The organism is Streptomyces sp. cmx-4-9 (genome assembly GCF_046548835.1).
Taxonomy (GTDB): domain Bacteria; phylum Actinomycetota; class Actinomycetes; order Streptomycetales; family Streptomycetaceae; genus Streptomyces.
In genome coordinates, this window is sequence record NZ_JAEBEE010000001.1 from 952,777 (window position 1) to 1,178,098 (window position 225,322).

Below are 225,322 nucleotides of genomic sequence, written 5' to 3' on the forward strand. Positions count from 1 at the left end.
CCGTCCACCGTGGCGGTGAAGGACAGCTTGTGGATGGACGGCGGGATGCGGTCCAGGGTCACCCGGAAGGACTCGGTGTCGCCGGCCTGCTGACCGAGCAGCTGGATGGACTCCTCGGGCGATTTCGGCTGGTTGAAGAAGACGAAGTAGCGGTCGTCGGAGAGCTGCTCGTTCGCGTCGAGGCCGAAGCAGCTGATGTCGAAGGCGAGTCCGGGCCCGGCGATCTGCACACCCACGTACAGATCGGTACCTGCCGTCAGATCACTGATCTTGGCCTTGTGGCCGCGTTGGAATTCCCTGGCCATACGTAACGACCGTCCCCCATCCCGACTGTGAATGCGTGCCGCTCAGGCTAACGGCATCTGCCGACATCCGGCCAAGTCGGTACCGACCCGGTACACAACGCGGCGCACCGCGCCCCGGCGCCCGGGGCCCGGCGCGGTCAGGCGTCCGGGGCGGTCAGGCGTCCGGGGAGGTCAGGCGTCCGGGGAGGCCGGCGCCGGGGGGAGCCGCTCGGCCGCGACCACTCCCTCCAGGTAGCCGCGGGCCCGCTCGGTCCGCGGATAGGACTCCAGCAGCTCCCAGAAGCGGGGGCCGTGGCCGGGCACGAGGAGGTGGGCGAGTTCGTGCAGGAGCACGTAGTCGACGACGTACTCGGGCATGCCCTGGAGGCGGTGCGAGAGCCGGATGCTGCCCTCGGCCGGGGTGCAGGAGCCCCAGCGGGTGTTCTGGTTGGTCACCCAGCGGACGGAGCGGGGGCGGGCCCGGCCGCCGAAGAACTGCTCGGACAGGCGCTCGGCGCGGGCGGTGAGCTCCGCGTCCCCGAGGGTGCGCCTGCTCTCCTGGGCGGCGAGCTTGTCCAGCATCACACCCACCCAGCGCTGCTCCTCCGCCTCGGACATCCGGGCAGGGATCAGGACGACCGTACGGTCACCCTCGCGGTAGGCGGATACGGTCCTGCGGCGGCGCGCGCTCCGGCGGACTTCGACGGCGCGCTGCTGGGGGTCGGCGGACACGCCACGACGGTACCCGCAAGGCACGGTCGAAGTCGCGCCCCTCCGTGGTGAGAACGTGATCGGTTCGCAGCCGGTACTGATCACCCTTCCCTTTTCATCCGATACGACAGATACCCCCCGCCTGTGGACAACCCGCCGCACCGGATTCGGCGGACGGGCAGGGTTGCCGCAGCAGGAAGAACCAAGACGGACCGGACGTGCCGCGGCACGGGAATCGGGGGGACGGCGATGCATCCGAAGGTGAAGGGGGCCCTGGCACGGGCCTGGCGCGACCGCGAGACGGTGCAGTTCGGGGTGACGCCCGCCCACGCGGTGGTGCTGGGCCCGGTGGACACGGCGACCGGCTCCTTCCTCGACCGGATCGACGGGACGCGGGGGATGGAGCTCCTCAGGGCCGAGGCCGTGGGGATGGGGCTGCCGGAGGGCCGGGCCGACGCGCTCGTCAGACGGCTGGCGCAGGCCGGCCTGATCGACGACGCCGGCGCCGGCGGGCCCCGGGCCCAGGCCCTGCGCAGCCGGCCGGAGGCCTTGGAGCGGCTGGGCCCGGATCTGGGCTCGCTCTCCCTGGTCAGACGGGAACCCGGCGGGGATCTGCGCGCCGTCGCCGCCCGGCGGGCGGCCCGGGTCCAGGTGCGGGGCTGCGGCCGGGTCGGCGCCGTGATCGCCGCGGTCCTGGCGGGAGCCGGGGTGGGCCGGGTCGAGGTGCTCGACGGCGGACGGGTGGAAGCGGCCGATGTGGCTCCGGGCGGGCTGGGGCCGGGCAGCGTGGGGCGGCTGCGGGCCGGGGCCGCCGAGCGGCTGGTGCGGGAGTGCGCCCCCGGCCGCGCTCCGCGGTCGGCGGAGCGGGAGGGCCCGGAGCCCGCGCTGGCCCTCGTGGTGGTCGCGCCGCGCGACGGGCTGCAGGCCTGGGCGCCCGATCCGGCCGCCGCGACCGACTGGATCGCCGCGGGCACCCCGCACCTGTACGCGGGGGTGCTTGAGGGGACCGGGCTGGTGGGGCCGCTGGTGCTGCCGGGCGCCACGGCCTGCGCGGGGTGCATGGAGCGGGACCGGGTGGAGCGGGACCCGGCCTGGCCGAGGATGCTGGTGCAGTGGCGCTCGGCGCACCGCCGCCGCGCCGCGGGCGCCTGCGACCTGGGGCTTTCCACCGCGGTGGCCGGGCTGGCCGCCGCCCACGCCTTGTCCTTCCTGGACGGGGAGCTGCCCGCCTCCACCGCGGCCCGCTGGGAGGCCGCCCTGCCGGGCCTGCACTGGGAGCGCAGCGCCGTCGCGCCCCGGCCCGAGTGCCCCTGCGGTGCGGCAGCCGGCGGCGGCGAACCGGGGAGCGACCCGGTGCAGGTTCGCGAGCGGGAGCCGATGCGGGTTCGCGAGCGGGAGCCGGTGCGGGTTCGCGAGCGGGAGCCGGTGCGGGTTCGGGAGCGGGCGCGGAGGCGGGAGCCGGCAGGGCGAGGCACGGGCGCGGGTGGCCGGGGAGGGCCATGACAGGATGCCTGTGTCCGAGGGGCCACCCGAGCCGCCGCTTGCGGCGCAGCTGTCTGGGAAACGGAGGGGCGAATGTCTGATCTTCCCCGGAAGGCGGTCACGCGTACCGTCAAGCTCGCCGCGCTGCCGCTCGGCATGGCGGGCCGGGCCACGTGGGGGCTCGGCAAGCGGCTCGGCGGCAAGTCCGCGGAGATCGTGGCGCGCGAGCTCCAGCAGCGCACGGCCGACCAGCTCTTCCGCACGCTGGGTGAGTTGAAGGGCGGGGCCATGAAGTTCGGCCAGGCCCTGTCGGTCTTCGAGTCCGCGCTGCCCGAGGAGATGGCCGGACCCTACCGGGCGGCGCTGACCAAACTGCAGGAGGCGGCCCCGCCGCTGCCCGCGGCGACGGTGCACAAGGTGCTGGCGGAGCGGCTGGGCGAGGACTGGCGCGACCTCTTCGAGGAGTTCGAGGACAAGCCCGCCGCGGCGGCCTCGATCGGGCAGGTGCACCGCGCGGTCTGGCACGACGGCCGGGAGGTCGCCGTCAAGGTCCAGTACCCGGGGGCGGGCGAGGCCCTGCTGTCGGACCTCAAGCAGCTCAGCAGGTTCGCGGGGCTGCTGGGCCCCCTGATGCCCGGCATGGAGATCAAGCCGGTGATCACAGAGCTGCGGGAGCGCGTCACCGAGGAACTGGACTACGAGCTGGAGGCCGAGGCCCAGCGGTCGCACGCGGACGCCTTCGACGGGGACAAGGACGTGGTCGTCCCGGACGTCGTGTACCAGGGGGACCAGGTGCTGGTCACGGAGTGGCTGGAGGGGACCCCGCTGTCGGAGGTGATAGCCGACGGCACCCAGGAGGAGCGCGACCGCGCCGGGCAGCTGCTGGCCCGGTTCCTCTTCTCCGGCCCGGCGCGCACCGGGCTGCTGCATGCAGATCCGCATCCCGGCAACTTCCGCCTGGTCAGCGGCGCGGACGGCCGGACCCGGCTGGGCGTGCTGGACTTCGGGACGGTCGACCGGCTGCCCGGCGGCTGGCCCAAGCCCATCGGCCGTTCGCTGCGGATGACGCTGGACGGTGACGCCGAGGGGGTCTACGGGCACCTGTGCGCCGAGGGCTTCGTGAAGAAGTCCATCGAGCTGGACCCGGATGCGGTCCTGGACTACCTCAAGCCGATCATCGAGCCGGCCGAGGCGGAGGAGTTCACCTTCACCCGGCCGTGGCTGCGCGGCCAGGCGGCGCGGATCGCCGACCCCCGCTCCCCCGCGCACCAGTTGGGCCGGCAGATCAACCTGCCGCCCTCGTACGTACTGATCCACCGGGTGACGCTGAGCACCATCGGGGTCCTGTGCCAGCTGGGCGCGACGGTGCGGCTGCGGCAGGAACTGGAGTCCTGGCTTCCGGGGTTCCTGCCCGACGAGTGACGGCCCGGTCAGGTCGGGGCCGGCCTCACCACCAGGAGGAGTCGAGACGGCTTTCGATCGCCCGGAGGTTTTCGCGCGCGCAGACGACGCAGAAGAACTGTCTGCTCCCGTTCTCCACCGAGCAGGTCCAGGTGGGCGGGGCGCCGTCGGGAGCTCTGGTTCCGCAGCGCGCGCAGACGGCGGGCTGGGCCTCGGTTCCCGGCTGAGCGGGGTGGGGAGTCGGCTGGTCCACCTCCAGACGATATCCCCGTCGGGGGTGGCAGCCGTCCGCAACGCACCGGGGGGACCGGTCCGTTCGGACCGGTCCCCCCGGTGAGCTGTTCTCGGCTGTCAGTGCATGACGGCCATGGCCAGCGCGCGCCGGGCGCGCAGCGAGACGCGCTCGGCACGCCGCTGCATGCGGCGCGCGGCGACCAGGCGCATGGCGTGACGCTCGGCGTCCACCTCGCGCATGCGGTCGTCCATATGGGCACGGGCCAGGGCTTCTGGGATGAGTTGCATTTCACGGGTCCTGTTCTGACGCGAGGTGTTCGCGCCGGCGGTGATGAAGTCTGCGTGGGCGGCGCCGTGCGGCTGCGCGCTCGTGGTGTCGGTGGTCATGAGGGCCTGCTTCAGGGGGTCGTGCGTCAGGGGGCGGTCGATGGTTCCCGCGGCGTTCATGCCGCGACCGGGTTCTTGCGCGGGCGGCCACGCGGGCGCTTGCGGGCCACGACCACGCCCTGGACGAAGAGCTCGCCACCCCAGACACCCCAGGGCTCGCGGCGCTCGATCGCCCCGGCGAGGCAGGCCTCGACCAGGGGGCAGGTACGGCAGAGCGACTTGGCGTACTCGACGTCCGCCGGGGACTCGGCGAAGAAGACCTCGGGGTCGAAGGTGCGGCAGGGGACGGGGACGCCCAGGTTCTCGATGGCGTCGTCGAGCGCGGTGAGCGCGGTGAGCGGGGTCAAGGCGTGGTCCTCCGGGACTGCGGGCGGGGAGATCGTACGGTTCTGCGGTACGGACGGGGCGTGCGCTTCGAGTTGCACGGTGGTTTCTTCCTCGTCTTGTTCGGCTAGTCGTTCCGGCCGGTCGGCCGGGTGCGGCTGGGCTGCAATCTCACCGACTGGCACTGCCAGTCCCGAGGCCCCTTCGCTCCGTCGCCCCCGGTCGGGGACAAACAGAAGGGCCGCGGATCCCGGGTGGGGTTCCGCGGCCCTGAAGGCGCCGGCCTGATCATGCGATCAGGCTGGATCACTCCAGGGTTCGAGCCCGCGGTAGGCCCACATCAGGTGGTGCTGCTGCTTGGTCTGCTTCGTGTCGGCTCCGGCACCGGCTGCGGCGGCGAAGACGTAGGCGCCATGCGCCTTCGCTTCTGCTGCCAGTACTGCCACCGGTGCCAGGGTCGGTCGCTCATTGCGCTCGCTGACCGGAAGGGTCGCCAGCAGGGCAGGGCGGCCGGCAGAAATCGCGGACGCACCGGTGCCCCGGAGGGAGACGGAACCGAGCAGGCAGGAAGCGGCGACCGAGCGATCGGTCGTTTTGGTGAAGGTGATGAAGCTGGCCACTGGTCTCGCCTCCTCTCGGCGTCTCGGGGACCCGGCCCGAGGGCCTGTCCCATGCGTATTCGGATAAGTACAGCACGGATCGGGGGCTTCGGAGAAGCCACCGTTTCCGTTGCTAAGAACCTATGGGGATTCGCCGGGCATGTGCAAACTATTTTTCCGACGAGTTTCTACGCGTCGTCGCCATCCCCGCCGTCGAGCTCCTGACCTGCGCAGATGGCCAGGACCTCGGCTCCGTACCGGTCCAGCTTCCGGCTGCCGACTCCAGAGATCATCGAGAGCTCCCCGGGCTCCGTCGGCGAGGCCTCCGCGATCGCCATGAGCGTCTTGTCCGTGAACACGCAGTACGCGGGCAGCCCCAGCTCCTTCGACTGGACCGCGCGCCAGTCCCGCAACCGCTCGTACAGGCCCTCGTCCATGTCGGACGGGCAGTCCTCGCAGCGCAGCAGCTTCATCTCGCCCGCCTCGGTCAGGGTCTTGCCGCAGACCCGGCACAGCGCCGGGCCGCGGCGGCCGCGCTTGCGGGGCCCGGGCGGGGCCGCCGGACCGCTGCCCGGGGCCGCGGAGCCCGGCCGCAGGCCGTTCAGGAAGCGGCTGGGGCGCCGGGAGGCCCGACCGCCGGGAGCGCGGGAGAGGGCCCAGGAGAGCGTCAGGTGCAGCCGCGCCCGGGTGACGCCGACATAGAGCAGCCGGCGCTCCTCCTCCACCTGCTCGTCGGTCTTGGCGTACGTGATCGGCAGCATGCCGTCGGTGAGTCCGGCGAGGAACACCGCGTCCCATTCCAGGCCCTTCGCCGCATGCAGCGAGGCCAGCGTGACGCCCTGGACCGTCGGGGCGTGCTGGGCGGCCTTGCGCTCCTCCAGCTCCACCGTCAGGTCGGCCAGGGTGGCGCCGGGCCGGGAGCGGGCGAAGTCCTCGGCGAGCCGGACCAACGCGGCCAGCGACTCCCATTGGTCGCGCACGGCTCCGGAGCCGGCGGGCGCTTCGCCCGGCCAGCCGGTGGAGCTGAGCACGGCCCGCACCTGGGAGCCCAGGTCGACGAGGTCCTCCAGCAGCGGGTCGTTCCCTCCGGAGCGGGCGGCCCCGCGCAGGGCGAGCAGCGCCTTCTGGACCTCGGGGCGCTCGAAGAACCGCTCGGCCCCGCGCAGCTGGTAGGGCACGCCGGCGTCGGCGAGGGCCTGTTCGTACACCTCGGACTGGGCGTTGATGCGGTAGAGGACGGCGATCTCGCCGGCCGGGACGCCGGCCGCGATCAGGTCGCGGATCCGGCCGGCGACGCCCTCGGCCTCGGCGGGCTCGTCGGGGTACTCGGCATAGACGGGGTCGGGGCCGGTCTCGCGCTGGGAGACCAGTTCCAGCCGGTGTTCCGCGGCCCGGCCCCGGGCCTGGTTCAGCAGCCCGTTGGCCAGGTGGACCACCTGCGGGGTGGACCGGTAGTCGCGGACCAGCTTGACCACGGTGGCCTGCGGGTGACGGTTGCGGAAGTTCAGCAGGTGGTCGGGGGTGGCGCCGGTGAAGGAGTAGATCGTCTGGCTGGCGTCGCCGACGACGCACAGGCTGTCGCGCTCGCCGAGCCACAGGTCCAGCAGCCGCTGCTGGAGCGGGCTGACGTCCTGGTACTCGTCGACCACGAAGTGCTGGTACTGGGTGCGGATCTGCTCCGCGATGTCGTGGCGGTCTTGCAGGATGCCGACGGTGAGGAGCAGCACGTCCTCGAAGTCGATCATGCCGCGGTCGCGCTTGAGTTGCTCGTACGTCCCGTAGATCTGGGCGATTTCGGCCATGTCCCGGGGGGCCTCGCGGCCCGCCTTCAGGGCGGCCGCCGGATAGTCGGCGGGCACGGTCTGGGTGACCTTGGCCCACTCGATCTCGCCGGTGACGTCGCGCAGCTCGCCCCGGTCGAGGCGGATGCGGCAGCGTGCGCCCGCCTCGGCGACGAACTGGATCTTGCGCTCCAGCAGCCGGGGCACCTCCCCGCCGACGGCTTTCGGCCAGAAGTACTGGAGCTGGCGCAGGGCGGCGGAGTGGAAGGTCCGGGCCTGGACGCCGCCCGCTCCGAGGGTGCGCAGGCGGCCGCGCATCTCCCCGGCGGCCCGGTTGGTGAAGGTGACGGCGAGCACGCTCGCGGGCATCAGCTGGCCGGACCGGACCCCGTAGGCGATGCGGTGGGTGATGGCGCGGGTCTTCCCCGTCCCGGCACCGGCCAGGACGCAGACCGGGCCGCGCAGGGTCGTCGCGACCTCGCGCTGCTCCGGGTCCAGGCCCAGGAGCACCGCGTCGGCCGAGTCGGCGAGGTCGGTGCCGGCCGGGAAGGATGGGGAGTGCGTTGCTGCTGTCACCCCGCCATGCTGCCAGGTCTCGAGTGCCGGGCGGGAAACTTGTCCACAGGCCGCCCTTGTCCGTCGTACTTGTCACACCGGGTGCGCAGGACGAGCCGTTGCCCCGCCCGGGGGAATGGCGGCGCGGTCCCGTACGTTCGACTACTCGGACCACCGAGACCCCACAGAGGAGCGCAGCATGCAGGACACGGGTTCCGTGACGATGTACAGCACGACCTGGTGCGGCTACTGCCGTCGGCTGAAGTCGCAGATGGACCGCGAGGGCATCGCCTACACGGAGATCAACATCGAGCTCGACCCGGAGTCCGCGGCGTTCGTCGAGAAGGCCAACGGCGGCAACCAGACCGTCCCGACCGTCCTCGTGGTCTCCCCCGCGGGCGGCGAGTCGGTCATGACGAACCCGAGCCTGGCCCAGGTCAAGCAGGCCCTCGCCGTCTGAGTCCGCCCGCGGGCCGCAGGCCCCACGTGCGTTGGAGAAGGCCCCCGCCGCGGCGGGGGCCTTCTCCGTGTGACGAGGACGACACCAGCGGCCGGGGGTGCGGGGCCGGGGGCTATGCCAGGGGCCGCGGCAGCGGCTTGCCGTACCAGAGCTCCACGAGGCGGGCCGCGATGGAGATGCCCGCGGGCGGCAGCACCTCGCCCGTCTCGATGGCCGTGCGCAGGTCATCGCGGGAGAACCAGCGCGCCTCCTGGATCTCCTCGCCGTCCACGGTGATCTCCGAGGTGGTGGCGCGGGCGGTGAAGCCCAGCATCAGGCTGTACGGGAACGGCCACGGCTGGCTGGCCACGTACGCGACCTCGCCGACCTTGACGCCCGCCTCCTCCCAGACCTCGCGGATGACGGACTGCTCGATCGACTCGCCCGGCTCCACGAAGCCGGCCAGCGTCGAGAAGCGGCCCTCCGGCCAGTGCACCTGGCGCCCCAGCAGCGCCCGGTCCTGCTCGTCCGTCACCAGCATGATCACGGCCGGGTCGGTGCGCGGGTAGTGCTCGGCGCCGCAGCCGGGGCAGCGGCGGATGTGCCCGGCGGCCGCGACCACCGTGCGCTCGCCGCAGCGGGAGCAGAAGCGGTGCATCCGCTGCCAGTTCTCCAGTGCCACGGCGTGCACCATCAGCCCGGCGTCGCGCGGGGACAGCAGCATCCCGGCCTCGCGCAGGCCGGCCGCGCGGGCCGACTGGTCCATGCGGCCCGGCAGCGAGTCCTTCTGGAGCGCGAAGTACCGCACGCCGTCCTCGTCGGTGCCGAGGAAGTAGCGGTGCGTCTCGGTGACCGGTGCCTCGAAGGCGGGGGTCATCACGATGGCGGTGCCCCCGTCGGGGGTGTCGTCGATCAGGACCTGGCCGCCGGAGACCACGAAGACCCGGGTCGTCGGGTGGCTCCAGGCCGCGGCGAGCCACGCCTCGTCAAGGCGGTGGTGTGCGGCGCGGTCGATGCCGCTGGGCGCGGCCAGCGAGAGCGGGCGCTCGGTTTCGGTGCTCACGGGTACTTCCAACTCCCCCGGTGGTGGGACGGGCAGGCAGGGCGGGTGCGGGTGCGGGTGGCGGCGCCGGCGGGTCAGCGGGGGGCGGCGGCCAGGTCTCCCCAGAGGTAGGCGGCCGTCTCGACGCCCTTGAGGAGGAGGTCCAGTTCGACCTTCTCGTTCGGCGCGTGCCAGCCGTCCGAGGGGACGGAGATGCCGAGGAAGAGGACGGGGGCGTCCAGGACGTCCTGGAGGTCCGCCGCCGGGCCGGAGCCGCCTTCCCGGGTGAACCGGACCTTCTCCCCGAAGGCGCGGCCCATGGCCCGGACGACGGACTGCAGCGCCGGGTGGTCCAGCGGGGTCAGGCAGGGGCGGGTGGGCGCGCCGAAGGTGATTGCGTGCCGGATGCCCGCGGGGACGCGGGCGGCGACCCAGTCCCTGACGACCGCCTCGACCTCGTACGGGTCCTGCCCGGACACCAGCCGGAAGGACAGCTTCAGGTGGGCGGAGGCGGGCACGATGGTCTTGCCGCCGGGGCCCTGGTAGCCGCCCCCGATGCCGTTGACCTCGGCCGTCGGGCGGGCCCAGACGCGCTCCAGGGTGGAGTAGCCGGCCTCGCCGGAGGCGGCGTGGGACTTGGCCGTGCGCAGCCACTCGGACTCGTCGAAGGGGAGTTCGGCGATCAGGGCCCGCTCCGCGTCGCTGAGTTCGGCGATGTTGTCGTAGAAGCCGGGGAGGGTGACCCGGCCGTCCTCGTCGTGCAGGGCGGCGACCAGGCGGGCGGCGACGGTGGCCGGATTGGGCACGGCCCCGCCGAAGGCGCCGGAGTGGATGTCCTGGTCCGGGCCGTGGAAGTCGATCTCGCAGTCGGCGACACCGCGCATGCCCGTGCAGACGGTCGGGGTGGTCTCGGACCACATGCCGGTGTCGGAGACGATCACGACGTCGGCGGCGAGTTCGCGGGCGCGGGCCTCGACGAGCGCGCGGAAGTGCGGCGACCCGGACTCCTCCTCGCCCTCGATGAGGAGCTTCAGGTGGACCGCCGGGGCCTGGGCGCCGGTCGCCGCGAGGTGGGCGCGCACGCCGAGGGTGTGGAAGAAGACCTGGCCCTTGTCGTCGGCGGCGCCCCGCGCGTACATCCGGCCGTCCTTGACGACCGGTTCGAACGGGTCGGTGTGCCAGCCGTCGGCGAGGGCGGCCGGCTGTACGTCGTGGTGCCCGTACACGAGGACGGTGGGGGCGTCCGGGTCCTCGCTCGGCCAGTGGGCGAAGACGGCCGGGGCGCCGGGGGTCTCCCAGACCTCGGCGACCGGGAAGCCGGTCTCCTTGAGCTTCGCGGCAAGCCATTCGGCGCTGCGGCGTACGTCGCCCGCGTGCTCGGGCTGGGCCGAGACGGAGGGGATGCGGAGCCACTCGGCGAGGTCCTCCAGGAAGGCCGCGCGGTGGGTGTCGATGTACGTGCGGACGGCGCTGTCCGGCGTGGTGTCGCTCATGGCCACGAGCCTAACCGTCCGTGCGGGGGGCATCGCCGGTGCCCGTTGCGCCTTGGAGGATCCGCTCAAGACGGGCCCGGTCGGGCAGGTCGCGGGGGCGGATGACGCGGCCGCTGCGGACGTGCAGGAAGGCGGCGGAGACCCGGTCCAGCGGGGTGCCGGTCGCCTCCGACCAGGCCAGCCGGTAGACGGCCAGCTGGAGGGGGTCGGCCTCGGTGCTGCGGCCGGTCTTCCAGTCGACGATCTCGTACGAGCCGTCCGGGTCGCGGTACACCGCGTCGATCCGGCCGCGCACGACGCGCCCCGCGAGGGTCAGCTGGACGGGGGCCTCCATGCGGTACGGGGTCCGCTCGGCGTACGGGCTGCGTTCGAAGGCGGCCTTGAGCGAGTCCAGGTCGGCCTCGTCGGCCACCTCCTGGTCGGAGCCGGGCAGCTCGGTGGCCGGGTCCAGCACGTCGAGCAGCGGCAGGGGCAGCTCTTCGAAGCGGGACTCGACCCAGGCGTGGAAGCGGGTGCCCTGGCGGGCCGCGGGCTGCGGCGGCCGGGGCAGCGGGCGGGCGAGGTCCCGGGCGAAGCCCTGCTCGTCGGCGGCGAGGCGGAGCAGCTGGCTGGCGGAGAGCGCGGCGGGCAGCTCGACGTCGCGCACGGCGGCCCGGGACCGGCGCAGCTCCCCTTCGAGGGCTTCCAGGTCCCGGTCCCAGGACGCGACCGCCCGGGCTTCCTCGGGGGTGAGCGGGCCGGGTCCGGCGGCGGCCGGAACGCCGTCCGCGGCAGGCCGGGCGGCCGGGGCCCGCGGCGCGGCCCGGTCCGAGCCCGCCCGGTCCTCGCCCGCCCGGTCCCCGCTCGCCCAGTCCTCGCCCGCCCAGGGGTCGCACGCCCAAGGGTCGTCGGCCGGGCCGTCCGCGGCGGGTGCCGGCAGGCCGGCGGGCCGCACCGGGGCCGGGTCGGGCTCGGGGCCGGGGTGGGGGCCGGGGTCGGGGCCGGGGTCGGGCTCCGGGTCGTCGTGCTCGTCCGGCCAGGGCTCGTCCCCGTGGGCGGGGTCCTCACAGTCCGGGGGCCACAGGTAGGCCTCCTCGTCAGGTTCCGCGGGCGCGGGCGGCGGCGGGTCCGCCAGGTACGCCTCGACCAGGGAGGCCGCGGCGCGGCGCAGGACCAGGGAGGCCGGGTCCAGGGGCAGTGGCCAGGAGTGGTCGGCGCGGCCCTCCTCGGACAGGGCCGGGTTCTCCGCGTCCGGCTCCGGCTCCCCGGCCCAGGCCTCGATCTCCCCGTACCCGGCCGCGCAGTGCTCGTACAGGGCGGTCAGGAAGGCGGACGGGCCGCGGCGCTTCTTCTGGGTCGGGCCCCACCAGTGGCCCGAGGCCAGCAGAAGGGACCGCGGCCGGGTGAAGGTCACGTAGCCCAGGCGGAGCTCCTCCGTCGCCTTGTGCTCCTTCAGGGCGGCCTTGAAGGACTTCAGCCCGGCCGAGGTCCAGTCCGGGTCGGCGGGCAGGGTCGGGGCGTCGCCGCGCAGCGCGTATGGGAGCACCTTGGCGTACGAGGTCCAGGCCTCCGGCGCCTTCTCCTTGGGGAAGGACCCCGCACACAGGTCGGGGACGACGACCACGTCCCATTCCAGGCCCTTGGACTTGTGGGCCGTCAGGACCTTGACCGTGTTCTCCCCGCCGGGCAGGGCGTGGTCCAGGCCCTTCTCGTACTGGGCGGCCGTGCGCAGGAAGGCCAGGAAGGCGGGCAGCGTGGCCTCGCCGTCCAGGGCGGCGAAGCCGGCCGCCACGTCCAGGAAGTTCGACAGGGTCTCGCGGCGGCGGGCGGCCAGCGCGTGCGGGGAGGCGGACAGTTCCACTTCCAGGCCGGTGGCGGCCAGCACCCGGTGCAGGACGTCCATCAGCGGGTCGGCGAGGGCACGGCGCAGGTCGCGCAGTTCCTGGGCGAGGTGGGCGAAGCGGACCCGGGCCTGCGCCGAGAACGGCAGGTCGTCCTGGGCCTGTCCGGCCCCGTCCAGGAAGGTCTCCAGGGCGTCGGCCAGCGAGACGACCTCCACCGGGTCCACGCCCTCGACGGCCGCCGCGAGCCGCTCGTCCGCGTCGGCCTCCGCCCCGGCCGGGGCCCGGCCGACGAGCAGCCGGGCACGGCGGCCGAGCAGCGCCAGGTCGCGGGCGCCGATCCGCCAGCGCGGGCCGACGAGGAGGCGGACGAGGGCGGCATTGGCACCCGGGTCCTGGAGGACCTCGCAGACGGCGACCAGGTCGGCGACCTCGGGCAGGTGCAGCAGCCCGGACAGGCCCACGACCTCCACCGGCACGTCCCGGTCCACCAGCACCGCCTGGATCCGCGCGAAGTCCCCGGCGGACCGGCACAGCACGGCGATCTCCCCCGGCTCCGTCCCGGTGCGGACCAGGTGGGCGACGGAGTCGGCGAGCCACTGCAGTTCCTCGGCGTGCGTCTCCAGCAGCGCGCAGCGGACCGAGCCGGCCCGTTCGGCGCCGGGGGCCGGGCGGAGGGCTTCGACTCCTTCGTGCAGGGCGCGCAGCGGGGCGGCGAGGCCGTTGGCGAGGTCGAGCAGGCGGCCGCCGCTGCGCCGGTTCTCGCTGAGGGACAGGCGGGCGGCCGGGGTGCCGTCGGCGTGCGGGAAGTGCTCGGGGAAGTCGTCGAGGTTGGCCACGGAGGCGCCGCGCCAGCCGTAGATGGCCTGGCAGGGGTCGCCGACGGCGGTGACGGGGTGCCCGCTGCCCGCGCCGAAGAGGCCGGACAGCAGCAGCCGCTGGGCGACGGAGGTGTCCTGGTACTCGTCGAGCAGGACCACCCGGAACTCCTCGCGCAGCAGTGCCCCCACCTCGGGCCGGGTGGTGGCGAGCTGCGCGGAGAGCGCTATCTGGTCGCTGAAGTCGAGGAGGTCGCGGGAGCGTTTGGCGGCGCGGTAGCGGCTGACGAGCTCCAGCAGCTCCAGGCGGCCGCGGACCGCTTCGGGGACCTTGCGCAGGTCCTCGTTGGTGAGGCGGGCGCCGGCGAGGGTGTCCAGCAGCGCGGTGTCGTAGGCGCGCAGCCGGGCGGGCTCGACGAGGTGCTCGGAGAGTTCCGCGTCGAGCGCCAGCAGGTCGCTGACCAGGTCGGGGACGGACTTGGTCAGCGAGGGGTAGGGGCCGGGGGCCTCGCGGAGCACCTTCGCGGCGAGCTGGAAGCGGGTGGCGTCGGCGAGCAGGCGGGCGCTGGGTTCCAGGCCGATGCGCAGGCCGTGGTCCTTCAGCAGCTGGCCGGCGAAGGCGTGGTAGGTGGAGATCCGCGGTTCGCCGCCGGCCTCCCCGGCCTCGGCCGGGGAGGGGTCGGGGTCGGTGATGCCGGCCCGGGCGAGGGCCTTGCGCACGCGCTCGGCGAGTTCCCCGGCGGCCTTGTTGGTGAAGGTCAGGCCGAGGACCTGTTCGGGGGCGACCACGCCGGTGCCCACCAGCCAGACCACGCGCGCCGCCATGACGGTGGTCTTGCCGGACCCGGCGCCGGCGACGACCACCTGGGGGGCGGGCGGGGCGGTGATGCAGGCCGTCTGCTCGGGTGTGAAGGGGATCCCGAGGAGCTCCTTGAGCTGCTCGGGATCGGTGAGGACGGGTGGGCGCGCGGACACGTCCACGAGGCTAGCCCCACCCGCCGACAGTCCGGGCCGGTGTCCCATCGCACTCATTCCACGGTCTGGCGGCCCTCGGGGCGGGCGCTGCACGAGCTGCGGAAGGAGCAGTGGTCGCAGTGCTTGCCCGTGGCGGGCGCGAAGCGCTCGTCGAGGACGCGGCCGGCGGCGGTGGCGAGCAGGTCGCCGACCCATGCGCCGTCGAGGGGCTGCTGGGCCTGGATCCTGGGGACGGCGTCGCCGCCGTCGCGGACCGCCGCGCCCTGGCGGAGCTGGACGAGTTCGGCGCCGCCGGGGGCCGGGCGCAGGCCGTCGAAGACCTCGTCGACGGCGCCTTCGCGGACGGCGAGCTGGTAGACGGCGAGCTGGGGGTGGCGGGCGACCTCGTCCTTGGTGGGGGCGCCCTTGCCGGTCTTGAAGTCGACGACGTACGCCCGTCCCTGCGGGTCCGCTTCGACCCGGTCCATGGAGCCCCGGATGCGCACCGCGACCTCGCCCGCCTCCAGGGTGACGTCGAACTCGTGCTCCGTGGCGACGGCGGCGCGGCCCCCGCGGTCGGTGGTGTGCCAGCGCAGGAAGCGCTCCAGGGCGGCCCGGGCGTTCTCCTTCTCCTGCGCGGACTTCCACGGCGCGTCGAAGGCGAGGGCGTCCCATACCGAGTCGAGGCGTTCCATGAGGACGGCCAGGTCGGCCGGGGTGCGGCCGGAGGCGACCTCGTCGGCGAGGACGTGGACGACGTTGCCGAAGCCCTGCGCGGCGGTGGCGGGGGCGTCGGCCTTCACCTCGCGGCCGAGGAACCACTGGAGGGAGCAGGTGTTGGCCAGCTGGTCCAGGGCGCTGCCGGAGAGGGCCACGGGCCGGTCCCGGTCGCGGAGCGGGACGGCGCTGCGGGTGGGCTCGTACAGGCCCCACCAGCGCTGCGGGTGCGCGGCGGGGACCATCGGCCGGTCCTCGTCGTCGGTGAGCGCGGCGAGGCGGGCGAGGCGCCGGGCGGCGGCGTCGCGCAGGGCGGGCGAGGCCCCCGGGTCGACGGTGGTGGCGCGCAGTTCCGCGACGAGGGCGGGGACGGCGAGGGGACGGCGGGGCCGGCCGGTGACGTCGCGGGGCGGCACGCCGAGTTCGGTGAGGAAGCGGGAGGGCTGGTCGCCGTCGTCGGCGGGGGCTTTGACGGCCGTGACGACGAGGCGGTCGCGGGCCCGGGTGGCGGCGACGTAGAACAGCCGGCGCTCCTCGGCGAGCAGCGCGCCGGGGGTGAGGGGTTCGGCGAGGCCGTCGCGGCCGATGCGGTCGGCCTCCAGGAGGGAGCCGCGGCGGCGCAGGTCGGGCCAGAGCCCTTCCTGGACCCCGGCGACGACCACGAGGGACCATTCCAGGCCCTTGGAGCGGTGGGCGGTCATGAGCCGGACGGCGTCGGAGCGCACGGCACGGGTGGTGAGGGTGTCGGCGGCGATGTCCTCGGCTTCGAGCTGTTCGAGGAAGTTGAGGGCGCCGCGGCCGCCGGTGCGGTCCTCGGCGCGGGCGGCGGTGTCGAAGAGGGCGCAGACGGCGTCGAGGTCGCGGTCGGCGTTGCGGCCGGCCGCTCCGCCGCGCCGGGCGCCCCGCTCCAACCGCTGCGGCCAGGGGGTGCCGTCCCACAGGGTCCACAGGGCTTCCTCGGCGGTGCCGCCGCCCTCCAGGAGTTCGCGGGCCTTGCGCAGCAGCAGGCCGAGGCGCTGGGCGCCGCGGGCGTGGGCGGGGTCGTGCGCGACGAGCCGTTCCGGTTCGGCGAGGGCCCGGGCGAGCAGGACGTCCGAGGGCGCGGGGATGGTGACGCCCGCGGCGCGCTCCTCGTCGCGCAGCGCCCGGCCGAGCCGGCGCAGGTCGGCGGCGTCCATCCCGCCGAGCGGCGAGGCGAGGAGCTCCAGCGCGGCCTCGACCCCGATCCACCCGGCGTCGGGCTCCGGCGCCCGGTCCGGGCCGGCCCCGGCGCCTTCCCCGTCGCCGGTCCCGTCGGGCTCTGCGGCACCGGCGGGCTCCGCGGTCTCGGGCGGGGCGGGGCGGGGGCCCGGGAGGAGGGGGAGGGCGGCGGCTGCCGCGGCGCGCAGGGCCGTCAGCAGGGGGGCCACGGCGGGCTCGTGGCGCAGCGGGGTGTCCGTGCCGTCGGTCTCGGCGGGGACGCCCGCCGCGATGAGGGCGCGGCGCATGGCCGGGATGGTGCGGCCGCCGGAGCGGACCAGGACGGCCATCTCCCGCCAGGGCACGCCGTCTTCCAGGTGCGCGCGCCGCAGCACGTCGGCGATGTTGTCGAGCTCGGCCCCGGCGGTGGGGTAGGTGTACACCTCGACCCGGCCGCCCTCCCGCACGGGCTGGAGCGCCCGGTGGGCCCGGACGGCCGCGGCGGGCAGCCGCGGGAGCGGCATCCGGGCCGTGAGCAGGCGGGTGGCGGCCAGCAGGGCGGCGCCGGAGCGCCGGCCCACGGTCAGCGCGCGGACCCGGGCCCCGGGGAAGGAGCCCTCGAAGTCCAGGACGTTGTTGATGTCGGCGCCGCGGAAGGCGTAGATCGACTGGTCGGGGTCGCCGAAGGCGACGAGGGTGCCGGCCGGGCCGGCCAGGGCGCGCAGCAGCCGCAGCTGGGCGGCGTCGGTGTCCTGGTACTCGTCCACGAAGACGGCGTCGTAGGCGGCGGACAGTCCGGGGGTGCGCTCCGCCAGCAGGACGGCGCGGTGGACCAGTTCGGCGTAGTCCAGGGTGCCCTGCAGGTCCAGGACGTCCAGGTACTCGGAGAGGAAGGCCGCCGCCGCCTTCCAGTCGGGCCGGCCGGTCCGGGTCGCGAAGGTGTCCAGCGCCGTCGGCCCCAGGCCCAGTTCTCGGGCGCGCGCGAGCACCGCCCTCACCTCGTCGGCGAAGCCGCGGGTGGTCAGGGCGGCCCGCAGGTCGTCCGGCCAGCGGATGGAGCGGAGCCGGCGCTGGCCCTCCAGCAGGGTGCGGACCATCACGTCCTGCTCGGGTCCGGACAGCAGCCGCAGCGGGTCCGCGAACAGGTCGGTGTCCTGGTGGGCGCGGACCAGGCCGTAGCAGAACGAGTGGAAGGTGGTGGCCTGCGGCGCCCGCGCGCCCCCGAGGCGCAGGGCGGCCCGGTCGCGCAGTTCCACCGCGGCCTTGCGGCTGAAGGTCAGGACGAGGATCCGGGCGGGGTCCGTGCCCGACTCCACCCGGGCGGCGACCGCTTCGACCAGCGTGGTGGTCTTCCCGGTGCCAGGTCCGGCCAGGACGAGCAGCGGTCCGGTGGTGTGATCAACCACCGCGCGCTGTGCTGCGTCCAGGACAGGGGGATCCACCCGTTCCGGCCCGGTGCGCACGAGGCGGTACGCGTCGGGGGTCCGCGTACGCCGCGCGGAGCGGTCGGAAGGAGAGGTGATCACGTGGGGTGCCGGTCCTGGTGGGTCTGCGGGTTCTGCGGGGTCTGCGGGTGTCCGTGCGGCGGCCGCGGCGCACGCCGCGGCCGGGGCCGAAGAGGCAACGCTACGGCACCCGGCCGGGCCCGCGCAGTCCTCCCGTGTCCCCCGTACGGTCCTTCGCACGAGCGCTCGACCGCCCGCCCGGGCGCCCCATGGCCGAAGCTGTCAGGTGTGAGCCTCGTCGCGCCCGTCCTCCGGTCCAGGCCCCTCCCAGCGCGCCCGGCGCATGTCCAGCCGCGGCCCGCCCGCGGCGGTCAGGCGCAGCGGGGTGGCCTCCGCCCGGTAGTGCCCGAGGGCCCGCCGCTCGGCGCCCGGCAGCGGGACGCCGTCCGCCCGCACCACGCGCCACCAGGGCACGGCCGCGCCGTACAGGGCCATCACGCGCCCGACTTGGCGCGGCCCGCCCTCGCCGAGCCACTCGGCCACGTCTCCGTACGTCATCACCCGGCCGGGCGGAATCCGCTCGGCCAGCTCCAGTACCTGTTCCGCGTACGCGGGCAGTTCCTCGCTCATTCGGCCCATGGTGCAGCACGTCGGCCCCGGTCCCTCGGAAGCTTCGGTTCCGTACCGGCTCGCACCCTGCTGCCCCGATGCCCCGCCCGTCCGTGCCACCATCTTCCGGGCGGTGACTGGTGATACGTGATCAAGAAGAGACGGAAGTGACGACGAAGGAGCAGGGTGTGAGCCCTCCGGACGGCGCAGCGCGGGACGACGGCGCGCGCCCTGACGACGGCCCCGGCCGGGACGTCCCCGAAGGCGCGCACCCTCCCGCGGACCCGGTCCAGGACCCGGACCCGGACCAGGGCCCTGGCCCGTCCGGCGACGGGCAGGGGGGCGGCCGGGGCTCCCGGGACCACGAGGTCCCGCACGGCCACGAGGGCCCGCACGGCCACGCGCCCACGGCCGCCGACCAGGTCGAGGTCGACGAGCCGCTGCTCGCCGCCCGCGTGCACCGCCCGTCCGACCTCGTACGCCTGCTCGTCGGCATCCTCGGCATCGCCGTCGTCCTCGCCATCGCCGCCTTCGCCCACGGCACCACCGTCGGCCTCGAAGAGGACATCAACAAGGGCACCGGTCAGGCCCCCGACCTGCTGATCAAGGTCGCCGCGCTGGTGTCGAGCATCGCGGTGCTGCTGCTGCCCGTCGCCTTCGCCATCGAGCGCCTGATCAAACGCGACGGCCTGCGCATCGCGGACGGCGTGCTCGCCGCCGTCCTCGCACACGGTGTCACCCTCGCCACCGACCTGTGGGTGTCCCAGGCCGCCTCCGCCACCATCCAGGACGCCCTCACCCGGCAGACCGGCTCCGGGGGGGCGCTCACCGATCCCGTGCACGGCTACCTCGCGCCCGTGATCGCGTACATGACCGCCGTCGGGATGACCCGCCGGCCGCGATGGCGGGTCGCCCTGTGGGTGGTGCTGCTGCTCGACGCGTTCACCATGCTGGTCAGCGGCTACACCACACCGTTCTCGATCATCCTGACGGTGCTGATCGGCTGGAGCGTCGCCTACGGCACCCTGTACGCGGTCGGCTCGCCCAATGTGCGCCCCACCGGGCACACCCTGCTGGCGGGGCTGCGCCGGGTCGGCTTCCGGCCCGTGAGCGCGATGCGGGCCGAGGCACCCGACGGGCCCGAGGCCGGCGAGGTCAGCGACCGGGGCCGGCGCTACCACGTCACCCTGGAGGACGGCCCGCCGCTCGACGTCACCGTCGTCGACCGCGAGCAGCAGGCCCAGGGCTTCTTCTACCGGGTCTGGCGCCGGCTCACCCTGCGCGGCATCACCACCCGGCGCAGCCTGCAGTCCCTGCGGCAGGCGCTGGAGCAGGAGGCGCTGCTGGCGTACGCGGCCATCGCCGCCGGCGCCAACGCCCCGAAGCTGATCGCGACCTCCGAGCTGGGTCCGGACGCCGTGATGCTCGTGTACGAGCACCTCGGCGGGCGGACCCTGGACTCCCTCGCCGACGAGGAGATCACCGACGAGCTGAGCCGCAACGCCTGGGAGCAGGTCCGGGCACTGCAGTCGCGGCGGATCGCGCACCGCCGGCTGACCGGGGACGCCCTGGTGGTGGATCGTTCCGGCAGCGTCACCCTCACCGACCTGCGGGGCGGTGAGATCGCCGCGGGCGACCTGGTGCTGCGGATGGACATCGCGCAGCTGCTGACCACCCTCGGGCTGCGGGTCGGCGCCGAGCGGTCGGTGGCCTCGGCGGTGTCGGTGCTCGGCCCGGACGCGGTGGCGGACTGCCTGCCGCTGCTCCAGCCGATCGCCCTGAGCCGCTCCACCCGGGCCACGCTGCGCCGGCTGGCGCGGGAGCGGGCGGACCGGCAGCGCGAGGCCGTGCTGGAGTCCTCGCGGACGGCGAAGGCCGCGCGGGAGGCGGACGCCTCGGCTGCGGCGACGAGCACCGCGGGTTCCGCCGCCGACCGCAAGGCGGAGAAGAAGGCGCTGGACGACGCGCTCGACGGGGCTCGCGAGGAGGACCTGCTGAGCCAGATCCGCCAGCAGGTGCTGCTGATCCGCCCGCAGGCGCCGGTGGAGCCGGCCCGGCTGGAGCGGATCCGGCCGCGCACGCTGGTCTCCTTCATCGCGGGTGCGTTCGGCGCGTACTTCCTCCTCACGCAGCTGGCGCACGTCCCCCTCGCGGAGACCGTCGGGGCAGCGCAGTGGGGCTGGGTGGGCGCGGCCCTCGCCTTCTCGGCGCTGAGTTACGTGGCGGCGGCCATGAGCCTTCTGGGGTTCGTGCCCGAGCGGGTGTCGTTCCTGCGGACCGTGGTCGCCCAGGTGGCCGGGTCCTTCGTGAAGCTGGTCGCGCCGGCCGCGGTCGGCGGGGTGGCGCTGAACACCCGTTTCCTGCAGCGGGCGGGGATCCGGCCGGGGCTCGCCGTGGCGAGCGTGGGCGCCTCCCAGCTCTTCGGGCTGGCCAGTCACATCCTGCTGCTGCTCGCCTTCGGCTATCTGACCGGGACCGAGAAGACCCCGGAGATGACCCCCTCCCGGACGGTCATCGCGGGTCTGCTGACGGTGGCGGTCCTGGTGCTGGTGGTGACGGCGGTGCCGTTCATGCGGAAGTTCGTGGTGACCCGGGTCCGGGCTCTGTTCGCCGGCGTGGTGCCGCGCATGCTGGACGTGCTGCAGCGGCCGCAGAAGCTGGTGACCGGCATCGGGGGGATGCTGCTGCTGACCGGCTGCTTCGTGATGTGCCTCGACGCGTCGATCCGGGCGTTCGGAGGCGGCGAGGCCATCAGCTACGCGAGCATCGCCGTGGTGTTCCTGGCGGGCAATGCGCTGGGTTCGGCCGCGCCGACGCCGGGCGGCATGGGTGCGGTGGAGGCCACGCTGACGCTGGGCCTGGTCGCGGCGGGGCTGGAGAAGGAGGTCGCCATCTCGGCGGTGCTCCTGTTCCGCCTGATGACGTTCTGGCTCCCGGTGCTGCCGGGCTGGATCTCGTTCAACTTCCTGACCCGCAAGGAAGCCATCTGACGCCGGCCGGGCCGCCGCCGCCCGAACTCAGGACACCAGGAGCAGGGTCACCAACAGGAGCAGGGAGGCGGCGAGTTCGGTGGCGCCGACCACCCCCACGCGCAGGCCGCGGCCCGGGAGGGCGGCCGCGCGGGCCAGGTAGGCGGTGAAGGGCAGCGCCAGCCAGGGCGAGAGGCAGGCGGCCACGGCCAGGGCCGCCGCGTGGAAGGACACCGAACCACGGTAGTGGGCACGCGAGTTCCGCTCCCGGATCATCGTCTTCACGTACGGAACCGTCCCCCCGAAGTAGAGCAGGCAGGCCAGCGCCGGGGCCCAGGCGTCGGCCGGGTCGCCGCCGCCCAGCCGCACCGCCACGAGCAGCATCCCGCAGGCCGGGACCACCGCCGCCAGCCCGTTGAGCAGGGCCCGTTCCCGGCCGCGCCAGGCGTACCAGGTGTTCACCAGGACGAACGGGGCCGCGGCCGCGCAGGCCGCCCACAGCCAGGGGTGCAGCACCGCAGGCACCGCCCCGGCCGCCGCGCAGGCGGCGGCGGCGACCAGCGCGGGCCGTCCGTGGCGCCGGGCGGAGCGCAGCCCGCGGGTGTGCAGCCGCAGCCACTGCTGGGCGTGGAAGGCGGCGGCGTACCCGAGGACCCAGGCGGCGAAGAGCAGGACGTGCGCCCAGCCGGGCCGGGGGGCGAGGAAGGTGCCGGCGAGGAAGGGCACCGCCAGCATCGCCCAGGCTCCGTGCTGGTCCGGGATCCAGACGTACGCCGGCTTGCTCCGCGTCCTCGCCACCGCCGCGCCGTCCCTTCCGCTGTCGGCCGTTCCCGTGCCCGATCTCCCCCCGCATGCGCAGGAGTCGGCGTCCGTCCAGCCTGACAGGCGCCGGGCCCGGAAAAGACCGGAAGGAGGTCACCGCCCCACGGGACCTTTGTCACCGGGTCGGCGCCTTCCTCGGGCGTAGCGTCGAAACGCACCATTGTTTCGGCCTGGAGGGTCGTTTTGCAGGAGCGTCAGGAGCGTCAGGGACGTCGAGGACAGCAGGGGCCGGCGGTGCCCGGGGGCCGGCGCGAGGCGATCGACGCGCTCGTCCGTGCAGGCGGCTTCTTCACCCGGGACGAGGTGTCGCAGGACCTGCGCACCGTCCACCGCACGGGCGGGCGGGCCGCCGAGGCCTTCTACCGGGACCGCTGGAGCCATGACAAGGTCGTGCACTCCACCCACGGCGTGAACTGCACCGGGTCGTGCCGCTGGAAGGTCTACGTCAAGGACGGGATCATCACCTGGGAGACCCAGGCCACCGACTACCCCTCGGTGGGCCCGGACCGGCCCGAGTACGAGCCCCGGGGCTGCCCGCGCGGCGCCTCCTTCTCCTGGTACTCCTACTCCCCCACCCGGGTCCGCTACCCGTACGTGCGCGGCGCCCTGCTGGAGATGTACCGCGAGGCCAAAAAGCGCCTGGGCGACCCGGTCGAGGCCTGGGCCGACATCCAGGCCGACCCGGTCCGCCGGCGTGCGTACCAGCAGGCCCGCGGCAAGGGCGGGCTGGTGCGGGCCTCGTGGGAGGAGGCGACGGAGATCGTCGCCGCCGCGCACGTGCACACCGTCAAGGAGCACGGGCCGGACCGGGTCGCCGGCTTCTCCCCGATCCCCGCGATGTCGATGGCCTCGCACGCCGCGGGCGCCCGCTTCCACTCCCTCATCGGTGCGCCGATGCTGTCCTTCTACGACTGGTACGCCGACCTCCCGGTGGCCTCCCCGCAGGTGTTCGGCGACCAGACCGACGTGCCCGAGTCGGGCGACTGGTGGGACGCCGCGTACCTGATGATGTGGGGCTCCAACGTGCCGGTCACCCGCACCCCGGACGCGCACTGGATGGCCGAGGCCCGCTACCGCGGGCAGAAGGTCGTCACCGTCTCCCCCGACTTCGCGGACAACACGAAGTTCGCCGACGAGTGGATGCACCCGCACCCCGGCACGGACGGTGCGCTGGCCCTGGCGATGGGCCACGTCATCCTGAAGGAGTTCTTCGTCGACCGGCAGACCCCCTTCTTCACGGACTACGTCCGCAGGTACACCGACCTGCCCTTCCTGGTCTCGCTGACGGAGACGGAACGGGGCCTGGTGCCGGGGAAGTTCGTGACGGCCGCCGATCTGGGCCAGGACACCGAGAACGCGCAGTGGAAGACCGTCCTCGTCGACGACGCCACGGGCGAGCCGGTCGTCCCGAACGGGAGCCTCGGGCACCGCTGGGGGACGAACGAGAAGCCCGAGTGGAACCTCGACCTGGGCACCACCGTCCCGCGGCTGACCCTGCACGGCACCGCCGACGCGAGCGTGGAGATCATCCTGCCCCGTTTCGAGGACGACGAGCGGGGCGTGGACCAGGACGGCAGGCCGCGCGGCACGATCCGCCGCGGCGTGCCCGTACGCCGCCTCGGCGGCCGGCTCGTGACGACCGTCTTCGACCTGATGCTGGCGCAGTACGGGGTGGCCCGCGACGGGCTGCCCGGCGAGTGGCCCACCGGCTACGAGGACGCGAGCGCCCCGGGCACGCCCGGCTGGCAGGAGTCCCTGACCTCGGTTCCGGCGGCCCAGGCGGCGCGCGTGGCCCGGGAGTTCGCGCAGACCGCCGAGCAGTCCGAGGGCCGCTGCATGATCCTGATGGGCGCGGGCACCAACCACTGGTTCCACTCGGAGACCATCTACCGCTCCTTCCTCGCACTGCTCACCCTCACCGGCTGCCAGGGCCGCAACGGCGGCGGCTGGGGACACTACGTGGGGCAGGAGAAGTGCCGGCCGGTCACCGGCTGGGCGACGCTGGCCGCGGCCTCCGACTGGTCGCGTCCGCCGCGCCAGATGATCGGCGCGGCCTGGTTCTACCTGCACACCGACCAGTGGCGCTACGACACCCTGCCCGCCGAGGCGCTCGCCTCCCCGCTCGGCAGCGGCGCCTTCACGGGGATGACGGGCGCGGACTGCCTGGCGGCGAGCACCCGGATGGGCTGGATGCCCTCCTACCCGACCTTCGACCGCAACCCGCTGGAGCTGGGCGAGGCCGCGGACCCGGTCGCAGAAACGATTCAGCAACTCCGGGACGGCACGCTCGGCTTCGCCGGCGAGGACCCGGACGCCCCGCAGAACTGGCCGCGCGTGCTCAACGTGTGGCGGGCCAACCTCCTCGGCTCCAGCTCCAAGGGGAACGAGTACTTCCTCAAGCACCTCCTGGGCACCCACTCCAACCTCCCCGACGACGGGCCGCGCTGCACGCCGAAGGACGTGGCGTACCGGGAGGAGGACGTGGAGGGCAAGCTCGACCTGCTCATGTCCATGGACTTCCGGATGACGTCCACCACGCTGCTGTCGGACGTCGTGCTCCCGGCCGCCACCTGGTACGAGAAGGACGACCTGTCCTCCACGGACATGCACCCCTTCCTGCACGCCTTCACCCCGGCCGTGGACCCGCCGTGGCAGGCCCGCTCGGACTACGACGCCTTCAAAGGCCTGGCCGAGCGCTTCGGCGAGCTCGCCGCGACCCACCTGGGCGTGCGCCGGGACCTGGTCGCCACCGCCCTGCAGCACGACACCCCGGGCGGCGAGATGGCCCAGCCCGGCGGGGTCGCGCTGGACTGGTCGAAGGGCGAGTGCGAGCCCGTACCCGGCCGGACGATGTACCACCTGACGGTCGTCGAACGCGACTACGGGGCGGTCGGCGAGAAGTTCGCCGCGCTCGGACCGCTCGTCGACGAGCTGGGCGTGACCACGAAGGCGATCACCTTCGACGTGGCCGAGGAGGTCGCCGGCCTCGGCGCGAGGAACGGCACGGTCCGCGGCGGAGTCGCCGACGGCCGCCCGCGTCTGGAGACCGCCCGGCAGGCCTGCGAGGCGATCCTCTCGCTGTCCGGGACCTCCAACGGCCGCCTGGCCACCCAGGGGTTCAAGACGCTGGAGAAGAAGGTCGGCACCCCGATGGCCCACCTGGCCGCCGAGGCCGAGGGCAAGCGGATCACCTTCGCCGACACCCAGGCCCGGCCGGTCCCGGTGATCACCTCGCCCGAGTGGTCGGGCTCCGAGTCCGGCGGGCGCCGGTACACGGCCTTCACGGTCAACACCGAGCACCTCAAGCCCTGGCACACCCTCACCGGGCGCCAGCACTTCTTCCTCGACCACGACTGGCTGCACGAGGTCGGCGAGTCCCTGCCCGTGTACAAGCCGCCGCTGAACATGCACACCCTGTACGGGGAGCCGGAGCTCGGCACCGTCGACGAGACGGCGAAATCGGTCGCCGTCCGGTACCTGACCCCGCACAACAAGTGGGCGATCCACAGCCAGTACCAGGACAACCTCCACATGATGACCCTGGGCCGCGGCGGTCAGACGGTGTGGATGTCCCCGCAGGACGCGGAGGCGATCGGGGTCGCGGACAACGACTGGATCGAGGCCGTCAACCGCAACGGCGTGATCACCGCCCGCGCGATCGTCTCCCACAAGATGCCGCCCGGCACGGTCTACATGAACCACGCGCAGGAGCGCACGGTCGGCGTCCCGAGGACGGAGAAGACCGGCCGCCGCGGCGGCATCCACAACTCGCTGACCCGGGTGATGCTCAAACCCACCCATCTCATCGGTGGTTACGCCCAGCTGACCTGGGCCTTCAACTACCTCGGCCCGACCGGCAACCAGCGCGACGAGGTGACGGTCATCCGCCGCCGCGACCAGAAGGTGGAGTTCTAGGACATGAAGGTCATGGCACAGGTCGCGATGGTCATGAACCTGGACAAGTGCATCGGCTGCCACACCTGCTCGGTCACCTGCAAGCAGGCGTGGACCAACCGGCAGGGCACCGAGTACGTCTGGTTCAACAACGTCGAGACCCTCCCCGGCCAGGGCTACCCGCGCCGCTGGGAGGACCAGGAGAAGTGGAAGGGCGGCTGGGAGCGCACCCGCTCCGGAAGGCTCCGCCTCAAGGCAGGCGGCCGGCTCGCCAAGCTGGGCAGGATCTTCGCGAACCCGGACCTCCCGCAGATCGACGACTACTACCAGCCCTGGACCTACGAGTACAAGAACCTCACCGAGGCCCCGGCGGGCGACGACCTGCCCACCGCCCGGCCCGTGTCCCAGGTCACCGGCGAGCCGATGGACACGATCGAGTGGGGCCCGAACTGGGACGACAACCTCGGCGGCGCCCCCGCGCACGCCCCGAGGGACCCGATCGTCGAGAAGCTCCGCGAGGAGGTCGGCGAGAAGATCCGCTTCGAGTTCGAGCAGAGCTTCATGTTCTACCTGCCGCGCGTCTGCGAGCACTGCCTCAACCCCGCGTGCGTCTCCTCCTGCCCTTCGGGCGCGATGTACAAGCGCGAGGAGGACGGCATCGTCCTGGTCGACCAGGACGGCTGCCGGGGCTGGCGGATGTGCGTGACCGGGTGCCCGTACAAGAAGGTGTACTTCAACCACCACACCGGCAAGGCCGAGAAGTGCACGTTCTGCTTCCCGCGCATCGAGGTGGGCATGCCGACGGTGTGCTCCGAGACGTGCGTGGGCCGGATGCGCTACCTCGGCGTGATGCTCTACGACGCCGACAAGGTCGCCGAGGCCGCCGCGGTCGAGGACGAGCACGACCTGTACCCCGCCCAGCTGGAGTGCTTCCTCGACCCCGCGGACCCGGCCGTGGTCACCGCGGCCCGCGCGGCCGGCATCACCGACGAGTGGCTCGACGCGGCCCGCAGGTCCCCGGTCTACGACCTGATCGCCACCTACCAGGTCGCCCTGCCGCTCCACCCGGAGTACCGGACGATGCCGATGGTCTGGTACGTCCCTCCGCTCTCCCCCGTCGTCGAGGCCGTCGCCGCCACCGGCAGCGACGGCGAGGACGCCGGGAACCTGTTCGGGGCCATCGACGCCCTGCGCATCCCCGTCGAGTACCTCGCCGCGGTCCTCACCGCCGGGGACACCGTGCCGGTGGAGGCGGTGCTGCACCGGATGGCCGCGATGCGCGCCTACATGCGCCGCGTCAACCTGGGCGAGGAGAAGGACGAGTCGCTCGCCCGGGCCGTCGGACTGACCGGCCGGGAGATGGAGGACATGTTCCGCCTCCTGGCCATCGCCAAGATCGAGGACCGCTTCGTGGTCCCCAGTGCCGCCCGGGCCGAGGCCGAAGCGCTCGCCGGCTCGCACCCGCTGGACTCCGCCGACCGGGGATGCCCGGTGGGGGCGCTGCCCGAGCCCCGGGTGATGCTCAACCTCGGCGCGACGAGGAGGAGCGCGTGAGCAGAGACGAGCTGAGCGGCGATGCCCTGGTGCGGCTGGTGGCGGGCTGTGTCCTGCAGTACCCCGGCGACCAATTCCACGACGAACTCCCGCGGCTCCGTGCGGCCCTCGCCGGGGCGCCCGCCGAACCGGCCGAACTGCTCGGCGCGTTCCTCGACGAGGCCGAACGGCAGAGTCCGATCGGGCTGTGCGGCCAGTACACCTCGACCTTCGACACCCGCAACCGGCGCTGCCTCCACCTCACCTGGTGGGTGGACGGCGACACCCGCCGGCGCGGGCTGTCCCTGGTCCGGCTGAAGCGGATCTACCGGGACTTCGGGCTGGAGTTCGCGGGCGAGGAGCTGCCGGACTTCCTGCCGGTGGCCCTGGAGTTCGCCGCCCGCCAAGAGGAGGCGGGCACCGAGCTGCTCCAGGAGCACCGGGCCGGGCTGGAGCTGCTGCGCCTGGCGCTCACCGAGTCCGGGTCCCCGTACGCCCGGGTCCTGCAGGCCGTCTGCGCGACGCTGCCCGGGCCCTCGCCCGAGACCAGGGCCGAGGCCAAGGCGCTGGCGAAGAACGGGCCGCCGCAGGAGCTGGTGGGTGCCGGTTCGGCGCTCGAACCCTTCGGGCCGGGCCTCGACCCGCCGGCCGACCTCCCCCGCGCGGCCCCGGCCGACCTGCCGTGGCCCACCACACCCGAAAGGATGCCCGCCTGATGGACCTCCTCCTGTGGGGCGTTCTCCCCTACGTCTCGATCACCCTGCTGATCGCGGGCACGCTCTGGCGGGGCCGGTTCGACAGGTTCGGCTGGACCACGCACTCCTCGCAGCTGCACGAGTCGCGGCTGCTGCGGATCGGCTCGCCGCTCTTCCACTTCGGCATGCTCTTCGTCATCCTGGGCCACGTCGTGGGCCTGCTCGTCCCGAAGAGCTGGACCGATGCGGTGGGCGTCAGCGACCACGCGTACCACCTGGTCGCGCTCGCCACCGGCACGGTCGCGGGGATCGCGGCGGCCGCCGGCATCGCCATCCTGGTCTACCGGCGCTTCACGGTGCCGGCCGTGAAACGGGCGACGCTGCGCAGCGACCACGTGATGTACGCGTGCCTGCTGGGGGCGATGCTGCTCGGTCTGACGGCCACGGTCCTCAACTCGGCCGGGATGACGGACGGCCACGACTACCGCGACGGCATCTCGCCGTGGTTCCGCAGCCTGTTCACCCTCACCCCGGACTACCACCTGATGGCGGGCGCCCCGCTCGCCTTCAAGCTCCACATCCTCTTCGGCTTCACCCTGTTCGCGCTGATCCCGTACTCACGCCTGGTGCACATGTTCTCGGTGCCGCTGACGTACCTGTTCCGGCCGTACGTGGTCTACCGGAGGCGCGATCCCGAACTGCTCGCCCACCGCAGGACCCGGCGCGGCTGGGAGCGCGTGTCGTGACCCGGCGCCCCGATTCCCACGCGCCCGGCCGCAGCGCCGTCGTCCGCAGGCCCCGGCACTCCGTCTCCGAGCGGCCCTTCCTGGTCATCTGGGAGGCGACCCGGGCCTGCCCGCTGGCCTGCCTGCACTGCCGGGCCGCAGCGCAGACCGCCCGCCACCCCGAGGAGCTCGACGGGGCGGACGCCCGGCGGGTGATGGACCAGGTCGCCGCCTTCGGGACGCCCGCCCCGCTGTTCGTCATCACCGGCGGGGACCCCTTCCAGCGCGCCGACCTCACCGACCTCGTCGCGTACGGGACCGGGCTCGGCCTGCGGGTCGCGGTGTCCCCGTCGGGCACGCCGACACTGACCCGGGAGAACCTCGCCGCGGTCCGCGAGGCGGGGGCCGTCGCGCTCTCGCTGTCCCTGGACGGTTCGACGGCCGAACGGCACGACGCCTTCCGCGGGGTGCCGGGCGTGTTCGACCGGACCCTGGACGGGTGGCGGGCAGCCCGCGAGCTGGGGCTGAAGGTGCAGGTCAACACCACCGTGACCCGGGACAGCCTGGAGGACCTGGCCGACATCGCGGAGCTCGTGCGGCGGGAGGGCGCCCTGCTGTGGTCGGGTTTCGTGCTGGTCCCGGTGGGCCGCGGCGAACAGCTGGCCAGCCTGACCGCCGCGGAGACCGAGGACGTCCTGCACTTCCTCCACGACTGCGGGACCGTGCTGGCCACCAAGACCACCGAGGGGCACCACTTCCGGCGGGTCGCCCTGCAGCGCCGGATCCTCGACGCGCACGCGGAGCAGCCCCGGCTGGGTCCGCTGTACACACGGCTGCACGAGCGGGCCGCCGCGCTGGGCTTCTTCGACGGGGAGCGGCGGACGGCCCGCCGGCCCCCGATGGACGTCTCCTCGGGACGCGGGTTCGTCTTCGTCTCGCACACCGGCGAGGTCCACCCCAGCGGCTTCCTGCCGGTGTCGGCGGGCAACGTGAAGAACCATCCGCTGTCCGACATCTACCGGGGCTCGGCGCTCTTCACGAAGCTGCGCGACCCCTCGCTGCTGCGCGGGAGGTGCGGGGCCTGCGAGTTCAAGGCGGTGTGCGGCGGCTCCCGGTCGCGGGCGTACGGGTTCACCGGGGACGTGCTGGAGGCGGACCCGTACTGCGCGTACGAGCCGGGCAGCTTCCCGTACCAGCAGGAGCTGAGGGCTCTGACCGAAAGCATGACGCGCTAGGACGCAGGACTCCCATATGTTGCATGTGGGAACATATCGGCCCCGGGAGAGACAATGCGTTCAGTGATCGTCATCGGTGGCGGCATCAGCGGACTGGCCGCTGCATGGCAGATGCGCGGCATGGCCGACGTCACCGTCCTGGAGAGCCACACCAGGGTCGGCGGCAAGCTCCGGACCGGCACCATCGCCGGGGTCACCGTGGACGAGGGGGCGGAGTCCCTGATGGCCCTGCGGCCGGAAGCGGTGGAACTGGCCACCGCGGTCGGCCTGGGCGAGGCCCTGTGCGACCCGGCGACGTCCCCGGTCACCGTCTGGACCCACGGCGCGCTGCGCGCCCTGCCGGCCGGGCACGTGATGGGCGTCCCCACCGACCCCTCCGCCCTGGCCGGCACGGGGCTGCTCTCCCCGGAGGGCGTGGCCCGGGCGGCCGCCGAGGAGACCCTGGCGGCCGCCCCGCTGACCGAGGACTGCCCGGTCGGCCGGTACCTCGCGGCCCGCTTCGGCCAGGAGACCGTCGACCGGCTCGTCGAACCGCTGCTCGGCGGGGTCTACGCCGGCCGCGCCGACCGGCTCTCGCTGCGGGCGGCCATGCCCCGCATCGCCGCCCTGGCCGAGCAGGGCGCCCCCCTGACGCCCGCGCTGCGCCGGCTGCGGGCGGCGGGCGCACCGCGCCCGGCGGCGGCCGTGCAGGGCGTCGCCGGCGGCACGGGACGCTTCCCGCAGGCGGTCGCCGAGGCCTGCGGGGCCCGCATCCTCACCGGCACCACCGCCCGCACCCTCAGCCGGATCCCCGGCGACCGGTGGCGGGTCCAGGCCATGACGGGCGACGGCGCCCTGACCATGGAGGCCGACGCGGTGGTCCTCGCCCTGCCGGCCTTCGCCGCGGCGGAACTGCTGCGCCCGCACTCCCCGCTCGCCGAGGCCGAACTGGCGGCGGTACCGCACGCCTCGACGGCCGTGATCACCATGGCCTTCTCCCGGACCCGGGCCCACTTCCTGCCCGAGGGCAACGGATTCCTGGTGCCGGCCGTGGACGGGCACACCCTGAAGGCCGCCTCCTTCCTGTCCAACAAGTGGCCGTGGCTGCAGGCCGCCGCCCCGGAGACCTTCGTACTGCGCGCCTCCGTCGGACGGATCGGCGAGGACGACCTCCTCGCCCGGCCCGACCGGCACCTGGTCCGCGCGGCCGTCTCCGAACTGCACCGCGCGGTGGGCCCGATGGGCGAGCCCCTCGCCGCCCGCGTCACCCGCTGGGACCGCGGCCTGCCCCAGTACGAGGTCGGCCACCGCGACCGCGTCGCCCGGATCCGCGAGGCCGCCGGGAAGCTCCCGGGCCTGGCCCTGTGCGGGGCGGCGTACGAGGGCGTGGGCGTCGCCGCGTGCGTGGCCACCGGCCGCGCCGCGGGCCGGCAGGTGCTGGCCGGCGCCTGAACGGCGGGTCCGGGCGCGCCCGCGCCCGGGGGACCCCCGGAGGGTGCCCGCACCGGTGCCCCGTTCGGGTCAGCGCGGAAGCGGCGCGGAGCGGCTGCCCACAGGATGGGGGCATGCCGACACACGCCCAGCGGGTCACCGTCGCCGCCGCCCTCGCCGCTGCGCTGCTCACCACCAGCGCCTGTTCGGACGGCGGCGGCGAGAAGAGAACCAGGACCGGCGGCACCGGCGGCAGCAAGCCCCTCGCCTGGGGCGAGTGTCCGGCTCCCAGCACCGCCGAGGGCGGCGGACCCGCCCCCGGCAAGGACTGGCAGTGCGCCACCCTGCAGGTCCCCCTCGACTACGCGAAGCCCGAAGGCGACACCGTCCCGATCGCCCTGATCCGCGCCAAGGCCCGCCACAAGGACCAGCGCCTGGGCTCCCTGCTCTTCAACTTCGGCGGGCCCGGCGGCTCCGGGATCACGACCCTGCCCGGCGCCGCCAAGGAGTACGAGGCCCTCCGGGCCCGGTACGACCTGGTGGGCTTCGACCCCCGCGGAGTGGGCCGCAGCGCGCCGGTCCGCTGCGAGGACGACCGGCAGCTGGACGCGTACTACGCGCAGGACTCCTCCCCGCAGACCCCGGAGGAGGAGAAGGCCTACCTCGACGCCATCCGCCGCTACCAGCAGGCGTGCGAGAAGAACTCCGCCCGGATCCTCCCGTACGTGGGCACCGAGAACGCAGCCCGCGACATGGACCGCATCCGCCAGGCCCTCGGGGACGACAAGCTCAACTACTTCGGGATCTCCTACGGCACCGAACTCGGCGGGGTCTACGCCCACCTCTTCCCGAAGAACGTCGGCCGCGCCGTCTTCGACGCCGTCGTGGACCCCACCGCCGACTCCGAACAGGGCGCCCTCGGCCAGGCGAAGGGCTTCCAGCTGGCGCTCGGCAACTTCGCGCAGGACTGCGTGGACCGCGGCGACGCCTGCCGGCTCCAGGGCGCCACCGCCAAGGAGATCGAGGCGAACGTCATCAAGCTCCAGAAGGCGCTCGCGGCACAGCCCATCCCCGGCATCGGGGACCGGCAGCTCACCGAGAGCGCCGCCACCAACGGCATCGCCCAGGCCCTGTACTCCAAGGAGCTGTGGCCGCTGCTGGAGCAGGGGCTGGACGAGGCGGAGGGCGGGCAGGGCCAGCTGCTGATGGCCCTCTCCGACGCCCTCAACGGCCGCGACCAGCAGGGCCACTACAGCAATATCGGCGCGGCCAACACGGCCGTGAACTGCGCCGACTCCAAGGAGCGCTACACCCTGGAGCAGACCAAGGCCAAACTGCCCGAGTTCCGTGCGGCCTCGCCCGTGTTCGGGGACTTCCTGGGCTGGGCGATGATGAGCTGCACCGGCTGGCCCGTGCCGGGCGCCTGGACCACGCCCGACGTGTCCGCCCCGGGCTCGGCCCCGATCCTGGTGATCGGCAACACCGGCGACCCGGCCACCCCGTACGAGGGCGCCCGCAAGATGGTGGAGCGGCTCGGCCCGGGCGTCGGCGTGGAGCTCACGTACAAGGGCGAGGGGCACGGGGCGTACAACAGCGGTGACCCGTGCGTGCAGAAGGCCGTGAACGGCTACCTGCTGGACGGGAAGGCGCCGGCCGCGAACTCCGTCTGCACCGCCGTCCCGGACCCCACCGGGACGCCCGTCGCGCCGCAGCCGCCGCAGACCACCTGAGCCCCGGTCCGCGGAACGACCGCAGGGGCCGTACCGCGCGTGCGGTACGGCCCCTGCGGGGCGTTCGGAGAGCGCCGGCTCTAGTACACCGGCTTGCCGGGCTCGATCTGGTGGACCCAGCCGATCACGCCGCCGCCGACGTGCACGGCGTCGGCGAAGCCCGCGTTCTTCAGGACCGCGAGGACTTCCGCACTGCGGACACCCGTCTTGCAGTGCAGGACGATCCGCTTGTCCTGGGGCAGGTCCTGGAGGGCGGCGCCCATCAGGAACTCGCCCTTGGGGATCAGCTTCGCGCCGGGGATCGAGACGATCTCGTACTCGTTGACCTCGCGGACGTCGATGATCTCGATGTTCTCGCCGTCGTCGATCCACTCCTTGAGCTGCTTGGGAGTGATCGTCGAACCGGCGGCCGCTTCCTGGGCCTCCTCCGACACGACGCCGCAGAAGGCCTCGTAGTCGATGAGCTCGGTGACGGTCGCATTCGGGCCGCAGACCGCGCAGTCGGGGTCCTTGCGGACCTTCACCTGGCGGTACTGCATCTCCAGGGCGTCGTAGATCATCAGGCGGCCGACCAGCGGCTCGCCGACGCCCGTGAGCACCTTGATGGCCTCGGTGACCTGGATGGACCCGATGGACGCGCAGAGCACGCCCAGTACGCCGCCCTCGGCGCAGCTCGGGACCATGCCCGGCGGCGGGGGCTCCGGGTACAGGCAGCGGTAGCACGGGCCGTGCTCGGACCAGAAGACCGAGGCCTGGCCGTCGAAGCGGTAGATGGAACCCCAGACGTACGGCTTGTTCAGCAGCACGCAGGCGTCGTTGACCAGGTAGCGCGTGGCGAAGTTGTCCGTGCCGTCGACGATGAGGTCGTACTGGCTGAAGATCTCCATCACGTTCTCGGCTTCGAGCCGCTCTTCGTGCAGGACCACGTTCACGTACGGGTTGATGCCCAGCACGCTGTCGCGGGCCGACGCGGCCTTGGAACGGCCGATGTCCGCCTGGCTGTGGATGATCTGGCGCTGCAGGTTCGACTCGTCGACCTCGTCGAACTCGACGATGCCCAGCGTGCCGACGCCCGCCGCGGCCAGGTACATGAGCGCGGGCGAGCCGAGGCCACCGGCACCGACGGCCAGCACCTTGGCGTTCTTCAGGCGCTTCTGTCCGTCCATCCCGACGTCCGGGATGATCAGGTGCCGCGAGTACCGGCGGACCTCGTCAACGGTGAGCTCTGCGGCTGGCTCAACCAAGGGTGGCAGCGACACGGGGACTCCAGCGGGTCATCCCCGCGGAAGCGGGGAGCATTCAAAGGGTTGTTCTGTCCCGTAACACTGCCACGGCCCACTTCATTCCAAGACACCCGTCCCGATCCGCGAGACGATTTCGTCCCAGTAGCCGGGCATCGAGGCCCACGGATCCCGGTCCCCCGCGCCCCGCCGGTCGGTGAACCAGAGGGTCCCCGCGCCCTGCCAGCGGGCGATCCGCACGGCCTCCTCCAGGTGGGTGCGCGGCACCCCGTGGACCAGGTGGCAGAAGAGCTCCGCGGGGTGGTCGGCCGTCCACTCCGCCACCTGGGACCAGCGGTAGTCGGCCCAGGCCCCGGAGAAGGTGACCAGTTGGTCGGCGGTCTCGGCGTAGCCCTCGTGGGGGTGGGTGCCGCAGCCGAGCACGATGCGCATCCCGTCGCCGAGGCTGCGCAGGGTCTCGGTGACCCGGCGCACCGCGTCGAGCTCCGCCTTCCCGGCCGGGGCGTCGGCCAGGTAGAAGCCGCCCACCCCGTACCAGTCGCGGAAGCGGTGCGCGTCGGAGACCAGCTCTCCGAAGGACCGCGTCCCGTCCCGCATGGCGAGATGGCCGAGCAGCCGGCTGTCCCCGCCGGCGGTGCGGAGCCGGGCCGCGGCCTGCGAGCAGTGCGGGTCGGGGCGCCCGCCCGGGCCCTGCGCAACGTTGAGCACGGCCCAGTGCAGCGGGGTGCCGGGGCGGGTCAGTTCGGCCCATTCGACGGGGGCCAGCAGGGGGTGCGCGTACCCGGGGACGCCCAGGCCCAGGCGGCCGGCGCCGGTGGACGCCGCCGCCGTGGCCCCCGGTGGCGTGGTCAGATGCGGCACGCCGCCTCCATCCAGATGTCCGCGAGGGATTCCTCCAGGCCGATCCGGGGCCGCCAGCCGAGCCGGTCCCGGGCGGTGCGGACGTCGGCCTGCTGCCAGGCCCCGCAGCCGTCGGGGTAGGGGTAGGGCTGCGGCGCCGCGGCGGCGAGCTGCTCGGACGTCGCCTCGGACCGGGGGGAGCCGATGGCGGCGAGTCCGGCCGGGCGGCCGGGGTGCGGCTGCGGGACGCCGCCGTGCGGCAGGTCCAGCTCGTGCAGCGCGCCCCCGTACCCGGCGACGCGGGCGAGGACAGCGGCGGCGTCGCGCAGCCGCACCGCCCGGCCGGTGCCGATGTTGACGACGCCCTGGGCCGCGGAGAGCGAGGCGGCGTGCACGGCGCGGGCCACGTCCCGTACGTCCACGAAGTCGCGCTGCACCCCCAGTCCGCTGAGCTTGAGCTCCCCGTCGCCGGACTGCATGGCGCGGCGCATCGCCTCGGCGAGGCGGCCGAGCGGGGATCCGGCGGGGGTGCCGGGGCCGACGGGTGAGAAGATCCGCAGCACCACGGCGTCGAGCCCGGAGCCCAGTACCAGCTCGGTGGCGGCGAGCTTGCTGACGCCGTACGGTCCGCCGGGTCTCGGCACGGCGTCCTCGGCCGTCGACGAGCCGGGCTGGCTGGGGCCGTACTCGGCGGCGCAGCCGAGCTGGACCAGGCGGGCCCCGCAGCCGCTGCGGCGCAGCGATTCGCAGATGGTGGCCACGGCGACGGTGTTGTGCCGGGTGAGTTCCCGGGCGCCGCCGCGGGTGGCCCCGGCGCAGTTGACGACGACGCCCGGGTGCACGGCGTCGAGGAACCGGGTGAGCGCGCCGGGGCTGCCGGTGGCGAGGTCGAAGCGGACGTCGGCGTCGTCGCCGCGGCCGAGCGCGGTGAGCTGGACGGCGGGGTCGGCGAGCAGCCGGTCCGCGACGTAGCGGCCGAGGTATCCGTTGGCTCCGATCAGCAGCACCCTCATCGCGTGACCCCTTGTTCGGTTGGCTGGCCGGTCATGTTCCTGGTTCTCCTTGCGGGTGGGTGGACGGTGCGGGGTGGCGGTACGGCGCTCCGGCGTCGGCTCCGAAGGCGTGCGGTGGTCGTGGGGGTGTGGGGGTCTCAGGGGCGGGCGTGCGCGGAGGCGCGGGACAGTGCGAGCACCGTCTGTACGAGCAGTCCCGCCGCGGCGGCGAGCGCCACGGCCGGGACCGGGACGAGGGCGGTCAGCAGGGCTGCGGCGACGGGCCCGCGGTGGGCGCCGTGCCGCAGCAGCAGCCGGGTGAGGAAGAGCAGCAGGGCGAGCGGCAGGGCCGCCCGCAGGGGGGCTCCGGCGAGGGCGGCCGCTCCCGCGGCGGCGGCGGTGAACACCAGGACGGCTGCGGCCAGCAGCGGCCGGGCCCCGTCCGCGAAGTCCTCCAGGGCCCGGCTCACGGCGAGCCGCCGGCGGGCCCGGGCGGCGAAGGCGGCGGCGACCAGGTGCCCGGGGGCGGCGGCCAGCGCGAGGGAGACGGCGAGGGCGGCGCCGTGGCGGTGTGCGGCCCCGCCGACGGCGGCTGCGGCGAGCAGGTGCACAAGCCAGGGGAACCGTCCCCCGGCGGCCCGCCCGGGCCACACCAGGGCGGCGACGGCGGCGAGCGCGGCGAGGACGCCCGCGGCCGGCGTCCCGGCGGCTGCCGCGCCCAGCGCGAGGGCGCCGGGCAGCAGCGCGTAGCCGAAGCCCCGCAGCGCGCCCGGTCCCCGGGACGGTGGGGGGAGCGGGCCCGCGGGGCCGGCCGGGGGCTCGGTGTGCGCGGTGCGGGCGTAGAGCTCTTCGGCAAGTGAGAAGACGTCGCGGTGGCGGAAGCGCGCGGCGGTGCGGTCGGTGATGCCGTGGGCCTCCAGTCCGGCGGCGATCTCCAGCGGGTCCACGGCCCGTTCGCACAGGTCGCGGTGGCGGTGGAGCAGGGCCTTGACCGGGTCCCCGGCGCTGCGCCGGCGGACGGGAGCGGCGGCCGGGGCGAGGGCGGCGGGGACGGCGGCGACGGCGCCGACGGTCGGGACGGCAGTGGCGCCGACGGTCGGGACGGCGGTGGGGACGGCTTCTTCGACGGTCATGCCGATGCCTCCGAGGTGGGGACCGGGGCCCAGGTGGGGGTGGTCCAGTGGCCCGGGACCCGGGCCTCGGGCGGCCGGGCGAAGGGGACCTCCCCGTCGGGCCGGGCGGATCCGGTGGCGAGCAGGCGCAGGTAGATGTCCTGGAAGGCGGCCACGTTCTGCTCGACGGTGAACAGTTCCAGGGCCCGCGCCCGGGCCGCCGCACCGAGCCGCCGGGCCCGCTGCGGGTCCTGTAGCAGCGAGAGGCAGGCCTCGGCGAGGGCCCGCGGATTGCGCGGGGGCACGACCAGGCCGGTGCCGCCGATGACCTCGCGTACGGCTCCGGCATCGGTGGAGGCGGTGGCGCGGCCGCAGAGCATGGCCTCGACCAGGCTGAGCGGGAAGCCCTCGATCACCGAGGACAGCACGACCACCCGTCCGGCCGCGTGGGCCTCGGCGGGGGTGGGGGCCTCGGGGCCGCCGATCCCCTCGAAGGTGACGGGGTTCTCCCCGGCGCTGACGGCGTCGGCGGCCTCGTCCGGGAAGAGCTGCGCGGCGAGCGACCGGCAGTCCGCGAGGTAGCCCGGCTCGGCGGACCGGGCGAAGATCCGCAGCCGGGTGGCCGGTGCGGCCCGGCGGACCTCGGCGAAGGCGTGCAGCAGGCCGATCAGGTCCTTGGCGGGCTCCACCCGGCCGACCCAGACGAGGGTGTCGGGGTCCCCGGCGTCCTCGGCCTCCCCGACGGCGGCGAACCGGTCCGCCTCGATGCCCGGGTGGACCGTCCGCACCCGCTCCCGCGGGGCCCCGCACCGCTCCTGCCAGCGCCGGGCGTGCGCGTTGCCGGGGGTCAGCAGGTCGGCCTGGGCGTAGATCTCCCCGGCGAGCCGGCCGTGGAAGGCGGCCAGCAGGGCCCGCAGTGCGGGGCGGGCGTCCGGTCCGTGCTCCTCGTCGGGCCGCCCGAGGTAGTGCGCCCGCAGCTGGACCCCGTACTCGGTGACCAGGAGGGGCACCCCGAAGAAGCGTTTGGCCAGCAGGCCGGGGAGCGCGGCCACCCCGCCGGCGGCCGCGTGGCAGATGTCGACCTCGCCGAGTTCCTCGTACCAGTCGAGGGACAGCGGCCGCAGCATGCGCTCCAGTTCGTCGACGAACTCCAGCAGGTCGGGCACCCGTACACCCTGCACGGTGCGGCTCGCACCCGGCGCCCGGCAGGCGGACTCCACCGCCCGCACCGCGGACTCGGAGCGCAGCGCCGCGTACAGCCCGCCCTGCTCCCAAGCGAGGGCGGCGAGGCCGTACAGGCCGGCGGCGAAGGGCTCGGCCTCGCCGGCGCAGACACCGCGGACCAGTTCCTTGAAGCAGCCGGCGAAGCGGCGCCGTTCGCGCCGGGAGTACGTGCGGCCGTCGTCGGCCGGCGCCCACAGGGGGGCCGTGCGGACCCGGGTGACGTGCTCGGGCAGCGGGACCCGGGTGCGTTCCTGCTCGGCGCTGCGGCTCAGCGCGTACAGCTCGAACTCGTGCTGCGGGAGCCCGCGCACGAGCCGGTCGCACCACAGCCTGGCCTCGCCCGAGGCATACGGATAACCACCTTCCGTGAGCAGTCCGATCCGCACGAGTGCACCCCCGATCTCCCGTCCAGGCGGCCTCCGTCGGTCCGGTGGCCCGCCGCGGAAGAACTCAAGCGGATGTGCCGGTGACGCGGCGGACGGTTGTCCGTCGCGCCACCGGAAGGGGTGAAGAGTCGTAACTTTCCCCTACGGTTCGCGTTCGAGCACGCTAGTAACGGGGAAAGGGGCGGCCGTCGCCGCCGGAGCCCCACGCGGCGCGGACTTCCCGCCCGGGCGCCGGACCGCCGGTCAACTGCCCGGGAAGACCCACGGGTTGGGCTTGCACGCGACGCCGTCGATGTTCAGGGACTTCGTCTGCTGCTGCATGATCGGCGCGAGCGCGCCCGGGGTGCGGCAGTTCACGTGCCCGTGCCCGAGCCGGTGCCCGGTCTCGTGGTTGATGAGCATCTGCCGGTAGGCGAACATCTGCTCCGGGCCGTACGTCGGCGAGCCCTGCCCCCAGCGGTAGGCGTTGATCATGACGCGGTCGGTGGAGGCGGAGTCGCAGGAGACGTTGTCCACGGTGGTGTCCAGACCGGACTTGGCGCACCACACGCCGGTGGTCCCGGGGCTGGCGAGGGTGATGACGAAGTCGGCCTCGCCGCCGGGCACCCGCTCGAAGGTCCGGGTGCCGCCGCGGCCCCAGCTGCGCGGGTCGTTGAGGGTGCGGTGGACGGCCTCGGCGAACAGCTGCGGGTCCAGCCCCAGGCCCTGCTCTACGTCGACCCGGTAGCGGACGACCTTGCCCTTGCCGGGCGCCTGGGCCACGCCGGGCACCGTGTCGAAGGTGCCGGGTCCGGTGAGCCGGGCGTCGACGGGCAGCAGCTGGGCCATCTTCTGCTCGTACGTCAGCTCCGGTGCGGGCGGGGCGGCGGAGGCCCCGGCGGGCGTGTGGGGGGTCGGGCGGCCGTCGGAGCGGGAGGCCGCGTCGGCGGCGGCGCGGCTCGGGCCGTCGTCGGGGGCGGCGACCGCGCCGGACCTGCCGACGTCGTTCTCGGCGGCGACCTGAACGGCCACGACCACCGCGAGCAGCGTGGCCACGGCCGCGGCCGCCACCCCGCCGTACGTGCGGACCCGGCTGCGGCCCGAGCCGGGGCGCTCCCGGCCGCAGGCGTCGGCCTCGCCGTCGGGCGCCTCGGGGGCGGGCGCGGCCGGCGCGGCGGGTCCGGGTCCGGGTCCGACGGGCCCCCGCGGTCCCGGGATCCGGCGGTGCGAGCCGGTGGAGGTGAGGGCGGAGGCCGCCGCGGCGGGGGCGGCCCGGACCGCGGGGGCCGGGGCCGTGGCGGCCGCGGTCCGCGGCGCGCCCTGCCGGTCGCCGTGGACCGTGTCGGGCCCCGCGCCCCAGGCGCCGCCGGGCTCCCGCTGCTCGGGGTGCCCGCCGGGCCGCTCCCCGGGCCACTCGGGCCAGGGGCCTCCCGTGGGCGCGTAGCCCCGGTGGCGCACGGTGGGTTCGGCGTACGGGCGTCCGTACGGGTCCCCGTGCGGGGCGGCCGGCTCGAACAGGCTGCGCGGCTCCCCGTACGGGTCGGGCGGCTCCCCGTACGGGTCGGGCAGGGCGGCGGGAGGCTCCGCGGGGGAAGCGGAGGGCGCCCTGCGGCTGTGTCGTCCCACGGTCCTCAGCCTCTGCCGTCTCGGGTGTCCCGCAGCAGGTCCCGGACGGCGGCCGCGACCACCTCGGGGTACTCCATCATCGCCACGTGCCCGGCCTCGGGCAGGCACAGCAGGCGCGAACCCCGGTAGGCCGCGGCGGCCTTGTGGGCCATGCGGTACGAGACCAGTTGGTCCCTCCCACCGTAGACCAGCAGGGCGGGTGCCAGGACCCGCTGGGCCTGGCGCCACAGTCCGTGCTGGCCGCCGAGGGTGTAGGCGTCGACGATGCCGCGGGAGGTGCGGGTCATCGCCTCCCAGAAGTACGGCAGGGCCATCCGCCGCTCCATCTCCTCCACGGCGTGCGCGAAGCCCTCCTGAGGCACCCGGGAGGGGTCGCCGTAGCAGAGCCCCATCACCCCGCGGGTGCGCTGCTCGGCCGTCAGGTCGCGGGTGAGGCGGCTGAAGAGCGCCGCCACGCCGGGCACGGCGAGCAGGGCGGTGGGCACGGCCGACCGCTGGACGCGCAGCTCGGGCAGGGCCGGGGAGACGAGGGTCAGGGTGCGCACCAGGTCGGGCCGGACGGCGGCGACCCGGGTGGAGACGGCGCCGCCGAGGGAGTTGCCGATCAGGTGGACCGGCCCGCGGCCGGCGGCGTCGAGGTGGCGGATGACCGCGCGGGCGAGCCCGGTGACGGAGTAGTCCCGGTCGGCGGGCGGCGGTGACCAGCCGAAGCCGGGCAGGTCGACCGCCTCGCCGTCGACGGTGTCCTCCAGTTCGGCCATGAGCGCCGACCAGTTCTGCGAGGATCCGCCCAGGCCGTGCACGAACAGGGCGGGCGGGAGACCGGCGCGCACCGGGGGCCGCTGCCGGACGGCCAGTTCCAGCCCGGGCAGTACGAGGGTGCGCAGCCGCTCCCCTTCGGCCACCCGGACGGCGCCCGCCGGGGGCGAGGGCTCGGCGGTGGACCGTACACCCGGCAGCTCGGTCGAAGACATGGGGGCAATGTTACGAGAGGATCACGCTCCACTTCCTGTGTTCGCGGTCACAGGCGCATGCCGATCCGCCTCGCGGGGTACAGGCGGGGCTCCTAGGCTCGTAGTGAGCGACCAGAGAAAGCGAGGGGATACGCCATGACAGTCGACCCTGCGGAGCCGGACACCTTCCGGGACGGACTCCCCGAGGCCCTCGACCCCGAGGCGCCCGAGGCCGACGTGGCGGAGCAGCTCATCGGACTGCAGCCGGACGAGGACGAGCCGGTCACCGGCCCCGACCGGGGCGAGGCCGCCGACGGGGACGCCGCCGAGCAGGCCCGGGTCGTCCCGCTGGACGAGGACGACTACCGCTGACCAGCGCCTGCGATGGTCCGTACCGCGAGAAAACTCGGCTTGAACCCACCAGATTCGGTTACCGAAAAGTACGATGGCGGCGCGGCGCAGAGCGCACTGCGTTCTAGGAGAAAGTGGGAGGCGGCGTGACAGCCATCGAGCAGACCGAAGCAGCGCGTCCGCGGGGCACGCGACTGCCGCGCCGAGCCCGACGGAACCAGCTGCTGGGCGCGGCCCAGGAGGTCTTTGTCGCGCAGGGCTACCACGCGGCCGCGATGGACGACATCGCCGAGCGGGCCGGGGTCAGCAAGCCGGTCCTCTACCAGCACTTCCCGGGGAAGCTCGACCTGTACCTGGCACTGCTGGACCAGCACTGCGAGGCGCTGCTGCTGGCCGTGCGTACCGCCCTGGCGTCGACGACCGACAACAAGCTGCGCGTGGCGGCCACCATGGACGCCTACTTCGCCTATGTGGAGGACGAGGGCGGCGCCTTCCGCCTGGTCTTCGAGTCGGACCTGACGAACGAGCCGGCGGTGCGCGAGCGCGTGGACCGGGTCTCGCTCCAGTGCGCCGAGGCCATCTCCGACGTCATCGCCGAGGACACCGGCCTGTCCAAGGACGAGTCGATGCTGCTGGCCGTGGGCCTGGGCGGGGTCTCGCAGGTCGTGGCCCGGTACTGGCTCTCCAGCGAGAGCCCGGTCGCCCGGGACACCGCCGTGGGCCTGCTGACCTCGCTCGCCTGGCGCGGCATCGCCGGGTTCCCCCTGCACGGCACCGAGGTCTGAGCGGCCGGTCCGGTCCGGGCCGGTGTTCGCTGCCAGCGTGTCCGCCGCGCGCGTTCCGCGTCCCCTCACCGGGCTAATGTGGTCCGGGTACGGCGCGACTGATCGCGCGAACCGGATCGTCGGAGGGACATAGCCGTGGAGGTCAAGATCGGCGTGCAGCACGCACCCCGGGAGATCGTGCTGGAGAGCGACCTGAGCGCCGAGGAGCTGGAGGGCATCGTCGCCGCCGCGCTGTCCGGCACGGCGCCGCTGCTCAGCCTCACCGACGTCAAGGGCCGCAAGGTCCTGGTGCCGTCCGACCGCCTGTCGTACGTCGACCTGGGCGAGCCGAGCGCGCGCAAGGTCGGGTTCGGCGCGCTCTGACGCAACGGCACCTGACGTGCCGAGAACTCTCCGAAACGGTCCGGCGGTTGATTCCGCCGGGCCGTTTCCCGTTCTTCCGCTTCGGGTAGTAGCGCAGTGACCTGATGTGACCGGACGTGTGGGAGGGACCTCATGCTCCTGTGGGAAGCGCTCGGCTCTGCTCTGCTGGGCCTCGCCCTGTCCGCGACGGCTGCGCGGGTGCTCGCGCGCCGGCTGCCCTCCGTGCGGGTGGTGCTGGTCAGCGGGGTGCTCGGGGCCATGTTCGGGGCGTATCTGACGCACTTCGCGCTGGGCCCCGGCCACAACACCCTGACGGCGACGTTCCTCGGCGGCCTGCTGGTGTCGGCCGTGGTGCTGTCGCTGCTGCTGCGCACCGGCAGCGGGCCCCGCCGGCCCTCGCGCAGGCCTCCGTTTTCGCTCCCGTCGCGGGGCTGACCCCTGACACAGGACGGCCCCGGAGCGCCTGGTGCGCTCCGGGGCCGCTGCGCGTCCGCCGGGTGGGCGGCGGCGGGTCAGGCCGCGAGGCCGAGGGCCGCCATCCGCCGGGTGTGCGCCTTGGTGATGCGGGTGAACATCTCGCCGACGGCTGCCAGGTCGAAGCCGGCCGCCATACCGTCGACTCCGCCGACCAGCATGGTGGAGAGCGCGTCGCGCTCGGCGACGACCCGCTGGGCCTGCGACAGTGCCTCGCCCATCAGGCGGCGGGCCCACAGCGCGAGCCGGCCGCCGCAGCGCGGGTCGGCCTCGATGGCGGCGCGCACCTTCTCGACGGCGAAGCCTCCGTGGCCGGTGTCGTCGAGTACGCCGACGACCAGGGCGCGGGTGTCGGTGTCCAGGTGGGTGGCGACCTCGCGGTAGAAGTCGCTGGCGATCGAATCGCCGACGTACGCCTTGACCAGGCCCTCCAGCCAGTCCGACGGTGCGGTCTGGCGGTGGAAGTCGTCGACGCCCTTGGCGAAGGGCTCCATGGCCGAGGTGGGCTCCACGTCGATGGCGGCGAGCCGGTTGCGCAGCCGCTCGAAGTGGTGGAACTCGGCCGACGCCATGGCGGCCAGTTCCGCCTTGTCGTCGAGGGTGGGCGCGAGCTTCGCGTCCTCGGCGAGGCGCTCGAAGGCCGCGAGTTCCCCGTAGGCGAGCGCGCCGAGCAGGTCCACGACGGCGGCCCGGTACTGGGGCGAGGCGGAGGCGGTCGCCCAGTCCTGGGCGGCGATGCCCGCGGATTCCCCGGAGGCGCTGTCGTCGGCGGGCGAGGCGTTTTCAACGGTCGACATGCTCCGCACAATAGCCCGCCGCATGAGGGGCCAAGGCATCACACCTGGACACCGTCAGCCAGCGTAAACACGCCTGCCCGGTGAATTCGCCCGACACGGCTGCGCGATTCCGGGGTACAGTGGTAATGCGCCTGCCGGAAACTCGGCGGGCCATCCGAATGAGGATGCCCGGTCGGTGGCCCGATCGGCTCCAACCGACCCGCCCTCGGCGTGGTGCGTGCGCTCGTGTGCACCGCCGCCCATGAGGGGCCCCCTCAGCGGCACAAGCGCTTGAGCGAAGGCTTAGTGGTCCCGCGCAGCTTCGTACGTACGTAGCAGTACTGCAAGCCCGGCACGGTACGACCCCCCTCGCCGCCTCGCGCCGCGTCTCACAGAAGAGGCAGCACCCTGACTACGTTCCGAGACCTCGGGATCCTCCCCGAGACCGCCGAAGCCCTTGAAGCCGTCGGCATCGTGTCCCCCTTCCCCATCCAGGAGATGACCCTCCCCGTCGCCCTCTCCGGCACGGACGTCATCGGCCAGGCCAAGACCGGCACCGGCAAGACGCTCGGTTTCGGCCTGCCCCTGCTGGAGCGGGTCACCGTCCCCGCCGACGTCGAGGCCGGCCGCGCCCGCCCCGACCAGCTCACCGACGCCCCGCAGGCGCTCGTCGTGGTCCCGACCCGCGAGCTGTGCACGCAGGTGACCAACGACCTGCTGACCGCGGGCAAGGTGCGCAACGTGCGCGTCCTCGCCATATACGGCGGCCGCGCGTACGAGCCCCAGGTCGAGGCGCTCAAGAAGGGCGTCGACATCATCGTCGGCACCCCGGGCCGCCTGCTCGACCTGGCCGGCCAGAAGAAGCTCGACCTCTCGCACATCCGGGCCCTGGTCCTGGACGAGGCCGACGAGATGCTCGACCTGGGCTTCCTGCCCGACGTCGAGAAGATCATCAACTACCTGCCGCCGAAGCGCCAGACCATGCTGTTCTCGGCGACCATGCCGGGCGCGGTCATCGGACTGGCCCGCCGGTACATGACGCAGCCGACGCACATCCGCGCCACGTCCCCCGAGGGCGAGGGCGTGACCGTCGCCAACATCAAGCAGCACGTCTTCCGCGCGCACAACATGGACAAGCCGGAGCTGGTCTCCCGCATCCTGCAGGCCGAGGGCCGCGGACTGGCCATGATCTTCTGCCGCACCAAGCGCACGGCTGCCGACATCGCCGAGCAGCTGGAGAAGCGCGGCTTCGCCTCCGGCGCCGTCCACGGCGACCTGGGGCAGGGCGCCCGCGAGCAGGCGCTGCGCGCGTTCCGCAACGGCAAGGTCGACGTGCTGGTGTGCACCGACGTCGCCGCGCGCGGTATCGACGTCGAGGGTGTGACCCACGTCATCAACTACCAGACGCCGGAAGACGAGAAGACCTTCCTGCACCGCGTGGGCCGGACCGGCCGTGCGGGCAACAAGGGCATCGCCGTCACCCTGGTGGACTGGGACGACATCCCGCGCTGGCAGCTGATCAACAAGGCGCTGGAGCTGGACTTCCACGACCCGGTCGAGACGTATTCCACGTCGGCGCACCTGTTCGAGGAGATGAACATCCCGGCGGGCACCAAGGGCGTCCTGCCGCGTGCCGAGCGCACCCGGGCCGGCCTGAAGGCCGAGGACCTCGAGGACCTGGGCGAGACCGGCGGCCGTGGTGGCCGCGGCGGGCGCGGTCCGGCCGCTGCCGCCGCCGTCGTGACGGAGGAGCGCCCCGCGCGCACCCGTACGCCGCGCCAGCGCCGCCGCACCCGCGGCGGTTCGGACCTGGGCGCCGAGACGGCCGAGGCCGTGGCGGCGCCGGAGGACCGGTCCCCGCAGGCTCCGGCAGCCGAGGAGTCGCGCAGGCCGCGCCGCCGCCGTACCCGTGTGGGCGCGGTTCCGGCGCAGTCCGCGGACGCCGCCCCCGTGGCGGAGGCCGCTCCGGTCGTGGCGGCCGAGCCGGCCGCGGTGGCCGAGGCACCCGCCCCGGTGACCCCGGTCGCCGAGGAGGCCCCGGCCAAGCCGAAGCGCACCCGGACCCGCAAGGCGGTCGCCGCGGTCGCCGAGTCCGCCGTGGTCGAGGCCCCCGCGGCCGAGGCCCCGGTCGCCGAGGAGGCTCCGGTCCAGCCGAAGCGGACGCGGACCCGCAAGGCCGTGCAGGCCGCCCCGGCCGTCGCCGAGGCGCCCGCCGAGGCCGCGGCCGAGGAGGCCCCGCCGGCCCCGCGCCGCACCCGGACCCGCAAGGTCGTCGGCGGCGTGGTCGAGGCCCCCGAGCCGGACTTCCAGATGGCCCCGCCGGTGGAGCCCGTCAAGGCCCGCCGCACCACCCGGCCCCGCAAGGCCGCGCCGGCCGCCGCCCCGGCCCCCGCGGCCGAGGAGGCCGCGCCGAAGCGCACCCGGACCCGCAAGAAGGCGGCGCCGGAAGCCTGAGCCCGACCCGACGGCCCGGCCCCCTCTCCGGAGGGGGCCGGGCCGTCGGCGTATCCCCGGCCCCCGCCCCGTACGGGCCGGTAACCTCGGGCCATGAGCAAGCCGACCTTCCTCACGCTGCCGCCCGCCGCCCGCGCTCACCGGCTCGTCACCGCGCGGGGCGTCTTCGCCGTGCACGAGGCGGGGACCCCGGAGCGCGGCACCGCCCTGCTGGTGCCCGGCTTCACCGGCAGCAAGGAGGACTTCATCGCCCTCCTGGAGCCGCTGGCCGCGGCGGGCTACCGGGTGGTCGCCGTCGACGGGCGCGGGCAGTACGAGAGCCCCGGCCCGCGCGAGGAGGCCGCGTACGCCCTGGAGGAGCTGGCCCGGGACCTGCTCGCGCAGGCCGCGGCGCTGGGCGGGGGCCCGGTCCACCTGGTCGGCCACTCGCTGGGCGGACTGGTCTCGCGCGCCGCGGTGCTGCGCGATCCCGCCCCCTTCGCCTCGCTGACCCTGCTGAGCAGCGGGCCCGCCGCGATCGAGGAGGCCCAGCAGGCCCGGACGAAACTGCTCGTCGCCGCGCTGGAGGCGCTGGGCGACGACATGCCGGCGCTGTGGGCGGCGATGCGCGCGCAGGACCCGCCGGAGGCGGCCGGCGACTCCCCGGAGCTGGCGCGGTTCCTGCGCGAGCGGTGGCTGGCGACCGTTCCCGAGCAGCTGATGGCCACCAGCCGGGCCCTGATCTCGGAGCCGGACCGGGTGGACGAGCTGGCGGCGGTGGAGCTGCCGAAGCTGGTGCTGTCCGGAACGGTGGACTATGCCTGGCCGGTCCCGCTGATGGACGACATGGCCCGCCGCCTCGGTGCGCAGCGGGTCGTGGTGCCGGACGCGGAGCACTCGCCCAACGCAGAGAACCCGCAGGTCACGGCCGGTGCACTCAGCGCGTTTTGGAACTCCCTCCCCGGGCAGTAGTTAGCCAGTGAAAAAATTTCCTTAGCGTAGGGAATGTTTGCCCCTTACGCTTCGTTAACCCTGTGCAAGGAGAAATACCGACGAAGGGAGAAGCCCCGTGCGCTTCGAGATTCTGCGCCTGGACGACGTCGACGGAACCGCCGTGGACAGCACCGTCGTGGACGCGGCCTCCGTCAACCGGATCGTGCAGCAGGCCGCGTACGTCGGCCAGCGCATTCTGATCCGACCGGCCGAGACGGCGTCCTGCTGACGCCCGAGAACACCCGCACAGACGTCTGCGCCCCCGTACCGAGATGCGTTCCGGTACGGGGGCGTTCGCGCGTGCAGAGCCGGCCGGGCAGGCCGTCGGGTGCGGTCAGGCGCCGCGGACGACCTGGAGCACGCCGTTGATGATCTGCTGGACGGCGATGGCCGAGAGCATCATGCCCGCGAGGCGCGTCACCAGCACCACGCCGCCGTCCTTGATGACGCGGATGATCACGAGCGAGTAGCGCATGGTGACCCACAGCACGACGTGCATGGCGATGATCGCGGACCAGACGGACAGCTGGCCGCTGACCCCGTCGGCCTTCTGCACGGCCAGGATGACGGAGACGATGGCGCCGGGACCGGCGAGCAGCGGCATGCCGAGCGGGACCAGGGCGACGTTGACGTCCTTGGTCTGCTTCGGCTCGTCGGTCTTGCCCGTGAGCAGGTCGAGGGCGATGAGCAGGAGCAGCAGCCCGCCGGCGATCATCAGCGCCGGGACGGAGACGTGCAGGTAGTCCAGGATCTGCTGGCCGCACAGGCCGAAGACGGCGATAACCCCGAAGGCGACGCAGACGGCCTGCCAGGCCATGCGGCGCTGCACCTTGGCGGGACGGCCCGAGGTGAGGGCGAGGAAGATCGGCGTGATCCCCGGGGGGTCCATAATCACAAAAAGCGTGAGAAAAAGGGATCCGAAGACGGCGAAGTCGAACACAGTGATGCCTTGCAGGAGAGAGGGGTGGAGCGAAGGGAAGCGGGGAGGGCGGAGCGGGCCCGGCCCGGGAAGGACCGGCCTAGCGCTCGCGTCCGCCGGCGCCGGGCACGGGGAAGGCGCCGGTCGCCCGGCGGGTGATCTCGCCGTAGATCTCGGGGTCGGTGGTGTACTCGCCGAGCCGGCAGGTCTTGCGGCTGCCGTGGTAGTCGCTGGACCCGGTGGTCAGCAGCCCCAGGTCGCCCGCCAGGGCGCGCAGCCGCGCGCGTGCGGCGTCGTCGTGGTCCATGTGGTCCACCTCGACGCCGTCCAGGCCCGCCGCCGCGAGCTCCGCGATGACCGACTCGGGAACGCACTGCCCGCGCTTGACGGCCGCGGGGTGGGCGAAGACGGTGACGCCTCCGGCCGCCTTCACCAGGCGGATGGCGTCGAAGGGGTCGAGCTCGTGCTTCTCGGCGTGGGCGCGGCCGCCGTCGGCGAGCCAGTCCGGGGTGAAGGCGTCGGAGACGGTGCGGACGACACCGAGGTCGACGAGGGCGGTCGCGAGGTGCGGCCGTCCCACGGAACCCTCGCCCGCGATCCGGGCCACCTGCTCCCAGGTGATGTCAACGCCGAGGCCCCGGAGCTTGCCGACCATGGCCTGGGCGCGGGGCGTGCGGTCGTCCCGGACGAGTTCGCGCTCCCGGGCGAGCTCGGGCTCCTCCGGGTCGAAGAGGTAGGCGAGCAGGTGCATCCCGACCCCGTCGAGCCGGCAGGACAGTTCGGCTCCGGTCACCAGCGTCAGTCCGGCCGGCAGGGCCGCGACGGCCTCGGCGTACCCGCCCACCGTGTCGTGGTCGGTCAGCGCCACCACGTCGAGCCCGGCAGCGGCGGCGCCCCGGACCAGCTCTGCGGGGGTGTCCGTACCGTCGGAGGCCGTGGAGTGGGCGTGCAGGTCGATGCGCACAGCCGGGCTCCAGGGTTCGCACGTACGGGGGACGCTCCAGGATAACCGGGGCGGAGGTCTGCCCTGGTCGGCGGCTCAGCCGGGGCCGAGGACGCGCGGGCTGAGGGCGCCGCAGGGCAGCAGTTCGACCTCGGCTCCCGCATCCCGCAGGTCGGTCAGGACCAGTTCGTCGTACATCAGCAGGCCGGACTGCTCGGGCCAGACCACCGCCCACAGCCACAGGCCGCGCGCCTCGCCGGCGAAGACGGCCCGGTCGGGCGGGGCGCCCTTGACGTGCCACAGCGGGGTGGGCCGCCCGGCGGCGACGACCTTGGCGTGGGGCGGCGCCGAGACGTCCAGGTACGGGCCGGGGTCGGGGCCGTCGATGCCCGCGTACCGCGAGCCGAGGCCGACCCCCAGTTCCTCCGCGACCAGCAGCAGCTCACCGATGCCGCCCAGCGGTCCGGGTCCCGAGCAGGCCACGGCGGTCGCCCGGCCCCCGCTGCGGTCGTCGCCGGCCGAGGCGACCCCGGTGAACAGCCATCCCACCGGCAGCGGCCACGGCATCCACACGGGGACCCGGGCCCGGTTCACCACCACGCTCAGGCCCTCGACGCTGGGCGGGATCACGGGCTGCAGGGGATGGACGGCGCCGTGCATGGTGCACTGCCAGGAGTCGGAGAAGAGTCCGGGCGCCCTGACCCGTCCACCGCACTTCGGGCAACTCGGTTCGCCCCTCATGGGAAGCCACGCTCCTCCCCGCGCGGCGCCCCGTCAAGACGCGATCACCCGTCCGGGGGCGGGTCGCCCGCTCTCAGTCCAGGGCGACCGCCGTCCGCAGGGGGTCCCGCAGGTCGGTTCCGCGCGCGAGCCAGCGTTCCTGGAGCGCGGCCGCGCCGTGCACCCGCTTCCAGGCGGCCTCGTTGGCCGTCATGGGCAGCAGCGGCAGGAAGTGCACCGGGTCCATGGGCGCGTCCAGTTCCAGGTCTTCCACGAGCCCGCCCGGCTCGGCCACCAGCACCGAGCTGAAGGGGGCCCCGTCCCACAGCGGTTCGCCGGTGTCCAGTGAGGCGCCGGGGGCCACGACCAGCCCCTCGACCTGGGGGGACGCGGCCAGCACCGCGAGCGGCCGGAGCAGCTTGTCGGTGGGGGCGAGCCCCGCCCGCACGGTCAGCACCAGTTCGGCGCGCGGCCCCCGCAGGGGGTCGGCGACGACGGCGGTCGGATCGGTCATCGGGTGCGCGGACATCCCGAGGGTCGCGTACCGCACGAGGTCGCCCTCGGCGAAGCGGAGTACCTCGATGCGGTCGGTGCCCAGGAAGGTGACGGCGGCGCGGGCGTCGGGTTCTCCGAACGCGGTGCGCAGCCGGGCCTCGACGAGAGCCAGAATTTCTGCCATGGAGCGAGCATAGAACTCGTATCAGGCGGGTAAAGGGCGGGTCTTGACCATCCGTCGGCTGTTAGTGTGGACAGCTGGTCGGGGTCGCACGCACGCAGCGGCGGTCCCGCGATGGGACGTCCCCCACGGGGGACCGGCCGGAGGAGGTGGGGCTGCGGTGGATCGAAGTCGATCGTGCAGTACCAATCGCTCTTCCGCTTCTGTGACGGGCGCTTCCCCCCGCCCCCTTTGATCTTCTGATCAGTAGAAGAGCGACGGCAGAACACGTGTCCTCCCGTCCCTTTCCCTCCCCTGCCCCGGCCTGCCCGCACGGCGGCCGCGCCACGGAGGGACCTCCCACCCGTACGGTCTGCAGCCGTGCGTGCGAAGGAGCCTGCCATGTCGATGCTGCCCTACCTGCGTGCGGCCGTCCGCCCGTCGCTGCGCAAGTCCACCCCGGCCCAGCCCGGCTACGACACCACCCGAGACCCCTCGGCGAGCAGCGCGGTGGTCGACTGCGCCGTGTACCGGGGCGGCCGGCGCGACGCCGGGGACCTGGACTCGGCCCGGCTGACGCCGCGTGAGGCGATCCGCCGGGTCCGCGAGGACGGCGGTTTCGCCTGGATCGGCCTGCACGAACCGACGGAGGCCGAGTTCGCGGGGATCGCGGCCGTCTTCGGCCTGCACCCGCTGGCCGTCGAGGACGCCGTGCACGCGCACCAGCGGCCGAAGCTGGAACGCTACGACGACACCCTGTTCACCGTCTTCAAGACCATCCACTACGTGGAGCACGCCGAACTGACCGCCACGAGCGAAGTGGTGGAGACCGGCGAGGTGATGTGCTTCACGGGCCTCGACTTCGTCATCACCGTCCGGCACGGCGGCCAGGGCTCCCTCAAGGGGCTGCGCCACCGGCTCCAGGGCGATCCCGAGCTGCTGGCCAAGGGGCCGTCCTCCGTCCTGCACTCCATCGCCGACCACGTGGTCGACGGGTACATCGCGGTGGCGGCGGCCGTGCAGGACGACATCGACGAGGTGGAGAGCCAGGTCTTCACCGCCCCCGCCAAGGGCAGCACCCGCGGCGGCGAGACGGGCCGCATCTACCAGCTCAAGCGGGAGGTGCTGGAGTTCAAGCGGGCGGTCTCCCCGCTGCTGCGGCCGATGGAGCTGCTGAGCGAGCGCCCGATGCGGCTGGTGGACCCGGACATCCAGAAGTACTTCCGCGACGTGGCCGACCACCTGGCGCGGGTGCACGAGCAGGTCGTCGGCTTCGACGAGCTGCTCAACTCGATCCTCCAGGCGAACCTCGCGCAGGCGACGGTCGCCCAGAACGAGGACATGCGCAAGATCACCTCGTGGGCGGCGATCATCGCGGTGCCCACGATGATCTGCGGGGTGTACGGGATGAACTTCGCGCACATGCCCGAGCTCCAGTGGGAGTACGGCTATCCGATGGTGATGGCCACGATCGTCGGCACCTGCTTCACCATCCACCGGGCGCTGCGCCGCCACGGCTGGCTCTGAGCCGTCCGGCGCGCGGCCGGACCGCGGGGCCGGACCCGCGGGGCCATGCCGCACCGGCCTGCTCGCCGCCGGGCCTGCGCGCCGCCGGGCCGTCCGGGGCACCCCCTACTCTGTCCGCATGACTCTCAGCACGCTCGACCTGGCCCTCGTCGAGGAGGCCACCAAGAAGTCCGGCCTGATCTGGGTCCGCGGCGACGGGGCGGACCGGGCCCTGTGGCACGCCTGGGTGGACGGAGCGGCGCACGTACTGGGCGACGGGCCCGGCGAGCAGCCGTTCCCGGGGCTGTCCGACGGCGCGGCCGCCGAGGTGACCGTGCGCAGCAAGGACAAGGGCGGCCGGCTGGTGGCCTGGACGGCGACGGTGCAGGAGCTCGCACCCGGCAGCGCACCGTGGGAGGCCGCGGTCGCCGAGCTGAAGGGCAAGCGGCTGAACGCGCCCGACTCGGAGCGGATGACCGAGCGGTGGGCGCGGGAGTGCCGGCTGCTGCGGCTGGAGCCGCAGGCGCTCCGCCCGGAACTGCCCGCCGGTTCGCTGGCCGCCGTACCCCTGCCGTCCCCGGCGACGACCCGCGAGCCCGTCCCGGCGGGGCTGCCGAAGCTGCTGCTGAAGCGGAAGGCCGCCGGCCGGCGGCCGCGGCCGTCCTGACCGGCGCGAGGGGTCAGGGGCTGGTGGGGTTCGAGCCCTGGCCCGAACCCTGGCCCGAGCCCTGGCCCGAGCCTTTGGACGGGGACGCGGACGCGGAGCCGCCGGTCCCCTGGTCCTTCTGGCCCTTGGTCGTCGGCAGCTGGGAGCCGTAGTCCACCGTCTGGTCCTGCGCGGGCGGCGCCAGCGGGAAGGCCTGTCCCCACTCCGCGAGCTCCACCCGCCCGGCGCCGCCGGCCCGCTCCATCAGCAGCGGGTACGGGGTCCCCTCCAGCGACACCGAGAGCTGGCCGCCCTTGCCCGCGTCCGCCGTGACCTGGACCGCGCGCGTGTGCCCGACCTGGGTGTAGGCGCCCTTGGCGAGCTTTCCGTCGAGGCCGAGCAGCCCGTCCAGCAGGACGTCCATGTCGGTGAAGCCGCGGAACTGCTTGTACGAGGGGTCGGCCTCGGGGACCTTGACGTACTTGTCGCCGAGCTTCCCGGCCGAGTCGGACTGCCCCCAGAAGGCGGCGCTCGCCTTCAGGTACAGCTGCTCCCCCACCCGCAGCAGCTGGAAGGTGTCGTCCTGGGACTTCACCTCGCCGGAGCCGCCGTCGGACTTCAGGCGCATGTCCAGGGTGAAGGTCTTGCCGCCGCTGACGAGCGTGCCGGAGAGGTGGACCGAGTCGGCTTCGGTGGCGGCCGTCCTCGCCTTCTCCTCGATCTTTTCGGCGGACAGCTTGCCGATCCCGTTCGTGCCCGCGTCGGGGTCCTTCCCGCCCCCGCAGGCGGTACCGGTGACGGCCAGGCCCGCGCACAACGCGCCGATGAAGGCGGCCCGGCGCATCCGCAGGGCGGGGAAGATGGCGGTCACGTGCGAGTGCCTCTCGTCGTCGGGCTGCGGCAGCAGGCAGCGTACCCGCCCGTAGCCCGCCGTCCGCGACCGCTCCCCGGCGGCCCCTCCTGCCCCGGGCGGACCGCCCCACCAGGACGCCTTCACGGGGCACGGGCTAGCCTGAGGGCTGGCAGGACTGTCGAATGACGCTCTAGGAGGCGCTCGGATGGCTGCAGGCGCCCCGCGGATCTTCGTCTCGCATCTGTCGGGTGTGCCCGTCTTCGATCCCAACGGCGACCAGGTCGGCCGGGTCCGCGACCTCGTGGCCATGCTGCGCGTGGGCGGGCGCCCGCCGCGGCTGCTGGGCCTGGTGGTCGAGGTGGTCAGCCGGCGACGGATCTTCCTGCCGATGACCCGGGTCACCGGTGTGGAGTCCGGGCAGGTGATCACGACCGGCGTCGTGAACATGCGCCGCTTCGAACAGCGCCCCACCGAACGGCTGGTCCTCGGCGAACTGCTGGACCGGCGGGTCAAGCTGGTGGCGGACGGCGAGGTCGTCACCGTCCTGGACGTCGCCATCCAGCAGCTCCCGGCCCGCCGGGACTGGGAGATCGACCGGATCTTCGTACGGAAGGGCAAGGCGGGCGCGCTGCGCCGGCGCGGCGAGACGCTGACCGTCGAGTGGTCGGCGGTGACCGGCTTCTCGCTGGAGGAGCACGGCCAGGGCGCCGAGAACCTGGTGGCCACCTTCGAGCAGATGCGCCCGGCCGACGTGGCGAACGTCCTGCACCACCTGACGCCCAAGCGGCGCGCCGAGGTGGCCAGCGCCCTCGACGACGACCGGCTCGCGGACGTCATGGAGGAGCTGCCGGAGGACGAGCAGGTGGAGATCCTCGGCAAGCTGAAGGAGGAACGCGCCGCCGACGTCCTGGAGGCGATGGACCCTGACGACGCGGCCGACCTGCTCTCGGAGCTGCCGGAGGACGACCAGGAGCGGCTGCTCACGCTGATGCAGCCGGACGACGCGGCCGACGTGCGGCGCCTGCTGTCGTACGAGGAGAACACCGCGGGCGGCCTGATGACCACCGAGCCGATCGTGCTGCGGCCCGACGCGACCGTCGCGGACGCGCTGGCGCGCGTACGGCAGGCGGACCTGTCGCCCGCACTGGCCGCGCAGGTGTACGTGTGCCGGCCGCCGGACGAGACGCCGACGGGCAAGTACCTGGGCACGGTGCACTTCCAGCGGCTGCTGCGGGACCCGCCGTTCACGCTGGTCAGCTCGATCGTGGACACCGACCTGCCGCCGCTGCGGCCGGACGCCTCGCTGCCCGCGGTGACCACGCACCTGGCCGCCTACAACATGGTTGCGGTGCCGGTGGTCGACGAGAGCGGCTCGCTGCTGGGGGCGGTCACGGTCGACGACGTGCTGGACCACCTGCTGCCGGACGACTGGCGGGAGACGGAATTCCATTCCGAGGAGGCCGTACGTGGGCACTGATCGAGGGCGCTTCGACCGGGGGCGCGGCGAGCAGGCACGCGAGCGGCGCCGGGAGCAGATCCGGGAGCGGCGCGAGCAGGCACGGCTCCAGGCGCGTGAGCAGGGGCTGGCGACCGATGCGGCGGACCGGGCCGGCGAGCGCTCCGGGAAGTCCGGGCAGGGCGCCGGGGCGAGTGCGCTGACGCGTTCGCGGGTCCGCCTGGACCTGCCGCGCGCGCCGCGCCGCTCACTGCTGCCGGAGTACGACCCGGAGGCCTTCGGGCGCCTCTCGGAGCGGGTGGCGCGGTTCCTCGGCACGGGCCGGTTCATCGTCTGGATGACCCTGGTCATCATCGTCTGGGTGCTGTGGAACATCTTCGCGCCGGACGATCTGCGGTTCGACCAGTACCCGTTCATCTTCCTGACGCTGATGCTGTCGCTGCAGGCCTCGTACGCCGCTCCGCTGATCCTGCTCGCGCAGAACCGGCAGGACGACCGGGACCGGGTCAACCTGGAGCAGGACCGCAAGCAGAACGAGCGGTCCATCGCGGACACCGAGTACCTGACGCGGGAGATCGCGGCGCTGCGGATGGGCCTGGGCGAGGTCGCCACCCGCGACTGGATCAGGTCCGAGTTCCAGGATCTGATCAAGGAGATGGACGAGCGTCGTCTATTCCCGCTCGAGAGTGACGAAGGCGACCGCTAGCGGGCTGTCCCGCGGCCTGCCACCGAGCCGTACCATCGGGTCATGGCTACCGACACATCCTCCGCCGACGCCGCCGTGCCCGAGCAGGACGCGATCCTCGACGCGCTGGCGACGGTGAACGACCCCGAGATCCACCGGCCCATCACCGAGCTCGGCATGGTCAAATCGGTGGAGATCGCCGACGGCGGCGCGGTCGCCGTCACGGTCTACCTCACCGTGTCGGGCTGTCCCATGCGCGAGACGATCACCAAGAACGTCACCGAGGCCGTGGAGCGGGTCCCGGGCGTCACCTCGGTCGCCGTCTCCCTGGACGTGATGAGCGACGAGCAGCGCAAGGACCTGGCTGCCACGCTGCGCGGCGGCACCGCCGAGCGCGAGGTCCCCTTCGCCCAGCCGGGCTCGCTGACCCGTGTGTACGCGGTGGCCTCCGGCAAGGGCGGCGTCGGCAAGTCCTCCGTCACGGTCAACCTGGCCGCGGCCATGGCGGCGGACGGTCTGAAGGTCGGTGTGGTCGACGCCGACATCTACGGGCACAGCGTGCCGCGCATGCTGGGCGTCGAGGGCCGCCCCACCCAGGTCGAGAACATGATCATGCCGCCGTCCTCGCACGGCGTGAAGGTCATCTCGATCGGCATGTTCACCCCGGGCAACGCGCCGGTGGTGTGGCGCGGCCCGATGCTGCACCGCGCGCTGCAGCAGTTCCTGGCCGACGTGTACTGGGGCGACCTGGACGTGCTGCTGCTGGACCTGCCGCCGGGCACCGGCGACATCGCGATCTCGGTGGCCCAGCTGGTGCCGAACGCGGAGATCCTGGTCGTGACCACTCCGCAGCAGGCCGCGGCCGAGGTCGCGGAGCGGGCCGGCTCGATCGCCGTGCAGACCCACCAGAAGATCGTCGGCGTCGTCGAGAACATGTCCGGGCTGCCGTGCCCGCACTGCGACGAGATGGTGGACGTCTTCGGCTCGGGCGGCGGCCAGAAGGTCGCCGACGGGCTGACCAAGACGGTCGGCGCGAGCGTGCCGGTCCTGGGTTCGATCCCGATCGACGTCCGGCTGCGCGAGGGCGGTGACGACGGCAAGCCCGTCGTCCTGTCCGACCCGGACTCCCCCGCGGGCGCGGCCCTGCGGGCCATCGCGGGCAAGCTGGGCGGCCGCGCGCGCGGCCTGTCGGGCATGTCCCTGGGCATCACCCCGCGCAACAAGTTCTGACCTGCTGGCCCCCCGGTGCGGTGGGGGCACGCGGAGGGCGCCGCTCGTGGAGCGGCGCCCTCCGCGTGTTCCGGCGGCCGCGGTGGCGGCCCTGCGCGGCCTACTCGTAGGCGGCCAGGTCCCCGATGACGGAGAAGCCGAGGCCGTAGGCGCTCATGCCGCGCCCGTACGCCCCCAGGTGGACCCCGGTACCGGTGGAGCCGGCGAGCACCCAGCCGAACTCCGACTCGCGGTAGTGGAAGGTCGTCGGCTCCCCGTCGACCGGCAGCGACAGCGTGGACCAGTCCTCGCCGTCGAGGTCGTCGGCGAGTTCCCAGGCGGCCTCGGTCTGCTGGTCCAGCCAGTCGCTGCGCAGGGAGTGGTCCATCTGGGCGGGCCAGCTGTAGGCCAGCAGCCCGGAGCCGGCCAGCCAGGCCGCCGAGGAGACCGAGGTGGCCTCCAGGACGCCGGTGCCGTCCCCGCTGCGCCGCAGCGCCTTGCTCGCCACCGTCACGACGACGGCGAAGCGCTCCTTCTCGCCGGTGGCGATCTCACCGCGGGCGGAGGGCTCGTCGCCGTGCCCGGTGGAGCCGTGCTCCACGGTGCCGTCGGCGGCGACGCCGACCTGCATGAGCCAGCGGGGGCCGGTGAAGGCGCCGTCCAGCCCGTACCAGGGGAAATCGGCCCTCAGGTACCCCTCGGCCGTCCGGCGGGCCGCCGGGACGGGGGCGGTGGCCTCCTGGGGTCGCGCGTCGCCCTGCGGGTCCTGTGCGGGGGCGGGTGCGGATGCTTCGGCGGGCTGCGTCGCCACGCGGCTGCTGCTCGTCGTCTCCATCTGGGCGGCCTCTCGTTCCGTGGGGTCCGAAGCGGCCTCCCCCGTACTGCGCCGGGGGGACCCACGTCCTCGGGCGTCCTGACATAAGGACTCATGGAGGATAGCCACCCCGTCCCGGATCGCCGGGCAGGCGGGGACGTGCCTCAGGTGGCGTCGGCGTCGAAGCGCGTGCGCCGGTCGGCGGCCGGGGCCGCGGGCTTCTTCACCAGATCCGGTCCGGCGCCGGGCGTGGCGGGGCCGGCCGCACCGGCGGCGGGGACCGCGGCGGAATCGCCCTCCCTGCTGTTCACGGCGTCGGTGACGTCGTGGAGCTCCTTGCGGAGGTCGAAGCTGGTGCGGATCTCCTTGAGGTCTTCGTTCTCGGTCAGCTGCTTGCGGATGAAGGTCTTCGGATTCAGGTCCTCGAACTCGAAGTCCTTGAATTCCGGGCCGAGTTCCGACCGGATGTCCTGCTTGGCGCTGTCCGAGAAGGCACGGATCTTCCGGATCACCCCGGTGACGTCCTGGATGACCTTGGGCAGCTTTTCCGGACCGAAGATGAGAATGGCGAGCACCACGATCGTGACCAGTTCGAGTGCGCCTATGTCGTTGAACACCTTGCCGCTCCTCGGCTCTCTCCACTTCGGCCCCGACACACGGTACCCGGCCCGGCCCGCGGGGCCCTACCTGCGTGCCGCCCCGGAATCGGTTTCACCCGCTCGTCATGCGGTGCTCATGAGCCGTTCGCCGATCCGAGGACCACTTCCAGGGTGCGCTCCCGTCCCTCGCGCAGGACGGCCAGGGTCAGCCGGTCGCCGGGCCGGTGGGCCCTGATCCTGATGATCAGCTCGTCCCCGCCGCGCACCCGCCGGCCGTCGACCTTGGTGATCACGTCGCCGGGTTTGATGCCCGCGCGGGCGCCGGGGCCGTCCGCGACCACGGAAGGCTTGCCGTCCTCGCCCTTCGCGTCGACGCGGGCTCCGTCGCCGGTGTACTCCATGTCCAGGGTCACACCGATGACGGGGTGGGTGGCCCGGCCGGTGCGGATGAGTTCCTCGGCTACGCGTTTGCCCTGGTTGACGGGGATGGCGAAGCCCAGCCCGATGCTGCCGCCCTGCCGGGTCGGGTCGTCCTTGTCGGCGCCGCGGATCGCACTGTTGATGCCGACCACGCGGGCGGCGGAGTCGAGCAGCGGGCCGCCGGAGTTGCCCGGGTTGATGGGGGCGTCGGTCTGCAGGGCGTCGACGTAGCTGATGTCGCTGCCGTCGCCCTTGTCGCCGCCGGCGGTGACGGGGCGGCCGGTGGCGCTGATGATGCCCGCGGTGACGGTGTTGGAGAGGTCGAAGGGCGCGCCGATGGCCACCACCGGGTCGCCGACCTTCACGTTCTCGGAGTTCCCCAGGTTCAGCGGCTGGAGTCCGCGCACTCCGCTGACCTTCACCACGGCCAGGTCGTAGCCGGAGTCCCGGCCGACCAGCTCGGCGGCGACGCTCTCGCCGGTGCTGAAGGTGACCGCCATCTCCCGGGCGTCGCCGACGACGTGGCTGTTGGTCAGGATGTGGCCCTGCCCGTCGAGCACGAACCCGGTGCCCGTGCCGCCGCCCGCGGCGGTCCGTACGTGCAGGGTCACCACCCCGGGCAGCGCGGCGGACGCGATCCCGGCGACGCTCTCGGGGGCCCGGCCGCGGTCGGCGGCGGCGCTCTGGGGCAGTTCCAGGCGGGTGCTGCTGCGCCGCTCTGCGAGGACTCCGACGTAGCCGCCGATGCCGCCGGCGAGCAGAGCCACCGCGAGGCCGGCGCACAGGAGCTGCCAGGCGCGGGCCCGGCGCGGCCTGCTGCCCCGGTCCACCGTGTGCAGCGGCTGCTCGGCCCAGGGGTCGTAGCGCGGCTCGCGGGGCGCCGGGACGGCCCCGTACGGGTCCTGGCGGGGGCCGGGGTCCGGTGCCGGGTCCGACGCGTCCAGGCCGGGGTCGCGGGCAGGGCCCCGGCCCGCCTCACGGCCCGCGTCCCTGCCCGCCTCCGCACCGTCCTCGGGGCGCAGGGCCGGGGCCCCGTCGGGGCGGGGCTCCGCCGGCTCCTTGGGCCGGCTCCACCAGGACGGTGCCGGATCGGTCTGCTGCCTGTCGGCCATGGGCGCTCCCCGCGTACTCATGCGCATCTGCCGCAGATTCAACCAGGTCCGGCAGCCGCGGGGGCCCGGGTCGGCCGGGCCGGACCGCCCGGGCGGACCGGGGCGCCCCGGGAGCCGGCACGATCCGGCGGGGGCGGCCTACCGCAGGAGCGAGACCTTGCGGGCCGAGGGCGGCGGGGAGGGGTGCAGCGGCGGCAGGGGCGCCGGGAGGAGCGTGGGGACGGCTCCGGGCGCGGGCAGCCGGTCCCGGACGGCGGCGTCGGCCACCGAAACGGCCGGGCCGGGCCGGGAGGCGGGCGCGGGGGCGTCGCCCCGCGCATTCGGATCGACACCCTCCAGCGGCAGCGAACCGCCGAGCGCGAGCGCGGCGAGCGAGACGGCCCCGGCCGCGACGAAGGCGAGGCGGCGCCGCGGTCGGCCCACCTCGTGGATGGGGAAGCCCTCCGGCCGCGGCCGGTCGGCGGCGGGCAGGGCGTACGCGAAGGAGGAGAGGGGGCCGCCGCCCGCGGCATCCGGCGCACCGGACCGTCCCGGCGGGCCGGACAGGCTGTCGGGACCGGCGGCGGGCAGCCCCTGGAGGCGCGCCAGCAGGCCGGCGGAGAGGGGTGGCGGGGCGCTCTCCACGAACATGGTCTTCAGACGGCGCTGCGCGTCGGCCTCCGCCTTGCACCGGGTACAGGTGGCCAGGTGGGCCAGGACCCGCTCGCGGGCGTCGTGCTTGAGTTCTCCGTCCACCAGGGCGGCCAGCCGGTCGCCCAGGTGCTGTTCGGCAGGGGAAGGATTGACTCCGCTCACTCGGCTCCGCCCTCTCCCCCGGCGCCCGGGACGCCCACGGCCGCTCCGGCCAGCGCGCGCTGCTCCGCGCGGGCGGCGGGCGAGCGGTGCTTGAGCGCCTTGCGCAGGTGCGAGCGCCCGCGGTGGATGCGGCTGCGCACGGTGCCGAGCTTCACGCCCAGCGTGGCCGCGATCTCCTCGTACGACAGGCCTTCGATGTCGCACAGCACCACGGCCGCGCGGAATTCGGGCGCGAGGGTGTCGAGCGCCTGCTGGACGTCCGCGTCGAAGTGGGTGTCGTGCAGGACCTGCTGCGGGGAGGGCTCCCGGCTCGGCAGCCGCTCGGCGGCGTCGTCGGCGAGTGCGTCGAAGCGGATGCGCTGCTTGCGGCGGACCATGTCCAGGAACAGGTTCGTGGTGATGCGGTGCAGCCAGCCCTCGAACGTGCCCGGCGTGTAGGTGGACAGCGAGCGGAAGACGCGGACGAAGACCTCCTGGGTGAGGTCCTCGGCGTCGTGCTGGTTGCCCGTCAGACGGTAGGCGAGGCGGTAGACCCGCGCACTGTGCGTGCTGACGATCTCCTCCCACGAGGGAGGGGTCCACGCCTGGGAGCCCGCATCGGCGGCGAAGGTCGCGGTGGTTGCGGTGTCTGCGGTGTGGAAGCGGTCAGCAATGTCGGTCACGGATTTCGGCTCACCCGCCGACCGGAGGAGGCGCCTCAGGACGCCCCCGCGATCCACAGGCGCAGCCGCACCTCCCCTGTCGGCTCTGGTGGTGTCCAGTGGAGCCCCTACCATAGCCACCCCCTCCGTCAGCTTGAGATAAGCGTTTTTGCTTTAACTTTGCCCGGGCGGCGGGCCCGGGAGCGCCCTTCTGCCCGGCAGCGTCCCTTCTTATCCCGCGTCCACCTTTCACAACGCCCGGTCCCATCTGCGGGTTCCCGACGTCAACGGATACAGTCACCGTTGCGCCAACTATGGGGACAGGAGAGGGTCATTACCGGCAACCGGCAGACGAGCTGGGCGTTCGCCGACGCGTTTGTCGCCGAGGACGACGCTCTGCGGTGGGCCCGCGACCGGTCCAGGGAAGCGGGCCTGCGCTCCGTCTCCCCCGGCACCGGGGCCGCGCTGCGCCTGCTCGCCGCCACCGCGGACGCCAAGGCGGTCGCGGAGATCGGCACCGGGACCGGGGTCTCCGGCATCCACCTGCTGCACGGGATGCGCCCTGACGGGGTCCTGACCACCGTGGATCCCGAGGGCGACCGGCAGGCCTTCGCCCGCCAGGCCTTCCGCGCCGCCGGCTTCGCCGGCAACCGCGCCCGCTTCATCCCGGGCCGCGCCCTGGACGTCCTGCCGCGGCTCGCCGACGGCGGGTACGACCTCGTCTTCTGCGACGGCGACCCGACCGAGTCCCTGGACTACCTCGCCGAAGCACTGCGGCTGCTGCGGCCCGGCGGACTGGTCTGCTTCGAGGGGGTCTTCTCCGACGGCCGTACGGTCGACTCCGCGGCCCAGGCCGTGGAGGTGCTGCGGGTCCGCGAACTGCTGCGCAGCGTCCGGGAGAGTCCGGCGCTGGAGGCCGCGCTGCTCCCGGTGGGCGACGGCCTGCTGTGCGCCGTGCGGCGCTGACGCCCGTACCGCGGGACGGCCGGGCCGGGGAGCCGGAGCCGGAGGCGGTCGGCAGGGGCCACCCGGACCGAGCGCTGCGGGACCGGACCGCCGGGCGGGACCGGGGCAGTCTGCGGACACAACGCTGCCCCGGCCGCACATCGCGGTCGGGGCAGCGCAGAAATCAGGTGAAGGTACGGTCAGCGGGTTAGCCGACGACCTTCTTCAGGGCGTCACCCAGGGCGTCCGCCTCGTCCGGGGTCAGCTCGACGACGAGCCGACCGCCGCCCTCGAGCGGTACGCGCATGACGATGCCCCGCCCCTCCTTGGTGACCTCGAGCGGGCCGTCGCCCGTCCGCGGCTTCATGGCCGCCATGCTCGTTCCCCTTCCTGAAACCAGCTCATCGTCAGCCGACGGCCCCATTCAGGCGCCTAATACCCGGCATCGAACACATTGCTTCCCAGCCATTATCCCGCATGTCAGGACCCGATGACCAACATCGCTCGGGAACGCTTGCGCAACGCGCTCGGCCAAAACCACTCATTTCGGGGACCCGCCTGCGATACTTCGCCGCTGCCCGCCCGGAAGTGCATCCGCTTTGTTTGACGCACATCACATGTGCCGCCCCCCTCCGGTCCGCCATGCTGGCCCTTGCACCGGCCAGTACCGGCCGGTAGCCAAGCCTGCGACGAAGGGGGACCCCCCGCCATGGCCGACAGCGTGCTCTACGAAGTGACCGACGGACTCGCGACCGTGACGATCAACCGTCCCGACGCGATGAACGCCATGAACACGGAGGCGAAGGTCGCACTGCGCGAGGCCGTCCGGGCGGCGGCGCAGGACACCGCGGTGCGGGCGGTGCTGCTGACCGCGGCGGGCAGCCGGGCGTTCTGCGTCGGCCAGGACCTCAAGGAGCACATCGGCAATCTGGCGGCGGACCGCGAGAGCGGCTCCACCCTGACGATGAGCACGGTGGCGGAGCACTACAACCCGATCGTGCGGGCGCTCACCGAGATGCCGAAGCCGGTGGTGGCGGCGGTCAACGGGGTCGCGGCGGGGGCGGGCTTCGGCTTCGCGCTGGCGGCGGACTTCCGCGTGGTCGCCGACACCGCGTCCTTCAACACCTCCTTCGCAGGGGTGGCGCTGACCGCCGACTCCGGGGTGTCCTGGACCCTGCCCCGCCTGATCGGCGCCTCCCGGGCGTCCGACCTGCTGCTCTTCCCCCGCTCGGTGAAGGCGCAGGAGGCGTGGGAGCTCGGCATCGCGAACCGCCTCGTGCCCGCGGACGAGCTGCGCGCGGAGGCCGAGAAGACGGCCCGCGCGCTGGCGTCGGGTCCGACGGTTGCCTACGCCGCGCTGAAGGAGTCCCTGGCGTACGGGGCCTCCCACTCCCTGTCCGAGGCGCTGGAGCGCGAGGACGTCCTCCAGACCCGCGCAGGGGCCTCCGAGGACCACTCCATCGCCGTCCAGGCCTTCCTTGCGAAGCAGCCCCCGCAGTACCTCGGCCGCTGACACCCGGGGCGGGGAGCGGGCCGGCGTGGTTCAGGCGGGCGCGCCGGCCTGCTCCTCCTCAAGCATCGAGCGGACCTGCTCGCGCAGTTCCGGACCGTCCTCGTGGCCGTGGACGGCGACCGCGTGCTGGGTGGCGGCCCGGACGACCTCGTTCTCCTCGCCCGAGATGGTGAGCGTGCAGTGCGTCTCGCTCGGGAACCTGCGGCAGTCGGCGACTTTCCTGGTCATGGCGGCCTCCTGGGGGTGAGTGGCGCCGTTCCTCCCAGCGTAGGCGCGGTTCAGGCGGGGCGCGGATCGCGGAAGGCGCAGTCGGCCAGGTGGTCGTTGACCAGACCGCAGGCCTGCATCAGGGCGTAGGCCGTGGTGGGCCCGACGAAGCGGATGCCGGCCTTCTTCAGGGCCTTGGAGAGCGCAGTGGACTCCGGGGTGGTCGCCGGGACCTGGGTCAGCGCCCGGGGCGCCGGGCCGGGCTTGTCGGGGGCGTACGACCAGACCAGCTCGTCCAGGGCGCCCGGCTCCCAGCCGGCCAGCACCTTCGCGTTGGCGAGGGTCGCCTCGATCTTGGCCCGGTTGCGGATGATCCCCTCGTCGGCCATGAGCCGCTCCGCGTCGGCCGGGCCGAAACCGGCGACCGCGGCGATCGCGAACTCGGCGAAGGCCTTACGGAACCCCTCGCGCCGCCGCAGGATGGTGATCCACGACAGCCCGGACTGGAAGGCCTCCAGGCACAGCCGCTCGTACAGGGCGTCGTCCCCGTGCACCGGGCGTCCCCACTCGGTGTCGTGGTAGGCGAGGTAGTCCTGCGTGGACAGGCCCCAAGGGCAGCGCAGCAGCCCGTCCGGGCCGGCCGCGGCGGCGGTCACCGCTCACCGGGCTTGGTCAGGTCCACCCGGTCCGCCTCCCCGTCCCGGGCGGCGGCCCGGTCCGCGGGGCCGGCCGCCCCGGCCGTCAGCTGCGCGATCCGCGCGTCGCGCTCGGCCAGCTCGGCCGCCAGCCGCTCCAGGACGTCGTCCACCTCGGCCATCCGGTAGCCGCGGGGGGCGACCGGCAGCCGCAGCGCGTCGATGTCGGCCCGGACGACGGGGCGGCTCTGCGGCAGCCCGTCGGCGACCCGGTCCGGTTCCGCTTCCGGCAGGACGGCCTGCGAGCCCCCTCCGATCACGGCCAGGGTGACCGCCGCCACGACCACGACCAGCGCGATCATCAAGAAGAAGAACACGATCAACTCCCCTGAGAGACTCCGGCCACCAGGTTAAGGTCGCAGACGAGGCGGGGAGGCCGCCGAAGGAGGAAAGAGCAGGATGCTGCGACTGGGCAGGCGCGAGTTCGACACCCACGAGCCGGTGATCATGGCCATCGTGAACCGGACTCCGGACTCCTTCTACGACCAGGGCGCGACGTTCCTCGACCAGCCGGCCCTGGACCGCGTCGGGCAGGCGGTCGCCGAGGGCGCCGCGATCATCGACATCGGCGGGGTCAAGGCGGGACCGGGCGCGCACGTGGACGCGGCCGAGGAGGCACGGCGCACGGTCGGCTTCGTCGCCGAGGTCCGGCGCCGCCACCCCGACGTGGTGATCAGTGTCGACACCTGGCGGCACGAGGTCGGCGAGGCCGTCTGCGAGGCGGGGGCCGATGTGCTGAACGACGCGTGGGGCGGGGTGGACCCGAAGCTGGCGGAGGTCGCCGCCCGTTACGGCGCCGGGCTGGTCTGCACCCATGCGGGCGGGGTGGAGCCGCGGACCCGGCCGCACCGGATCGCGTACGAGGACGTGATGGCGGACATCCTGCGGGTCACGGTCGGCCTGGCCGAGCGCGCCGCGGCCCTCGGCGTCCCCCGCGAGTCGATCATGATCGACCCCGGGCACGACTTCGGGAAGAACACCCGGCACTCCCTGGAGGCCACCCGCCGGCTGGCGGAGATGGCGGACACGGGCTGGCCGGTGCTGGTCTCCCTGTCCAACAAGGACTTCGTCGGCGAGTCCCTCGACAAGCCGGTCAAGGAGCGCCTGTTGGGGACCCTGGCCACCACGGCCGTCTCGGCCTGGCTGGGCGCGCAGGTCTACCGGGTCCACGAGGTCGCCGAGACCCGGCAGGTCCTGGAGATGGTGGCGGCGATCCAGGGCCACAGGCCCCCGGCGGTCGCCCGCCGCGGCCTGGCCTGAGCGCGGGCCGGCAGGCGGGCCGACGGGCAGAGCCCGGGCCCCGGGGCCCGGGCCGGGGGGCTACTTGCCGACTTCCTTCGTCACCAGCGCGATGGCCTCGTCCACGTCGTCGGTGACGTGGAACAGGTAGAGGTCCTTCTCCGAGGCCTTGCCCTGGGCGATCACCGTGTTGCGCAGCCAGTCGATCAGGCCGCCCCAGTACTCCGTGCCGAACAGCACGATCGGGAAGCGGGTGATCTTCTGGGTCTGGACGAGGGTCAGCGCCTCGAACATCTCGTCCAGCGTGCCGAGTCCGCCCGGCAGGACCACGAAGCCCTGGCTGTACTTCACGAACATCGTCTTGCGGACGAAGAAGTACCGGAAGTTCAGCCCGAGGTCGACGTGCTGGTTGAGCCCCTGCTCGAAGGGCAGTTCGATGCCCAGGCCCACCGAGATGCCGCCGGCCTCGCGCGCGCCCTTGTTCGCCGCCTCCATCGCGCCCGGTCCGCCGCCGGTGATCACCGCGAAGCCGGCGTCGACGAGTGCGCTGCCGATCCGTACGCCCGCCTCGTACTCCGGCGTGCCCGCGGGGGTGCGGGCCGAACCGAACACGCTGATCGCGGGCGGCAGCTCGGCGAGCGTGCCGAAGCCCTCGATGAACTCCGACTGGATGCGCAGGACCCGCCAGGGATCGGTGTGCACCCACTCGGAGGGGCCGTCCGAGTCCAGCAGCCGCTGGTCGGTCGTGCTGCCCGCCTGCACCTGGCTCCGCCTCCTCAGCACCGGTCCGAGCTGCTGCTCCTCGGGCCGACGGCGAGACGAACCTTCGGGGTTGCCCATGACGTGCTCCCTCCTGCTGATCGTTGGATCAGGGTAGGCGCACAAAGGTGACGAGCGGCGGAATTCAGGAGGTCAGCCAGGCGCGGAGTCGCTCCTCGCAGTGCAGGATCGCCTTCGTCCCGACGCGCTCGTCGACCTTGTGGGCCAGCAGGGCGTCGCCCGGGCCGTAGTTGACCGCCGGGACGCCCAGCGCGCTGAAGCGGGAGACGTCGGTCCAGCCGAACTTGGGCATGGCGCGCCCGCCGACCGCCTCCATGAAGGCCGCGGCCGCGGGGTGCGAGAGGCCGGGGAGGGCGCCGCCGGAGGAGTCGTCCACGACGAACTCGGCGATGTCGCAGTCCGCGAAGACCTCCCGTACGTGGGCCAGCGCCTCGGCCTCGCTGCGGTCCGGGGCATAGCGGAAGTTGACCGTGACCGTGCAGGCGTCCGGGATCACGTTGTTGGCGACGCCGCCCTCGATCCGCACGGCGTTGAGCCCCTCGTGGTACTCCAGGCCGTCGATGACCGGCTTGCGCGGCTCGTACGCCGCCAGCCTGGCCAGGATCGGTCCGGCCGTGTGGATGGCGTTGGAGCCCATCCAGCTGCGGGCCGAGTGCGCGCGTTCCCCGGCTGTGCGCAGCAGGACCCGCAGGGTGCCCTGGCAGCCGCCTTCGACCTCGGCGTTCGAGGGCTCCAGGAGCACCGCGAAGTCGCCGGTGAGCCAGTCGGGGCGGGCTTCGGCGATCTTGCCGAGGCCGTTGAGGTGTGCGGCGACCTCCTCCTGGTCGTAGAAGACGAAGGTGAGGTCGCGGTTGGGTTCGGGCACGGTCGCAGCGATGCGCAGCTGCACGGCGACGCCCGACTTCATGTCGGTGGTGCCGCAGCCCCACAGGACGCCGTTCTCGTCGAGGCGGGAGGGCACGTTGTCGGCGATCGGCACGGTGTCGAGGTGGCCGGCGAGCACGACGCGCTCCGCGCGGCCGAGCTGCGTACGGGCGACGACGTTGTTGCCGATGCGGTCCACGGTGAGGTGCGGCAGGGTGCGCAGCGCGTGTTCCACGAGGTCGGCGAGTACCTTCTCGTCGCCGCTCACGGAAGGAATGTCGACGAGCCGGGCGGTCAGCTCGGCGGCGTCCAGGGTGAGGTCCAGCTCGGATTCGGGCATGGCACCGACCCTAACCCCCCGGGGCCGAACGCACCCTCGTCGTCCGGCCGGCGGACCCGTCACCTGCCTCAAGTACGGTGGGCCGCGTGTCCGAGACCCCTCGCTCCCGCCCCCGCCGCCGCAGGCCGCTGCGTGCGGCCCTCGGTTTCCTCGTGCTGATCGCCGTGCTCGGCTACTTCGCCGTGCAACGGGACTCCAACGGCGGTGCGGGGGCCCCGTACTGCTCGGCGAGTGCGGCCGGCGAGGAGGGCCGGGAGTACGAGATGACGCCCGAGCAGGCGGGGAACGCGGCGACGATAGCCGCCGTCGGCATCTCCAAGGGGCTCCCGGACCGGGCGGTGACCATCGCGCTGGCCACGGCGATGCAGGAGTCGGCGCTGCGCAACCTCGACCACGGCGACCGGGATTCACTGGGCCTGTTCCAGCAGCGGCCCTCACAGGGCTGGGGCACCCCGGACCAGATCCAGGACCCGGTCTACTCGGCGGGGATCTTCTACGACCACCTCGTGGACGTGCCCGGGTACGCCGGGCTGCCGCTGACGGTGGCCGCACAGAAGGTGCAGCGCAGCGGCTTCCCGGAGGCGTACGCCAAGCACGAGCCGGACGCCGCGGCCCTGACGGCGGCCTTCGGGGCGGGCGGGGTGCTGTTCTGCTCGGGGCCCGCCCCGCTGCCCGGCGACCCGGAGAAGGTGAAGGCCGAGCTGGTCCGGGCCTTCGGCCCGCAGGCCCTCGGCGGCGCGTCCGGCGGGGCGGGCGCGTCCGGCGGGGCGGGCGGGCGGACGGACCCGGGCGGTGAGCCCGGGATCAGCCTGCGGCTCGCCCCGGACGGCGGCCCCGCGGAGGCCCGCCGCGGCCGCGCGATGGCGCACTGGGCGGTGGCCCGGTCGCACGAGCTGGGCATCGCCTCGGTGGCGTACGGGGACGGCGGCTGGACCGGCGGGAAGGGCCGTGGCCGGTGGCAGCGGACCGGTGGGGCCGCGGCCTCGGGCGGCGGGGACCCGCAGGCCGCATCCGCGGACGAGGTGCGGATCGTCGTCGCCCGCTGAGGCGGCGACACGCCGGGCGCACGGTGCCCGGCCGCGCGTGCGAGGGGTCACTCGTGCGGGGGTGACCGCATGGCCGGCGCGCGGGGGCCTGACGGGCAAGGAACCGCTGGTGGGCGCGGATCCGATGGGTTTGTCGCGGAAGCCGATTAAACGATGCGTTGCCGATCCTTTACCTGACGACTCCGCAACTCCACCCGCCCCGCGAGCGGTTGTACAGGGCGTACTCAGCCGCTACCGCTTAGGAGCATCATGTCCCTCCCCCTGACCTCTCGGATCGCCCGTGCCGCGCTGCTCCTCGCAGCCGGGGCAGCGCCCGTGGTCGGTGCGGCCGGCGCGGCCAGTGCCGCCGGCCTGGAGTCCGTGCCCCAGCTGGGCGCACTCACCGCCCCGGACGCCGCCGACGCCACGGCCGCGACCGGCGTGGCCACGGACGCCGCGGGCAGCGCCGCCCAGGCCGTTCCGGCCGTGGCCCCGGCCGCCGGGCTGGCGCAGAGCGCGGGCGGCCTGCTCGGCGGGCTGCCCGCCGCGCAGGAGCTCCCCGCCGCCACCCAGGGCCTGCCGACCGGTGCGCTGCCGCTGGCCGGTGGTCTGCCGGGCGGTCTGGCCGGCTGACGCCGGGGGTCATCCGAAGGGGCCGGGAGCACGAACTCCCGGCCCCTTCGGGCTGTCTGGGGCCGTACGCGGCGGCCCGGCGGGCCCCGTACGGTCAGCCGAGGCGCTTGACGGCCGCCTCGACCCGCTCGTCGGTGGCGGTGAAGGCGACGCGGACGAAGCGGGCGCCCGCCTCACCGTAGAAGTCGCCCGGCGCGACCAGGATGCCGAGCTCCGCCAGGTGGCCGACGGTGTCCCAGCAGGGCTCGTCCCGGGTCACCCACAGGTAGAGGCTGGCCTCGCTGTGCTCGACGCGGAAGCCGTGCGCCTCCAGGGCCGTGCGCAGCGCCGTGCGGCGGGCGGCGTAGCGGGCGCGCTGCTCCTCGACGTGCCGGTCGTCGCCGAGGGCGGCGACGGTGGCGGCCTGCACGGGGGCGGCGGTCATCATGCCGCCGTGCTTGCGGATCTGCAGCAGTTCGCCCAGGACCTCGGCGTCGCCCGCGATGAAGGCGGCCCGGTAGCCGGCCAGGTTGGACCGCTTGGAGAGGGAGTGGACGGCGACGATGCCCTCGTACGAGCCGCCGCACACCTCGTCGTGCAGCACCGAGACCGGCTCGGCCTCCCAGCCCAGCTCCAGGTAGCACTCGTCGCTGAAGAGCAGGATGCCGTGCTCACGCGCCCAGGCCACGGTCCGGGTCAGCTCCTCCCGGGAGAGGACCTGCCCGGTGGGGTTGGAGGGCGAGTTGAGCCACAGGAGCTTCACGCCGGCCGGGTCGAGCCGGGTCGGGTCGTCGTAGACCACCGGTTCGGCGCCGCACAGCCGCGCGCCGACCTCGTACGTCGGGTAGGCCAGCCGCGGGTAGGCCACCTTGTCGCCCGCGCCGAGGCCGAGCTGCGTCGGCAGCCAGGCCACCAGCTCCTTGGAGCCGACCACCGGCAGGACGTTGCGGTGTCCGGCCGCACTCGCGCCGAGGCGGCCGCGGACCCAGCCGGTGATCGCGTCACGCAGTGCGGGCGTGCCCCACACCGTCGGGTAGCCCGGGGAGTCCGCGGCGCCGATGAGGGCGCGCCGGATCAGCTCGGGGACCGGGTCGACGGGGGTGCCGACCGACAGGTCGACGATGCCGTCCGCGTGGGCCGCCGCCGTGGCCTTGTACGGCTCCAGCTTGTCCCAGGGGAAGGCGGGAAGACGGTCGGATACTGCGGCCACGGGGGTCTCTGCTCTCTCTGGGTGCCGGGTACGGGACGCCCGGGGCGGCCGGGAGGCGTCCCGGGCGGGAAACATCTCGGTCCCGTGCGGCGGGCAGGCCGGACGGGACCGAGGGGCGCTTCTGCCTGAAAGGTCAGTGCTCGCCGTTGATGCCGGCGGGGAGCGCCGCGACGAAGGGGTGGTCGCGCTCGATCAGGCCGAGCTTGGAGGCGCCACCGGGCGAACCGAGCTCGTCGAAGAACTCGACGTTCGCCTTGTAGTAGTCCTTCCACTCCTCCGGGGTGTCGTCCTCGTAGAAGATGGCCTCGACCGGGCAGACCGGCTCACACGCACCACAGTCGACGCATTCGTCCGGGTGGATGTACAAGGACCGCTGGCCCTCGTAGATGCAGTCGACGGGGCACTCTTCGATGCATGCCTTGTCCTTGACGTCGACACAAGGCTCCGCGATGACGTAGGTCACGCTCTCGTTCCTCCTCGGTAGGGCTTTCCATATCGCGCGGGAGCGCGGCGTCGTCGATGCCCGCACCTAGTATCTCCGTTCCCGGGCACGATCCGAACAGGAGGGGCGGACAGAGCTGTGGAAATCACTGCGGGTGGACTGCTGGAAGTCCGTATCACCCCGGCTGACGTGGGTAAACGAGTGTCTGTACGACGAGTGGAGACCGGGCTGAGCGGATCCCCCGAGTTCACGGACACGGTCGGGGTTCTCACATCCTGGACCCAGGGTGTGCTGCTGATCACACGCAAGGGCGGCGAGTCCGTCCGCATTGCGGAATCAGCGCTGGTCGCGGGCAAGGTCGTGCCTGCCGCGCCGGCCCGCCGGCGGGGCCCGGCGGCCTCCTTCGAGGAGCTGACCCGGGTCGCCGCGCGGTCCTGGCAGCCGCTGGAGAGCGAGCCGCTCGGCGAGTGGACGCTGCGGGCGGCCGCCGGATTCACCCGGCGCGCCAACTCCGTGCTGCCGCTCGGCGACCCGGGCGTGCCGCTCGACGATGCACTCGCGCGAGTGACCTCCTGGTATGCGCAGCGGGGCCTTCCGGCGTACGTGCAGGCCGCGACGGGAGCCGCCGGCACCCAGGAGCTGCTGTGCGCGGAGCTGGACCGGCGGGGCTGGACCCCGGAGGTGTCGGCCGAGGTGCGGATCGGGGCGCTGGCCCCGGTGGCCGACGTGGACGCGCCGGCGGCCGGGGCCGTGGCCCTGGCCCGCATCCCGGACGAGGAGTGGCTCGGTCGGTACGGGAAGGTCACCGATCCGGACCTGGCCCGGCGGATGCTGGTGGAGGGGCCGTCGGTGTGGTTCGCGGCGCTGCCCGGCGGCCGGGCCGTGGGGCGGTGCGTGGTGGACGGGCGCTGGGCCGGGTTCTCCGCGGTGACGGTCGACCCCGTGCACCGGCGGGAGGGGCTGGCGACGGCGGTGATGGCGGCGCTGGCCGGCAAGGCCCTGGAGGAGGGCGCCTCGGCGGCGTGGCTCCAGGTGGAGACGGACAACGCGGCGGCGCGGGCGCTCTACGACGGCCTGGGCTTCGCCACGCACCACACGTACCACCACTACCGGGCGGGGGCGTGAGCCGGGCGGAGCGCCGCGAGCAGTTCGCGGCCGAGGCCCGCTCGGAGCGGCCCGACCTGGCGGTGCTGTGCCTGCTGCTGGCCGCGGAGGCCGACCCGGAGCTGGACGAACGGGCCGCGGACTGGGCTCAGATCGAGCTGGACCGGCTGGCCGGGATGCTGCCGTACGGACTGCGGGACGGCCGCCAGTGGGCTTCCGCGGTCACCGCCCTGCTGGGCGGGCAGCTCGGTTTCCACGGCACTCCGGCGGACTACGACCGGCTGTCGTCCTCGCTGCTGCACGAGGTGCTGCGGCGCCGGCGCGGGCTGCCGATCCTGCTGTCCGTGGTCTGGCTGGAGGTCGCCCGGCGGGCGGGCGCCCCGGTGTACGGACTGGGCCTGCCGGGGCACTTCGCCGTCGGCTTCGGCGATCCGGCGGACGGCGTGGTGGTGGACCCCTTCGCGGGCGGCGCCTCGCTCGGCACCGGGCCGGCGGAGACGGCCTCGGGGCCGCGGACCCCTGCCCGGACGCTGGACATCGTGCTGCGCATCCTGAACAACATCCGCGCCTGGGCCTCCTCGCGCCCGGAGGAGTCGGCGGTGGCCCTGTGGGCCCTGGAGCTGTCGCTGCTGCTGCCCTCGCACCCCGCCTCCCTGCGGTACGAGCGGGCGCGGCTGCTGGTGGAGCGGGGGGCGTTCCGGGAGGGGGCGGCGGAGCTGGACGCGTACGCGGAGGTGGTCGCCGCGGTGGACACGGACGCCGCGGCCCGCATCCGCTCGGAGGCGGGCTCCGCCCGCGCCCTGCTGAACTGAGCCCGGCAGCACCGGGCCGGGCGGCGCCCCGGGGGGCCGGGGACCCGGGGACGGCGCGGCCCCCGGCCCGGGTTCCGGGACGGGGGCCGCGGGCCGGCGGCGGGGCCTATCCGGCGTTGGTGTCGATGACCGCGGTCCGCTCGGCCGTGGTCTTGCCGCGCAGGGCGGTGCCGAGGGCTCCGGCGACGTCCTGCGGGGTGACGGGCGTCTTGGCGCCGGTGCCCCGGGTGATCAGGACCCCGTCGAAGGTGTTCCCGTAGGTCGCCTTCAGGGCGTCGAGGTCGAACTTCTCGACGAGGTGCCCGTCCACGGCCTGCATGCTGAGGATGCGGGGCAGGGACTTGCTGCCGAAGGCGATCTTCTTGCCGCCCGCCGAGACCACGGCGTTGGCCGACATCGCCGGCTCGGCGAAGCTCTTCATCGCGCGGTCGAGTTCGGCCTGGTCGATGACCGGCGACTTGGTGGTGACGGGCAGTTCGACGGGGCCCGCCTTGCCGTCGGCCACCATGTCCCGGAAGGCCTGGGTGACCTGCTCCGCGGAGGCGTCCACGTCGAGGGTGGAGCCGGCCGTGCCGGGGACGGCGACGGGCTTGCCCGTGTCGAAGGTGATCGTGCCCTCGGTGGCGGTGCCCGCGGTGCTCGCCAGCTCCTGGAGCGCGACCTGGAGCTTCTCCTCGTCGACCGGCATCACGGCGGTGGCCGTGCGCTCCTGGCCGAGGAGCGAGCCGATCACGGTGACGGGGTTGTAGTCGCTGCCCGCCGCATTGCGGACGGTGGTCTGGCTGTCCAGGGTCAGGCCGGCCTTCTCCGGCTTGAGCTCGACGGCCTTGCCGCCGACGCTCAGCTGGAGCGGGGCGGCCGCCCGGGTGCCGAAGGCCTGCTGGAGCTTGGCCACGGCCTCGTCCCGGCTGCCGCTGATGTCGACGCCGAGGACGGTGGTGCCCTTGGGTACGTCGGAATGGTTCAGGAGCAGCCCGGCGCCGTAGGCGAGGCCGACGAGGGCCACCAGGCCGCCGCCGAGGAGGACCAGCTTGGAACGGCCCTTCCTGGCGGGCTTGGCGGAGCTGCTCGGCTTCGGGTCCGCCGGGCGGGCGGCCGCCGGTCCCGGGGCGGGCACGGGGGCCGGCGCCGGGGCCGGGGCCGGCAGCGGGCTCTGGCCCGGGGTGTCGAGCTCGGGCCCGGGCCAGCGGGGCGCCTCGCCGGGGCGCGGCCCGTCGACGGGGGCGCTGCCGTAGCCGGGTCCGCCGGTGGGGCCGGCCGGGACCCCGCCCTGGCTGTCGTAGACGGGGAAGGCCTCGGTGACGGGGCCGCTGTCGTCCTGGCCGCCGCCGTACGCCGGGAAGCCCTGGGTGGCGCCCGCGCCGGGGCCGCCGGGCTGCGGGCCCGCGCCGTAGCCGCCGCCCGTGCCGGGGACCGGCGGCGGCGCGGTGGTGCGCGGCGGGGCGTACCCGGCGCCGGGGACCGGCGGGGGCGCGGTGGTGCGGGGCGGGGCGTAGCCGGCGTGGGGCGCGGGCGGCTGCGGGGCCGCGGGGGCCGGGGCGGCGGACTGCAGGCCGGGCGCGGGCGGCTGCGCGGCCGCCGGCCGGCCCTGCGGACCGGGCCGGCCCTGCGGACCCGGCTGACCCTGCGGACCCGGCTGGCCGACCGGGGCGGTCTTGCGGGGGGCGAACCAGTTGCTGGGCGCCTCTCCCTCGCCCGCTCCGGGCCCCTGCGCGGGGGCGGGGGCGGAGCCCGGTACGCCGGGTCCCGGCTCCGGCGCGGCCTCGATCCGGGTCGGCCGGGGCTTGGGACGCACCTCCAGCCGGGGCTCGGCGGCCGGCTGCTCCTGCGGTGCGGCGGGCGCTCCGTCGACGGGGTTGGCCCCCATGGCCTTGCGGACGACCACGGGCGGGATCGGACGCGAACCGGGGATGTTGATCCGGATCCGCGTCGTCAGTGTGGTCTCGGTCTTGGGCCCGTCGGACTCGGGCGTGGACGGCTTCGACGTCACAGGGTTCTCCTCCGGGGCGGTCGCCGCAGCGTCCGTGGACGGATACTGGCCGGTTCCATACGGCGGCGTACCCGAGGGGTAAGCGGCTCCGCCGCGCCCCTGGGGCCCGGAGGACGAACTGTCAGTTTCACGACTCAAGGCAGGTTCTCCCGGTTGGCTCCGCCGCCCGTCATACCGTGCGCGGGCAGCTCGGCGGCCCGTCCACCATACTGGCCGCCGCCCGGGCGCAACTGACCACGGGGAATCCAAGGTTCCCCATGACCCCGGTCAAACCCCTCTCAAGCGGCCCCCGGACCGCCCCGGGCACCTCCCGCGGAGGGTCCGACACCACGTCACTTGGCAGGCGGGGCGGCCGGAATCGGACGATGCCGCGGATCGCGCATCGTGGCACACATCACAGCGAGCACCGTTCCACCCAAAAGATACGCGTACATACCGATACCGGACGAACCAAGCAGGAAGTCGCCCTCCGGCCGGGGGAGGCTGAGGACCACGTACGCGAGGAACCAGCCGGCGGCGGCCCCGCCGACGCCGAGCCCGGTCCCGAGGAGGATGCGGCCCCCGAGGAACAGCCCGAAGAGGGCGAGGAGTCCGAGCAGCAGGCCGGCGGGGAACCACAGGTCCACCACCAGCCAGCCGGCCGCTCCGGTCAGTGCGCCCGCGGCCAACAGGCCCAGGCAGGCGGCGATCCGTCCCGGCGTCAGCGTCCCGCTCACACCCCCACCCCCGCGAAGAGGTCGTGCTCGCGCCCGCCCGCCGGGGCGCCCGGGGGGCCCGCCACCCGTTCGTAGAACTCGCGGGTGAGCAGCGGCTGCGCCAGGTCGTTGGAGAGGGCGAAGACGCTCCCGGCCACGGCCACCTGGGTGGCGTGCGCCCGCATGGCGGCCGCCTTGGCTGCGGCATGGCGGTCCTCGCCGGCGATCTCGGTGGTGATCCGCCCGTCCTCGACGACCCCGGGCACGTCGGCGGGGGTGGCCAGAGCCGGGAAGGCCGCGGCGGCTCCGGGGGCCCGCAGTGCGGCGAACCCCTCCTCGACCACCGAGCGGGGCACCCGGTTCCAGTAGATCTTCTCGATGGTGTGCGGGTCCCCGAGGTCCCGCCGGTAGGCGCCCTCCGCGGCGAGTTCCGCGGCGCGCATGGCGACGCGGTGGGCCTGGATGTGGTCCGGGTGTCCGTACCCGCCGTCGGGGTCGTAGGTGACGAGCACCTGCGGGCGCACCTCGCGGACCACCTCGACCAGGTAGGCGGCCGCCTCGTCCACGTCGGCTGACCAGAAGGCCTCCGGGCGGTCGTTCTGCGGCGCGCCCATCATCCCGGAGTCCCGGAAGCGGCCGGGGCCGCCGAGGAACCGGTGGTCGGTGACGCCGAGTTCGGCCATGGCGTCGGCGAGCTCGGCGGTGCGGTGGGCCCCCAGGGTGTCGTCCCGGTCCGCCGCGAGGTGGGCGAGGGCGGGCGGGATGACCTCGCCTTCCTCGCCGAGGGTGCACGTCACCAGGGTGACGTGGACGCCCTCGGCGGCGTACTTGGCCATGGTGACGCCGTTGTTGATCGACTCGTCGTCCGGATGTGCGTGCACGAGCAGCAGACGACGGGCGGGAAGACCGTTCATGGCCCAAGCCTAGAGGGTGGCTCCCCTGGTGCTCTGACCGGAAAGGTTCACCGGGTCGCGGCGCCCGGCACGGCACCTCTCCGGCCACAGCACTAGAACTTGAGGCCGCTGATCATGCTGGCCACGTTGGACGTGAGCTGACTGAGGGTCGGGGCCACGGTGGAACTGGCCAGGTAGAAGCCGAGAAGTACGCAGACCACCGCGTGTCCTGCCTTCAGGCCCGATTTGCGGACCAGCAGGAAGACGATGATCGCCAGCAGCACCACGGCGGAGATCGAGAGTGCCACGGCGTTTCACCTCCACGTCGAGCGGACATCGGTGCGCATATTCGTGCTCGGCAGGATGCATACCCACCGCGTGCTACGGATCATAACTATCCGTGCCAGCGCATCGATCGAAATCCGGCAGCACGAGGGGCGCACGCCGCGCATGGCGAGGGGCACGGGGGTGGCCGGCCGGACAGGCCGAGCGCCGCTCCGACCGGCCGTCGGCACCCGCACGGCCGTACACCGTCCAGGCTGCACGGCCCTCATCTCGGGGCAGATGCGGGCAAGTTGCCCGGGCGTGGACGGCGTTGGGGCGGTGAGCCGGGTCACGGGACGACGTGTGCCCGGGTGGCGAGAAATGACCGGTCGGACGGATGGGACAGCTGAGGCACAACGGACGCGTGGGGCGCGGCCACCGCCCGGGGGCTACTCCGCCGACGGACCGGACCGACCCGGCGCGCCGGGCGCGCCGGGCACGCCCGGGGCAGCCAGGGGCGGGGCGGGCGGCGGAGCCGTATGCGGGACGACCTGCTTCTCCGCCGCGAAGTGACAGGCCGACGGATGCGCGGCCGGCCCCGCAGGGAAGGCGGCCGGGACCGCGAGCAGCGGAACCTCCTGCGCACAGCGCGCCTCGGCCTTCCAGCAGCGGGTGCGGAAGCGGCAGCCGGACGGCGGGTCGGCGGGCGAGGGCACGTCCCCGGAGAGGATGATCCGCTCGCGGTGCGCGCGGGCCAGCGGGTCGGGCACGGGCACGGCCGAGAGCAGGGCCTGGGTGTACGGGTGGGTGGGGTGGTCGTAGATCTGGGTGTCGGTGCCGATCTCCACGATCCGCCCCAGGTACATGACACCGACGCGGTCGGAGATGTGCCGCACGATCGACAGGTCGTGCGCGATGAACACGTAGGACAGGCCGAAGTCGTCCTGGAGGCGCTCCAGGAGGTTGATGACCTGGGCCTGGACGGAGACGTCCAATGCGGAGACCGGCTCGTCGGCGACGATGACCTCGGGGCGCAGGGCGAGGCCGCGGGCGATGCCGATGCGCTGGCGCTGGCCGCCGGAGAACTGGTGCGGGTAGCGGTTGATGTACTCCGGATTCAGGCCGACCACGTCCAGGAGCTCCTGGACCTTGCGCCTGCGGTCGCCCTTGGGGGCCGCCTCGGGGTGGATCTCGTACGGCTCGCCGATGATGTCGCCGACGGTCATCCGCGGGTTCAGCGAGGTGTACGGGTCCTGGAACACCATCTGGATGTTGCGGCGCACGGCCTTCAGCGCCCGGCCGGACAGCCGGGTGATGTCCTCGCCCTTGTACGAGATCGCGCCTGCGGTCGGCCGCTCCAGGTTGACCAGCATCTTGGCCACGGTGGACTTCCCGCAGCCGGACTCGCCGACGATGCCCAGGGTCTCGCCGGGGCGCAGGGCGAAGGAGACCCCGTCGACGGCCTTGACGGCGCCGACCTGTTTGCGGATGACGATGCCCCGGGTCAGCGGGTAGTGCTTGACGAGGTCCTTCACTTCCAGAAGGGGCTCAGGCATGGAGGCACTCCTTCCAGAAGTGGCAGGCGCTGCTGCGCGGCACGGGGGAGCCGGTGATCTCGTACAGCGGCGGGACGTCCGTGCGGCATACCGGCTGCGCCATCGGGCAGCGCGGGTTGAAGGCGCACCCCGGCGGGATGGCCAGCAGGTTGGGCGGCAGTCCCTTGATCGCGTAGAGCTCCTGGCCCTTCTGGTCCAGGCGGGGGATGGAGTCCAGCAGGCCGCGGGTGTACGGGTGGGCGGGCGCCCGGTAGATCTCGTGGACCGGGGCCGCCTCGACGATCCGGCCGGCGTACATGACCGCGATCTTGTCCGCGACGTCGGCGACGACGCCGAGGTCGTGGGTGATCAGGATCAGACCCATGTTCAGCTCGCGCTGGAGCTCGGCCAGCAGGTCCATGACCTGGGCCTGGACGGTCACGTCGAGAGCCGTGGTCGGCTCGTCGGCGATGATCAGCGAGGGTTCCAGGGCCAGCGCCATGGCGATCATGATGCGCTGGCGCATGCCGCCGGAGAACTGGTGCGGGTAGTCCCCCACCCGCTGCTTCGCGGCGGGGATCTTGACCCGGTCCATCAGGTCGACGGCCTTCGCCTTGGCGTCCCTGCGGGACATCCCGCGGTGCACCTCGTACATCTCGCCGAGCTGCGCGCCCACGCTCAGGACGGGATTCAGGGAGGACAGGGCGTCCTGGAAGATCATGGCCATCCTGGCGCCGCGGACCGTGCGCCGCTCCTCCTCCTTCATCCGCAGGAGGTCCTTGCCCTGGAAGAGGATCTCGCCGCCCGCGATCCGGCCCGGCGGCATGTCCAGGATGCCCATCACGGCCTGGGCGGTGACCGATTTGCCGGAGCCGGACTCGCCGAGCACGGCGAGGGTCTCGCCCTCGTCCACCGAGTAGTTGACGCCGTTGACCGCCTTGGCGACTCCGTCGCGCGTGGTGAACTCCACGTGCAGGTCCCGGACTTCGAGCAGCATGTACGGGCTCCTCAGCGCAGCTTGGGGTCGAGGGCGTCGCGCACCGCGTCGCCGAGCATGATGAAGGCGAGCACGGTCAGGCTGAGCGCGCCCGCGGGGTACAGCAGCATGTGCGGGGCGTTGCGGATCTGCGGGGCGGCGTTGGAGATGTCGATGCCCCAGGAGACGGTGGGCGGGCGCAGGCCGACTCCGAGGAAGGACAGGGTGGCCTCCAGGGCGATGTAGGTGCCCAGGGCGATGGTGGCGACGACGATGACGGGGGCGACGGCGTTGGGCGCGACGTGCCGCAGCAGCATCCGTGCGTTGCCCGCCCCGAGGGCCCGCGCCGCCTGGACGTAGTCGTTGTGCTTGGCGGTGATCACGGAGCCGCGGGCGATGCGGGCGATCTGCGGCCAGCCGAGCAGGATGATGAAGCCGACCACCGGCCAGACGGTGGTGCTGGTGACCACGGACAGGAAGACGAGGCCGCCGAGGATCACCGGGATGCCGAAGAAGATGTCGGCGACCCGGGAGAGCAGGGCGTCGCTCCAGCTGCCGAAGAACCCGGCGAGGCCGCCGAGGGCGGAGCCGAGCAGGGCCGCGCCGAGGGTGGCGCAGACGCCCACGGTGATGGAGGCGCGGGCCCCGTAGACGGTACGGGTGTACACGTCGCAGCCCTGGGTGTCGTAGCCGAAGGGGTGGCCGGGGGCGGCGCCCTGCTGCGATTGGGACAGGTCGCACCGGAGCGGGTCCCCACTGGCGATGAGCTGCGGCCAGAGGGAGATGACGACGAGGAAGAGGATCAGCAGGGAGCTGAGGACGAAGACGGGGTTGCGGCGCAGCTGGTGCCAGGCGTCGGACCACAGGGAGCGGGCCTTCTCGCGGGGGCCGCCGGGTACGGGGGCCTCCTCCAGGCTCTCGGCCTCCTCCAGGGCGAGATCCATGGCGCCGCCCTGTCCGGTGGGGGAGATGGCCTCGCGCGGGCGGGGGCCCACGGGGTCGTAGCCGCCGGCGCCCTGGGGGCTCTCGGGCTCAGGCATAACGGATCCTCGGGTCCAGGACCGCGTAGAGCAGGTCGACGAGCAGGTTCGCCAGGAGGAAGACGATGACGAGGATGGTCACGAACCCGACCACCGTGGGGGCGTTGTTGCGCAGGATGCCCTGGTAGAGCTGGTAGCCGACGCCGTGGATGTTGAAGATCCGCTCGGTGACGATGGCCCCGCCCATGAGGGCGCCGATGTCGGTGCCGATGAAGGTGACCACCGGGATCAGGGAGTTGCGCAGCAGGTGGCGGGTGATGACCCGGCGGCGCGGCAGCCCCTTGGCCACGGCGGTGCGCACGTAGTCGGCCTTGACGTTCTCGGCGATGGAGGTGCGCGAGAGGCGGGTGACGTACGCGAGGGAGACCAGGGCCAGGACGATGCCGGGCAGGATCAGCTCGCTGAAGGGCGCGTCCGGTGAGACGGTGGGCCGCACCCAGCCCCATTGGACGCCGAAGAGGTACTGGAGCAGGTAGCCGGTGACGAAGGTGGGCACCGAGATGACGACGAGGGTGGCCACGAGGACGCCGCTGTCCACGGCCTTGCCGCGGCGCAGCCCGCTGACCACCCCCAGGGTGATCCCCACGACGACCTCGATGACGATCGCGACGACGGTCAGGCGCAGGGTGACGGGGAAGGCCGCGGCCATCAGCGAGGTCACGCTCTGCCCGTTGAAGGCGGTGCCGAAGTCGCCCTGGAAGATCTGGCCCATGTAGTGCAGGTACTGCTTCCACAGCGGCTGGTCGAGATAGAGGTCCTTGCGGATGCGGGCGGCGGTGGCGGGGTCGGGGGCCTTGTCGCCGAACAGGGCCGCGACCGGGTCGCCGAGCGCGTACACCATGAAGAAGATCAGGAACGTGCTGCCGATGAACACCGGGATCATCTGGAGCAGCCGCCGGATCACATAACGTCCCATGGACTGCTCCAGGATCGATCCGTCGGGGGGTCAGCTGACCTTGATCTGGTCGTAGACCGGGACGCTGAACTGGTTGAGGGCCACGTCCGAGAGCCGCTCGGAGTAGCCGGCGCTGCCGTTCTGGTACCAGAGCGGGATGGAGGGCATCTGCTCGGCGAGGATCTTCTCGGCGTCCTGGAAGATCCCGGTCGCCTTGGCGGCGTCGCTCTCCTTGTTGGCGTCGTCGATGAGCTTGTCGAAGTCGGGGTTGCTGAACTTGCCGTAGTTGGAGGAGGCGCCCGTGTAGTAGAGCGGCTCCAGGAAGTTCTGGATCAGGGGGTAGTCGGCCTGCCAGCCGGACCGGAAGGGTCCGGTGAGCTTGTAGGAGCTCTGCTGGTTGCGGAAGTCCGCGAAGGTGCCGACGGGGTTGACCGTGCAGACCGGTCCCTCGCCCAGGGCGTTGTTGATGCTGTTGCAGACGGCGTCCATCCACTCGCGGTGCGAGCCGGTGTCCACGTTCGAGGTGAGGGTCATCTTCCCGCCCGGCAGCCCGCCGCCCTCCTGGATGAGCTGCTTGGCCGCGGCGGGGTCGAAGACGCAGGCCTCGCCGCAGGCGGTCGCGGAGAAGCCGCCCTTGTCGCCGAGGGCCGGCGAGGTCCAGTCCTTCGCGGGCGTGCGGGTCTCGTGGAAGATCTGCTTGGTGATCTCGTCGCGGTTGACGGCGCGGGAGATGCCCCGGCGGACCTTGTCCATGCCCTCCTTGCCCCACTGGGGGTCGTAGAGGGGGAAGGTGAGCGTCTGGATGATCAGGGCCGGCTGGTTGATGTACCGGTCGCCGAGGTCGTTCTTGACGTTCTTCAGCTGCTGCGCCGGGACGTCGTCGACGAGGTCGAGGTTGCCCGAGATCAGGTCGGTGTAGGCGGTGTTGTTGTCCGTGTAGACCTTGAGGTCCACGCCGCCGTTCTGCGCCTTGTCCGCGCCCGGGTACCCCTCCCAGGCGCGCAGCTTCATCCCGCTGCCCTTGGTGTAGGAGTCCACCGTGTACGGGCCGTTGCCGACGGGCTTGTCGAGCCAGCCGGAGTGGTCGGTGAAGAAGGCCTTGGGCAGCGGGGAGAAGGCCTGGTAGCCGAGGGTCTCGGGCCAGGTGGAGAACTTCTCCTTGAGGGCGACGGTGAAGGTCTTGGGGTCCTTGACGACCAGGCCGCTCATCGTCTTCGTCTTGGGTTCGCCGCTCTTCGGGTGCAGGTCGTCGTAGCCGACGATGTCCGAGAAGAACGGCGAGTTGTTCTGCTTGTTGCGGACGTCCGCCCCGTAGTTCCAGGCGTCCACGAAGGACTGGGCGGTGACGGGCTCGTCGTTGCTGAACTTCCAGCCGTCCTTCAGGGTGATCGTGAAGTTCTGGCTGTCCGTGGTCTCGATCTTCTCGGCCAGCATGTTGTTCGCCGCGCCGGTCTTGGGGTCGTAGCGCTTCAGGCCCCGGAAGAGCATGTCGAGGACCTTGCCGCCCTGCACCTCGTTGGTGTTGGCGGGCTCCAGCGGGTTCTGCGGGTCACCCCAGGAGGAGGAGACGATTCCCTCGCCGCCACCGCCTCCGCCGCTGTCGCTTCCGCCGCCGCAGGCCGTTGCCGCGAGGGCGACGGCCGCCGCGCATGCGGCCCACTTGAGGTGGGTTGCTCCGCGCATGGAGTGCCTCCTATGGATCCCAAGACTCACGTAGGGCCCTATGTCACCCCATGTACAGCCGCCCACACTCTCCGTTGGACCGATTGCACCCGTGCGTCCCGCGCCTGTCACCCCTGCGAGTGCAAAGGCAGCTCCCAGGTGTCCACGGCGTAGTGCAGACCCATGCCGTGCGCCTCGTAGAGCGCGAGGGCGCCGCTCTTGTTGTCGGTGTCCACGCCGAGGCCGACGGTGTCCCGGCCGCGGGCCGCGTAGACGGCGAAGCCGTGGCGCAGCAGGAAGCCGCCGATGCCGCGGCCGCGCAGGTCCTCCCGTACGCCGAGGTGGCTGAACCAGCCCATGCTCGTGCGGTCGTCCCGGGTGAGCAGGACGGCCGCGTCGCCCCGGCCCGGCAGGCTCGCGATCCACACCAGGGACCAGTCCAGGTTCCGGGCGTCCAGATGGTCCAGCCAGGCCCCGTACGGGCGCTCCACATGGCCGAAGTGGTCCACGAAGGCCCTCTCCACCAGGGCGTGGGCCCGGCGCCGGTCGGCTTCGTCACCGGCGCAGTGGCGCAGGTCCAGTCCGGCGGGCGGGGCGGGCGGCGGGTGGGCCGCAGCGGACAGGGCCCGGGTCATCACCTGGTGGCGGTGCACGGGCCGGTAGCCGCGGCCGCGCAGCAGGGCGAGGTCGAGGGTGGGCGCCGTGTTGAGCGGCAGCCGCAGTGTGGCCGGGCCGGGGCCGAGGGCGGCGGCCATCCGGCCGGCCCGTGCCTCCATGCGCGCCAGCAGCACGGCGGCGGCCCCGGGGTGGCCCGGCAGCACGTAGTGGTCGCCGTCGACGCGGCCGGGGCCGGAGTCGGCCCAGACCAGGGCGTAGGCGACGAGCCGTCCGCCGTGGAAGGCCAGCCAGGAGTCGGTGGCGAGGTCGACGTCCGGGTGGTTGAGGTCGGCCTCGACCGTGCCGAGGCCCGTCTCCGGGCGGCCGATCTCGATCCGGTCGACGGCATTGAGCAGGGCGCAGATGTCGGACGCGTCCCCGGGCCCGGCGGGCCGGACGGTCAGCATGGCGGTCATCGGCCCACTGTCGGGCCCGGCGGCTCGCCGGTGCAACCGGGCCCGGCCGTCGCCGGACGCACGGCAGGGCGCCCGGGACCGGACGGATCCGGTCCCGGGCGCCCTGGACGCCGTACGCGAAGGAGGTCAGACGGCCAGGACGGCCTTCTCCTCGGCGAAGTGGCACGCCGACTCGTGCGCGGCGAAGGTGTCCTGCCCCTTGAAGCGCTCCGGGATCGCCAGCAGCGGCTCCTCGACGGAGCACTTGTCCTGGACCTTCCAGCAGCGGGTGCGGAAGCGGCAGCCCGACGGCGGGTTGGCCGGGGAGGGGACGTCACCGGTGAGGATGATCCGCTCGCGGCCCTCGCGGGCCTCCGGGTCGGGGACCGGGACGGCCGACAGCAGCGCCTGCGTGTAGGGGTGCGTCGGGTGTTCGTAGATCTGCGCGTCGGTGCCAATCTCGGCCATCTTGCCGAGGTACATGACGCCCACGCGGTCCGAGATGTGCCGGACGATCGACAGGTCGTGCGCGATGAAGACGTAGGACAGGTCGAACTCGTCCTGGAGCTTCTCCATCAGGTTGATGACCTGCGCCTGCACCGACACGTCGAGCGCGGAGACCGGCTCGTCGCAGATGATGATCTCAGGGTTGAGCGCGAGGCCGCGGGCGATGCCGATGCGCTGGCGCTGGCCGCCGGAGAACTGGTGCGGGTACCGGTTGATGTACTCGGGGTTCAGGCCCACGACGTCCAGGAGGTCCTGGACCTTGCGGCGCCGGTCGCCCTTGGGGGCCACCTCGGGGTGGATGTCGTAGGGCTCCCCGATGATGTCGCCTACCGTCATGCGCGGGTTCAGCGAGGTGTAGGGGTCCTGGAACACCATCTGGATGTTGCGGCGGACGGCCTTGAGCGCCCTGCCGGACAGCTTGGTGATGTCCTGGCCCTTGTAGAAGACCTCGCCGGCCGTGGCGGTTTCCAGGCTCATCAGGAGCTTGGCGACGGTGGACTTGCCGCAGCCGGACTCGCCCACGATGCCGAGAGTCTCGCCCCGGTAGAGGTCGAAGGAGATTCCGTCGACCGCCTTGACCGCGCCGACCTGCCTCTTGAACAGGATGCCCTGGGTCAGCGGGAAGTGCTTGACCAGGTTGCGGACCTGGAGGATCGGCTCGCGCTCGGTGACGCTTTCGGTGAGCTCAGCCATGGATCTGCTCCTTCCAGAAGTGGCACGCGCTGGTGCGGCCGGACAGCTCGGTGCCGTCCTGCGCGGTCACCTGGTGCAGGACCGGCACGTCGGTGCGGCAGATGTCCCGCGCCTTGGGGCAGCGCGGGTTGAAGGCGCAGCCCGAGGGGATGTTGAGCAGGTTCGGCGGCAGGCCCTTGATCGCGTAGAGCTCCTGGCCCTTCTGGTCCAGGCGCGGGATCGAGTCCAGCAGGCCGCGCGTGTACGGGTGCGCCGGGTTCTTGTAGATCTCGTGGACCGGGGCGTTCTCGACGATCCGGCCGCCGTACATGACGGCGATCTTGTCCGCGACGTCGGCGACGACACCGAGGTCGTGGGTGATCAGGATGAGGCCCATGTTCATCTCGCGCTGGAGCTCCGCGAGCAGGTCCATCACCTGGGCCTGGACCGTCACGTCGAGAGCCGTGGTGGGCTCGTCGGCGATGATCAGGTCGGGCTCCAGGGCCATGGCCATGGCGATCATGATGCGCTGGCGCATACCGCCGGAGAACTGGTGCGGGTAGTCGCCCACGCGCGCCTTGGCGGCGGGGATCTTCACCCGGTCCATAAGCTCGACGGCCTTGGCCGTGGCGTCCTTCTTGGACATGCCGCGGTGGACGCGGAACATCTCACCGAGCTGGGCGCCGACGGTGTGCACCGGGTTCAGCGAGGACAGCGCGTCCTGGAAGATCATGGCGATCTTCGAACCGCGGACCTTGCGGTACTCCTCGGCCGGGAGCTTCAGCAGGTCGGTGCCCTGGAACAGGATCTCGCCGGACGGGATCTTGCCGGGGGGCATGTCGAGGATGCCCATGATGGCCTGCGCCGTCACGGACTTGCCGGAGCCGGACTCGCCGAGGACGGCGAGGGTCTCGCCGGCGTTCACGGAGTACGAGACGCCGTTGACGGCCTTGGCGACACCGTCGCGGGTGTGGAACTCCACGTGCAGGTCGCGCACGTCGAGCAGGGGGGTCCCCTCCGGCGCCGAACGGGGCGCGGGGACGTTCGAGGTCTTGTCGATGATGGTCAACGTACGCCCTTCCTCAGCGCAGCTTCGGGTCGAGGGCGTCGCGTACCGCGTCGCCGACCATGATGAACGCGAGCACGGTGATGCTCAGCGCGGCCGACGGGAACAGCAGTACGTGCGGGGCCTGGAGCCAGCGGACGGACGCGTCGCTGACCATGAGGCCCCAGGAGATCTCCGGGGGCTGGACGCCGATGCCCAGGTACGACAGGGCGGCCTCGGCGGAGATGTACACACCCAGGCTGATCGCGCCGACCACGATGACGGGGGCGACGGCGTTCGGGAGGATGTGCCGCATCGTGATGCGCAGGGTTCCGGCGCCGAGCGCTCGGGCCGCCATCACGTAGTCGTTGTTCTTGTTCTGCAGCACCGAGGACCGCATGATGCGGAAGATCTGCGGCCAGCCGAGGATGGCCAGCACCAGCGAGACCGTCCAGGCGTTGCCCGGCAGGGCGGACATGATCAGCATGCCGCCGAGCAGCAGCGGGATCGCGAAGAAGATCTCGGTGAAGCGGGACAGGATGCTGTCCGTGATGCCGCCGACCCAGCCGGCCAGCAGACCGAGGGAACCACCGACGACGATCACCAGCGCGGTGGTGACGATGCCGACGATCACGGAGTTGCGGGCGGCCCACACCGTACGGGTGTAGACGTCGCAGCCCTGGATGTCGAAGCCGAACCAGTGGTCGCCGCTCGGCGTCTTGAGCGAGTTCTCCAGCTTGCAGGCCGTGGCGTCGAAGGGGCTGCCGCTGGTGAACCACTGCGGGAACGCCGAGATGACGAGCATGCACAGGACGAGGAAGGCACCGATCAGGAAGACCGGGTTGCGCCGCAGATCGCTGAGGGCGTCGGACCAGAGGCTGGCCTCGCGGCTCTTCTTCTCCATGGGGTCCGGCCGGTCGACCGGGGCGCCGGCGGAGGGGGCTCCGGCTATCTGGGTGTCGGTCATCGAGTCCCCCACCGTAGTCGTGTCACGCATAGCGGATCCTCGGGTCGAGCACGGCGTAGAGCAGGTCCACAAGCAGGTTCGCGATGAGGTACACGAGGACCAGGATGGTCACACCGCCCACCACCACCGCGCCGTCCTTGAGGTACACGGACTTGGCGAGCAGGCCGCCGACGCCGTGGATGTTGAAGATCCGCTCGGTGATGACCGCACCGCCCATGAGCGCGCCGAGGTCGGCGCCCAGGAACGTGATGATCGGGATGAGTGCGTTGCGCAGGGCGTGGTTCACCACGACCTTGCGGCGCGGGAGACCCTTCGCGGTCGCCGTGCGCACGTAGTCCGCGCGCATCGTCTCCATCAGGCTGGTACGGGTCAGTCGGGCCACGTACGCCAGGGAGGTCGACGCGAGGACGAACGCCGGGAGGAGGTAGCCGACCATGCCGTCGTGCTCGTTGAACGAGGGCGTGAAGATCTCGATGCCCCACTCGTTCTTGAGGTGCACGCCCAGCGTCAGCTGCAGCACGAAGCCGGTGACGAAGACGGGGATCGAGATGACCATCAGCGTGGAGATCAGGACCAGCTGGTCGAGGAACTTGCCGCGGCGCAGGGCGGCCATGACGCCGGCGAGCACGCCGACGACGGCCTCGATGGCGAAAGCCATGAGGGCCAGGTTCACCGTGTAGGGGAAGGCCTCGGCGAACTGGTCGAGGACCTTGCGGCCGTTCAGGGACTCGCCGAGGTCGCCCTGGAACACACCGGTGATGTAGTTCCAGTACTGCAGCAGGAACGGGTCGTCGAGGTGGTACTTCTCGCGCAGCATCGCCGCGACGAGCGGGTCTGCCTTCTTCTCACCTGCCAGAAGCTGGATCGGGTCAGCACCCGGCATGGCGAAGGTCAGCAGGTAGATCAGGAACGTGGCACCGAGCAGAACAGGGATCGCCTGTATGAGTCGGCGGATGAGGTAGCGGCCCATCAGACCTCCAGCAGAGAGCAGGGGGAAGGGGCAGGCTGGCGGAAACCTGATTCCGCCTGCCCGCCCCCGGTGTCCCTTGGTGTGAAGAGGGGTGTTAGTTGAGCTCGACCTTGGCCAGGTCCATGCGGCCCTGGGCGTCGATCTCAACGTTCTTCACGGACTTGGAGTAGGCCGAGGAAGACATGTACGTGAAGACCGGGATGTACGGCAGGTCCTTGATGATCACGTCATCGGCCTGCTGGTACAGCTTGAGGGCCGCACCCTCGTCGGCGGTCTTGTCGGCCTGGTCCATCAGCGCCTCGAACTCGGCGTTCTCGTAGGCGCCGTAGTTGGAGCCGTGCTCGATCGCGATCTTGGAGAAGATCGGACGGAGGTAGTTCTCCGCCGCCGGGTAGTCCATGGACCACGCCATGCGGAAGGCGCCCTTGTACTTCTGGTCGCCCAGCTCGGTCAGCATGTCGCCGAACTTGGTGAACGGCTTGGCGGTGACCTCGATGCCGAGGTTCGCCTTCAGCTGGTTGGCGACGGCCTCGATCCACTCCTTGTGGCCGCCGTCGGCGTTGTAGCCGAGCTCCAGCTTGTTGCCGGGGAGGCCGCCGGCCTGCGTGTAGAGCTCCTTGGCCTTGGTCGGGTTGTACGTGCCGACCTCGCCCAGGGCGCCCTTGCGGTAACCCGGGACGATGGGGCTGATGAAGTCGTCCGCCGGCTTGCGGGTGCCGTTGAAGATGGTCTTCGTGATGGCGTCCCGGTCGATGGCCATCGAGATGGCCTTGCGGATCTCGACCTTGCCGAACGCCTCGGCGTTGGTCTTCAGCGGGAGGCCGATGTAGCCGACACCCGACTCCGGCTTGTAGAGGTAGCGGTCGCCGAACTCCTGGGAGACGGACGACATCGCCGAGATCGGGAGCTTGTCGACGATCTGGATGTTGTCGGCGCGCAGGTCGTTGTACGCCGTGTCCAGGTTGTCGTAGATCTTGAAGGTGACGCCCTCGAGCTTCGCCTTCTCGCCGGCGTACTTGTCGTAGCGCTTGATCTTGATCTGCTTGTTGTGCTCCCAGGCGCCGTCTATCTGGAAGGCACCGTTGCCGATCGGGGCCTCGCCGAACTTCTGCGGGTCGGCTTCGAAGGCCTTGGGCAGCGGGTAGAAGGCGTTGTAGCCCAGCATCGTCTTGAACTGGGAGAAGGGAGCCTTCAGCGTGACGGTGAAGGTCTTCTCGTCGACGACCTTGAGGCCCTTGAGCTCGGTGGCGGTGGGCTTCTTGTCCTTGCCCGGCGCCAGCTCCTCGGAGCCCTCGATCTTGTCGTAGAACGGCAGGCCCTCGGCCGCGTTGTCCTGGTTGGCACCCCAGTTCCACGCGCGGACGAACGACTGCGCGTCGACCTTCTCGCCGTTGTGGAAGGTGTGGCCGTCCTTCAGCTTGATCGTCCAGACCTTGGAGTCCGTGGTCTCGATGGACTCCGCGACCGCGAGCTTCGGCTCGTTGGTCTTGTTGTCGTACTCGACCAGGCCGCTGAAGAGCGCGTTGAGAACCTCGGCGCCTTCGGATTCAGCGGTGTTCTGGCCCACCAGACCGTGCTGCGGCTCGCCGAGGACCACGGTGATGTTGCCACCGGCCTTGCTGCCGGCGTCGTCCTTGCTGGTACCGCAAGCCGTGGCGGCCATCGCCACGATGACGGCACCCGCGACCCACTTGGCGCTCGTTGCTCCGCGCATGGGTAATTGCCTCCTCAGGAGTCACTGTCGATATGTGAAGGGCCCGGCGGCGCTGACACCCCTGACAGCGGAAACCGGCCCCATCGTGTGTGCTCGTGAGTCGGCGCTCCCCACAGCGCGTGACCCATTGACCCGAGCTCAATGGAGCCATCCTCGGGGACACCTAGGCCGTAAACCACACTTAAGTGGTCTCGTTTTCACAACATCACCCCATGCCCAAAACCCGAAATCCGGACAAACGGATAGGAGACAGACACGTGCGAAACGGACGGTTGGCTCACCTTCCGGAGTGTCACGGTCGGTATGCGGACACCTGAACGAGAAAATCCGCTTGACAAACGGGAACTGCACACGGTTCCGTCACCCACCACCGGCCGCCCGGCCGCGACGGGACCCGCGACCCACGCCCGGAAACCGAGCGGACACGCCAAAACCCCGGCCCCGCACGGGAGTTCCGTGCGGGGCCGGGTGGCGGGCCCGGGGCCTTACTTCGCGGACTTGGCGCGCGACGCGGTGCGCGAGCGCTCCTTCTGGTCCAGGACGACCTTGCGGATGCGGACGGCCTCCGGGGTCACCTCGACGCACTCGTCGTCGCGGCAGAACTCCAGGGACTGCTCCAGGGAGAGCTTGCGGGGCGGCACCACGTTCTCGGTGTTGTCCGCCGAAGCCGCACGCATGTTGGTGAGCTTCTTCTCCTTGGTGATGTTCACGTCCATGTCGTCGGAGCGCGAGTTCTCGCCGACGATCATGCCCTCGTACACCTCGGTACCGGGGTCGGTGAACAGGACGCCGCGCTCCTGCAGGTTGATCATCGCGAACGGCGTGACCGAACCCGCGCGGTCCGCGACCAGCGAACCGTTGTTGCGGGTCACCAGCGGGCCGAACCACGGCTCGTAGCCCTCGTGGATCGAGTGGGCGATACCGGTGCCGCGCGTACCGGTCAGGAACTCCGTACGGAAGCCGATCAGGCCGCGGGACGGGACGACGAACTCCATGCGGACCCAGCCGGAGCCGTGGTTCGACATGTTGTCCATGCGGCCCTTGCGGACGCCCATGAGCTGCGTGACCGCGCCCATGTGCTCCTCGGGGACGTCGATCGTCATGCGCTCGACCGGCTCGTGCACCTTGCCGTCGATCTCCTGCGTGACCACCTGCGGCTTGCCGATGGTCAGCTCGAAGCCCTCGCGGCGCATCTGCTCGACGAGGATGGCGAGCGCGAGCTCACCGCGGCCCTGGACCTCCCAGGCGTCCGGGCGCTCGGTGTCGAGCACGCGGAGGGAGACGTTGCCGATGAGCTCGCGGTCGAGACGGTCCTTGACCTGGCGGGCGGTGACCTTGCGGTCCTTGACCGCGGACTTGGCGTCCGCGCCCTTGCCCGTGCCACCGCGGCCGACCAGCGGCGAGGTGTTCGTACCGATGGTCATGGAGATCGCCGGCTCGTCCACCGAGATCAGCGGGAGCGCGATCGGGTTCTCCGGGTCGGCCAGGGTCTCGCCGATCATGATGTCGGGGAAACCGGCGACCGCGCAGATGTCACCCGGGCCCGCCACCTCGGCGGGCTTGCGGGTGAGCGCCTCGGTCATCATCAGCTCGGTGATGCGGACGTTCGAGATGGTGCCGTCGCGCTTGATCCACGCCACGGTCTGGCCCTTGCGGAGCTCGCCCTGCTCGACGCGGACGAGCGCGATGCGGCCGAGGAAGTTGTCGGCGTCCAGGTTGGTGACGTGGGCCTGGAGGGGCGCCTCGTCGTCGTACACCGGGGCGGGGACGTGCTCCAGGATGGTGGAGAAGAACGGCTCCAGGCTGTCGCTGTCCGCCGGGACGGTGCCGTCCTCCGGCTTGGTCAGCGAGGCCACGCCGTCACGGCCGCAGGCGTAGACGATCGGGAACTCGATCTGGTCCTCGTCCGCGTCCAGGTCCAGGAACAGGTCGTACGTCTCGTTGACGACCTCGTCGATCCGGGAGTCCGGGCGGTCGGTCTTGTTGATGCACAGGATGACCGGCATCTTCGCCTGCAGAGCCTTGCGCAGGACGAAGCGGGTCTGGGGCAGCGGGCCCTCGGAGGCGTCCACCAGCAGGACGACCGCGTCCACCATCGACAGACCGCGCTCGACCTCACCACCGAAGTCGGCGTGGCCGGGGGTGTCGATGATGTTGATCGTGATGGGCGCCCCGCCGTCCTTGGGGTGGTACTTCACCGCCGTGTTCTTGGCGAGGATCGTGATGCCCTTCTCACGCTCCAGGTCGTTCGAGTCCATCATGCGGTCGTCGAGGTGCTGGTGGGCGGCGAAGGCACCGGCCTGCTTGAGCATGGCATCGACGATGGTCGTCTTGCCATGGTCGACGTGGGCGACGATGGCGACGTTACGGATGTCGTGGCGCGTGGGCACTTCGGCGCTTCTCCCGGGATCGTGGATGGCGTCGCGTACGGCCTGGCACGCGCGCCTCGACCGGGCGAAAACCTGCCACGGCCTTACCCCATGGTACGTCGCGCAGCGGGAACCGCCTGCCGGGGGGGCTGTCAAGGGGCTGGTGGAATGACGGCGGCCGAGTGCGGGGTGGGGGGACTCGGGCGCCGGTCCGCCCAGTATTCATGCGGGTCAACGGGTATGCACGACCTTGCCCGCCGGACTTCCGGCGGGCAAGGGACTTGAGTCACATCTGAGCTTGGAACCCGCGGGTATACCTGCTCGGCACCCCTTTGTCACCACTTCTTCTCGGTCTCGGCGCCTCAGTTCTTCTTGTCCTTGGCGCCGGGCGCCTTCTTCCAGCCGATGTCCTGGAAGCGGGGGGCGCCGAGACCGAAGGCGCCCGCGTTGGCCAGTCCCGGCTTGACCGCGACCAGCTCGGGACGCTGGTAGAGCGGGATGGAGCCGGCGGCGGCCCAGATCCGGGCGTCGGCCTTGCGCATCAGCTCGCGGGACTCCTCTTCGTCCAGCTCGCCGACCGCCTGGTCGAACAGCTGGTCGATGTGGTCCGTGCCGACCCGGGTGTAGTTCTGTTCGACGAGCAGCGAGCCGTCGGCGGCCGGCTCCGGCTTGGCGAAGATGGGCCGCGCGTCGGTGGCCGGGTAGGCGGTCGCGGGCCAGGAGTACAGCGCCAGGTCGTACTGGCCGGAGGCGACGTGGTCCTTGAAGAAGCTCTCGTCGGCCACCTTGGTGATCTCGGTCTGCACACCGATCTTCTGGAGCATCTGGGCGATCCGCTCGCCCACCGCCCGCAGCCCCTCCGAGCCGGGGCCCGACGGGAGGACGAAGCGCAGCGCGAGCGCCTTGCCGTCCTTGGCGAGGATGTTCCCCGAGGTGCGGGCGGCCTGCTCGGCCGGGGGCGCCGAGGCCTTGCCGGGGTCGGCCGCCTCGCCCTCGCGGGCCGGGACGGCCTTGCCGTCGTCGGCCGGGTCGGCGGCGGCCGCGAGCGCGGCGGCCTGCGCGCGCAGCGCGATCTCCTGCTGCTCCGCGAAGGGGGCCGGGGCCAGGACCGGGGAGGCCGCGCCCTCGGTGAAGGCGTCGGCGTCCACGATCTCCCCGTCGGGGGCCTGGGCGCCGTCGTGGTCGGCGGGGTGCGCCAGGCCCGGGTCCGCGGCCGCCGGCCGCGGGCCGCCGTTGCGGCCGTCGTCCTGCCCGACGATGTAGAGCCCGTCGGTGCCGGTGCCGGGGCCCGCGGGGGTCTTCGAGTCGTCCTGCGGCGCGCTCTCCGGGCCGGCCTTGGCGCCCGCCGGCTGGGTGATCTTGCCGCCGCGGCGCCAGCCCGCGTCCGCGAGGAGGGCTTGGGCGGCCTGGGTGTCCTGGCCACCGAGGGCGTCGCTGTTGTCGGCGTACGTGCGCTGCCCGGCGAGCGCCAGGTGGCTGCCGACGGGCTTCGCGGGGAGGCCGAGGGGCTTGAGCACGATCTCGGCGAGGGCCTTGCGGTCCAAGGCGCGCGCCACCGCGCGCCGGACCCGCTCGTCCGCCAGCGGTCCGGAGGCGCCGTTCATCGCGAGCTGGGTGTAGGCGGGCTCCAGCGATTTGCGGACGGTGAAGGTGCGCAGGGCCTTCTGCTCGTCGGCGTACCGTTTCTGCGCATCGGCCTTCTTCTGCCGGCTCGCCTTCTCGGCCTCGGCCTTCTCCTCGTCCGCGCCGAAGGCCAGCGCCCAGCTCATCGTGGCCTGCGCCGCCGTCACCGAGGCGCCCGGGCCGTGCGCGGGGGCCCCGCCGGCGCCCGCGCCGCCCTGCCCGGCGGCCTCCCGGCGGGCCAGGGCGATGCGGTCGGCGGCCACCCGGTCGACCTCCGCCAGGTCCACCGTCCCGGCGGCCAGCGCGGCCGGGCGCTCGGCCCGCGGCACGGCCGTCAGGACCAGGGAGTCCAGCTTGGCGGGCTGCCCCCACCAGCGCGGGTTGCGGGTCAGCGCGGCGGTGCCCGTCTTCTTGTCGACGGAGCCCAGCCCGAAGGGGCCTGCGGTGACCTTCAGGGCGCCCCGGGCCCCCTCGTTGAAGGCATCCGGGGTGCCGGTGACCTGCTTGGGGTAGAGCGGGGTGAACAGCGAGCGCCAGTCCGCGTAGGGCTTGGCGAAGGTGACCCGGACCTCCAGGTCCGTCTTGCCGCGCTCGATCTTCTCGATCCGCTCGTAGCCGGCGTTGCGGGCCGTCCAGTACGCCGAGTCCTTGCCGTTCAGGGCGCGCCACTGCGCCACGAAGTCGGCGGCCCCGATCTCGCGGCCGTCGCTCCACACCGCCTGCTGGTTCAGCTTGTACAGGACGACCTGCTTGGGCTCCCGCTCGACGACCTCGGCCTTCTCCAGGTAGTCGGGGTTGGCCGCCGGCCGTCCCTTGGCGTCCAGGACGAACAGCTGCGGCAGCACGGCGGCGGCGACCCGGGCCGTGGTGGCGTCGGCGTCCGCCTGGAAGGCGTTCAACGTGTTCGGCAGGGACTCCACAGCCCAGCGCAGCACTCCCCCGTCGGCCACCTTGTCGCGGGTGGTCGCGGCGATGTCCGGACCCGCGGCGGCCGGACCGCCCTCGTCGTCGCCCGCGCCGCAGCCCGTGAGCAGCGGCAGTGCGAGGACTCCCGAGGTCAGGAGCGCCAAGGACCTGCGCCTTCTCTGGGACATGGGTGGTACCTCCGGGGCAGGGCGTGAGGGATGCTTGATCACGTTTGGCGGTATATGGAGCTGATCACATCGGTTGCCGGGACCCACTGAAGGCGACGGCCCGCCGGAGCCCCCGCAGCCGCCCGCCGCCACGCCGCGAAGCCCACCCGTGCGGACCAACGCGGCGGACCCGCGCGCGGACCCGGGCGGCGGACCGCGCGGCGGGGGCGGACCCGGGGCGGCGGGCGCGGACCCGGGGCGGCGGGCCGTTCGGCCGGCGCGGGCCGGAAAGGGGCGCACGGTTCACGCCCGCACGCCCGCAATCCCTGCACGTGCCTTCACACCGGGGACGGGAGGCGCGACACTCGCAGGCGCACATGAGCGTTGCCACCGCACCCGCGGAAGTGAGGCAGACCATGTCCCTGCAGGACGATCTCAGCGCTGTCCGTCGCCATCTGGACGAGCTGACGCGCAAGGTCGAGACGCTGGAGCGGCAGGCCGGACGGCAGCAGCCGGCCGGGGCCCGGCCGGCTGCGCCGCCGGACCCGTCCCGGATGGTCACCGTCCCGGACACCCCGTACGACAGCACGCTGTGGACCGACACCGACGACGAGGGCCTCGGCGCCCGCGACCGTCGCGCACCCTGACGGCGCGGCCCGGCTCCGCCCTCCCCCGTCCCGGCCCCGGTCCGCGGGTCCCGGACCTCCCGCACACCCACCGGGTCCGGCCGTCCGCGGCCGGGCCTCCTGGGCCGCCCCTCATCACTCCACCCGGAGTCCCCTTTGGCCACAGGCACTCAACCACCCCGGCAGCGGCCCGACGGCGTCCACGGCGCCTCCCGGGCCGCGATAGCCGCCCGGCACCTGCGGACCGACCGGTGGTGGCTCGCGCCCGCCGCCACCGCGGCCGGACTGCTCGCCTTCGTCGTCTACTCCACCTGGCGGGCCTTCGCGAACGCCGACTACTACGCGGCGCCCTACGTCTCACCGTTCTACTCGCCCTGCCTGGCGGAGAACTGCGTCCCCATGAAGGGCGGCCCCAACTGGGAGGTCCTCGGCGGCTGGTGGGGCCTCTCCCCCGCGCTGCTGGTCCTGATCTTCCCGCTCGGCTTCCGGCTGACCTGCTACTACTACCGCAAGGCCTATTACCGGGGCTTCTGGGCCTCGCCACCGGCCTGCGCGGTCGCCGAGCCGCACACCAGGTACACCGGGGAGACCAAATTCCCGCTGGTCCTCCAGAACATGCACCGGTACTTCTTCTACGCCGCCCTACCGGTCGCCGGCATCCTCACCTACGACACGGCGCTGACGTTCCGCAACTCACAGTACGAGTGGGGCCACATGGGCCTCGGCACCCTGATTTTCCTCGTCAACATCGGACTGATCTGGGCCTACACCCTGTCCTGCCACTCCTGCCGGCACATCATCGGCGGCCGGCTGCGGCACTTCTCCCGGCATCCGGTCCGCTACCGGCTGTGGGGCTGGGTGGGGAAGCTCAACTCCCGCCACATGCAGCTCGCCTGGGCCTCCCTGCTGTCCGTGGCGGCCTGCGACGTGTACGTGTACCTGCTGGCCAGCGGCGCCTTCACCGACCCGAGGATCTTCTGACATGGCTCAAGTCGACCGGCAGCAGTGGGACGTGGTCGTGGTCGGCGCGGGCGGCGCGGGCCTCCGGGCCGCGATCGAGGCCCGCGAGCGCGGCGCCCGCACCGCGGTGATCTGCAAATCGCTCTTCGGCAAGGCCCACACGGTGATGGCCGAGGGCGGCATCGCCGCATCCATGGGCAATGTCAACGAGGGCGACAACTGGCAGGTGCACTTCCGCGACACCATGCGCGGCGGGAAGTTCCTCAACCAGTGGCGGATGGCCGAGCTGCACGCCAAGGAGGCCCCCGACCGGGTCTGGGAGCTGGAGACCTGGGGCGCCCTCTTCGACCGCACCCCGGACGGCCGGATCTCCCAGCGCAACTTCGGCGGCCACGAGTACCCCCGGCTCGCCCACGTCGGCGACCGCACCGGCCTGGAGCTGATCCGCACCCTCCAGCAGAAGATCGTCCAGCTCCAGCAGCAGGACTTCAAGGAGACCGGTGACCACGAGTCGCACCTGAAGGTCTTCCAGGAGTGCACGGTCACCCGCGTCCTGAAGGACGGGGACCGGGTCTCCGGCACCTTCTGCTACGCGCGGGAGTCGGGCCGCTTCTTCGTGCTGGAGGCCCCCGCGGTCGTCCTCGCCACCGGAGGCATCGGCAAGTCCTTCAAGACCACCTCCAACTCCTGGGAGTACACGGGCGACGGCCACGCCCTGGCGCTGCTCGCCGGCGCCCCGCTGCTGAACATGGAGTTCGTGCAGTTCCATCCGACCGGCATGGTCTGGCCGCCCTCGGTGAAGGGGATCCTCGTCACCGAATCGGTCCGCGGCGACGGCGGGGTCCTGCGCAACAGCGAGGGCCGGCGGTTCATGTTCGACTACGTCCCGGACGTCTTCAAGGAGAAGTACGCGGAGTCGGAGGAGGAGGGCGACCGCTGGTATGAGGACCCGGACCACAACCGCCGGCCGCCCGAGCTGCTGCCCCGCGACGAGGTGGCCCGGGCCATCAACTCCGAGGTGAAGGCGGGCCGCGGCTCCCCGCACGGCGGGGTGTTCCTGGACGTGTCGACCCGGATGCCCGCGGAGCGGATCAGGCGTCGGCTCCCGTCGATGTACCACCAGTTCAAGGAACTGGCGGACGTGGACATCACCGCCGAGCCGATGGAGGTCGGCCCGACCTGCCACTACGTGATGGGCGGGATCGCGGTGGACTCCGAGACCGCGGCCACGGTCGGGGTGCCGGGCCTGTTCGCGGCGGGTGAGGTCGCCGGCGGCATGCACGGCTCGAACCGGCTCGGCGGCAACTCCCTGTCCGACCTCCTGGTCTTCGGCCGCCGGGCGGGCCTGTACGCGGCGGAGCACGCCGCCGCCGCCGGCTCCGCCACCGGGCGCCCCGCGGTGTCCCAGGAGCAGGTCGACGCGGCGGCCGAGGAGGCGCTGGCCCCGTTCCACGCCGCCGAGGGCGCGGAGAACCCGTACACGCTGCACCAGGAGCTCCAGACGACCATGAACGACCTGGTCGGGATCATCCGCCGCGAGGCGGAGATGGCCGAGGCCCTTGAGAGGCTGGCGGCGCTGCGGGTGCGGGCCGCCCGGGCCGGGGTCGAGGGCCACCGGCAGTTCAACCCGGGCTGGCACCTGGCGCTGGACCTGCGGAACATGCTGCTGGTCAGCGAGTGCGTGGCCCGGGCGGCGCTGGAGCGCACCGAGAGCCGGGGCGGGCACACCCGCGAGGACCGCCCGGCCATGGAGCGCGACTGGCGGCCGGTGAATCTGCTGTGCCGGCCGGTGGACCCCGCACCGGCGGACCCGGCGGCCGGCCGGATCGCCCTGGTCCGGACCCGTACCGACCCCATCCGACCCGACCTGCTCGCTCTGTTCGAGAAGGAAGAGCTGGTCAAGTACCTCGCCGAAGAGGAGCTCCATCAGTGACGACCTACGACGCACGCTTCCGGATCTGGCGGGGCGACGCGGACGGCGGGGAACTGCGGGACTTCACCGTCGAGGTGAACGACGGCGAGGTGGTCCTGGACATCGTGCACCGCCTCCAGGCGACCCAGGCCCCCGACCTCGCCGTGCGGTGGAACTGCAAGGCCGGCAAGTGCGGTTCGTGCAGTGCGGAGGTCAACGGGCGGCCCCGCCTGATGTGCATGACGCGGATGTCGACCTTCGAGCGGACCGAGACCCTCACCGTCACCCCGCTGCGCGCCTTCCCGGTCGTCCGCGACCTGGTCACGGACGTCTCCTTCAACTACGCCAAGGCGCGGGAGGTCCCGGCCTTCGTCCCGCCGCCGGGAGTGGCCCCGGGCGCGTACCGGATGCAGCAGATCGACGTGGAGCGCTCGCAGGAGTTCCGCAAGTGCATCGAGTGCTTCCTGTGCCAGGACACCTGCCACGTGGTGCGCGACCACGAGGAGAACAAGGAGGCCTTCGCCGGGCCCCGGTTCCTGATGCGCACGGCGGAGCTGGACATGCACCCGCTGGACGCGGCGGCGCAGTCGGGCCTGGACCGCAAGCGCGCCGCGCAGGAGGAGCACGGCCTGGGCTACTGCAACATCACCAAGTGCTGTACGGAGGTCTGCCCCGAGGGCATCAAGATCACCGACAACGCCCTGATCCCGCTGAAGGAGCGGGTGGTGGACCGTTCGTACGACCCCCTCGTGTGGCTGGGCAGCCGGATCCGGCGGCGCCCGCCCCCTAGTGCGGTGACGGGCGCCCCCGTGTGCGGTGGCCGCTCCGGGTGCGGGGGCCGTGGACCGCCCCTAATGTCCGACGTGTGATTGCGCCGAGCAGGACGAAGAGCCGCGCCACCGCCGCGATACCCGTACGGGCCGGGCTCGCCCTGGCCGCCGCGCTCCTCGCGCTCGGCGGCGCGGGCCTGGCCGGGGCGCCGCCCGCGCGGGCCGAGGACCCCGTCACCCTGTCGCGGCAGGGGCAGGTCACCGACCGCGTCGGGGCGCTGGGGGACCGGGCGCCCGCCGTCGCCGCCGCACTCGACGCGCTGTACGCCGAACGCCGGATCCAGCTGTTCGTGACGTACGTCCGCGACTTCTCCGGGCGGTCCGCGCAGAGCTGGGCCGACGCCACCGCGGAGAAGAACGGCCTCGGCCAGGACGACGTCCTGCTGGCCGTGGCGACCGGGGCGCGGCAGTACGCCTACTCAGCCGATGTCGACTCGGGTCTCACCGAGGAGCAGCTCGCCGCCGTCGCGCGGACCGCCATCGAGCCGGCCCTGAAGCAGAACGACTGGGCGGGTGCCGCGATCGGCGCGGCCGACGGGTACGCCGCCGTCCTCGGCGGGCTCCCCGTACCGGTGCCCGCCGTCACCCCGGGCCCGGCCGACCCGGGCGGGGCACCGGGCGGTGAGAGCGGGGCCGGGGACTTCGTCCTCCCGGTGGTCGCCCTCGGCGCGGCCGGTGCGCTCGGCGCGTACGCGTACACCCGCCGCCGGCGCCGGGCGGGCGGCGGCCCCGGACGCGGTACGGCGACCGGTCCGGGCCGGGGCCCGCAGGGGGCGGCCCGGCCGGAGCTGCCGGAGCTGGACGCCGCGGCCCGGGCGGCGCTGGTGGAGACCGACGACGCGGTGCGCACCAGCACCGAGGAGCTCGGCTTTGCAACGGCCCAGTTCGGCGAGGAGGCCGCCGGCCCGTTCACCCAGGCGGTGGAGTACGCCAAGGAGCAGCTGACGCACGCGTTCCGGCTGCGCCAGCAGCTGGACGACGCCTACCCCGAGGACGATGCCACCCGGCGCCGCATGCTGGACGAGATCGTCACCCGGTGTGCGGACGCGAACCGCCGGCTCGACGCCGAGACCGCGGACTTCGACCGGCTGCGGGACCTGGAGAGGAACGCCCCGCAGGCGCTGGCGGCGGTGGAGACGCACTTCCGGGCGCTGACCGGCCGCACGACGACGGCCGTCGCCACGCTGGCCGCACTGGCCGGGCGGTACGCGGCCTCCGCGGCCGCGCCGGTGGCCGCCAACCCCGAACAGGCGAAGGACCGGCTGCTGTTCGCCACGACCCACCTGGGCGAGGCCCGCGCCGCCCTCGACGCCGGGGACAACGGCCGGGCGGCGGTGCACGTGCGGGCCGCCGAGGGCGCGGTGGGGCAGGCCGCCACCCTGGTCGACGCGGTGGAGCGGCGGGCCGGCGAACTGGCCGAGGCCGCCGGGAGGCTGCCGGGCGCCCTGACCGAGACGGATACCGACCTCGCGGACGCCGAGGGCCTGCTGACCGGCACCGCGGCCGGCTCCTCCACGGCGGACCTGCGCGGCCGGATCAGCCGGGCGCGGGCCGTGGCGGCCGGCGTACGGCAGGAGCAGGCGGCCGGGTTGTACGACCCGATCGACGCCCTGCGCCGGATCGAGGAGGCCGATGCGGCCCTCGACGAGGCGCTGGCGGGGGCGCGCGAGCGGGAGTCGGGCCGGCAGCGGGCTGCCGCCCTGCTGGACCAGGCCCTGCTGTCGGCGCGCAGCGCGATCGGCGCGGCCACGGACTACGTCACCACCAGCCGGGGCGCGGTCGCCAGCCAGGCCCGCACCCGGCTGGCGGAGGCCGGCCGGCACCTGGAGCGGGCGGTGTCCCTGGCGGGCGCGGACCCGTCGGGCGCGCTGGCGGAGGCGCAGCAGGCGGACTCCCTCGCCCGGCAGGCGCAGCAGTTGGCGGAGCAGGACGTACGGGGCTACCAGGACCCGTACGGGGGCGCCCGCTCGGGCGGCGGCCGGGGCGGGGCGGTGCTGGGCGGGATCATCCTCGGCGAGATCCTGCGCGGCGGCGGAGGCTTCGGCGGAGGGGGGTTCGGCGGCCGCGGGGGAGGCGGCTTCGGGGGTGGTTTCGGCGGGGGCGGGGGCAGCGGTCCCGGCTCCTTCGGCGGCGGCGGTACCCGCGGCCGGATGGGCGGCGGCGGCCGCTTCTGAACTGCACGCACCAGCCCCGAGCAGGAGGAGACCCACCATGAGCAAGCAGACGATCCTCGGCCGCGTCACCCAGCTCGCCAAGGCGAACATCAATGCGCTGCTGGACCAGGCGGAGGACCCGCAGAAGATGCTGGACCAGCTGATTCGCGACTACACGAACAACATCTCCGAGGCGGAGCAGGCCGTCGCGACCACCATCGGCAACCTCAGGATGCTGGAGGCCGACCACGCGCAGGACGTGGCGGCGGCGTCCGAGTGGGGCGGCAAGGCCCTCGCCGCGAGCCGGAAGGCGGACGAGCTGCGGGCGGCGGGCTCGGTCCCGGACGCCGACAAGTTCGACAATCTGGCGAAGGTGGCGCTGGGCCGGCAGATGCAGTCGGAGAAGGAGGCGCGGACGGCGGAGCCGACGATCGCCGCCCAGACGGAGGTCGTGGACCGGCTCAAGTCGGGCCTGGACGCGATGCACGGCAAGCTGACGGAGCTCCAGGCGAAGCGCGACGAGCTCGTGGTCCGGGCCCGGACGGCGCAGGCGCAGAACACGATGATGGACGCGGTGAAGAGCATCGACGTCATGGATCCGACGAGCGACCTGAACCGCTTCGAGGAGAAGGTCCGGCGCGAGGAGGCCATGGCGCTGGGCAAGCAGGAGCTGGCCGCCTCCTCCCTGGACGCGCAGTTCGAGTCGCTGGAGGACCTGGGCAAGACCTCGGAGATCGAGGCCCGGCTGGCCGCGCTGAAGGCGGGGAAGGCGGGTCGGGCGGCCTGAGGCGCACCGCCGGGGCCGTCGCAACGGCGTCGGAGGCGGGGCGTCCGGCCGCGCCTGCCCCGGAGCCGGGCCGGGCGCCGGGCGCCCCGTCGCCTCGGCGGCTCAGCGCGGCGGCGGCCCGGCTTCGGCGGCTCAGCGCGGCGGCGGCGGCTCAGCCGTAAGTGCTCAGCCGTACATGCTCAGCAGCTGCTCCGCGGAGAGTTCCGCCACCGCCTCGGCGGCGCCCCCCGGCAGGGGAAGTTCGAACCAGACCGTCTTGCCGCGGTGCGTGCGCCGGGTGCCCCAGCCGGCCGAGAGCAGTCCCACCAGCTGCAGGCCCCGTCCGCCCTCGTCGGTGTCGCGGGCCCGGCGGCGCCGGGGCTGCGCCAGGTTGGCGTCCCAGACCTCGCACACCAGGGTGCGGTCCAGCAGCAGCCGCAGCCGGATCTCGCCCTCCCCGTACCGCAGGGCATTGGTGACCAGCTCGCTGACCAGCAGTTCGGTGGTGTCGAGCAGCCCTTCAAGGCCCCAGGCCGGGAGCTTCGCCCGGGCCAGTTCCCGGGCCCGGCCCACCGAACGGGCCTCGCGGGGCAGCTTCCAGTCCCCGACCGCGTCCACCGGCAGGCCCTGGACCCGGGCCATGAGCAGGGCGATGTCGTCCTCCCCGTGCCGGGTGTCCAGGGTGTTCAGCACGTGGTCGCAGACGTCCTCCAGCGGCCGGACCGGATCGGCCAGCGCCTCGCGCAGCCCGCGCAGCCCCTCCTCCAGCGGGTGGTCGCGGGACTCGACGAGCCCGTCCGTGTAGAGGGCGAGCAGCGCCCCCTCCGGGAGTTCCACCTCGACCTCCTCGAAGGGCTCGCCGCCCACTCCGAGGGGCATCCCGGGCGGTACTTCGAGCAGCAGGGCGGGCCTCGGCGCACCGCCCTCCTCGGGAGGTTCGACCAGCACGGGCGGCATGTGGCCGGCGTTGGCGATGGTGCAGCGCCGGGTCACCGGGTCGTACACGGCGTAGACGCAGGTGGCCAGGTACACCTCGGAGCGGTCCGCGTCCCGCGAGTGCAGGGCGGCCCGGGAGGCCTGCTGGGAGCCCCCGGGTGCGCCGAGGCCGCGGGCGATCTCGTCCAGGGCGGTCAGCACCTCCGCCGGTTCCAGGTCCAGCAGCGCGAGGGTGCGTACGGCGGTGCGCAGCTCGCCCATGGCGACGGCGGCGCGCAGGCCGCGGCCCATGACGTCGCCGACGACCAGGGCGGTGCGGTGGCCGGGCAGTTCGATGACGTCGAACCAGTCCCCGCCGACCTCGGTGGCCGCGTTGCCGGGCAGGTACCGGCAGGCGATGTCCAGGCCGGCCGCCTCGGGGTCGCCGGGGGGCAGCAGGCTGCGCTGGAGGATCAGCGCCCGCTCGTGCTCGCGGCGGTAGAGGCGGGCGTTGTCGATGCAGACGGCGGCGCGGGCGGCGAGTTCGACGGCCACCGCCCGGTCCCGTTCGCCGAAGGGCTCGCTGCCCTTGGTGCGGGAGAACTGGGCGAGGCCCACCACGGTGTCGTGGGCGACGAGCGGGACGACGAGGGTGGACTGGACCAGGTCCTCGGGTCCGCCGCCCTCGATGAGCCTCGTTCGCGCCGTGCGCAGGGCGAGGGCCCCCGGGGACGCGGCCGGGTACCGGTGGACGTCGCCGACGGAGACCGGTACGCCCGGACCCGACAGCGGCGCGTCGGAGACGGCGGAGGCGAAGGCCACCCGGCGCAGTGCGGCGGAGGGCGTCCGGGCGGGGCCCTGGCCGGGCAGGCTGGGGACGCCCGGGCCCTGCGGGCGGGCGGGGCGGTCGTCGTCGCCGAGCAGCAGCCCCTGGTAGAGGTCGACGGCGGCCAGGTCGCAGAAGCCCGGGACGGTGACGTCGAGGAGTTCGCGGGCGGTGGTCTCCAGGTCGAGGGAGTTGCCGATGCGGTGTCCGGCCTCGTTGAGCAGGGCGAGGTTGCGGCGCACCCCGGCGGCCTCGCGGGCGGCGAGGTGGCGGCGGGTGACGTCGGTGCCGATGCCGGCGACGCCGACGGGGCGGCCGGTGCCGCCGTGCACCCGGTAGAGGTTGATCGACCAGTGGCGGTTCTCGCGGCTGCCGGGGGCGGCTCCGGTGATCCGCAGGTCGGTGACCGACTCCCCGGTCTCCAGGACCCGCCGCAGGGCGTCGGCCATCCGGTCGGCCTCGTGCGCGGGCAGGTAGTCGTGCACGGTCCGGCCGCGGTGCTCCTCGGCGGCTCCGCCGAAGACGGTCGCGAACCGGCGGTTGGCGCGCTGGACGGTGAGGTCCGTGCCGAAGAGCAGGAACCCGAAGGGGGATTGGCCGAATATCGCCTGTGAAGCCGCCAGATCGGACTCGATCCGGCGCAGGGCGCGCACGTCGACGACGACGCACAGGGCGGCCCGCTCGGCCGTCTCGGTCTGCGTGGGCATCACATAGATCTCGGCCACGCCGTGCGCGCCGTCCCCACCCGGGATGCGGAAGGGGATCAGGCCCGTCCACTCCTTGCCGTCGAGGATCTCCCCGACCTTGCGGTGCCCGCCGGCCCGCAGCTCGGGGGGCATGAAGGCCTCGACCGGGTCGCGGCCGACCGCCTGCGCGGCCGTCAGGCCGAACAGCTCCTCGGCGCGCAGGCTCCACTGGTCGACGAGGCCGTCGGGCCCGATCGAGAAGGATGCGACCTTTATGTAGTCATATATCGAGCCAGGCGGGCTGCTGTGCCACAGGGAGTCGTGCCATGTCTCCCCCGGCACACGGGCCTGATGTGCCTGCGCAGGTATCTCGCTCACGCGACCGTCCCCTCCAGCTCACCGCAACCGGACCGGCCATGACCGAAGTATTCAGCACCACGGCCCCGGACGGCACGGCGTTCACGATCACAGCAAGGTCTCGTTAGTTTCGAGCCACGTCGTATGACGTTCCCCGGACTTCCGCCGGGGGCGCCCCCAGGCCACCCTTCCCCTTGTTACTCACCAGGAAGGGCCAACTCGAACCACACTGTCTTGCCCGACTTCTTGTGGCGTGTACCCCAACGCTGCGCGGACACCGCCACGAGGTGCAGTCCGCGGCCGCCCTCGTCGTCCGGTGCGGCCACCTTCTCGCGGGGCGGATCCGGAAGCGGATCGGAGACCTCCACCAGGAGTGCGGCGGGTCCCTCGTACCCGCGGGCGGCCGGATTTCGCCACTCCAGGCGGACCCCGATGGGCCCGGAGGCGTACCGCAGGGAATTGGTCACCAGCTCGCTGACCAGCAGGACGGTGACATCGCCGACGGACTCCAGGCCCCAGTCGTGCAGGGCGCCGCGGACGGCGTGGCGGGCGGTGCGGACGGCGCCCGGCTCGGCGGGGAAGGCCCACTCGGCGCATGCACCGTCTGTGTCGATCACGCCGATCACTTCCCGGGCCAGCAGGGGCCCCAGTCCGGTCCGTCGGGGGGCGAAAGGGGGGGGCGAGAAAGGGATTAATAGCGACATACCCGATATTCGAGGCGCCGTACCACTCGCCCTGCCACCCACCGGCGCACTGTGGCGCAGACGGCCTAGAGTCCGAGCCTCATGCGCCCCCGCGCTCCCGCCGTGCGACGGCCCGGCCGCGCAGCCGGCGGCCGGCCTCGGCGACGGCGGGCCGGTCCTGGTCGAGCCAGTCCACCGTGTCCAGCTCGTCCGGCCCCAGCCAGCGCAGTGCGTCGTGGTCCTCCAGGGGCGCGGGCTCCCCCGACACCAAGCGGGCGGTCCAGACGTGCAGGACCAGCCCCGGCTTCAGAGGCCACTCCCCCGGGATCCGCTCCAGCGCCTCGGCCTCGACGCCCAGCTCCTCACGCAGTTCGCGCACCAGGGCGTCGGGGACGGACTCCCCGGGCTCGGCCTTTCCGCCCGGCAGTTCCCAGCGGCCCGCCAGCTCCGGGGGTGCGCTGCGGCGGGCGGCCAGCAGGCGCCCCTCATGACAAAGGGCTCCGCCCACGACCACGCGTACCGTCATGGGCGGAGCCTATGCCAAGGCCGGATGCTCAGTTCATCGTGGCGGTCTGGCCGATCCGCTCGACCCAGTAGAGCTGCTTGTGTCCGCGGTCGTCGAGGCTGTCGACGACCTTCTGGGCCTCGGCCCGGGTGGGGTACCGGCCCACCCGGTAGCGGTTGCCGTTGTCGTCCTGACGTATGACCAGCCACGGGAGCAGGGCACCGCTGTCGTTCATCGCGTTTTCACCCTCCGCCGACGTACCTGCCCGGGAAACCGCATGGTGCATATGCCCGAGCGTACGCCCGACCTTCACGCAGCGGATACGGTTTTTCACGAAGAGGTACCTCACAGGCGTACGCATCCGGCCATGCGTACGAGTGGGCCGTGCGCGCCGGTTCGAACGGGGGCGCGCTCGGGGCGGGGGCAGGACCCCGGGCCGGCGGTCCCACCGGGCGGCAGGCGTCCCCGCAGGTCGTGTCCCGGCAGCCGCGGAGGCGGGCGGTCCGGACGGCCGGCGGTGCGCGGCCCGCTGCGCCGGGGCGTTCGCACACCGGCCCCCGGACGGCGCACGGGTGTGCGGCGGCCGCCGCCCCCGGGGCCGGCCGCGGGGCCGTGGGCTTCGCCGGGCGCGGGCGGGCGGGCCTTCACGCCGGTCAGGGCGTGCTGAACGGGCGGGACGGCAGGGCGGGTCCGCCGGGCGGGGGGCGGGACGGGCCTCGGTCCGCCTGCCGCAGGGCCCGCGGGGGCCCGGGCGGCGGCGGCGATCAGCATCGCGCCGAAACCCGCCGGGTGGGCCCCGGCGTGCGCGGGGCCGCCGGGTGACGGCCCGTCATCCCGGGGCGGGGCCCTGCGGTTGCGGCCCCCGGGTCAGCAGCGGGGGCCCGCGGGACCTCTCAGTGGACCGGGAGGTGGTAGGCGAGGCGGTACCGGTCCGCCGGGACCACCACGTCGGCCGTCTCCACGGCGCGTCCGGATGCGAAGTAGGTGCGGCCGATCACCAGCACCACGTGCCCCGGGACCCCGCCCAGCAGCATGTTCTCCTCCGCCAGCCCGGGACGGGCGCCGACCTCCTCCACCACGTTGTCCACGACCACGTCGATCGCGGCCATCCGGTCGACGACTCCGGAGCCTCCCAGCGGGCCTTCCTCGGGCAGCATCACGGGCGTGCGCCCGGTCACGGCCAGGGGCTCCCACGAGGTCGAGAGCATCATCGCCTCCCCCGCGTCCCGGAAGACGTACCGCGTGCGCATCACGCGCTCGCCGGGTTCGATGCCGAGCCGCCCGGCGATGTCCGCCGGCGCGCCCTGCTGTTCGCTGCTCGACTCCCAGGTGCCGCGGGCCCCCGCGTCCCCCTGCTCCTGCCGGAACGGCGTCGAGGTGCCGCCCGTGCGGAACCCGGCGCGCGCCACCCGGCGGGGCACGGGCTGCTCCCGGACGTACGTCCCCGAGCCGGACCGGCCCTCGACGAGCCCCTCCGCCATGAGGACTTTGCGCGCCTCCAGCGCCACGGTGTCCGAGACCCCGTACTCCTCGCGGATGCGGGCCTGCGAGGGGAGCCGGGCGTGCGGGGGCAGGGATCCGTCGACGATCTTGCGCCGCAGGTCCCCGGCCACGCGCAGGTAGGCCGGCTGCTCACCGAAAGTCACGGGCCACTCCCATCAGGTTGACAGACAGCTACACCCTGGCAACCGACGGTTGAAGACCGCAAGCAAGGGCCAGAGTTTCACCCGAAGTGATGAAGCCTGGTCACTCAAACCCGTTACCGCGCGTTACGGGAACGACGTCACGCCTGCTCGAAGGCGGGGCCGCGGCCGGGACCGCCGTCAGCGCCCTGCTCGGACCCCTCCAGCCACCAGGGCACGGTGGTCGACAGCCCGTAGGCACCGCGCAGGGCGCGCTCCGTCGCCACCGTCAGGGCGCCCTCGGCCCGCTCCCGCTGCCTGTCGAAGTCGGCCTGCGCCGGCGACTGCGAGGCGCGCATCCATGCCGTCCGCGCCGCGGCCACCTCCCGGAGCCGGGCGTCGACCGCCTGCTCCATCCCGGGCAGCGACCGGTCCTTCTCCAGCAGCTTCAGCTCGTCGCCGAGCGCCGCGTACGCCGTGCGGGCCCAGGCCTGGTGGTCGGCGAGCTCCCTGGCGCCCCCGGTCATCGGGGGCCGGCTGAGCACCATGTCGGCCGCGTTCGCCACCTTCAGGAAGGAGATCTGCGTCGGCGTCAGCACGCCGCCGTCGCGGCGCAGACTGCCGGGCCGGCCGGGCTCCGTCGTGCCGAGCACGCAGAGCAGCTGCCGGTCCCCCTGGCGCCAGGTCGCGCGCGAGGGGGCGTAGTAGAACATCTCGGCTTCCGGCGGCAGGGCCCAGGTGTCCATCGCGTAGGCGTCCTGTGCCTTCCAGCACTCGGTCTCCGCCTCGTCCATGGCCTCCTGCGAGCCCGGGGCGGCGCCCGGGTCGAAGTGGCCCGAGGAGGTGACCTCGGCGTGGTGCGCCTGTGCGCAGTCCACCGTGTACATCCGGGGCCGCCGGCTGGCCAGGTCGCCGCCGGGGACGTTGAAGCAGTCGCCGGTCCGCAGGTCCTCGATGTCCGTGCGCACCCCCTCGGCCGACCCGGCGGCGGCGCCCGCCCGGTCGAGCCGCTCGCCGACGGCTCCGGCGACCCGGGAGGCGGTCAGCGCCACCACGCCCGTCATCACCACGGACAGCACCAGGCCGGTGACCGCGAGGGCCTTGCCGCGCTGCCCCCTGCCGGCGATCTGTACGAGGGCCACGACGGCGAAGACGATCCCCAGGGGAGGCAGGCACAGCAGTCCGACGAGCAGGGAGGCCAGGGCGAAGCCGTTGAGCGCGGGCCGGACGGGCGGGCGGCCCGGGCCGGGGGGCGGACCCCACACGGACCGGGGGGCGGGAGGGGGCCAGTGGTGGCCCGGGCCGGGGGGCGGGCTCGGCGGCATGCTCACGGGGCGCGGAACTCCATACGGGTGATCGCGAACGAATGCGCGAATAGTACGCAGCGGGGGCGACCGCCCTGCCGGTCGCCCCCGCCTGTTCATCGCGGCGTACGCAGTGCCGCCGTGCGCCGTCCCGGGCGCCCGGCCGTACGCTCCCACCCGGTGCGGCGCCGTGGTTCAGCGCCCCCGGTCAGGTCCTCAGAACTGCAGGGCCCAGGAGTCGATCCTGCCGACGTCCGCGCCCGCGAGGTCCGCGACCCGCAGCTTCCAGACCCCGTTGGCGACCTCGGAGGAGGCGTTCACCGTGAAGGTCTGGACGATGTTGTCCGCGCTGCCGCCGGTGCGGTTGCGCAGGGTGTAGACGCTGCCGTCGGGGGCGACCAGGTCGACCTTCAGGTCACCCACGTAGGTGTGCTTGATGTCGACGGGGACGCTCAGCGCCGCCGGGGCGTTGCCGGAGATCCCGCTGACGGTGATCGGCGACTCGACGGTGGAGTTGTCGTTGATCGCGTAGTCGTTCAGGTTCTCGAAGCGGGTGCCGGGTCCCGGCGGGGTGGTGCCGGCGCCGATGTAGAGGAGGCGGTTCGGGGAGCCGGTGCCGGGGCCGGTCACCACGTTCGGGGTCGCGGCGGCGACCAGGCCGGCCGAGATCTGGGCCGGGGTGCTGCCCGGGTTCTGGGCGAGGTAGACGGCGGCCGCGCCTGCCACGTGCGGCGAGGCCATCGAGGTGCCCGAGATCGTGTTGGTGGCGGTGTCCCCGGTGCCCCACGAGGAGGTGATGTTGGAGCCCGGCGCGAAGAGGTCCAGGATCGATCCGTAGTTGGAGTAGCTCGCCTTGGCGTCGGTGTTGGTGGTGGCGCCGACGGTGATGGCCTCGGCGACCCGCGCCGGGGACTTGGTGGAGGCGTCGGCGCTCTCGTTGCCCGCAGCCACGGCGTAGGTGATGCCGGAGGCTATGGAGTTGCGCACGGCGGTGTCGAGCGCGGAGTCCGCTCCGCCGCCGAGCGACATGTTGGCCACGGCGGGCTTGACGGCGTTGCGCGTCACCCAGTCGATGCCCGCGACCACCTGGGCGGTGGTGCCCGAGCCCTGGTTGTTGAGCACCCGGACGCCGACGATCTTGGCCTTCTTGGCCACGCCGTACGCGCCGCCGCCGACGGTTCCGGCGACGTGGGTGCCGTGGCCGTGGCCGTCCTGGGCGGTGTTGTCGTTGTCGATGGCGTCGTAGCCGTAGGAGGCGCGGCCGCCGAAGTCCTGGTGGGTGATGCGGACACCGGTGTCGATGATGTAGGCGGTGACGCCTTCGCCGGCCGTGTCCGGGTAGGTGTAGCTCTGGTTCAGTGGCAGTGCGCGCTGGTCGATGCGGTCCAGGCCCCAGGAGGGCGGGTTGGGCTGGGTGGCGTCGACGGTGAACGTCCGGTTCTGCACGACCGAGGCGACCGCGGGGTCGGCGGCCAGCTTTCTCGCCTGCGCCTCGGAGACCTCGACGGAGTAGCCGTTGAGAGCCGCACTGTAGGTCTTGTCGATCTTCGCACCGTAGCGCCGGGCGACGGCCTTTCCGCTGTCCGCGGTGGAACGCGCGGAGTCGTTCAGGGTCACGATGTAGCTGCCGGATACCGATCCGGGCGCGCCGGCGTTCTCGATGACGCCCTGCGCGCCGCGGTCGGCCGCGGAGGCGGGTAAGGCGGCGGCCGCGCCGAGCGCGAGGGCCGCGACGGCGATCGCGCTGATGCCGGCGGTCTTCCGGCGGGTGTGACGCATCACGGACATGTGAGGTGTCCTCCTGTAGGTACTGCGCTGCGGGGGGTGGGGAACGGTCCCCGGGGGCACCACCGGACATGGTTTTGGACATGACCATGACAAGACGAGTGCCCCGACGGACCGTCACCTCCGAAAGGTTGACCCAGCCTCGCCGCAACCCACAAGAGGACCGCGCACCCGTAACATCCATGCCATACAACGGCCATGATTGAGCAAAGGCTCCGCACATGACGCACGCACTCCCCGGCTACGTCTGCCCCGAGGACGGGACGTGCGCCGACGTCCGGACGGCCCCCTGGTGCTGCCCCGTCTGCGGCGGACCCTGGGACCTGGACTTCGTACCGGATCCGGCCGACGCGCTGGATCCGGCGGCCGGGCCGAACTCCCTGTGGCGCTACGCCCCCGCACTCCCCCTGCCGGGAGCGTTCGCCGTGTCACTGGCGGAGGGGCACACTCCGCTGGTGCCGCTGGGGGAACGGGTTCACGCCAAACTCGACTTCATGATGCCCACCCTGTCCTTCAAGGACCGGGGCGCGGTGATGCTCGCGGAGCTGGCCAGGCGGCTGGCCCCGCAGCGGGTCGTGGCGGACAGCAGCGGCAACGCGGGAACGGCCGTGGCGGCCTACTGCGCGCGGGCCGGGCTCAGTTGTGAAGTTTTCGTGCCCGAGGGCACCTCGGAGCGCAAGACGGAGCGGATGCGGGCGGCCGGGGCGGCCGTGACGGTGGTCCCCGGCGGCCGGGAGGCCGCGGCGCAGGCGGCCCGGGCGGCCGCCGAGGCCCCGGGGGTCTTCTACGCGAGCCACGTGTTCAACCCCTACTTCCTGCACGGCACGAAGACCTACGTGTACGAGGTGTGGGAGGAGCTGGGCGGCCGGCTTCCCCAAGCCCTGGTCGTCCCGGTGGGCAACGGCACCCTGCTGCTGGGCGCCGCGCTGGCCGTGGCGGAGCTGGCCCGGCGCGGGGTCAGGCCGCCGGCCCTGATCGCGGTGCAGGCCGAGGCGGTGGCCCCGCTGGCCGAGGCCTTCGCCGCGGGGGCCGAGGACGCGGCCCCGGTGGGGCAGCGGCCCACCCTGGCCGAGGGGATCGCCATCCCGGCGCCCCCGCGCGCCCGGCAGGTCCTGGCCGCGGTCCGCGCCTCGGGGGGCACCTTCCTCACCGTCACCGAGGACCGCCTGCACGAGGCGCAGCAGGACCTGGCCCGGCGCGGCCTCTTCGTGGAGCCGACGGCCGCCGCCTGCTGGGCGGCGGTGGGGCCCGCGGCGCCCGGCGACCCCCTGCAGGGACGCACCGCGGTCCTGCCGCTGTGCGGGGCCAAGTGACCGGCCCGCCCCGAGCGGCCCCGGCTCGGCGGCCCGGCCCGGCGGCTCGGTGAGGAGGCCCCGGCGGCCGTGGGCGCCGTGGGCGCCGTGGGCATGATCGCCGGTCCCCGCAGGGCGCAGCGGCGGCACGGCGGCCGTCAGCCGCGGGCCGCCCGCTCGTACAGGGCCCTGGCGTGCTCGTCGAAAAGGGCGGCCGTGGAGTCCACGTCCGTGTCCCCGCCGCTCAGCACCCCGATCAGCCGGCCCGGCCGGCCCGGGCCGCCGCGGTCGGCGATCCACGGGCTGCCGCTGGTCCCCGTCCAGAACCCGGCGCAGCTGATGTACAGCATGTCGGGGTCGTCCTCGTCGTGGCGGGTCTGCGTGGTGCAGGAGACCGGCTTGTTCTGCGGGTTGTGGTCGGACTCCGGGTAGCCGACGACCGTCACGTCCCGTTCGTAGCCGGAGGTCCATTCGGGCCGGGGCGCCTCGGCGGCGCCGCCGACGGCCTCCTGGACGCTGCGCCCGTCGCCGTCCGGCTCGATGGTGAGGAAGGCGTAGTCGGCGGTGTCCTCGCCCCACTTGCTCCAGCGGTCGTCCACGTGGACCGAGCGGACCTTCCACACCCCGAGCGGCCGGCTGCCGGAACCCTCGCCGGAGAAGGCGGGGGCGAAGGAGAGCTCGCCGATGGCCAGGCCGTCGTGGGCGAGCTCCCCGGGCTCCCCGTCCTCGCCGGCCGGGGCCACGCAGTGCGCGGCGGTGGCGACGACATTGCCCCGCGGGCTGTCGACGACGCTCGCCGTGCACCAGTGCTCCCCGTTGGCCATGAGGACGCCGACGGTGGGGAAGGGGTGCACCGGCCGGTCGCCGGGCGCCTTGAGGAACGCGACGGCGCAGAACACCGCGACCCCCGCGGCGGCAGCGGCCGCCGCCCTCTTCACCACCGGGGTCACGGCCCGCCGGGGTCGGGGGTCGGTCCGGACATCACCTTGCTGATCCACGCCAGGGAGCCCTCCCTCATGCCGCGCACATACGACTTTCCGTTGTGCTCACCATCCTGGATCACCTGGAGCGCGGTGTGCACGGGACCCCTGCCGTACTCCTTCATGAACTTCTCGGCCTTCTCCCGGCCGGTCTCCGCGGTGCCGATCTGGAAGTTGACGTAGACGTCCGGGCCGCCGTCGGCGATCAGCTTCGCGGCGAGCTTCTCCGGGTTGTTCTCGTCCATCGCCTTCGTGTTCCCGTTCCACAGCGGGGAGTCGGGGACGATGTCGGTGCCGCTCGCGATGACGGCCTTGAACCGGTCGGGGTACTTCAGCAGCTGCTTGAAGCCGTTGAACCCGCCCGCCGAGGAGCCCATGAAGGCCCAGCCGTCGCGGGAGGTGAAGGTCCGGAAATTGGCCTTCGCGAAATCCGGGACGTCCTCGGCCATCCAGGTGCCCATCTTGGGCTGCCCGGGGATGTCCGAGCCGTCGAAGTGGTGCTTGGTGTCGGCGTTGGTCACCGGCATGACCAGGATGAAGGGCAGGCTCGTACCGGCCTTCGCCCCGTCGCTGACGGCCTTCTGCAGGCCCAGGCCCGGGCCCGTCCCCCAGTAGTTCGTGGGGTAGCCCCGGCCCCCTGGCAGGGAGATCAGGACGGGGAAGGCGCTCCTGGCGTACCGCGGCTCGTGGTACTCCTGGGGCACCCACACCCACACGTCACCGGTGAAGCCCGACTTCGCGCCGGTCAGCGTGGCCTTGCCGATCTGCGTGCCGTCCGGCAGCCGGTGGGTGCGGACGAAGGCGGCGGGCGGCCCGGTGGGCATCCGCACGTCCGGCGGGACGTCGGAGGCCGCTGCGGTCTTCTGCTCGACCTTCCCGAAGGACACCGGTTCCCCCGTGTCCGAGAAGATCTCGTACTTGTAGGCGGCGGCGCCGCCGGCGGCGAGGGTGAGCGCGAGCCCACCGCTGATCAGAATGAGGCGCAGGCGCCCGGGGCGACGGCCGCCCTTGGTCGAGGAGCCGCCGTCGCCTTGCTGGTCTTGCTGCACGGAATTGTCCCGTTCCTTCTCCGGCGCTCACCTCGGAGCGCGGGCCGGACCGATCGGTCCCCCTTACACCCCCTACAGAGGTGTGAACGACCCGGCGGGTTGCCTGGGACGGGTACGGGGTCGCGAGCGCCACGGGCGGCGGGCCGGCCGGGGCCCTGCGGCGGCCGTGCAGCGGGCCCTGCCGCGGTCGGCCCGCTGCGGTCGGCCCGCTGCGGTCGGCCCGCTGCGGTCAGCCCGCTGCGGGCTGCGGGCCCTTGAGCACCTTGCTGATCCACTCCAGGGAGCCCTCCCGCATGCCCCGGACGTAGTGCCAGCCGTTGTGCTCGCCGTTCTGTATGTCGCGCACGGTCGTCCTGACGGGGCCCTTGCCGTACTGCTGTACGAATGCCGCCATCCGCTCCCGACCGGTCTCCCTGGTGCCGATCTGGAAGTTGATGTAGACCTCCGGGCCGTTGGAGTCGATCAGCTTCCGGGCGAGCTTCTCGGGGTTGTTCGCGTCCATCTCCGCCTGGTGCCCCTGCCAGAGCGGCGAGTCGGGGACGATCTCGCCGCCGCTGGCGATCACCGCCTTGAACTTGTCCGGATGCTGCAGGACCGTCTTCATCCCGACGAAGGCGCCGGAGGAGGCCCCCATGAAGGCCCAGCCGTCCCGGGACGCGTACGTGCGGAAGTTGGCCCGGGTGAAGTCCGGGACGTCCTCGGCGATCCAGGTGCCCATCCGGGGCCGGCCGGGGATGTCGGAGCCGTCGTGGTAGTTCTTGTCGTCGGGGTTGAGCACCGGCATGACCACGAGGAACGGCAGGCTGGTGCCGGCCTGGACCCCTTCGCTGATCGCCTTCTGGAGGCCGAGGCTGCGGTCGGACCAGTAGTTCGCCGGGAAGCCGTTGCCGCCGGGCAGGGCGATGAGCACCGGGAAGCCGCTCCGGGCGTACCGGGGGTCGTCGTACTCCTTGGGCGTCCACACCCACACGTCCCCCTCGAACCCGGACTTCGCACCGGCGAGGCGGGTCTTGGCGATGACCGTGCCGTCGTCGAGTCTGGCCGTCTGCCGCAGGCCCGCCTTCGGACCCGTCGGCATCAGCACGTCCGGGTCGCCGGAGGGGGAGGGTCCGGGGGCCGGGGAGGCGCCCGGGGGTCCGCTCTGCGCCGGGGCCGGCGATGGCGGGGCCGGGCTTTCCGGGGCCTTGCCGGAGCTCACCGCCCCGCCGTTGCCGGAGGACCGGTCGAGCTTCCGGACGGCGAGGCCGCCGCCGCCGAGCAGCAGGGCGAGGGCGATGGCCGCGCCGATCCACATCCGGCGCCGGGCGCGGCGGCGGGGTGCCTCGGCCGGCGGCCGGCCCGTGGGCTCCGGGCGCTGCAGGTACTCGTGCACGAACTTCGCTCCGAACGGTCGCGCCTGCCCGGGGGCAGGACAGATGGGCTCCCCTGGTCCTGACGCTCCGATGGCCCGCGCCGTTCCGGGACCGGGACCGGGCCTGGGGGGGGAAGTGTCACCGGCGGCGGAACGGACGGGCGGGCGCGCGCGACGGGCGGGCGCGCGCGACGGGCGGCCCCAGAGGCCGGCGGCTCGGCGGCAGCGGCCCCAGCGGCCGGCGGCTCGGCAGCGGGCTCAGCGCTGCGTGTCGAGCACCTCCGCACACCGTCCCAGCAGCCGGACCAGCTCCGCGCGCTCCTGCGCGGTGAAGGCCGCGGCGAGCGCCCGCTCCACGCGCACGGCGCCGGCGTCCGCCAGTTCCATCACCGAGCGGCCCTCCTCGGTGAGCCGGGTCTCCAGCACATTGCGGTGCAGCTCGTGGGGGGTCCGCTCGATGAGGCCCCGCTCCTGGAGGTTCTTCAGCACGGTGTTCATGGTCGGCGGGGTCACCCCGCACAGCCGCGCGAGGGCGGCGGCGGAGATCCCCGGCTTCTGCGCCAGCCAGAGCAGCGCGGCGTACTGAGGAACCGTTACTGCCGCCGGCTTGCACGCGGCGTTCTTCGCCGCGAGGAGCGCCTGCTCGGCGCGCTTGAGGTGCGAGCCGATGCGCTCTTCGGGGGCCATGGAGGTCATGGCCGCATCCTACGGCTCTTGCAGACATGAGAGCTCTCACCTACATTCGAGTTCACATGATCGGTAGAGCACACCCGAGGGGCGGAAGACGCACACCATGACGGAAGCGAATCTGCACGAGAACCGGAACGCCACCCAGAGCACCGGAGGTCCGGCGGGCCGGCGCGTCCGGCGGCGGTGGCCGGCCCCCGCCGCGCTCCTGGGCCTGGCCGCCGTCCTCACGGTGGCGGCGGCCCCGGCGCAGCCCGCGGACGCCCGGATATCCACGGCCTTCTCCCTGCCCGGCGCCCGGGTCTACCCGGAGGGCATCGCCACCGACCCGCGGACCGCGACGGCGTACGTCGGCTCGTACGCGGACGGGACCGTCTACCGGGCGCGGCCCGGCCGGCGCACGGCCGAGGTGTTCCTGCCCGCCGGGACCGACGGCCGCCGCACGGCGAACGGCCTGCGGGTCGATGCCCGGGGACGCCTGTGGGTGACCGACTCCACGGCCGGGGTCTGCGTCTACGACGCGGCCACCGGGGCGCGGTCGGCCTGCTTCGCGGTGGCCGGCGACGCCCCCCGCTTCGTCAACGACCTGACGGTCACCCCGGACGGCACCGCCTACCTGACCGACAGCGTCCGCGGGGTGCTCTACCGCGTGACCCCGGCCCAGCTGGCCGCCGGCGGGGGCGTGCTGACCGAGGCGTACGACCTGTCCCCGCAGCTGCGCCCCCGGCCCGCGGGCGCCTTCAGCCTCAACGGGATCACCTCGGACCGGGCGGGCCGCTACCTGCTGACCGTCGACATGACGGCCGGCGACCTGTACCGCGTCGACCTGCGCAGCGGGGCGGTCCGGCGCGTGGAGCTGGCCGGCGGAGACCTGCTGGCCGCCGACGGCCTCGACCTCTCCCCCGACGGCACCCTTCGGGTCGCACACAACGTCAGCAACACCCTGACCCGCTGGCAGGTCGGCGCGGACGGCATGCGCGCCCGGCTGGTCCGCCGGGTCGTGGACCCGTCGCTGCAGATCCCGACCACCCTCAGCCACCTGCCGGGCCGGACGCTGGTGGTCCGCTCCCAGTTCGACAAGGGCGGCCCCCTGTCCCCCGGCACCGGCACCCCGACCGGCTTCACGGTGGCCTCGGTCCGGGGGCTGTGAGCGCCCCGTCGGCCTACGGCGCCGCGGCCTCCCCCTCGGCCCCCTCCATCACGAAGATCTCGGCAGCCAGCCGGGCCGCGATGTCCAGGTGGGCGTCCTTGGGGACGGAGGCCGGCTCGGCGCCCGGCCAGTAGCACTCGACGTATCCCTCGCGGTCGAGGTAGTTGGCCTGCTCGGCCCGGGAGACGGTGCCGGGGGCCGCGTACACCTCGTACGAGGTGACCGCCGCGTCGACCCGGGCGACCGGGCGGACCGCGGCGACCGTGCCGGGCGGGGCCTTGAGGACGGCGATGGCGGCGAGGCCGGCGGGCTGCGGCCGGGGGATGTCCTGGAGCCGGTCCAGATAGGACAGGACGTGCAGCTCGTAGGGGGAGATCCCGAGCGCCCGCTCGACCAGGTCGATGATCCCGTCGCCGGCGGTCCGTGCGCCGACCTCCATGAGCTGCGGCTCCCGGCCCTCCTCCAGCCGGATCTCCACGTGGGCCACCCCGCGGTCCAGGCCGATCGCCTCGCAGGCGCGGACGGCGAGGTCCCGGACGTCGGAGCGGTCCGCGTAGGTGCTGGGGACCCGGTGCCCGACCTCCGCGAAGTAGGGCTGCGGACCGTGGGACTTGTCGGTCACGGCCAGCACCGTCGTCACGCCCCGGTGGGTGAGCACCTCCACAGAGACCTCGTCGACGAGCGGGCAGAACTCCTCGACCTGGATGCCGCGGTTCTTCACCGTGAACGTCGCCGTGGCGTCGATGGTGCGGCGCACCGAGGCGTGGGCCTCGGCGATCTCCTCCTGCGTACGGACCAGGCGCACGCCGAGACTGCCGCCGAACGCCGAGGGCTTGACCACGCAGGGCAGGCCGACCTCGGCGACGGCCGCGTACGCGGCGTCGAGGTCGTCGGCCTGCACGTAGCGCGGGGTGGCCACGCCCGCCGCCAGGAGGCGGTCCTTCATCCGGTTCTTGTTGATCCCGGAGTCCTCGATGGCCTGGCGGGAGAGGAAGGGGAGGCCGTAGTGGTCGGCGATCAGCCGGCCGGGCACCAGCCCGGGGTCGATGAAGGGGACGACGCCCGCGGGCCGCATCCCCGTCTCCTTCTCGAAGTCGAGGACCAGCCGCAGCGCCGTGTCCGGGTCGCTGAAATCACCGGTGAGGACGTGGTCGAAGAATTTGGCCGCGCGGGCGTCCACCGACCTGGCGATGGTGACGAGGGGTCCGTCGAAGACCCGCAGGGCGGCGACGACCGCCCGTTCACGCAGGGCCATGGTCGCCCCGAAGACGAGCAGGTACTGGCGATTCTCCGTAACCGGTGATCTCATGGAACGTAGCCTAGGACAGCACGACACGCCTTTGTAGACGGCCAGTTGGACGAACTCGTAGGGGAGCTGCGCGCCATGGGGGCCACCCGTCATTTCACCGATCCGCTGGGTGGGCTCACCGATGCGCAGTGGGGGGAGCTCGCCGGCGGGCGGTTCTACTCCTCCGCGTTCTGGCTGCGCCTGGTGGCCCTGGAACCGGGCATGGTGTCCGGCGCCGTCCACGTGGACCTGCCCGGCGGCGGCCGGGCCGCCGTGCCGGTGGCGGCCACGGACGGCGGTTCCAATCCGCACCTGCGCTGGCACGAGCAGCTCACCGGGCGGGGCCTGCCGAGCCCGCCGGCCGCAGGCGTGCTCGTGGGGCAGCGCCGCGGCTACCTGGCGCACCTGCTGGCCACCCCGGGCGCGGACCGGGCCGCCGCGGCCGGCGCCCTGCTCGACGCCGTCCGCGCGCTGCCCGACCCCCTCGGCCCGTCCGGCGCGCCGACCGGCCCGGCCCGCGTCGCGATGTACCTGACCACCCCCGACGCGCTGGCCCTGCGCGAGGCCGGGGCGAAGACCCTGCCGGTGGCGCTGACCGCGGACGCCTGGCTGGAGATCCCGCCGGGCGGCTGGGAGGACTGGCTGGAGTCGCTGGGCTCCCAGCACCGGCGCCAGCGGGTGCGCCGGGAGGTGCGTGCGTTCGAGGAGGCCGGCTACCGGGTCGAGCACCGGATCCTGCGGGACGCCTACGAGGACGTGGGCCGGCTGGCCGCGCGGACCGAGCAGCGGTACGGCATCGACGGCAGCGCCGAGGCCTACGTCGAGGCCTTCCGCAAGCACGCCGAACTGGCCGGTGACCGGGCCGAGGTGCTGCTGTGCTCGGTCGGCGACGAGCCCGCGGTGGGCTGCTGCCTCTACGTGCGCGACGGGGACACGGTGTACCTGCGGGCGGTCGGCTTCGACTACGAGCGGCTGCGGGGTGCGGCCGAATACTTCAACCTGGCCTACTACCTGCCCGCCCGGATGCCCGGAGTGCGGTGGCTGCACGCCGGGATCGCCACGCCCGACGGGAAGGCGATGCGCGGCGCGGAACTGCGGCCGCTGTGGCTGGTCGACCTGACTCCCGGCAGTCCGCTGGAGGGCTGCGACGAGCAGGTGCGGGCGCACAACGCGGCGTTCCGCGACGGACTGGCCGCCTCCTCGCCGGCGGTGGCGCGGGCCGTGGGAACCGAGGAGTGGAAGGCCTTCTGCTGAGCCCGCGCGGGCCGGGGCCGCCGATCCGCACCTGCCCTCAACTCACATGCCATTTAAGGGAATTGAGGGACCCGCGAGTACGCCGGAGGGCTAGCATGATCGTATGACGACGGTGCTGCCCGAGAAGCGATGGTTCGGTCCGCTCACCCACCGCAACTTCCGGCGCTTCTACATCGGTCACAGCCTCTCCCTGTTCGGCACCGGCATGGAACGGGTGGCCGTCGCCTTCGCCGTGCTCGCCGCCGGCGGGTCCACCTCCGACCTGGGCCTGGTGATCGCCGCCGGGGTCACCGTCAACGTGCTGTGCCTGCTCGCGGGCGGGGTCGTCGCCGACCGCTTCGGCCGCCGCACGGTCATGCTGGTCAGCGACACCGTGCGGTTCCTGGCGGAGGGCACCTTCGCCGCCCTGGTGCTGTTCGGCCACCCCTCGGTGTGGACGATGCTGGCGCTGGTCGCCGTGCAGAACGCGGGCACCGGCTTCTTCACCCCCGCGATGGCCGGGCTCACCCCCGACATCGTCCCGGCACAGGACCTCCAGCGGGCCAATGTGCTGATCGGCGTCGCCAAGGACGTCGGCGTGGTCCTGGGGCCGGCCCTGGCCGGCCTCCTGGTGGTGACGACCAGCCCCGGCCTGGTGCTCGCCCTCGACGCGGGCACCTACCTGGCCAGCGTGGTCGCGGTCGCCCTCGTGAAGGTCCCGCCCTACGTCAAGCGGACCGCCCGCTCCCCGCTGGGCGACCTGAAGGACGGGTACGCGGCCTGGCGCGGGCAGACCTGGATCTGGCTCACCAGCATCACCTTCGCCCTGTTCAACGCACTGCTCTACGCGCCCTTCCTGGTGCTGGGCCCGGTGGTCTCGGAGGAGCGGCTCGGCGGCGGGAGCGCCTGGGGCCTGATCCTCGCGGCGCTGGGGGCCGGCTCGATCCTCTTCGCCCCCGTCCTGCTGCGCTGGTCGCCCGGGCGTCCGCTGGTGGTGATCGTCCTGGCCCAGGCGGCCTGGGCGGCGCCGGTGCTGTGCCTGGCGGTGTCGGCTCCGCTGCCGTTCACCGCGGCGGCCGCATTCGCCGGCGGGGCGGCCCTCGCGGTCTTCAACGCCCTGTGGACCACCCTGCTGCAGACCCGGGTGCAGAGCGAGCTGATCGCCCGGGTGTCCTCCTTCGACGCGGTGTGCTCGTACTCCCTCTCCCCGCTGGGGCTGGTGGCGGCGGCCGCCGTGGCCCAGGCGACGGGCACCGGGGCGGTGCTGTGGGCCGCAGTGCTCTGGCAGGTGGCGAGCTCCGCGGCGCTGCTCCTGCTGCCCGCGGTGCGGCGGGTCACCGCCTGACCGGCCTTGTCGCCCGCACCGCCCGGAGCTAGGTTGGGCGGCATCCGGCGTAGAACGCAAGTGCCGTGCCACACGGGGGTGTTGGTTGAAAAGTAGCGTGCAGCAGCGGAACTTCTCGATGGTGGACTTCGCGGGCGGCCGGGTCGTGGTCGGCTCCCCGGACCGGACCTCCAAGGAACGGCCGCCGCACGAGGTGGAGCTCGACGCCTACCGGCTCGGCGACCGCTGCGTCAGCGCCGGGGACTTCCATGCCTTCCTGCTCGACGCACCGGGCGACGTGGACCACACCCTGATCGACTGCATCGACCCGTGCTTCGTCACCAGCAGGGCCGGCGGTTTCGCACTGCGGCCCGGCACCGCGGACTTCCCGATGATCCAGATCAGCTTCTGGGGGGCCGCGGCCTACTGCAACTGGCTGTCCCGGAGCGAGGGCCTGGCCCCGGTGTACCTCCTCGGCTCCCGCGGGGCCGACCCCGATGCCGACGGGTACCGGCTGCCCACCGAGGCCGAGTGGGAGGCCGCGTGCCGCATCGGCCACCCGTCGGGAGCGGCGCCCGGACCCGACGCCTGCAATTCCGCCGACGCGGGCCCGGCCTGCCGGGCCCTGCGGGCCGGGGAGGCGCTGGCGGGGAACTTCCTTCCGGGGCAGCCCGGCCCGGTACCGGTGGGCAGCCTGCCCGCGGACGCCGCAGGCCTCCACGAGATGCTGGGCAACGTCCGCGAGTGGTGCCACGACCGGTTCGGCCCGTACGGGGCGCAGCCGGCCCGCAACCCCCGCGGGGCGCAGCGGGGTTCGTTCCGCGTGGTGCGCGGCGGCTCCTTCGCCGATCCCGCCGCCTCCCTCGGGCCCGACAGCCGGATGGCGGCGTACGAGGACACCAAGTGCGAGGTCTACGGCTTCCGGGTGGTGCGGCCGCGATGACCTCCCCCTCGGACGGGCTGCCCGAGCTGGCCCCGGTCCCCCCGGGCGCCCTGCCCGCCGCCGCCTTCCCGGACGGGCCCGCGCGGACCGGCGGCTTCCGGCTGGCCGTGCTGCCGACGACGGCCGGCCAGTACTGGCGCTACCTCCTCGACCGGGGCCTGCACGAGGGTCCCGCCCCGCACCTGCACGGCTTCCCGACCGGCGCCGGCACAGGACTGCGCACCACCGCCACGGGTGGTGTGGCCCTCGACGAGCCGCTGGCCGGGCTGCCGGCCACCGGGGTGACCTGGCACGGCGCGGTCGCCTACTGCGCGTGGCTGACCGGGTGGGCGGGGGCTCGGGTCCGGCTGCCCTCGGCCGTCGAGTGGCAGTACGCGGCCGGCGGGCCCGAGGGGCTGCGCTGGTCCCTCGGCGACGCGTTCGACCGCGCCGTGTACGCCCCGGAGGCGAGCGGTCCGCGCCCGGTCGGCTGCACCCCGCCGAACGCGTTCGGGCTGCGGGACATGACCGGGAACGTCTTCGAGTGGTGCGCCGACTCCCTGCAGGCCCCGGACGGCGGCGCCCCGGTGGCGCTCGGCTCGCGCGTGCTCAAGGGGGGCGCGTACACGGTGCGCAATCCGGAGAGCTTCGAGAACGCCACCTCCTTCACGGCCGACGAGTGGAGCACGGTGCCGTACATCGGATTCCGCGTTCTGGCCGAATCGACCTGAACTGTCCCTGCGCGCAAGGGATTTGTGTGCTGCGGCGCACCGGAAATCATTGTGGCCCCCCTGGTCCGCTGGGATACTGGCCGGGCCGAGGGGCGCGGTTCCCGACCCGGTGGCCGGGGGCCGCAGGACCGATTCGCGACATGGCGGGGGTATGCGGGATGAGCAGCGCCGAAACAACGGATTCAGCCGTGTCCGAGCGGCTCGTGGACGTACTGACGACCCATCTGAACGGCGTCCCCGCGGACGTGGACTGGGACACCGTCCCGCTCGCCGACCTGGGTCTCGACTCGATGTCCGCGATCGAGCTCGTCATCACCATCGAGGACGCCTTCGGCGTGCAGTTCCGCGACGAGCTCCTGGTCCGCGAGACCTTCGCGACCTTCGCGTCCCTGGAGGGCGCCGTACGCGGGATGGTCCGCCCGGACTGACCCCGCTCCGCCCGACCGCCCGTCGTGACCCAGACCGCCGGCGGCCCATCGGCGCCGGCTGCCGACCGATCAGAGATGGCAGCGCCATGAGTGCGGACGTCCCGTCCTTCGAAGATTTTGTCCGGCCCCTGCTCGGGGACACCGTCGACCCCCTCCTCGCCACCACCCCGCTGGGCCGCCTCAAGGCCGGTGACTACGCCGTCCTGGCCTGGCTCGACGACGTCCAGTCGCGCTGCCCCGCGCACGTGGAGGCGGAACTGGTCGCCCAGTGGGACACCGCGTCGCCGCGCGACGTCTACGCCCTGGTGCACGCCGATGCCGAGACCCCTGGAGTGCAGCCCTCATGACGGTGACCGTCCCCGCGAACCCCGCCCTGAACTCCGTACGGCGGCTCTTCGACGCGGAGATCGAGCGCGGCCTGGAGAGCGGTGTGCAGCTCTCCGTGTCCTACCGCGGCGAGGTCGTGGACCTCGCCGTCGGCGACAACGGCAGCGGTGCGCCGATGGCCCTCGACACGTACGTGCCCTGGACCTGCTCCTCCAAGCCGCTCGGCGCGATCGCCTTCGCCCGTGCCTGGGAGAGCGGCGCGGTCGAACTCGACACCCCGGTCTGCAAGGTGCTGCCGGAGTTCACAGGCGGCGGCAAGGAGGGGGTGCGGGTCCGCGATCTGCTCACCCACACCACGGGCATGCCCGACCCGATGCTGTCCGTCGACGCCGGGGGCGCCGACACCGCCTCCTGGGCGGACATCGACGCCCTCGTCTGGGCGGTCATCTGCGCCACGCCCACCGAGACCCTGCCCGGCGCGGCGATGTCCTACAACCCGATCACCAACTGGTTCGTGCTGGACCGGCTGCTGGCCGCCGTGCACGGCACGGCGTCCGGCGACAGCCACCGCGAGCTGTTCTCCCTCCTCGGCATCGGCGCCGTCCTCGGCGCCCCGTCCCTGCCCGCCGACCGGCTGGCGGCAGCGGGCACCACCGAGGACGGGGACGCGGGCCTGGAGGCCATGCGGCTGGCGAGCGCACTGCCCCTGCCCGGAGCGGGCGTGTGGGGGCCCGTACGGGACCTGCGGGTCGTCGGGGACGTGCTGCTGGCGGGCGGGATGCACCAGGGCGTCCCGCTGATCGGGCAGGCGAGCACCGAGGCGCTGACCGCCACCCACTGGCCCGGTTCGCCCTACCGGTCGATCTGCGACACCGACTTCCCCTACGGCCTCGGCGTCATGACCCTGCCGTCCGTCTTCGGGCGGCGCTGCTCGGCCCGGACCTTCGGGCACGCCGGCGGGAACACCTCCACCCTGCTCGTGGACCCGCTGTTCGACCTGGTGGTCGCCGTCTACTGGAACGGCCGCCTCGACGACGTCAAGACCTTCGCCCGCCGCTACGCGCTGGTCCGCGCCCTCTACGACGACCTGGGCCTGCCACGCCTGCCGGTCGGCCGCGCCGCCCGCCTGCCGGGCGGCCCCGGCCCGGACCTCGGCCCGGACGACGACGGCCGGGGCCCGGCATGACGGCCGTCCGGCCCGGCCCCGCGATCAGCCGCCTGCCGGGCCCCTCGGGGCTCGGCCAGGCCCGCTACCTCAAGGGGTTCCTGGGCCGGCCTTACGAGGCACTGCTCGACATGCAGCGCCGCTACGGGCCGGTCTGCCGGTTCGGCTTCGGCAGCCAGCAGTACGTGCTCCTGTTCGGGGCCGAGGCCAACCAGCTGCTGCTCACCGACCCGCCCGCCCGTCCCCGGTTCCTCTCCCGGGACGTCCTGACCCTGCTGATCCCCGTGGTGGGCAGCCGGGCGATGGTGGTCAGCGACGGCGAGGACCACCGGCGCCGGCGCTCGCTGGTGCGGCCCGCCTTCGTCCGCAAGCGCATCGAGGGCTACGTGCCGGTCATGGTGGAGGAGATCCACCGCATGATCGACGGCTGGACCCCGGGCGGCGTCGCCGACGGTTTCACCGACATGCGCTCGTGCATCCGCCGGATCGCCATCCGCTCCCTCTTCGGGGACCGGCTGGAGGCGCACACCGACGAGATCGGACGGGAGCTGGAGACGGCCCTGCGCTACATCAACCGCTCGCCGTTCCTGCGCTTCGACCACGACCTGCCGGGCACCGCCTTCCGCCGCGCGATGGCGGCCCGCGCACGGGTGGACCGGCATGTGCGCGCCGAGATCGACAAGCGCCGCGCCGAGCCCGAGGACCGCGGCGACGTACTGGACGCGCTGCTCGCCTCGTACGACCACGAGGGGGACGGCGACCAGCTCGCCGACCTGGAGGTGCGCGACCAGGTCATCAGCCTGATCGCCTCCGGGTACGACTCCAGCAGCTCCGCGGCCGGCTGGGCGCTGTACGCGCTCCTCGGCAACCCGGACGTCTTCGACCGGGTCCGCCGGGAGGTCGAGGAGGTCGCCGGCGACCAGCCGCTGACCGCGCAGCACCTGGGGGCGATGACGTACGTGGGGTGGACGGTCTCCGAGATCCTGCGCCTGTTCACCCCCGGGGTGCTGACCGGCCGGACCTCGGTGGAGGACTTCGCGTTCGCCGGGCACACCGTCCCGGCCGGGGCGAAGGTGCTCTACTCCCAGTACGTCACCCACCGCATGCCCGAACTGTGGGACGAGCCACTGGCCTTCCGCCCGGAGCGCTGGGACGCCTCGGCCCCCGGCTACCGCGAACCGGTCCCCTACAGCTTCGTGCCGTTCGGCGGCGGCTACCGGCGCTGCATCGGCTACGCCTTCGCGGAGCTGGAGCTGCGCGCCCTGATCGCGGAACTGGCGCGCCGCACCGACCTCGCCCTCGTCGGGGGCCCGGTGCGGCCGACCGGCATCGCCACGATGTGGCCCAAGGGCGGCGTCCCCGTCTCGGTGCGTGCCGTACGGCCCCCCGCCGGCTGAACCCGCCGGTCCGACGAACGCCGCGGCCCCGGCCGCGGCCTGGAACCCAAGGAGTACGTGTCCCGGTGGCAGACGCAGCCTGGCCGCAGTCGTTGAGCTTCATCGTCCCGCCGCACTCCGAGAGCTTCGGCCTCGGCGGCCGGATGGCCGCCAAGTCCTATCTGGAGCGCCTGGAGTCCTATCTCGCCGCCGCCGAACAGGCGGGCGTCACGGGCGCGTTCGTCTATGACTTCCCCGTCGCGATGGACCCGTGGCTGGCCGCCTTCGACGTCCTTGCGCACTCCACGGTGCTGGAGCCCGTCGTCGCGGTCCGGCCGCACCAGGAGAGCCCCGAGTCGGTGGCGCGGCGGGCCGCGGACCTGCACTACCGGTTCGGCCGGCCCACGCACGTCAATGTCGTGGCCGGGGCGACGCGGCCCGCCCGCTCGGCCGGCGACCTCCTCGACAAGAGCGCCGCCCGGCAGGAGCTGGCTGCTTTCGCGGCCGGGGTGCGGGCCGAGCTGGACCGGCGGATCCGGCCCGACGAGGGTCGCCCGCTCGTGGTGACGCCGTCGTCGGGGACGCCCGGCCGGGTGCCCGCGGACGGCGTGCTGATGATGGCCCGGCCGCGGCCGGCACTGGCCGGGGACATCGCGCGGGTGCGGGCCGAGCAGCAGGTCGAGCGGATCACGATGCTGGTGGGCCTGGTCGTGCGGGACACCGAGGAGGAGGCCTGGGCGGCGGCCGCCGCGCTGTACGCGCCCGACCGGCGCCAGGAGGTCGCGGGGCGGATGTTCATGTCCCAGGTGGTCTCCAGCGAGCACCACGCCAGCTACGCGCTGGCCCAGGAGCGGGAGGTCCACGACGAGCTGCTCTGGTACGGGGCCCCGATGCGCGGGATCGACGCGCCGAAGCTGGTCGGCTCGGTGGCGCAGGTGGCGCGGTGGCTGCGCTCCTGCCGCGGCCTCGGGGTGAGCGACCTGATCGTGGACCTGGTCCCCGATCCGGACGAGTACCGGTGGGCCGCGCAGGTGCTCAGGAGGACCTGACGCGCCGGCCCGGACCGACGCTGCGGATCAGGCCGACGGCGAGCGACGTGGGGCTGGCGAAGGTCGACGGGACGTCGAGGTCGGGTGCCAGTTCGACGTCGAGGGCCTCCTCGACGGCGGCGACCAGCTGGTCGAGGGCCGGTGCGCTGCCGGCGGGGAGGGTCAGCAGGTCGGTGGCGGGCCCGACGGCCGCGCCGGGCGGCAGGAGGCGCCGGAGGGCGGTGAGGACCACGCCCAGCACGAAGGGGAGCACGGCGTCTTCGGTCACGACGCGATTGAACACCGGCCGCTCCCGCCCGGCAAGGGCCGTACCAGCGAAGGAAGTTGACGCGAGTCCTCCAACTACCCTGTTCCATAAGTCAATTGACGGGAAGTCATGCGTCGTGCAGGCTGCGGGGGACGACGGCCGGCCCCTGCGTCCGGCCCGTGGAACGAGCCTTGCGCGGGTTCGACGGCCGCCCATAAGCTCGATTGACTCGTGCCAGATCCCAATCCTGCGGTTGATCCAACGAGGGGGTGCGTCTTGTCTTTCAAGTCGCTGGAAATGAGCAAGACCGGTGTCGGTCGATTGCGCGCCATCGAGATCGGCGTGACGTCCAAGTGCAACTTCCGCTGTTCCTACTGCGGCGCCTACGATCTCCTCGAACGCAGGATCCTGTCCCTCGACGAGGTGAAGTCGACCATCGACTCCCTCCCGGACCTGGAGCGGGTCAAGCTCTCCGGCGGTGAGGTGCTGCTTGAGTTCGACCTCTGCGAGAGCATCGTCGCCTACTGCACCGAAAAGGGTATCCACACCCAGATCAATTCCAATGGAACGGTCCTCACCGACGAGAAGTTCGACCGCCTCGAAGCGGCCGGACTGGGCGTCCTGCACTTCTCCCTGAACCATGTGGACGCGGCGAGCCACTCCGCCTTCTACAAGGTCACCGAGAAGATGTTCCCGAAGATCGTCAAAGCGATCACCCGGTCCGTCGCCTCCCCGGTGATCGACACCGTCGTCGAGACGATCCTCTTCGACGAGACCCGGGCGAGCATGGCGCAGGTGCACCGGTTCGCGGCCGACCTGGGCGTGCGCAAGCACGAGATCCAGATGGAGATCCCGGGGGTCCACCAGGGCTACGAGAACACCCTCGCCACCGAGGCCGTCGCCGACGCCATCATCGACCTCGTCTCCTCCCGCGACCCGCGCACCACCATCTTCTTCAGCTGCCTGTCGGCGTACTTCAAGCCCGGCAGCGAGCCGTGGAAGCGCCTCCAGCCCCTGCTGCGCGACCCCGGGGTGATCTACGCCAGCTGCATCGAGGGCAAGGCGCAGCTGCACCTGCACTCCAACGGCGACGTGATGATCTGCGAACTCGGGGCGCCCGAGGTGATCGGCAACATCTTCGAGATGCCGCTGCTCACCATGTACGAGGAGAGCCCGAAGCTGAAGGAGTTCGTGCAGAGCAAGCACGAGGACGAGACCTTCTCCTGCTTCCGCCACCTGGACGCCCAGGGCCCCAAGCCCGGCAAAGCCTCGGTCACCCTGCTGCCCATGCCCCAGCTGATGGTCCCGCCGAAGGCGTGAGCGCAGTCCGAGGGGGCGCGGCCCGGTGAGCCGTGACGCGCCAGGACCCGGTGTCGTGCTCGGCGTCGTCGGGCACGACATCCACGTGGTCGCGAACCGCATCCTGGCCATCGGCCTCGCCGAGAACGGCTTCCGCCCGTTCAACCTCGGGACGAACCGGGAGCCCGGCGACTTCGCGGACGCCGTGGAGGAGACCGGCGCCCGCGCCGTGCTGATGTCCTCCCTCAACGGCGAGGGCGAGAAGGCCTGCGAGCACACCGGTCCGCTCTTCGCCGAGCGCGGACTGGGCCACGTACTGCTGTACATCGGCGGCAACCTCGTCGTCGGGGACCGCCCGGCACAGGAGGTCGAGCGGGTCTTCACCTCCTACGGCTTCCACCGGGTGTTCCACCGGCCGACGGGATTCCACGACGTCTTCCGAGCCCTGCGACAGGACCTGTCCGATGGCCACGCCCCGTAGATCCGAGTCCCTGGGGGACCTCGGTTCCGAACGCGCCGCCGTCCTCGCCGACGGCGGCGCTGCCGGACTCGGCCCCGGCACGGCCCGGGCCCACCTCGCCACGCTGGCGCCCGGCCGGTTCGCCTCGTACGCCTACCGGTCGCCGCGCACCCGCCCGTACACCCAGCCGCGCGGCGGCTTCCCCGGTTTCACCGAACAGCGGGCCCTCACTCGCGCCTTCGACGAGGCGGGGGCCGATTTCATCCCGCTGACCATCGACAGCCAGACCCGGCACAACGACCACGAGAGGGCCGCGGCCCTCCTGAAGGCCGGTCTCGCCGAAGGCCGGGACCTGCTCAACGGCTACCCGCTGATCAGCCACGGCCACCTGCGCACCCGCGAGCTGTACGAGGGCGTCGACCGGCCCGTCAGCCTGCGGCACGGCACCCCCGACGCCCGGCTCCTCGTGGAGACCGCCCTGGCCGCGGGCATCACCGAGATCGAGGGCGGCGGGCTCTGCTACACCCTCCCCTACGCGCGGGACTACCCGCTCGACCGGGCCCTCGCCCACTGGCAGTACGTCGACCGGCTGTGCGCGGTCACCGGCCCGCCCGGACTGCCCGTGCACCGGGAGTCCTTCGGTCCGCTCACGGCCACCCTCGTTCCGCCGGTGATCACGATCGTCGTACAGCTGTGTGAACTGCTGCTCGCCGCGGAGCAGGGCGTGGAGTCCTTCGCCGTCGGCTTCGGCCATACCGGCAGCCTGGAGCAGGACCTCGCGACCGCCCGGGTGCTAAGGGCGAAGGCCGCGGAACTGCTGGCCCGCTTCGGCTTCGAGGACGTCCGCGTCAGCCTCGTCTACCACCAGTGGATGGGCGCGTTCCCCGCCGAGGCCTCCCTCGCCTGGCAGCTGATCGCGGTGTGCTCGCAGGCCGCGGCGCTCGTCGGAGCCGACAAGGTCGTGGTCAAGACGCCCGACGAAGCGCTCGGCATCCCCTCGGTGGAGAGCAACGCGGCGGCCGTGCGTGCCGTGCGGTACGTGCTCGACATGGTGCCGTACGGGCGGACCCTCGCCAACGACGCCGTCGACGAGGAGGCGGCCCTTGTCGAGAGCGAGGTCACCACCGTCCTCGACCACATCCTGGGCGACACGGCCCCCACCTTCCGGCAGTCGGTGTACCGCGCCGTCCTCTCGGGGGCCGTCGACGTGCCGTTCGCCCCGCACGAACAGAACCTCGGCCTGCTGGTCACCGACCGCGGCGAGGGCCGGCGCATCCGGATCCGGGAGGCCGGGCGCGTGCCCCTGACCGGTGAACAGCTCCGCTGGGAGCACCGGCTGCTCGGACCCCGTACCGCGGACGAGGGCCCGCTGTGGGAGCGGCTGCTGCGCGACATCCGGATCCTGGCGTGACGGCGGCCGGCGCCGGGATGTGGCTCGCCGACGCGGGCAGCGCCGAGGTCAAACTGTGCCGCACCGCGCCGGACGGCCGTCCCGGCGCCGTGGTGCGCGCGGCGCGGCGGGCCGACCTCACCCCCGGCGAGCAGCTCCGCGGTCTGCTGGAACGCCACGGCTTCGACCCGTCGGCGGACCGGCTGCGGGTGTGCAGCTCCGCCCGGGGCGGGCTGCGGGTCGGGCTGCTCGGGCTGACCGGCCGTTTCAGCCTGGCCGCGGCGGCCCGGGCGGCGACCCTGGCCGGCGCCTCGGTGGGCTACGCCCGCCGCTTGGCCGATCCGCCGGGGCGGCCCTGCGCGGAGGTCGACGTCCTGGTGGCCGTCGGGGGCGTGGACGGCGGCGACCCGCGCCACCTGCGCGCGGCCCTGGAAGGGCTGCGCCTGGACGCGTACCCGCACCGGAGCCTGGTGTGGGCGGGGGCGGCGGAGATGGCGGCGGAGCCGGACCTGCCGGGGCCGCCGGCCGCCTGGCAGCGCACGGGCAACGTCCTGGACCCTGCGCTCAGACCCCGCTGCGGACCACTGGCCGAGACCTTGCGCCGGCTGCACCTGGCCGACCTGGCGCACCTCGCCGACCCGGCGGCGCTGCGGGCCGTGGCGTCCCTGGCCGAGGTCCCGGTGCTGCCCACGCCCGCGGCGGTGGCCCGGTCGGGCTGGTGGCGGTCGGCGGGGGCCCGCGCCGGGACGGCTCCGGCCGGGGAGGTCCGGCTCGCGGTGGACGTGGGCGGCGGGAGCACCGAGGTGCACCGGTGGCCGGGCGGTACGGACAACTGCGTCGCGGACGGCTGCGGTCCGGCGGGCGGCGCCCCGTACGAGGTGTTCGCCGGGCTCGGTGTCGCGGGCGACCGGCGCCCGCTCCTCGCCCGCCTCGCGCACGCCCCGTACCTCGACGAGCTGGTCGACGCCGTCGCCCCGGACGACCGCCGCGCCGTGTACCAGCGGCTGCGCGACGGCGAGGAGGGCGCGCTGCCGGTCCGGCGGGCCTTCCTCGCCTGCCTGTTCACGGCCCTGCGGGAGCCGGGGGCGGGCCCCGCGGCCGCCGGCCGGCTCGCGTCCCTCACCCTGACGGGCGGCGCCTGCCGCACGGCCGGTCCCGCGGCGGTGCGCCGGACCGTCGACGCGGCGCGCGGGCGGTCGGACGGCCCGTGGACGCTCGTCCTGGACGAGGCCCACGACCTGTGGGCCCGCGGCCTCGCGGCCCCGGCGGCGGCTCCCGCCGTGCCGGCCGTGCCCGCCGTGCCCGCCGGCTGAGTCAGTCCTGTGCGGCGGCCGCCACCCGGTCCGCCACGGAGACGGCGAGCGCCTGGCGGTCGATCTTGCCGTCGTTGCCCGTCGAGGGCAGCGCGGGCTCCTCCCAGAGGTGGCGCGGCACCATGTGGGACGGCAGGTTCTCCTTGAGGAACCGCTGGAACTCCCCCTCGTCGACGGGGCCCACGACCGAGTACACCAGGGCGATGTCGGCGCCGATCGCGATGTTCGGTACGCCGACGGCCGCGCAGGCCTCGACGTTCGGGAAGCGGGCGGCGATCTCCTCGACCTCGGTGGGGCTGACCCGGAACCCGGAGGTCTTGATCATGGCGTCGCGGCGCCCGACGAAGTACAGGTAGCCCTCCTCGTCCCGGGTCACGATGTCCCCGCTGAAGACGACCCGTTCGCCCGGGAACTCCGGCAGCGTCCGGAACCGCGCGGCCGTCGCCTCCGGCGCGTTCCAGTACCCGAGGCTCACGCAGCCGCCCCGGTGCACCAGTTCGCCCCGCTCCCCCGGACCCACCTCGCGCAGCTCCTCGTCCAGGACCAGGATCTCGACGTCCGGGATGGCCCGGCCGATGGAGCCCGGGCGCACCGCAAGCTGCTCCGGCTCCAGGTAGGTGGAGCGGAAGGCCTCGGTGAGTCCGTACATCTGGAAGACCCCGGCGGCCGGGAAGGCCGCCGCGAGGTCGTCCGTCATCCGCCGGGACAGGGCACCGCCCGAGGAGGACACGTACCGCACCGAGGACAGGTCCGCCGTGGGGCGCCGGCGCAGCAGGCGGGGGTCGAACAGCCGGGTGATGATCACCGGCATGACGGGGAGCACCGTGATGCGCTGCTCGTGCAGGAAGCGGAAGGCGTCGGCGGGGAAGACGAGTTCGTGCAGGTGCAGGGAGGCGCCGGTGGCCAGGGCCTGCCAGAGCTGGTTGAGCCCGTAGTCGAAGTTGAGGGAGAGCAGGCTGCCGATGCGGTCGTCGGAGCGGGTGCCGAGGTACCCGGCGGTGATGCGGGCGCCGTCCCAGATGTTGCGGTGGGACACCATGATCCCCTTGGGGCGCCCGGTGGAGCCGGAGGAGTAGATGATCGCCGCGACGTCGGAGCCGATGGCGCGGCCCGCCCCGGCCGGCTCCGCCCGGCGCCGCAGGGCGGGCAGCACCAGCGCGGGGTCGGCGTCGGCGCGGTCCTGCCCGTACAGCAGCGGTACGTCCGCGCCCGAGGCGGTGATCTCCGCGGCCCGGACGGCGTCGGTGACCATGACCCGCAGGCCGGCGTCGCGCACGATGTGCCGGATGCCCTCGCTCTTCAGCTTGGGCAGGACGGGGACGACCACGGCGTCGGCCAGCAGCACCCCGAGGATGGCCACGGCCTGGTCGGCGCTCTTCGCCATGCAGATCCCGACGCGGTCCCGGCGCCCCACCCCGGCCTCCCGCAGGGCCGTTGCCGTACGGGCGGCGGCGTCCCTCAACTCCGCGAAGGAAAAGCTCACTTCGCCGTCCTGCACGGCGGTCCTGGACCCGAAGCGTGCTACGGCGGCGTCGAGGAGCGAGGCCGCCGTGAAGAGGTGCGGTGTCGTCATTCCGGCATGCTACAAAGCCCGGTTGACGCGGTACGAGACTTTCCGCAGAGGCTTTCCGCAGAGCTTCTTGCGGAGTGTCTCCGGTACGCGCCGGCCTGCACGGGGCCCGTCCGCACCGCGTTCAGCCGGCGGCGACGTGCCCGGCGGCCAGCTGCCACGCTCCGACGAGGCGGTCCCCGTCGTAGACCGCCTCCACGGCCGGGGGCCGGCTGAGGAAGGCCGACAGGCTCGCGGTGGGCCCGTAGGCGCCGACGTTCGGGACCCGCAGCAGGTCGCCCACCCGGGGGTCGGCGATCTCCGCGCGCACGGCGAGCCGGTCCAGGGGCGTGCACAGGGGCCCCACGACGGCAGCGGTCAGGACCGGGCCGCCCCGGCCGCCGGTCCCGGCTGCCTCCGGGCCGCCCGGACCGTCGGGGTCGTGGCGGGACGTTCCCGCGCTGAGGTTCTCGAAGCCGGTGCTCGGCCGGAGCACGCGGCCGAGGCCGGTCATGCCGCCGAGCACGTTGACCCCGGCGTCCACGACGACGGTCGTGGCCCCGTCCGGGCGCACCTTGACGTCCACGACCGTGGTCAGCAGCGAGCCCGCCTCCGCGATCGGCCGCCGCCCCGACTCGAACCACACCTCGGGCGCCGGGCCTTCGAACTCCCAGTGGCCGAGCAGCTCACCGAGGCCCTCCGCGAGCCCCTGGAACCCGCCGCCCGTCCCCGGGGTCGCGTACGGCCAGGGGAAGCCGCCGCCGAGGTCCACGATCTCGGGCACGAGGCCCGCTTCCCGGCACACGTGCTCGACGGTGCGCTTGGCGCTCGCGAAGCCCTCCAGCAGCGCCTCCACGCCGCTGATCTGCGAGCCGAGGTACACGTGGCAGCCCCGTACGGACACCGCGTCGGGCACGGCGGCGCAGGCGCGGACCGCGTCGGCGGGGTCGAAGCCGAACTGCCGGCCGTCCGCCATGGACAGCCCGGCGGCGGGGCCCCCGACGGGCTGGAGCCGCAGCAGCGCCCCGGCCCGCCGCCCGGCCGCGCCGGCGACCCGGCCCAGCCGCCGCAGCTCGGTGGCCGACTCGCAGGAGAAGAGGGCGACGCCGCACTCCAGCGCCCCGGCGATCTCGGCCGCGGACTTGCCCGGCCCCGTGTAGAGGATTCCGTCCGCCGCGAACCCCGCCTCCAGGGCCGCCCGCAGCTCCCCGGCCGAGGACACCTCGGCCCGGCACCCGGCGGCCCGCACCTCGGCGGCGACGGCGGGCAGGGGGTTGGCCTTCAGCGAGTACAGCAGACCCGCGGACGCGGGCAGGGCCGCACGCAGCTCTGCGGCCCGCTCCCGTACGGCTTCGAGCCCGTACACGTACAACGGCGTCCCGAACCGCTCCGCCGCCTCGCGCCACACCCGCTCATCCACGCGCCCCGCCCCTCCCCGGCCACCCCAGCGGGCCCATCGGGCCCATCGAGCCCGGACCTTCGAGCCTCAACTGATCGTAACAACACCGCAGTTGGCCGCGAGCCGGGACGTCCGGCCCCTCGCCGACCGGACGGCGGACGTGACCGCCCCGTGCCCCGTCACCCGGCGGCGGGCGGGGCCCAGTCCGGGCGGCGTCCCAGGAAGGCGAGCAGCGAGGCGGCGGGGTCGGCGTCCGGCCCGGCCGGAAGGGCGTCGGCGTAGGCGAAGCCGCGCAGGGGTCCGGCGAGCTCCTCGGCGGTGGGCCGCAGGGCCGCGGCCAGCTCCGGGGTCAGCGGGGAGGGCCGGCCGGTGGCGACGGCGAGGTCCCAGGCGTGGACGGCCGCGTCGAGCGCGGCCGCGCCGACGGCGGTCTCGGCGGTGACGGTGAACGGGGGCAGCGGCACGGCCACCCCGGCTGTTCCGGGCGCCACGGCGGCGAAGGCCTCGACTGCGGCCCGCAGGGCAGGTTCCAGCAGCTCCCCGGGGGTGCCGGCCAGGGTGCCGGTGGGGGCGAAGGGGTCTTCGGCCGGGCCCGGGCCGCCGGTGAGGCGGGCGGCGTAGGCCAGCTGGTCGCCGGCCGCGTGCTGGACCACCCGGGCCACGTCCCAGTGCTCGCAGGGCGTCGGACGGTGCAGGGCGTCGGCGCCCAGGCCTGCGACGGTGGCGCGCAGTGCGGCGTGCGCCGCATCGAGCAGGTCCCATGAGGAGGTGGTCATGGGGCCGACCCTACAAGCCGTGCCCCGCCGAACACCCGCGCCGTGCCCGCCCGTTGAGGCGGGTGCTCAGCGGAAGACGGAGGGCGGCGGCTGCGGCGAGGCCACGGCGGAGGCGTCGGCGACGGGCGCCGCGCCGCCCGCGAAGTCCGCCAGCGCCCGGCCGTGTTCGACCCGGCCGGGGTGCGGGTCGCCCGCGACCCGCCGGGTGAACTCCGCGACGGGCAGCTCCCGGTCGGCGGCCACCAGGACGGCGTTGCCGAAACGCTTGCCCCGCCAGACCACCGGATCCGCGGCCAGCGCCAGTTCCGCGAACCGGGACGCGGCCGTCGCGATCTGCCCGCGCAGGTGGGCGAGCGGCGGGCCGTCCGCCAGGTTGGCCACGTACCAGCCGGTCGGCGCCAGGGCCCGGCGCACCTCGTCCAGGAACTCGGTGCTCGTGAGGTGGGCCGGGGTGCGCGCCCCGCTGAACACGTCCGCGATGACCAGGTCGGCCCAGCCGTCCGCCACCTTGGCCAGGCCCGCCCGGGCGTCCACCGCACGGACCCGGACCCGCGCCTGCGGGTCCAGCGGCAGGTGCTCGCGGACGAAGGACACCAGGGCGGCGTCGATCTCCACGACCTGCTGGGTGGACCGGGGCCGGGAGGCGGCCGTGTACCGGGCGAGGGTGAAGGCCCCGCCGCCCAGGTGCAGCACGTTCAGCGGCCGGCGGGCGGGCGCGGCGAGGTCGATCAGGTGGCCGATCCGGCGCTGGTAGGAGAAGTCCAGGTACCCCGGGTCGGCCAGGTCCACGTGGGACTGCGGGGCCCCGTCGATGAGCAGGGTCCAGGCGCCGGCGCGCTCGCGGTCGGGCGTCAGTTCGGCCAGGCCGCCGCCCACCTGCCCGGTGACCGCCTCCGCGCCGCCCCGGCCGCGCTGCGTGCCCGCGACCCGGTCGCCGCCCTTGCCCTTGCTCTTGCCCTTGCTCGCCACGAGTCCATTGTCGCCGGTCAGCGGCAGTTGTCCGCGGCCTCGATCAGTCGGGCCGCCTCGCCGAGGGCGGCGCGCAGGACCTCGGGGTCGGTGAGCGGTTCCACGGCCTCCGGGGGGAGCAACCAGCCGGAGCCGCCCGGGGTGGGGGCGGCCACCTCGTCGAAGCGCATCCCCCGCCCGTCGGTCTGGGTGCACGCGCTGCCCGGCAGGTCCCAGTCGTCGGCGGTGCCGGGCGGGACGAGGAATCCGAGGGTGTCGCCGGAGCCGTCGTGCAGGACGGGCCCGACCCCGCCGGCCTGCCGGGCGGACCGGCGGATGATGTCGACGGCCTCCAGCCCCTGGCGGGTCGGGACGGTCACCAGGTCCGGGGCTTCGACGGGGATCGCACCGGGCTGGTACGGCGCGGTGTTCGTTCCAGTGCTCTCCATGCCGGCCTCCACCAAGGGAACCCCTCCTCGATCCGCGTACGAGCCGGACGGGATCAGCAGCCTCCCGCTCCGCTCCGGTTCAACGCGCGGAGGCGTCAACAGGTGCGGCGGCAAGACGCTGCAAAGGATGGCAGTTCATGGCGGATGGCGGGTGAGATATCCGTTTTGTAGCCAAACACCGCGTGAACACCCTGTCACTGGCGGTACGTTCATGCGCGCCGGGCCCCGGCTCGACCGGGTCGCGGCACCGGCGGTGTGTTCCTTGCCAGAGAGGTCACGTCCATGGCGGCGTCCCCCCACTCACCCAACTCCACGTTCCGGCGGATGCGCGGTCAGCACTCCCCGGCCGAGTTCGCGGCCCTGGTGCGCAGGGCGGCCAAGGAGATCGGCGAAACGGTTTCCTGCGACGCCCGGTACATCGGCCGGGTCGAGTCCGGCGAGATCCGCTGCCCCAACTACGCGTACGAGCGCGTCTTCCTCCACATGTTCCCCGGCCGCACCCTCGCCGGCCTCGGCTTCTGCCCGCGCGAGACGGTCCGCGGACGCTCGGCCCACCGCACGCCCTTCTCCGCCCCCACCCACCGTTCGGGTACCGGCACCGGTACCGGCACCAGCACCAAGGAGAGCGACGTGCTGCGTCGCGCGTTCATGGCAGGCGGCTCCGCGACCGTTGCGGCCGCGACGCTCAGCCTCACCCTGCCCGGCGACTCCCGCCGGCCCCCCGCCCGCGCCGGCGAGTCCGAGGCCGCGGCCGTGGAGGACGCCGTACGCCAGATCCGGCTGCTGGACGACCGGCACGGGGCCGACGCCCTCTACCGGAAGGCGGCCGAACCGCTGCGCGCGGCGTACGCGCTGCTCGACGCGGGGGCGCGGCGGCAGTCCACCGAGGACCGGCTGCACGCGGGTGCGGGCGAACTCGCCGTCTCCGTCGGCTGGCTGGCCCACGACTCGGGCCGGTGGGAGGACGCCCGCTCGCACTACGCGGAGGCGCTGGCCACCGCCCGGGTGTCGGGGGACGCGGGCCTGGAGGCCCACGCCTTCAGCAACATGTCCTTCCTGGCCCGGGACTGCGGGCGCCCCCGGGAGGCGGTACGGGCGGCGCAGGCGGGCCGCCGCGCCGCCCGCTCCCTCGGCTCCCCGCGGCTGCTGTCGCTGCTCGCGCTGCGCGAGGCGGGGGGCTGGGCGGGGCTGGACGACCGCAAGGCCTGCGAGGAGTCGCTGGCCCGCGCCCACACGGACTTCTCCCGGGGCGGAGCCGGCGGGGACCCCGAGTGGATGTCCTTCTTCGGCGAGGCCGAGCTGGAGTCCCTGGAGGCGCGGTGCTGGTCCGCGCTCGGGGAGCACGCCCGCGCGGCCCGGCACGCCCGCCGGGCCGCGGACCTGCAGGACCCGCACTTCGCGCGGAACGTGGCCCTGTACACCGCCGAGCTGGCCGGCGACCTGGCCCGTGCGGGCGCCCCCGACGAGTCCGCCTGGGCCGGCGGCCGGGTGCTCGACCTGCTCGCCGAGGTCCAGTCCACCCGGATCCGGACGATGCTCTCGGACACCGCCCGCGTCCTGGTCCCCCACCGGCGCTCCCCGCGCGTGAACGGGTTCCTGGTCCGCCACGCGCACGCCTGAGGGGGCGCCGGCGGACCCGGTGACCGGGGCCGGGCACCCTCCGCACGAGCCGGCTAGTGCTGTGACCGGAAAGGTTTGCCGGGTCGCGGTGTCCGGTGCGGTGCATCGCAAGGCGGAGGGCCACGTCTCGTACTGGACGTACTTGCGTGGTCCGACAACGCCGCGAGGCGCCGTGCCGGGCGCCGCGACCCGGTGAACCTTTCCGGTCACAGCACTAGGCGTCCAGGTCGAGGTGCCCGGTGTCGTTCCAGCGCTCCAGCGCGGGGGCGCCGTAGGCCCAGCCGAGGACCGACAGGGAGGTCGGCTCCAGGCGGATGCGCGCCCCGAAGGAGGCGTCGAAGCCGAGCCAGCGCGCGGCCAGCGTGCGCAGGATGTGCCCGTGGGCGAAGACCAGCACGTCACGCTCGGCGGACCGGGCCCAGGCCACCACCTCGTCGGCGCGCGCCGCGACGTCGGCGACGGACTCGCCGCCCGGGACCCCGTCGCGCCAGATCAGCCAGCCCGGGCGGACCGCCTGGATCTGCGCGGGGGTCATGCCCTCGTAGTCCCCGTAGTCCCACTCCATCAGCGCGTCCCAGGGCTGCGCCGGGACGCCGAAGCCGGCCAGGTCGCAGCTCTCGCTCGCGCGCACCAGCGGGCTGGTGCGGACCTCCACGCCGGGCAGGCCCTTCCACGGGTCGCGGGCCAGCCGCTCGCCGAGCAGTTTCGCGCCCCGCTTGCCCTCCTCCAGCAGGGGCACGTCCGTGCGCCCGGTGTGCTTGCCCAGCTGGGACCACGCCGTCTGGCCGTGGCGGGCCAGCAGGATGCGGGGGGCCATAAATTTTCTCCCGGTCCATTCCGATACATACGGTTCTGCACGCTTTGAGGCGGTTCCGTCGTCCGTCCATCATCCCTCACGCGAACACCGGGCCACGCTCCCCGTGCCCGGCCCGCACTCCTCCCGCCAACAGCGGGTTTTCGCAGTAAGTCCACGATTGTCAGTGGCGGATGGGACACTTCCGCGGGTGAGCTCCTACCCGCCCGCCGGCCCTCCCCGGCGAACCGCGCAGATCCCGCAGCAGACGACGCTGCGCCGGCGGCTCGCCGGACTGCGGGGACCCGCCGTACCACCCCGCCCGCTCGACGCCCGGGCGCTGGCTGCCCTCGCCGCCAACCCGGGCTGCGGCCGCCGCGCCCTCCTGGACGGCGCCGGTGTGGACAAGACCGCCCTGGCCGCGGCCCTCGGCGCACCCGCCCCGTTCGGGCAGTCGCAGTTCGCGATCGTCCGCGGCAACTCCTTCGAGGCCAAGGTCAAGGGCGACGGCGGAGCCGAACTGCTGCGCCTGGTGCACGAGCACCTCGGTTCCGCCGCGCAGCCGCCCGGCCCCCGAGCCCGGGTCCCCGACCTGACCGCCGCCGGACCCGAGGGCCGGGCCGCCCGCACCGCGCTGGCCCTGCGGGAGGCCACCGCCGCCGCCCGCGCGGAGGAAGCCTGGACGCTCCTCGACCACCCGATGCTGGCCCTGGAGGTGGCCGGCTCCCCCGTCTACCTGGAGCCGGACGCCGTCGTGGTGCACCCCGACGGCCGCTGGACCGTGGTGGAGATCAAGTCCTTCCCCCTGCTCGACGGCGCCGCCGACCCCGCGAAGGTGGGCGCCGCAGCCCGCCAGTCCGCCGTCTACGTCCTGGCCCTGGAGAACACCGCCCAGAAGCTGGAGGGCGCCGAGGTCGGACACCGGGTGCTGCTGGTCTGCCCCAAGGACTTCTCGAACCTGCCCGCCGCCGCGCCCGTCGACATCCGCCGGGAGCGCGCCGTGACCCGGCGCCAGCTGGAGCGGCTGACCCGCGTCGAGGACCTCGCCGCGGCGCTGCCCGAGGGGATCAGCTTCGATCCCGCCCTGCCCGCCGAGGAGCTGACCGAGGCCGTCGCCACGGTGGACGCCGCCTACGCACCCGAATGCCTCGCCGCCTGCGAGCTCGCCTTCCACTGCCGGGCCTCGGCCCGCGCCGCCGGCCAAGTGACCACCCTGGGCCGTTCCGTACGGGGCGAACTGGGCGCGCTGGCCACCGTCGGACAGGCACTGGCCGCCGCCTCCGGACCCGGCCCCGGCCCCGACCCCACCGCCGAAGCCCTGCGGCACGCGGCCCGGCTGCGCACCGAAGCACTGCACACCGCCGCGGAGGCCGCCTCGTGCCGCTGTTGAACACCCTGGCCCGCCTGGAAGCCGTACGGGAGGGCCGCGCCCAGGCGCTGGCGACCGTGCGCCACCGCCACCTGAGCGGACGCCCGCTGGTCCTCGTACCCCTGACCACGGCGGGTGAGGCCGGGGCTCCGCTGGGGGTGCTGGTGGGGACCGATCCGGGCGAGCCGCGGCTGCTGGTCGTGGCGCAGCCGCGCGACCGCGACCTGCGCTGGGCGTTCCTGGCGGCCCTCGCCGCCGAGGTCCTGCCGTACGTGGACGCGTACGGGGACGAGGTCGAGCTCGTCGAACGCACCGAGACCGATCCGGAGACGGGCCGCAAGACCAAGGCCGAGGCGGAGCTGTGCGTGGAAGCGCCGCAGCTGATCGTGCCGAGCCGGGCGGGCGTGGAGTACCTGCGCCTGCTGGGCCGCTCCATGCGGTTCCGGCGCACCGCCGAGGAGGACCCGGAGAACCCGTACCCGGCGCCCGCGCGGGTTCCGCTGCTGGGCCGCTGGTTCACCCACCTCGCCGAACGGTCCCGGGTGCCGGGCTCCGCCATGCTGCTGTCGGCCACGGACCTGCTGTCGCGGCACTGGGCCACCGGGCAGTCCCAGCTGGAGGACCAGCACCTGGGCGCCCTGCTCGCCTGGGTGGATCCGCCGGACGGGGAGTCCGGGGCCGAGGCGGCGCTCCGCGCCGAACTGGCCCGGGACGCGGCCGGGCAGCTGCTGTGCCCCCCGGCCGGCCCCGCGACCGACCCCGCCTTCGACAACAAGCTGCTGGCCCCCGCCATGGCCCGCTACGACGCGGCCCGCTCGGCGCAGCCCCGCGACGAGCGGGCCTGCGCCCGGGCCGAAGCCGAGGTACGGGCCCTCGTCGCCGCGCAGATGCGTCCCACCTGGGACGCGGTGTGGCGCGCCGTGGAACTGCTGCGCACGCTGCCGGCCGGGGAGCGCGCCGAGGAGCGCTGGACCCGCGACCGCTGGTCGTACACCGGCCACCGGGACCGCGTGCGCGCCGGCGAGCCCCCGCAGCCCCGCCACGACGACGCCGTGACGGCGGCCCAGAAGCTCGCCACCCGCGAGACCGAACAGGTGCGCCTCGACGCCCAGGAGGCGCTGGACGACCCGCTGGTCATGGCGGGCTGGCGACTCGCCGGCGAGGCCTTCGCCGGCGAGGTGACCGAGGTCGTCATGGAGTGGACCGACTCCAAGCGGCCCAGCCCCCGCCCGCTGGTGACGGTCGCGACGGAGGACCGGCCGCAACTCGCCGAGGACGGTGCGGCCAAGGTGTTCCGGTCCCTGGACGGCCGCCCCCAGTCCGCGCGGTTCGTCCGCTTCGAGGAGGGCGGCGGGATCGTGCTGCGGCTGCTGGACAAGATGGGACGCGGCCGGGACCCGGAGCCCGGTTCGGTGCCGCAGAAGGGCGACCGGGTGTGCTGGACGCTGTTCGAGCACGATGCGCGCGGCGGCCCGAAGCTGCCGGATCCGGAGCGGACCCCGTGGACGCACGGCGGCCCGCCGGGATCCGCGACCGCTGCCGCGCCGCGGCCCGACACCGTGACCGACGAGGACCTGCTGTGAGCCCGAACGCCCCCTTCGACCCGGCGGCGGCCGCCGCGGCCGCCACCGATGCCATCCTCCGCGACACGCTGCACGGCACCGAGCGGGGCGTGGTGGTCGACTCCCCTCCCGGAGCCGGCAAGTCCACGCTCGTGGTGCGGGCCGCCCGCGAGCTGGCCGCGGCCGGGCACCGGCTGATGGTGGTCGCGCAGACCAATGCGCAGGTCGACGACCTGGTGCTACGGCTGGCGGAGAAGGATCCCGGCCTGAAGGTGGGCCGGCTGCACAGCAGTGACGGCGAGGCCTTCGACCCGGCTCTGCGGGAGCTGCCGTCGGTGACGCTCTCCGCCAAGCCGGGGGAGCTCGCCGGTCTGCCGATCACCCTCTCGACCTCGGCGAAGTGGGCGTTCGTCAAGGACGTCGAGCCGTGGGAGCACGCCATCGTCGACGAGGCGTACCAGATGCGCTCCGATGCGCTGCTGGCCGTCGCCGGGCTGTTCGAACGGGCCCTGTTCGTAGGCGACCCGGGACAGCTGGACCCGTTCAGCGTGGTCGGCGCCGAGCAGTGGGCGGGGCTGTCCTACGACCCCTCCGCCTCGGCGGTGAGCACCCTGCTGGCACACAACCCGCACCTGCCGCAGCACCGGCTGCCGGTGTCCTGGCGGCTCCCCGCCACGGCCGCGCCGCTGGTCTCGCGCGCCTTCTACCCGTACACGCAGTTCCGCAGCGGTACGGGTCCGGGCGAGCGGCGGCTGTCGTACGGGGTGCCCGCGGACGGGTCGGGCCCCGACCGGGTGCTGGACGAGGCCGCCGAGGCGGGCTGGGGCCTGCTGGAGCTGCCGGCGCGGCACACTCCGCGGACCGACCCGGAGGCGGTGCGGGCGGTGGCCCTGGTGGTGCGCCGCGCGCTGGACCGGGGGGCGGTGGTCTCGGACGAGCGGACGCCGGCCCCGGCCCCGCTCACCGCGGACCGGATCGCGGTGGGCACCGCCCACCGCGACCAGGCGGCCGCCGTCCGCGCGGCCCTGGCGGCGCTCGGGGTCGCGGGGGTCACCGTGGACACCGCGAACCGGCTGCAGGGCCGCGAGTACGACCTGACGGTCGTGCTCCACCCCCTGTCGGGCCGCCCCGACGCGACGGCCTTCCACCTGGAGACGGGCCGCCTGTGCGTGCTGGCCTCCCGGCACCGGCACGCCTGCGTGGTGGTGGCCCGGGCGGGCATAGCGGAACTGCTGGACGACCACCCCTCGACGGAACCGGTCCAGCTGGGCGTGACGGTGAAGTTCCCGGACGGCTGGGAGGCGATGATGTCGACCTGGGATTTCTGGTCCAACCACCGCGTCTCATGGCGGCCGTAGTTGCGCTGCGTCGTCGCCGGATGCGCCTGCGGCCTCGGTCCCGGGTTCCTGAGCTCTTGGCTACATACGTCACCGAGGCCTCAGCGAAGGAACACTGACCTCAACTGGTCATTTCCGCTTCCAGCATTTCCCTGAAGATTTTCGTCGCTTCAAGATTCCATGCTTCTTCGTCACCCGGGTCAACGGATCCGGTCAGAGCACCACTCGCCCTCTCGGCGACCTCGTTCGGAGCGATGACGTAGACAGTCGCGCCTCGCCCCTTCGCCTTGGGGCGCCCCCATACGAAGAGCCGAAAGCCAGCTTCACGAAGGAACGGCCCCTGCTCCTTCCAGCCCGCCATGGCGGACCACTTCTGCGCGTACGTCCGGCCGGTTCCGGTGATCTCCCACCGGCCCGGCACGAAGGGTTGAGCCATCAGCTCGTCGAGGTGCGCCGCATGCCGCTCCATCGTCCCGGTCAGGGAGGAAAGCACGATGGGAGAGGCGGCCAGGGCGATCGACTGCGACAAGTTGTCGATGGCCCGCTCCAGCTCCTTGATCTGCTTCCTGTTGTCCCTGCCCGGAACATACCGGCGTTCCATGATTTCCTTGTCACCCAATGCGGCAAGGAATGCCTGCTCCGCCATGGCGTAGAGCTGTTCCTGAGGCCACGAGACGGAGAACTCGCATGCGCGGCCGTTGGACCAGGAGGAGCAGCGGAAGTACTTGTGGGGCCGAATCTCTCCCGTGTTCAGCTTTCCGACCGAGCTGTTCTCGTACATCTTCCTTCCACATGGACAGTGCAGGACACCCGTCATGGGAGATGCGTTGGACTTGATGCCCGCACGATGCCGGCCGAGTGCGGCAACGGCCGCCTGCAACGCGGCAAATTCCTCATCGCTCAGGATGGGGTCCGCCCACCGCACAGCAATGCCGTCACGAAGAAGCGGCTCTCCTTTGTGCATGGCGATTCCTTGAAGGATCGGCTTCTTCAGAATCTTCCCCAAGGTGGCAGTTGTCCACCGAGTTCCCTTGATACCCGTCTTGGCGCCGGCCTTCTTCTCGCCCGCGTTCACGCTCCGCTGGTAATCCTGCGACGTGAGGACACCCCGCTTGTTCCAGTCGTCACAGAGGCGACTCATGCTCCACCCTTGAACGCCGATCCGCTCGTATGCCTCACGGATCAGGGGACCCGTCACGGGATCGACAACCAGCTTGTAGCGCTGCCTGCCCTGGTATTCCATGAGCACCGGTCGGTAGCCGAAGGGCCAGGTACCGCCGCCCCACAGAGACTCATCACGGTAGTACTGAGTCTGGTTCCGGCGCTTCTGCACGATGGCTTCCCGGTACTCCTGCGCCTGGGTCGCTTTGATGTAAGCGATCATCCGGCCATTGCCGGGGGTGATGTCCAGTGCGGGGTCGTCCAGGCAGATGACGTCTTTCCCGCTCTCATGGCATTTGTCGGCGAACATCTCCCAATGCGTCTGATTGCGAGTGATGCGGTCCAGAGAAGTGACCATGATCGCGTCCCACTCGCACCAGAGCGGCTCACGCATCCACCTGCCGAGGCCGGGCCGTTCCTCAGGCCGTACCGCACCCGAGATGAACGAGTCCTCTACATCCCCCACCTCGTCGAACCGGCTCTCGGCGACCGCATTGTCCAAAGCCGCAGCCTGACGTGCCAGCGCAGAACTGTCCTCGGAGTCTCTGCTGATCCGCCGCATCTTCAGGACGCGAGTGCCCGGTGACGGCCGATACGCCACGTCGTTACCCCCTACGTAGTCCCCATCCACTTCCCGGGAAGTTACATGGTGACCCTGTTTCCTGACTGCTGGGAAGCGAACCCTTCAGTCTTGGCCCACCTCGCGGAGCACCGCGTGGCCTGGCGGCCGTAGGAGCCGTGCGGGGCCTCGCCGGGCGGCCGCCGGGCCGGGGTGGCGCTCCGGCCGCGGTCGGTCAGTCGCTCGACTCCCCCGTCACAGGACGCGTCGGCCGTCTCCTGCGTTGCCGGGCTCGTACGGACGTTCCCGCGCGCGCCGGTGCGGCCGTGTGCGCTCTTGCGGGGCGTTGGACAATGGACGGTGGCCCGGAAGCATTTCGCACGCGCAGCAGGAGGACAGGCATGGCAGAACCCGAGCGGACCGAGCGGAGGCTGCGGCCCGCGCCGCTGCTCTTCGAGCCCTCGGAGGCCGTCACGGACCCGGAGCACTTCTTCGACCTGGAGTCCCTCGACGACCCGCGCGAACTGCTGGCCCGCGCCACCGAGCTGACGCTCGCCTTCCGGGCGGCGCAGGACCGGGCGGTGGAGTTCCAGGCCCTGGCGGCGGCCCAGCTCGCGGACCCCCGGCGCTTCGACCGCCTCTCCCCGGCGGCGATTGCCGCCCGTGCGGAGTGGACCGAGGACTACGCGGTGAAGATGATCGAATTCGGTGCGACCCTCCAGCGCGAGGCGGGCCCGGAGCCGGCGTGAGCGGCGGGCGGCCCGCCCGGAGCCGGGGCGGGCGGGCCGCCCCGGCCCCGACGGCGCTCTGCACCGCCCCTCACGGCACTGCGTCCTGGCATATGCGGGGCGCAACATACACCCGCACGGCCCGCGCCGTCCTCGCTTTCGGCAACTCCCCGGAGCGGTTGCGTCACACCCGGTAGACCTGGATGCATGACGACGCTGACGACGGCCCCCGGTTGCCCCGCTCTCGACACGCGCACCGCGCCCGCCACCCACGTCACCCACGTCACCCGGCAGGGCGCCGCCTGGCTCTCCTCCGCGTCCGCCCGGCCGGGGAGCACCCTCGCGATCTGGGAGGGCCGGCCCGCCTCCCCGGCCGTGCTGCCCTGCGGGACCGTCTTCGACGTCGTCAACGTCCCGCTCGTCCTCGGCCGCCGCGTCCTGGACCTGCTGTGGACGGAGGGGCCCGGCTCGGGTCCGGTCGCCGTGCACCGCGCCCGGATGCTGCTGTTCGCCGCTCCGGGCACCGCCCACCGGCTTCCCGCCCTCCTGCGGTGGGAGGAGTGGGGCGGCTCGCACACGGCTCCGGCACCGCTGTGCCACGGCGCCGGGGACGCCGTCACCGTGCCGCCGCTGGCCGGTTCCCCGGGCGACACCTCGCGCTGGCTGGTGGCCCCCGGTGCGCGTCTGCCGTGGCTTCCCGGGCCCGAGGCGCTGCTGTGGGCCTTCGTCCGGGCCGCCCGTACGGCCGCGCCCACCGGACCTGCGGATATCGATTTTTCGTTCCGCGGTTCTGCCTGCTAATGTCTACGACGTCAGGCAGGCGCCGCTAGCTCAGTTGGTTAGAGCAGCTGACTCTTAATCAGCGGGTCCGGGGTTCGAGTCCCTGGCGGCGCACAGACGGAGGAAGGCCCCCACGCGAGTGGGGGCCTTCTTCGTGTGCCCGGACCGCGGCCTATGTGGTGATCTTCACGGTGTAGGCGCCGGACTGGGTCCGGTCCGCGACCTCGATGCGGATCCGCTCGCCCGGCACGGTGAAGGCCTCCCCGACTTCGAGCGGCGCGTCCGCCAGCGGCGGGTACACCGAGCGGTCCCAGCAGGCTTCCGTCCGCGGGTGCCCGTCCAGCACCTCGATGGGTCCGCCGCCCGACGCCGCCTCGTTGCGGACCCGGTAGACCAGGACCCCTTCGGTGCAGGTGTCCCCGTCGTTGCCCGCCGAGCCCCGCGCCTCGACGGCGATCGCGCTGCCGGGTCCGGTACGGACCACCGCGAGCCGGGTGCCGCCGGTGCCGCCCTGCGGCGGCGCCTCGGCGAGCGGCTGGAGGGTGTGCAGCGAGGAGCCCGACTGCACGCAGTCCACCTGGGAGGAGTCCAGCCAGCCCAGCTTCCACTTGTGCCAGGCGAAGAGGTCGGGGGCCATGCCGAACTGGCTGCCCATGACGTCCCAGTCGCCGACGTGGGTGTCCCAGTCGCCCTTGCCGTCCGTGGGCCGGTGGTAGAGGTCCGGCAGGTCGAAGACGTGCCCGGTCTCGTGGGCCAGTACGTTGCGGTCCGGCGGGTGCTGCTCGAAGACGGTGACGATGCGCCGCAGGTCCGCGCCGTCCGCCCGGATCGGGCGGTCGAAGTTCACGACCTTCGTGGCGTCGGAGTCCACCCCGGGCGCTTCCGGGTCGGCGACGAAGTACACGACGTCGTACGCGCCGAAGTCCACCCCGGGGTCGGCGGTGGCGACCGCGTCGCGCACGTAGGCGGCGCGGTCCTCAGGGGCCCAGTCGCGCTGTATCCCGTACGCGGCGGAGGGCTTGGGCATCTGGACCCACTGCTTCTGGGGGTGCGGGGCCAGGCGGAACCGGCCGTAGGAGGCCCGCTCGAAGTAGTCGCTGGTGGCGGGGAAGTAGTCGGAGGTCAGCTCCTGCGGGGTCAGGGCCGGCCGGTGGTCGGGGAAGGAGAGGAAGACCATCACCGCGTCGAGGGTGCGCTGGGGGCGGGGGTAGGCGCCGTTCCAGGTGTCCAGTCCCAGGGAGTGGTGCGCCGATGTACGGGTCAGCGCGCAGGGGCCGGCTCCGGGGTCGGCGACCGCGGGACCTGCGACGAGCGACATGGCGGCGAGCGCCGTCAGGGAGGTGAGTGCTGCGGCCGTACTTCGCAGGCGGGAGCATTCCACTCCCCCGGGTGTCTCCTGTCGCGGCACATCGACCTCCGGTGGTGGATTCGTACCCTCTCGTCCACCTTGAGGCGATTGTCTTACAAGTGCCCTGTTCCGCTGCCCCACACGAGTGAGCAATGCGGCAAGCCGGTGACCCCCGGACTTCACGCACGTGCCTACGGACCGTCACGAACGATCACGCGAGATCAGCAGCAGTGCCCTGATGCTCAGAGCTGCGCAGAAACGATCGCCCGGCCTCGGGCCGACGATCCGTCATCAGTCGTCACCCTGGCGCCAACTCGTCAAAGGACCGCGCTCCGACCGGCGACGCCGCTGGATAGGGCCTCCCGGCTGCCTCTATGATCGGCACACTTTCCTGCACGGACACTCACGAACACTGCGGGAGCCAACGGTGAGCGGAACCTCAGAAGGAACCGGTTCGGCGGCCGACAGCATCCGATCGGCCATTACGCAGCGTCACGCCACAGTGCCGGCAGCGCCGTCGGGTCCGCCGGCCCCCCCGGCGTCGCCCTCCCGGATCGACGCCGGGCGCAGCGACTACCGGGCCGCCTTCAACGCGGCCCACCTCGCGATGGCCGTCGTCGACCGCGACGGCCTGGTCGTCACCGCCAACACGGCCCTCGCCGGGCTGCTCGGCACCGAACCCCACGCGCTCACCCACCAGTGCGCCGCCGACCTGGTCGACCTGGCCTCGGAGGCGCGCACCTGGGGGGCCTACCAGGAGGTGCTGCGGGGCCGGCAGGCCCGGTTGCGCTGCACGCGCCGCCTCAAGCATCCCGACGGGCATTCGCTGTGGACCGAGGTCACCCTCGCCCCGGTCCCCGGGACGGAGAACGTCCTGCTGTCCGTCGCCGACATCAGCGACCGCCGCGACCTCCAGGCCCGGCTGCGGCACCTGCAGATGCACGACCCGGTGACCCGGCTGCCGAACCGGGCCCTGTTCTTCGAGCGGCTCTCCGCGGCCCTGGAGGCCTCCTCGTACGAGCACGGCGGCGGCACCGGCCGGATCGGTCTCTGCTACCTGGACCTCGACGGGTTCAAGGCGGTCAACGACACCCTCGGCCACCGGGTCGGCGACCGCCTGCTGGCCGCCGTCGCGGGGCGGCTGACCCTGTGCGCCGACCAGTCCGGGTACGGGCGTACGGGCGGCCACCTGGTGGCGCGCCTGGGCGGTGACGAGTTCGCCCTCCTCGTGGAGGACTCCACCGGGACCGAGCAGCTCGCGGAGCTGGCGCGCAGCGTCCTGGCGGCGGTGCAGGAGCCCTTCGACCTGGCCGGGCAGCGCCTGTCGGTGTCCGCGTCGATCGGGGTGGTGGAGCGGGCCGCGGCCGGCACCTCGGCGACGGGTCTGATGCAGGCCGCCGACACCACCCTCTACTGGGCCAAAGCCGACGGGAAGGCCCGCTGGACCCTCTTCGACCCGGAGCGAAACGCGCACCGCATGACGCGCCAGGCCCTCTCCTCCACCCTGCGGCCGGCCGTGGACCAGGGCGAGTTCGAGCTGGAGTACCAACCGCTGGTCGACCTGGAGAGCGGCGTGGTGCGCGGGGTGGAGGCCCTGGTCCGCTGGAACCATCCGCAGTTCGGCACCCTGACGCCGAATCGGTTCATCGGGATCGCCGAAGAGGACGGTTCCATCGTCCAGTTGGGGCAGTGGGTGCTGCGCACCGCGTGCCGGCAGGCGCGCCGGTGGCAGATCGAGCAGCCCAGTGACTGCCCGGTCTTCGTCTCCGTGAACGTCGCGGTGCGGCAGGTGTGGGACTCGGACCTGGTGGGCGACGTCGCGGAGATCCTCGCCGAGACGGGCCTGGCCCCGCAGCTGCTCCAGCTGGAACTCACCGAGTCGGCCGTGATGGGCTCGGCGGGCCGCCCGCTCCAGGCCCTGCAGGCGCTGAGCGACATGGGCGTCCGGATCGCCATCGACGACTTCGGCACCGGCTACTCGAACCTGGCCTACCTCAGCCGGCTGCCGGTCTCGGTCCTGAAGCTCGACGGCTCCTTCGTACGGGGCTTCCGCTACGAGGAGGGCGCCCACCCGAACCCGGCCGACGAGACCATCGTGGAGGCCCTGGTCCAGCTGGCGCACCGGCTGGGCCTGACGGTGACCGCGGAGTGCGTGGAGACCGCGGGCCAGGCGGCCCGGCTGCGGCGCGTCGGCTGCGACACGGGCCAGGGCTGGCTGTACTCCCGTGCGGTGGCCCCGGAACGCATCGCGGAGATGATCGGCTCCCGCCCGGGCGCGGACGACCCGCGCTGAGCGGCCACCGCTTGAGCGGCCGCCCCGCGGGGCGGCCGCTCAAGCGGTGGCCGGGCGTGGCGAGGCCGATGCCCGGCGGGGCCGGGAATCCGTTAGCCATGTGACACACCTCCGCCCCGCCCCCGGACAGGGGGCGGGGCGGAGGCGGCGCTCGGCGCAGGGTGGGGGGAGATCAGCAGGCGCCGAGGTCCTTCCAGACGCCCCATTCACCCGTGGTGCCCGGCGTCTCGTTCTGCGTCCACCACTGGGCCTTGTACTTGCGGCCGTTGTGGGCGACCTCGCTGCCTCCGGTGTAGACCGTCCCGGCCGCGTACGCCGGGGTCGCACCGCAGCCGGTGGTCGGCGGGGTGGTCGGAGGCGTGGTCGGCGGGGTCGTGGGCGGAGTGGTCGGAGGCGTGGTGGGCGGGGTGGTCGGCGGCACGGTGGTCCCGCCGAGGGCGTCCGAGATCTGGTTCAGCAGCGTGGTGTTGTTGTCCAGGCCGAGCAGGGAGTACATCATCGCGCCGGCCAGGCCGCGCTGCTTGCCGTAGTCGACCCGGGCCTGGATGGCCTTCTGGTTCAGGCCGGTGAAGAACTCGCCGTCCTTGTAGAAGTACGCGGCCTTGGCGGCGTCGTCCCAGTGGGTGGTCGACGCGTTGTCGACGATCCCGCCGAGCTCCTTGTAGTGGGCGATGCCCGCCTGCTGGCTGACCGGGCGGACGTTGGAGGCGCCGGTGGCCGACTGGGCGAGGCCGCTGTTGGCGCCGGCCGGGACGCCCTTCCAGCCGCGGTAGTAGAACTCGTAGCCCAGCGTCAGCTTGTTGGCGGGGAAGCCGCCGGCGATGCCGTAGGCGGGCTTGCCGTCGATCCAGGAGTCGATGGCGTTGTCGATGCTGTACTTCTCGGTGCCCGGCGCGATGGGGTCGGTCGGGTCGCCGGCCGGGGAGTAGAGCGGCGACTGGTGGTAGGTCGGGCCGTCGCTGTCCCAGGCGCCGTGCATGTCGTACGTCATGATGTTCGCGTAGTCGAGGTACGCGCCGATCTTGTCCGTCTCGATGTACTTGATCTTGTCCTGGCCGGCCGGGAGGGCCGCGGTCAGGAGGTACTTCTTGCCGCCGTTGGCCGCGCCCTCGGCGTCGAGCTGCTTGCGGAACTCCTGGAGCAGGAGCGTGAAGTTCTGCTTGTCCTCGGGGGCGTAGTGGTTGCCCAGGTGGCCGCCGGAGGAGCCGGGGTACTCCCAGTCGATGTCGATGCCGTCGAAGATGCCGGCCGCGGCGCCGACGCCGCCGTAGCCGCCCTCCACCGGGAGGTCGCCCTTGATGTACTGCTTGATGCAGGAGGTGACGAGCTTCTTGCGGGAGGCGTCGGTCTTGGCCGCGTCGCTGAAGAACTTCGAGTACGTCCAGCCGCCCAGCGAGATGTTGATCTTCAGGTGGGGGTACTTCGCCTTCAGTTCCTTGAACTGGTTGAAGACGCCCACGATCGGCTGGTCCCACTTGTCGGCGACGCCGTCGACGCTGTCCGCCGCGGCGAAGGACTTCTGGTAGTCGGCGTAGGAGTCGCCCGCGCCGTCGCCGGCGTTCGGGTTGTTGTCGTCGCCCGCCGCCTTGTTGGCCTCGAAACAGGTGAGGTCCGTGGGGTGGATGTTGCCGAACGAGTAATTGATGACGTCCAGCTTGCCCGCTATGCCGCGGGTGTCGAGGTGCTTGGGATAAAAGGCGTTCCCGTACACGCTCCACTGGTCGTAGTAGGCGATCCGGACGCCGCCGGCCGCGGCGGTCGTTCCGGCGGCGGCCGCCTGGGCGGTGCCGAGCCCCGCGAAGGAGGCCAGTGCTCCGGCTGCCAGCGCGGCCGTGGCGGCGGCTGCGATGAGGGGTTTACGGATGTGCATGAACTGCCTCCGGGGGGTGGGAGGGAGAAACAAGAAGTTCAGGTGGGAGAAGTGATAGCGATCACCGCTCCCCCGAGTCAATGGTTTGGACCAAAGAAGGACTAGACCACTGCTCCGGCAAATCCCCTCGTCAGAGACGTGAGCGCACATCAGAAACCGCCCGCCACCCCGGGTGACGAGCGGTTTAAGGGTGCCTTAGGACACCCTCCGGCAAGGTTTCGGCAACAAACCAGCCGAACCCCGTTCATGCCTTCTCAGAGTTGGTCCGCCCCCTCCTGCGGCATCCCGTACGCATCTGCGACGAGCGCATACGAACGCAACCGGGCCGCGCCGCCATGGGCGTTGGCGGTCAGCATCAGCTCGTCGGCGCCCGTCCGCTGCGCCAGCCCGTCGAGGCCGGCGCGGACCGCGTCGGGGGTGCCGTGGACGATGGTGGAGAGCCAGCCGTCCACGAACTCCCGCTCCGGCGCCGAGAAGGGGTACGCCGCCGCCTCCTGCGGCGAGGGCACCAGCCCGGGCCGCCCGCTGCGCAGCCGCAGCATCGACAGGGCTCCGGTGAGCACCTGGGCGCGGGCCTCGGCCTCGGTGTCGGCGGCCAGCGCGGCGACCCCGATCACGGCGTAGGGGGCGTCCAGCACGGCCGAGGGCCGGAAGCTCTGCCGGTACAGGTCGAGTGCCGGCAGGGTGCCGGCGGCCGAGAAGTGGTGGGCGTACGCGAAGGGCAGGCCGAGCTCTCCGGCGAGGCGGGCGCTGAAACCGGACGAGCCGAGCAGCCACAGGGGCGGGCGCCCGACCGGGCCCTGGACCGGGCCGGGCACGGCGTGGACCCGGGCGTACGGGTGGCCGTCGGGGAAGTCGTCGTCCAGGAAGCGGGTGAGCTCGGCGAGCTGCCGGGGGAAGCCGTCGGCGGCCTCGTCCAGGCGCCCGGGCCCGCGCAGGGCGGCGGCGGTGCGGCCGTCGGTGCCCGGGGCCCGGCCGAGCCCGAGGTCGATCCGCCCGGGGGCGAGGGCCTCCAGGGTGCCGAACTGCTCGGCGACGGCCAGCGCGGCGTGGTTGGGCAGCATGACCCCGCCCGAGCCGAGCCGGATCCGCGAGGTGTGCGCGGCCAGGTGGGCGAGGATCACGGCGGGCGAGGAGCTGGCGACCCCCGGCATGGAGTGGTGTTCGGCCACCCAGTGCCGGTGGTAGCCGCGGGACTCCGCGAGCCGGGCGATCGCCACGCTGGTCCGCAGCGACTCGTGCGCCGTGCTGCCCGCTCCGACGGTCACCAGGTCCAGGACCGAGAGCGGCACGGGCGCCCGGCCCCGGGCCGTACCGCGGATGCCGTCCCGGCTGCCCCGACCGCCCCCGGCGTCCCCGCCGCCGCGACCGCTCCGGCCCTCCGGTCGCTGCACGTCCGCGTCCCCGGTGTCACTCATCGTCGCTCCCGTCACGTTTCCGCCGTCGTACGGAGTCGGAGTGACGTCCGTACGAAGAATTCGAACCGTGCGCGGACGCCGGGCATTCCCGGCACACCGGGACAGTGCGCGTGACCTTGGCATATGCCAGGGGAGTAGATCCAGGCGGAGCGACGTGATCTGGCCACCAATCTCCTCAACAGGCGCTCCACATGGGCCTCTTGATGGCTATCGTGGTAGGGCAAGCGGTAACAACCTGCTAGGGGGAAACCGTGGCGCTGAAGCCCGAGCCGACCGCGCCGTTCCACTCGGTGCAGTACGCACTGCGCGTACTCGAAACGATCGCCCGGCACACCGGCGGTGTGACCGACGCGCAGATCGCGCGTGAGACCGGCCTGCCCGCGGTCCACCTCGCCCCGATGCTGCTCATGCTGCGCCGGGAGGGGTACGTCCTGCAGGTGTCCGACGGCGCCTACGCCATCGGGGACTCCCTCGTCCTGCTCGGCTCCGGCACCGACCGGCAGCAGGCCCTGACGGACAAGCTCCAGGAGACCCTGGACCGGCTGCGCGACTCGGTCGGCGCGGCCGTCTACATCAGCCGGTACGTGGACGGCGAGGTCAGGATCACGCAGTTCGCGGACAGCCCGCGCACCCCGAAGGTCCACGAGTGGGTCGACTTCCGCTCCGCGGCGCACGCCAGCGCGGTCGGCAAGTGCCTGCTCACCCAGCTCGACCTGAACGGGCGGCGCGACCACCTCTCCCGGCACAAGATCGCCCGGCTCACCTCCAAGACGATCGTGAACGAACGGATCCTCTTCTCGAAGCTGGACGCCCAGCCGGCCACCGTGCCCATGCTGGACCTCCAGGAGTACGCCGTGGGCACGGTCTGCGCGGCCGTCCCGATCACGGCCGGGGCGGCGGTGGGCTGCCTGGCCCTGTCGATGCCGGTCGAGCACGCGCACCGGCTGCGGGCCGCGGCGGACGCACTGAACCGCAAGGCCGCGCCGCTGCTGCTGTCGCTCACGCTCTGAGGCCCGGGCCCCGGGGCCGGATCGCCCGGAAAACACTTCGGGCGGTTCCCGGTAACCGGAAACCGCCCGAAGGACAGGTGCGCCGCCAGGGACTCGAACCCCGGACCCGCTGATTAAGAGTCAGCTGCTCTAACCAACTGAGCTAGCGGCGCCTGCTGACAGAGAAAATACTACCCGGTCCTCAGGGGTGCTCAAAACCATGGCCCGCAGCCCCCTGCGCGCCGCCGGGGCGCCCTCCCGCACTCCGGTGCGGATGCAGCAGGGCGGCCCGGCCCTGCGCCTCGTAGGCGGCGAGCAGCGCGCTCAGGTCGCCTTCGTCGAGGCGGCGGTACGCCGGGGACCGGTCCGGGCGCCACCACACCGGGTCCGGGCCCCCCTTCCCCTCCCCCGACCGGGGGAGGAAGCCCGCGCGGCGCAGGGCCACCCGGTGGACCTTGTTCGTGGCCGTGACCGGCATGGCCGCCAGCACCCGGACGTAGCGCGGGGCCATCTTCGTGCCGAGGTCGGGCTGGGCGGCCAGGAAGGCCTCGAAGGCCGCCGGGTCGAAGACCTCTCCCTCGCGCAGGGCCAGGGCCGCCATGACCTGGTCGCCGGCGACTTCGTCCGGGACGGCGTACACGGCGACCGCCGCCGCCCGGGACCAGCGGGCCAGGATGTTCTCGATCACCGCCGCGGCGAGGTTCTCGCTGTCGACGCGCAGCCGGTCGTCGGTGCGGCCCGCGAAGTAGAGGAAGCCCGCCGCGTCCCGGAAGAAGAGGTCGCCGGTCCAGTACCAGCCGCCGCGGGTGCGGGCGGCCTCCGCCGCGGGGTTGCGCCAGTAGCCCTCGAAGAGGCTGCGACCCCGGTTGACCAGCTCGCCGATGGCCTCACCCCCGTTGAGCAGGCGTCCCTCGCCGTCCAGGCGGGCGGCCGGGCACTCCCGGCCCGTGTCCGGGTCGATCACCGCCAGGTCGTCCCCTTCGCCCGCCCGGCCCAGGGCTCCCGCGGGGGTGTCCGGGGTCCTCTGGACGGAGGCGCCGCCCTCGGTGGCCCCGTACCCCTCCACCAGCCGGACCCCGAACCGCTCGGCGAAGCGCGCCGCGTCCACTGCCCCGGCCTCGGTGCCGAAGCCGAGCCGCAGGCGGTGGTCGCGGTCCTCGGGGCGGGGCTCGGTGGCCAGCAGGTACTGGATCGCGCGGCCGACGTAGGTGAAGTAGGTCGCCCGGTAGGCCCGTGCGTCGTCCAGGAACGCGGAGGCGGAGAACCGGCGGCGCAGGGCGACCGCGGCGCCGCCCGCGAGCGCCGGCAGCCAGTCGGCGATCACCGCGTTGCCGTGGAAGAGCGGCATGCAGACATAGTGGACGTCGTCGGGGGCGACCGAGAACTGCCGGGCCAGGGAGTGGCCGGCGGCGGCCAGGCGGCCCTGGGTGCAGACGGCCGCCTTGGGGGCCCCGGTGGAGCCCGAGGTGAAGTAGAGGAGCAGCCGGTCGGCGGGCCCGGGCGGGCGCAGTACGTCCTCGCCGGGCTTGGCGGATGCACAGGGGGCGAGAAGGGCCTCGTACTCCTCGGTGCCGGTGACCAGGAGGCGGACGCCGGGCAGGTCCAGGCCGCGCAGCAGGGGCAGGTGGGCCCGCTCGGTGACCAGGATCCGGCATTGCGTGTGGAGGATGTCGCGGGCGAGCTCCGGGCCGCGGCGGGTGGGGTTGATGCCTGCGACGGCGGCCCCCGCGAGGGCCGCCGCGCCGAGCCAGTGGGGGAACTCGGGGACGTTGTCGAGCAGGATTCCCAGGTGCGGTTCGGCCCCGGGCGGCATGAGGTCGACGAGGAGCGCGGCGCGCGCGGCGGCTTCCCGGGCGGCCTGGTGACGGGTGAGGACGGCGCGCTCGGCGCTGTCGGGGTCCTCGTACATCAGGCCGGGCCGGTGGTCGCCCCACTGGCGCGCGATGAGCTCCGCGACGGTCTCGGGTGCAGTCGTCGTCCGCATGCCGCCGGAGGTTAGCTGACGCTGCGTCAGAATTGAACGTCGGAGCAGGAGTAGAAGGCCATGGCGGTGTCGTTCACGGTCCAGACGGCGAGGATCATGTGCCGGCCGGTCTTGCCACCGGGCATCGCACCCTGGTGGACGGTGGTCATCGGGGGCCGGGCGCCGTTGTAGGCGACCGTGAGGAAGGGCTGGGAGTCGAGGGAGGCGCGGGTCAGGGGCTTGGTGGGGTCCCAGCCGTTCCTGGTGACGTAGTACTTGAAGTCGGTGGTGGAGTGGTTGGCGGTGAACTGCCACCGGAAGGCGTAGCTCTGGCCGCTGGTGACCTTGGTGGTGGGCCAGGTGCCGCCGCGCTGGTCGTCGAGTTCGGCGAACTGCGGCAGGCCCGCGGAACAGATCTTGCCGTCGGCGGGGCCGGCGGCCGGGAAGCCCTTGAAGCCCTCGACGCTCTGCGGCTCCCACTGGATGGCGCCGCAGTTGGCGACCGTCTTGTTGGCGCAGAGCTTCTGGCGGCTGATGGGGGTGTCCGTGTAGCCGTGGCTGCTCGCGCTGGGGGCGCCGAGCAGGGTGATCCCGGCGACGAGGCCGAGGCCGAGCGCGGCGGCGCCGGCCCGTCCGGGCATGCGGAAGTGACGCATGATGCTCCTTGAACGTGGGGGGAGTTCGGCAAGAGCGTGCGCACGCGTGGGGATGAAGTGCCTCGGTGGAGATTCTTCAGGTCTAGACCAAGTCCCAGATTATTGACGAGAGTTGGCCATGTCCATACCAATGCCGGAACGGGTGGTCCGGTAGGTTCCGGCCACCCGTCCGCATCTGCCGCCCCCGGCCGCCCCGGCTACTCGTTGCGGCCCGTGTAGAAGGCCACCGTGAGGTCCTTCACCAGGGCCTTGCGCTCGTAGTCGTCGAGCTCGACGAGCCCGCGCGAGGTCAGCCGGTGCACGGTGTCGTCGACGGCGTCCACCACCGAGGTCAGCACGCTGTCCCGGTGCTTGGCGTCGATCGCGGCGACCCGGCGGCGGCGCATGGCCTCGGCCACCTCGGGGGCGTACTCGATCCGGGTCGGCTGGGCCGAGAACACCTCGATCCCCACCGCCTCGGTCTCCGCCGCCAGCATGCGCGTCAGCGCCTCGCCGACGGCCTCGGCGTCCCGCAGGGTCGGCGCGTCCTCGTGGAAGGCGTCGGCGGGGAGCTGTGAGAGCACCCGGGCCATGGCCGATTCCACCTGCTCGGCGAGGTAGTCGACGTGGTCCTCGACTCCGAGGGTGGCCCGGGCCGTGTCCCGGACCTGCCAGACGACCTGGACGACGACCTGCAGCGCGAGCCCGCCCGCATCGACGGCGGGCATCGGCTCGCTGCGCCAGTGCCGCAGGCGCACGTCGACCCGGCGGCGCAGCAGCAGGGGACTGATCCAGGTCAGGCCGGTGCGGCGGACCGTGCCGCGGTAGGCCCCGAAGAGGGTGAGCACCCAGGCGTGGCCGGCGCGGGCCCGGCCGAGCCCGCCGAGGGAGAGGAGGGCGACGATCCCGAGGAAGGCGAGCGGGGGCCAGTGGGTGGCGCGCAGGCCCTGGTAGGCGCGGGGGGCCCCGCCGAAGGCCGCGACCAGCGGCGCGGGGACCACCCCGGCCCGCCAGAGCACGGCCATGCAGCCGGCCAGGGCCAGGCAGCCCACCCCGACGCCGATCCAGCCGGGCAGGACGGGGCCGCGGTGCTCGCGCAGCCGGTCGTCGCCGCGGGGCGCACGGCGTACGGGGACGGGCCGCGGGGCCGCTGCGGGGCGGGGGGCGGCCGGGCCGGGCCGGCCACCCTGCACCCGATGCGGCTGCGGCTGCGGCTGCGGAGCCGCGCGGAACGGGAGGTGGACCGGCACCTCGGTGACGGCGGAACCCCGGTGGGGTGCGGCGAGGACGGGCAGGTCCTGGGTGTCGTCCTCGGCGGGGGCGAGCCCGCGCGCCACGGCCTGGGCCACGATCTCGACGACCCCGGGACCGGGGACGCCGCGGTACGCGGGCTCGGGCTCGGGAACGGTCCGGGGCTCGGGCTGCGGCTCCGGCTCCGGCTCGGGGCCTGGGCCGGGGTCGGGCTCCGCGCGCGCCGCGGGGACTTCGTACCCGTGCCCGGGCCCGTCGGCCTCGGCCAGGGCCACGCCCCCGCGGTCACCGGACGGCTGTGCCTGGGTCGGGGTCGGGGCCGGGGTCTGCGCCTGGACCGGGGCGTTCGGCTGGGGCTCGGGGGCCTCGGGCTGGGGCTCGGGCTCGGGCCCTGCGGTCGCGGGGGTCGCCAGGGCTGCCCCCGGCGGGAGGCTCCCGGTGGCGCCGTCCCCGCCCCATGCCTGCGGAAGGCCGAGGGCGGCGGTCGCGGAGCCCGTCGCCGGCCCCGCCGTGGCGAAGGCCGGGGCCTCGGCGGCGGCCGGGACGGGCCGGGGCCGGCTCCCGTCCGGTGCGCCGGCCCCTGCCGGGTGGCCCGGCGCCGGGTGGCCCCCGGGGGCGGACCGGCCCGCCGGGACGGCGTGGTGGCCGTCGCCGCCGGGCGCCACGGGCCCGGCGGCGACGGTCCCGGCGGTCGGGGCGGTCGGGGCGGTCGGGGCGGTCGGGGCGGTCGGGGCGGTCGGGGCCTCGTACGCGGGGGCCGGGGCCGCCGGGGCCTCGTACGCGGGGGCCGGGGCCGCCGGGGCCTCGTACGCGGGGGCCGGGGCCGCCGGGGCCTCGTACGCGGGGGCCGGGGCCGCCGGGCGGGCGGCGGGTCGCGTCGGGAGGATGCGGAGGGTGCCCGTGGTCGAGGTGGTGCGCGTGGGGTACATCGTTACCTCCGTCATGCGAACAGCCGGCGCCAGGTTTCCGGGCCCGGGTAACCGTCGGCCGAGGCCCCGCGCCAGCCCTGGGCGCGCTGGAAGGCCTCGACGGCACGGCGGTCGGCCTCGCTCCAGCGCGGGCCCGGGCCCGACGCGTAGAACCGGCCGAAGCCCTTCTTCACGAGCTGGCGGCCGAGGGCGGCGACCGCCTCGTGGGTGCTGCCCGGGCGGAAGGCGGCGAGCCCCGGGTAGGCCCGTACTCCGCCCGGGCCCGGCGCTCCGTCGACCAGCGGCCGGACGTCCTTGCCCTGGCGCTGGACCAGCAGCCGCCAGGTGTGCTCGCCCGGGATGCCGTCGGCTTCCGCGCCCGTCCAGCCCTGGGCCTGCTGGAAGGCCTGGGTCGCCAGCCGGTCGTGCTCGCTCCACGTCCGGTCGGCCACCCCCTTGGGGTAGAAGCGGTACGCACCGCGGTCGATGAGCATCCGGCCCAGCTGCGCGACGTGGTCGTTGACCGCGCCGGGCCGGAACTTCGCCGCGCCCGGGAACGGCGTCGCGTCCCCCGGCTTGACGCCTCCCGTCTCGCCGGCCGGCGGGACCCCGTTGAACCGGTACGGGAGGTACTTCGTCGAGTTGCTCCAGTACCCGTAGGGCGTCGCCAGCCTGCGTGTCGTCGGCCGGGTCTGCTCGTAGGCGACGTAGTGCGTGCGGGTCCCGTCCACCCAGCCGCCGAAGAGGACGACGTGCGAGCCGTTGCTCGGGTCCGCCGGGTTGTGGAAGAGGAGCATGTCCCCCGGCAGGAGCTCCTCCTTGGTGATCCGGGTCGCGAAGCGGTCGAGGCTGCCGGTCCACTCGTTCGAGCCGAGGTTCCAGGCCATGGAGACATAGCCCGAGCAGTCCTGCCGGTACCCGTCCGTCCAGTACTCGGACATGCTGTACGGGACCTTCGCGTCCAGCCACAGCTTCGCCCGGTTGATGATCGTCGCGCGGTCGATCCGCCTGACCGCCCCCGGCGCGGCGGGGGCTCCCGGCTTGCCGACCGTCGCCTTGGGGCCGTGCAGCGGGGCGCGGCCGCCCTGCGGTGTGCCGGGGTCGTCCTGGGCCGCGGCCCCCGGCGTCGGAGCGGCCGGCGCCGCGGCGGCGGCGGCCCCACCGCCCAGGACCATGCCCGCGGCGGTGGCCAGGACCAGCGCGCGGCGGGCGCCGCGGGCGGCCGGATGCCCCCCGTCCCGGAGCGGTATGGCCCGCGCGCGGGCGAGGGACCGGCGGCGCAGGGCGCACCCCTGGCACGCGCAGTCGGCCGCGGGCTCGTACTCCTCGAATGCGGGCATCGGCATCTGCACTCGCGTCGGCGGCTGCATCGTCATGCGGTTCCGTCCACTCCCCTACTCGTCCACTGGTCGGCCGGAACCACATCTGGCGGGTCATCAGATGCGGTACGGCAGACATATCGTGCACGATGGAGTGCCCAAACATGGGTTAATCGGACAATGCGGGCGTGGCTGGTCATGAGCACCACTGGAGGTGGGGTAGAGTTTTCCCTGTCACCAAGCGCCGCTAGCTCAGTTGGTTAGAGCAGCTGACTCTTAATCAGCGGGTCCGGGGTTCGAGTCCCTGGCGGCGCACAGACGGGAAAAGCCCCGCAGCGAAAGCTGCGGGGCTTCTTCGTTCCCGGATCCGCTCGCGCGGCCCGCCCGGCCGCCCCTGCGGGGCTATGCGGCCGTGCCGCCGGCGCCGGCTCCCGAGCCGGTCAGGTAAGCCGAGACCACCACATTGGCCGTGTACTCCTTGGCCGCCTTGTCGTAGCGCCCGCCGCAGGTCACCAGGCGCAGTTCCGCCCGCCCCTTCACCCGCTGGCCGTACGCCTTGTGCGGGTCGAAGCCCTTGCGCTCGTAGACCCGTACGTCCTCGATGGTGAACTCGGCGACCGAGCCGTCCGCCCGCACCACCCGCACCTTCTCGCCCGGCTGCGCCGAACTCAGGCCGTAGAACACCGCCGGCTTCGACTGCGTGTCCACGTGCCCCACCATCAGCGCGGCCCCCGCCGCGCCCGGCTGGGTGCCGGCACCCCACCAGCCCACCGTGCCCGGCCGGTCGTCCGGCGGCGGCTCGATGGCGCCGTCGCCGTCCAGGCTGCGGGCCACCACCGGCGCCTGGATGCCTATGGACGGCACGTCGACCCGCTGCGGCAGCGCAGCGCCCAGCGGGGCGTGCGCGGCCGGGAGTCCCGGACCCACCGCCCCGCCGGCCTGCCCGGCCGTCGTCGCGGGGACCCCGGTCAGCTGGCGGCCCCACAGCCACAAGCCCAGCACCAGGACCGACCAGGCGGCGAACGTCAGCAGCCGCCCGCCCGCCGGGGCCCTGCCCTCGCTCATCCGCCGCTGCGGCGACGGCGCAGAGTCAGCGCCCGGCCCGCCACGGCCAGTGTCGCGGCGGCCGCGAGGACGGCGCCGATCAGGGTGTGCGGCAGCCCCGGGCCGTCCTGCTCGTGGCTCTTCTTGGCCGTCGCCGCCAGCCGGGTCGTCTCGGCGACCTCGGCGGACATGCCGCCGCCGCCCGCGTGGACCGGCCACACCGGCGAGCGGTGCGGGTCGGGGCGGTGCTCACGCCGGTGCACGACCTCGATGGAGCCGTGGACCTTGCCGTCGTGGCCGTCGCAGGTCACCCGGACGGAGTGCCAGCCCGGCGAGGCGTGCGAACTGATCATGGCGTCGCCGAAGAGCGGGCTGCCGCCCCCGTTGCGGCCGTGCAGGTCGGCCTCGCCCACGAAGACGGCGGACTTGGCGGCGCCCGTGGTGCCGTTGCAGCCGTGGACGCGCAGCTTGACCTGCGCCCCGGGCTCGGCCGGGTTCGGATCCGCCGAGATGCTGCCGCCGCCCCCGCGGTCGCGGTCCTCCTCGCCCGCGAGGGCGAGGGGCGCGGTCGCGACGGACAGGGCCGTCAGGGCGACGGCCACCCCGGCGGCACGGACGGCGATCGGAACACTGCGCATGGTGAACCTCCTCACCAAGGAGATTCACGCGCACCGCGCCGCTCCGCATCCCCAGCAGCGCCGTACGGGTCAGTCGCACGCGCCGGCCGTACGCGCCGGCCGTACGCGTCAGTCGTACGCGTCAGTCGTACGTGTCGGCCGTACGCGTCAGTCGTACGTGTCGGCCGGGCGGGCGTCGGACCGTCAGACCAGGTCGACCAGGTCGGCGATGGAGTCCACGGTCTTGGTCGGGCGGTAGGGGAACCGCTCGGTGTCGGCCCGGGAGGTCAGGCCGGTCAGGACGAGGAAGGTCTGCATCCCCGCCTCCAGCCCGGCGAGCACGTCCGTGTCCATCCGGTCGCCGATCATCGCGCTGGTCTCGGAGTGCGCGCCGATGGCGTTCAGGCCGGTCCGCATCATCAGCGGGTTGGGCTTGCCCGCGAAGTAGGGCTGCTTGCCGGTGGCCTTGGTGATCAGCGCGGCGACGGCTCCGGTGGCCGGCAGCGGACCCTCGGTGGAGGGGCCGGTCTCGTCGGGGTTGGTGCAGATGAAGCGGGCGCCGGCGTTGATCAGGCGGACGGCCTTGGTCATCGCCTCGAAGCTGTACGTCCGGGTCTCGCCCAGGACCACGTAGTCGGGCTCGTGGTCGGTGAGGACGTAGCCGATGTCGTGCAGGGCGGTGGTCAGGCCGGCTTCGCCGATGACGTACGCCGTGCCGCCGGGGCGCTGGTCGTCGAGGAACTTCGCGGTGGCCAGCGCGGAGGTCCAGATGTTCTCGACGGGGACGGCCAGGCCCATGCGGCTGAGTCGGGCCTGGAGGTCGCGCGGGGTGTAGATCGAGTTGTTGGTCAGCACCAGGAAGGGCTTGCCGGAATCGCGCAGCCGCTTGATGAAGGCATCGGCCCCCGGGATCGGGGTGCCCTCGTGGATGAGGACCCCGTCCATGTCGGTGAGCCAGGATTCGATCGGCTTGCGCTCTGCCACTGGACTGTTCTCCGCTCTCGGTGGCCGTGACCCGTGACCCGCGGCCTCGGCTGCGGCCGCTGGTCTGTACCACCCTATCGGGGCCCGACCTCGGACGCCGTCGGCGTCCACGCCCCGGACCGCGCCCGCCCCGCAGCGGCGTCCGGGGCGGCGTCCGGGGCGGCGTTCGGGGCGGTCGGAGGGCAGCGGCGGGGTCAGCCGAGCCGGACGTCGGCGACGGTCCGGTACCGGTTGTTCGTGCCGGTGCAGCGGAAGCGGAACCGGACTTCGGTGGTGCCGGCCGGAATCCGGAGCGGGACCGGCTCGGCCCGGGCGAGGGCGTCGGCGGGCCAGGTCCGGGGGCCGGCGTACGGGACCGGGGCGGAGGGTCAGCGAGCCGTGCGGCGCAGGCGCCGGGCCCCCAGCAGCAGACCGCCGCCGGTGGTCAGCGCGGCGACCGCGCCCGCCCCGTACGCCCACTCGCGGGGCCCGGTGTGCGCCAGCGATCCCGCCTCGGCCGAATCCTCGGGGCCCTCGACGGAGAACCGGTAGCCGCCGGAGTCGCCGACCCAGTCGCCGTCGTCGCCCTTGCGCTGCACGAGGGCGGCGTCGGCGACGACCTCGCCGGTCGGGGCGTCGGGGGCGAAGGAGAGGCCGACCTTCACGGTCAGCGAGCCGCCCGGGGCCACGGTGAAGCCGGGGAAGGCCTCGCCGCCGTCGAAGACGGCGATGACCTCGTCGCGGTCGGTCCCCTCCAGGCTGACGGGCAGCACGCCGCCCGGGGCGCCGAACTCCATCCGCAGGTGGGCGGGGCGCAGCAGGCGGGCCTTGTCGGTGAGGACCACGACGGGGTGGATGGCCCGGCACTCGGAGTCCGTGGAGTTGGTCAGGTCCAGGTACCAGGTCTGCGGTTCACTGCCGGTGCGGTAGACGGCCGGGCCGCCGCGGATCCGCGCACCGATCGGGAACGCGGTGCTCTTCCCGTCCCCGCAGGTGGCCTCCGCCCGGGACGGCAGGGCGGGGGCGGGACGCGCGCCGCCGCCAGTACCGACGTCGGCCCTGGCAGCCGCGGCGGCCGGAGCGGTGGACCCGGCGCCGGCGAGGACGGCGGCGGAGAGTACGGCGGAGAGGGCAAGGGCTTTGCGCAGTCGCATGGAAGACCTTCGCTGCTCGCCGGACGGGACGATGATCGGACGAGGTGACCATCACCCCGGCCCTGCCCGCACCCTCCCACGCACGCGCGAACCCGGGTCGCACGCCGCGCCTGGGTCGTACCGGTTTACGCCCGTATGGCGGCGAGGTCAAGGGGGCGGCGGCGACGGGCGGTTGCCACGGCCGGGAGGGCTCACCGCGGGGGCGGGACCGTCGGGTGCGGCCTGCGGTTCATCGCCGGGCGGGACCGTCAGCTGCGCGGCGAGTCGCCGCGGGGGCGATCCCGTCAGGTGCGCGGCGGGACGGGTCGCCGCGGGGGCGATCCCGTCAGGTGCGCGGCGGGACGGGTCGCCGCGGGGGCGAGGCCTTCGGGTGCGCGGCGGGACGGGTCGGCGCGGGGGCGGGGCCGTCGGGTGCGGCCTGCGGTTCATCGCTGGGCCGGTCCCGTCAGGTGCGGCCGAAGAACGGGGCCAGGAGGAGCTGTGCCGCGCCCTCGGCCACGCCGGTGGCGGCCACGGCGACCTCGGGCGGCGGCTGGGTCAGGGCGCGCGCCGCCAGGACCGCCCGCACCCCGGACACGAAGACCTCCGGGGCCGCCGCCACCACACGGCCGCCCAGGACCACGCGTTCCACGTCCAGCAGCGCGACCAGGTTCGCCGCGCCCTCCCCCACGATCCGCGCGGCCTCCGGCAGGTCCGCGCGGGCCACCGCCGCCAGGCACAGCACCTCCGCGCAGCCCCGCGCCCCGCAGCGGCACCGCGGGCCGTCCAGTTGGAGCACCTGGTGGCCGAACTCGCCCGCCGCCGAGCGGGCACCCCGATAGACCTCGCCGTCCAGGCGCAGCCCCGCACCGAGGCCGCTGGCGACGTGCAGGTAGACGGACGCACCGGCCTCGGCCGCGCCTCCGGCCGCCGGCCACGACCGGGGTGCCGGGCCGGCTCCGGCGGCGCCCGCATTGGTGTCCTTGTCGAGCAGGACGGGCAGCCCCAGCCACCCCTCCAGCACCTCGCGCAGCGGGAACCCCTCCCAGCTCGGGAACCCCGTCACCCGGCCCATCACCCCGGCCCGGTGGTCCAGCGGACCCGGCGCGGCCGCGCCCACCCCCAGCAGCGGCGGGCCGGCCGGGTCGCAGACCCGCCCGACCGCCCGTACGACCGCCGCCACCACGGCGTCCGGCCCCGCGCCGAAGTCCAGCGGGCCCGCGCACTCGGCGAGGACCCCGCCCGCGAGGTCCACCCGTACCGCCCGCAGCTCGTCGCGGTCCAGGTGCACGCCCACCGCGTGCCGGGCCCCGGCTTCGAGCCGCAGCAGGGTGCGCGGCTTGCCACCGGTGGACGCGGCCCGGCCCGCCTCGGCGACCAGACCCTCGGCCGCGAGCCGCACCATGATCTTGCTGACGGCCTGCGGGGTGAGACCCGTACGGGCGGCCAGTTCGGCGCGGCCCCGTCCCGCCGGGCCCGCGGCACGCAGCAGGTCCAGCACGAGCGCCTCGTTGTACCCGCGCAACGCGGGCAGGTTCACTCCCCCACGCGTCTCCCCGCTACCCCTGTTCACCTGGTCATTGTCCACCTTCCTTGCACTTTGACAACACTGTTGCCAAAGTGGGCTCATGAATGCCACCGACTCCGCCACCCCGCTCCGCGTCGGCCTCATCGGCTACGGACTGGCCGGTTCCGTCTTCCACGCCCCCCTGGTGGCCGCCACCGACGGGCTGCTCCTCGACACGGTCGTCACCTCCGACCCGGACCGCCAGGCCCAGGTGCGCGCCGCATACCCCGGCGTCCGCATCGCCGCGTCCGCAGCCGAGCTGTGGGCCCGCAACGGGAGCGGCACGAAGGACCGGGGCGACCGGGGCGACGAGTCCGGCGGGGGCGGGGAGGGCGGTGGTGAGGGCGCCGGCTCCGCGCCGGCCCTCGACCTCGTCGTGATCGCCTCGCCCAACAAGACCCACGTCGCGCTCGCCACCGAGGCGCTCCGCGCCGGCATCGCCGTGGTCGTGGACAAGCCGCTGGCCGCCACCGCCGCCGAGGCCCGAGAACTCGCCGCCCTGGCCGAGCGGACGGGCACCTTCCTGTCCGTCTTCCAGAACCGCCGCTGGGACAACGACTTCCTCACCGTGCGCCGCCTGCTGGCGGACGGCGAACTCGGCGAGGTGCAGCGCTTCGAGTCCCGCTTCGAGCGGTGGCGCCCGCAGCTCAAGGGCGGCTGGCGCGAGTCCGGCGCCCCGGAGGAGATCGGCGGCCTGCTCTACGACCTGGGCAGCCACGTCGTGGACCAGGCACTCGTGCTCTTCGGCCCGGCCGTACGGGTCTACGCGGAGGCCGACACCCGCCGCACCGGCGCCGAGACCGACGACGACACCTTCATCGCCGTCACCCACGCGAACGGGGTCCGCTCCCACCTGTACGTCAGCGCCACCACCGCCCAGCTCGGTCCGCGGATGCGCGTCCTGGGCTCCCGGGCCGGATACGTGAAGTACGGGCTGGACCCGCAGGAGGCCGCCCTGCGCGAGGGGCTGCGGCCGGACGGGGACCTGCCCTGGGGCGAGGAGCCCCCGCACCAGTGGGGTCGGCTGGGCTCCGGTGAGTCCCCGCTGACCGGCGGCGGCGCCCCGGTGCCGACCGAGCAGGGCGACTACCCGGCGTACTACGCGGCCGTGGCCGCGGCCCTGCGGGAGGGCGGGCCCGCCCCCGTCACCGCCCTGGAGGCCGCGCACTGCCTCGACGTCCTGGAGGCGGCCCGCATCTCCTCGCGCGACGGAGTGGCCGTGCAGATCGGCGGGAACGCCTGAGGCACCGCCGACCCCCCGCCCGGACCGGCCGCGGCCGGTCCAGCCGTATGCGGCCAGGCACGAAGCCGTACGCGGGAGGGGCGCAGCCGTACGCGGGAGGGGCGCAGCCGTACGCGGGAGGGGCGCAGCCGTACGCGGGAGGGGCGCAGCCGTACGCGGGAGGGGCGCAGCCGTACGCGGGAGGGGGCGGGGCCGCCCCGGCAGCCCCGCCCCCTCCCGCAGCCCGGCGCGCCGGGCCGTGCCCGTGGGCCCTACGCGCCCTTGAACTCCTGGCGCTGACGGCCGAGGCCGTCGATCTCCAGCTCCACGACGTCCCCGGCCCGCAGGTACGGCTTCGGCTCCGGCTGGCCCATGGCCACGCCCGCCGGGGTGCCGGTGACGATGAGGTCGCCCGGGTACAGGGTCATGAACTGGCTCAGGTACCGCACGACCTCGCCGACCGGGAAGATCTGGTCCGCGGTGTTGCCGTCCTGCCTGAGTTCGCCGTTGACCCACAGCCGGACGTCGAGGGCCTGCGGGTCCGCCACCTCGTCGGCGGTCAGCAGCCACGGGCCGACGGGGGTGAAGGTCTCGCAGTTCTTGCCCTTGTCCCAGGTGCCGCCGCGCTCGATCTGGAAGGCGCGCTCCGAGACGTCGTTGACGAGCACGTACCCGCCGACGTGCGCGAGGCCCTCCTCGGCGGAGGCCAGGTAGCGGGCGGTGGCGCCGATGACGACGCCCAGCTCGGCCTCCCAGTCGGTCTTCACGCTGCCGCGCGGGATCAGCACCGTGTCGTCGGGGCCGACCACGGTGTCCGCGGCCTTCAGGAACAGGATCGGCTCGGCCGGCGGCTCCGCCCCGACCTCCGCGGCGTGCCCGAAGTAGTTCAGCCCGATGCCCACGACCTTGCCGATCCGGCCGACCGGCGCGCCGATGCGCAGCCCTTCCGCGTCCAGGACGGGAAGTCCGCCCGCGGCTGCCGCCTCCCGTACCCGGGACAGTACGGAGTCGTCGGCCAGCAGGCCGCCGTCCACATCCGTGATCAGGGCGGACAGGTCCCGCAGGGTCCCGTCCTGGTCGAGCAGCGCGGGGCGCTCCGACCCGACGGGTCCGACACGCAGCAGCTTCATGGGCATTCTCCCGTGGTCGTGGGTGGTCGGCCGCCGGGCGTGCCCCGCGGCCGGCCGATGGGTTGCGGCCATCGGAGGATTGGCTGATCCTCCAAGATGTCGTATCAATCCGCAAGACCCTGTTCACGTACTGGAACGCACCGCTCCCACCCCGTCGCCGCGCTGCGCGTCCTGCCCGGCGCGCTCCGCCTGCTCCTTGCGGTGCTGGAGCCAGACACGTTCGGCGACCGACCACGCGGTGGTGGTGGCCAGGTAGAGCCCGGCGGCCAGTGGCACCACGGCGGCCGTGACCAGCGTCCCGAAGGACAGCAGCGGCAGTACCCCGCCCAGCTTGCGCATGACCGCCTGCTGCTCGGCGCTCAGCTCGGGCACCCCGGCGGCCGCCCCGGCCCGCGTCCCGGTCTGCGCCGCGGCCTTGGCCCGGGTCTTGGCCGTGGCCTTGCCCTGGGCCTGGGCCTTGGCCTTGCCCTGGGCCTTGGCCTTGGCCTGGGCCTTGGCCTTGGCCTTCGGGTCGGTGGCTGCGGCTTCGGTGGCCTGCGCCGCGGCCGCGGCGGCCCGGCGGCCGCGTACCGCACTCCAGGCGGCGACCGCCGCGATAACCGCGAACAGGCCGAGGAAGACCAGCCCCTGCGGCCCGAGGAAGCCGCCGTCCCCGAGCGCCTCGGTCCAGCGGGACCCCAGCGGCGCCGCGAACAGGCGGTGCCCGAGCAGCTCGTTGGCCTCCCCGCCGATCTTCGCCGAGGAGAACGCCTGGTACATCACGAAGAACACCGGCAGTTGCAGCAGCATCGGCAGGCACCCGGCTGCCGGGGTCGCCCCGCGGAAGGCGGCACGGCTCAGCGGGTGCAGGGCGAGCCGGACCAGGACGGTGAACAGCACGATCGCGGCAGCGGTCGCGGACTGGGCGAGCACCGGCTCCAGGAGCCGGCCCAACTCAACAACAAGACGGGTGAAAACGGACACGTGGGCCCTCCGAAGGGTCGCGTCGAACATCGGAACGGGGACATGCGATGTCGGCGTGACGACCCGCGAGGGGCGCGGCAGTGGGGCAGGCCGGTCGCCATCGGGGACCGGCCGGCAGGAGGGGACACGGCGGAGAAGGACTCCGCAAGGCTCCGAGGAGGACCTTGAGGAGGATCTCCGGGAGGAACCCCGGCAGTGGACTCCGGTAGTGGACTCCGGAGTAAGCACTCCGGCACGGAGTGCTGCGCGCCCCTACGCGGCCGTCAGGACGCGGCGGCCGGGTGCTCGGGGCCGTGACCGGCCCGAGGCGTCGGGATCGCGCTGCGGCAGGAACGCCGTGCGCTGCTCGCGGTCACGGATCGCGGTGCGGATGCGGTGCGGCGGCACGGGCCGTACGAGGCGTGCGGCCGCGGCCAGGGCCTCGGCGCCCACGGCGACGGTGGCCGCGAGGGCGACCACGAAGGCCCCGAGCCCGGTTCCGGCGTCACCGGCGAACAGGGCGAGCACACCGCCGAGGAGCACCAGGGCCATCGGCGTCAGGACGGCCGTCAGCCGTGCGGTGCGGGCGGACGGCAGGCGCCCGCCGTCGTGCTGCCGAGCCATGCGGACCTCCTCCGTCTCGTCACCGGCCGACGTACCGCGCACGGACCTCCGTACGGGTCCGCCGCCGTTCCTGCTGCCCGATGGTAGCCGGTCGCCGCCCGGGACTTCAGGGGCCTGCGGACCTCAAGGTCCCCCAGACGACCAGCCGGTAGGCGGAGCTGTACTCCGGAGTACAGGTGGTGAGGGTGATGTAGGAGCCGGGCTCGCCGTACCCCTGGTCCGGTCTGACCAGGCTCCGCGGCACCGGGGCGATCACCCCGGTGTCCCGGGCCGCCGTCGTGTCGAGGATCTTCCCGACCACGTACACGTACCGGCGCCCCCGCACGTCGACGATCAGCTCGTCCCCGGCCCGCAGGCGGTTGATGTACCGGAACGGCTCGCCGTGGGTGTTGCGGTGCCCGGCGAGCGCGAAGTTCCCCGCCGCCCCCGGCTGCGCCGTCCCCGGGTACTGGCCGGCGTAGCCCTTGTCGAGCACGGCCCGCTTGTCGACCCCTTGCGCCACGGGCACGGCGAGCCCCAGCCGGGGAATGCGCAGCACGGCGTACGCCCGGTCCGGGGCGGCGGGCGGGGCGGCGGGCCGCGGGCTCGCGCTCCGGCCGGGCGCGGGTGCGGAAGCCCGGCCTGCGGCATCCGCGGGGCCGGCGGAGGCATCGGGGGCCGAGGCGCCGGCGGACGGGGCCGCGGCGGCCGGGTCCGGGGCCGGGGGCGCGGCCGCGGGCCCGGCCCCGGTCCGGTCCCACTGCTCCTCCAGAGTCCGGACCTGCTCCTGCGCCGCGGCGGCGGCCTGTCGGTTGGTCCACCACACCTGGTGCACGACCAGCAGCGCCACCAGCACGCCCAGCGTGGTCGTCACCTCGGCGCAGACCCACAGCAGAGCGGCGAGGCCGCCCGGACGCGTCCGCCGGCCGCCCCCCTGCACCACCACGGGTACGCGATCTCGCACGGCCCGCACCCTAAGTCCTCCCCCGCCAACTGACCAGCGGCAGTACGGTGTGAACCATGCGCCCCGACACGCCTGCCGAGCACATCGCCGAAGCCGAGCGCCTCATCCGCACGGCGACCCGCTACCCCGAGGACCAGGAGCCCTTGCTCCTCCAGGCCGCGGCCCACCTCGAGTTGGCCGATGCACGCGATCGGGCGAGCAGCCTGTACGACGAACTCCTCTCCTCCTCACCGGCCAACCCGCACCTGGTCAAGGCCCTTCAGGCGGCGAACCTCTGGGAGTACGGCCACGAGGCCGAGGCCCGCGCACTGATCTCCGGCATCCGCGCGGCGGCCCCGAAGGACCCGGCGCCCTGGGAGGTCATCGCGGAGGCCCTGGAGACGCACGACGAGCTGCAGGCCTCGCACGACTGCTTCACCGAGGCGGCCACCCTCCTCATCGCGGAGGAGGCCCCCCTCACCCGGGCCACCACCGCCCTGCTGACCGGCCGCCACCGGGTCCGCCGCCTGCTGGGCCTGCCGCACGACGACTGGGACATGGTCGCCGACACCCGCCACATCGGCCCGATCCCCCTCGACGAACTCCACGACCCGAAGCGCATCTGGGCCCTCGGCTCGGACGACCCGGCGGAACTGCGCGCCGAGATCGCCCGCCTGCGCGCCGAGCTGGGCGACCGCCGCGCGGCGCTCTCCCGCCCGTTCCCGGTGGCGATCCTGCACTGGCCCGCGCGCGAGCTGGCGGAGCTCCTCACCAGCTACCCGACCCTCGGCGCCGACTACCCCTCGCACGAGGCCCACCTGCTGGCCGTGGAGTCCTCGCTCCGCGCCCTGGCCGCCTCGGGCACCACCAACCTGGGCATCGTCACGGCCAGCGTCCCCTCCTACGAGGCCTTCGCCGCCTCGGAGAGGACCTCCCCGGCCTCCCCGTCCCTGCTGGCCGAGTACGCCACCACCCTGGCCGCCCGCGGCAAGGCCACCCCGTGGCCCCCCGCCCCCACCCACCCCTGCTGGTGCACCTCGGGCAAACCGTACGACGAGTGCCACGGCGCCGACATCGGCTGACGCCCCCGTCCCGGATGCGGGTCAGCTTCCGGTGCGCTGCCCGGCGGCACCGGAAGCAGGCGTCCGCGCCGGCCGGCGCTCGGCCACCAACCCGGCGATGCGTGCGGCCGCGTCCCCCACCTCCTCGTGCTCCCAGACCCGGACGGACAGCCAGCCGGCGGCCGCCAGACGGGCGTCGGTGTCCTGGTCACGCGCCCTGTTGCCCTCGATCTTGCCGCGCCAGAACGCGGCGTTGCGGCGCGGCCACGTCGCATGCGCAGGGCATCCGTGCCAGAAGCAGCCGTCGACGAACACGGCCACGCGCGCCGGCCCGAAGACGATGTCGGCCTCGCGGCGCACACCCTTGATCGGGCGCCGGTGGACGCGGTAGCGCAGCCCCGCCGCGTGCAGTGTGCGCCGCAGGGCCACCTCGATCTCGGTGTCCCTGCTCTTCTGGCGACTCATCCGAGCACGTACGTCCGGGGTGCTCTCCAAGGCTTCCACACCTCATTGTCACGGCGCCGGCGCCGGCAGCTCCAACTGCACGTGGCCGCGGGCCCGGGCTTCGGGCGGGGCGGGGCGGGTGCGGGACAGGGCGAGGAGGGCGCGGACGGCCCCGAGGACCTCCTCGGGGGTGTCGCGGATCATCGACGGGGTGGCGCTGACCACCAGGACGCCGTGGGCCTCCAGGCGCAGCCTGCGGCGGAGCGTGGCGTGCCAGGAGTCGCGGGTGTAGTGGTACTCCGCCGAATCGATCTCCAGGGCCACGCCCTCGTCGGGCCAGTAGGCGTCCGGGCTGGCCAGGAAGGCGCCGTCCGGGGTGGAGAGGCGGGCGTTCCACAGCGGGGTCGGCAGGTCGGTGGCGGCCAGGGCCTCGCGGGCGCGGGCCTCGGCCAGGGACCGGGTGCCGGCGACCAGCTCCGCCGCTGCGGCGCGTACCGCGGGGCGGGACAGGAGCCGGGAGTCGCGGAGTTCGGCGTGCAGGTCGTGCGGGTGGCACCAGCCGGCCTGGACGACGTGGGCGAGGACCGAGCGGATCCGGTCGGGGTGCGCGGCGCGGGCCGCGAAGTCGGCCGCGGCGCGCACCGGGCGGGCGCACGGGACGCCGGACACCGTGATGGTCCGCGGCCAGCGGGAGGTCGCCAGCGGGCGGACCCCGGCGGCACCCGAGAGCCGGCGCGGGGCGCGGATCAGGACGTCGGCCGGGGCGTACGGGGCTTCGCGGACCCCCAGGAGGGCCAGCGCGGCGCCGCCGGTGAGGGCGGCCGTGTCACCGGAGAGCGGATCGGAAGCGGGGTCGGCGGCGTACAGGACGGCGCCGAGGGCGCGTTGCCGGTGGTCCGGCGGCCCGGTCTGCAGGAGGTACACCCGGGGGAGCAGGCGCTGCCAGGGCCCGCCGGGGCGGGTGCGGGAGGTGATCGTGGCGGCGGGGACGCCGGAGGCGACGAGCTGGTGGCGGGTGGCCAGGTCGAACTGCCGGCGGGGCGCCGCCCCGTCCCGCCGCCGCGCTTGCCGGCGTAGCCGCCCTTGCCCACCCTGCGACTGGTCCGACCCCGGCGGTCGGTCCGGCTGCTCGGGCTGGTCCGGTCGGTGCGGCTGGTCCGGTTGCTCGGGCTGGTCCGGTCGGTGGGGGTGGTCCGGTCGGTGCGTTCGGTCCGGTTGCTCGGGCTGGTCCGGTCGGTGCGGCTGGTCCGGTCGGTGCGGCTGCCGCTGCGTGGTGATCATGCCGCGGGTATGCCCGGACGCGCCGCGGGCCTACCCCGGATGACGGGAGCGCCGCCCGGACGGCACCTCCCGCGGACCGGAACTGACCGCACCGGGCGGGACCGGGCCGGACCGGGCCCAGGCCGAGCCGGATCGGGCCGGCCGGCCGGCCGGGTCAGGCCTGGCCGGGCCTGGCCGGGCTCTGGGGTCAGCGGTTCGGGTGGTCCGGGGAGAGGAAGACGATCACGCCGGTCTCGGTGCCGGGGCGGGCCGGGACCTCGTGCCAGCCCAGCCGGCGGTAGGTGGCCACGGTGTCGGTGGCCAGACGCGAGGTCAGCAGCCAGGCGCGGCGGTCCGGGGCGTCGGCGGTGATCTCCGTCAGCAGCGCCCGGCCGGTGCCGTGGCCGCGCGCGTAGGGGCGTACGGCGAGTTCGTCTATCTCCAGGGCGCCGGTCAGGAGCTCCCGCACGCGGGCCGGGCCGAGTTGTGCGGCCACCTGCGCGTACGCGCGGTCCTTGGGGAAGGACGCGGGGGTGATCCAGCCCGTGGCGAAGCCGTCGATACCGGTCGCCGACTGGGCCAGGGCGGTACGGAACCCACGGCGCCGGGCATCGCTCTGCAGGCGGCTCGCAAACTGGCGAATGGTTTCTTCGCCTTCGTTCCACGGTGGGCCGGAGAAGACGTCGGCGTAGGCGTCGACCAGTTCGTCCGCGAGGTCGAGGACGGCCTGTCCGTAGCAGATCACGATGTCCTGGCTCCTGAGGTCGGGTGGGGATGTTCCCTTTGGGTGGGGAGATTGAATTTATGCCCCCCGGGTTCCACGGGCGGACACCGTACGGATCCGGAGAGTGTGCGACAAATCCCCTCCCCGCCCTCCGTGTCGGGAAACCCGGCGACCGCGTTGGGCAGCCGTGGACAGACTGCTCCGCGCGGCCGGCCGGTACGCGCTCGCCTTCCTGCTCGTCCTCGGCATCGTGGCCCTGCTGCCGCGGACCCTGCAGGACGCGGTCCCGGACGCCGTGGTCGGCGGGGCGGTGCTCGTCCTGGGATTCCCGGGCACCCGCGGGACGGCGCGACGCCCGCGTTAGCCTCATGGGGGCCGCAACTCCGCGGAGACCGCTGACAGGACACGACCGATCAGGGAGATCAGACATGGCGCGAGTACCCGGCTCCGTGCTGGCGACAGCCGGACTGCTCGGCGGATACGCCGTCGCCCGGTGGACCGGGAAGCGGCCCCTGGGCGGCGCCGTCCTCGGCGCGGCAGGGATCGCCGCGGGACGCGAGTGGCACCGGCGGAGCGGGCTGCCCGCCGCGGCCGGACTCGGGGCCCTGTACCTGGCAGGCTTCGCCGGCGCCCATCCGCTGGCCAGGAAGATCGGCGCGTGGCCGGCCGTGTGCGGGGCCGCGGGTGTCGTCGCCGCCACGTCCTGGGCCGTGGCCGAACGCGGTTGACCGGCGGCTCACGGCAGCTGACCGCGCCCCACGGCGCCTCACGGCGGCTGACGGGCGGCGGATCGGCGTACGGAGCCGCCGGCGGGGCCCGCCGTGGACGCGGCCGGCCGCTGCCTGCCGGTGGGCGCGGCTATGCGCCGAACGCCTGGGACACCGAGTAGATCAACAGGCCGGCGAGTGCGCCGACCACCGTGCCGTTGATCCGGATGAACTGCAGGTCCCGGCCGATGTGCGCCTCGATCTTCCGCGAGGTGTGCCCGGCGTCCCAGCCCGCCACCGTGTCCGTGATCAGCGAGGTGATCTCGGTCCGGTAGGTGGTGACGACGTACACCAGCGCACCCTCGATCCAGCCCTCGACCTTGCCCTGCAGACGGGCGTCGGTGGCCAGCCGGGACCCCAGCGAGATCAGCGAGGACCGCACCCGCAGGCGCAGCTCGCTCTGCTCGTCCTCCGCCGCCGACATGATCATCGAGCGGACGGCGGTCCAGGCGGACGCGATCACGTCCTGCACCTCGCCGCGCGCCAGCAGCTCCGACTTGAGCCGTTCGACACGGGCCCGGGTCTGGGTGTCCGACTGCAGGTCGATGGCGAAGTCCGCGAGGAAGCGGTCCACCGCACCGCGCGCCGGGTGCCCCGGCATGTCCCGCATCTCCGTGACGAAGCGCAGCAGCTCCTTGTACACGCGGTCGCCGATCTTGCGGTCCACGAACCGCGGGGTCCAGCCGGGCGCCCCGCCCTGGACCGCGTCCATCACCGACTCCCCGTGCGTGACCAGCCAGTCGTGCGCCTTGGTGCACACCAGGTCCACGGCCCGGCGGTGCCCGCCGTCGGCGACGACCCGCTGCAGGGTCTTGCCCATGGCGGGCGCGATCTCCGCGGTCTCGGCCCGCCGGGTGACGGCCTCGCCGACGATCTCCTGCACGTCGGAGTCGCGCAGGACGGTCAGGGCCCCGCGCAGGGCGGTGGCCAGCTCCGCGGTGACCCGGTCGGCATGCGCGGGCTCGGCGAGCCAGGCGCCGAGGCGGCCGCCGATGCCGAGGGCCTGGAGGCGGGCCTTGACCACGTCCGGGGAGAGGAAGTTCTCGCCGACGAACTCGCCGAGGGTCACCCCCAGCTGGTCCTTCTTCTTCGGGATGATCGCGGTGTGCGGGATGGGCAGGCCGAGCGGATGCCGGAAGAGGGCGGTGACGGCGAACCAGTCGGCGAGCGCACCGACCATGCCGGCTTCGGCGGCGGCCGCGACGTAGCCGGACCAGGGTCCGGCGCCGGTGTGCTCCGCCCAGGTGGCGCACACGTACACCAGGGCGACCAGCAGCAGCAGGCCGGTCGCGATGGCCTTCATCCGGCGGACGCCGTGCCGGCGCTCCTCGTCGGCGGCGCTGAACACGAAGGCTCCGCGGGCGGGGGCGGGGGTGCCGGTGCCGGTGCCGGTGCCGGTGCCGGTGCCTTCGGCGGTGGTGCGGTGGTCCACGTGGTCCTGCCTTCCCCGGGGGCGCCGGTTTGTCTGCATAGCATCCGACTCCCGGGAGGCGCGGAGAGTTCCCGCCACGCCATGTCGCTCCCGCGAGGGTGTACGGGGCGTCTGCCCGGCGGGAGCCCGCCAACCCCTGCGCGGCGGCTCGGGTGCTCTCGCCTCAATCGCCGGCGGGGCTGATGTTGCTGGGCCAGGCCCTGCCCGCGACCCGGGGCTCCGCCCGACCCGTCGCCTCAAACGCCGGCGGGGCTGTTTGTGCCGGGCGAGGCCCTGCCCGCGACCCGGGGCTCCGCCCAGCCTTTCGCCTCAAACGCCGGCGGGGCTGAATCGGCTCGACCAAGCCCAACGGTCGAAGCCCCGCCCAGCACAACCAGCCCAGCCGGCGCTTGAGGCGAAGAGCCCGGGCGCAGCCACGGCCCCGCGGCAGGGCCCCGCCCAGCAAAACCAGCCCCGCCGGCGCTTGAGGCGAAGAGCCCGGGCGCAGCCAGGGCCCCGCGGCAGGGCCCCGCCCAGCAACATCAGCCCCGCCGGCGCTTGAGGCGGAGGTCCAGGCGCAGCCACGGCTCCACAGCCAGGGCCCCGCCCAGCACAACCAGCCCAGCCGGCGCTTGAGGCGAAGAGCCCGGGCGCAGCCACGGCCCCGCCGGCAGGGCCCCGCCCAGCAACATCAGCCCCGCCGGCGCTTGAGGCGAAGAGCCCGGGCGCAGCCAGGGCCCCACGGGCAGGGCCCCGCCCCGCCCCGCCCCGCACAGCCAGCCTCGGCGGAGCCACGGGTCGGGGGTACGGCTGGTGGTGGCGGAGCCGGGGGGTGGCTTCGCTGCTACAGCTCCTTGCGGAAGCCCCCGCCGGGCAGCGGCTTCGGGGCTTTGACCTTGATCTCCACTCCGCCCCAGAACGCGAGGCCCGTCACCACCACGCGCGGAGCGCCCGGTTCCGGTGCGGCCGAGGACGGCCGGTGGTCGAAGGCGCCCATCACGCCGACGCCCCGCACGTCCACCTCCACACCCGGCGGGACGGTGATCTGGATGCCGCCCATGACGGCCACGCAGGTGATGACCACCTCGCGCTCCGCGAAGTTCGCCTCGCGCAGGTCGATCTCCCCGCCGCCCCAGAACGCCACCGCGTTGAACCGCGCCGGGACCGTCCAGCGGCCCTTGCGCTGGAACCCCGACATGACGGCCACCGCCGTCGAGGAGGATCCCGCGCCGCCGATCCGCGCCGGCCAGGCCGTACCCGTACCCGTACCCGCTCCGGGACCGGCCGCCCGGCCCGCAGGGTACGGGTCCGGCGCCGCCGGCAGGTCCCGGGTCAGCGGTTCCAGTTCCGCGTACGTACGCGAGGTGTACGCCGCCTCCAGCCGCTCCTCGAACTCGTCCATGTCGAGCCGGCCCTCGGCGACGGCGTCCCGCAGACGCTCCACCACCCGGTCCCGGTCGGCGTCCGACGCCCTCAGCTCCGGCAACGGCTTCTCCGGCCGCTCGTCACTCATGCGGACCAGACTATGCAGTCAGCCGCGGGAGTTGTACGACTTGCCCCTGACCGGCCCCTGACACCCACCCCGGCTTACCCCTGAGATCAGGCCTGGCCGGTCCGCCCCCTCAGCCCGGCCCTCACCCCGGCCCGCAGCCCCGCCCTCAGCCCCGCCCCGCGTACATCCGCGCGATCACGTCCTCGATGTCCGGCTCCCGCACCGACAGGTCCACCAGCGGGTAGCCCGCCGCCACCGCCGCCACCAGCGGGGCGGCCGACGCCCCTGCCGGGAACGCCAGCCACTGCCGCGCCCCCTCCACCCTCACCACCCGTGCCCCCGTCACCTCCAGCGGCGGAAGCTCCCGCTCCAGGTCCACCACCAGCGTCCGTTCGCTCTCCCCCGCCGAACCCGCCGCGTGCAGACCGCCCAGCGGACCGTCGTACACCAACCGCCCGTGGTCGATCACCATCACCCGCTCGCAGAGCTGCTCGATGTCCTGGAGGTCGTGCGTGGTCAGCAGCACGGTCGTGCCCAGTTCCGCGTTCAACTGCCGCAGGAAGCCCCGTACCTTCGCCTTGCTCACCACGTCCAGCCCGATCGTCGGCTCGTCCAGGTACAGCACGTCCGGATCGTGCAGCAGCGCCGCGGCGATGTCCCCGCGCATCCGCTGGCCCAGCGACAGCTGCCGCACCGGCACGTCGAGCAGCTCCGCCAGGTCCAACTGCTCCACGCAGCGCTCCATGTTCCGCGCGAACCGCTCCGGCGGGATCCGGTACATCCGCCGCATCAGCCCGTACGAGTCCTTCAGCGGCAGGTCCCACCACAGCGTCGTGCGCTGCCCGAACACCACCCCGATCCGGTGCGCGAGGCGCATCCGCTCACGGGACGGGTCGACGCCCGCCACCCGCAGCCGGCCGCCGCTCGGGGTGAGGATGCCCGTCAGCATCTTGATCGTGGTGGACTTCCCCGCACCGTTGGGCCCGATGTAGCCGACCACCTCCCCCCGCGCCACCGTGAAGCTGATCCCGTCCACCGCCCTCACCTGGCGTTTCTCCCGGCGCATCAGGCCCACCCGGCGCCGTACGTCAAAGACCTTCTCCACCCCGTCCACCGCGATCAGTGCATCCGCCATCAGCGTTCAGCTCCCCGTGCTTCGGTACGAACGGACTCCCGCACGCCAGGCCAGCGACGCGGGCAGGAAGACCAGGAAGGCGACCAGCGGACTCGCGAACGCCACCGCGTCGGGCAGTCCCAGCGGATCGGGCCGCCCCAGGACGTACAGCGCCGGCAGCCAGTTGACGAAGGCCAGCGGCACCACGAAGGTCACCCCGCGCAGCAGGTCCGTCCCGAACACCGCCGGGGGGTACTGGAGCATCGTGCAGCCGCCGTAGGTGAAGGCGTTCTGGACCTCGGCGGCGTCCTTCGCCGCGAACTGGAAGGCCGCTCCCGCCACCAGCAGTGCCCCGAAGATCGCCGCACCGCTCACCACCATCACGGGCACCAGCAGGACCCGTCCCGGCGTCCAGTCCACGTCCAGCACCGCCACCGCCCAGCACAGCACCCCCAGGCCCTGACCGGTCCGCCCCAGGCGGCGCAGCGCGAAGCGGTCCGCCGCGACCTGGGCGAGCACCGGGACCGGGCGCACCAGCATCGTGTCGAGGGAGCCGTCCCGGATCCGCTGCCCGATCCGGTCGGTATTGCCCATCAGCAGGTCCGCGAAGCCCAGCGAGGCCGAGGCGGACCCGTACAGCAGGGCGACCTCGGGCAGCGTGAATCCGCCGAGGACCTCCACGTGCGAGAACATGATGAAGATCGCCACGAAGTCGAGGAGGGTGATCGCCGCGTTCCCGAACGTCGACAGGAAGAACGACGTCCGGTAGGTCATGGTCGAGCGGATCCACATCGCCGCGATCAGCCCGTACCCGCGCAGCCCCTCCCAGGCCCGGTTGCGCCGCACCGTCCCCGGCGCCCGCGGGAGGGCGGGCTCCCGCTCCAGTACCGCCTCAGCCACCCTGGACCACGACCTTCCGCGTCGCCGCCGACTGCACCGCCCGGCCCGCACCCAGCAGGACGAGCGCCCATCCCGCCTGGAACGCCAGCGCCCGCGCGACCCCGGCCGGCCCGGCGTGCGTGCCCAGCAGCACGTCCACCGGCACTTGCAGCATCGCTGCCCACGGCAGCAGCCGGACGAACTCGCCGAAGCCGCCCGGGAACACGGTCAGCGGCAGCAGCACCCCGGAGAAGAAGATCCCGGCGACGGTGGCCATCAGGTTGATCCCCGCCCCGTCCAACAGCCAGAACGCGGCCAGGCCCAGCAGGTAGCGCACGGCGAAGCTGATGACCAGCCCGAACAGTACGGACACCAGGAACAGCACCCAGCGCACCGGGTCGGCGGGCAGCGCCAGCGGGAAGGCCAGCGCCCCCACCAGCAGCGGGACGGCGCCGCGCCCGATCAACTGGAGTGCGGCACGGCCCAGATCGGCGGCGAGCCACCACATCTGGAGATCCGCGGGCCGGTACAGGTCCACCGCGATGTCGCCCGTCCGGATCCGCTCCTGCATCTCCTCCTGGAAACCGCCCCCGAGGAACGCCCCGGCGGCCAGCAGCGACTGGCTCACCCAGACGAAGGTCAACGCCTGGGCCTGGTCGTAGCCGCCGAGGCCCGGCCGCTGGTCCCACAGCGCGACGTAGGTGTACGCCACGATGAACCCGAAGACGGTGTTGGTGAACACCCCGGCCAGCGTGGCCGTTCCGTAGGTGGCGTAGCGCCTGAACCCGCCCGCTGCGACCGCCAGGTAGAGGCGCAGCCCCTCGGCGGCGTTGCGGGCCGCCGTACCCCCCTCTGCCCCGTCCACCGCACCCCTCCGTTCCCCAGGTCGTTCCCAGACCAGCCGCACGCCGGCCGCACACCGGCCGCACGTCGGCCGTACGTCGGCCGTACGTCGGCCGTACGTCGGCCAAAGCGCGGGAGCTTAGTGCGGAGGGGCGATCCACGCGACCGCTTTACGCCCGTCCGACGCGGAATCTCCGGGCATCGGGTAGACAACATGAGGTACAGAAGTGGATATTTCGCACAGCGCCGAGGAGCCCTGGAGATGAGCGACCCGTCACCCCCACCGGGCTGGACCCCTCGAGACCCGGACGGACCCGGGGCGCACGAGCAGGGCGGAACAGCCGGTACACCCGGGGCAGCCGGTACACATGAGGCAGGCGGTGCACACGAGGCAGGCGAGGCGGCCGGTCCGCAGCCGGCCCGGCCGCCCGGCAGGAAAGGCCGCCGGCGCACCGGCTGGCGCCGCGCCCTCCCCACCTGGCGGATGGTCCTCGCCGCCCTCCTGCTCCTCGCCGTCCTGATCGGCGGCGGCCTGGTCGCCGGCTACCTGCTCGTCGACATCCCCCCGGCCAACGCCGCCGCCACCGCCCAGTCCAACGTCTACCTCTACTCCGACGGATCCCTCATCGCCCGCGACGGCGAGGTCAACCGCGTCAACGTGCCGCTCTCCCGAGTCCCCCGGACCGTCCAGGAGGCCGTCCTGGCCGCGGAGGACCGCGACTTCCACTCCGAACGCGCCGTGGACCCCAAGGCCATGCTCCGCGCCGCCTGGAACACCGCGACCGGCAAGGGCACCCAGTCCGGCTCGACCATCACCCAGCAGTACGTCAAGAACTACTACCTGGGCCAGGAACAGACCATCAAACGCAAGGCCAAGGAGTTCTTCATCGCGATCAAACTCGGCCGCGAGAAGTCGAAGGACTACATCCTTGAGGGCTACCTGAACACCAGCTACTTCGGCCGCAACGCCTACGGCATCCAGGCCGCCGCGCAGGCCTACTACGGCAAGGACGCCGACCGGCTCACCACCGCCGAGGGCGCCTACCTCGCCACCCTCCTCAACTCCCCCAGCGCCTTCGACGTCGTCTCCCACCCCCAGGGCCGCCCGCGCGCCCTCGCCCGCTGGAACTACGTACTCGACGGCATGGTCAAGAAGGGCTGGCTGACGGCCGCCGAACGCGCCGCCACCCGCTTCCCCGAACCGGCCAAGGTCCGCCCCGCCGCCGGACTCTCCGGACAGCGCGGCTACCTCGTCGAAGCCGTCAAGGACTACATCACCGGCCACGGAATCCTCGACGAGAAGACCCTCGCCGAAGGCGGCTACCAGATCACCACCACCATCGACCGGCGCCGCCAGAACGCCTTCACCGAAGCCGTCGACGGCCAACTCCTCAGCAGACTCGACCCGGAGAAGCGCAAGGCCGACCGGCTCGTCCGCGCCGGCGGGGCCTCCATCGACCCCGCCACCGGCAAGGTCGTCGCCATGTACGGCGGCATCGACTACACCCGGCAGTACGTGAACAACGCGACCCGCCACGACTACCAGGTCGCCTCCACCTTCAAACCCTTCGTCTTCGCCGCAGCCGTCGAGAACGGCTCCCGCACCCAGGACGGCCGCCGCATCACCCCCCACACCGTCTACAACGGCGACAACAGACGCCCCGTCGCCGGCGGCCGCATCCGCTACGCCCCCGAGAACGAGGGCCAGGTCTCCTACGGCAACATCACCGTCAACACCGCCACCGACCTCTCCGTCAACACCGTCTACGCCCAGATGGCCGTGGACGTCGGCACCACCAAGGTCAAGGACACCGCCCTCGCCCTCGGCATCCCCGAGGACACCCCCAACTTCGACGCCGGCCCCGCCATGGCCCTCGGCACCATGCAGGCCAGCGTCCTCGACATGACCCAGGCCTACGCGACCCTCGCCGACCACGGCCGACGCACCCCGTACACCCTGCTGGAAAAGATCACCAAGGGCGGCGAGACCATCGGCCTACCCGCCCGCGAAGCCACCCAGGCCATCAGCCGCGAAGCCGCCGACACCACCACCTCCATGCTGGTCAGCGTCGTCGACAACGGCACCGGGACCGCCGCCCTCGCCGCCGGCCACCCCGCCGCAGGCAAGACCGGCACCGCCGAACTCGACCGCTCGGCCTGGTTCGCCGCGTACACGCCCGACCTGGTCACCGTCGTCGCCATGATGGGCCAGGACCCGGACACCGGAACCCTCCAGTCCCTCTACGGAGCCCTGGGCGAACCCCGCATCGGCGGCGGCGGCTACCCGGCCCGCATCTGGGCCGCCTACACCAAGACCGCCCTCGAAGGCACCGACCCCGTCGACTTCGACCTGGAACTCCAGCCCGGCGCCGCCCAGCTCCCGCCCCCGCCGCCCAGCCAGTCCGACGCCCCGCAGGAAACCCCTGACGAGAACAGCCCGTCCCCGTCCGGACGCCCCACCCCGCCCACCCGCCCCAACCGGCCCACCACGGGGCAGACCCAGGGCGGCCAGGACAACGGGGGCCGGACCCAAGGCGGCCAGAACAACGGGGGCCAGGACAACGGCGGTCAGAACAACGGGGGCCAGACCCAAGGCGGCCAGGACAACGCAGGCCAGGACAACGGCGGCCAGGACAACGGAGGCACCGGCCAGGGCGACCAGGGCGGGACCACCGGCACCCCCGGTACCGACGGCGGCGCCACCGAAGGGCTGCGGCCCCCGTCCGCCTTCCTCGAATAGCAACGGCGTCCGCCGCCGACAGGCGGTCAGTGGCCGGAAGTCGCCTTCAAGCCGACGACGGCGACCAGCAGCAGACAGATGAAGAAGATCCGGGCGGCGGTGACGGGTTCACCCAGCACCGCCATCCCGAGCACCGCCGCACCCGCGGCACCGATGCCGACCCACACGCCGTACGCCGTACCGATCGGCAGGGTCTTCGCGGCGAACGACAGCAGCACCATGCTGGCCACGATCCCGGCGCCGGTGAACACGCTCGGCCACAGCCGGGTGAAACCCTCGGTGAACTTCATCCCGATCGACCAGCCCACTTCGAGCAGACCGGCGACGAGCAGCAGAACCCAGGCCATGACAGGCACCTCCGGAACGAGAGCGGAACGGGGTGCGTCGTCTTGTCGTCAACCCGGTACGGCGCGTCTCGTCGGGGGTTCCCCTCCACCGTAGCAAAGGGCACGGAAAAGGGCCGGTGACCTCGGCCACCAGCCCTTCACCCCCTCCACCGCACCCCCGGAACCGGACCGGGACCGGACCGGGACCGGACCGGGACCGGACCGGACCCGGACCCGGACCCTGCGTCACGGAAAGCGGTCAGAGGTACAGCCCCGTCGAGTCCTTCGACCCCTCCAGCCGCTCCGCGGCCACCGCATGCAGGTCCCGCTCGCGCATCAGCACATACGTCGCGCCGCGCACCTCGACCTCCGCCCGGTCCTCCGGGTCGTACAGCACCCGGTCACCGGGCTCGACCGACCGGACGTTCTGACCGACCGCGACGACCTCCGCCCAGGCCAGCCGCTTGCCCACCGCAGCCGTCGCAGGGATCAGGATGCCCCCGCCCGAACGCCGCTCCCCCTCGGGCACGTCGGACTTCACGAGCACGCGGTCGTGCAGCATGCGGATGGGCAGCTTGTCGTGGGTGGTGTTCTCGCTCACGCCTCGAACCTACCCGCCCCCGCCCGCCCCGTACGCCCCAGGGTCGTCACCGCCGGCGGCGCGCCGACAGCACCAGCAGCCCGACCACACCGGCCGCGAGCAGCGCCACGGGAACGATCCGCTCCACCCGCGGGGCCCCGTCCTCGTGCCGCAGGCCGTCCTTCACATCCGTCACGAGACGGTTCACCGCGACGAAGGCGCGTCCGGCGGTCTGATCGACCGTCGAGGCAGCCCTGGCCTTCGCGTCCCCGATGATCGTCTTCGGGTGCATGCGCACACCGATCTCGTCGAGCGTCTCGGCGAGCTGCTCTCGGCGGCGGACGATGTCCGCCTCGATCTGTGCGGGGGTCCTGGCTTCCGGCACCGCGCTGCCTCCGTCGTCGTGGTCTGTGGGGCGTAGTGCCCCGTGAACAGGCTGTCAGCTTAGTCTCGTGGCGTACCGATGCCCTCCCGAGGAGACTGTTGAGATGAGCGAGCGACTTCAGCCGGGCGACCCCGCCCCCGCCTTCACCCTGCCCGACGCGGACGGCAACGAGGTCTCGCTGGCGGACCACAAGGGCCGCAAGGTGATCGTGTACTTCTACCCCGCGGCGCTGACCCCGGGCTGCACCAAGCAGGCCTGCGACTTCACGGACAACCTGGACCTCCTGGCCACGGCCGGCTACGACGTCATCGGCGTCTCCCCGGACAAGCCGGAGAAGCTCGCGAAGTTCCGCGAGAAGGAGCAGCTGAAGGTCACCCTGGTCGGCGACCCGGAGAAGGAGACGCTGACGGCCTACGGCGCGTACGGCGAGAAGAAGCTCTACGGCAAGACGGTGACCGGGGTCATCCGCTCCACCGTGGTCGTGGACGAGGAGGGCAAGGTCGAGCACGCCTTCTACAACGTCAAGGCCACCGGCCACGTAGCCAAGATCATCAAGGACCTGGGCGTCTGACCCCCTCCCGCCCGGCCCGGCAGCGGCCCGCACCGATCCGGTGCGGGCCGCTCCGCTTATCCCACGAAATCCCCCGTTACCACCCCTGCACCGCCCCCGTTACTCCGTACGAGGGCCGCACAGGCGGCCGGACGGCAACGGAGGGGACGAGCATGCCGACCAGCCCTTACACGAAGGAGCGCCTGACGCAGGCGGCGAAGGGGGCCAGGACACTGTCGGAGGCGCTGGAAAGGCTGGGGGTGGACCCGGCAGGCGGCTCACGGGAGTACATCCGCGGGCGCATGAAGCGACTCGGCGTGGACGTCTCCCACTTCGAACGCGACGGGGTGAAGTGGACCAAGGACGTCCTGGCGGAGGTCGTCGCCGCTTCGACGACCCTGTGCGAAGTGCTCAGGCGGCTCGGCCTGGACATCGTGGGCGGCCACCACACGCACATCAGCCGCAAGGTGAAGGCCTTCGGCATAGACACCTCGCACTTCGCGCAGCCGTCGCGGACGACGCACACGCGGGAGAACCGCCGGCGGCGCTCCGCCGAGGAGATCCTCCGCGAGGACCGGTCCCCGGCCGCCACCAGGGTGCACAACACCAGGCTGCGCCGGGCGCTCCTGGAGACCGGACGCACGGAGTGCTGCGCCCTGTGCGGCATGGACGGCACATGGCTCGGGGAACCGCTGCGCCTGGAGATCGACCACATCGACGGCAACTGGCGCAACAACCAGGCCGACAACCTCCGGTTCCTGTGTCCCAACTGCCATTCCACGACGGACACCTACCGTGGGCGCGGCAGGGGGCGAGGATGAGGAAGCCGGCCCGCTACACGCGAGAGGTGCTGGCCGAGGCGGCGGCGCAGTGCAGGGACGTCGAGGACGTCATCGCCCGCTACGGCGTGGAGCCGCACCCCCGGAGGCTGGGGCATTACCTCATGCGGCGCTTCCGCGCCTACGGCATCGACGTATCCCACTTCCAGCGGCAGCCGGGCAAGCGGCACCAGAGACCGGACGAGACCTCGTTGCGCGACGCGGTCGCCGCGTCGGTGTCGTGGGCGGAGGCCCTGCGGCGCATCGACCGACCGGACACCCGCGCGTGGAGGACCTCTCTCATGTCGTGGGTCCGCGAGTCGGGACTGGACACCTCGCACTTCCTGGGCCAGGCACACCAGCGCGGCAGACCCGGGCCTGTTGCCGCCCGGCCGGCCGCGGAGATCCTCGTCCGCCACGGCGGGCAGCGCCGCACGAAGACCGCACTGCTGCGCCGCGCGCTCCGTGAGAGCGGCGTCCACGACGTATGTGACCGCTGCGGGACACCGCCCGAGTGGTGCGGGCGCCCGATGGCTCTTGAGGTGGACCACGTCAACGGCGACTGGAGCGACGACCGCCGCGAGAACCTGCGGCTCCTGTGCCCCAACTGTCATGCGCTGACGAGCACCTGGTGTCGAGGGGGGCGCCGCAAGCCGACTGGTTGATCTTGTATGCCCCGCACAGCCGCCTGCCGCTATCATGGCAGGCGGCTGGCGGCGGTGGCGCAGTGGCGACGCAGCAGACTTAGGATCTGTGGCCCGTGAAACGGCTTGAGGGTTCGAATCCCTTCCGCCGCACAGATACGGCCTGCGAATCGAAGGATGATCCGCAGGCCGTTCGTCATGCCACCCGTCAGCCCAGCAGTTCCCGCACCACCGGGACCAGGGCGCGGAAGGCCTGGCCGCGGTGGGAGATGGCGTTCTTCTCGGCCGCGGTGAGTTCCGCGCAGGTGCGGGTCTCGCCCGTCGGTTCCAGGATCGGGTCGTAGCCGAAGCCGCCGGCGCCGGCGGGGGCCGTGCGCAGGGTGCCGAGGAGGCGGCCTTCGACGACGCGTTCGGTGCCGTCGGGGAGGGCGAGGGCGGCCGCGCAGAAGAAGTGGGCGCCGCGGTGCTCGGGGGCGATGTCCCCGAGTTGGGCCAGCAGGAGGTCCAGGTTGGCCTTGTCGTCGCCGTGGGCGCCGGCCCAGCGGGCGGAGAAGATGCCGGGGGCGCCGCCCAGGACGTCGACGCAGAGGCCGGAGTCGTCGGCGATGGCCGGAAGCCCGGTGGCCTGGGCCAGGGCGTGGGCTTTGAGGAGGGCGTTCTCGGCGAAGGTGACGCCGGTTTCCTTGACGTCGGGGATCTCGGGGTACGCGTCCGCGCCGACCAGCTCGTAGGGGAGGCCGGCGTCGGACAGGATGGCGTGGAGTTCGGCGACCTTGCCCGCGTTGCGGGTGGCCAGGATCAGGCGGCTGGGCGTGGAGGTCATGCCGCCATTATTTCCGCCCGGTGGCGGGGCGGTGGCCGGGTCAGCCGGGGGTGCAGACCTTGGACAGTTCGCCGGCGGCGTCGGCGACGGGCTGGATGTCGGGGGTGGCGTCGCCGTTGTCGATGGAGGTGCGGACGTTCTTGACGGCCGTTTCCATGGAGTTGATGGCCTTGCCGAGGTCGGCGTTGTCGGTCTGGTCGCCGATCTTCTTGAGGTTGGTCTCGATCTGGTCGAGGGCGTTCTGGGCGTCCTGGGGGCTGTTGCCGGCCTGGGAGACCGCTTGCTGGAGGTCGTTGGCGCCGTCGGTGATGGCCACGGCGGTGTTGGCGCAGTCCATGGCGGTGGAGATGGCGTCGCATGCGGTCAGGGCGGGTATGGCGAGGGCCGCGGCGAGGGCCGCGGCGGCGATGCGGTGCGTGGGCTTGATCGGCTTCACTTCGGGGTCCCCCAGGTACGGGCGCGGGTGGTCGGGTACGTGGACGGGCGCACGGCTGTGACACCGTGCGCCCGTGTGTGCAGAGACGCCGGGGCGGGCCCGGCGGTTGCCGCGTCCTACAGTTCGAGTGCGCTGCGCTGGATGGCTTCGAGGTCTGCGCAGCCTCCGGCGGCGAGGTCGAGGAGGGCGTTGAGTTCCTTGCGGTCGAAGGGTTCGCCTTCGGCGGTGCCCTGGACCTCGACGAAGCGGCCGTCGCCGGTGCAGACGACGTTCATGTCGGTTTCGGCGCGCACGTCTTCCTCGTAGCAGAGGTCGAGGAGGGGGAGGCCGTCGACGATGCCGACGCTGACGGCGGCGACGGTGCCGGTGAGGGGTTTGCGGCCGGCCTTGATGAGCTTCTTCTGCTGGCCCCAGGTGATGGCGTCGGCGAGGGCGACGTAGGCGCCGGTGATGGCGGCGGTGCGGGTGCCGCCGTCGGCTTGGAGGACGTCGCAGTCGAGGACGACGGTGTTCTCGCCGAGCGCCTTGTAGTCGATGACGGCGCGTAGTGAGCGGCCGATGAGGCGGGAGATCTCGTGGGTGCGGCCGCCGATTTTGCCGCGGACGGATTCGCGGTCGCCGCGGGTGTTGGTGGAGCGGGGCAGCATCGAGTATTCGGAGGTGACCCAGCCTTCGCCGCTGCCTTTGCGCCAGCGGGGGACGCCTTCGGTGAAGGAGGCGGTGCAGAAGACCTTGGTGTCTCCGAAGGAGACGAGGACGGAGCCCTCTGCGTGCTTGCTCCAGCCGCGTTCGATGGTGACGGGGCGGAGCTGTTCGGGGGTGCGGCCGTCGATGCGAGACATGGGGTGAGCCTAGTCCCTGCCGGGGTGCGGGCAGACCCCGTCCGGCGGGGGCTGGGACGGGGTCTGCGGTGGTGGTGCGGGTGGTGCTGGTGGTGGGGTGGTGCGGTGTGTCCGGTCAGGTGGACGACCGGGTCACATCATGTCTTCGATGTCGGCGGCGATGGGGTCGGCGTCGGTGCCGATGACGACCTGGATCGCGGTGCCCATCTTGACGACGCCGTGGGCGCCGGCGGCCTTGAGGGCGGCTTCGTCGACGAGGTCGGGGTTGACGACTTCGGTGCGCAGGCGGGTGATGCAGCCTTCGACTTCTTCGATGTTCTCGATACCGCCGAGCCCGGCGACGATCTTCTCAGCCTTGGTGGCCATGTGTTTCTCCCTGGGTGTTACGAAGAACGAGTCTCGGCGGCCGGTGCGTGCGGGTGTTCTCGTACGCGTTCCGCGTTGTCACGGTAACGCACGGTTGGCCCAGCTACGCGAGCGCGTGACCGTGGTCTACCGAATGATGACGATCAGCAGCAACCTGCCCACAACTGGTCTACACCAGTGTGCCGCACGTCTTGCAACTGCCAAAAACGGGCCGGTCAGGGAGGACGCGATGAGCGCGAGCAGCGCTGCGGCGGCGCCGCAGCCGAAGTGGTGGAACGGCTTGTTCCAGGGCTTGCAGAAGATGGGGCGGAGCCTGCAGCTGCCCATTGCCGTCCTGCCCGCCGCGGGCATCCTGAACCGGCTGGGCCAAGACGACGTGTTCGGCAAGGACGGTCTCGGCTGGACGGACGTCGCCCGGGTGATGGCGGCGGCGGGCGGGTCGCTGCTCAATGCGGACCTGGGTCTGCCGCTGCTGTTCTGCATCGGTGTGGCGATCGGCATGGCGAAGAAGGCGGACGGTTCGACGGCGTTGGCGGCGGTGGTCGGCTTCCTCGTCTACCGGAGCGTGCTGCGGGCCTTCCCCAAGGGGTGCCCGGCGGACACCACCGACATCAAGGGCGGCTGCCTGGGGCCGGACAACACCTTCGCGGAGTACACCTTCCAGAATCCGGGGGTGTTCGGCGGCATCGTGATGGGCCTGCTGGCGGCGTGGTTCTGGCAGCGGTACCACCGGGTGAAGCTGGTGGACTGGCTCGGTTTCTTCAACGGCCGACGGCTGGTCCCGATCATCATGACCTTCGTGGCGATCGCGTTCGCCGTGCTGTGCCTGTGGGTCTGGCCGCCGATCGGTGCCGCGCTGGAGAGCTTCTCCGACTGGCTGGTGGGTCTGGGCTCGTGGGGCGCCGGCATCTTCGGGGTCGCGAACCGCGCCCTGCTGGTGGTCGGCCTGCACCAGTTCCTGAACGTGCCGGTGTGGTTCCAGTTCGGTTCCTTCACCAAGCCGGACGGGACGGTGGTGCACGGTGACATCCCGATGTTCCTGGCGGGCGACCCGCAGGCCGGGCAGTTCCTGTCGGGGTTCTTCCCCATCATGATGTTCGCCCTCCCGGCGGCGGCGCTGGCGATCACGCACTGCGCGAAGCCGCTGCGGCGCAAGGAGGTCGGGGGGCTGATGCTGTCGGTGGGCCTGACCTCGTTCGTCACGGGGATCACGGAGCCCCTGGAGTACTCGTTCCTCTTCGTGGCCCCGGCGCTGTATGCGATCCACGCGGTGCTGACGGGTGTCTCGATGGCGGTGACCTGGGCGCTGGGGGTGCACGACGGCTTCAGCTTCTCGGCGGGTCTGATCGACTACGTCATCAACTGGAGCCTGGCGACGAAGCCGTGGATGATCATCGTGATCGGCCTGGCCTTCGCCGTCGTCTACTACGCGGTGTTCCGCTTCGCCATCACGAAGTTCGACATCCCGACGCCGGGCCGGGAGTCGGACGAGGAGATCGAGGAGATGCAGAAGGAGAACGTCAAGTAGCGGTGTGCGCCGCCGGACGGACTTCCGGCCCCTGCGCCAGGCCCTCGGATCCGCGGATCCGGGGGCTTCGGTCCTGTCCGGGGGTCCCGCGGGCGGGGCGGCCGGGGTTCGCGGGCGGGGTGTGGTGCAGGCCACAGGAAATCGAAGGTTCCTTATCTAACCCTCACCGTGTTACAACTGGTCTACACCAGAATTGGTGTAGACCACGTGGGCCTGTCTGCGCTCGCGTACCCCCCTTTTTCGAGACGCCGCCGTCCCCCGGCTCGCCCTGGCGGCGCCTTGCCCACTGGAGGAAGTTGTGACGACGGCTAGCGCTGCCCCGGCAGCCGAGAAGAAGAAGGGCGCTGGCGTGATGGCCGTCATGCAGCGCATCGGGCGGAGCCTCATGCTCCCCGTCGCGGTGCTGCCGGCCGGCGCCCTGCTCATCCGCCTCGGCCAGGACGACATGCTCGGGAAGGCCTCGCTTCCCGACTTCGTCAACAAGATCGCCACGTACATGGCGGCCGGCGGTGACGCGATCATCGGCAACATGGCGCTGCTGTTCGCCGTGGGCATCGCGATCGGCTTCGCCAAGAAGTCGGACGGTTCGACCGCGCTCGCCGCGGTCACCGGCTACCTGGTCTTCGCGAAGGTCCTCGGGACCTTCACCGACTCCAGCCTGCCGCAGATCGAGAAGGTCGTCGACCACAAGGTCGTCCTCGTGGACGCGCCCGTCGACGCGAAGGTGCTCGGCGGTGTCGTCATGGGCATCGTCGTCGCGCTGCTCTACCAGAAGTTCTACCGGACCAAGCTGCCGGACTGGGCGGGCTTCTTCGGCGGCCGCCGCCTCGTCCCGATCCTCTCCGCCTTCGCGGGTCTGGCCATCGGCATCCTCTTCGGTCTCATCTGGCCGGTCCTCGGCACGGGTCTGCACAACTTCGGCGAGTGGCTCGTCGGTTCCGGCGCCGTCGGCGCGGGCATCTTCGGCGTCGCCAACCGTGCGCTCATCCCCGTCGGCATGCACCACCTGCTGAACTCCTTCCCGTGGTTCCAGGCGGGCGAGTACAACGGCAAGAGCGGCGACATCGCCCGCTTCCTCGCCGGCGACCCGAGCGCCGGACAGTTCATGACCGGGTTCTTCCCGATCATGATGTTCGCCCTTCCCGCGGCCTGCCTCGCGATCGTCCACTGCGCCCGCCCCGAGCGCCGCAAGGTCGTCGGCGGCATGATGTTCTCGCTGGCCCTCACCGCGTTCGTCACCGGTGTCACCGAGCCCATCGAGTTCACCTTCATGTTCATCGCCCCGGTGCTCTACGCCGTGCACGCGGTGCTGACCGGTGTCTCCATGGCGCTGACCTGGTCGCTGGGGATGAAGGACGGCTTCGGTTTCTCCGCCGGTGCGATCGACTTCTTCCTGAACCTCGGTATCGCGACCAAGCCGTGGATGCTGGCCTTGGTGGGCCTGTGCTTCGCCGCGCTCTACTACGCGATCTTCCGCTTCGCGATCATCAAGTGGAACCTCCCCACGCCGGGCCGCGAGTCCGACGAGGAGCTCGCCGAGCTGGCGAAGGCCGAGGCCAAGTAGGCTCCGCGCGCCCGCCGCTCTCAGGACCGAAGTCCCCGTCTTTCCCTACGAAAGGCGGGGGCTTCGGCCTGTGCGGGTTCCCTACGGTGGAACGATGACGGAACAGCGCATTCTCGACCTCGACCGTGACCGGCTCGCCGCCCTGCGGGGACGCGCCCTGAGCCGGGCCGTCGCCGCCGCCGAGGGGCGGACCATGGTGGCCGAGGTCTTCGCCGAACGGGCCGCGTTGTCCCCGCACCCGGACGGGCGCGGGGTGCACAACGCCGAGCTGGTCGCCGCGTTCGGTGCGGACATCGTCGTCCTGAACCTCATCGAGCGGGCCTGGGACGGTGAGCGGCTGCGGTTGCCGGGCCTGGGCGAGTTCACCTCGTTCACGGAGCTGGCCCAGGTGATCGGGCGGCCGGTCGGCGTGAACCTGGAGCCCGGTGACGTGCCGGAGATCCGCCGCGCGAAGCCCGAGTACGCCAAGCGGCTCCTGGGGATGGGCGCGGCGATGCTGTGCATCACGGCGAACCCGGGCACGGGCGGCTCGTACGGGGCGATGGCGCGGGTCACCGAGGAGCTGCGCCGGGGCCTGGGGGCCGATGCGGCCCTGTGGTCGGGCAAGATGCACCACGCCGGGCATCCGGAGCGGGTCACCACGGCGCGGCTGACCGCGCTGGTGGACGCGGGTGCGGACGGGGTGGTGATGCCGCTGCCCGGCACCCTGCCGGGGGTGACCCGGGAGCTGGCGGCCGAGGCGGTGGCCGCGGTGCAGGACGCGGGTGCGATCGTGATGGGCGCCATCGGCACCAGCCAGGAGGGCAGTCACGCGAACGTGGTGCCGCAGCTCGCCCTGAACGCGAAGGAGGCGGGCTTCGACGCGCACCACTTCGGGGACTCCTACGTTCCGGGGATGTGCGACCCGGAGGTGATGTACGCGTACTCGGTGGCGATCCGGGGCCGGCGGCACACCTGGAACCGGATGGCGCTCGGCGGCCGCCGGGCCCGCGCGGCGTAGCCGGGCGCCTGCCGCCTTCCGCGCCTGCCGCCTGCCGCCTGCCGCCTGCCGCCTTCCGGAGCGGCCCCGCACGGCTCCCGGGGGCCGGTCAGATCTCGTAGACCGCCCCGGCGTGCGCCAGTTCCACCGGGCCGTCGTATACCTCCCGGGCGTCCGCGAGGTTCTGGGCGGCGTCCGTCCACGGCGGGATGTGGGTGAGGACCAGGCGGCCGACCCCGCCGCCGTGGGCGTACTCCCCGGCCTCGCGGCCGTTGAGGTGGAGGTCGGGGATGCTTTCCTTGCCGTGCGTGAAGGAGGCCTCGCACAGGAAGAGGTCGGCGCCCTCGGCGAGCAGCCCCAGTTCGGGGCAGGCGCCGGTGTCGCCGGAGTACACGAGCGAGCGGCCGCCGTGCTCGATGCGGATGCCGTAGGCCTCGACCGGGTGGCTGACCCGTTCGGTGCGGATCCGGAAGGGGCCGATCTCGAAGCTGCCCGGCTTCAGGGTGCGGAAGTCGAAGACCTCGCTCATGGAGTGCTCGTTCGGGACGTCGTCGTAGGCCGCGTTCAGGCGCTTCTCGGTGCCTTCGGGTCCGTAGACGGGCAGGGCCTCGCAGCGGCCGCCCTCGTGCCGGTAGAAGCGGGCGACGAAGTACCCGCACATGTCGATGCAGTGGTCGGCGTGCAGGTGGCTCAGGAAGATCGCGTCCAGGTCGTAGAGGCCGCAGTACCGCTGGAGGTCGCCGAGGGCGCCGTTGCCCATGTCGAGGAGCAGCCGGAAGCCGTCGGCCTCGACGAGGTAGCTCGAACAGGCCGATTCCGCGGACGGGAACGACCCGGAGCAGCCGACGACGGTGAGCTTCATGGAGCGTGAACCTCCGTGGACGGTCCGTGGACGGAATGCGGGCCGTGCGTGGGTCGAGCGTAAGGCGCGAAACCTCGTGTCGCTCCTCCACGGCGGGCCGTTGTGGGGGGAATCACCTGCGCTGTCACCCGGGGGGGCGACAGCTGGTACAGACGTTGCCGTGCGGGGGCGCCGGGCGGGAGCGGGGCTGCGGGTGCTGCCGTGCCGGGGGCGTGCGGCGCGACTACGGTCGAAGCATGGACACGTCCTGGTGGCCCGCGGGGGCTGCGGTCGTGGCCGTGGCGCTGGTGATGCTGGTCGCGGGGCGGGCGCCGGGGCTCCCCCGGCGCCGGCGGGCGCCGCGCGGGGGCGGTCCCGCGCCCCGGCCGGGGCCGGGCGAGCTGTGGCGGCTGCAGGACGGGCGGGTGTGCCTGGTGCTGACGGTGGGTCCGGTACGGGAGCACCGGGCGCGGGTCGCGTGGATCACGGGCAAGTACGACGACCGGCGGGCCGGGGTGATCCCGCTGCCGCCGGGGACGGTGGGGGCGCAGGGCCGGGCGGCGTTCCTGGAGGCGGACCGGCCGGCGCGGGTGCCGCTGGGGGACTTCGGGCGGCGGCTGGGCGTGCTGGACCCCACCGTGTGGGACGAGGTCAAGGGTCTGGGAGGCGGTGGCCGGTGAGTGCGGTGGTGCGGGTGCGGCGCGTGTACGACCCGGCGGAGCCCGGTGCGGACGGGGTACGGGTGCTCGTGGACCGGCTGTGGCCGCGCGGCCTGTCGAAGGAGGCTGCGGCCGTCGACGACTGGCCGCGGGCGCTGACGCCGTCGGCCGGGCTTCGCCGGTGGTTCCACGCGGGCGGCTCCGCCGGGGAGTTCCGGCGGCGGTACGAGGCGGAGCTGGGTGCGCCGGAGGCGGTGGCGGAGCTGGAGCGGCTGCGCGGCCTGGCGGCGCGGGGGCCGCTCACGCTGCTGACCGCGGCCAGGAATCCGGAGTCCGGCCATGCGGCGGTGCTCGCGGAACTGCTGGCCGGCCGCGACGTGCCGCCGCGACACGACGGCTGAGCCCCGGTCCCGCCCGCCGGAACCGGGCCGGCCGCCGGGACCGGGCCGGACGCCGGGATGGAGGCGCCGGGGCGGGCCGGCCGCCGGGACCGGGTCGGCCGCCGGGGCGGAGCCGGGCGCCGGGACCGGGCCGGGCGGCGGGGTCAGGGGGTTTTGTGGCGGCCGCCCCCGTTCGGGGCGGCCGCGGCACGGGGCCGCTCCCCCGCCCGTACGCCGTGGTGCCGGGTCATGCCCAGAGCTGGCCCTGGAGGACCTCGATGGCTTCCTCGGTCGTGGCGGCCGTGTAGACGCCCGTCGAGAGGTACTTCCAGCCGCCGTCGGCGACGACGAAGACGATGTCCGCGCTCTCGCCCGCCGCGACCGCCTTGCGGCCCACGCCGATCGCGGCGTGCAGCGCGGCGCCGGTGGAGACGCCCGCGAAGATGCCTTCCTCCCGCAGGAGCTCGCGCGTGCGGGTGACGGCGTCCGCCGAGCCCACCGAGAAGCGGGTGGTGAGCACGGAGGCGTCGTAGAGCTCCGGGACGAAACCCTCGTCCAGGTTGCGCAGGCCGTAGACGAGGTCGTCGTAGCGCGGCTCGGCTGCGACGATCTTGATGTTCGCGACGTTCTCGCGCAGGTAGCGGCCGACGCCCATGAGGGTGCCGGTGGTGCCCAGGCCCGCCACGAAGTGGGTGATGGAGGGCAGGTCCGCGAGGATCTCCGGGCCCGTGGTGGCGTAGTGGGCGCCCGCGTTGTCCGGGTTGCCGTACTGGTAGAGCATCACCCAGTCCGGGTGCTGCGCCGCCAGCTCCTTGGCCACGCGGACGGCGGTGTTCGAGCCGCCGGCGGCCGGCGACGGGATGATCTCGGCTCCCCACATGGCCAGCAGGTCGCGCCGTTCCTGGCTGGTGTTCTCCGGCATCACGCACACGATGCGGTAGCCCTTGAGCTTGGCCGCCATCGCCAGGGAGATGCCGGTGTTGCCCGAGGTGGGCTCCAGGATGGTGCAGCCCGGGGTCAGCCGGCCGTCCTTCTCCGCCTGCTCGACCATGTGGAGCGCGGGGCGGTCCTTGATCGAGCCGGTGGGGTTGCGGTCCTCCAGCTTCGCCCAGATGCGGACGTCGTCCGAGGGCGACAGCCGGGGCAGCCGGACCAGCGGCGTGTTGCCGACCGCGGCCAGGGGGGAGTCGTAACGCATCAGACAGCGCCGCCGGCCACGGCGGGGAGGATGGTGACGCTGTCGCCGTCCTTGAGGCCGGTGGAGATGCCCTCCAGGAAGCGGACGTCCTCGTCGTTGAGGTAGACGTTGACGAAGCGGCGCAGCTCGCCGCCCTTGGCCTCGTCGACGATGCGCTCGCGGATGCCCTTGTGGCGGGTCTCCAGGTCGGCGAAGAGCGCGTCGAGGGTGGCGCCCTCGCCCGACACGGCCTTCTCGCCGCCGGTGTAGGTGCGGAGGATGGTGGGGATGCGGACCTCGATGGCCATGGCTGGCTCCAGTGTCGTGAAGGGGCGTGCGTGCGGAAACCGCGCGGTTCTGGTGCGCCCCCGCGCGAGAGGGGCTGTGGTGCGCTGTGGTGTGCTGTGGGGCTCAGGCAGCAGGACAGATGGCGCTGGCGAGGCGGCACAGGTCGACGTGCAGCCGCGCCACGAGCAGCAGCCTGCCGGGCGTCTCGATGCTCACGTCGTGGGGAACCATGCGGTCATGTTAACGATTCCCGGTCCCCCGTTTGGAGTGTGATCCCGCATCGTGGGCTCCATCCGCTCACATACTGGTCAGTAGGCTGCTACGACCTGCACTTCTTCCTCCGTGATCACACCGTCGACGATCCGGTAGGAGCGGAACTGGAACTCCCCGAGGCCGTCCTGGTCCGCGGTGGAGACCAGGACGTAGTGGGCTCCGGGCTCGTTCGCGTAGGTGACGTCCGTGCGCGAGGGGTAGGCCTCGGTGGCGGTGTGGGAGTGGTAGACGATCACCGGTTCCTCGTCGCGGTCGTCCAGTTCGCGGTAGAGCGCGAGCAGGTCCTTGGAGTCGAACTCGTAGAACGTGGGCGAGCGGGCCGCGTTGAGCATGGGGACGAACCGCTCGGGGCGGTCGGTGCCCGCCGGGCCGGCCACGACGCCGCACGCCTCGTCGGGGTGGTCCTGGCGGGCGTGCTCGACGATCCGGTCGTACAGGGCCTGGGTGAGGGTCAGCATGAGCGACAGGATAAACAGACGGGCCCCCGCGTACCGAGGAGTGGTACGCGGGGGCCCGGATGCTGGACGGGAGCGGGCTCAGCCGGCCTTGTTGAAGGCGGCGGCGCGCGGGTTGCGGGACTTCAGGCCCAGGTAGGACAGGCCGAGGACCAGGCCCCACAGCGGGGCGCAGTACAGCGAGACGCGGGCGTCCTTGTCGATGCCCATCATCACGATGACCATGCCGATGAACAGCAGGGCGAACCAGCTGGTCCACGGGGCGCCCGGGGCGCGGAAGGACGACTGCGGGAGCTCGCCGCGGTCGGCCTTGGCGCGGTAGCGGAGCTGGCAGACCAGGATCATGATCCAGGCCCACATGCCGGAGATGGTGGCGAAGGAGACGACGTAGTCGAAGGCCTTGCCCGGGGCGACGTAGTTGATCCAGACGCCCACCAGCATCAGCGCGGCGGAGAAGGTGGTGCCGATCAGCGGGGTGCCGCTCTTGGTGAGCCGGGTGAAGAACTGCGGGCCCTGGCCGTTGAGCGCGAGGTCGCGCAGCATGCGGCCGGTGGAGTACATGCCCGAGTTGCAGGAGGACAGGGCGGCGGTCAGCACGACGAAGTTGACGATCGCGGCGCCGACGCCGAGGCCCATGCGCTCGAAGGCGGCCACGAAGGGCGAGACGCCGGGCTGGAAGTGGGTCCAGGGGACGACCGAGAGGATCATGATCAGTGCGCCGACGTAGAAGACGGCGATGCGCCACGGCACGGTGTTGATGGCCTTGGGCAGGGTCTTCTCGGGGTCCTTGGACTCGCCGGCGGTGACGCCGACCAGCTCGACCGCGAGGAAGGCGAACATGACGATCTGCAGGGTCATCAGCGTGCCGCCGATGCCCTTGGGGAAGAAGCCGCCGTCGTTCCACAGGTTGGTGACGGTGGCGGTGTCGCCCGCATCGGAGAAGCCGAGGGTGAGGATGCCGGCGCAGATCAGGATCATGCCGACGATGGCGGTGACCTTGACCATGGAGAACCAGAACTCCAGCTCGCCGAAGAGCTTCACGGAGATCAGGTTGGCGGCGTAGAGGACGACCGTGAAGATCAGCGCGTACGCCCACTGGGGGAAGCTGTCATGGGTCCAGTACGCCATGTACTGCGCGGCCGCGGTGACCTCGGTGATGCCGGTGACCACCCAGAACAGCCAGTACGTCCAGCCGGTCACGTAACCCCAGAACGGGCCGAGGAACTCGCGGGCGTAGTCCGAGAAGGAGCCGGACACGGGGCGGTACATGAGCAGCTCGCCCAGCGCCCGCATGATGAAGAAGATGACCAGGCCGGCGATGGCGTAGGCCAGGATCAGGCTCGGGCCGGCCTTGGAGATCGCCTTGCCCGCGCCGAGGAAGAGGCCGGTGCCGATGGCTCCGCCGATCGCGATCATCTGGATCTGGCGGGCGCCGAGGGCGCGGTGGTAGCCCTCGCCTTCGCCCTGGCCGCCCTCGGCGGGCTTCCTGTCGTGCTGCTCGACCTGCACTGAGGTCATGTCTCGTGAGCCTTTCTCCACGCCGGGCCGGCCTCGATGCGGCGGTGGCCCGGTCCTCGATCCCCCCGGATACGGATGGAGTTGCACGCCGGCGGTCCGCCGGTTCGAGCGGCCGGGGGACATGGGTGGCGTCCCGTCGGCGGTCGTGAAGATTTATCACGTGCTTACGGGTGGCCGAGCAGAGGAAATGTGAGGCAGCCCACAGGAAATTCAGGACATGGGTCCTGAAACACGTCAGATCACCGCATCGCGGTGATCTGATCGTTATCCGGATTTGAGCGTCCGCTGAGCGAACGGCGCCCGGCCTCCGGGGGCTGCTCGGGGTCACCGGGAGGGGTGCGCCCCGGCGGTCAGAGAAGGGTCTCGATCAACGTCTCCTGGAGGCCGCCGAGCCACAGGTACGCCATCACCATCGGCTTGCGCGGGTCGTCGTCCGGCAGCCGGAACAGCACAGCGCTCTCGTCGTCCTCGGTGATCTCCAGCCGGGCCGCGATGGTCAGCCGCAGGTCGTTGAGGGCGCCGAGCCAGCGCAGCGGCTGCTCCCCGGTCAGCTCCAGCACCGCGGCCCCGTCCCCGGCCGGGGTGAGCCCGTCCAGGGTGTGTACGACGGCCAGGGCGTCCCCGCGCTTGCGGTCGCGCAGGTCGTTCTCGGTGAACCGGCGGAACTCCGCCGACCGGGCCGTCAGCTCCGCCGGGTCCACACCGGCCTCGGCGGCGCCGTCCGGGGCGCCGTAGGCGTCGGGGAACAGCCGGGCCAGGGCCGGGTCGGCGGGGGGCTCGGAGGGGCCCTCGGCGAACAGCGCGGCGAGCGGGTCCGCGTCCTCGGCCGGCTCGGGGGCGCCCGGGCCGATCAGCTCCAGCAGCTGCACGGCCAGCGACCTGAGGATGGAGATCTCGATCGCGTCCAGCGCGATGGCGGCCCCGCCGCCCTTCAGGGCCTGGAACGTGCCGCCCATCAGGTGCGGTCCTGGGTGAGGGTCGCCCACAGGCCGTAGCCGTGCATGGCCTGCACGTCGCGCTCCATTTCCTCGCGGGTGCCGCTGGAGACGACCGCCCGCCCCTTGTGGTGGACGTCGAGCATCAGCCGGTGCGCCTTGTCCTTGGGGTAGCCGAAGTACGCCTGGAACACGTAGGCCACGTAGCTCATGAGGTTGACCGGGTCGTTGTGCACCAGGGTCACCCAGGGGACGTCGGGTTCGGGGACCGCGAAGGTCTCTTCGGCCGATTCGGTGCGTTCGATCTCAATGGGAGCAACACTCACTCGTCCCATGCTGCCACCGGGAGGGGCCTGTCGCACAAACGGGCCCTAGATCTCGTCACTCTGACGAAATGTGCGCTAGCATCCGTGCCATGAACCCTGCGGACCTGGGCCTGCCGGTGGACGTGCCGTCGACAGCGCTCTTCACGGACCATTACGAGCTCACCATGCTGCAGGCCGCCCTGGCCAACCGCACCGCCGACCGCCGCTCGGTCTTCGAGGTGTTCACCCGGCGGCTGCCCGAGGGCCGGCGCTACGGCGTGGTGGCGGGAACCGGCCGGGTGCTCGACGCGGTGGAGAACTTCCGCTTCGACGGAGCGGTCCTGGAGTTCCTGCGCGAGAACGCCGTCGTCGACATGCGCACCCTGGACTGGCTGGCCTCGTACCGCTTCTCCGGCGACATCTGGGGCTACCCGGAGGGCGAGGTCTACTTCCCGGGCTCGCCGATCCTGCGCGTCGAGGGCAGCTTCGCCGAGTGCGTGCTGCTGGAGACCGTGATCCTGTCCATCCTCAACCACGACTCGGCCATCGCGGCGGCCGCCTCCCGGATGTCGTGCGCCGCCGGCGGCCGGCCGCTGATCGAGATGGGCGCCCGCCGCACCCACGAACTCGCGGCGGTGGCCTCCGCCCGCGCCGCGTACGTCGCCGGCTTCACCTCGACCTCGGACCTGGCGGCCGGCTTCCGGTACGGGATCCCCACCGTCGGCACCAGCGCCCACGCCTTCACCCTCGTGCACGACGACGAGCGGGACGCCTTCACCGCGCAGGTCGCCTCCCTGGGCAGCTCCACCACCCTGCTGGTCGACACCTACGACGTCGCCGAGGCCGTCCGCACGGCCGTGGAGGTCGCCGGGACCGGGCTCGGCGCGGTCCGCATCGACTCCGGGGACCTGCTGCTGGTCGCCCACCGGGTGCGCCAGCAGCTCGACGAGCTCGGCGCGACCTCGACGCGGATCGTGGTCACCTCGGACCTCGACGAGTACGCCATCGCCTCGCTGGCCGCGGCGCCCGTGGACGCGTACGGGGTCGGCACCCAGCTGGTGACCGGCAGCGGGCACCCGACGTGCTCGATGGTCTACAAGCTGGTGGCCCGCGCGACCTCCGCGGACCCCAAGGCGGCGCTGGCCCCGGTGGCGAAGAAGTCCTCCGGCGGCAAGACCTCCGTCGGCGGCCGCAAGTGGGCGGCCCGCCGACGGGACGCCGACGGCACGGCGGAGGCCGAGGTCATCGGCACCGGGCCGGTCCCGGCGGCGCTGGCGGATGCCCAGCTGCTGGTCGAGCTGGTCAAGGGCGGCGAGGTCGTCGCCCGGGAGCCGCTGGAGGCGGCCCGCGAGCGCCACCGCACGGCCCTTGCCGGGCTGCCGCTGTCCGCCACGCAGCTCTCGCGCGGCGAGGCCGTGCTCCCCACGGAGTACGTGTAGCCGCGGGCCCGCTGCCGGAACGCCGTACGGGTCCGGGGCGGAGCGCCCAGTTTCGGGAAGGGGCGGGGCGGGGGAAGAGCCCCCGCGGGGCCCCGCCGCACGGATCCAACGAGCCGAAGGACACGTCATGCACCGCGCACTGATCGTCGTCGACGTCCAGAACGACTTCTGCGAGGGCGGCAGCCTCGCGGTCACCGGCGGAGCCGACGCCGCCGCCGCCATCACGGAGCTCATCGGCCAGGCCACGGCCGGCTACCGGCACGTGGTCGCCACCCGCGACCACCACATCGACCCCGGCGCGCACTTCGCCCGGCCCCCGGCCGAACCGGACTACGAGACCTCCTGGCCCGTGCACTGCGTCGCCGGGACGGAGGGCGTGGGCTTCCACCCGAACTTCGCCCCCGCCGTGGCCTCGGGGGCCGTGGCCGCCGTCTTCGACAAGGGGGCGTACGAGGCTGCGTACAGCGGTTTCGAAGGCGCCGACGAGAACGGCGTGACGCTGGACCGGTGGCTGCGCGACCGGGACGTCACCGAGGTGGACGTGGTCGGCATCGCCACCGACCACTGTGTCCGGGCCACCGCGCTGGACTCCGCCCGGGCGGGCTTCACCACCCGGGTCCTGCTCGGGCTCACGGCCGCGGTCGCCCCGCACACCACCGCCCGCGCCCTGGACGAGCTGCGGGCGGCGGGCGTCGCCCTGGTGGGCGACCAGGGCCAGGACGCCCCCGCACAGCGCTAGGTGCCCAGGAGGGCCCTGATCGGGTGCCAGAGCTCCTGGGCCCGGTCCGGGGCGCAGCGCCACAGGAGGCCGTCGGGGTGGTGCAGGACGGCCGTGACCTCGTCGGGGGTCGGCGGGTGCGCGTTGCCCCGCAGGTAGACCGCCCGCATGCCGAGGTTGCGCAGCCTGGTCAGGGCGCGCGCCCGGTTCGCGGCGTGCACCAGCACGCGGACGTGGCCTTCGTCGCCCCCCTCGCCGGGCGGCCTCGGCAGCGTGAGCGCGACCACCACGCTGCCGCCCGGCAATCTGACGAAACCTCCACCTGGCATGCCTGTCATCTCCCCCGTCAATAAGAAACTCGCACCACGCATCTAAACGCGAACGGCCGCCGCCCGCTAGAGGGCGACGGCCGATCATGCTGTGACCTGCGGGTTTACCGAATTACTTCGCGGAGGGGCCGACCTCGATCGTCATGACGAGACCGTCGTAGGTCTCCTTGGCGATCTTGATCTTGGTGTTGGTGTCAGTGACCTTCACCGAACCGGTCGGGTTCTCGTCGTAGTAGTACTTGCCCTTGTGGTCGTCGAAGACCAGGTTCGTGGGCTTCGGCTTGATGAAGAGCGACTCGCCGTTCTTGTGCAGCGTGAACGCATCCGTCGAGTAGGCGCTGAAGGTCGCGTCGTACGGCTGGATCTTGTTGCGCAGCAGCGTGCCGTCCGCCCACTTCATGGGCTTGGCGTTGGCGTCGATCGGCAGGATCAGGCCCTGGCCCGGGTGCTGGCTGGTGTTGTTGTCCTTCTGGGAGGTGTCCCACTGCCAGATGAGCAGACCGTCCTGGTACGGGTAGTGCTCGACCCAGTCCGGCTTGGTGTTGCCGAAGCCGAAGTTGTACGGGCCCACCTTGAGGGTGGAGTCGTACGACACGTAGCGGCGGTTCTCCGCGATGTAGTACTGCGCGTACTCCTTGGTGAAGCCGGCGCCGACCCGCGAGAAGCCCTTGCCGGTCCAGCCGTTGTCGCCGTTCTCGGCGCCGTCGGTGAACAGCGTGGCGCCGTCCGCGGTGATGTTGACGGCATCGGCGGTGAAGCCCTTGCCGCCCGCGCCGCCGTCCGTCTGGTAGCGGAAGCGGATGTCGACCTTCTTGCCGGCGTAGGCGTCGAGCGGGAAGTTCAGCGACTTCCAGGCGCCCGAGACACCGGTCAGCGAGGGGCTGCCGGAGGCGTCGACCGGGAGGGCCGCGCCGTCGGCGGTGCCGGCGAGGGGCGTCCAGGTGGCGCCGCCGTCGGTGGAGGCCTCGGTGTAGAGGTAGTCGTACTCGGCCTCGATGTCCCACCAGCCCTTGAGCGACAGCGCCGCCGAGGTCTTGCCGGTGAGGTCGACCGACCGGGTCAGGGTGTTCTTGAGGTCGTCACCCATGTTGCTCCACCACTGCGAGGAGCCCTCGGCGGGAGCGACGATCTCGGTCTTGACCTGCTTCTTCGGCAGGTCGACGACCAGGGCCTGCTTGTCCTTGGTGTTGTACTCCGCGACGCCCAGCTTGTGGGTGGACTTCGTCGCGGCCTTGGCCTGGTCGTAGTTCAGCCAGCCCAGCTGCAGCTTGTCCCAGGCCGTCATGTCGCCCGGGAGGTCGCCTATGGAGTCCTGGCCCTTGCCGAGCCAGGAGCCGGCCGACATCAGGGACCAGAAGCCGACGCTGTTCTCGCCGCCACCGGAGGTGTCGTAGAGGTCCGGCAGGCCGAGGTCGTGGCCGTACTCGTGCGCGAAGACGCCGAGGCCGCCGTTCTCGGGCTGCATCGTGTAGTCGCCGACCCAGATGCCCGTGTCGCCGATCTGGGCGCCGCCGGCCTTGTTGTTCTCGGGGCCGGTCTTGCCCGCCTGGGTGCCGTAGGCGTACCAGCGGTGGGCCCACAGCGCGGTGGTGCCCTGCACGCCGCCGCCGGCCGACTCGTCCTCGCCCGCGTGGACGATCTGGAAGTGGTCGATGTAGCCGTCGGGCTCGTTGAAGTTGCCGTCGCCGTCGAAGTCGTAGCGGTCCCACTGGTCGTACTGGGACAGCTGCGCCTTGATCTGCGCGTCGGTCTTGCCGGCCTTCTTCTGGGCCTGCGTCCACGCGAGGACGCCGTCCTTGACGGTGTCCCACACGTTGGAGCAGTTGGTCTGGCCGCAGTAGTTCGAGCCGTAGCGGCCCTCGTTGTACGGGACCTTGACCCAGTCGGCGACCTCGCCCTCGACCGAGTACCGGCCCGAGGAGGTCTTCTCGTAGTAGGTCTTCAGCGAGTCCTTGCCCTGGCCGGTACCGAAGTACAGGTCCTGGAAGTAGTCGCGGCTGAAGTCCTTGCGCCAGGCGGTGCTGTTGTCCTTGGCGCGGTCCGGCTGGGCGATCGTGTTGTGCAGCGGACCGGGGGTGCCGCCGTACTTCGGGACCGCGGGCTGCGGGCCCTCCGGACCGTCCGGGTCGAACATGGTCGTGTTGTCGACCTGGTCGCCGAACTCGACGAGGATCGTGAAGATCTTGTCGGTCTTCTCGCGGCCGAGCTCGACGTACTTGTTCTCGTCGAGCTTGACGACCTTGGAGGCGCCGCGCTGCTCGACGTCCTTCTTGCCCGTCAGGACCTGGTCCAGGGCCGCCTCGCGCTGCTGCGCCTGCTGCTTGCTGAACGGGCCTTCGAGGTCGTGCTTGACGTGCTCCTTCGACGGAGCCGTGGGGTCCTGCCGGTCGGCGGCGGGAGCGGTCCACTGGTCGTCTGCCTGGGCGGCGGTGAAGAAGGCCCCGGAAGCCGCGGTTGCGGCCAGGGTGACCCCGATGGCCGCGACGCGCAGGGTGCGCCTTCTGGCGGAGTTGCTGGTCACTTGATGTCGTTCCCCTCCCGCGGCCGCAACGTAGGTCGGAACGTCTCCATAGGAGCGGGGGGTTCCGCGCGGCGCGCGTCTCAAGTGACGACATTTGACCGGAGAGACGCGAGAAAAGACAGACCTTGACTTGTCACCGACAACTGCACTATGCGGGCGCCGAGTTCCGCTATCCGGACATTCTCCGGCCATACCGGGCGAAGGGCCCTTCCCGCCCCTCGCGCGGCACTCGAGAATGACCCCGTGCGCCCCCCGTGCTCCGGTACCGCGGGTGAGGGGACGCTTACCGGTGGTTCCCCTCGGGCATCCCTGGTCGTAGAGTCCCTTGACGCGCGACCAGGTTGAGCCGACTCCCCCTCCCGCCTTGAGGACGGATACCGCCATGCCGCGTCCGACTGCCGCACAGCTCGCCTACGGGTCCGCCACCGTCGTGGTCTCGACGATCGCCATGCTGCTGCTCTCGCGGACGAGCACCGGGGCAGGCGTCGCGGTCATCTCCGCGGCCGCCCTGGCCCTCGGACTGCTCGTCGCCCTCACCGTGCCGGCGCCCCGGCGGCGCGGCCGCCACGCGGCCCGGACGGGCTCCGCGGCGGCTTCCCCGGGCGCCCGGGTGCCCGGCCCCCGGACGGCCGAGGCCGAACACCCCGTGCACCACTGAGCGTTCACCCCGCTCCCCCCGCACCGCTGTGCGCGCATGAGCCGTTCGAGCCGTTCGAGCCGTGCTGCAGGAGCCGGTCGCCGGGCCGTCAGCGGGACTGGACCACGACCGTCTTGCCCACCTTGTCGTGCAGACCCTGCTTGTACGGCTTGTCGACGAGGATCGAGATGACCAGCGCGATCGGCCACAGGCAGAAGCAGCAGATCAGCGTCGGCAGCCAGAGCGTGGCGGCGCGGCCCAGCGCGGCGTTGGACGGCGGGACGCTGCCGTCGTTGAGCATCGCGGTGCGCAGGCCCATCGCCTTCTTGCCGACCGTCTGGCCGTTCTTCTTCGTGAACCACCAGTCGTAGCCCACGTACGCGGCGATCGAGATCAGCGTCATGATCAGACCGCTGCCGCTGTAGGAGCGGGTGACGACCTCGCTGATGTCCTCGCCCCGGTTCGTCTCGACCGTGTACCGCTTCGTGCCGAAGGCCAGCTGGATGAGGAACAGCGGCACGGCGATGATCAGCACGTCGATGATGCGGGCGGCGAGGCGCTTGCCGAAGTCGGCGAGCGGGGGCATCCCGGCCAGCGGATCCGGCATGCCGTGCCCGCCGCCGTACGGGTCGCCGCTGCCGCCGTACGGGTCCCCGGAGCCGCCGTAGGGCGGCGGTGGGGGCGGGTATCCCCCGCCTCCCCCGCCGGCGCCCGGGCCGCCCGGCGGAGGCGGGTAGCCCCCTCCGGCGGGGGGCGGTGAGCCGTACGGCGATCCGCCCGACGGCGGAGTCGGCTCCTGGGGCTTCTTGAGGAACGGGTCGTCCTCGGGCGGCTGGCCCGGCGGCGGCTGGTCGGTGCTCATGGCCCGAGTCGAACCCGGCTCCGGTACCCCCGCAACGGGAACGCGTCCGTTCGGGGGGCGGGCGGGGCCCCCCGCCCGGCCGGCCCGCTCAGCGGGCCACGTACGTCTTCGCCGCCTTGTCGTGCCAGGCCTGGCGGCGCGGGCGGTCCACCAGGCACCAGAGGCTGCCCGGCACGCCCAGTACGGCGTACACCAGCCAGCGGCGCAGGGCCGCCCCGACGGTGGGCGGGCGCAGGGTGGCGGTGGCCAGGACGCGGACGCCGAGGAGCTTCTTGCCGGGAGTGCGGCCCCAACGGGCCGTGGGCAGGACCTCGTAGAAGACCCCGAAGAGCAGGACGGCGCCGAGGACCAGGCCGAGGTGTCCGGCCACGGTGGTGTCGAACAGCCAGACGGTGGTGGCGCGGCCGGCGCCCCGGGCGGCGTCCACCTTGGCCTCGACGTGGGCGGTGACGGCGGGCAGCCGGGTCCATGCGGCCGCGGCGCCGACCGCGCCGAGGACCAGCACGTCCAGCAGCCGGGCGGCGCCCCGGCGCAGCAGTCCCGCCGGGCGTACGGCGCGCTCCGCCATCCGCTCGAACACGGCGCGGGCCGTGGAGGCGGGCCTGGCGGCGGGGGCGGCCTCGGCGGCGAGGACGGCCTCGGGGACGGCCGGCCGGACCCCGGCGGGCCGGGGCGCCCACACCTCCGGGCGGTCGGCGGCCGGGGCGGGAGCCGGGGCCGGCCGGGGCGCGGCGGGCTCCGGGGGCCGTACCGCGGTGCGCGAGCCCGGCGCGGGACCGCGCCGCTTCCGGTCCTCGGCGTCCTCCTCGGGCCCGGCCGCCGCGGGGGCCTCGGCCGGGGCGGCGGTGGTCCGCGGGGCGGCCTCGGGCCATGAGGAGGTCAGCCCGGAGCCGGCTCCCCCGGGGCCGCCGGGGGCGTCGGGCCACTCCGGGGCGGGGGCTGGGGCGTGGGGCTGGGCGGGGAGGGCCCGCGGTGCCTCCTGCGGCCACGCCGGGGCGGGCGCCGGGGCGGCCGGGGCGGCGGCTGCCGGGGAGCGCGCCGACAGGATGCCCACCGGGGCCGGGGCGGGGAACCGTGCCGCGGGGGCCGCCGCGGCGGCGGCCGTCCGGGCGAGGGAGATGCCGGCGGGCCGGGCGGCCGCGGGCTCCTCCTCCGGCCCGGCGGGGCTGCCCCAGGACACCCGCTCGTCGCGCGGCCCGCCGAAGCCCGCCTGGTGAAGGGGATCGGCCTGCCACCCGGCCGGCTCGGAGCCCGGCTCGGAGCCCGGCTCGGAGCCCGGCCCCGCGTGGGGGCCGGCGTCCGGTTCGGGCAGCCTCTCGGTCGCGGAGGTCTCGTCCAGGAACACCGGCCCCGTCTCCTCTGCGGGGGCGGCCGGTGCGGCGGCCGGCGGCGCCGGGCGGCTGGTGCCCGGCACCCAGGACGCGCCGTTCCAGTACCGGACGTACCCGGGGATGGACGGGTCCGGGTAGTAGCCCTCGCGGGCAGCTTGCCCGCCGTCACCAGGGGAGGCCGTCAATGTCCCCAACTCCGATCGTGGCTTGAGGCGTGTGCAGGGGAGGACCATAGCCAAGAACCGCACCCCGGCAGGTCCGGTAACGGGAGAATGCAAGCCTTCGGGCGAACCCCGGGTCATACGACTGTTTCCGGCCAGTCGACAGAAATCGGCCAATCTCCGTTCCGCTGCCCGAAGTCACGTCACAGTCCGGCGCCCCCGCGCTCTCTCCGGGTGCGGGGCGCCAGCGGGCCCTGCGCACCGAAGCGAAGCGCACGCAGCACACCGAAGTGAGGCCGCCATGCACCACCACCCCGCCATCGAGCGCGAGCTGGAACTCAAGCTGGTCCTGTCCCCCGAGCGCAGCGTCCCCGTCCCCGCCCGGCTGCTGTACCTCACCGAGGACCCGTACGCCGTCCACATCACCTTCCACACCGGATCCAGCGCCCCGGTGAACTGGACCTTCGCCCGCGAGCTCCTGGTGGAGGGGGTGTTCCGGCCCTGCGGCCACGGCGACGTCCGGATCTGGCCGACGAAGATCGACAACAGGTCCGTGCTGTGCATGGCGCTCAGCTCACCCGACGGGGACGCGCTGCTGGAGGCCCCGGCCGGGGCGGTGTCGGCCTGGCTGGAGCGGACCCTGCGGACCGTGGCCCCCGGCACCGAGGCCGACCGGCTCGGCCTGGACGCGGCGCTGGCCGAACTGCTCACCCCGACCCCGGCCGACGACCTGTGGCTGCGCGACCCGTGGCCGTCGGACGAGTCGGCGGACGGTGACCTGTGACATCCCGCGGCCAGCGCCCGCGCACCCCCGCCCCCGCTCCCCCGGGCGGCGCTCGTGCCCGTCCCTGCGCGCCCCCGCACGCGGGCGGGGGCGCGGCCGGTCAGAAGAGCTTGCCCGGGTTGAGCAGCCCCAGCGGGTCGAAGGCCTGTTTGACGGCGCGCTGCATCTCCAGCCCGACCGGGCCGAGTTCCCGGGCCAGCCATTCCTTCTTCAGCACCCCGACGCCGTGCTCGCCGGTGATCGTCCCGCCCAGTTCCAGGCCCAGCGCCATGATCGCGTCGAAGGAGGCCCGGGCCCGCTCCGCCTCGTCCGCGTCGGCCGGGTCGAAGCAGACGACCGGGTGGGTGTTGCCGTCGCCGGCGTGCGCGCAGACCCCGATCAGCAGGTCGTGCGCACGGGCGATGGCGGCCGTGCCGTCCAGCATCTCGGCGAGCCGGGAGCGGGGCACGCACACGTCGTCGATCATGGTGGCGGGCCGCAGGGCCTCCAGGGCGGGCAGCGCCATCCGGCGGGCCGTCAGCAGGAGTTCGGACTCGGCCTCGTCCTCGGCGGGGACGACGGCGGTGGCCCCGGCGGCGGTGCACAGCTTCTCCACGGCGGCGAGCTCCTGCGGGGCGTGCGGGCCGTCGAAGGCGGCGAGCAGCAGGGCCTCGGTGGTGTCGGGCAGGCCCATCCTGCCGAGGGCGTTGACGGCGCGGACCGTCGTACGGTCCATCAGTTCCAGCAGGGAGGGGGTCAGTCCGGCCTCCATCACGGCGCAGACGGCCGCGCAGGCGGCCGCGGCGGAGGGGAACTCGGCGGCCAGGGCGAGGTGGCGGGGCGGGGCGGGCCGCAGCGCGAGGACGGCTTGGACCACGACGCCGAGGCTGCCCTCGGAGCCCACGAAGAGCCGGGTGAGGTCGTATCCGGCGACGCCTTTGGCGGTGCGCCGGCCGGTGTGCAGCAGCCGCCCGTCGGCCAGGACCACGTCGAGGCTGAGGACGTACTCGGCGGTGACCCCGTACTTGACGCAGCACAGGCCTCCGGAGGCGGTGCCGATGTTGCCGCCGATGGTGCACTGCTCCCAGCTGGAGGGGTCGGGAGGGTAGGACAGGCCCTGCGCGGCGACGGCCCGCGAGAGGACGGCGTTGACCACGCCCGGCTCGACGACCGCGATCCGGTCGACGGCGGAGATCTCCAGGATCCGGTCCATCCGGACGAGCGAGAGCACGATGCAGCCGTCGGAGGCGTTGGCGGCGCCGGACAGGCCGGTGCGGGCGCCCTGCGGGACCACGGGGACCCGTAGGGCGGTCGCGGTGCGCAGGACGTGCTGGACCTGTTCGACGGTGCGGGGCAGGACCACGGCGGCCGGGGTGCCGGCCGCGCAGAAGCCTGCCATGTCGCGGGAGTAGGAAGCGGTCACCTGCGGGTCGCTGAGCACGGCCTCGGCCGGGAGGCCTTCCCGCAGGCGCGCGAGGAGTCCGGGGCGGACGTCACGGGGCGGGGTGGGGAGATCGTCGTCCATGGGCTCAGCGTGGCAGCCGGGGCCATCGGTGTGAACACGCCCGCGCCCCTCTTCGGACACCCCGGCCAGCTCTTCATATTGACGCACAGTGACCCCATGCACCGTATCGACCGTATCGACGAGGAATCGCAGCAGCCCGCGCCGCCCGTGACCTTCACCGGCCGCAAGACGCTCGTGGCTGCCGGGGTCGCGGTGGTCCTGATCGCCGGGGCGTTGCTGATCAGGCCGGCCCGCACCGGCGACGACGCCCGCCCGCCGGGTCCCACCGAGCGGGCCGCGTCCGCGGTCGGCATGGGTGCGCCCGCGGCGGCCGTGGACCTGACGGCCCTGGTCGCGGACCGGGAGAAGTGGCTCGCGACGCACGCCAAGGACGACGCCTCCTGGGCGGTGCTGGGCTCCGCGTACCTGGAACAGGCCCGGCGGACCGCGGACTCGGGCTGGTTCCCGAAGGCGGAGAAGGCGCTGAAGCGGTCCCTGGAGGTCCGGCCCGCGGAGAAGGGCAACCTCGACGCGATGACGGGCATGGGTGCGCTGGCCAATGCCCGCCGGGACTTCGGCACCGGCAAGCGGTGGGGCGAGCTGCTGCGGGCGCAGCAGCCCAAGCACTGGACGGCGTACCCGGTGCTGGTGGACGCGTACACCGGGCTCGGCGACTACAAGGCGGCACAGCAGGCGATGGAGCGGCTGCTGGAGCTGCGGACGGGATTGGCCGGTTTCCTCAGGGCCTCGCAGGTCTACCGGGACCGAGGCTGGCGCGAGGACGCGATGATGTCGATGGAGCACGCGGCGGGCGCCGCGAAGTCCCCGTCGGAGAAGGCGTACACGCTGTACCGGCTCGGCGAGCTGTCCTGGGAGCGGGGCGACACGGCGCAGGCGCTGCGGCAGTACGAGGGCGCCCTGCGGGCCGACCCGGCGCAGGCGCAGGCACTGGGCGGCCGGGCCCGGGCGCTGGCCGCGCTGGGGCGGACCGGGGAGGCGCTGCGGGACTACCGGATGGCGCTGGGGCGCACGCCGGAGCCGCGGCTGGCGCTGGAGCTCGGCGAGCTGCTGGAGGCGACCGGCCGCGGCGAGGAGGCGCGGGAGCCGTACGACATGCTGGGCGCGCTGTCGGCGCGGGACGGGTCGAACGGGGCCGATGACGATGTGGTCCTCGGCCTGTACGAGGCGGACCACGGCGATCCGGCGGCGGCGGTGCGGCGGTTGTCACGGGAGTGGTCGCGGCACAAGAGCATGCAGGTCGCGGACGCCCTGGGGTGGGCGCTGCACCGGACGGGCGAGGACGCGTCGGCGCTGGAGTACGCGAAGAAGGCCACGGAGCCGGGGCTGCGCAGCGCGGAGTTCGCCTACCACCGGGCGATGATCGAGCGGGGTCTGGGCGACGAGGCGGCGGCGCGGCGGCACCTGCAGGAGGCGATGCGGACGAACCCGCAGTTCTCGCCGTTGCGGGCGCCGCTGGCGAAGCAGGCGCTGGCCTCGATCGGGGAGCCGGCGCCGGGGGGCCCGGAGAACGTGGAGCCGACGGCGCCGTGGGTGGCGCCGGAGCTGCCGAAGGCGGCGAAGCCGGCGGCGGCGGTCCGGCCGAAGCCGAAGGCCTCCCCGAAGCCGTCCCCGAAGCCGGCGCAGCAGCCGTCCCCGAAGCCGTCCTCGGCGCCTTCGCCGAAGCCGTCCGCGTCGGCCGTGTCGGGCTGAGGGGCGCGGGGCGCGGCCCGGCCCTCCCCCGGGGCGCCCGGGGCGGGGGCGGGCGGCATGCGTCCCCGGCAGGCCCCGGCGGGGCCCGGCAGGCCCTGACACAGGCCCCGGCAGGCCCCGGCGCCCCGGCAGGGCCCGGCTGGCCCTGACACAGGGCCCGGCAGGTCCCGGCAGGGCCCGGCAGGCCCCCGGCAGGCCCCGGCAGGCCCCGGCGCCCCGGCAGGGCCCGGCTGGCCCCGGCAGGCCCCGGCAGGCCCCGGCAGGGTGACCGCCGGGGCCGGTCGCGGCGCTAGAGGTTGCCGCGCTTCTCCTGCTCGCGCTCGATCGCCTCGAACAGGGCCTTGAAGTTGCCCTTGCCGAAGCCCATCGATCCGTGGCGTTCGATCATCTCGAAGAAGACCGTCGGCCGGTCCTGCACCGGCTTGGTGAAGATCTGCAGCAGGTAGCCGTCCTCGTCGCGGTCGACGAGGATCTTCAGCTCGCGCAGGGTCTCGACGGGCACCCGCGTCTCGCCGGCCCACTCGCCGAGCGTGTCGTAGTAGGAGTCCGGCGTGTCCAGGAAGGCCACCCCGGCCGCCCGCATGGCCCGTACCGTCGCGACGATGTCGTTGGTGGCGAGCGCGATGTGCTGGACTCCGGCGCCGCCGTAGAACTCCAGGTACTCGTCGATCTGCGACTTCTTCTTCGCGATCGCCGGCTCGTTGATCGGGAACTTCACCTTCAGGGTGCCGTCGGCGACGACCTTGGACATCAGCGCCGAGTACTCGGTCGCGATGTCGTCGCCCACGAACTCCTTCATGTTCGTGAAGCCCATGACCTTGTTGTAGAAGGCGACCCACTCGTTCATGCGGCCGAGCTCGACATTGCCGACGCAGTGGTCGATGGCCTGGAAGGTGCGCTTGGCCGGGGGCTCGACGATGGGGGCGGCGGCCACGTAGCCGGGCAGGTAGGGGCCCGTGTAGTCCTTGCGCTCGACGAGGGTGTGGCGGGTCTGGCCGTAGGTGGCGATGGCCGCCAGGACGACCGTGCCGTGCTCGTCCTTGACCTCGTACGGCTCGTCCAGGCCGCGGGCGCCGTGCTCGACGGCGTACGCGTAGGCGGCCCGCGCGTCCGGGACCTCGATGGCCAGGTCGACCACGCCGTCGCCGTGCGCGGCGACGTGCTCGTCGAGGAAGCGGCCGCGGTCGGTGGAGGCCTTGATGACCGAGGTCAGGACGAAGCGCGCGGCGCCGTTGGTCAGGACGTAGCTGGCCGTCTCGCGGACGCCGTTCTCCGGGCCGGAGTAGGCGACGAGCTTCATGCCGAAGGCGGTCGAGTAGTAGTGCGCGGCCTGCTTGGCGTTGCCCACGGCGAAGACGACCGCGTCCATGCCCTTCACCGGGAAGGGATCGGCCTCACGCGCGGTGTGCGGGGTGCTGTCGAGGGTCTCAGTCATGTGCGCAGAGTCCCGCCGATCCACAAGCTGCGCAATAGTTTCCGTTTCCCCTGTACAGACTGTCCAGGACAGTCGGAGGATGGCTGAAACATCTGTGCACTATGACCACCCCGAACGCACCCCGGAGGCAACCGTGGGAATCGACGACCTCGACGGCCGGCTGATCGTCCTGCTGGCCCGCGAGCCCCGGATCGGGGTGCTGGAGGCCTCCCGCCGCCTCGGCGTGGCCCGTGGCACGGCGCAGGCCCGGCTGGACCGGCTTCAGTCGAACGGAGTCATCCGCGGGTTCGGCCCGCAGGTCGACCCGGCGGCCCTCGGGTACCCGGTGACCGCCTTCGCCACGTTGGAGATCAAGCAGGGCCAAGGGGCGGACGTACGGGCCCACTTGGACGGGGTGCCGGAGGTGCTGGAGCTGCACACCACGACCGGCCACGGGGACATGCTGTGCCGGCTGGTGGCCCGCTCGAATGCCGACCTCCAGCGGGTGATCGACCGCGTTGTCGGATTTGATGGGATCGTTCGGGCTTCGACAGCGATTGTCATGGAGAATCCCGTTCCTTTGAGGATCATCCCCTTGGTCGAACAAGCGGCCGGGGACGACGACCGCTGAGCCCGGCGGCGCCGGACGGACACAGGACGGGGTGACGCCGCGTGAGCTTCTGGAGCTACCTGTACCACCGCCACCAACAGCTCCTCACCGACGCCTTCCAGCACGCCAGCGCGGTCTTCCAGTGCATGGTCATCGCCACCGTGATCGGCATCGGCATCGGCCTGGTCAGCTACCGCAGCAGCTGGGGCGGGAGCCTCGCCATCACCTCCACCGCCACCCTGCTGACCGTCCCCTCCCTCGCCCTCATCGGCCTGCTCATCCCCCTGGTCGGGCTCGGCGTCGCGCCCACGGTGATCACCCTGACGCTGTACGGGCTGCTGCCCGTGGTCCGCAACTGCATCGTGGGCCTGCGCGGCGTGGACCCGGCCCTGGTCGACGCGGCCAAGGGCATCGGGATGTCGCGCACCGCGCAGCTGCTGAAGGTGGAGCTCCCGCTGGCCTGGCCGCCGATCCTCACGGGCATCCGGGTGGCGACGCAGATGCTGATGGGCATCGCCGCCATCGCCGCGTACGCCTCGGGGCCCGGCCTCGGCAACGAGATCTTCCGCGGCATCGCCTCCCTGGGCAGCGCCAACGCCATCAACCAGGTGCTGGCGGGAACCCTCGGGATCGTCGTCCTCGCCCTGCTCTTCGACGCCGCCTACGTCCTGCTCGGCCGTCTCACCATCCCGAGGGGAATCCGTGTCTGAGTCGACCCCGGCCCCGGCCTCCACGTCCGGCGCCACCATCCAGCTGGAGAACCTCACCAAGCGCTATCCCGGCAACCCGAACCCGTCCGTCGACGACGTCTCCATGGAGATCAAGGCGGGCGAGACGGTGGTGTTCGTCGGCCCCTCAGGATGCGGGAAGTCCACCACCCTCAAGATGATCAACCGGTTGATCGAGCCCTCCTCGGGCCGGATCCGGATCGGCGACGAGGACGTCACCGACATGGACCCGGTCAAGCTGCGCCGCAAGATCGGCTACGCGATCCAGTCCTCCGGGCTCTTCCCGCACATGACGGTCGCCGAGAACATCGCCCTCGTGCCGAAGATGACGGGCTGGTCCAAGACCGGGGTCAAGGACCGGGTCGAGGAGATGCTCGACCTGGTCGGGCTGGATCCGCGCGAGTTCCACGGCCGCTACCCGCGCCAGCTCTCCGGCGGCCAGCAGCAGCGCGTGGGCGTGGCCCGGGCGCTGGCCGCGGACCCGCCCGTCCTGCTGATGGACGAGCCCTTCGGCGCCGTCGACCCGATCACGCGCGACCACCTCCAGGACGAGCTGATCCGGCTCCAGCACGAACTGCACAAGACGATCGTCTTCGTCACCCACGACTTCGACGAGGCCATCAAGCTCGGCGACCGGATCGCGGTGCTGCGGGAACGCTCGCACATCGCCCAGTTCGACACCCCCGAAGCCATCCTGACCAATCCCACCGACGACTTCGTCTCCGGCTTCGTGGGCGCCGGGGCCGCACTGAAACGGCTCAACCTGACCCGCGTACGGGACGTGGAGGTCGCCGAGTTCCCCACGGTGTCGGTCGACGACCCGCTCCAGCAGATCTTCAACACCCTGCGGGGCGGCTCCACCAACGAGCTGCTGATGCTCGACCGGCGGGGCCGGCCCTACAAGTGGCTGCGCCGCGGCGACCTGATGCGCGCCAAGGGCTCCCTCGCCCGGGCCGGCCAGCTGGTGCACGACACCGTGACCCGGGACGCGACCCTGCACGACGCCCTGGAGGCGGTCCTCCTCGACAGTGCGGGGCGGGTCGCGGTCACGGGCCGGCGCGGCGAGTACATCGGGGTCGTCGACATGGAGACCCTGATGAACTCCGTCCAGGAGATGCTGGAGGCGGACCGGCTGACGGCCGCCGAGCACCGGCACGACCTGGAGGAGCTGCGCCATCACCGGACCGAACAGGAGCTGGAGGGCGGTGCGGGCGGCTCATGACGAACACACCCCCCGGCGCGTCCCCCCGGCGGCCGCCCGGAGAACGCCCGCCCGGTGAGCACGAGGTGCAGGGCCATGCCTTCCGCGACCTGCTCGCGGAGGACCGGCCCGGTACAGGCGTCCCCGCCCCCGTGCCGACGCGCGCCCGCCGGATCACCTGGCGCCGGCTCGTCGTCGTGCCCGCCGTCCTGGCGCTGGTACTGCTCGCGCTGTACCTGTGGGTCGACTCCCTGACCCTCGACCCCATCGAGCAGAACTCCCTGGGCAACGGCAACGTCCGGCTGCGGCTGTGGCAGCACGTGCGGCTGACCGCCATCTCCACCTTCTGGGTGCTGATCATCGCCATTCCGCTGGGCATCGCCCTCACCCGCCGCCGGCTGCGGCGCGCCGCCCCGCTGGTCACCGCCGTCGCCAACATCGGCCAGGCCACGCCGGCGATCGGCCTGCTGGCCCTGCTGGTCATCTGGCTCGGGATCGGCCCGTCCACCGCGATCATCGGCATGGTGGCGTACGCCGTGCTGCCCGTGCTGTCGAACACCGTCGCCGGGCTGCGGGCGATCGACCCCCAGCTGGTGGAGGCCTCGCGCGGGATCGGGATGTCGCCGATGGGCACCCTCGGCATGGTGGAACTGCCGCTCGCGGTCCCGCTGATCCTGGCGGGCGTACGCACGGCCCTGGTGCTCAACGTCGGCACGGCCACCCTGGCCACCTTCGGCGGCGGCGGCGGCCTCGGCGACCTGATCACCTCCGGGATCCAGACGCAGCGGATGCCGGTGCTGATCGTGGGCTCCGTCCTGACCGTGGTGCTCGCCCTGTTCGTGGACTGGCTGGCCTCCCTGGCCGAGGCGGTCCTGACCCCGCGCGGGCTGGAGGCGTAGATGCGTACCTGCGGCGTCGGTGCACGGGGCAGGGCCCTCGGTACGGCGGTGCTCGCCGCGGCCGTGCTGGCCGGCTGCGGGCTCAAGAGCGGCTCCCCCATGGTGGACGAGGTCACCCCGGGCAAGCTGGGGCAGGGCGAGCCCCTCAAGGGCGCCTCGCTCACGGTCACGTCGAAGAACTTCAGCGAGAACATCGTGCTCGGCCAGATCCTCGGGCTGGTCTTCAAGGCCGCCGGGGCCGAGGTGCTGGACCGCACGAACCTGCCCGGCTCGATCAGCGCCCGCGAGGCGGTCGCCCAGGGCGACGCGGACGCCATGTACGAGTACACGGGCACGGCCTGGATCACCTACCAGGGCCGGACGGAGCCGATCGACGACCCGCTCAAGCAGTGGGAGGCGGTGCGGGCGGGGGACGTGAAGAACGGGGTGGCGTGGCTGCCGCCGTCCACGCTCAACAACACGTACACGCTCGCCATCAGCAAGAAGAACAACGCGAAGTACGGGTTGAAGACCCTCTCGGACGTGGCGGAGCTGGCGCGCAAGGACCCGTCGGCGGTGACGCTGTGCGTGGAGAACGAGTTCGCCTCGCGCGAGGACGGGCTGCCGGGCATGGAGAAGGCGTACGGGATGAAGATCCCGGCAGGCAACATCCGGAAGATGGACGCCGGGATCATCTACACGCAGGTCTCCAAGTCCGATTCCTGCCTGCTGGGCGAGGCCTTCACCACGGACGGCCGGATCAAGGCCATGGACCTGGACACCCTCGCCGACGACCGGAAGTTCTTCCCGAACTACAACGCGGCGCCCGAGCTGAACGCGAAGACGCTCGCCGCCCACCCGGCGATCGCCGGACTGCTGGCGCCGGTGACGAAGAAGCTCACGACCGAGGTGGCGCAGGAGCTGAACGCCAAGGTGGACGTGGAGGGGCAGGACCCGCACGAGGTGGCGAAGGACTGGCTGCTCAAGGAGGGGTTCATCAAGGAGGGCTGAGCCCGCGGCCGCCCGGCGGGGACCGGCCGGGGCTGCGGGACGGGGCGGGGCCGGGTCGGCAGGCCGGGGCGCGGCCGGATCGGCAGGACGGGGCCGCGGCCGGGTCGGCAGGACGGGCCGCGGCCGGGTCAGCAGGACGGGGCCGGCTGTCCCCGGTTCAGTGCGCGCAGCGCGTCCACGGCACCCGACAGCGTGGTGACGGGCACCAGTTGCAGGCCCTCGGGCAGTTCGGACGCGGCGTCCGAGCACTCGGCCTTCGGTACGAGGAACACGCTCGCCCCGTCCCGGCGGGCGGCCTGGGTCTTCAGGGCCACCCCGCCGACCGCGCCGACCGTTCCGTCCGGGTCGATGGTGCCCGTACCGGCGACGGTGCGGCCGCCGGTGAGGTCGCCGCCGCTGCCGTCGCCGTCGAGCTTGTCGACGATGCCGAGGGAGAAGAGGAGTCCGGCGCTGGGGCCGCCGACGTCGGCCAGGTTGAGGTCGACCTTCACATCCGCGGGGTTCTTGTGGAGATATCCGAGGGCGGCCTCGGCGGCGGTCGACTGGGACTTGGCCATCTCCTCCAGGTTGTGCTCCTCGGTCTCCTCGGTGGTCTTGCCGGAGGGGTAGATCGCCTCCTTGGGCATGACCGCCCGGTCGGTCCGGAACCAGCTGTCGACGAGCTCGCCCAGGTCCACCTTCTCGGACGGGCCCGGGGCCTGGATGGTGGTCATCAGGAGCTGCCCCCGGGTCTCCCGGACGGGGGCGCCGGTGACAGTGATCACGTTCTTGCCGTCCCGGGCGCCGAGCACGTCGGCCGTCAGCCCCGGCTGGGCCAGCACGAAGGGCAGGGGCGCGAAGGCGGCCGCCGCGAACAGGGCCAGCACGGGCACGGCGCAGACGGCCAGGGCGGCGGGACGCGGCAGACGTGAGAGGCGAGAGAGCACGCCGCCAATCTAGCGGTCCCTCCCGCCCGCGCCCCACAGCACCAGGGCGAAAAAGGGCGGCCTAGCGGAGCGCGTCGGCGACCTCGCGCGCCGCGTCGACCACCCGCGGCCCGACCCGTTCCGGCACGGCGTCGGAGAGCATCACGACGCCCACGCTGCCCTCCAGCCCGGTGATGCCCACCAGCGGCGCGGCTGCGCCACTGGCGCCCGCTTCCAGCTCCCCGTGGGTCAGGGTGTAGCCGGGCTCGATGAGGGAGCCCTGGCGGGCGGCCAGGATGGCCCGGCCGGCGGCCCCGCGGTCCAGCGGGTGGCGGAAGCCGGCCCGGTAGGCCACGTGGTAGTCGGTCCAGGTGGGCTCCACGACCGCGACGGCGAGGGCTTCGGTGCCGTCGACGAGCGTCAGGTGCGCGGTGGCCCCGATGTCCTCGGCGAGCGACCGCAGCGCGGGCAGGGCCGCCTCGCGCACCAGCGGGTGCACCTGCCGGCCGAGCCGGAGCACCCCGAGCCCCACCCGGGCGCGCCCGCCGAGGTCGCGGCGGACCAGGGCGTGCTGCTCCAGGGTGGCGAGGAGCCGGTAGACCACGGTGCGGTTCACACCGAGGCGGTTGGAGAGCTCGGTGACAGTCAGACCGTGGTCGGTGTCGGCGAGCAGTTTGAGGACCCTGAGTCCTCTGTCGAGAGTCTGGGAGGTTTCCGCGGTCACGACGCCTCTCCCTCTTTCGGTGAGCGGCGGTGACTCTCGTGGTGGCGCGCTGCCGGTCCCGCGGCAGCGCACGGAGAGGCCGCCGGTAGCGGCCATGGCACCGGCTGCGCTCCCGCGGCGGCGCTGCCACGGTGCGTTCGATGCGGGGACAGTAGCGAGCAGGTCCGCTCAGCGGAAGGGCTCGTCCAGAATCCGGGCGCCTGCTACCCGTTTATGCCCTTTGATGATCGCCACCGGTGTCAATTCGTGACCTCTCTTCACCACAAGTTCTTTACAACCCCAATACTCTGAGCATGTTCAAAACGACATCAGTCTGGGTCCGGGGGGGACGTGCTCTGAGCACGCCCGGGGCCGCACGGAGGGAACCCACCACTCATGAACATCAAGCGCCTGGCCGTTGTGGCCGCCGCCGCCGTCGTCGGCCCCACGGTCCTGATGGCCACGCCCGCCATGGCGGACGAGGCCCAGAACCCGGCCGTCTCCACCCCGGACGCGGCCCCCAAGGACGACGCGGCCGCCGCCGAGACCCCGGCGAAGGAGGCCCCGGCGGCCGAGACCCCGGCGAAGGAGGCCCCGGCTGCGGAGAAGCCCGCCGCCGAAGCCCCGGCCCCGGTCGTCCCGGCCCCCGCCGCCCCGGCCCCGGTCGTCCCGGTCCTGCCGCCCGTCGCCGAAACCCCGGCACCGGCGCCGGTTCCGGCCGTCCCGCCGGTCACCGGTGCAGACGCGGAGCTGGACGAGGCCGACCTGATCGCCACGGGCCCCAAGCTCGTCCTCAAGGGCGTCCCCGGCAGCTTCAAGGCCGGCGGCGACTGGACCGAGTTCAAGGTCTCTGTCGACAACAGCACCGGCAAGCCGCAGAAGCGCTACGTGCTCGTGCTGGCCGTCGCCAACGAGGACCTTGAACTGCAGGGCCACGACGTCCGGGTCCAGGTCCGCTTCGGCGGCGCCTGGCACGATGTCGAGGTCTTCGACGACGGCGGCACCCCTGTGGCCGTGCTGACGGACGCCCTGCCCATCCCCGACAACGCCGTCCTCGACCTGCCGGTCCGCATCAAGTTCGCTGCGGGCGCGCCCGCGGGCGACATCGCCATCGCGGTCGGCGGCGGCAGCGGCGAGGACGAGAACGTCTGGTCCGACGCCGCCTGGACCGAGTCGAAGATCGTCAAGGGCGGCAACACCACCAAGCCCAACGGCGGCTCCAAGCCCGTCGAGCAGGCCGGCCACGTCACCGCCCCGGCCAACGGCACCGGCACCGGCACCGGTAACACCGGCGGCCAGCTCGCCGAGACCGGTTCCGACGCCGCCACCACGTGGGCGCTCGGCGCCGGCGGTGTCGCGCTGGCCATGGGCGCGGCCCTCGTCGCCGGCACCGGACGTCGCCGCCGCCCGACCGCGTGACCCGTAGCCACACCCCGTAGCCACACCCCGTAGCCACGCCCTGTAGCTGCCCCGCAGTCCCACCCGACGGGTACACCGCGTAGGAACACACAGCGGCGGGGTCCGTGCGAACCTCCGCACGGACCCCGCCGCTGTCTTCCTCGGCCGGGAGGCCGTCACCGCATGCGGGTGGCCCACTCCTGGACCTTCTTGATCCGCTCGCGCAGCTGCCCCGCCGTGGCCTCCGCGCTCGGCGGTCCGCCGCACACCCGGCGCAACTCCGTGTGGATCACGCCGTGCGGCTTGCCGCTCTGGTGGACGTACGCCCCCACCATCGTGTTCAGCGACTTGCGCAGCTCCAGCAGCTCCTTGTGGGAGACCACCGGCCGCCGGTCCGCGGGCAGCTCCAGCAGGTCCGCCTCGGCGTCCGGCTTGCGCCGGCTGTGCGCGATCTGGCGGGACTGGCGCTTCTGCAGCAGCATCTGCACCTGATCGGGTTCCAGCAGGCCCGGGATGCCGAGGTAGTCCTGCTCCTCCTCGCTGCCCGGATGCGCCTGCATGCCGAACTCGGCGCCGTCGTAGAGGACCCGGTCGAAGACCGCGTCGGACTCCAGCGCCTCGAAGGACATCTGCTCCTCGTCGCCGGTGTCCTCGTCCTCCAGCTTGTTCGCCTCGTCCATCTCCTTCTCGGACTCGGCGTACGGGTCCTCCTCGCCCTGCTTCTTCGGCTTGTCGAGGACGTGGTCGCGCTCGACCTCCATCTCGTTGGCGAAGCCGAGCAGGTAGGGAATGGTCGGAAGGAACACGGACGCGGTCTCGCCGCGCCTGCGCGATCGCACGAAACGGCCCACGGCCTGCGCGAAGAACAGCGGGGTGGAGATGGTCGTCGCGTAGACGCCGACCGCCAGCCGCGGTACGTCGACGCCCTCGGACACCATCCGGACTGCGACCATCCAGCGGTCCTCGTTCGCGCTGAAGTCATCGATCCGCTTCGAGGCCCCGGTGTCGTCGGACAGGACGACGGTCGGCTTGCTGCCGGTGATCTCCCGGAGCAGCTTGGCGTAGGCGCGCGCCGAGTCCTGGTCGGAGGCGATCACCAGACCGCCGGCGTCCGGAATGCCCTTCCGGACCTCCGTGAGCCGCTGGTCGGCGGCGCGCAGCACGTTCGGCATCCAGTCGCCCCGCGGGTCCAGCGCCGTGCGCCAGGCCTGCGAGACCGCATCCTTGGTCATCGGCTCGCCGAGCCGGGCCGCGATCTCGTCGCCCGCCTTGGTGCGCCAGCGCATGTTGCCGCTGTAGGAGAGGAAGATGACCGGCCGCACGACGCCGTCGGTCAGGGCGTTGCCGTAGCCGTAGGTGTAGTCGGCGGAGGACCGGCGGATCCCGTCGTTGCCCTCCTCGTACGCGACGAAGGGGATGGGGTTGGTGTCGGACCGGAAGGGCGTGCCCGTCAGGGCCAGCCGCCGGGTCGCCGGGTCGAAGGCCTCCAGACAGGCCTCGCCCCAGGACTTGGAGTCGCCGGCGTGGTGGATCTCGTCGAGGATCACAAGGGTCTTGCGCTGCTCGCAGCGGTTGCGGTGCAGCATCGGGCGCACCCCGACCCCGGCGTAGGTGACGGCGACCCCGTGGTAGTCCTTGCTGAGCGGCCCCGCCGAGTACTCGGGGTCCAAGCGGATCCCTATCCGGGCCGCCGCGTCCGCCCACTGCTTCTTCAGGTGCTCGGTGGGGGCGACGACGGTCACCTGCTGCACGACGTGGTGGTGCAGCAGCCAGGAGGCCAGGGTCAACGCGAAGGTGGTCTTGCCGGCGCCGGGCGTCGCGACCGCGAGGAAGTCCCGCGGCTGGGTCTCGATGTAGCGGTCCAGCGCTCCCTGCTGCCAGGCGCGCAGCTTGCTGGCCGTACCCCAGGGGGCACGGCCCGGGAAGGCGGGTGAGAGGTGGTGGGAGGCGGTAGTAGTCACGGTCTCCGGTTCGGCTCTCGGTGGCGGTCGTACGTAGGACAACCGGGCCACCTTACCGGCACGGGCCCGCCCCTCATCGGGGGACAGGCCCGTGACCTGGACGGGTGCGGCGAGGGTCACATCGCGCGCAACCGCCCGGCGACGGCGGCCACATCGGCCTCGCGTCCGGCCGCGACATCGATGACCAGGGCGTACGCCGCTTCCTGATCGGCGTCGGCGAGGCCGATCCCGTTCACGGCGAGGAAGGTCGCGGCGGCCGGCCATGCGGTGCGCTTGTCGCCGTCGACGAGCGGATGGTTCACCGCGATGCCGTGGAGCAGCGCAGCGGCCTGCGCGTACGGGTCGCCGCAGGCGGCCGTGCCGAACATCCCGCTCCGCGGCCGGTGCACAGCCGCCTGCGGCAGCCGGATGCCGAAGCTCCCCCGGCTGTGCCGGGCCAGGCAGGCGTGCCGGGCCGGGCAGGCGTGCCAGGCAGGCGTGCCGGGCCGGGCAGGCGTGCCGGGCCAGGCAGGGCCGGGCAGGGCAGGCATGTCGGGCATGCCGGGCAGGCGTCCCGGGCCAGATCGAGCCCTCGGCGAGCGTGAGGTGCCCGGCGGGGGCGGGGCGGTGGCGCAGGTGGGACCGGCGGCGGAGGCGTCGGGACGGGACCGGTGGCGGGGGCGTCGGGACGGGATCGGGGGCGGGGCGTCGGGGCGGGTGTCCACGTCCGGGTCCACGTCCGGGTCACTCCCCCAGCCGCTGCGGCAGCGCACCGTGCCGCGCGGCGAGCCGGCCGGCGGCTTCCCCGACCCGTTCCCGCTCGGCCCGCAGGTGGCCCCGTACGGCGTCCCGCGCTCACTCCTCGGGCGGCGTCCGCCCGGTGGCGTCGGCGAGGTCGGCGAGTTCCGCGCGCTCGCGCTCGGTGTCGGACATCCGGATGGCCAGCTCGTTCACGCGGGGAGGCTAAACGGTGTCCGGGACGGCCCGCACCGGGTTTCCGGCCGCGGGGGCGGCGGCATCCGCGGGGTCCGTGGAGGCGGAGGGGTCCGTCGGCGGATCCAGCCGGGTCGCGACCCAGGCGCCCAGCAGTGCCACGGCCGCCATCGGCAGGAAGACCACCACGAAGGCGGCCGGGTGCGAGGCGCCGCCGCCCTCGGCGGGGGCGTGTCCGGCGCCCACCGTGCCGCCGCCCAGCGCGGCGAAGGCGGCCCCTCCCGCCGCCAGCAGCACCACGTTCGCCAGCGCGTCCGAGATCTGCAGCGCGGCGGAGTTGGCCCCGGCCTCCTTCGGCGCGGACAGCTTCAGCAGCAGCACGCTCGTCGAACCGATCACCAGGCCCATCCCGAGGCAGCCCACCGCCCAGGCCAGCGCCAGCGTCCACACCGGGACGGCCTCGATCAGCACGGCCGGCGCCGCGGCGATGGCGACGGCCACCATCACCATGCCGCCCACCAT

208 protein-coding genes, 4 tRNA genes, 1 pseudogene and 1 riboswitch (2 of these 214 running past the window's edge) are annotated in these 225,322 nt (G+C 73.2%); of the genes and pseudogenes, 86 read left to right on the forward strand and 127 right to left on the reverse strand.

Annotated elements, in window-relative coordinates; translation table 11 throughout:
• Window positions 1-305: the beginning of a TerD family protein gene (locus ACLJTM_RS04460; RefSeq protein ID WP_411101988.1), read on the reverse strand. 1,354 nt of this gene lie to the left of the window's left edge; the window shows 305 of its 1,659 coding nt (coding positions 1-305); its start codon is at window positions 303-305; its stop codon lies beyond the left edge, outside the window.
• A 171-nt stretch (window positions 306-476) separates the two neighbouring features.
• Window positions 477-1,040: a M48 family metallopeptidase gene (locus ACLJTM_RS04465; protein ID WP_411101989.1), complete on the reverse strand. Its 564-nt coding sequence runs from the start codon at window positions 1,038-1,040 to the stop codon at window positions 477-479.
• A gap of 204 nt (window positions 1,041-1,244) precedes the next feature.
• On the opposite strand from ACLJTM_RS04465, the gene ACLJTM_RS04470 reads away from it, so the two are divergent.
• Entirely contained in the window at window positions 1,245-2,498 is a 1,254-nt protein-coding gene (locus ACLJTM_RS04470; protein WP_411101990.1) for a TOMM precursor leader peptide-binding protein, read from the forward strand.
• Window positions 2,499-2,570: 72 nt separating this feature from the next.
• Window positions 2,571-3,899, forward strand: coding sequence for an ABC1 kinase family protein (locus ACLJTM_RS04475; RefSeq protein ID WP_411101991.1), 1,329 nt, complete (start codon window positions 2,571-2,573; stop codon window positions 3,897-3,899).
• A 25-nt stretch (window positions 3,900-3,924) separates the two neighbouring features.
• Here ACLJTM_RS04475 and ACLJTM_RS04480 read toward each other — a convergent pair whose 3' ends face one another.
• The 5 genes from ACLJTM_RS04480 to ACLJTM_RS04500 all read right to left on the reverse strand — a co-directional run bounded on the left by ACLJTM_RS04480 (window position 3,925) and on the right by ACLJTM_RS04500 (window position 7,779).
• Window positions 3,925-4,131, reverse strand: coding sequence for a hypothetical protein (locus tag ACLJTM_RS04480; protein ID WP_411101992.1), 207 nt, complete (start codon window positions 4,129-4,131; stop codon window positions 3,925-3,927).
• A 98-nt stretch (window positions 4,132-4,229) separates the two neighbouring features.
• Window positions 4,230-4,559 carry a hypothetical protein gene (locus ACLJTM_RS04485; protein ID WP_411101993.1) on the reverse strand — a complete coding sequence of 110 codons (330 nt, stop codon included), beginning with the start codon at window positions 4,557-4,559 and terminating at the stop codon, window positions 4,230-4,232.
• Window positions 4,556-4,924, reverse strand: a complete 369-nt coding sequence (locus ACLJTM_RS04490; RefSeq protein ID WP_411101994.1) for a WhiB family transcriptional regulator — start codon at window positions 4,922-4,924, stop codon at window positions 4,556-4,558. The genes ACLJTM_RS04485 and ACLJTM_RS04490 overlap by 4 nt, the downstream gene beginning before the upstream one ends.
• A 195-nt stretch (window positions 4,925-5,119) precedes the next feature.
• Window positions 5,120-5,443, reverse strand: a complete 324-nt coding sequence (locus ACLJTM_RS04495) for a hypothetical protein (RefSeq protein WP_411101995.1) — start codon at window positions 5,441-5,443, stop codon at window positions 5,120-5,122.
• A gap of 167 nt (window positions 5,444-5,610) precedes the next feature.
• Complete coding sequence (locus ACLJTM_RS04500) at window positions 5,611-7,779, reverse strand: ATP-dependent DNA helicase UvrD2 (RefSeq protein ID WP_411101996.1); 2,169 nt, start codon at window positions 7,777-7,779, stop codon at window positions 5,611-5,613.
• A 178-nt stretch (window positions 7,780-7,957) separates the two neighbouring features.
• Between ACLJTM_RS04500 and ACLJTM_RS04505 the strand changes: the two genes are divergently transcribed.
• Window positions 7,958-8,218: a mycoredoxin gene (locus tag ACLJTM_RS04505; protein WP_411101997.1), complete on the forward strand. Its 261-nt coding sequence runs from the start codon at window positions 7,958-7,960 to the stop codon at window positions 8,216-8,218.
• A 112-nt stretch (window positions 8,219-8,330) separates the two neighbouring features.
• Here the strand turns inward: ACLJTM_RS04505 and nudC are convergent, their stop codons facing one another.
• From nudC to ACLJTM_RS04530, 5 genes are all read right to left on the reverse strand, one after another.
• A complete protein-coding gene (gene nudC / locus ACLJTM_RS04510; RefSeq protein ID WP_411101998.1) occupies window positions 8,331-9,272 on the reverse strand; it encodes an NAD(+) diphosphatase in 942 nt (313 codons plus the stop codon).
• 62 nt (window positions 9,273-9,334) lie between these two features.
• The gene (locus ACLJTM_RS04515; protein ID WP_411101999.1) at window positions 9,335-10,732 is read right to left on the reverse strand and encodes a dipeptidase; all 1,398 of its coding nucleotides are present in this window, start codon (window positions 10,730-10,732) and stop codon (window positions 9,335-9,337) included.
• A gap of 10 nt (window positions 10,733-10,742) precedes the next feature.
• Window positions 10,743-14,393: a UvrD-helicase domain-containing protein gene (locus tag ACLJTM_RS04520; protein ID WP_411102000.1), complete on the reverse strand. Its 3,651-nt coding sequence runs from the start codon at window positions 14,391-14,393 to the stop codon at window positions 10,743-10,745.
• Window positions 14,394-14,398: 5 nt separating this feature from the next.
• Window positions 14,399-17,743 carry an ATP-dependent helicase gene (locus tag ACLJTM_RS04525; protein WP_411102280.1) on the reverse strand — a complete coding sequence of 1,115 codons (3,345 nt, stop codon included), beginning with the start codon at window positions 17,741-17,743 and terminating at the stop codon, window positions 14,399-14,401.
• A gap of 204 nt (window positions 17,744-17,947) precedes the next feature.
• Window positions 17,948-18,295: an MGMT family protein gene (locus ACLJTM_RS04530; protein ID WP_411102001.1), complete on the reverse strand. Its 348-nt coding sequence runs from the start codon at window positions 18,293-18,295 to the stop codon at window positions 17,948-17,950.
• Between the two features lie 119 nt (window positions 18,296-18,414).
• Here ACLJTM_RS04530 and ACLJTM_RS04535 point away from each other — a divergent pair, with 119 nt between their 5' ends.
• Window positions 18,415-21,264 carry a lysylphosphatidylglycerol synthase transmembrane domain-containing protein gene (locus ACLJTM_RS04535; protein WP_411102002.1) on the forward strand — a complete coding sequence of 950 codons (2,850 nt, stop codon included), beginning with the start codon at window positions 18,415-18,417 and terminating at the stop codon, window positions 21,262-21,264.
• Window positions 21,265-21,291: 27 nt separating this feature from the next.
• Here ACLJTM_RS04535 and ACLJTM_RS04540 read toward each other — a convergent pair whose 3' ends face one another.
• Complete coding sequence (locus ACLJTM_RS04540; RefSeq protein WP_411102003.1) at window positions 21,292-22,041, reverse strand: YwiC-like family protein; 750 nt, start codon at window positions 22,039-22,041, stop codon at window positions 21,292-21,294.
• Between the two features lie 258 nt (window positions 22,042-22,299).
• Between ACLJTM_RS04540 and ACLJTM_RS04545 the strand changes: the two genes are divergently transcribed.
• The 7 genes from ACLJTM_RS04545 (at window position 22,300) to ACLJTM_RS04575 (ending at window position 33,287) form a co-directional block, all read left to right on the forward strand.
• Complete coding sequence (locus ACLJTM_RS04545) at window positions 22,300-25,980, forward strand: nitrate reductase subunit alpha (RefSeq protein WP_411102004.1); 3,681 nt, start codon at window positions 22,300-22,302, stop codon at window positions 25,978-25,980.
• A gap of 3 nt (window positions 25,981-25,983) precedes the next feature.
• Window positions 25,984-27,513: a nitrate reductase subunit beta gene (gene narH / locus ACLJTM_RS04550; RefSeq protein WP_411102005.1), complete on the forward strand. Its 1,530-nt coding sequence runs from the start codon at window positions 25,984-25,986 to the stop codon at window positions 27,511-27,513.
• Complete coding sequence (gene narJ / locus ACLJTM_RS04555) at window positions 27,510-28,208, forward strand: nitrate reductase molybdenum cofactor assembly chaperone (protein ID WP_411102006.1); 699 nt, start codon at window positions 27,510-27,512, stop codon at window positions 28,206-28,208. The genes narH and narJ overlap by 4 nt, the downstream gene beginning before the upstream one ends.
• Window positions 28,208-28,933, forward strand: coding sequence for a respiratory nitrate reductase subunit gamma (gene narI, locus ACLJTM_RS04560; protein WP_411102007.1), 726 nt, complete (start codon window positions 28,208-28,210; stop codon window positions 28,931-28,933). Before narJ ends, narI begins: the two co-directional genes overlap by 1 nt.
• On the forward strand, window positions 28,930-30,147 hold the full coding sequence (locus ACLJTM_RS04565; protein ID WP_411102008.1) for a TIGR04053 family radical SAM/SPASM domain-containing protein: 1,218 nt from the start codon (window positions 28,930-28,932) through the stop codon (window positions 30,145-30,147). The genes narI and ACLJTM_RS04565 overlap by 4 nt, the downstream gene beginning before the upstream one ends.
• Window positions 30,148-30,201: 54 nt before the next feature.
• On the forward strand, window positions 30,202-31,578 hold the full coding sequence (gene hemG / locus ACLJTM_RS04570) for a protoporphyrinogen oxidase (RefSeq protein WP_411102009.1): 1,377 nt from the start codon (window positions 30,202-30,204) through the stop codon (window positions 31,576-31,578).
• 113 nt (window positions 31,579-31,691) lie between these two features.
• Window positions 31,692-33,287 (forward strand): alpha/beta hydrolase, encoded by a 1,596-nt coding sequence (locus ACLJTM_RS04575; RefSeq protein WP_411102010.1) that lies wholly within the window; start codon window positions 31,692-31,694, stop codon window positions 33,285-33,287.
• 80 nt (window positions 33,288-33,367) lie between these two features.
• Here ACLJTM_RS04575 and moeZ read toward each other — a convergent pair whose 3' ends face one another.
• The 7 genes from moeZ to ACLJTM_RS04610 all read right to left on the reverse strand — a co-directional run bounded on the left by moeZ (window position 33,368) and on the right by ACLJTM_RS04610 (window position 41,661).
• Window positions 33,368-34,546 carry an adenylyltransferase/sulfurtransferase MoeZ gene (gene moeZ, locus ACLJTM_RS04580; RefSeq protein ID WP_411102011.1) on the reverse strand — a complete coding sequence of 393 codons (1,179 nt, stop codon included), beginning with the start codon at window positions 34,544-34,546 and terminating at the stop codon, window positions 33,368-33,370.
• Window positions 34,547-34,627: 81 nt separating this feature from the next.
• On the reverse strand, window positions 34,628-35,389 hold the full coding sequence (locus ACLJTM_RS04585; RefSeq protein WP_411102012.1) for a spherulation-specific family 4 protein: 762 nt from the start codon (window positions 35,387-35,389) through the stop codon (window positions 34,628-34,630).
• The gene (locus ACLJTM_RS04590; protein WP_411102013.1) at window positions 35,377-36,381 is read right to left on the reverse strand and encodes an NAD-dependent epimerase/dehydratase; all 1,005 of its coding nucleotides are present in this window, start codon (window positions 36,379-36,381) and stop codon (window positions 35,377-35,379) included. The genes ACLJTM_RS04585 and ACLJTM_RS04590 overlap by 13 nt, the downstream gene beginning before the upstream one ends.
• Before the next feature lie 137 nt (window positions 36,382-36,518).
• Window positions 36,519-37,493, reverse strand: a complete 975-nt coding sequence (locus ACLJTM_RS04595) for a hypothetical protein (RefSeq protein WP_411102014.1) — start codon at window positions 37,491-37,493, stop codon at window positions 36,519-36,521.
• The gene (gene pelF / locus ACLJTM_RS04600; protein ID WP_411102015.1) at window positions 37,490-39,082 is read right to left on the reverse strand and encodes a GT4 family glycosyltransferase PelF; all 1,593 of its coding nucleotides are present in this window, start codon (window positions 39,080-39,082) and stop codon (window positions 37,490-37,492) included. The genes ACLJTM_RS04595 and pelF overlap by 4 nt, the downstream gene beginning before the upstream one ends.
• A 243-nt stretch (window positions 39,083-39,325) precedes the next feature.
• Window positions 39,326-40,687 carry a DUF3152 domain-containing protein gene (locus tag ACLJTM_RS04605; protein WP_411102016.1) on the reverse strand — a complete coding sequence of 454 codons (1,362 nt, stop codon included), beginning with the start codon at window positions 40,685-40,687 and terminating at the stop codon, window positions 39,326-39,328.
• Between the two features lie 5 nt (window positions 40,688-40,692).
• Complete coding sequence (locus tag ACLJTM_RS04610) at window positions 40,693-41,661, reverse strand: alpha/beta fold hydrolase (RefSeq protein ID WP_411102017.1); 969 nt, start codon at window positions 41,659-41,661, stop codon at window positions 40,693-40,695.
• Between the two features lie 135 nt (window positions 41,662-41,796).
• Here ACLJTM_RS04610 and ACLJTM_RS04615 point away from each other — a divergent pair, with 135 nt between their 5' ends.
• The 4 genes from ACLJTM_RS04615 (at window position 41,797) to ACLJTM_RS04630 (ending at window position 43,574) form a co-directional block, all read left to right on the forward strand.
• On the forward strand, window positions 41,797-42,012 hold the full coding sequence (locus ACLJTM_RS04615; protein ID WP_411102018.1) for a hypothetical protein: 216 nt from the start codon (window positions 41,797-41,799) through the stop codon (window positions 42,010-42,012).
• Between the two features lie 125 nt (window positions 42,013-42,137).
• Entirely contained in the window at window positions 42,138-42,776 is a 639-nt protein-coding gene (locus ACLJTM_RS04620; RefSeq protein ID WP_411102019.1) for a TetR/AcrR family transcriptional regulator, read from the forward strand.
• Between the two features lie 135 nt (window positions 42,777-42,911).
• On the forward strand, window positions 42,912-43,139 hold the full coding sequence (locus ACLJTM_RS04625) for a DUF3107 domain-containing protein (protein WP_411102020.1): 228 nt from the start codon (window positions 42,912-42,914) through the stop codon (window positions 43,137-43,139).
• A 132-nt stretch (window positions 43,140-43,271) separates the two neighbouring features.
• The gene (locus ACLJTM_RS04630; RefSeq protein WP_411102021.1) at window positions 43,272-43,574 is read left to right on the forward strand and encodes a hypothetical protein; all 303 of its coding nucleotides are present in this window, start codon (window positions 43,272-43,274) and stop codon (window positions 43,572-43,574) included.
• 77 nt (window positions 43,575-43,651) lie between these two features.
• On the opposite strand, the gene ACLJTM_RS04635 is transcribed toward ACLJTM_RS04630, so the two are convergent.
• A complete protein-coding gene (locus tag ACLJTM_RS04635; protein WP_411102022.1) occupies window positions 43,652-44,410 on the reverse strand; it encodes a ferritin-like fold-containing protein in 759 nt (252 codons plus the stop codon).
• Window positions 44,411-44,863: 453 nt separating this feature from the next.
• On the opposite strand from ACLJTM_RS04635, the gene ACLJTM_RS04640 reads away from it, so the two are divergent.
• From ACLJTM_RS04640 to ACLJTM_RS04650, 3 genes are all read left to right on the forward strand, one after another.
• On the forward strand, window positions 44,864-46,843 hold the full coding sequence (locus ACLJTM_RS04640) for a DEAD/DEAH box helicase (protein WP_411102023.1): 1,980 nt from the start codon (window positions 44,864-44,866) through the stop codon (window positions 46,841-46,843).
• Between the two features lie 93 nt (window positions 46,844-46,936).
• On the forward strand, window positions 46,937-47,794 hold the full coding sequence (locus ACLJTM_RS04645) for an alpha/beta fold hydrolase (protein ID WP_411102024.1): 858 nt from the start codon (window positions 46,937-46,939) through the stop codon (window positions 47,792-47,794).
• Window positions 47,795-47,891: 97 nt separating this feature from the next.
• Window positions 47,892-48,044 (forward strand): hypothetical protein, encoded by a 153-nt coding sequence (locus tag ACLJTM_RS04650; protein WP_167347281.1) that lies wholly within the window; start codon window positions 47,892-47,894, stop codon window positions 48,042-48,044.
• A gap of 105 nt (window positions 48,045-48,149) precedes the next feature.
• Here ACLJTM_RS04650 and ACLJTM_RS04655 read toward each other — a convergent pair whose 3' ends face one another.
• The 4 genes from ACLJTM_RS04655 to ACLJTM_RS04670 form a co-directional block, all read right to left on the reverse strand.
• Window positions 48,150-48,755, reverse strand: a complete 606-nt coding sequence (locus ACLJTM_RS04655) for a MarC family protein (protein WP_411102025.1) — start codon at window positions 48,753-48,755, stop codon at window positions 48,150-48,152.
• 79 nt (window positions 48,756-48,834) lie between these two features.
• On the reverse strand, window positions 48,835-49,698 hold the full coding sequence (locus ACLJTM_RS04660) for a PHP domain-containing protein (RefSeq protein ID WP_411102026.1): 864 nt from the start codon (window positions 49,696-49,698) through the stop codon (window positions 48,835-48,837).
• Between the two features lie 75 nt (window positions 49,699-49,773).
• Window positions 49,774-50,418 carry a DUF6758 family protein gene (locus tag ACLJTM_RS04665; protein WP_411102027.1) on the reverse strand — a complete coding sequence of 215 codons (645 nt, stop codon included), beginning with the start codon at window positions 50,416-50,418 and terminating at the stop codon, window positions 49,774-49,776.
• 73 nt (window positions 50,419-50,491) lie between these two features.
• Window positions 50,492-51,076: a suppressor of fused domain protein gene (locus tag ACLJTM_RS04670; RefSeq protein ID WP_411102028.1), complete on the reverse strand. Its 585-nt coding sequence runs from the start codon at window positions 51,074-51,076 to the stop codon at window positions 50,492-50,494.
• Between the two features lie 378 nt (window positions 51,077-51,454).
• Here ACLJTM_RS04670 and ACLJTM_RS04675 point away from each other — a divergent pair, with 378 nt between their 5' ends.
• Both ACLJTM_RS04675 and ACLJTM_RS04680 read left to right on the forward strand, forming a co-directional pair.
• Window positions 51,455-52,579 carry a magnesium and cobalt transport protein CorA gene (locus ACLJTM_RS04675; protein WP_411102029.1) on the forward strand — a complete coding sequence of 375 codons (1,125 nt, stop codon included), beginning with the start codon at window positions 51,455-51,457 and terminating at the stop codon, window positions 52,577-52,579.
• 118 nt (window positions 52,580-52,697) lie between these two features.
• Entirely contained in the window at window positions 52,698-53,225 is a 528-nt protein-coding gene (locus ACLJTM_RS04680) for a hypothetical protein (protein WP_411102030.1), read from the forward strand.
• A 13-nt stretch (window positions 53,226-53,238) separates the two neighbouring features.
• Here ACLJTM_RS04680 and ACLJTM_RS04685 read toward each other — a convergent pair whose 3' ends face one another.
• Window positions 53,239-54,048, reverse strand: a complete 810-nt coding sequence (locus ACLJTM_RS04685) for a hypothetical protein (RefSeq protein WP_411102281.1) — start codon at window positions 54,046-54,048, stop codon at window positions 53,239-53,241.
• Window positions 54,049-54,262: 214 nt separating this feature from the next.
• On the opposite strand from ACLJTM_RS04685, the gene ACLJTM_RS04690 reads away from it, so the two are divergent.
• The 3 genes from ACLJTM_RS04690 to ACLJTM_RS04700 all read left to right on the forward strand — a co-directional run bounded on the left by ACLJTM_RS04690 (window position 54,263) and on the right by ACLJTM_RS04700 (window position 57,428).
• Entirely contained in the window at window positions 54,263-55,534 is a 1,272-nt protein-coding gene (locus ACLJTM_RS04690; RefSeq protein WP_411102031.1) for a magnesium transporter MgtE N-terminal domain-containing protein, read from the forward strand.
• A 178-nt stretch (window positions 55,535-55,712) separates the two neighbouring features.
• Window positions 55,713-56,219, forward strand: coding sequence for a DUF1003 domain-containing protein (locus ACLJTM_RS04695; RefSeq protein WP_411102282.1), 507 nt, complete (start codon window positions 55,713-55,715; stop codon window positions 56,217-56,219).
• Between the two features lie 93 nt (window positions 56,220-56,312).
• Complete coding sequence (locus tag ACLJTM_RS04700; protein ID WP_411102283.1) at window positions 56,313-57,428, forward strand: Mrp/NBP35 family ATP-binding protein; 1,116 nt, start codon at window positions 56,313-56,315, stop codon at window positions 57,426-57,428.
• A gap of 100 nt (window positions 57,429-57,528) precedes the next feature.
• Here the strand turns inward: ACLJTM_RS04700 and ACLJTM_RS04705 are convergent, their stop codons facing one another.
• From ACLJTM_RS04705 to sigE, 5 genes are all read right to left on the reverse strand, one after another.
• Window positions 57,529-58,242 (reverse strand): hypothetical protein, encoded by a 714-nt coding sequence (locus ACLJTM_RS04705; RefSeq protein WP_411102032.1) that lies wholly within the window; start codon window positions 58,240-58,242, stop codon window positions 57,529-57,531.
• 143 nt (window positions 58,243-58,385) lie between these two features.
• Window positions 58,386-58,838, reverse strand: a complete 453-nt coding sequence (locus tag ACLJTM_RS04710) for a sec-independent translocase (protein WP_411102033.1) — start codon at window positions 58,836-58,838, stop codon at window positions 58,386-58,388.
• A gap of 116 nt (window positions 58,839-58,954) precedes the next feature.
• Window positions 58,955-60,352 carry a trypsin-like peptidase domain-containing protein gene (locus ACLJTM_RS04715; protein ID WP_411102034.1) on the reverse strand — a complete coding sequence of 466 codons (1,398 nt, stop codon included), beginning with the start codon at window positions 60,350-60,352 and terminating at the stop codon, window positions 58,955-58,957.
• A 138-nt stretch (window positions 60,353-60,490) separates the two neighbouring features.
• Window positions 60,491-61,147: an anti-sigma factor family protein gene (locus ACLJTM_RS04720; RefSeq protein ID WP_411102035.1), complete on the reverse strand. Its 657-nt coding sequence runs from the start codon at window positions 61,145-61,147 to the stop codon at window positions 60,491-60,493.
• Complete coding sequence (gene sigE / locus ACLJTM_RS04725; RefSeq protein ID WP_411102036.1) at window positions 61,144-61,923, reverse strand: RNA polymerase sigma factor SigE; 780 nt, start codon at window positions 61,921-61,923, stop codon at window positions 61,144-61,146. Before sigE ends, ACLJTM_RS04720 begins: the two co-directional genes overlap by 4 nt.
• Before the next feature lie 168 nt (window positions 61,924-62,091).
• Between sigE and ACLJTM_RS04730 the strand changes: the two genes are divergently transcribed.
• Window positions 62,092-62,754 (forward strand): O-methyltransferase, encoded by a 663-nt coding sequence (locus ACLJTM_RS04730; protein WP_411102037.1) that lies wholly within the window; start codon window positions 62,092-62,094, stop codon window positions 62,752-62,754.
• A 187-nt stretch (window positions 62,755-62,941) separates the two neighbouring features.
• On the opposite strand, the gene ACLJTM_RS04735 is transcribed toward ACLJTM_RS04730, so the two are convergent.
• On the reverse strand, window positions 62,942-63,109 hold the full coding sequence (locus tag ACLJTM_RS04735; protein ID WP_003966491.1) for a DUF3117 domain-containing protein: 168 nt from the start codon (window positions 63,107-63,109) through the stop codon (window positions 62,942-62,944).
• 333 nt (window positions 63,110-63,442) lie between these two features.
• Between ACLJTM_RS04735 and ACLJTM_RS04740 the strand changes: the two genes are divergently transcribed.
• The gene (locus tag ACLJTM_RS04740; RefSeq protein WP_411102038.1) at window positions 63,443-64,246 is read left to right on the forward strand and encodes an enoyl-CoA hydratase/isomerase family protein; all 804 of its coding nucleotides are present in this window, start codon (window positions 63,443-63,445) and stop codon (window positions 64,244-64,246) included.
• Between the two features lie 30 nt (window positions 64,247-64,276).
• Here the strand turns inward: ACLJTM_RS04740 and ACLJTM_RS04745 are convergent, their stop codons facing one another.
• Genes ACLJTM_RS04745 through ACLJTM_RS04755 form a run of 3 tightly spaced genes read right to left on the reverse strand, consistent with a single transcriptional unit; the run spans window position 64,277 to window position 65,471 of the window.
• On the reverse strand, window positions 64,277-64,474 hold the full coding sequence (locus ACLJTM_RS04745) for a DUF1059 domain-containing protein (RefSeq protein ID WP_411102039.1): 198 nt from the start codon (window positions 64,472-64,474) through the stop codon (window positions 64,277-64,279).
• A gap of 50 nt (window positions 64,475-64,524) precedes the next feature.
• The gene (locus tag ACLJTM_RS04750) at window positions 64,525-65,109 is read right to left on the reverse strand and encodes a DNA-3-methyladenine glycosylase I (protein ID WP_411102040.1); all 585 of its coding nucleotides are present in this window, start codon (window positions 65,107-65,109) and stop codon (window positions 64,525-64,527) included.
• The gene (locus tag ACLJTM_RS04755) at window positions 65,106-65,471 is read right to left on the reverse strand and encodes a DivIVA domain-containing protein (RefSeq protein ID WP_411102041.1); all 366 of its coding nucleotides are present in this window, start codon (window positions 65,469-65,471) and stop codon (window positions 65,106-65,108) included. Before ACLJTM_RS04755 ends, ACLJTM_RS04750 begins: the two co-directional genes overlap by 4 nt.
• Window positions 65,472-65,547: 76 nt before the next feature.
• Between ACLJTM_RS04755 and folP the strand changes: the two genes are divergently transcribed.
• Window positions 65,548-66,408: a dihydropteroate synthase gene (gene folP / locus ACLJTM_RS04760; RefSeq protein ID WP_411102042.1), complete on the forward strand. Its 861-nt coding sequence runs from the start codon at window positions 65,548-65,550 to the stop codon at window positions 66,406-66,408.
• A 60-nt stretch (window positions 66,409-66,468) separates the two neighbouring features.
• Here folP and ACLJTM_RS04765 read toward each other — a convergent pair whose 3' ends face one another.
• Window positions 66,469-67,227 (reverse strand): TIGR00730 family Rossman fold protein, encoded by a 759-nt coding sequence (locus ACLJTM_RS04765; protein WP_411102043.1) that lies wholly within the window; start codon window positions 67,225-67,227, stop codon window positions 66,469-66,471.
• A 64-nt stretch (window positions 67,228-67,291) separates the two neighbouring features.
• Window positions 67,292-68,371, reverse strand: coding sequence for a succinyl-diaminopimelate desuccinylase (dapE, locus tag ACLJTM_RS04770; protein ID WP_411102044.1), 1,080 nt, complete (start codon window positions 68,369-68,371; stop codon window positions 67,292-67,294).
• 77 nt (window positions 68,372-68,448) lie between these two features.
• On the opposite strand from dapE, the gene ACLJTM_RS04775 reads away from it, so the two are divergent.
• Both ACLJTM_RS04775 and ACLJTM_RS04780 read left to right on the forward strand, forming a co-directional pair.
• Window positions 68,449-69,417 carry a hypothetical protein gene (locus ACLJTM_RS04775; RefSeq protein ID WP_411102045.1) on the forward strand — a complete coding sequence of 323 codons (969 nt, stop codon included), beginning with the start codon at window positions 68,449-68,451 and terminating at the stop codon, window positions 69,415-69,417.
• Between the two features lie 249 nt (window positions 69,418-69,666).
• Window positions 69,667-70,029: an ATP-binding protein gene (locus ACLJTM_RS04780; RefSeq protein WP_411102046.1), complete on the forward strand. Its 363-nt coding sequence runs from the start codon at window positions 69,667-69,669 to the stop codon at window positions 70,027-70,029.
• A gap of 94 nt (window positions 70,030-70,123) precedes the next feature.
• Here the strand turns inward: ACLJTM_RS04780 and dapC are convergent, their stop codons facing one another.
• Window positions 70,124-71,218 carry a succinyldiaminopimelate transaminase gene (gene dapC, locus ACLJTM_RS04785; protein ID WP_411102047.1) on the reverse strand — a complete coding sequence of 365 codons (1,095 nt, stop codon included), beginning with the start codon at window positions 71,216-71,218 and terminating at the stop codon, window positions 70,124-70,126.
• A 133-nt stretch (window positions 71,219-71,351) separates the two neighbouring features.
• The gene (gene fdxA, locus ACLJTM_RS04790) at window positions 71,352-71,681 is read right to left on the reverse strand and encodes a ferredoxin (protein WP_030011906.1); all 330 of its coding nucleotides are present in this window, start codon (window positions 71,679-71,681) and stop codon (window positions 71,352-71,354) included.
• Window positions 71,682-71,798: 117 nt separating this feature from the next.
• Here fdxA and ACLJTM_RS04795 point away from each other — a divergent pair, with 117 nt between their 5' ends.
• Complete coding sequence (locus ACLJTM_RS04795) at window positions 71,799-72,785, forward strand: GNAT family N-acetyltransferase (protein ID WP_411102048.1); 987 nt, start codon at window positions 71,799-71,801, stop codon at window positions 72,783-72,785.
• On the forward strand, window positions 72,782-73,576 hold the full coding sequence (locus ACLJTM_RS04800) for a transglutaminase-like domain-containing protein (RefSeq protein WP_411102049.1): 795 nt from the start codon (window positions 72,782-72,784) through the stop codon (window positions 73,574-73,576). The genes ACLJTM_RS04795 and ACLJTM_RS04800 overlap by 4 nt, the downstream gene beginning before the upstream one ends.
• A gap of 106 nt (window positions 73,577-73,682) precedes the next feature.
• Here the strand turns inward: ACLJTM_RS04800 and ACLJTM_RS04805 are convergent, their stop codons facing one another.
• The 17 genes from ACLJTM_RS04805 to ACLJTM_RS04885 form a co-directional block, all read right to left on the reverse strand.
• On the reverse strand, window positions 73,683-75,566 hold the full coding sequence (locus tag ACLJTM_RS04805; RefSeq protein ID WP_411102050.1) for a peptidoglycan binding domain-containing protein: 1,884 nt from the start codon (window positions 75,564-75,566) through the stop codon (window positions 73,683-73,685).
• Between the two features lie 332 nt (window positions 75,567-75,898).
• Entirely contained in the window at window positions 75,899-76,282 is a 384-nt protein-coding gene (locus ACLJTM_RS04810; RefSeq protein WP_411102051.1) for a DUF6113 family protein, read from the reverse strand.
• Entirely contained in the window at window positions 76,279-77,175 is an 897-nt protein-coding gene (gene mshB / locus ACLJTM_RS04815; RefSeq protein WP_411102052.1) for an N-acetyl-1-D-myo-inositol-2-amino-2-deoxy-alpha-D-glucopyranoside deacetylase, read from the reverse strand. The genes ACLJTM_RS04810 and mshB overlap by 4 nt, the downstream gene beginning before the upstream one ends.
• Window positions 77,176-77,267: 92 nt before the next feature.
• Complete coding sequence (locus ACLJTM_RS04820) at window positions 77,268-77,462, reverse strand: hypothetical protein (RefSeq protein WP_215011896.1); 195 nt, start codon at window positions 77,460-77,462, stop codon at window positions 77,268-77,270.
• A gap of 405 nt (window positions 77,463-77,867) precedes the next feature.
• A complete protein-coding gene (locus tag ACLJTM_RS04825; protein ID WP_411102053.1) occupies window positions 77,868-78,974 on the reverse strand; it encodes an ABC transporter ATP-binding protein in 1,107 nt (368 codons plus the stop codon).
• Window positions 78,967-79,950, reverse strand: coding sequence for an ABC transporter ATP-binding protein (locus ACLJTM_RS04830; protein WP_411102054.1), 984 nt, complete (start codon window positions 79,948-79,950; stop codon window positions 78,967-78,969). Before ACLJTM_RS04830 ends, ACLJTM_RS04825 begins: the two co-directional genes overlap by 8 nt.
• An 11-nt stretch (window positions 79,951-79,961) precedes the next feature.
• Window positions 79,962-80,969, reverse strand: coding sequence for an ABC transporter permease (locus ACLJTM_RS04835; protein ID WP_411102055.1), 1,008 nt, complete (start codon window positions 80,967-80,969; stop codon window positions 79,962-79,964).
• Window positions 80,962-81,885 (reverse strand): ABC transporter permease, encoded by a 924-nt coding sequence (locus ACLJTM_RS04840; RefSeq protein WP_411102056.1) that lies wholly within the window; start codon window positions 81,883-81,885, stop codon window positions 80,962-80,964. Before ACLJTM_RS04840 ends, ACLJTM_RS04835 begins: the two co-directional genes overlap by 8 nt.
• A 30-nt stretch (window positions 81,886-81,915) precedes the next feature.
• Window positions 81,916-83,547, reverse strand: a complete 1,632-nt coding sequence (locus tag ACLJTM_RS04845) for an ABC transporter substrate-binding protein (RefSeq protein ID WP_411102057.1) — start codon at window positions 83,545-83,547, stop codon at window positions 81,916-81,918.
• 107 nt (window positions 83,548-83,654) lie between these two features.
• Complete coding sequence (locus ACLJTM_RS04850) at window positions 83,655-84,599, reverse strand: GNAT family N-acetyltransferase (RefSeq protein ID WP_411102058.1); 945 nt, start codon at window positions 84,597-84,599, stop codon at window positions 83,655-83,657.
• Window positions 84,600-84,725: 126 nt separating this feature from the next.
• Window positions 84,726-85,778, reverse strand: coding sequence for an ABC transporter ATP-binding protein (locus ACLJTM_RS04855; protein ID WP_411102059.1), 1,053 nt, complete (start codon window positions 85,776-85,778; stop codon window positions 84,726-84,728).
• A complete protein-coding gene (locus tag ACLJTM_RS04860) occupies window positions 85,771-86,826 on the reverse strand; it encodes an ABC transporter ATP-binding protein (protein WP_411102060.1) in 1,056 nt (351 codons plus the stop codon). Before ACLJTM_RS04860 ends, ACLJTM_RS04855 begins: the two co-directional genes overlap by 8 nt.
• A 13-nt stretch (window positions 86,827-86,839) precedes the next feature.
• Entirely contained in the window at window positions 86,840-87,799 is a 960-nt protein-coding gene (locus ACLJTM_RS04865) for an ABC transporter permease (RefSeq protein ID WP_411102061.1), read from the reverse strand.
• Window positions 87,792-88,739 carry an ABC transporter permease gene (locus ACLJTM_RS04870; RefSeq protein WP_411102062.1) on the reverse strand — a complete coding sequence of 316 codons (948 nt, stop codon included), beginning with the start codon at window positions 88,737-88,739 and terminating at the stop codon, window positions 87,792-87,794. Before ACLJTM_RS04870 ends, ACLJTM_RS04865 begins: the two co-directional genes overlap by 8 nt.
• A gap of 94 nt (window positions 88,740-88,833) precedes the next feature.
• Window positions 88,834-90,453 carry an ABC transporter substrate-binding protein gene (locus ACLJTM_RS04875; protein ID WP_411102063.1) on the reverse strand — a complete coding sequence of 540 codons (1,620 nt, stop codon included), beginning with the start codon at window positions 90,451-90,453 and terminating at the stop codon, window positions 88,834-88,836.
• Window positions 90,454-90,938: 485 nt separating this feature from the next.
• Window positions 90,939-92,843, reverse strand: coding sequence for a translational GTPase TypA (gene typA / locus ACLJTM_RS04880; protein ID WP_411102064.1), 1,905 nt, complete (start codon window positions 92,841-92,843; stop codon window positions 90,939-90,941).
• Window positions 92,844-93,184: 341 nt separating this feature from the next.
• On the reverse strand, window positions 93,185-95,539 hold the full coding sequence (locus ACLJTM_RS04885) for an ABC transporter family substrate-binding protein (protein WP_411102065.1): 2,355 nt from the start codon (window positions 95,537-95,539) through the stop codon (window positions 93,185-93,187).
• A gap of 395 nt (window positions 95,540-95,934) precedes the next feature.
• Between ACLJTM_RS04885 and ACLJTM_RS04890 the strand changes: the two genes are divergently transcribed.
• The 6 genes from ACLJTM_RS04890 to ACLJTM_RS04915 all read left to right on the forward strand — a co-directional run bounded on the left by ACLJTM_RS04890 (window position 95,935) and on the right by ACLJTM_RS04915 (window position 102,786).
• Window positions 95,935-96,165 (forward strand): hypothetical protein, encoded by a 231-nt coding sequence (locus ACLJTM_RS04890; RefSeq protein ID WP_411102284.1) that lies wholly within the window; start codon window positions 95,935-95,937, stop codon window positions 96,163-96,165.
• A gap of 135 nt (window positions 96,166-96,300) precedes the next feature.
• A complete protein-coding gene (locus ACLJTM_RS04895) occupies window positions 96,301-97,125 on the forward strand; it encodes a hypothetical protein (RefSeq protein ID WP_411102066.1) in 825 nt (274 codons plus the stop codon).
• 1 nt (window position 97,126) lies between these two features.
• A complete protein-coding gene (locus ACLJTM_RS04900) occupies window positions 97,127-99,037 on the forward strand; it encodes a fumarate reductase/succinate dehydrogenase flavoprotein subunit (protein ID WP_411102067.1) in 1,911 nt (636 codons plus the stop codon).
• Window positions 99,034-99,885, forward strand: a complete 852-nt coding sequence (locus ACLJTM_RS04905; RefSeq protein WP_411102068.1) for a succinate dehydrogenase/fumarate reductase iron-sulfur subunit — start codon at window positions 99,034-99,036, stop codon at window positions 99,883-99,885. The genes ACLJTM_RS04900 and ACLJTM_RS04905 overlap by 4 nt, the downstream gene beginning before the upstream one ends.
• Window positions 99,882-102,020, forward strand: coding sequence for a TPM domain-containing protein (locus tag ACLJTM_RS04910; protein WP_411102069.1), 2,139 nt, complete (start codon window positions 99,882-99,884; stop codon window positions 102,018-102,020). The genes ACLJTM_RS04905 and ACLJTM_RS04910 overlap by 4 nt, the downstream gene beginning before the upstream one ends.
• A gap of 37 nt (window positions 102,021-102,057) precedes the next feature.
• On the forward strand, window positions 102,058-102,786 hold the full coding sequence (locus ACLJTM_RS04915) for a PspA/IM30 family protein (RefSeq protein WP_411102070.1): 729 nt from the start codon (window positions 102,058-102,060) through the stop codon (window positions 102,784-102,786).
• A 165-nt stretch (window positions 102,787-102,951) separates the two neighbouring features.
• Here ACLJTM_RS04915 and ACLJTM_RS04920 read toward each other — a convergent pair whose 3' ends face one another.
• The 7 genes from ACLJTM_RS04920 to ACLJTM_RS04950 all read right to left on the reverse strand — a co-directional run bounded on the left by ACLJTM_RS04920 (window position 102,952) and on the right by ACLJTM_RS04950 (window position 111,451).
• Window positions 102,952-105,507 carry a SpoIIE family protein phosphatase gene (locus tag ACLJTM_RS04920; RefSeq protein ID WP_411102285.1) on the reverse strand — a complete coding sequence of 852 codons (2,556 nt, stop codon included), beginning with the start codon at window positions 105,505-105,507 and terminating at the stop codon, window positions 102,952-102,954.
• Window positions 105,508-105,746: 239 nt separating this feature from the next.
• Entirely contained in the window at window positions 105,747-106,175 is a 429-nt protein-coding gene (locus ACLJTM_RS04925) for an ATP-binding protein (protein WP_411102071.1), read from the reverse strand.
• Between the two features lie 157 nt (window positions 106,176-106,332).
• A complete protein-coding gene (locus ACLJTM_RS04930) occupies window positions 106,333-106,758 on the reverse strand; it encodes a (deoxy)nucleoside triphosphate pyrophosphohydrolase (RefSeq protein ID WP_411102072.1) in 426 nt (141 codons plus the stop codon).
• Between the two features lie 28 nt (window positions 106,759-106,786).
• Window positions 106,787-106,972 (reverse strand): SPOR domain-containing protein, encoded by a 186-nt coding sequence (locus ACLJTM_RS04935; protein ID WP_031144291.1) that lies wholly within the window; start codon window positions 106,970-106,972, stop codon window positions 106,787-106,789.
• Between the two features lie 658 nt (window positions 106,973-107,630).
• Window positions 107,631-108,383, reverse strand: coding sequence for a GntR family transcriptional regulator (locus ACLJTM_RS04940; RefSeq protein ID WP_411102073.1), 753 nt, complete (start codon window positions 108,381-108,383; stop codon window positions 107,631-107,633).
• 137 nt (window positions 108,384-108,520) lie between these two features.
• Window positions 108,521-109,684 carry a DUF4190 domain-containing protein gene (locus tag ACLJTM_RS04945; protein ID WP_411102286.1) on the reverse strand — a complete coding sequence of 388 codons (1,164 nt, stop codon included), beginning with the start codon at window positions 109,682-109,684 and terminating at the stop codon, window positions 108,521-108,523.
• A gap of 195 nt (window positions 109,685-109,879) precedes the next feature.
• The gene (locus ACLJTM_RS04950; RefSeq protein WP_411102074.1) at window positions 109,880-111,451 is read right to left on the reverse strand and encodes a S8 family peptidase; all 1,572 of its coding nucleotides are present in this window, start codon (window positions 111,449-111,451) and stop codon (window positions 109,880-109,882) included.
• A 218-nt stretch (window positions 111,452-111,669) separates the two neighbouring features.
• On the opposite strand from ACLJTM_RS04950, the gene ACLJTM_RS04955 reads away from it, so the two are divergent.
• On the forward strand, window positions 111,670-112,761 hold the full coding sequence (locus ACLJTM_RS04955) for a pyridoxal-phosphate dependent enzyme (RefSeq protein ID WP_411102075.1): 1,092 nt from the start codon (window positions 111,670-111,672) through the stop codon (window positions 112,759-112,761).
• 137 nt (window positions 112,762-112,898) lie between these two features.
• On the opposite strand, the gene ACLJTM_RS04960 is transcribed toward ACLJTM_RS04955, so the two are convergent.
• From ACLJTM_RS04960 to ACLJTM_RS04975, 4 genes are all read right to left on the reverse strand, one after another.
• On the reverse strand, window positions 112,899-113,690 hold the full coding sequence (locus ACLJTM_RS04960) for a trypsin-like serine peptidase (RefSeq protein WP_411102076.1): 792 nt from the start codon (window positions 113,688-113,690) through the stop codon (window positions 112,899-112,901).
• Window positions 113,687-114,769 (reverse strand): alpha/beta hydrolase, encoded by a 1,083-nt coding sequence (locus ACLJTM_RS04965; protein WP_411102077.1) that lies wholly within the window; start codon window positions 114,767-114,769, stop codon window positions 113,687-113,689. Before ACLJTM_RS04965 ends, ACLJTM_RS04960 begins: the two co-directional genes overlap by 4 nt.
• Window positions 114,770-114,998: 229 nt before the next feature.
• Window positions 114,999-116,141: an alpha/beta hydrolase gene (locus ACLJTM_RS04970; protein ID WP_411102078.1), complete on the reverse strand. Its 1,143-nt coding sequence runs from the start codon at window positions 116,139-116,141 to the stop codon at window positions 114,999-115,001.
• 237 nt (window positions 116,142-116,378) lie between these two features.
• Entirely contained in the window at window positions 116,379-116,816 is a 438-nt protein-coding gene (locus tag ACLJTM_RS04975) for a MarR family winged helix-turn-helix transcriptional regulator (protein ID WP_411102079.1), read from the reverse strand.
• A gap of 97 nt (window positions 116,817-116,913) precedes the next feature.
• Here ACLJTM_RS04975 and ACLJTM_RS04980 point away from each other — a divergent pair, with 97 nt between their 5' ends.
• Entirely contained in the window at window positions 116,914-117,957 is a 1,044-nt protein-coding gene (locus ACLJTM_RS04980; protein WP_411102080.1) for an SMP-30/gluconolactonase/LRE family protein, read from the forward strand.
• Window positions 117,958-117,970: 13 nt separating this feature from the next.
• On the opposite strand, the gene ACLJTM_RS04985 is transcribed toward ACLJTM_RS04980, so the two are convergent.
• Entirely contained in the window at window positions 117,971-119,266 is a 1,296-nt protein-coding gene (locus tag ACLJTM_RS04985) for an acetyl-CoA carboxylase biotin carboxylase subunit family protein (protein ID WP_411102081.1), read from the reverse strand.
• A 45-nt stretch (window positions 119,267-119,311) separates the two neighbouring features.
• Here ACLJTM_RS04985 and ACLJTM_RS04990 point away from each other — a divergent pair, with 45 nt between their 5' ends.
• The 9 genes from ACLJTM_RS04990 (at window position 119,312) to ACLJTM_RS05030 (ending at window position 127,800) form a co-directional block, all read left to right on the forward strand.
• A complete protein-coding gene (locus ACLJTM_RS04990; RefSeq protein ID WP_411102082.1) occupies window positions 119,312-120,499 on the forward strand; it encodes a GNAT family N-acetyltransferase in 1,188 nt (395 codons plus the stop codon).
• A 103-nt stretch (window positions 120,500-120,602) separates the two neighbouring features.
• Entirely contained in the window at window positions 120,603-121,823 is a 1,221-nt protein-coding gene (locus tag ACLJTM_RS04995; RefSeq protein ID WP_411102083.1) for an MFS transporter, read from the forward strand.
• 97 nt (window positions 121,824-121,920) lie between these two features.
• Window positions 121,921-122,745: a formylglycine-generating enzyme family protein gene (locus tag ACLJTM_RS05000; protein ID WP_411102084.1), complete on the forward strand. Its 825-nt coding sequence runs from the start codon at window positions 121,921-121,923 to the stop codon at window positions 122,743-122,745.
• Window positions 122,742-123,455 carry a formylglycine-generating enzyme family protein gene (locus ACLJTM_RS05005; protein WP_411102085.1) on the forward strand — a complete coding sequence of 238 codons (714 nt, stop codon included), beginning with the start codon at window positions 122,742-122,744 and terminating at the stop codon, window positions 123,453-123,455. Before ACLJTM_RS05000 ends, ACLJTM_RS05005 begins: the two co-directional genes overlap by 4 nt.
• Before the next feature lie 188 nt (window positions 123,456-123,643).
• Window positions 123,644-123,883: an acyl carrier protein gene (locus ACLJTM_RS05010; RefSeq protein WP_411102086.1), complete on the forward strand. Its 240-nt coding sequence runs from the start codon at window positions 123,644-123,646 to the stop codon at window positions 123,881-123,883.
• An 86-nt stretch (window positions 123,884-123,969) separates the two neighbouring features.
• Complete coding sequence (locus tag ACLJTM_RS05015; protein ID WP_411102087.1) at window positions 123,970-124,230, forward strand: hypothetical protein; 261 nt, start codon at window positions 123,970-123,972, stop codon at window positions 124,228-124,230.
• Window positions 124,227-125,396, forward strand: coding sequence for a serine hydrolase domain-containing protein (locus ACLJTM_RS05020; RefSeq protein WP_411102088.1), 1,170 nt, complete (start codon window positions 124,227-124,229; stop codon window positions 125,394-125,396). Before ACLJTM_RS05015 ends, ACLJTM_RS05020 begins: the two co-directional genes overlap by 4 nt.
• Entirely contained in the window at window positions 125,393-126,772 is a 1,380-nt protein-coding gene (locus tag ACLJTM_RS05025; protein ID WP_411102089.1) for a cytochrome P450, read from the forward strand. The genes ACLJTM_RS05020 and ACLJTM_RS05025 overlap by 4 nt, the downstream gene beginning before the upstream one ends.
• A 65-nt stretch (window positions 126,773-126,837) precedes the next feature.
• Window positions 126,838-127,800: a hypothetical protein gene (locus tag ACLJTM_RS05030; RefSeq protein WP_411102090.1), complete on the forward strand. Its 963-nt coding sequence runs from the start codon at window positions 126,838-126,840 to the stop codon at window positions 127,798-127,800.
• On the opposite strand, the gene ACLJTM_RS05035 is transcribed toward ACLJTM_RS05030, so the two are convergent.
• A complete protein-coding gene (locus ACLJTM_RS05035) occupies window positions 127,787-128,068 on the reverse strand; it encodes a hypothetical protein (protein WP_411102091.1) in 282 nt (93 codons plus the stop codon). The genes ACLJTM_RS05030 and ACLJTM_RS05035 overlap by 14 nt on opposite strands.
• 276 nt (window positions 128,069-128,344) lie before the next feature.
• Between ACLJTM_RS05035 and ACLJTM_RS05040 the strand changes: the two genes are divergently transcribed.
• Genes ACLJTM_RS05040 through ACLJTM_RS05055 form a run of 4 tightly spaced genes read left to right on the forward strand, consistent with a single transcriptional unit; the run spans window position 128,345 to window position 132,509 of the window.
• The gene (locus ACLJTM_RS05040) at window positions 128,345-129,367 is read left to right on the forward strand and encodes a radical SAM protein (protein WP_411102092.1); all 1,023 of its coding nucleotides are present in this window, start codon (window positions 128,345-128,347) and stop codon (window positions 129,365-129,367) included.
• Between the two features lie 25 nt (window positions 129,368-129,392).
• On the forward strand, window positions 129,393-129,827 hold the full coding sequence (glmS, locus tag ACLJTM_RS05045) for a methylaspartate mutase subunit S (RefSeq protein ID WP_411102093.1): 435 nt from the start codon (window positions 129,393-129,395) through the stop codon (window positions 129,825-129,827).
• On the forward strand, window positions 129,811-131,217 hold the full coding sequence (locus ACLJTM_RS05050) for a hypothetical protein (RefSeq protein WP_411102094.1): 1,407 nt from the start codon (window positions 129,811-129,813) through the stop codon (window positions 131,215-131,217). Before glmS ends, ACLJTM_RS05050 begins: the two co-directional genes overlap by 17 nt.
• Window positions 131,214-132,509, forward strand: coding sequence for a glutamate mutase L (locus ACLJTM_RS05055; protein WP_411102095.1), 1,296 nt, complete (start codon window positions 131,214-131,216; stop codon window positions 132,507-132,509). Before ACLJTM_RS05050 ends, ACLJTM_RS05055 begins: the two co-directional genes overlap by 4 nt.
• Window position 132,510: 1 nt before the next feature.
• On the opposite strand, the gene ACLJTM_RS05060 is transcribed toward ACLJTM_RS05055, so the two are convergent.
• From ACLJTM_RS05060 to ACLJTM_RS05080, 5 genes are all read right to left on the reverse strand, one after another.
• Window positions 132,511-134,082, reverse strand: a complete 1,572-nt coding sequence (locus tag ACLJTM_RS05060) for an AMP-binding protein (RefSeq protein ID WP_411102096.1) — start codon at window positions 134,080-134,082, stop codon at window positions 132,511-132,513.
• 121 nt (window positions 134,083-134,203) lie between these two features.
• Window positions 134,204-135,478, reverse strand: coding sequence for a type III PLP-dependent enzyme (locus ACLJTM_RS05065; protein WP_411102097.1), 1,275 nt, complete (start codon window positions 135,476-135,478; stop codon window positions 134,204-134,206).
• Window positions 135,479-135,636: 158 nt separating this feature from the next.
• Window positions 135,637-136,233: a TIGR03086 family metal-binding protein gene (locus ACLJTM_RS05070; protein WP_411102098.1), complete on the reverse strand. Its 597-nt coding sequence runs from the start codon at window positions 136,231-136,233 to the stop codon at window positions 135,637-135,639.
• 66 nt (window positions 136,234-136,299) lie between these two features.
• Window positions 136,300-137,202 carry a spermidine synthase gene (locus tag ACLJTM_RS05075; RefSeq protein ID WP_411102099.1) on the reverse strand — a complete coding sequence of 301 codons (903 nt, stop codon included), beginning with the start codon at window positions 137,200-137,202 and terminating at the stop codon, window positions 136,300-136,302.
• Window positions 137,203-137,219: 17 nt separating this feature from the next.
• A complete protein-coding gene (locus tag ACLJTM_RS05080; RefSeq protein ID WP_411102100.1) occupies window positions 137,220-137,630 on the reverse strand; it encodes a hypothetical protein in 411 nt (136 codons plus the stop codon).
• 282 nt (window positions 137,631-137,912) lie between these two features.
• Here ACLJTM_RS05080 and ACLJTM_RS05085 point away from each other — a divergent pair, with 282 nt between their 5' ends.
• Entirely contained in the window at window positions 137,913-139,250 is a 1,338-nt protein-coding gene (locus ACLJTM_RS05085; RefSeq protein ID WP_411102101.1) for a tetratricopeptide repeat protein, read from the forward strand.
• A gap of 214 nt (window positions 139,251-139,464) precedes the next feature.
• On the opposite strand, the gene ACLJTM_RS05090 is transcribed toward ACLJTM_RS05085, so the two are convergent.
• On the reverse strand, window positions 139,465-140,067 hold the full coding sequence (locus tag ACLJTM_RS05090; RefSeq protein ID WP_411102102.1) for a histidine phosphatase family protein: 603 nt from the start codon (window positions 140,065-140,067) through the stop codon (window positions 139,465-139,467).
• Window positions 140,068-140,254: 187 nt separating this feature from the next.
• On the opposite strand from ACLJTM_RS05090, the gene ACLJTM_RS05095 reads away from it, so the two are divergent.
• Genes ACLJTM_RS05095 through ACLJTM_RS05105 form a run of 3 tightly spaced genes read left to right on the forward strand, consistent with a single transcriptional unit; the run spans window position 140,255 to window position 144,332 of the window.
• Window positions 140,255-141,433, forward strand: a complete 1,179-nt coding sequence (locus ACLJTM_RS05095; protein ID WP_411102103.1) for a hypothetical protein — start codon at window positions 140,255-140,257, stop codon at window positions 141,431-141,433.
• The gene (locus tag ACLJTM_RS05100; protein WP_411102104.1) at window positions 141,421-142,995 is read left to right on the forward strand and encodes a hypothetical protein; all 1,575 of its coding nucleotides are present in this window, start codon (window positions 141,421-141,423) and stop codon (window positions 142,993-142,995) included. The genes ACLJTM_RS05095 and ACLJTM_RS05100 overlap by 13 nt, the downstream gene beginning before the upstream one ends.
• A complete protein-coding gene (locus tag ACLJTM_RS05105; RefSeq protein ID WP_411102105.1) occupies window positions 142,992-144,332 on the forward strand; it encodes an AAA domain-containing protein in 1,341 nt (446 codons plus the stop codon). The genes ACLJTM_RS05100 and ACLJTM_RS05105 overlap by 4 nt, the downstream gene beginning before the upstream one ends.
• 100 nt (window positions 144,333-144,432) lie before the next feature.
• Here the strand turns inward: ACLJTM_RS05105 and ACLJTM_RS05110 are convergent, their stop codons facing one another.
• On the reverse strand, window positions 144,433-146,034 hold the full coding sequence (locus ACLJTM_RS05110; RefSeq protein WP_411102106.1) for a recombinase family protein: 1,602 nt from the start codon (window positions 146,032-146,034) through the stop codon (window positions 144,433-144,435).
• Window positions 146,035-146,432: 398 nt separating this feature from the next.
• Here ACLJTM_RS05110 and ACLJTM_RS05115 point away from each other — a divergent pair, with 398 nt between their 5' ends.
• The 3 genes and pseudogenes from ACLJTM_RS05115 (at window position 146,433) to ACLJTM_RS05125 (ending at window position 147,653) form a co-directional block, all read left to right on the forward strand.
• On the forward strand, window positions 146,433-146,780 hold the full coding sequence (locus tag ACLJTM_RS05115) for a hypothetical protein (RefSeq protein ID WP_411102107.1): 348 nt from the start codon (window positions 146,433-146,435) through the stop codon (window positions 146,778-146,780).
• 186 nt (window positions 146,781-146,966) lie between these two features.
• Window positions 146,967-147,618 (forward strand): annotated as a pseudogene (locus ACLJTM_RS05120) (bifunctional DNA primase/polymerase).
• Window positions 147,580-147,653, forward strand: a tRNA-Lys gene (locus ACLJTM_RS05125). The pseudogene ACLJTM_RS05120 and the gene ACLJTM_RS05125 overlap by 39 nt, the downstream one beginning before the upstream one ends.
• A gap of 58 nt (window positions 147,654-147,711) precedes the next feature.
• Here ACLJTM_RS05125 and ACLJTM_RS05130 read toward each other — a convergent pair.
• Complete coding sequence (locus ACLJTM_RS05130) at window positions 147,712-148,947, reverse strand: M6 family metalloprotease domain-containing protein (RefSeq protein WP_411102108.1); 1,236 nt, start codon at window positions 148,945-148,947, stop codon at window positions 147,712-147,714.
• A 367-nt stretch (window positions 148,948-149,314) separates the two neighbouring features.
• On the opposite strand from ACLJTM_RS05130, the gene ACLJTM_RS05135 reads away from it, so the two are divergent.
• Window positions 149,315-151,180, forward strand: coding sequence for a putative bifunctional diguanylate cyclase/phosphodiesterase (locus tag ACLJTM_RS05135; protein ID WP_411102109.1), 1,866 nt, complete (start codon window positions 149,315-149,317; stop codon window positions 151,178-151,180).
• Between the two features lie 172 nt (window positions 151,181-151,352).
• Here the strand turns inward: ACLJTM_RS05135 and ACLJTM_RS05140 are convergent, their stop codons facing one another.
• The gene (locus tag ACLJTM_RS05140; protein WP_411102110.1) at window positions 151,353-153,050 is read right to left on the reverse strand and encodes a glycosyl hydrolase family 18 protein; all 1,698 of its coding nucleotides are present in this window, start codon (window positions 153,048-153,050) and stop codon (window positions 151,353-151,355) included.
• Between the two features lie 254 nt (window positions 153,051-153,304).
• Complete coding sequence (locus tag ACLJTM_RS05145; protein WP_411102111.1) at window positions 153,305-154,468, reverse strand: LLM class flavin-dependent oxidoreductase; 1,164 nt, start codon at window positions 154,466-154,468, stop codon at window positions 153,305-153,307.
• Window positions 154,469-154,719: 251 nt separating this feature from the next.
• Between ACLJTM_RS05145 and ACLJTM_RS05150 the strand changes: the two genes are divergently transcribed.
• Complete coding sequence (locus tag ACLJTM_RS05150) at window positions 154,720-155,478, forward strand: IclR family transcriptional regulator (protein WP_411102112.1); 759 nt, start codon at window positions 154,720-154,722, stop codon at window positions 155,476-155,478.
• A 78-nt stretch (window positions 155,479-155,556) separates the two neighbouring features.
• On the opposite strand, the gene ACLJTM_RS05155 is transcribed toward ACLJTM_RS05150, so the two are convergent.
• From ACLJTM_RS05155 to ACLJTM_RS05175, 5 genes are all read right to left on the reverse strand, one after another.
• Window positions 155,557-155,630, reverse strand: a tRNA-Lys gene (locus ACLJTM_RS05155).
• Window positions 155,631-155,659: 29 nt separating this feature from the next.
• Window positions 155,660-157,441: an AMP-binding protein gene (locus ACLJTM_RS05160; protein ID WP_411102113.1), complete on the reverse strand. Its 1,782-nt coding sequence runs from the start codon at window positions 157,439-157,441 to the stop codon at window positions 155,660-155,662.
• A gap of 26 nt (window positions 157,442-157,467) precedes the next feature.
• Entirely contained in the window at window positions 157,468-158,061 is a 594-nt protein-coding gene (locus tag ACLJTM_RS05165; RefSeq protein WP_411102287.1) for a lytic polysaccharide monooxygenase, read from the reverse strand.
• A 212-nt stretch (window positions 158,062-158,273) separates the two neighbouring features.
• On the reverse strand, window positions 158,274-160,235 hold the full coding sequence (locus ACLJTM_RS05170; RefSeq protein ID WP_411102114.1) for an SPFH domain-containing protein: 1,962 nt from the start codon (window positions 160,233-160,235) through the stop codon (window positions 158,274-158,276).
• Between the two features lie 11 nt (window positions 160,236-160,246).
• A complete protein-coding gene (locus tag ACLJTM_RS05175; protein WP_411102288.1) occupies window positions 160,247-161,560 on the reverse strand; it encodes a peptidoglycan-binding protein in 1,314 nt (437 codons plus the stop codon).
• 214 nt (window positions 161,561-161,774) lie between these two features.
• Here ACLJTM_RS05175 and ACLJTM_RS05180 point away from each other — a divergent pair.
• Window positions 161,775-161,848 (forward strand) — tRNA-Lys (locus ACLJTM_RS05180).
• A gap of 87 nt (window positions 161,849-161,935) precedes the next feature.
• Here ACLJTM_RS05180 and ACLJTM_RS05185 read toward each other — a convergent pair.
• The 5 genes from ACLJTM_RS05185 to ACLJTM_RS05205 form a co-directional block, all read right to left on the reverse strand.
• Complete coding sequence (locus ACLJTM_RS05185; protein ID WP_411102115.1) at window positions 161,936-162,598, reverse strand: class F sortase; 663 nt, start codon at window positions 162,596-162,598, stop codon at window positions 161,936-161,938.
• Entirely contained in the window at window positions 162,595-163,215 is a 621-nt protein-coding gene (locus tag ACLJTM_RS05190; RefSeq protein ID WP_411102116.1) for a hypothetical protein, read from the reverse strand. The genes ACLJTM_RS05185 and ACLJTM_RS05190 overlap by 4 nt, the downstream gene beginning before the upstream one ends.
• A 183-nt stretch (window positions 163,216-163,398) precedes the next feature.
• Complete coding sequence (locus ACLJTM_RS05195; protein ID WP_411102117.1) at window positions 163,399-164,178, reverse strand: HAD-IIA family hydrolase; 780 nt, start codon at window positions 164,176-164,178, stop codon at window positions 163,399-163,401.
• Between the two features lie 368 nt (window positions 164,179-164,546).
• The gene (locus tag ACLJTM_RS05200; protein ID WP_411102118.1) at window positions 164,547-165,311 is read right to left on the reverse strand and encodes a hypothetical protein; all 765 of its coding nucleotides are present in this window, start codon (window positions 165,309-165,311) and stop codon (window positions 164,547-164,549) included.
• 445 nt (window positions 165,312-165,756) lie between these two features.
• Window positions 165,757-166,863, reverse strand: coding sequence for an ROK family protein (locus ACLJTM_RS05205; protein ID WP_411102119.1), 1,107 nt, complete (start codon window positions 166,861-166,863; stop codon window positions 165,757-165,759).
• A gap of 55 nt (window positions 166,864-166,918) precedes the next feature.
• Here ACLJTM_RS05205 and ACLJTM_RS05210 point away from each other — a divergent pair, with 55 nt between their 5' ends.
• Window positions 166,919-168,100 carry a Gfo/Idh/MocA family oxidoreductase gene (locus ACLJTM_RS05210; protein WP_411102120.1) on the forward strand — a complete coding sequence of 394 codons (1,182 nt, stop codon included), beginning with the start codon at window positions 166,919-166,921 and terminating at the stop codon, window positions 168,098-168,100.
• 251 nt (window positions 168,101-168,351) lie between these two features.
• On the opposite strand, the gene ACLJTM_RS05215 is transcribed toward ACLJTM_RS05210, so the two are convergent.
• The 4 genes from ACLJTM_RS05215 to ACLJTM_RS05230 all read right to left on the reverse strand — a co-directional run bounded on the left by ACLJTM_RS05215 (window position 168,352) and on the right by ACLJTM_RS05230 (window position 171,718).
• The gene (locus tag ACLJTM_RS05215; protein WP_411102121.1) at window positions 168,352-169,209 is read right to left on the reverse strand and encodes a fumarylacetoacetate hydrolase family protein; all 858 of its coding nucleotides are present in this window, start codon (window positions 169,207-169,209) and stop codon (window positions 168,352-168,354) included.
• Between the two features lie 123 nt (window positions 169,210-169,332).
• Window positions 169,333-170,172: a YidC/Oxa1 family membrane protein insertase gene (locus tag ACLJTM_RS05220; protein ID WP_411102122.1), complete on the reverse strand. Its 840-nt coding sequence runs from the start codon at window positions 170,170-170,172 to the stop codon at window positions 169,333-169,335.
• Between the two features lie 252 nt (window positions 170,173-170,424).
• The gene (locus ACLJTM_RS05225) at window positions 170,425-170,775 is read right to left on the reverse strand and encodes a DUF6412 domain-containing protein (RefSeq protein ID WP_411102123.1); all 351 of its coding nucleotides are present in this window, start codon (window positions 170,773-170,775) and stop codon (window positions 170,425-170,427) included.
• Between the two features lie 106 nt (window positions 170,776-170,881).
• Window positions 170,882-171,718: a class E sortase gene (locus ACLJTM_RS05230; RefSeq protein WP_411102124.1), complete on the reverse strand. Its 837-nt coding sequence runs from the start codon at window positions 171,716-171,718 to the stop codon at window positions 170,882-170,884.
• A 56-nt stretch (window positions 171,719-171,774) separates the two neighbouring features.
• Between ACLJTM_RS05230 and ACLJTM_RS05235 the strand changes: the two genes are divergently transcribed.
• Window positions 171,775-172,779 (forward strand): SEC-C metal-binding domain-containing protein, encoded by a 1,005-nt coding sequence (locus ACLJTM_RS05235; RefSeq protein ID WP_411102125.1) that lies wholly within the window; start codon window positions 171,775-171,777, stop codon window positions 172,777-172,779.
• A 21-nt stretch (window positions 172,780-172,800) separates the two neighbouring features.
• Here the strand turns inward: ACLJTM_RS05235 and ACLJTM_RS05240 are convergent, their stop codons facing one another.
• From ACLJTM_RS05240 to ACLJTM_RS05250, 3 genes are all read right to left on the reverse strand, one after another.
• Window positions 172,801-173,262 carry a very short patch repair endonuclease gene (locus ACLJTM_RS05240; protein ID WP_411102126.1) on the reverse strand — a complete coding sequence of 154 codons (462 nt, stop codon included), beginning with the start codon at window positions 173,260-173,262 and terminating at the stop codon, window positions 172,801-172,803.
• Between the two features lie 9 nt (window positions 173,263-173,271).
• Entirely contained in the window at window positions 173,272-174,483 is a 1,212-nt protein-coding gene (locus ACLJTM_RS05245; RefSeq protein ID WP_411102127.1) for a hypothetical protein, read from the reverse strand.
• 187 nt (window positions 174,484-174,670) lie between these two features.
• A complete protein-coding gene (locus ACLJTM_RS05250; protein WP_411102128.1) occupies window positions 174,671-175,207 on the reverse strand; it encodes a GNAT family N-acetyltransferase in 537 nt (178 codons plus the stop codon).
• Between the two features lie 166 nt (window positions 175,208-175,373).
• On the opposite strand from ACLJTM_RS05250, the gene ACLJTM_RS05255 reads away from it, so the two are divergent.
• A complete protein-coding gene (locus tag ACLJTM_RS05255; RefSeq protein ID WP_411102129.1) occupies window positions 175,374-175,550 on the forward strand; it encodes a hypothetical protein in 177 nt (58 codons plus the stop codon).
• Window positions 175,551-175,614: 64 nt separating this feature from the next.
• The gene (locus ACLJTM_RS05260) at window positions 175,615-175,914 is read left to right on the forward strand and encodes a hypothetical protein (protein ID WP_411102130.1); all 300 of its coding nucleotides are present in this window, start codon (window positions 175,615-175,617) and stop codon (window positions 175,912-175,914) included.
• Window positions 175,915-176,044: 130 nt separating this feature from the next.
• Here the strand turns inward: ACLJTM_RS05260 and ACLJTM_RS05265 are convergent, their stop codons facing one another.
• From ACLJTM_RS05265 to ACLJTM_RS05285, 5 genes are all read right to left on the reverse strand, one after another.
• Entirely contained in the window at window positions 176,045-177,424 is a 1,380-nt protein-coding gene (locus ACLJTM_RS05265; protein ID WP_411102131.1) for a DUF445 domain-containing protein, read from the reverse strand.
• A 784-nt stretch (window positions 177,425-178,208) separates the two neighbouring features.
• Window positions 178,209-178,877 (reverse strand): DUF1707 domain-containing protein, encoded by a 669-nt coding sequence (locus ACLJTM_RS05270; RefSeq protein WP_411102132.1) that lies wholly within the window; start codon window positions 178,875-178,877, stop codon window positions 178,209-178,211.
• A gap of 145 nt (window positions 178,878-179,022) precedes the next feature.
• Window positions 179,023-179,991: an ATP-binding cassette domain-containing protein gene (locus ACLJTM_RS05275; protein ID WP_411102133.1), complete on the reverse strand. Its 969-nt coding sequence runs from the start codon at window positions 179,989-179,991 to the stop codon at window positions 179,023-179,025.
• Window positions 179,992-179,997: 6 nt separating this feature from the next.
• Window positions 179,998-180,870, reverse strand: a complete 873-nt coding sequence (locus ACLJTM_RS05280; protein ID WP_411102134.1) for an ABC transporter permease — start codon at window positions 180,868-180,870, stop codon at window positions 179,998-180,000.
• Window positions 180,863-181,666 (reverse strand): ABC transporter permease, encoded by an 804-nt coding sequence (locus tag ACLJTM_RS05285; RefSeq protein WP_411102289.1) that lies wholly within the window; start codon window positions 181,664-181,666, stop codon window positions 180,863-180,865. Before ACLJTM_RS05285 ends, ACLJTM_RS05280 begins: the two co-directional genes overlap by 8 nt.
• Window positions 181,667-181,954: 288 nt before the next feature.
• On the opposite strand from ACLJTM_RS05285, the gene ACLJTM_RS05290 reads away from it, so the two are divergent.
• Window positions 181,955-184,432, forward strand: a complete 2,478-nt coding sequence (locus ACLJTM_RS05290) for a transglycosylase domain-containing protein (protein ID WP_411102135.1) — start codon at window positions 181,955-181,957, stop codon at window positions 184,430-184,432.
• Window positions 184,433-184,458: 26 nt separating this feature from the next.
• Here the strand turns inward: ACLJTM_RS05290 and ACLJTM_RS05295 are convergent, their stop codons facing one another.
• From ACLJTM_RS05295 to ACLJTM_RS05305, 3 genes are all read right to left on the reverse strand, one after another.
• Window positions 184,459-184,779: a DMT family transporter gene (locus tag ACLJTM_RS05295; RefSeq protein WP_411102136.1), complete on the reverse strand. Its 321-nt coding sequence runs from the start codon at window positions 184,777-184,779 to the stop codon at window positions 184,459-184,461.
• A 31-nt stretch (window positions 184,780-184,810) separates the two neighbouring features.
• Window positions 184,811-184,885: riboswitch (guanidine-III (ykkC-III) riboswitch) on the reverse strand.
• A gap of 132 nt (window positions 184,886-185,017) precedes the next feature.
• Complete coding sequence (locus ACLJTM_RS05300; RefSeq protein WP_411102137.1) at window positions 185,018-185,359, reverse strand: GroES family chaperonin; 342 nt, start codon at window positions 185,357-185,359, stop codon at window positions 185,018-185,020.
• Window positions 185,360-185,405: 46 nt separating this feature from the next.
• Entirely contained in the window at window positions 185,406-185,723 is a 318-nt protein-coding gene (locus ACLJTM_RS05305) for a DUF3618 domain-containing protein (RefSeq protein ID WP_411102138.1), read from the reverse strand.
• A gap of 103 nt (window positions 185,724-185,826) precedes the next feature.
• On the opposite strand from ACLJTM_RS05305, the gene bcp reads away from it, so the two are divergent.
• From bcp to ACLJTM_RS05325, 4 genes are all read left to right on the forward strand, one after another.
• Window positions 185,827-186,294: a thioredoxin-dependent thiol peroxidase gene (bcp, locus tag ACLJTM_RS05310; RefSeq protein WP_411102139.1), complete on the forward strand. Its 468-nt coding sequence runs from the start codon at window positions 185,827-185,829 to the stop codon at window positions 186,292-186,294.
• A 152-nt stretch (window positions 186,295-186,446) separates the two neighbouring features.
• On the forward strand, window positions 186,447-187,094 hold the full coding sequence (locus tag ACLJTM_RS05315; protein ID WP_411102140.1) for an HNH endonuclease signature motif containing protein: 648 nt from the start codon (window positions 186,447-186,449) through the stop codon (window positions 187,092-187,094).
• Window positions 187,091-187,756 carry an HNH endonuclease gene (locus tag ACLJTM_RS05320; RefSeq protein WP_411102141.1) on the forward strand — a complete coding sequence of 222 codons (666 nt, stop codon included), beginning with the start codon at window positions 187,091-187,093 and terminating at the stop codon, window positions 187,754-187,756. The genes ACLJTM_RS05315 and ACLJTM_RS05320 overlap by 4 nt, the downstream gene beginning before the upstream one ends.
• A 48-nt stretch (window positions 187,757-187,804) precedes the next feature.
• Window positions 187,805-187,888: transfer RNA gene (locus ACLJTM_RS05325), tRNA-Leu, on the forward strand.
• 55 nt (window positions 187,889-187,943) lie between these two features.
• Here ACLJTM_RS05325 and rdgB read toward each other — a convergent pair.
• From rdgB to ACLJTM_RS05345, 4 genes are all read right to left on the reverse strand, one after another.
• Complete coding sequence (gene rdgB, locus ACLJTM_RS05330) at window positions 187,944-188,558, reverse strand: RdgB/HAM1 family non-canonical purine NTP pyrophosphatase (protein ID WP_411102142.1); 615 nt, start codon at window positions 188,556-188,558, stop codon at window positions 187,944-187,946.
• A gap of 40 nt (window positions 188,559-188,598) precedes the next feature.
• The gene (locus ACLJTM_RS05335; RefSeq protein WP_411102290.1) at window positions 188,599-188,985 is read right to left on the reverse strand and encodes a hypothetical protein; all 387 of its coding nucleotides are present in this window, start codon (window positions 188,983-188,985) and stop codon (window positions 188,599-188,601) included.
• A 125-nt stretch (window positions 188,986-189,110) separates the two neighbouring features.
• Window positions 189,111-189,836, reverse strand: coding sequence for a ribonuclease PH (gene rph / locus ACLJTM_RS05340; RefSeq protein ID WP_411102143.1), 726 nt, complete (start codon window positions 189,834-189,836; stop codon window positions 189,111-189,113).
• Window positions 189,837-189,968: 132 nt separating this feature from the next.
• On the reverse strand, window positions 189,969-190,202 hold the full coding sequence (locus ACLJTM_RS05345; RefSeq protein WP_008742596.1) for a glucose PTS transporter subunit EIIB: 234 nt from the start codon (window positions 190,200-190,202) through the stop codon (window positions 189,969-189,971).
• A gap of 229 nt (window positions 190,203-190,431) precedes the next feature.
• Between ACLJTM_RS05345 and ACLJTM_RS05350 the strand changes: the two genes are divergently transcribed.
• The 3 genes from ACLJTM_RS05350 (at window position 190,432) to ACLJTM_RS05360 (ending at window position 194,294) form a co-directional block, all read left to right on the forward strand.
• Window positions 190,432-191,730 carry a PTS transporter subunit EIIC gene (locus ACLJTM_RS05350; RefSeq protein WP_411102144.1) on the forward strand — a complete coding sequence of 433 codons (1,299 nt, stop codon included), beginning with the start codon at window positions 190,432-190,434 and terminating at the stop codon, window positions 191,728-191,730.
• Window positions 191,731-192,028: 298 nt separating this feature from the next.
• Window positions 192,029-193,294 (forward strand): PTS transporter subunit EIIC, encoded by a 1,266-nt coding sequence (locus ACLJTM_RS05355; protein WP_411102145.1) that lies wholly within the window; start codon window positions 192,029-192,031, stop codon window positions 193,292-193,294.
• A 94-nt stretch (window positions 193,295-193,388) separates the two neighbouring features.
• Entirely contained in the window at window positions 193,389-194,294 is a 906-nt protein-coding gene (locus ACLJTM_RS05360) for a hypothetical protein (protein ID WP_411102146.1), read from the forward strand.
• 88 nt (window positions 194,295-194,382) lie between these two features.
• Here the strand turns inward: ACLJTM_RS05360 and ACLJTM_RS05365 are convergent, their stop codons facing one another.
• Window positions 194,383-195,135 (reverse strand): MBL fold metallo-hydrolase, encoded by a 753-nt coding sequence (locus ACLJTM_RS05365; protein WP_411102147.1) that lies wholly within the window; start codon window positions 195,133-195,135, stop codon window positions 194,383-194,385.
• A gap of 236 nt (window positions 195,136-195,371) precedes the next feature.
• Between ACLJTM_RS05365 and ACLJTM_RS05370 the strand changes: the two genes are divergently transcribed.
• Together ACLJTM_RS05370 and ACLJTM_RS05375 are read left to right on the forward strand one after the other, a co-directional pair.
• Entirely contained in the window at window positions 195,372-195,794 is a 423-nt protein-coding gene (locus ACLJTM_RS05370) for a hypothetical protein (protein ID WP_411102148.1), read from the forward strand.
• Window positions 195,795-195,799: 5 nt separating this feature from the next.
• Window positions 195,800-196,174: a DUF488 domain-containing protein gene (locus tag ACLJTM_RS05375; RefSeq protein WP_411102291.1), complete on the forward strand. Its 375-nt coding sequence runs from the start codon at window positions 195,800-195,802 to the stop codon at window positions 196,172-196,174.
• A gap of 226 nt (window positions 196,175-196,400) precedes the next feature.
• On the opposite strand, the gene ACLJTM_RS05380 is transcribed toward ACLJTM_RS05375, so the two are convergent.
• From ACLJTM_RS05380 to clpS, 7 genes are all read right to left on the reverse strand, one after another.
• Window positions 196,401-197,351, reverse strand: a complete 951-nt coding sequence (locus tag ACLJTM_RS05380; RefSeq protein ID WP_411102149.1) for a PLP-dependent cysteine synthase family protein — start codon at window positions 197,349-197,351, stop codon at window positions 196,401-196,403.
• Entirely contained in the window at window positions 197,351-197,638 is a 288-nt protein-coding gene (locus ACLJTM_RS05385; RefSeq protein WP_411102150.1) for a MoaD/ThiS family protein, read from the reverse strand. Before ACLJTM_RS05385 ends, ACLJTM_RS05380 begins: the two co-directional genes overlap by 1 nt.
• Before the next feature lie 103 nt (window positions 197,639-197,741).
• Window positions 197,742-197,849, reverse strand: coding sequence for a putative leader peptide (locus tag ACLJTM_RS05390; RefSeq protein WP_310941867.1), 108 nt, complete (start codon window positions 197,847-197,849; stop codon window positions 197,742-197,744).
• Between the two features lie 77 nt (window positions 197,850-197,926).
• Window positions 197,927-198,349 carry a Mov34/MPN/PAD-1 family protein gene (locus ACLJTM_RS05395; RefSeq protein WP_411102151.1) on the reverse strand — a complete coding sequence of 141 codons (423 nt, stop codon included), beginning with the start codon at window positions 198,347-198,349 and terminating at the stop codon, window positions 197,927-197,929.
• A gap of 78 nt (window positions 198,350-198,427) precedes the next feature.
• Window positions 198,428-199,864 (reverse strand): amino acid permease, encoded by a 1,437-nt coding sequence (locus ACLJTM_RS05400; protein ID WP_411102152.1) that lies wholly within the window; start codon window positions 199,862-199,864, stop codon window positions 198,428-198,430.
• 350 nt (window positions 199,865-200,214) lie between these two features.
• A complete protein-coding gene (locus tag ACLJTM_RS05405; protein ID WP_411102153.1) occupies window positions 200,215-200,820 on the reverse strand; it encodes a DUF2017 domain-containing protein in 606 nt (201 codons plus the stop codon).
• Window positions 200,820-201,134 carry an ATP-dependent Clp protease adapter ClpS gene (gene clpS, locus ACLJTM_RS05410; protein ID WP_411102154.1) on the reverse strand — a complete coding sequence of 105 codons (315 nt, stop codon included), beginning with the start codon at window positions 201,132-201,134 and terminating at the stop codon, window positions 200,820-200,822. Before clpS ends, ACLJTM_RS05405 begins: the two co-directional genes overlap by 1 nt.
• Before the next feature lie 80 nt (window positions 201,135-201,214).
• Here clpS and ACLJTM_RS05415 point away from each other — a divergent pair, with 80 nt between their 5' ends.
• Together ACLJTM_RS05415 and ACLJTM_RS05420 are read left to right on the forward strand one after the other, a co-directional pair.
• Entirely contained in the window at window positions 201,215-202,543 is a 1,329-nt protein-coding gene (locus ACLJTM_RS05415; protein WP_411102155.1) for a nicotinate phosphoribosyltransferase, read from the forward strand.
• A gap of 127 nt (window positions 202,544-202,670) precedes the next feature.
• The gene (locus ACLJTM_RS05420) at window positions 202,671-203,282 is read left to right on the forward strand and encodes an isochorismatase family protein (protein WP_411102156.1); all 612 of its coding nucleotides are present in this window, start codon (window positions 202,671-202,673) and stop codon (window positions 203,280-203,282) included.
• Here ACLJTM_RS05420 and ACLJTM_RS05425 read toward each other — a convergent pair.
• Together ACLJTM_RS05425 and ACLJTM_RS05430 are read right to left on the reverse strand one after the other, a co-directional pair.
• The gene (locus ACLJTM_RS05425; RefSeq protein WP_411102292.1) at window positions 203,279-203,590 is read right to left on the reverse strand and encodes a hypothetical protein; all 312 of its coding nucleotides are present in this window, start codon (window positions 203,588-203,590) and stop codon (window positions 203,279-203,281) included. The genes ACLJTM_RS05420 and ACLJTM_RS05425 overlap by 4 nt on opposite strands.
• 112 nt (window positions 203,591-203,702) lie before the next feature.
• Complete coding sequence (locus ACLJTM_RS05430) at window positions 203,703-206,111, reverse strand: immune inhibitor A domain-containing protein (protein WP_411102157.1); 2,409 nt, start codon at window positions 206,109-206,111, stop codon at window positions 203,703-203,705.
• 382 nt (window positions 206,112-206,493) lie between these two features.
• Here ACLJTM_RS05430 and ACLJTM_RS05435 point away from each other — a divergent pair, with 382 nt between their 5' ends.
• Window positions 206,494-206,769 (forward strand): hypothetical protein, encoded by a 276-nt coding sequence (locus ACLJTM_RS05435; protein ID WP_411102158.1) that lies wholly within the window; start codon window positions 206,494-206,496, stop codon window positions 206,767-206,769.
• Window positions 206,770-206,857: 88 nt separating this feature from the next.
• Here ACLJTM_RS05435 and ACLJTM_RS05440 read toward each other — a convergent pair whose 3' ends face one another.
• Both ACLJTM_RS05440 and ACLJTM_RS05445 read right to left on the reverse strand, forming a co-directional pair.
• Window positions 206,858-207,610 (reverse strand): RDD family protein, encoded by a 753-nt coding sequence (locus tag ACLJTM_RS05440; RefSeq protein WP_411102159.1) that lies wholly within the window; start codon window positions 207,608-207,610, stop codon window positions 206,858-206,860.
• Between the two features lie 88 nt (window positions 207,611-207,698).
• Window positions 207,699-209,126 (reverse strand): RDD family protein, encoded by a 1,428-nt coding sequence (locus ACLJTM_RS05445; protein WP_411102160.1) that lies wholly within the window; start codon window positions 209,124-209,126, stop codon window positions 207,699-207,701.
• A 277-nt stretch (window positions 209,127-209,403) separates the two neighbouring features.
• On the opposite strand from ACLJTM_RS05445, the gene ACLJTM_RS05450 reads away from it, so the two are divergent.
• Window positions 209,404-209,886: an SsgA family sporulation/cell division regulator gene (locus ACLJTM_RS05450; RefSeq protein ID WP_411102161.1), complete on the forward strand. Its 483-nt coding sequence runs from the start codon at window positions 209,404-209,406 to the stop codon at window positions 209,884-209,886.
• 100 nt (window positions 209,887-209,986) lie between these two features.
• On the opposite strand, the gene ACLJTM_RS05455 is transcribed toward ACLJTM_RS05450, so the two are convergent.
• The gene (locus ACLJTM_RS05455) at window positions 209,987-211,390 is read right to left on the reverse strand and encodes an FAD-binding oxidoreductase (RefSeq protein WP_411102162.1); all 1,404 of its coding nucleotides are present in this window, start codon (window positions 211,388-211,390) and stop codon (window positions 209,987-209,989) included.
• Between the two features lie 96 nt (window positions 211,391-211,486).
• Here ACLJTM_RS05455 and ACLJTM_RS05460 point away from each other — a divergent pair, with 96 nt between their 5' ends.
• Complete coding sequence (locus ACLJTM_RS05460) at window positions 211,487-213,079, forward strand: tetratricopeptide repeat protein (protein ID WP_411102163.1); 1,593 nt, start codon at window positions 211,487-211,489, stop codon at window positions 213,077-213,079.
• A 289-nt stretch (window positions 213,080-213,368) separates the two neighbouring features.
• Here the strand turns inward: ACLJTM_RS05460 and hppD are convergent, their stop codons facing one another.
• The gene (gene hppD, locus ACLJTM_RS05465) at window positions 213,369-214,514 is read right to left on the reverse strand and encodes a 4-hydroxyphenylpyruvate dioxygenase (protein ID WP_411102164.1); all 1,146 of its coding nucleotides are present in this window, start codon (window positions 214,512-214,514) and stop codon (window positions 213,369-213,371) included.
• A 133-nt stretch (window positions 214,515-214,647) separates the two neighbouring features.
• On the opposite strand from hppD, the gene ACLJTM_RS05470 reads away from it, so the two are divergent.
• The 5 genes from ACLJTM_RS05470 to ACLJTM_RS05490 all read left to right on the forward strand — a co-directional run bounded on the left by ACLJTM_RS05470 (window position 214,648) and on the right by ACLJTM_RS05490 (window position 218,921).
• Window positions 214,648-215,124 carry an Lrp/AsnC family transcriptional regulator gene (locus tag ACLJTM_RS05470; protein ID WP_411102293.1) on the forward strand — a complete coding sequence of 159 codons (477 nt, stop codon included), beginning with the start codon at window positions 214,648-214,650 and terminating at the stop codon, window positions 215,122-215,124.
• Between the two features lie 41 nt (window positions 215,125-215,165).
• The gene (locus tag ACLJTM_RS05475) at window positions 215,166-215,813 is read left to right on the forward strand and encodes an ABC transporter permease (RefSeq protein ID WP_411102165.1); all 648 of its coding nucleotides are present in this window, start codon (window positions 215,166-215,168) and stop codon (window positions 215,811-215,813) included.
• Window positions 215,806-217,053 carry a betaine/proline/choline family ABC transporter ATP-binding protein gene (locus tag ACLJTM_RS05480; protein ID WP_411102166.1) on the forward strand — a complete coding sequence of 416 codons (1,248 nt, stop codon included), beginning with the start codon at window positions 215,806-215,808 and terminating at the stop codon, window positions 217,051-217,053. Before ACLJTM_RS05475 ends, ACLJTM_RS05480 begins: the two co-directional genes overlap by 8 nt.
• Window positions 217,050-217,931, forward strand: coding sequence for an ABC transporter permease (locus ACLJTM_RS05485; protein WP_411102167.1), 882 nt, complete (start codon window positions 217,050-217,052; stop codon window positions 217,929-217,931). Before ACLJTM_RS05480 ends, ACLJTM_RS05485 begins: the two co-directional genes overlap by 4 nt.
• A 99-nt stretch (window positions 217,932-218,030) precedes the next feature.
• A complete protein-coding gene (locus ACLJTM_RS05490) occupies window positions 218,031-218,921 on the forward strand; it encodes a glycine betaine ABC transporter substrate-binding protein (protein WP_411102294.1) in 891 nt (296 codons plus the stop codon).
• Window positions 218,922-219,049: 128 nt separating this feature from the next.
• Here the strand turns inward: ACLJTM_RS05490 and ACLJTM_RS05495 are convergent, their stop codons facing one another.
• Window positions 219,050-219,847, reverse strand: a complete 798-nt coding sequence (locus tag ACLJTM_RS05495; protein ID WP_411102168.1) for a S16 family serine protease — start codon at window positions 219,845-219,847, stop codon at window positions 219,050-219,052.
• 61 nt (window positions 219,848-219,908) lie between these two features.
• Window positions 219,909-220,550 carry an IclR family transcriptional regulator gene (locus tag ACLJTM_RS05500; RefSeq protein ID WP_189747270.1) on the reverse strand — a complete coding sequence of 214 codons (642 nt, stop codon included), beginning with the start codon at window positions 220,548-220,550 and terminating at the stop codon, window positions 219,909-219,911.
• Window positions 220,551-220,925: 375 nt separating this feature from the next.
• Here ACLJTM_RS05500 and ACLJTM_RS05505 point away from each other — a divergent pair, with 375 nt between their 5' ends.
• Entirely contained in the window at window positions 220,926-221,948 is a 1,023-nt protein-coding gene (locus ACLJTM_RS05505) for a hypothetical protein (protein WP_411102169.1), read from the forward strand.
• 155 nt (window positions 221,949-222,103) lie between these two features.
• Here the strand turns inward: ACLJTM_RS05505 and ACLJTM_RS05510 are convergent, their stop codons facing one another.
• From ACLJTM_RS05510 to ACLJTM_RS05520, 3 genes are all read right to left on the reverse strand, one after another.
• Window positions 222,104-223,888 carry a DEAD/DEAH box helicase gene (locus tag ACLJTM_RS05510; protein ID WP_411102170.1) on the reverse strand — a complete coding sequence of 595 codons (1,785 nt, stop codon included), beginning with the start codon at window positions 223,886-223,888 and terminating at the stop codon, window positions 222,104-222,106.
• A 116-nt stretch (window positions 223,889-224,004) separates the two neighbouring features.
• Complete coding sequence (locus tag ACLJTM_RS05515; protein WP_411102171.1) at window positions 224,005-224,427, reverse strand: type II toxin-antitoxin system death-on-curing family toxin; 423 nt, start codon at window positions 224,425-224,427, stop codon at window positions 224,005-224,007.
• Window positions 224,428-224,830: 403 nt separating this feature from the next.
• Window positions 224,831-225,322, reverse strand: partial view of an MFS transporter gene (locus ACLJTM_RS05520; protein WP_411102172.1) — the 3' end only. 1,038 nt of this gene lie beyond the right edge of the window; 492 of the gene's 1,530 nt are visible here — the last part of the coding sequence; its start codon lies off the right edge, out of view — the gene reads right to left on this strand; it ends in the stop codon at window positions 224,831-224,833.

Bases quoted from the DNA above. Each gene is read 5' to 3' on its own strand.
- ACLJTM_RS04470 (WP_411101990.1), top strand. From the start codon at position 1,245: ATGCATCCGAAGGTGAAGGGGGCCCTGGCACGGGCCTGGCGCGACCGC.
- ACLJTM_RS04475 (WP_411101991.1), top strand. From the start codon at position 2,571: ATGTCTGATCTTCCCCGGAAGGCGGTCACGCGTACCGTCAAGCTCGCC.
- ACLJTM_RS04485 (WP_411101993.1), bottom strand. From the start codon at position 4,559: ATGAACGCCGCGGGAACCATCGACCGCCCCCTGACGCACGACCCCCTG.
- ACLJTM_RS04505 (WP_411101997.1), top strand. From the start codon at position 7,958: ATGCAGGACACGGGTTCCGTGACGATGTACAGCACGACCTGGTGCGGC.
- ACLJTM_RS04515 (WP_411101999.1), bottom strand. From the start codon at position 10,732: ATGAGCGACACCACGCCGGACAGCGCCGTCCGCACGTACATCGACACC.
- ACLJTM_RS04520 (WP_411102000.1), bottom strand. From the start codon at position 14,393: ATGGGACACCGGCCCGGACTGTCGGCGGGTGGGGCTAGCCTCGTGGAC.
- ACLJTM_RS04530 (WP_411102001.1), bottom strand. From the start codon at position 18,295: ATGAGCGAGGAACTGCCCGCGTACGCGGAACAGGTACTGGAGCTGGCC.
- narH (WP_411102005.1), top strand. From the start codon at position 25,984: ATGAAGGTCATGGCACAGGTCGCGATGGTCATGAACCTGGACAAGTGC.
- narI (WP_411102007.1), top strand. From the start codon at position 28,208: ATGGACCTCCTCCTGTGGGGCGTTCTCCCCTACGTCTCGATCACCCTG.
- hemG (WP_411102009.1), top strand. From the start codon at position 30,202: ATGCGTTCAGTGATCGTCATCGGTGGCGGCATCAGCGGACTGGCCGCT.
- ACLJTM_RS04575 (WP_411102010.1), top strand. From the start codon at position 31,692: ATGCCGACACACGCCCAGCGGGTCACCGTCGCCGCCGCCCTCGCCGCT.
- ACLJTM_RS04590 (WP_411102013.1), bottom strand. From the start codon at position 36,381: ATGAGGGTGCTGCTGATCGGAGCCAACGGATACCTCGGCCGCTACGTC.
- ACLJTM_RS04595 (WP_411102014.1), bottom strand. From the start codon at position 37,493: ATGACCGTCGAAGAAGCCGTCCCCACCGCCGTCCCGACCGTCGGCGCC.
- ACLJTM_RS04610 (WP_411102017.1), bottom strand. From the start codon at position 41,661: ATGTCTTCGACCGAGCTGCCGGGTGTACGGTCCACCGCCGAGCCCTCG.
- ACLJTM_RS04615 (WP_411102018.1), top strand. From the start codon at position 41,797: ATGACAGTCGACCCTGCGGAGCCGGACACCTTCCGGGACGGACTCCCC.
- ACLJTM_RS04630 (WP_411102021.1), top strand. From the start codon at position 43,272: ATGCTCCTGTGGGAAGCGCTCGGCTCTGCTCTGCTGGGCCTCGCCCTG.
- ACLJTM_RS04635 (WP_411102022.1), bottom strand. From the start codon at position 44,410: ATGTCGACCGTTGAAAACGCCTCGCCCGCCGACGACAGCGCCTCCGGG.
- ACLJTM_RS04645 (WP_411102024.1), top strand. From the start codon at position 46,937: ATGAGCAAGCCGACCTTCCTCACGCTGCCGCCCGCCGCCCGCGCTCAC.
- ACLJTM_RS04665 (WP_411102027.1), bottom strand. From the start codon at position 50,418: ATGAGGGGCGAACCGAGTTGCCCGAAGTGCGGTGGACGGGTCAGGGCG.
- ACLJTM_RS04670 (WP_411102028.1), bottom strand. From the start codon at position 51,076: ATGGCAGAAATTCTGGCTCTCGTCGAGGCCCGGCTGCGCACCGCGTTC.
- ACLJTM_RS04675 (WP_411102029.1), top strand. From the start codon at position 51,455: ATGTCGATGCTGCCCTACCTGCGTGCGGCCGTCCGCCCGTCGCTGCGC.
- ACLJTM_RS04680 (WP_411102030.1), top strand. From the start codon at position 52,698: ATGACTCTCAGCACGCTCGACCTGGCCCTCGTCGAGGAGGCCACCAAG.
- ACLJTM_RS04685 (WP_411102281.1), bottom strand. From the start codon at position 54,048: ATGCGCCGGGCCGCCTTCATCGGCGCGTTGTGCGCGGGCCTGGCCGTC.
- ACLJTM_RS04690 (WP_411102031.1), top strand. From the start codon at position 54,263: ATGGCTGCAGGCGCCCCGCGGATCTTCGTCTCGCATCTGTCGGGTGTG.
- ACLJTM_RS04705 (WP_411102032.1), bottom strand. From the start codon at position 58,242: ATGGAGACGACGAGCAGCAGCCGCGTGGCGACGCAGCCCGCCGAAGCA.
- ACLJTM_RS04715 (WP_411102034.1), bottom strand. From the start codon at position 60,352: ATGGCCGACAGGCAGCAGACCGATCCGGCACCGTCCTGGTGGAGCCGG.
- sigE (WP_411102036.1), bottom strand. From the start codon at position 61,923: ATGGTAGGGGCTCCACTGGACACCACCAGAGCCGACAGGGGAGGTGCG.
- ACLJTM_RS04735 (WP_003966491.1), bottom strand. From the start codon at position 63,109: ATGGCGGCCATGAAGCCGCGGACGGGCGACGGCCCGCTCGAGGTCACC.
- ACLJTM_RS04740 (WP_411102038.1), top strand. From the start codon at position 63,443: ATGGCCGACAGCGTGCTCTACGAAGTGACCGACGGACTCGCGACCGTG.
- ACLJTM_RS04745 (WP_411102039.1), bottom strand. From the start codon at position 64,474: ATGACCAGGAAAGTCGCCGACTGCCGCAGGTTCCCGAGCGAGACGCAC.
- folP (WP_411102042.1), top strand. From the start codon at position 65,548: ATGCTGCGACTGGGCAGGCGCGAGTTCGACACCCACGAGCCGGTGATC.
- ACLJTM_RS04765 (WP_411102043.1), bottom strand. From the start codon at position 67,227: ATGGGCAACCCCGAAGGTTCGTCTCGCCGTCGGCCCGAGGAGCAGCAG.
- dapE (WP_411102044.1), bottom strand. From the start codon at position 68,371: ATGCCCGAATCCGAGCTGGACCTCACCCTGGACGCCGCCGAGCTGACC.
- ACLJTM_RS04780 (WP_411102046.1), top strand. From the start codon at position 69,667: ATGTCCCTCCCCCTGACCTCTCGGATCGCCCGTGCCGCGCTGCTCCTC.
- mshB (WP_411102052.1), bottom strand. From the start codon at position 77,175: ATGAACGGTCTTCCCGCCCGTCGTCTGCTGCTCGTGCACGCACATCCG.
- ACLJTM_RS04825 (WP_411102053.1), bottom strand. From the start codon at position 78,974: ATGCCTGAGCCCCTTCTGGAAGTGAAGGACCTCGTCAAGCACTACCCG.
- ACLJTM_RS04830 (WP_411102054.1), bottom strand. From the start codon at position 79,950: ATGCTGCTCGAAGTCCGGGACCTGCACGTGGAGTTCACCACGCGCGAC.
- ACLJTM_RS04835 (WP_411102055.1), bottom strand. From the start codon at position 80,969: ATGCCTGAGCCCGAGAGCCCCCAGGGCGCCGGCGGCTACGACCCCGTG.
- ACLJTM_RS04840 (WP_411102056.1), bottom strand. From the start codon at position 81,885: ATGGGACGTTATGTGATCCGGCGGCTGCTCCAGATGATCCCGGTGTTC.
- ACLJTM_RS04845 (WP_411102057.1), bottom strand. From the start codon at position 83,547: ATGCGCGGAGCAACCCACCTCAAGTGGGCCGCATGCGCGGCGGCCGTC.
- ACLJTM_RS04850 (WP_411102058.1), bottom strand. From the start codon at position 84,599: ATGACCGCCATGCTGACCGTCCGGCCCGCCGGGCCCGGGGACGCGTCC.
- ACLJTM_RS04855 (WP_411102059.1), bottom strand. From the start codon at position 85,778: ATGGCTGAGCTCACCGAAAGCGTCACCGAGCGCGAGCCGATCCTCCAG.
- ACLJTM_RS04865 (WP_411102061.1), bottom strand. From the start codon at position 87,799: ATGCGTGACACGACTACGGTGGGGGACTCGATGACCGACACCCAGATA.
- ACLJTM_RS04870 (WP_411102062.1), bottom strand. From the start codon at position 88,739: ATGGGCCGCTACCTCATCCGCCGACTCATACAGGCGATCCCTGTTCTG.
- ACLJTM_RS04875 (WP_411102063.1), bottom strand. From the start codon at position 90,453: ATGCGCGGAGCAACGAGCGCCAAGTGGGTCGCGGGTGCCGTCATCGTG.
- ACLJTM_RS04885 (WP_411102065.1), bottom strand. From the start codon at position 95,539: ATGTCCCAGAGAAGGCGCAGGTCCTTGGCGCTCCTGACCTCGGGAGTC.
- ACLJTM_RS04890 (WP_411102284.1), top strand. From the start codon at position 95,935: ATGTCCCTGCAGGACGATCTCAGCGCTGTCCGTCGCCATCTGGACGAG.
- ACLJTM_RS04900 (WP_411102067.1), top strand. From the start codon at position 97,127: ATGGCTCAAGTCGACCGGCAGCAGTGGGACGTGGTCGTGGTCGGCGCG.
- ACLJTM_RS04915 (WP_411102070.1), top strand. From the start codon at position 102,058: ATGAGCAAGCAGACGATCCTCGGCCGCGTCACCCAGCTCGCCAAGGCG.
- ACLJTM_RS04930 (WP_411102072.1), bottom strand. From the start codon at position 106,758: ATGACGGTACGCGTGGTCGTGGGCGGAGCCCTTTGTCATGAGGGGCGC.
- ACLJTM_RS04935 (WP_031144291.1), bottom strand. From the start codon at position 106,972: ATGAACGACAGCGGTGCCCTGCTCCCGTGGCTGGTCATACGTCAGGAC.
- ACLJTM_RS04945 (WP_411102286.1), bottom strand. From the start codon at position 109,684: ATGCCGCCGAGCCCGCCCCCCGGCCCGGGCCACCACTGGCCCCCTCCC.
- ACLJTM_RS04950 (WP_411102074.1), bottom strand. From the start codon at position 111,451: ATGTCCGTGATGCGTCACACCCGCCGGAAGACCGCCGGCATCAGCGCG.
- ACLJTM_RS04955 (WP_411102075.1), top strand. From the start codon at position 111,670: ATGACGCACGCACTCCCCGGCTACGTCTGCCCCGAGGACGGGACGTGC.
- ACLJTM_RS04975 (WP_411102079.1), bottom strand. From the start codon at position 116,816: ATGACCTCCATGGCCCCCGAAGAGCGCATCGGCTCGCACCTCAAGCGC.
- ACLJTM_RS04980 (WP_411102080.1), top strand. From the start codon at position 116,914: ATGACGGAAGCGAATCTGCACGAGAACCGGAACGCCACCCAGAGCACC.
- ACLJTM_RS04985 (WP_411102081.1), bottom strand. From the start codon at position 119,266: ATGAGATCACCGGTTACGGAGAATCGCCAGTACCTGCTCGTCTTCGGG.
- ACLJTM_RS04995 (WP_411102083.1), top strand. From the start codon at position 120,603: ATGACGACGGTGCTGCCCGAGAAGCGATGGTTCGGTCCGCTCACCCAC.
- ACLJTM_RS05005 (WP_411102085.1), top strand. From the start codon at position 122,742: ATGACCTCCCCCTCGGACGGGCTGCCCGAGCTGGCCCCGGTCCCCCCG.
- ACLJTM_RS05015 (WP_411102087.1), top strand. From the start codon at position 123,970: ATGAGTGCGGACGTCCCGTCCTTCGAAGATTTTGTCCGGCCCCTGCTC.
- ACLJTM_RS05020 (WP_411102088.1), top strand. From the start codon at position 124,227: ATGACGGTGACCGTCCCCGCGAACCCCGCCCTGAACTCCGTACGGCGG.
- ACLJTM_RS05025 (WP_411102089.1), top strand. From the start codon at position 125,393: ATGACGGCCGTCCGGCCCGGCCCCGCGATCAGCCGCCTGCCGGGCCCC.
- ACLJTM_RS05040 (WP_411102092.1), top strand. From the start codon at position 128,345: ATGAGCAAGACCGGTGTCGGTCGATTGCGCGCCATCGAGATCGGCGTG.
- ACLJTM_RS05050 (WP_411102094.1), top strand. From the start codon at position 129,811: ATGGCCACGCCCCGTAGATCCGAGTCCCTGGGGGACCTCGGTTCCGAA.
- ACLJTM_RS05060 (WP_411102096.1), bottom strand. From the start codon at position 134,082: ATGACGACACCGCACCTCTTCACGGCGGCCTCGCTCCTCGACGCCGCC.
- ACLJTM_RS05070 (WP_411102098.1), bottom strand. From the start codon at position 136,233: ATGACCACCTCCTCATGGGACCTGCTCGATGCGGCGCACGCCGCACTG.
- ACLJTM_RS05080 (WP_411102100.1), bottom strand. From the start codon at position 137,630: ATGGAGAGCACTGGAACGAACACCGCGCCGTACCAGCCCGGTGCGATC.
- ACLJTM_RS05085 (WP_411102101.1), top strand. From the start codon at position 137,913: ATGGCGGCGTCCCCCCACTCACCCAACTCCACGTTCCGGCGGATGCGC.
- ACLJTM_RS05090 (WP_411102102.1), bottom strand. From the start codon at position 140,067: ATGGCCCCCCGCATCCTGCTGGCCCGCCACGGCCAGACGGCGTGGTCC.
- ACLJTM_RS05110 (WP_411102106.1), bottom strand. From the start codon at position 146,034: ATGCGGCGGATCAGCAGAGACTCCGAGGACAGTTCTGCGCTGGCACGT.
- ACLJTM_RS05115 (WP_411102107.1), top strand. From the start codon at position 146,433: ATGGCAGAACCCGAGCGGACCGAGCGGAGGCTGCGGCCCGCGCCGCTG.
- ACLJTM_RS05140 (WP_411102110.1), bottom strand. From the start codon at position 153,050: ATGCACATCCGTAAACCCCTCATCGCAGCCGCCGCCACGGCCGCGCTG.
- ACLJTM_RS05145 (WP_411102111.1), bottom strand. From the start codon at position 154,468: ATGAGTGACACCGGGGACGCGGACGTGCAGCGACCGGAGGGCCGGAGC.
- ACLJTM_RS05160 (WP_411102113.1), bottom strand. From the start codon at position 157,441: ATGCGGACGACGACTGCACCCGAGACCGTCGCGGAGCTCATCGCGCGC.
- ACLJTM_RS05165 (WP_411102287.1), bottom strand. From the start codon at position 158,061: ATGCCCGGACGGGCCGGCGCCGCCGCGCTCGGCCTCGGCCTCGTCGCC.
- ACLJTM_RS05170 (WP_411102114.1), bottom strand. From the start codon at position 160,235: ATGTACCCCACGCGCACCACCTCGACCACGGGCACCCTCCGCATCCTC.
- ACLJTM_RS05175 (WP_411102288.1), bottom strand. From the start codon at position 161,560: ATGCCGATGCCCGCATTCGAGGAGTACGAGCCCGCGGCCGACTGCGCG.
- ACLJTM_RS05185 (WP_411102115.1), bottom strand. From the start codon at position 162,598: ATGAGCGAGGGCAGGGCCCCGGCGGGCGGGCGGCTGCTGACGTTCGCC.
- ACLJTM_RS05190 (WP_411102116.1), bottom strand. From the start codon at position 163,215: ATGCGCAGTGTTCCGATCGCCGTCCGTGCCGCCGGGGTGGCCGTCGCC.
- ACLJTM_RS05200 (WP_411102118.1), bottom strand. From the start codon at position 165,311: ATGCGACTGCGCAAAGCCCTTGCCCTCTCCGCCGTACTCTCCGCCGCC.
- ACLJTM_RS05210 (WP_411102120.1), top strand. From the start codon at position 166,919: ATGAATGCCACCGACTCCGCCACCCCGCTCCGCGTCGGCCTCATCGGC.
- ACLJTM_RS05215 (WP_411102121.1), bottom strand. From the start codon at position 169,209: ATGAAGCTGCTGCGTGTCGGACCCGTCGGGTCGGAGCGCCCCGCGCTG.
- ACLJTM_RS05225 (WP_411102123.1), bottom strand. From the start codon at position 170,775: ATGGCTCGGCAGCACGACGGCGGGCGCCTGCCGTCCGCCCGCACCGCA.
- ACLJTM_RS05235 (WP_411102125.1), top strand. From the start codon at position 171,775: ATGCGCCCCGACACGCCTGCCGAGCACATCGCCGAAGCCGAGCGCCTC.
- ACLJTM_RS05245 (WP_411102127.1), bottom strand. From the start codon at position 174,483: ATGATCACCACGCAGCGGCAGCCGCACCGACCGGACCAGCCGCACCGA.
- ACLJTM_RS05260 (WP_411102130.1), top strand. From the start codon at position 175,615: ATGGCGCGAGTACCCGGCTCCGTGCTGGCGACAGCCGGACTGCTCGGC.
- ACLJTM_RS05265 (WP_411102131.1), bottom strand. From the start codon at position 177,424: ATGCAGACAAACCGGCGCCCCCGGGGAAGGCAGGACCACGTGGACCAC.
- ACLJTM_RS05270 (WP_411102132.1), bottom strand. From the start codon at position 178,877: ATGAGTGACGAGCGGCCGGAGAAGCCGTTGCCGGAGCTGAGGGCGTCG.
- ACLJTM_RS05275 (WP_411102133.1), bottom strand. From the start codon at position 179,991: ATGGCGGATGCACTGATCGCGGTGGACGGGGTGGAGAAGGTCTTTGAC.
- ACLJTM_RS05290 (WP_411102135.1), top strand. From the start codon at position 181,955: ATGAGCGACCCGTCACCCCCACCGGGCTGGACCCCTCGAGACCCGGAC.
- ACLJTM_RS05295 (WP_411102136.1), bottom strand. From the start codon at position 184,779: ATGGCCTGGGTTCTGCTGCTCGTCGCCGGTCTGCTCGAAGTGGGCTGG.
- bcp (WP_411102139.1), top strand. From the start codon at position 185,827: ATGAGCGAGCGACTTCAGCCGGGCGACCCCGCCCCCGCCTTCACCCTG.
- ACLJTM_RS05315 (WP_411102140.1), top strand. From the start codon at position 186,447: ATGCCGACCAGCCCTTACACGAAGGAGCGCCTGACGCAGGCGGCGAAG.
- ACLJTM_RS05320 (WP_411102141.1), top strand. From the start codon at position 187,091: ATGAGGAAGCCGGCCCGCTACACGCGAGAGGTGCTGGCCGAGGCGGCG.
- rdgB (WP_411102142.1), bottom strand. From the start codon at position 188,558: ATGACCTCCACGCCCAGCCGCCTGATCCTGGCCACCCGCAACGCGGGC.
- rph (WP_411102143.1), bottom strand. From the start codon at position 189,836: ATGTCTCGCATCGACGGCCGCACCCCCGAACAGCTCCGCCCCGTCACC.
- ACLJTM_RS05345 (WP_008742596.1), bottom strand. From the start codon at position 190,202: ATGGCCACCAAGGCTGAGAAGATCGTCGCCGGGCTCGGCGGTATCGAG.
- ACLJTM_RS05350 (WP_411102144.1), top strand. From the start codon at position 190,432: ATGAGCGCGAGCAGCGCTGCGGCGGCGCCGCAGCCGAAGTGGTGGAAC.
- ACLJTM_RS05360 (WP_411102146.1), top strand. From the start codon at position 193,389: ATGACGGAACAGCGCATTCTCGACCTCGACCGTGACCGGCTCGCCGCC.
- ACLJTM_RS05365 (WP_411102147.1), bottom strand. From the start codon at position 195,135: ATGAAGCTCACCGTCGTCGGCTGCTCCGGGTCGTTCCCGTCCGCGGAA.
- ACLJTM_RS05370 (WP_411102148.1), top strand. From the start codon at position 195,372: ATGGACACGTCCTGGTGGCCCGCGGGGGCTGCGGTCGTGGCCGTGGCG.
- ACLJTM_RS05380 (WP_411102149.1), bottom strand. From the start codon at position 197,351: ATGCGTTACGACTCCCCCCTGGCCGCGGTCGGCAACACGCCGCTGGTC.
- ACLJTM_RS05385 (WP_411102150.1), bottom strand. From the start codon at position 197,638: ATGGCCATCGAGGTCCGCATCCCCACCATCCTCCGCACCTACACCGGC.
- ACLJTM_RS05390 (WP_310941867.1), bottom strand. From the start codon at position 197,849: ATGGTTCCCCACGACGTGAGCATCGAGACGCCCGGCAGGCTGCTGCTC.
- ACLJTM_RS05395 (WP_411102151.1), bottom strand. From the start codon at position 198,349: ATGCTGACCCTCACCCAGGCCCTGTACGACCGGATCGTCGAGCACGCC.
- ACLJTM_RS05400 (WP_411102152.1), bottom strand. From the start codon at position 199,864: ATGACCTCAGTGCAGGTCGAGCAGCACGACAGGAAGCCCGCCGAGGGC.
- ACLJTM_RS05405 (WP_411102153.1), bottom strand. From the start codon at position 200,820: ATGGGCGGCACGTTCCAGGCCCTGAAGGGCGGCGGGGCCGCCATCGCG.
- clpS (WP_411102154.1), bottom strand. From the start codon at position 201,134: ATGGGACGAGTGAGTGTTGCTCCCATTGAGATCGAACGCACCGAATCG.
- ACLJTM_RS05415 (WP_411102155.1), top strand. From the start codon at position 201,215: ATGAACCCTGCGGACCTGGGCCTGCCGGTGGACGTGCCGTCGACAGCG.
- ACLJTM_RS05420 (WP_411102156.1), top strand. From the start codon at position 202,671: ATGCACCGCGCACTGATCGTCGTCGACGTCCAGAACGACTTCTGCGAG.
- ACLJTM_RS05425 (WP_411102292.1), bottom strand. From the start codon at position 203,590: ATGCCAGGTGGAGGTTTCGTCAGATTGCCGGGCGGCAGCGTGGTGGTC.
- ACLJTM_RS05435 (WP_411102158.1), top strand. From the start codon at position 206,494: ATGCCGCGTCCGACTGCCGCACAGCTCGCCTACGGGTCCGCCACCGTC.
- ACLJTM_RS05440 (WP_411102159.1), bottom strand. From the start codon at position 207,610: ATGAGCACCGACCAGCCGCCGCCGGGCCAGCCGCCCGAGGACGACCCG.
- ACLJTM_RS05450 (WP_411102161.1), top strand. From the start codon at position 209,404: ATGCACCACCACCCCGCCATCGAGCGCGAGCTGGAACTCAAGCTGGTC.
- ACLJTM_RS05455 (WP_411102162.1), bottom strand. From the start codon at position 211,390: ATGGACGACGATCTCCCCACCCCGCCCCGTGACGTCCGCCCCGGACTC.
- ACLJTM_RS05460 (WP_411102163.1), top strand. From the start codon at position 211,487: ATGCACCGTATCGACCGTATCGACGAGGAATCGCAGCAGCCCGCGCCG.
- hppD (WP_411102164.1), bottom strand. From the start codon at position 214,514: ATGACTGAGACCCTCGACAGCACCCCGCACACCGCGCGTGAGGCCGAT.
- ACLJTM_RS05485 (WP_411102167.1), top strand. From the start codon at position 217,050: ATGACGAACACACCCCCCGGCGCGTCCCCCCGGCGGCCGCCCGGAGAA.
- ACLJTM_RS05490 (WP_411102294.1), top strand. From the start codon at position 218,031: ATGGTGGACGAGGTCACCCCGGGCAAGCTGGGGCAGGGCGAGCCCCTC.
- ACLJTM_RS05505 (WP_411102169.1), top strand. From the start codon at position 220,926: ATGAACATCAAGCGCCTGGCCGTTGTGGCCGCCGCCGCCGTCGTCGGC.
- ACLJTM_RS05515 (WP_411102171.1), bottom strand. From the start codon at position 224,427: ATGCCCGACATGCCTGCCCTGCCCGGCCCTGCCTGGCCCGGCACGCCT.